General features: G+C 47.5%; 228 protein-coding genes, 6 tRNA genes, 1 other RNA gene, 2 pseudogenes, 4 riboswitches and 1 other annotated feature. Of the genes and pseudogenes, 54 read left to right on the top strand and 183 right to left on the bottom strand.

What is annotated here, in order from left to right; translation table 11 throughout:
• Nucleotides 1-169: 169 nt before the first annotated feature.
• From recG to C3B52_RS16780, 7 genes are all read right to left on the bottom strand, one after another.
• The gene (gene recG / locus C3B52_RS16750) at nucleotides 170-2224 is read right to left on the bottom strand and encodes an ATP-dependent DNA helicase RecG (RefSeq protein WP_103107556.1); all 2055 of its coding nucleotides are present in this window, start codon (nucleotides 2222-2224) and stop codon (nucleotides 170-172) included.
• On the bottom strand, nucleotides 2224-3108 hold the full coding sequence (sdaAA, locus tag C3B52_RS16755) for an L-serine ammonia-lyase, iron-sulfur-dependent, subunit alpha (protein WP_103107557.1): 885 nt from the start codon (nucleotides 3106-3108) through the stop codon (nucleotides 2224-2226). Before sdaAA ends, recG begins: the two co-directional genes overlap by 1 nt.
• 47 nt (nucleotides 3109-3155) lie before the next feature.
• Nucleotides 3156-3821: an L-serine ammonia-lyase, iron-sulfur-dependent subunit beta gene (gene sdaAB, locus C3B52_RS16760; RefSeq protein ID WP_103107558.1), complete on the bottom strand. Its 666-nt coding sequence runs from the start codon at nucleotides 3819-3821 to the stop codon at nucleotides 3156-3158.
• A gap of 275 nt (nucleotides 3822-4096) precedes the next feature.
• On the bottom strand, nucleotides 4097-4768 hold the full coding sequence (locus C3B52_RS16765) for a hypothetical protein (RefSeq protein ID WP_103107559.1): 672 nt from the start codon (nucleotides 4766-4768) through the stop codon (nucleotides 4097-4099).
• Nucleotides 4769-4871: 103 nt separating this feature from the next.
• Complete coding sequence (locus C3B52_RS16770; protein WP_103107560.1) at nucleotides 4872-5729, bottom strand: DegV family protein; 858 nt, start codon at nucleotides 5727-5729, stop codon at nucleotides 4872-4874.
• Nucleotides 5730-5749: 20 nt separating this feature from the next.
• Complete coding sequence (locus C3B52_RS16775; RefSeq protein WP_103107561.1) at nucleotides 5750-7456, bottom strand: DAK2 domain-containing protein; 1707 nt, start codon at nucleotides 7454-7456, stop codon at nucleotides 5750-5752.
• Between the two features lie 13 nt (nucleotides 7457-7469).
• On the bottom strand, nucleotides 7470-7835 hold the full coding sequence (locus C3B52_RS16780) for an Asp23/Gls24 family envelope stress response protein (protein ID WP_103107562.1): 366 nt from the start codon (nucleotides 7833-7835) through the stop codon (nucleotides 7470-7472).
• A gap of 307 nt (nucleotides 7836-8142) precedes the next feature.
• Here C3B52_RS16780 and rpmB point away from each other — a divergent pair, with 307 nt between their 5' ends.
• Nucleotides 8143-8331: a 50S ribosomal protein L28 gene (gene rpmB / locus C3B52_RS16785; RefSeq protein WP_005831020.1), complete on the top strand. Its 189-nt coding sequence runs from the start codon at nucleotides 8143-8145 to the stop codon at nucleotides 8329-8331.
• A gap of 95 nt (nucleotides 8332-8426) precedes the next feature.
• On the opposite strand, the gene spoVM is transcribed toward rpmB, so the two are convergent.
• The 6 genes from spoVM to C3B52_RS16810 form a co-directional block, all read right to left on the bottom strand.
• Nucleotides 8427-8510: a stage V sporulation protein SpoVM gene (spoVM, locus tag C3B52_RS16790; protein WP_005831022.1), complete on the bottom strand. Its 84-nt coding sequence runs from the start codon at nucleotides 8508-8510 to the stop codon at nucleotides 8427-8429.
• A gap of 107 nt (nucleotides 8511-8617) precedes the next feature.
• The gene (locus C3B52_RS36495; protein WP_164684820.1) at nucleotides 8618-8788 is read right to left on the bottom strand and encodes a hypothetical protein; all 171 of its coding nucleotides are present in this window, start codon (nucleotides 8786-8788) and stop codon (nucleotides 8618-8620) included.
• Nucleotides 8789-8967: 179 nt separating this feature from the next.
• Nucleotides 8968-9528: an energy-coupled thiamine transporter ThiT gene (gene thiT, locus C3B52_RS16795; RefSeq protein ID WP_103107563.1), complete on the bottom strand. Its 561-nt coding sequence runs from the start codon at nucleotides 9526-9528 to the stop codon at nucleotides 8968-8970.
• Between the two features lie 136 nt (nucleotides 9529-9664).
• A complete protein-coding gene (locus C3B52_RS16800) occupies nucleotides 9665-10387 on the bottom strand; it encodes an amino acid ABC transporter ATP-binding protein (protein ID WP_103107564.1) in 723 nt (240 codons plus the stop codon).
• Nucleotides 10380-11039: an amino acid ABC transporter permease gene (locus C3B52_RS16805; protein ID WP_103107565.1), complete on the bottom strand. Its 660-nt coding sequence runs from the start codon at nucleotides 11037-11039 to the stop codon at nucleotides 10380-10382. The genes C3B52_RS16800 and C3B52_RS16805 overlap by 8 nt, the downstream gene beginning before the upstream one ends.
• A gap of 56 nt (nucleotides 11040-11095) precedes the next feature.
• Nucleotides 11096-11929 carry a transporter substrate-binding domain-containing protein gene (locus tag C3B52_RS16810; RefSeq protein WP_103107566.1) on the bottom strand — a complete coding sequence of 278 codons (834 nt, stop codon included), beginning with the start codon at nucleotides 11927-11929 and terminating at the stop codon, nucleotides 11096-11098.
• 662 nt (nucleotides 11930-12591) lie between these two features.
• On the opposite strand from C3B52_RS16810, the gene C3B52_RS16815 reads away from it, so the two are divergent.
• Nucleotides 12592-13023, top strand: a complete 432-nt coding sequence (locus tag C3B52_RS16815; protein ID WP_103107567.1) for an RDD family protein — start codon at nucleotides 12592-12594, stop codon at nucleotides 13021-13023.
• A 138-nt stretch (nucleotides 13024-13161) separates the two neighbouring features.
• On the opposite strand, the gene rpe is transcribed toward C3B52_RS16815, so the two are convergent.
• From rpe to C3B52_RS16885, 14 genes are all read right to left on the bottom strand, one after another.
• Nucleotides 13162-13809, bottom strand: a complete 648-nt coding sequence (gene rpe / locus C3B52_RS16820; protein ID WP_103107568.1) for a ribulose-phosphate 3-epimerase — start codon at nucleotides 13807-13809, stop codon at nucleotides 13162-13164.
• Nucleotides 13803-14693, bottom strand: coding sequence for a ribosome small subunit-dependent GTPase A (gene rsgA, locus C3B52_RS16825; RefSeq protein WP_103107569.1), 891 nt, complete (start codon nucleotides 14691-14693; stop codon nucleotides 13803-13805). Before rsgA ends, rpe begins: the two co-directional genes overlap by 7 nt.
• Nucleotides 14694-14712: 19 nt before the next feature.
• Entirely contained in the window at nucleotides 14713-16695 is a 1983-nt protein-coding gene (gene pknB, locus C3B52_RS16830) for a Stk1 family PASTA domain-containing Ser/Thr kinase (RefSeq protein ID WP_103107570.1), read from the bottom strand.
• 5 nt (nucleotides 16696-16700) lie between these two features.
• Nucleotides 16701-17456, bottom strand: coding sequence for a Stp1/IreP family PP2C-type Ser/Thr phosphatase (locus tag C3B52_RS16835; RefSeq protein WP_103107571.1), 756 nt, complete (start codon nucleotides 17454-17456; stop codon nucleotides 16701-16703).
• 4 nt (nucleotides 17457-17460) lie between these two features.
• Nucleotides 17461-18531 (bottom strand): 23S rRNA (adenine(2503)-C(2))-methyltransferase RlmN, encoded by a 1071-nt coding sequence (gene rlmN / locus C3B52_RS16840; protein WP_103107572.1) that lies wholly within the window; start codon nucleotides 18529-18531, stop codon nucleotides 17461-17463.
• Nucleotides 18532-18728: 197 nt separating this feature from the next.
• Nucleotides 18729-20075: a 16S rRNA (cytosine(967)-C(5))-methyltransferase RsmB gene (rsmB, locus tag C3B52_RS16845; RefSeq protein WP_103107573.1), complete on the bottom strand. Its 1347-nt coding sequence runs from the start codon at nucleotides 20073-20075 to the stop codon at nucleotides 18729-18731.
• A gap of 3 nt (nucleotides 20076-20078) precedes the next feature.
• On the bottom strand, nucleotides 20079-21029 hold the full coding sequence (gene fmt, locus C3B52_RS16850) for a methionyl-tRNA formyltransferase (protein WP_103107574.1): 951 nt from the start codon (nucleotides 21027-21029) through the stop codon (nucleotides 20079-20081).
• Nucleotides 21030-21034: 5 nt separating this feature from the next.
• Nucleotides 21035-21511 (bottom strand): peptide deformylase, encoded by a 477-nt coding sequence (gene def, locus C3B52_RS16855; protein ID WP_103107575.1) that lies wholly within the window; start codon nucleotides 21509-21511, stop codon nucleotides 21035-21037.
• 16 nt (nucleotides 21512-21527) lie between these two features.
• Entirely contained in the window at nucleotides 21528-23963 is a 2436-nt protein-coding gene (gene priA / locus C3B52_RS16860; protein WP_103107576.1) for a primosomal protein N', read from the bottom strand.
• Nucleotides 23960-25201, bottom strand: coding sequence for a bifunctional phosphopantothenoylcysteine decarboxylase/phosphopantothenate--cysteine ligase CoaBC (gene coaBC, locus C3B52_RS16865; RefSeq protein WP_103107577.1), 1242 nt, complete (start codon nucleotides 25199-25201; stop codon nucleotides 23960-23962). The genes priA and coaBC overlap by 4 nt, the downstream gene beginning before the upstream one ends.
• A gap of 69 nt (nucleotides 25202-25270) precedes the next feature.
• Nucleotides 25271-25477 carry a DNA-directed RNA polymerase subunit omega gene (rpoZ, locus tag C3B52_RS16870; protein WP_103107578.1) on the bottom strand — a complete coding sequence of 69 codons (207 nt, stop codon included), beginning with the start codon at nucleotides 25475-25477 and terminating at the stop codon, nucleotides 25271-25273.
• Nucleotides 25478-25480: 3 nt separating this feature from the next.
• Nucleotides 25481-26101, bottom strand: a complete 621-nt coding sequence (gene gmk / locus C3B52_RS16875) for a guanylate kinase (protein ID WP_103107579.1) — start codon at nucleotides 26099-26101, stop codon at nucleotides 25481-25483.
• 16 nt (nucleotides 26102-26117) lie between these two features.
• Complete coding sequence (remA, locus tag C3B52_RS16880) at nucleotides 26118-26378, bottom strand: extracellular matrix/biofilm regulator RemA (protein WP_015891999.1); 261 nt, start codon at nucleotides 26376-26378, stop codon at nucleotides 26118-26120.
• Between the two features lie 24 nt (nucleotides 26379-26402).
• On the bottom strand, nucleotides 26403-27287 hold the full coding sequence (locus C3B52_RS16885) for a YicC/YloC family endoribonuclease (RefSeq protein ID WP_103107580.1): 885 nt from the start codon (nucleotides 27285-27287) through the stop codon (nucleotides 26403-26405).
• Nucleotides 27288-27477: 190 nt separating this feature from the next.
• Between C3B52_RS16885 and C3B52_RS16890 the strand changes: the two genes are divergently transcribed.
• The 3 genes from C3B52_RS16890 to C3B52_RS16900 are packed head-to-tail and all read left to right on the top strand — an operon-like array spanning nucleotide 27478 to nucleotide 30101.
• Nucleotides 27478-29217 carry an Rqc2 family fibronectin-binding protein gene (locus C3B52_RS16890; RefSeq protein ID WP_103107581.1) on the top strand — a complete coding sequence of 580 codons (1740 nt, stop codon included), beginning with the start codon at nucleotides 27478-27480 and terminating at the stop codon, nucleotides 29215-29217.
• 36 nt (nucleotides 29218-29253) lie between these two features.
• Nucleotides 29254-29598 carry a DUF2512 family protein gene (locus tag C3B52_RS16895; protein WP_103107582.1) on the top strand — a complete coding sequence of 115 codons (345 nt, stop codon included), beginning with the start codon at nucleotides 29254-29256 and terminating at the stop codon, nucleotides 29596-29598.
• Nucleotides 29599-29630: 32 nt separating this feature from the next.
• Nucleotides 29631-30101, top strand: a complete 471-nt coding sequence (locus C3B52_RS16900; protein ID WP_103107583.1) for a hypothetical protein — start codon at nucleotides 29631-29633, stop codon at nucleotides 30099-30101.
• 89 nt (nucleotides 30102-30190) lie between these two features.
• Here the strand turns inward: C3B52_RS16900 and ssrS are convergent.
• The 3 genes from ssrS to C3B52_RS37355 all read right to left on the bottom strand — a co-directional run bounded on the left by ssrS (nucleotide 30191) and on the right by C3B52_RS37355 (nucleotide 32181).
• Nucleotides 30191-30381: non-coding RNA, 6S RNA (gene ssrS, locus C3B52_RS16905), on the bottom strand.
• A 24-nt stretch (nucleotides 30382-30405) separates the two neighbouring features.
• Nucleotides 30406-31611, bottom strand: a complete 1206-nt coding sequence (locus C3B52_RS16910) for a CaiB/BaiF CoA transferase family protein (protein ID WP_103107584.1) — start codon at nucleotides 31609-31611, stop codon at nucleotides 30406-30408.
• Nucleotides 31612-31635: 24 nt separating this feature from the next.
• A complete protein-coding gene (locus C3B52_RS37355) occupies nucleotides 31636-32181 on the bottom strand; it encodes a DUF4870 domain-containing protein (RefSeq protein WP_235615752.1) in 546 nt (181 codons plus the stop codon).
• Between the two features lie 321 nt (nucleotides 32182-32502).
• Here C3B52_RS37355 and C3B52_RS16920 point away from each other — a divergent pair, with 321 nt between their 5' ends.
• A complete protein-coding gene (locus tag C3B52_RS16920) occupies nucleotides 32503-32673 on the top strand; it encodes a YjzC family protein (protein WP_103107585.1) in 171 nt (56 codons plus the stop codon).
• A 54-nt stretch (nucleotides 32674-32727) separates the two neighbouring features.
• On the opposite strand, the gene C3B52_RS16925 is transcribed toward C3B52_RS16920, so the two are convergent.
• Nucleotides 32728-32982 carry a hypothetical protein gene (locus tag C3B52_RS16925; protein ID WP_103107586.1) on the bottom strand — a complete coding sequence of 85 codons (255 nt, stop codon included), beginning with the start codon at nucleotides 32980-32982 and terminating at the stop codon, nucleotides 32728-32730.
• 87 nt (nucleotides 32983-33069) lie between these two features.
• Between C3B52_RS16925 and C3B52_RS16930 the strand changes: the two genes are divergently transcribed.
• Nucleotides 33070-33606 carry a DUF309 domain-containing protein gene (locus tag C3B52_RS16930; protein ID WP_103107587.1) on the top strand — a complete coding sequence of 179 codons (537 nt, stop codon included), beginning with the start codon at nucleotides 33070-33072 and terminating at the stop codon, nucleotides 33604-33606.
• Here the strand turns inward: C3B52_RS16930 and C3B52_RS16935 are convergent.
• Nucleotides 33603-34175 carry an RNA 2'-phosphotransferase gene (locus tag C3B52_RS16935; protein ID WP_103107588.1) on the bottom strand — a complete coding sequence of 191 codons (573 nt, stop codon included), beginning with the start codon at nucleotides 34173-34175 and terminating at the stop codon, nucleotides 33603-33605. The genes C3B52_RS16930 and C3B52_RS16935 overlap by 4 nt on opposite strands.
• Before the next feature lie 19 nt (nucleotides 34176-34194).
• The gene (locus C3B52_RS16940) at nucleotides 34195-34875 is read right to left on the bottom strand and encodes a CPBP family intramembrane glutamic endopeptidase (RefSeq protein ID WP_103107787.1); all 681 of its coding nucleotides are present in this window, start codon (nucleotides 34873-34875) and stop codon (nucleotides 34195-34197) included.
• A gap of 169 nt (nucleotides 34876-35044) precedes the next feature.
• Between C3B52_RS16940 and C3B52_RS16945 the strand changes: the two genes are divergently transcribed.
• Both C3B52_RS16945 and C3B52_RS16950 read left to right on the top strand, forming a co-directional pair.
• Complete coding sequence (locus tag C3B52_RS16945; protein WP_103107589.1) at nucleotides 35045-36244, top strand: MFS transporter; 1200 nt, start codon at nucleotides 35045-35047, stop codon at nucleotides 36242-36244.
• A 78-nt stretch (nucleotides 36245-36322) separates the two neighbouring features.
• Entirely contained in the window at nucleotides 36323-36802 is a 480-nt protein-coding gene (locus C3B52_RS16950) for a CcdC family protein (RefSeq protein ID WP_103107590.1), read from the top strand.
• 47 nt (nucleotides 36803-36849) lie between these two features.
• Here the strand turns inward: C3B52_RS16950 and C3B52_RS16955 are convergent, their stop codons facing one another.
• On the bottom strand, nucleotides 36850-37659 hold the full coding sequence (locus C3B52_RS16955) for a VOC family protein (protein WP_103107591.1): 810 nt from the start codon (nucleotides 37657-37659) through the stop codon (nucleotides 36850-36852).
• Between the two features lie 120 nt (nucleotides 37660-37779).
• On the opposite strand from C3B52_RS16955, the gene C3B52_RS16960 reads away from it, so the two are divergent.
• Together C3B52_RS16960 and C3B52_RS36500 are read left to right on the top strand one after the other, a co-directional pair.
• Nucleotides 37780-38940, top strand: a complete 1161-nt coding sequence (locus C3B52_RS16960) for a CapA family protein (RefSeq protein ID WP_103107592.1) — start codon at nucleotides 37780-37782, stop codon at nucleotides 38938-38940.
• 90 nt (nucleotides 38941-39030) lie between these two features.
• Nucleotides 39031-39171: a hypothetical protein gene (locus C3B52_RS36500; RefSeq protein ID WP_164684821.1), complete on the top strand. Its 141-nt coding sequence runs from the start codon at nucleotides 39031-39033 to the stop codon at nucleotides 39169-39171.
• Nucleotides 39172-39195: 24 nt separating this feature from the next.
• On the opposite strand, the gene glpK is transcribed toward C3B52_RS36500, so the two are convergent.
• From glpK to C3B52_RS16980, 4 genes and pseudogenes are all read right to left on the bottom strand, one after another.
• On the bottom strand, nucleotides 39196-40701 hold the full coding sequence (glpK, locus tag C3B52_RS16965; protein ID WP_103107593.1) for a glycerol kinase GlpK: 1506 nt from the start codon (nucleotides 40699-40701) through the stop codon (nucleotides 39196-39198).
• Nucleotides 40702-40832: 131 nt separating this feature from the next.
• Complete coding sequence (locus C3B52_RS16970) at nucleotides 40833-42098, bottom strand: homoserine dehydrogenase (protein ID WP_103107594.1); 1266 nt, start codon at nucleotides 42096-42098, stop codon at nucleotides 40833-40835.
• An 85-nt stretch (nucleotides 42099-42183) separates the two neighbouring features.
• Nucleotides 42184-42292: riboswitch (SAM riboswitch) on the bottom strand.
• 215 nt (nucleotides 42293-42507) lie between these two features.
• Nucleotides 42508-42617, bottom strand: a riboswitch (SAM riboswitch).
• Between the two features lie 123 nt (nucleotides 42618-42740).
• The gene (locus tag C3B52_RS16975) at nucleotides 42741-42980 is read right to left on the bottom strand and encodes an indolepyruvate ferredoxin oxidoreductase subunit alpha (RefSeq protein WP_103107595.1); all 240 of its coding nucleotides are present in this window, start codon (nucleotides 42978-42980) and stop codon (nucleotides 42741-42743) included.
• A 29-nt stretch (nucleotides 42981-43009) separates the two neighbouring features.
• Nucleotides 43010-43627, bottom strand: a pseudogene (locus tag C3B52_RS16980) (superoxide dismutase).
• 194 nt (nucleotides 43628-43821) lie between these two features.
• On the opposite strand from C3B52_RS16980, the gene C3B52_RS16985 reads away from it, so the two are divergent.
• Nucleotides 43822-44358 carry an NADPH-dependent FMN reductase gene (locus C3B52_RS16985; RefSeq protein ID WP_103107596.1) on the top strand — a complete coding sequence of 179 codons (537 nt, stop codon included), beginning with the start codon at nucleotides 43822-43824 and terminating at the stop codon, nucleotides 44356-44358.
• 79 nt (nucleotides 44359-44437) lie between these two features.
• Here the strand turns inward: C3B52_RS16985 and C3B52_RS16990 are convergent, their stop codons facing one another.
• Nucleotides 44438-45079 carry a helix-turn-helix transcriptional regulator gene (locus C3B52_RS16990; RefSeq protein ID WP_373419732.1) on the bottom strand — a complete coding sequence of 214 codons (642 nt, stop codon included), beginning with the start codon at nucleotides 45077-45079 and terminating at the stop codon, nucleotides 44438-44440.
• 165 nt (nucleotides 45080-45244) lie between these two features.
• Here C3B52_RS16990 and C3B52_RS16995 point away from each other — a divergent pair, with 165 nt between their 5' ends.
• Entirely contained in the window at nucleotides 45245-45628 is a 384-nt protein-coding gene (locus C3B52_RS16995) for a globin domain-containing protein (RefSeq protein ID WP_103107598.1), read from the top strand.
• A gap of 52 nt (nucleotides 45629-45680) precedes the next feature.
• Nucleotides 45681-45908, top strand: coding sequence for a DUF1450 domain-containing protein (locus C3B52_RS17000; RefSeq protein ID WP_235615753.1), 228 nt, complete (start codon nucleotides 45681-45683; stop codon nucleotides 45906-45908).
• A 93-nt stretch (nucleotides 45909-46001) separates the two neighbouring features.
• Here the strand turns inward: C3B52_RS17000 and C3B52_RS17005 are convergent, their stop codons facing one another.
• From C3B52_RS17005 to C3B52_RS17040, 9 genes are all read right to left on the bottom strand, one after another.
• Entirely contained in the window at nucleotides 46002-46787 is a 786-nt protein-coding gene (locus tag C3B52_RS17005) for an Mrp/NBP35 family ATP-binding protein (protein ID WP_103107599.1), read from the bottom strand.
• A gap of 63 nt (nucleotides 46788-46850) precedes the next feature.
• Nucleotides 46851-48215 (bottom strand): FAD-binding oxidoreductase, encoded by a 1365-nt coding sequence (locus tag C3B52_RS17010; protein WP_103107600.1) that lies wholly within the window; start codon nucleotides 48213-48215, stop codon nucleotides 46851-46853.
• Nucleotides 48216-48520: 305 nt separating this feature from the next.
• Nucleotides 48521-49405, bottom strand: coding sequence for a GNAT family N-acetyltransferase (locus C3B52_RS17015; protein WP_103107601.1), 885 nt, complete (start codon nucleotides 49403-49405; stop codon nucleotides 48521-48523).
• A gap of 408 nt (nucleotides 49406-49813) precedes the next feature.
• The gene (locus tag C3B52_RS17020; RefSeq protein ID WP_103107602.1) at nucleotides 49814-50305 is read right to left on the bottom strand and encodes a hypothetical protein; all 492 of its coding nucleotides are present in this window, start codon (nucleotides 50303-50305) and stop codon (nucleotides 49814-49816) included.
• Nucleotides 50306-50415: 110 nt separating this feature from the next.
• Entirely contained in the window at nucleotides 50416-50547 is a 132-nt protein-coding gene (locus C3B52_RS37810) for a hypothetical protein (RefSeq protein ID WP_268811891.1), read from the bottom strand.
• Between the two features lie 194 nt (nucleotides 50548-50741).
• Complete coding sequence (locus C3B52_RS17025; protein ID WP_103107603.1) at nucleotides 50742-51269, bottom strand: methylated-DNA--[protein]-cysteine S-methyltransferase; 528 nt, start codon at nucleotides 51267-51269, stop codon at nucleotides 50742-50744.
• Nucleotides 51253-52179: a DNA-3-methyladenine glycosylase family protein gene (locus C3B52_RS17030; protein WP_201264903.1), complete on the bottom strand. Its 927-nt coding sequence runs from the start codon at nucleotides 52177-52179 to the stop codon at nucleotides 51253-51255. Before C3B52_RS17030 ends, C3B52_RS17025 begins: the two co-directional genes overlap by 17 nt.
• A gap of 15 nt (nucleotides 52180-52194) precedes the next feature.
• Nucleotides 52195-52752, bottom strand: coding sequence for a bifunctional transcriptional activator/DNA repair enzyme AdaA (locus C3B52_RS17035; RefSeq protein WP_103107605.1), 558 nt, complete (start codon nucleotides 52750-52752; stop codon nucleotides 52195-52197).
• A gap of 143 nt (nucleotides 52753-52895) precedes the next feature.
• On the bottom strand, nucleotides 52896-53420 hold the full coding sequence (locus C3B52_RS17040; protein ID WP_103107606.1) for a DinB family protein: 525 nt from the start codon (nucleotides 53418-53420) through the stop codon (nucleotides 52896-52898).
• Nucleotides 53421-53566: 146 nt separating this feature from the next.
• Between C3B52_RS17040 and C3B52_RS17045 the strand changes: the two genes are divergently transcribed.
• Nucleotides 53567-54469, top strand: coding sequence for an NAD-dependent epimerase/dehydratase family protein (locus C3B52_RS17045; RefSeq protein ID WP_103107607.1), 903 nt, complete (start codon nucleotides 53567-53569; stop codon nucleotides 54467-54469).
• A gap of 69 nt (nucleotides 54470-54538) precedes the next feature.
• On the opposite strand, the gene C3B52_RS17050 is transcribed toward C3B52_RS17045, so the two are convergent.
• Together C3B52_RS17050 and C3B52_RS17055 are read right to left on the bottom strand one after the other, a co-directional pair.
• Entirely contained in the window at nucleotides 54539-56275 is a 1737-nt protein-coding gene (locus C3B52_RS17050; RefSeq protein ID WP_103107608.1) for a GMC family oxidoreductase, read from the bottom strand.
• A gap of 277 nt (nucleotides 56276-56552) precedes the next feature.
• Nucleotides 56553-57482 carry a DMT family transporter gene (locus C3B52_RS17055; protein WP_103107609.1) on the bottom strand — a complete coding sequence of 310 codons (930 nt, stop codon included), beginning with the start codon at nucleotides 57480-57482 and terminating at the stop codon, nucleotides 56553-56555.
• A gap of 112 nt (nucleotides 57483-57594) precedes the next feature.
• Here C3B52_RS17055 and C3B52_RS17060 point away from each other — a divergent pair, with 112 nt between their 5' ends.
• On the top strand, nucleotides 57595-59022 hold the full coding sequence (locus C3B52_RS17060) for an aminotransferase-like domain-containing protein (protein ID WP_103107610.1): 1428 nt from the start codon (nucleotides 57595-57597) through the stop codon (nucleotides 59020-59022).
• Between the two features lie 72 nt (nucleotides 59023-59094).
• Here C3B52_RS17060 and C3B52_RS17065 read toward each other — a convergent pair whose 3' ends face one another.
• The 4 genes from C3B52_RS17065 to zwf are packed head-to-tail and all read right to left on the bottom strand — an operon-like array spanning nucleotide 59095 to nucleotide 63144.
• Complete coding sequence (locus C3B52_RS17065; protein WP_103107611.1) at nucleotides 59095-59715, bottom strand: cyclase family protein; 621 nt, start codon at nucleotides 59713-59715, stop codon at nucleotides 59095-59097.
• A complete protein-coding gene (locus C3B52_RS17070) occupies nucleotides 59712-60710 on the bottom strand; it encodes a Gfo/Idh/MocA family protein (protein ID WP_103107612.1) in 999 nt (332 codons plus the stop codon). The genes C3B52_RS17065 and C3B52_RS17070 overlap by 4 nt, the downstream gene beginning before the upstream one ends.
• Before the next feature lie 15 nt (nucleotides 60711-60725).
• Nucleotides 60726-61628, bottom strand: coding sequence for a phosphogluconate dehydrogenase (NAD(+)-dependent, decarboxylating) (gene gnd / locus C3B52_RS17075; protein ID WP_103107613.1), 903 nt, complete (start codon nucleotides 61626-61628; stop codon nucleotides 60726-60728).
• A gap of 25 nt (nucleotides 61629-61653) precedes the next feature.
• Nucleotides 61654-63144: a glucose-6-phosphate dehydrogenase gene (zwf, locus tag C3B52_RS17080; RefSeq protein WP_103107614.1), complete on the bottom strand. Its 1491-nt coding sequence runs from the start codon at nucleotides 63142-63144 to the stop codon at nucleotides 61654-61656.
• 199 nt (nucleotides 63145-63343) lie between these two features.
• Here zwf and C3B52_RS37815 point away from each other — a divergent pair, with 199 nt between their 5' ends.
• Both C3B52_RS37815 and C3B52_RS17085 read left to right on the top strand, forming a co-directional pair.
• Nucleotides 63344-63478, top strand: coding sequence for a hypothetical protein (locus tag C3B52_RS37815; protein WP_268811892.1), 135 nt, complete (start codon nucleotides 63344-63346; stop codon nucleotides 63476-63478).
• A gap of 29 nt (nucleotides 63479-63507) precedes the next feature.
• Nucleotides 63508-64710 (top strand): saccharopine dehydrogenase family protein, encoded by a 1203-nt coding sequence (locus tag C3B52_RS17085; protein WP_103107615.1) that lies wholly within the window; start codon nucleotides 63508-63510, stop codon nucleotides 64708-64710.
• Nucleotides 64711-64803: 93 nt separating this feature from the next.
• Here C3B52_RS17085 and kynB read toward each other — a convergent pair whose 3' ends face one another.
• A complete protein-coding gene (kynB, locus tag C3B52_RS17090; protein ID WP_103107616.1) occupies nucleotides 64804-65421 on the bottom strand; it encodes an arylformamidase in 618 nt (205 codons plus the stop codon).
• 171 nt (nucleotides 65422-65592) lie between these two features.
• Here kynB and C3B52_RS17095 point away from each other — a divergent pair, with 171 nt between their 5' ends.
• Nucleotides 65593-66801, top strand: a complete 1209-nt coding sequence (locus C3B52_RS17095) for an MBL fold metallo-hydrolase (protein WP_103107617.1) — start codon at nucleotides 65593-65595, stop codon at nucleotides 66799-66801.
• A 175-nt stretch (nucleotides 66802-66976) separates the two neighbouring features.
• Here the strand turns inward: C3B52_RS17095 and C3B52_RS17100 are convergent, their stop codons facing one another.
• Nucleotides 66977-67441 carry a MarR family winged helix-turn-helix transcriptional regulator gene (locus tag C3B52_RS17100; protein ID WP_103107618.1) on the bottom strand — a complete coding sequence of 155 codons (465 nt, stop codon included), beginning with the start codon at nucleotides 67439-67441 and terminating at the stop codon, nucleotides 66977-66979.
• 119 nt (nucleotides 67442-67560) lie between these two features.
• On the opposite strand from C3B52_RS17100, the gene C3B52_RS17105 reads away from it, so the two are divergent.
• The gene (locus C3B52_RS17105) at nucleotides 67561-68091 is read left to right on the top strand and encodes a hypothetical protein (protein WP_103107619.1); all 531 of its coding nucleotides are present in this window, start codon (nucleotides 67561-67563) and stop codon (nucleotides 68089-68091) included.
• Nucleotides 68092-68298: 207 nt separating this feature from the next.
• Here C3B52_RS17105 and C3B52_RS17110 read toward each other — a convergent pair whose 3' ends face one another.
• From C3B52_RS17110 to C3B52_RS17230, 25 genes are all read right to left on the bottom strand, one after another.
• A complete protein-coding gene (locus tag C3B52_RS17110; RefSeq protein ID WP_103107620.1) occupies nucleotides 68299-69585 on the bottom strand; it encodes an MFS transporter in 1287 nt (428 codons plus the stop codon).
• 111 nt (nucleotides 69586-69696) lie between these two features.
• A complete protein-coding gene (gene pyrE, locus C3B52_RS17115; RefSeq protein ID WP_103107621.1) occupies nucleotides 69697-70332 on the bottom strand; it encodes an orotate phosphoribosyltransferase in 636 nt (211 codons plus the stop codon).
• A gap of 26 nt (nucleotides 70333-70358) precedes the next feature.
• Entirely contained in the window at nucleotides 70359-71075 is a 717-nt protein-coding gene (gene pyrF / locus C3B52_RS17120; protein ID WP_201264906.1) for an orotidine-5'-phosphate decarboxylase, read from the bottom strand.
• Nucleotides 71076-71135: 60 nt separating this feature from the next.
• Nucleotides 71136-74348: a carbamoyl-phosphate synthase large subunit gene (gene carB, locus C3B52_RS17125; RefSeq protein WP_103107623.1), complete on the bottom strand. Its 3213-nt coding sequence runs from the start codon at nucleotides 74346-74348 to the stop codon at nucleotides 71136-71138.
• Nucleotides 74332-75429 carry a carbamoyl phosphate synthase small subunit gene (locus tag C3B52_RS17130; RefSeq protein WP_103107624.1) on the bottom strand — a complete coding sequence of 366 codons (1098 nt, stop codon included), beginning with the start codon at nucleotides 75427-75429 and terminating at the stop codon, nucleotides 74332-74334. Before C3B52_RS17130 ends, carB begins: the two co-directional genes overlap by 17 nt.
• A gap of 85 nt (nucleotides 75430-75514) precedes the next feature.
• A complete protein-coding gene (locus C3B52_RS17135; RefSeq protein ID WP_103107625.1) occupies nucleotides 75515-76795 on the bottom strand; it encodes a dihydroorotase in 1281 nt (426 codons plus the stop codon).
• A complete protein-coding gene (locus tag C3B52_RS17140; protein ID WP_103107626.1) occupies nucleotides 76762-77703 on the bottom strand; it encodes an aspartate carbamoyltransferase catalytic subunit in 942 nt (313 codons plus the stop codon). The genes C3B52_RS17135 and C3B52_RS17140 overlap by 34 nt, the downstream gene beginning before the upstream one ends.
• A gap of 290 nt (nucleotides 77704-77993) precedes the next feature.
• The gene (locus tag C3B52_RS17145) at nucleotides 77994-79352 is read right to left on the bottom strand and encodes a solute carrier family 23 protein (protein WP_103107627.1); all 1359 of its coding nucleotides are present in this window, start codon (nucleotides 79350-79352) and stop codon (nucleotides 77994-77996) included.
• A gap of 153 nt (nucleotides 79353-79505) precedes the next feature.
• Complete coding sequence (gene pyrR / locus C3B52_RS17150; RefSeq protein WP_049738567.1) at nucleotides 79506-80045, bottom strand: bifunctional pyr operon transcriptional regulator/uracil phosphoribosyltransferase PyrR; 540 nt, start codon at nucleotides 80043-80045, stop codon at nucleotides 79506-79508.
• Between the two features lie 227 nt (nucleotides 80046-80272).
• On the bottom strand, nucleotides 80273-81619 hold the full coding sequence (locus tag C3B52_RS17155; RefSeq protein WP_235615754.1) for a TolB family protein: 1347 nt from the start codon (nucleotides 81617-81619) through the stop codon (nucleotides 80273-80275).
• Between the two features lie 98 nt (nucleotides 81620-81717).
• On the bottom strand, nucleotides 81718-82119 hold the full coding sequence (locus C3B52_RS17160; protein WP_103107628.1) for a VOC family protein: 402 nt from the start codon (nucleotides 82117-82119) through the stop codon (nucleotides 81718-81720).
• Between the two features lie 17 nt (nucleotides 82120-82136).
• Nucleotides 82137-83066 (bottom strand): RluA family pseudouridine synthase, encoded by a 930-nt coding sequence (locus C3B52_RS17165; protein ID WP_103107629.1) that lies wholly within the window; start codon nucleotides 83064-83066, stop codon nucleotides 82137-82139.
• Nucleotides 83067-83135: 69 nt separating this feature from the next.
• Complete coding sequence (lspA, locus tag C3B52_RS17170) at nucleotides 83136-83588, bottom strand: signal peptidase II (protein ID WP_103107630.1); 453 nt, start codon at nucleotides 83586-83588, stop codon at nucleotides 83136-83138.
• A 258-nt stretch (nucleotides 83589-83846) separates the two neighbouring features.
• Complete coding sequence (locus tag C3B52_RS17175; RefSeq protein WP_103107631.1) at nucleotides 83847-84488, bottom strand: serine/threonine-protein kinase; 642 nt, start codon at nucleotides 84486-84488, stop codon at nucleotides 83847-83849.
• A gap of 160 nt (nucleotides 84489-84648) precedes the next feature.
• Nucleotides 84649-86073 carry a phosphoglucomutase/phosphomannomutase family protein gene (locus tag C3B52_RS17180; RefSeq protein ID WP_103107632.1) on the bottom strand — a complete coding sequence of 475 codons (1425 nt, stop codon included), beginning with the start codon at nucleotides 86071-86073 and terminating at the stop codon, nucleotides 84649-84651.
• A gap of 19 nt (nucleotides 86074-86092) precedes the next feature.
• Entirely contained in the window at nucleotides 86093-88054 is a 1962-nt protein-coding gene (locus C3B52_RS17185; RefSeq protein WP_103107633.1) for a glycoside hydrolase family 15 protein, read from the bottom strand.
• Between the two features lie 39 nt (nucleotides 88055-88093).
• Nucleotides 88094-90490 (bottom strand): sugar phosphate nucleotidyltransferase, encoded by a 2397-nt coding sequence (locus C3B52_RS17190; protein ID WP_235615755.1) that lies wholly within the window; start codon nucleotides 90488-90490, stop codon nucleotides 88094-88096.
• Between the two features lie 12 nt (nucleotides 90491-90502).
• Entirely contained in the window at nucleotides 90503-93361 is a 2859-nt protein-coding gene (locus C3B52_RS17195; RefSeq protein WP_103107635.1) for a 1,4-alpha-glucan branching protein domain-containing protein, read from the bottom strand.
• 14 nt (nucleotides 93362-93375) lie between these two features.
• Entirely contained in the window at nucleotides 93376-94023 is a 648-nt protein-coding gene (locus tag C3B52_RS17200) for a DUF4912 domain-containing protein (RefSeq protein ID WP_103107636.1), read from the bottom strand.
• 454 nt (nucleotides 94024-94477) lie between these two features.
• Nucleotides 94478-95278, bottom strand: a complete 801-nt coding sequence (locus C3B52_RS17205; RefSeq protein ID WP_103107637.1) for a DUF4247 domain-containing protein — start codon at nucleotides 95276-95278, stop codon at nucleotides 94478-94480.
• A gap of 11 nt (nucleotides 95279-95289) precedes the next feature.
• Entirely contained in the window at nucleotides 95290-95796 is a 507-nt protein-coding gene (locus C3B52_RS17210; RefSeq protein WP_103107638.1) for a DUF4178 domain-containing protein, read from the bottom strand.
• Between the two features lie 24 nt (nucleotides 95797-95820).
• On the bottom strand, nucleotides 95821-96225 hold the full coding sequence (locus tag C3B52_RS17215) for a DUF350 domain-containing protein (protein ID WP_103107639.1): 405 nt from the start codon (nucleotides 96223-96225) through the stop codon (nucleotides 95821-95823).
• A gap of 80 nt (nucleotides 96226-96305) precedes the next feature.
• Nucleotides 96306-96971 carry a PspA/IM30 family protein gene (locus C3B52_RS17220; protein ID WP_103107640.1) on the bottom strand — a complete coding sequence of 222 codons (666 nt, stop codon included), beginning with the start codon at nucleotides 96969-96971 and terminating at the stop codon, nucleotides 96306-96308.
• Between the two features lie 115 nt (nucleotides 96972-97086).
• The gene (locus C3B52_RS17225; RefSeq protein WP_103107641.1) at nucleotides 97087-99243 is read right to left on the bottom strand and encodes a DNA topoisomerase III; all 2157 of its coding nucleotides are present in this window, start codon (nucleotides 99241-99243) and stop codon (nucleotides 97087-97089) included.
• 112 nt (nucleotides 99244-99355) lie between these two features.
• Nucleotides 99356-100531, bottom strand: a complete 1176-nt coding sequence (locus C3B52_RS17230; protein WP_235615756.1) for a DUF2515 family protein — start codon at nucleotides 100529-100531, stop codon at nucleotides 99356-99358.
• A 16-nt stretch (nucleotides 100532-100547) separates the two neighbouring features.
• Between C3B52_RS17230 and shc the strand changes: the two genes are divergently transcribed.
• On the top strand, nucleotides 100548-102482 hold the full coding sequence (shc, locus tag C3B52_RS17235; RefSeq protein WP_235615757.1) for a squalene--hopene cyclase: 1935 nt from the start codon (nucleotides 100548-100550) through the stop codon (nucleotides 102480-102482).
• Here the strand turns inward: shc and C3B52_RS17240 are convergent.
• Nucleotides 102479-102682 (bottom strand): hypothetical protein, encoded by a 204-nt coding sequence (locus C3B52_RS17240; RefSeq protein ID WP_235615758.1) that lies wholly within the window; start codon nucleotides 102680-102682, stop codon nucleotides 102479-102481. The two genes, shc and C3B52_RS17240, sit on opposite strands and share 4 nt — an antisense overlap.
• A 176-nt stretch (nucleotides 102683-102858) precedes the next feature.
• Here C3B52_RS17240 and C3B52_RS17245 point away from each other — a divergent pair, with 176 nt between their 5' ends.
• The 5 genes from C3B52_RS17245 to C3B52_RS17270 all read left to right on the top strand — a co-directional run bounded on the left by C3B52_RS17245 (nucleotide 102859) and on the right by C3B52_RS17270 (nucleotide 104804).
• Nucleotides 102859-103110 carry a spore germination protein gene (locus tag C3B52_RS17245; protein ID WP_103107644.1) on the top strand — a complete coding sequence of 84 codons (252 nt, stop codon included), beginning with the start codon at nucleotides 102859-102861 and terminating at the stop codon, nucleotides 103108-103110.
• A complete protein-coding gene (locus C3B52_RS17250; RefSeq protein ID WP_103107645.1) occupies nucleotides 103107-103331 on the top strand; it encodes a spore germination protein GerPB in 225 nt (74 codons plus the stop codon). The genes C3B52_RS17245 and C3B52_RS17250 overlap by 4 nt, the downstream gene beginning before the upstream one ends.
• Nucleotides 103315-103989, top strand: coding sequence for a spore germination protein GerPC (locus C3B52_RS17255; protein WP_235615759.1), 675 nt, complete (start codon nucleotides 103315-103317; stop codon nucleotides 103987-103989). The genes C3B52_RS17250 and C3B52_RS17255 overlap by 17 nt, the downstream gene beginning before the upstream one ends.
• 196 nt (nucleotides 103990-104185) lie before the next feature.
• Nucleotides 104186-104560, top strand: coding sequence for a spore germination protein GerPE (locus tag C3B52_RS17265; protein ID WP_103107648.1), 375 nt, complete (start codon nucleotides 104186-104188; stop codon nucleotides 104558-104560).
• Between the two features lie 28 nt (nucleotides 104561-104588).
• Nucleotides 104589-104804: a spore germination protein gene (locus C3B52_RS17270; protein WP_103107649.1), complete on the top strand. Its 216-nt coding sequence runs from the start codon at nucleotides 104589-104591 to the stop codon at nucleotides 104802-104804.
• A gap of 99 nt (nucleotides 104805-104903) precedes the next feature.
• Here C3B52_RS17270 and C3B52_RS17275 read toward each other — a convergent pair whose 3' ends face one another.
• Both C3B52_RS17275 and C3B52_RS17280 read right to left on the bottom strand, forming a co-directional pair.
• Nucleotides 104904-105533: an Hsp20/alpha crystallin family protein gene (locus tag C3B52_RS17275; protein WP_103107650.1), complete on the bottom strand. Its 630-nt coding sequence runs from the start codon at nucleotides 105531-105533 to the stop codon at nucleotides 104904-104906.
• Between the two features lie 99 nt (nucleotides 105534-105632).
• A complete protein-coding gene (locus tag C3B52_RS17280; RefSeq protein ID WP_235615760.1) occupies nucleotides 105633-106937 on the bottom strand; it encodes an LCP family protein in 1305 nt (434 codons plus the stop codon).
• A gap of 265 nt (nucleotides 106938-107202) precedes the next feature.
• Here C3B52_RS17280 and C3B52_RS17285 point away from each other — a divergent pair, with 265 nt between their 5' ends.
• Nucleotides 107203-107676, top strand: coding sequence for an NUDIX domain-containing protein (locus C3B52_RS17285; protein WP_103107652.1), 474 nt, complete (start codon nucleotides 107203-107205; stop codon nucleotides 107674-107676).
• 88 nt (nucleotides 107677-107764) lie between these two features.
• On the opposite strand, the gene C3B52_RS17290 is transcribed toward C3B52_RS17285, so the two are convergent.
• The 38 genes from C3B52_RS17290 to C3B52_RS17475 form a co-directional block, all read right to left on the bottom strand.
• Nucleotides 107765-109159: an MFS transporter gene (locus C3B52_RS17290; RefSeq protein ID WP_103107653.1), complete on the bottom strand. Its 1395-nt coding sequence runs from the start codon at nucleotides 109157-109159 to the stop codon at nucleotides 107765-107767.
• Between the two features lie 15 nt (nucleotides 109160-109174).
• Nucleotides 109175-110293, bottom strand: coding sequence for a mandelate racemase/muconate lactonizing enzyme family protein (locus C3B52_RS17295; protein WP_103107654.1), 1119 nt, complete (start codon nucleotides 110291-110293; stop codon nucleotides 109175-109177).
• Between the two features lie 20 nt (nucleotides 110294-110313).
• On the bottom strand, nucleotides 110314-111075 hold the full coding sequence (locus C3B52_RS17300) for a TraR/DksA C4-type zinc finger protein (protein ID WP_103107655.1): 762 nt from the start codon (nucleotides 111073-111075) through the stop codon (nucleotides 110314-110316).
• 175 nt (nucleotides 111076-111250) lie between these two features.
• Entirely contained in the window at nucleotides 111251-114034 is a 2784-nt protein-coding gene (ileS, locus tag C3B52_RS17305; protein ID WP_103107656.1) for an isoleucine--tRNA ligase, read from the bottom strand.
• A 57-nt stretch (nucleotides 114035-114091) separates the two neighbouring features.
• Nucleotides 114092-114362 (bottom strand) — a binding site (T-box leader).
• Between the two features lie 103 nt (nucleotides 114363-114465).
• On the bottom strand, nucleotides 114466-114951 hold the full coding sequence (locus tag C3B52_RS17310; RefSeq protein ID WP_103107657.1) for a DivIVA domain-containing protein: 486 nt from the start codon (nucleotides 114949-114951) through the stop codon (nucleotides 114466-114468).
• Nucleotides 114952-115051: 100 nt separating this feature from the next.
• The gene (locus C3B52_RS17315; protein WP_103107658.1) at nucleotides 115052-115825 is read right to left on the bottom strand and encodes a YlmH family RNA-binding protein; all 774 of its coding nucleotides are present in this window, start codon (nucleotides 115823-115825) and stop codon (nucleotides 115052-115054) included.
• 12 nt (nucleotides 115826-115837) lie between these two features.
• Nucleotides 115838-116101 (bottom strand): YggT family protein, encoded by a 264-nt coding sequence (locus C3B52_RS17320; protein WP_103107659.1) that lies wholly within the window; start codon nucleotides 116099-116101, stop codon nucleotides 115838-115840.
• 30 nt (nucleotides 116102-116131) lie between these two features.
• The gene (locus C3B52_RS17325) at nucleotides 116132-116557 is read right to left on the bottom strand and encodes a cell division protein SepF (RefSeq protein WP_103107660.1); all 426 of its coding nucleotides are present in this window, start codon (nucleotides 116555-116557) and stop codon (nucleotides 116132-116134) included.
• 45 nt (nucleotides 116558-116602) lie between these two features.
• Nucleotides 116603-117301 carry a YggS family pyridoxal phosphate-dependent enzyme gene (locus C3B52_RS17330; RefSeq protein WP_103107661.1) on the bottom strand — a complete coding sequence of 233 codons (699 nt, stop codon included), beginning with the start codon at nucleotides 117299-117301 and terminating at the stop codon, nucleotides 116603-116605.
• 19 nt (nucleotides 117302-117320) lie between these two features.
• Nucleotides 117321-118151, bottom strand: a complete 831-nt coding sequence (pgeF, locus tag C3B52_RS17335; protein WP_103107662.1) for a peptidoglycan editing factor PgeF — start codon at nucleotides 118149-118151, stop codon at nucleotides 117321-117323.
• A gap of 136 nt (nucleotides 118152-118287) precedes the next feature.
• Complete coding sequence (locus tag C3B52_RS17340; RefSeq protein WP_103107663.1) at nucleotides 118288-118572, bottom strand: YlmC/YmxH family sporulation protein; 285 nt, start codon at nucleotides 118570-118572, stop codon at nucleotides 118288-118290.
• Between the two features lie 145 nt (nucleotides 118573-118717).
• Nucleotides 118718-119497, bottom strand: coding sequence for an RNA polymerase sporulation sigma factor SigG (sigG, locus tag C3B52_RS17345; protein WP_049738529.1), 780 nt, complete (start codon nucleotides 119495-119497; stop codon nucleotides 118718-118720).
• Between the two features lie 148 nt (nucleotides 119498-119645).
• On the bottom strand, nucleotides 119646-120368 hold the full coding sequence (gene sigE, locus C3B52_RS17350) for an RNA polymerase sporulation sigma factor SigE (protein ID WP_103107664.1): 723 nt from the start codon (nucleotides 120366-120368) through the stop codon (nucleotides 119646-119648).
• A gap of 2 nt (nucleotides 120369-120370) precedes the next feature.
• Nucleotides 120371-121333: a sigma-E processing peptidase SpoIIGA gene (gene spoIIGA, locus C3B52_RS17355; protein WP_103107665.1), complete on the bottom strand. Its 963-nt coding sequence runs from the start codon at nucleotides 121331-121333 to the stop codon at nucleotides 120371-120373.
• Nucleotides 121334-121636: 303 nt separating this feature from the next.
• On the bottom strand, nucleotides 121637-122716 hold the full coding sequence (locus C3B52_RS17360) for a GerAB/ArcD/ProY family transporter (protein ID WP_103107666.1): 1080 nt from the start codon (nucleotides 122714-122716) through the stop codon (nucleotides 121637-121639).
• Nucleotides 122717-122743: 27 nt separating this feature from the next.
• Nucleotides 122744-122959, bottom strand: a complete 216-nt coding sequence (locus tag C3B52_RS17365; RefSeq protein ID WP_103107667.1) for a hypothetical protein — start codon at nucleotides 122957-122959, stop codon at nucleotides 122744-122746.
• A gap of 9 nt (nucleotides 122960-122968) precedes the next feature.
• Nucleotides 122969-124135 (bottom strand): Ger(x)C family spore germination protein, encoded by a 1167-nt coding sequence (locus tag C3B52_RS17370; protein WP_103107668.1) that lies wholly within the window; start codon nucleotides 124133-124135, stop codon nucleotides 122969-122971.
• A complete protein-coding gene (locus tag C3B52_RS17375; RefSeq protein WP_103107789.1) occupies nucleotides 124128-125645 on the bottom strand; it encodes a spore germination protein in 1518 nt (505 codons plus the stop codon). Before C3B52_RS17375 ends, C3B52_RS17370 begins: the two co-directional genes overlap by 8 nt.
• Before the next feature lie 183 nt (nucleotides 125646-125828).
• Entirely contained in the window at nucleotides 125829-126977 is a 1149-nt protein-coding gene (gene ftsZ / locus C3B52_RS17380; RefSeq protein ID WP_103107669.1) for a cell division protein FtsZ, read from the bottom strand.
• A gap of 211 nt (nucleotides 126978-127188) precedes the next feature.
• Nucleotides 127189-128457: a cell division protein FtsA gene (ftsA, locus tag C3B52_RS17385; RefSeq protein WP_103107670.1), complete on the bottom strand. Its 1269-nt coding sequence runs from the start codon at nucleotides 128455-128457 to the stop codon at nucleotides 127189-127191.
• Between the two features lie 140 nt (nucleotides 128458-128597).
• Nucleotides 128598-128945 carry a small basic family protein gene (locus tag C3B52_RS17390; RefSeq protein ID WP_049738524.1) on the bottom strand — a complete coding sequence of 116 codons (348 nt, stop codon included), beginning with the start codon at nucleotides 128943-128945 and terminating at the stop codon, nucleotides 128598-128600.
• 2 nt (nucleotides 128946-128947) lie between these two features.
• Complete coding sequence (locus C3B52_RS17395; RefSeq protein ID WP_103107671.1) at nucleotides 128948-129694, bottom strand: DUF881 domain-containing protein; 747 nt, start codon at nucleotides 129692-129694, stop codon at nucleotides 128948-128950.
• Between the two features lie 19 nt (nucleotides 129695-129713).
• Nucleotides 129714-130424, bottom strand: coding sequence for a DUF881 domain-containing protein (locus C3B52_RS17400; RefSeq protein WP_103107672.1), 711 nt, complete (start codon nucleotides 130422-130424; stop codon nucleotides 129714-129716).
• A gap of 70 nt (nucleotides 130425-130494) precedes the next feature.
• Nucleotides 130495-131289, bottom strand: a complete 795-nt coding sequence (locus tag C3B52_RS17405) for a cell division protein FtsQ/DivIB (RefSeq protein ID WP_103107673.1) — start codon at nucleotides 131287-131289, stop codon at nucleotides 130495-130497.
• Between the two features lie 154 nt (nucleotides 131290-131443).
• Nucleotides 131444-132700: a UDP-N-acetylglucosamine 1-carboxyvinyltransferase gene (gene murA, locus C3B52_RS17410; protein WP_103107674.1), complete on the bottom strand. Its 1257-nt coding sequence runs from the start codon at nucleotides 132698-132700 to the stop codon at nucleotides 131444-131446.
• 15 nt (nucleotides 132701-132715) lie between these two features.
• On the bottom strand, nucleotides 132716-133621 hold the full coding sequence (gene murB, locus C3B52_RS17415) for a UDP-N-acetylmuramate dehydrogenase (protein WP_103107675.1): 906 nt from the start codon (nucleotides 133619-133621) through the stop codon (nucleotides 132716-132718).
• A 103-nt stretch (nucleotides 133622-133724) separates the two neighbouring features.
• Nucleotides 133725-134828: an undecaprenyldiphospho-muramoylpentapeptide beta-N-acetylglucosaminyltransferase gene (murG, locus tag C3B52_RS17420; protein WP_103107676.1), complete on the bottom strand. Its 1104-nt coding sequence runs from the start codon at nucleotides 134826-134828 to the stop codon at nucleotides 133725-133727.
• Between the two features lie 63 nt (nucleotides 134829-134891).
• Nucleotides 134892-135986, bottom strand: a complete 1095-nt coding sequence (gene spoVE, locus C3B52_RS17425) for a stage V sporulation protein E (RefSeq protein WP_103107677.1) — start codon at nucleotides 135984-135986, stop codon at nucleotides 134892-134894.
• Between the two features lie 66 nt (nucleotides 135987-136052).
• Nucleotides 136053-137417 carry a UDP-N-acetylmuramoyl-L-alanine--D-glutamate ligase gene (gene murD, locus C3B52_RS17430; protein ID WP_103107678.1) on the bottom strand — a complete coding sequence of 455 codons (1365 nt, stop codon included), beginning with the start codon at nucleotides 137415-137417 and terminating at the stop codon, nucleotides 136053-136055.
• The gene (gene mraY, locus C3B52_RS17435) at nucleotides 137414-138385 is read right to left on the bottom strand and encodes a phospho-N-acetylmuramoyl-pentapeptide-transferase (RefSeq protein WP_103107679.1); all 972 of its coding nucleotides are present in this window, start codon (nucleotides 138383-138385) and stop codon (nucleotides 137414-137416) included. Before mraY ends, murD begins: the two co-directional genes overlap by 4 nt.
• A gap of 44 nt (nucleotides 138386-138429) precedes the next feature.
• A complete protein-coding gene (locus C3B52_RS17440) occupies nucleotides 138430-139908 on the bottom strand; it encodes a UDP-N-acetylmuramoyl-L-alanyl-D-glutamate--2,6-diaminopimelate ligase (protein ID WP_103107680.1) in 1479 nt (492 codons plus the stop codon).
• A 120-nt stretch (nucleotides 139909-140028) separates the two neighbouring features.
• Nucleotides 140029-141957 carry a stage V sporulation protein D gene (locus tag C3B52_RS17445; protein WP_103107681.1) on the bottom strand — a complete coding sequence of 643 codons (1929 nt, stop codon included), beginning with the start codon at nucleotides 141955-141957 and terminating at the stop codon, nucleotides 140029-140031.
• Nucleotides 141958-142020: 63 nt separating this feature from the next.
• Nucleotides 142021-144522 carry a penicillin-binding protein gene (locus tag C3B52_RS17450; protein WP_103107682.1) on the bottom strand — a complete coding sequence of 834 codons (2502 nt, stop codon included), beginning with the start codon at nucleotides 144520-144522 and terminating at the stop codon, nucleotides 142021-142023.
• 106 nt (nucleotides 144523-144628) lie between these two features.
• Nucleotides 144629-145051 (bottom strand): cell division protein FtsL, encoded by a 423-nt coding sequence (ftsL2, locus tag C3B52_RS17455; protein ID WP_103107683.1) that lies wholly within the window; start codon nucleotides 145049-145051, stop codon nucleotides 144629-144631.
• Between the two features lie 36 nt (nucleotides 145052-145087).
• Nucleotides 145088-146032 carry a 16S rRNA (cytosine(1402)-N(4))-methyltransferase RsmH gene (rsmH, locus tag C3B52_RS17460; RefSeq protein WP_103107684.1) on the bottom strand — a complete coding sequence of 315 codons (945 nt, stop codon included), beginning with the start codon at nucleotides 146030-146032 and terminating at the stop codon, nucleotides 145088-145090.
• Between the two features lie 17 nt (nucleotides 146033-146049).
• The gene (mraZ, locus tag C3B52_RS17465) at nucleotides 146050-146481 is read right to left on the bottom strand and encodes a division/cell wall cluster transcriptional repressor MraZ (protein ID WP_103107685.1); all 432 of its coding nucleotides are present in this window, start codon (nucleotides 146479-146481) and stop codon (nucleotides 146050-146052) included.
• A gap of 151 nt (nucleotides 146482-146632) precedes the next feature.
• A complete protein-coding gene (locus C3B52_RS17470; RefSeq protein ID WP_103107790.1) occupies nucleotides 146633-147892 on the bottom strand; it encodes an adenosylhomocysteinase in 1260 nt (419 codons plus the stop codon).
• A 94-nt stretch (nucleotides 147893-147986) separates the two neighbouring features.
• Complete coding sequence (locus C3B52_RS17475; RefSeq protein ID WP_103107686.1) at nucleotides 147987-148928, bottom strand: LysR family transcriptional regulator; 942 nt, start codon at nucleotides 148926-148928, stop codon at nucleotides 147987-147989.
• A gap of 124 nt (nucleotides 148929-149052) precedes the next feature.
• Here C3B52_RS17475 and C3B52_RS17480 point away from each other — a divergent pair, with 124 nt between their 5' ends.
• The 3 genes from C3B52_RS17480 to C3B52_RS17490 all read left to right on the top strand — a co-directional run bounded on the left by C3B52_RS17480 (nucleotide 149053) and on the right by C3B52_RS17490 (nucleotide 152456).
• Nucleotides 149053-150333, top strand: coding sequence for an APC family permease (locus C3B52_RS17480; protein WP_103107687.1), 1281 nt, complete (start codon nucleotides 149053-149055; stop codon nucleotides 150331-150333).
• 210 nt (nucleotides 150334-150543) lie between these two features.
• Entirely contained in the window at nucleotides 150544-151245 is a 702-nt protein-coding gene (locus C3B52_RS17485) for a FadR/GntR family transcriptional regulator (protein WP_103107688.1), read from the top strand.
• Nucleotides 151242-152456, top strand: a complete 1215-nt coding sequence (locus C3B52_RS17490; protein WP_235615761.1) for a CynX/NimT family MFS transporter — start codon at nucleotides 151242-151244, stop codon at nucleotides 152454-152456. The genes C3B52_RS17485 and C3B52_RS17490 overlap by 4 nt, the downstream gene beginning before the upstream one ends.
• 43 nt (nucleotides 152457-152499) lie before the next feature.
• On the opposite strand, the gene C3B52_RS17495 is transcribed toward C3B52_RS17490, so the two are convergent.
• The 10 genes from C3B52_RS17495 to C3B52_RS17540 all read right to left on the bottom strand — a co-directional run bounded on the left by C3B52_RS17495 (nucleotide 152500) and on the right by C3B52_RS17540 (nucleotide 162658).
• Complete coding sequence (locus C3B52_RS17495; RefSeq protein WP_103107689.1) at nucleotides 152500-153555, bottom strand: S-layer homology domain-containing protein; 1056 nt, start codon at nucleotides 153553-153555, stop codon at nucleotides 152500-152502.
• A gap of 170 nt (nucleotides 153556-153725) precedes the next feature.
• Complete coding sequence (gene bshC / locus C3B52_RS17500; protein WP_103107690.1) at nucleotides 153726-155348, bottom strand: bacillithiol biosynthesis cysteine-adding enzyme BshC; 1623 nt, start codon at nucleotides 155346-155348, stop codon at nucleotides 153726-153728.
• Nucleotides 155349-155627: 279 nt separating this feature from the next.
• A complete protein-coding gene (locus C3B52_RS17505; protein WP_103107691.1) occupies nucleotides 155628-156185 on the bottom strand; it encodes a helix-turn-helix domain-containing protein in 558 nt (185 codons plus the stop codon).
• A gap of 53 nt (nucleotides 156186-156238) precedes the next feature.
• Nucleotides 156239-156637 (bottom strand): DUF3397 domain-containing protein, encoded by a 399-nt coding sequence (locus C3B52_RS17510; protein ID WP_103107692.1) that lies wholly within the window; start codon nucleotides 156635-156637, stop codon nucleotides 156239-156241.
• The gene (locus C3B52_RS17515; RefSeq protein ID WP_235615762.1) at nucleotides 156634-157620 is read right to left on the bottom strand and encodes a ketopantoate reductase family protein; all 987 of its coding nucleotides are present in this window, start codon (nucleotides 157618-157620) and stop codon (nucleotides 156634-156636) included. The genes C3B52_RS17510 and C3B52_RS17515 overlap by 4 nt, the downstream gene beginning before the upstream one ends.
• 144 nt (nucleotides 157621-157764) lie before the next feature.
• Nucleotides 157765-159303 carry an acyl-CoA carboxylase subunit beta gene (locus C3B52_RS17520; protein WP_103107694.1) on the bottom strand — a complete coding sequence of 513 codons (1539 nt, stop codon included), beginning with the start codon at nucleotides 159301-159303 and terminating at the stop codon, nucleotides 157765-157767.
• A gap of 14 nt (nucleotides 159304-159317) precedes the next feature.
• Nucleotides 159318-160091, bottom strand: a complete 774-nt coding sequence (locus C3B52_RS17525; protein WP_103107695.1) for an enoyl-CoA hydratase-related protein — start codon at nucleotides 160089-160091, stop codon at nucleotides 159318-159320.
• Between the two features lie 28 nt (nucleotides 160092-160119).
• Entirely contained in the window at nucleotides 160120-161019 is a 900-nt protein-coding gene (locus C3B52_RS17530) for a hydroxymethylglutaryl-CoA lyase (RefSeq protein WP_103107696.1), read from the bottom strand.
• 50 nt (nucleotides 161020-161069) lie between these two features.
• The gene (locus tag C3B52_RS17535; RefSeq protein ID WP_103107697.1) at nucleotides 161070-161282 is read right to left on the bottom strand and encodes an acetyl-CoA carboxylase biotin carboxyl carrier protein subunit; all 213 of its coding nucleotides are present in this window, start codon (nucleotides 161280-161282) and stop codon (nucleotides 161070-161072) included.
• A gap of 38 nt (nucleotides 161283-161320) precedes the next feature.
• Nucleotides 161321-162658 (bottom strand): acetyl-CoA carboxylase biotin carboxylase subunit, encoded by a 1338-nt coding sequence (locus C3B52_RS17540; protein ID WP_103107698.1) that lies wholly within the window; start codon nucleotides 162656-162658, stop codon nucleotides 161321-161323.
• Between the two features lie 300 nt (nucleotides 162659-162958).
• On the opposite strand from C3B52_RS17540, the gene C3B52_RS17545 reads away from it, so the two are divergent.
• The gene (locus C3B52_RS17545; protein ID WP_103107699.1) at nucleotides 162959-163426 is read left to right on the top strand and encodes an N-acetyltransferase; all 468 of its coding nucleotides are present in this window, start codon (nucleotides 162959-162961) and stop codon (nucleotides 163424-163426) included.
• Nucleotides 163427-163499: 73 nt separating this feature from the next.
• Here the strand turns inward: C3B52_RS17545 and C3B52_RS17550 are convergent, their stop codons facing one another.
• The 3 genes from C3B52_RS17550 to C3B52_RS17560 form a co-directional block, all read right to left on the bottom strand.
• Nucleotides 163500-164138 (bottom strand): RsfA family transcriptional regulator, encoded by a 639-nt coding sequence (locus C3B52_RS17550; RefSeq protein WP_103107700.1) that lies wholly within the window; start codon nucleotides 164136-164138, stop codon nucleotides 163500-163502.
• Between the two features lie 142 nt (nucleotides 164139-164280).
• The gene (locus C3B52_RS17555) at nucleotides 164281-165039 is read right to left on the bottom strand and encodes an enoyl-CoA hydratase/isomerase family protein (protein ID WP_103107701.1); all 759 of its coding nucleotides are present in this window, start codon (nucleotides 165037-165039) and stop codon (nucleotides 164281-164283) included.
• 211 nt (nucleotides 165040-165250) lie between these two features.
• Nucleotides 165251-165628, bottom strand: a complete 378-nt coding sequence (locus tag C3B52_RS17560; RefSeq protein WP_103107702.1) for a Spx/MgsR family RNA polymerase-binding regulatory protein — start codon at nucleotides 165626-165628, stop codon at nucleotides 165251-165253.
• 283 nt (nucleotides 165629-165911) lie between these two features.
• Here C3B52_RS17560 and C3B52_RS17565 point away from each other — a divergent pair, with 283 nt between their 5' ends.
• Both C3B52_RS17565 and C3B52_RS17570 read left to right on the top strand, forming a co-directional pair.
• Nucleotides 165912-166610 (top strand): helix-turn-helix transcriptional regulator, encoded by a 699-nt coding sequence (locus C3B52_RS17565; protein ID WP_103107703.1) that lies wholly within the window; start codon nucleotides 165912-165914, stop codon nucleotides 166608-166610.
• A 114-nt stretch (nucleotides 166611-166724) separates the two neighbouring features.
• Nucleotides 166725-166991 (top strand): DUF2626 domain-containing protein, encoded by a 267-nt coding sequence (locus C3B52_RS17570; protein ID WP_103107704.1) that lies wholly within the window; start codon nucleotides 166725-166727, stop codon nucleotides 166989-166991.
• 50 nt (nucleotides 166992-167041) lie between these two features.
• Here C3B52_RS17570 and C3B52_RS17575 read toward each other — a convergent pair whose 3' ends face one another.
• Nucleotides 167042-168160, bottom strand: a complete 1119-nt coding sequence (locus tag C3B52_RS17575; protein WP_103107705.1) for a class I SAM-dependent methyltransferase — start codon at nucleotides 168158-168160, stop codon at nucleotides 167042-167044.
• A gap of 131 nt (nucleotides 168161-168291) precedes the next feature.
• Here C3B52_RS17575 and C3B52_RS17580 point away from each other — a divergent pair, with 131 nt between their 5' ends.
• Nucleotides 168292-169365 (top strand): coiled-coil domain-containing protein, encoded by a 1074-nt coding sequence (locus C3B52_RS17580; protein ID WP_103107792.1) that lies wholly within the window; start codon nucleotides 168292-168294, stop codon nucleotides 169363-169365.
• A gap of 14 nt (nucleotides 169366-169379) precedes the next feature.
• On the opposite strand, the gene C3B52_RS17585 is transcribed toward C3B52_RS17580, so the two are convergent.
• Both C3B52_RS17585 and C3B52_RS17590 read right to left on the bottom strand, forming a co-directional pair.
• Nucleotides 169380-170639, bottom strand: coding sequence for a CapA family protein (locus tag C3B52_RS17585; protein WP_103107706.1), 1260 nt, complete (start codon nucleotides 170637-170639; stop codon nucleotides 169380-169382).
• A gap of 92 nt (nucleotides 170640-170731) precedes the next feature.
• Nucleotides 170732-171379, bottom strand: coding sequence for an MBL fold metallo-hydrolase (locus C3B52_RS17590; RefSeq protein ID WP_103107707.1), 648 nt, complete (start codon nucleotides 171377-171379; stop codon nucleotides 170732-170734).
• A gap of 62 nt (nucleotides 171380-171441) precedes the next feature.
• Between C3B52_RS17590 and C3B52_RS17595 the strand changes: the two genes are divergently transcribed.
• Complete coding sequence (locus tag C3B52_RS17595) at nucleotides 171442-171945, top strand: hypothetical protein (protein WP_103107708.1); 504 nt, start codon at nucleotides 171442-171444, stop codon at nucleotides 171943-171945.
• A gap of 77 nt (nucleotides 171946-172022) precedes the next feature.
• Here C3B52_RS17595 and C3B52_RS17600 read toward each other — a convergent pair whose 3' ends face one another.
• The 7 genes and pseudogenes from C3B52_RS17600 to C3B52_RS17630 form a co-directional block, all read right to left on the bottom strand.
• Complete coding sequence (locus C3B52_RS17600) at nucleotides 172023-173840, bottom strand: ABC transporter substrate-binding protein (RefSeq protein WP_103107709.1); 1818 nt, start codon at nucleotides 173838-173840, stop codon at nucleotides 172023-172025.
• A 59-nt stretch (nucleotides 173841-173899) separates the two neighbouring features.
• The gene (locus C3B52_RS17605) at nucleotides 173900-174883 is read right to left on the bottom strand and encodes an ABC transporter ATP-binding protein (protein WP_103107710.1); all 984 of its coding nucleotides are present in this window, start codon (nucleotides 174881-174883) and stop codon (nucleotides 173900-173902) included.
• Complete coding sequence (locus C3B52_RS17610) at nucleotides 174880-175863, bottom strand: ABC transporter ATP-binding protein (RefSeq protein ID WP_201264904.1); 984 nt, start codon at nucleotides 175861-175863, stop codon at nucleotides 174880-174882. The genes C3B52_RS17605 and C3B52_RS17610 overlap by 4 nt, the downstream gene beginning before the upstream one ends.
• Nucleotides 175864-175866: 3 nt before the next feature.
• Nucleotides 175867-177372: pseudogene (locus tag C3B52_RS17615) on the bottom strand (ABC transporter permease).
• 13 nt (nucleotides 177373-177385) lie between these two features.
• On the bottom strand, nucleotides 177386-178858 hold the full coding sequence (locus C3B52_RS17620; protein ID WP_103107711.1) for an ABC transporter permease: 1473 nt from the start codon (nucleotides 178856-178858) through the stop codon (nucleotides 177386-177388).
• 306 nt (nucleotides 178859-179164) lie between these two features.
• Entirely contained in the window at nucleotides 179165-179701 is a 537-nt protein-coding gene (locus C3B52_RS17625) for a hypothetical protein (RefSeq protein ID WP_103107712.1), read from the bottom strand.
• 74 nt (nucleotides 179702-179775) lie between these two features.
• Nucleotides 179776-180222, bottom strand: a complete 447-nt coding sequence (locus C3B52_RS17630; RefSeq protein WP_103107713.1) for a hypothetical protein — start codon at nucleotides 180220-180222, stop codon at nucleotides 179776-179778.
• 208 nt (nucleotides 180223-180430) lie between these two features.
• On the opposite strand from C3B52_RS17630, the gene C3B52_RS17635 reads away from it, so the two are divergent.
• On the top strand, nucleotides 180431-180910 hold the full coding sequence (locus C3B52_RS17635; RefSeq protein ID WP_103107714.1) for a DinB family protein: 480 nt from the start codon (nucleotides 180431-180433) through the stop codon (nucleotides 180908-180910).
• A 336-nt stretch (nucleotides 180911-181246) separates the two neighbouring features.
• Here C3B52_RS17635 and C3B52_RS17640 read toward each other — a convergent pair whose 3' ends face one another.
• Nucleotides 181247-182581 carry a PhoH family protein gene (locus tag C3B52_RS17640; RefSeq protein WP_103107715.1) on the bottom strand — a complete coding sequence of 445 codons (1335 nt, stop codon included), beginning with the start codon at nucleotides 182579-182581 and terminating at the stop codon, nucleotides 181247-181249.
• A 204-nt stretch (nucleotides 182582-182785) separates the two neighbouring features.
• Between C3B52_RS17640 and C3B52_RS17645 the strand changes: the two genes are divergently transcribed.
• Nucleotides 182786-183406 carry a YhcN/YlaJ family sporulation lipoprotein gene (locus C3B52_RS17645; protein ID WP_103107716.1) on the top strand — a complete coding sequence of 207 codons (621 nt, stop codon included), beginning with the start codon at nucleotides 182786-182788 and terminating at the stop codon, nucleotides 183404-183406.
• Nucleotides 183407-183449: 43 nt separating this feature from the next.
• Here the strand turns inward: C3B52_RS17645 and C3B52_RS17650 are convergent, their stop codons facing one another.
• The 3 genes from C3B52_RS17650 to C3B52_RS17660 all read right to left on the bottom strand — a co-directional run bounded on the left by C3B52_RS17650 (nucleotide 183450) and on the right by C3B52_RS17660 (nucleotide 186557).
• Complete coding sequence (locus C3B52_RS17650; RefSeq protein WP_103107717.1) at nucleotides 183450-184637, bottom strand: trans-sulfuration enzyme family protein; 1188 nt, start codon at nucleotides 184635-184637, stop codon at nucleotides 183450-183452.
• Complete coding sequence (locus tag C3B52_RS17655; protein WP_103107718.1) at nucleotides 184634-185797, bottom strand: aminotransferase class I/II-fold pyridoxal phosphate-dependent enzyme; 1164 nt, start codon at nucleotides 185795-185797, stop codon at nucleotides 184634-184636. The genes C3B52_RS17650 and C3B52_RS17655 overlap by 4 nt, the downstream gene beginning before the upstream one ends.
• A 94-nt stretch (nucleotides 185798-185891) precedes the next feature.
• Nucleotides 185892-186015: riboswitch (SAM riboswitch) on the bottom strand.
• Between the two features lie 83 nt (nucleotides 186016-186098).
• On the bottom strand, nucleotides 186099-186557 hold the full coding sequence (locus C3B52_RS17660) for a pyridoxamine 5'-phosphate oxidase family protein (protein WP_103107719.1): 459 nt from the start codon (nucleotides 186555-186557) through the stop codon (nucleotides 186099-186101).
• Nucleotides 186558-186706: 149 nt separating this feature from the next.
• On the opposite strand from C3B52_RS17660, the gene C3B52_RS17665 reads away from it, so the two are divergent.
• Nucleotides 186707-187036, top strand: a complete 330-nt coding sequence (locus C3B52_RS17665) for a DUF5665 domain-containing protein (protein ID WP_103107720.1) — start codon at nucleotides 186707-186709, stop codon at nucleotides 187034-187036.
• 33 nt (nucleotides 187037-187069) lie between these two features.
• On the opposite strand, the gene C3B52_RS17670 is transcribed toward C3B52_RS17665, so the two are convergent.
• From C3B52_RS17670 to C3B52_RS17680, 3 genes are all read right to left on the bottom strand, one after another.
• Nucleotides 187070-188461 carry a hypothetical protein gene (locus C3B52_RS17670; RefSeq protein WP_103107721.1) on the bottom strand — a complete coding sequence of 464 codons (1392 nt, stop codon included), beginning with the start codon at nucleotides 188459-188461 and terminating at the stop codon, nucleotides 187070-187072.
• 182 nt (nucleotides 188462-188643) lie between these two features.
• A complete protein-coding gene (locus C3B52_RS17675) occupies nucleotides 188644-188916 on the bottom strand; it encodes a hypothetical protein (protein ID WP_103107722.1) in 273 nt (90 codons plus the stop codon).
• A gap of 9 nt (nucleotides 188917-188925) precedes the next feature.
• Entirely contained in the window at nucleotides 188926-189252 is a 327-nt protein-coding gene (locus C3B52_RS17680) for a YlaH-like family protein (protein ID WP_103107723.1), read from the bottom strand.
• Between the two features lie 414 nt (nucleotides 189253-189666).
• Here C3B52_RS17680 and C3B52_RS17685 point away from each other — a divergent pair, with 414 nt between their 5' ends.
• The gene (locus C3B52_RS17685) at nucleotides 189667-190140 is read left to right on the top strand and encodes a glutathione peroxidase (RefSeq protein WP_103107724.1); all 474 of its coding nucleotides are present in this window, start codon (nucleotides 189667-189669) and stop codon (nucleotides 190138-190140) included.
• A gap of 84 nt (nucleotides 190141-190224) precedes the next feature.
• On the opposite strand, the gene typA is transcribed toward C3B52_RS17685, so the two are convergent.
• On the bottom strand, nucleotides 190225-192066 hold the full coding sequence (typA, locus tag C3B52_RS17690; RefSeq protein WP_103107725.1) for a translational GTPase TypA: 1842 nt from the start codon (nucleotides 192064-192066) through the stop codon (nucleotides 190225-190227).
• Nucleotides 192067-192201: 135 nt separating this feature from the next.
• On the opposite strand from typA, the gene C3B52_RS17695 reads away from it, so the two are divergent.
• Nucleotides 192202-192819 (top strand): YhcN/YlaJ family sporulation lipoprotein, encoded by a 618-nt coding sequence (locus C3B52_RS17695; RefSeq protein WP_103107726.1) that lies wholly within the window; start codon nucleotides 192202-192204, stop codon nucleotides 192817-192819.
• 89 nt (nucleotides 192820-192908) lie between these two features.
• Here the strand turns inward: C3B52_RS17695 and speD are convergent, their stop codons facing one another.
• From speD to C3B52_RS17715, 4 genes are all read right to left on the bottom strand, one after another.
• Complete coding sequence (gene speD, locus C3B52_RS17700; RefSeq protein ID WP_103107727.1) at nucleotides 192909-193316, bottom strand: adenosylmethionine decarboxylase; 408 nt, start codon at nucleotides 193314-193316, stop codon at nucleotides 192909-192911.
• 235 nt (nucleotides 193317-193551) lie between these two features.
• Nucleotides 193552-194148, bottom strand: a complete 597-nt coding sequence (locus C3B52_RS17705) for a hypothetical protein (protein WP_103107728.1) — start codon at nucleotides 194146-194148, stop codon at nucleotides 193552-193554.
• 347 nt (nucleotides 194149-194495) lie between these two features.
• Nucleotides 194496-195002, bottom strand: coding sequence for a DUF4446 family protein (locus C3B52_RS17710; RefSeq protein WP_103107794.1), 507 nt, complete (start codon nucleotides 195000-195002; stop codon nucleotides 194496-194498).
• Nucleotides 195003-195200: 198 nt separating this feature from the next.
• The gene (locus tag C3B52_RS17715; RefSeq protein WP_103107729.1) at nucleotides 195201-195800 is read right to left on the bottom strand and encodes a hypothetical protein; all 600 of its coding nucleotides are present in this window, start codon (nucleotides 195798-195800) and stop codon (nucleotides 195201-195203) included.
• 224 nt (nucleotides 195801-196024) lie between these two features.
• Between C3B52_RS17715 and C3B52_RS17720 the strand changes: the two genes are divergently transcribed.
• Nucleotides 196025-196675 (top strand): YktB family protein, encoded by a 651-nt coding sequence (locus C3B52_RS17720; RefSeq protein WP_103107730.1) that lies wholly within the window; start codon nucleotides 196025-196027, stop codon nucleotides 196673-196675.
• A gap of 163 nt (nucleotides 196676-196838) precedes the next feature.
• On the opposite strand, the gene C3B52_RS17725 is transcribed toward C3B52_RS17720, so the two are convergent.
• Nucleotides 196839-197804 carry an NAD(P)H-dependent flavin oxidoreductase gene (locus tag C3B52_RS17725; protein WP_103107731.1) on the bottom strand — a complete coding sequence of 322 codons (966 nt, stop codon included), beginning with the start codon at nucleotides 197802-197804 and terminating at the stop codon, nucleotides 196839-196841.
• Nucleotides 197805-197971: 167 nt separating this feature from the next.
• On the opposite strand from C3B52_RS17725, the gene C3B52_RS17730 reads away from it, so the two are divergent.
• Nucleotides 197972-199444 (top strand): aminotransferase class I/II-fold pyridoxal phosphate-dependent enzyme, encoded by a 1473-nt coding sequence (locus tag C3B52_RS17730; protein ID WP_103107732.1) that lies wholly within the window; start codon nucleotides 197972-197974, stop codon nucleotides 199442-199444.
• Between the two features lie 154 nt (nucleotides 199445-199598).
• Complete coding sequence (locus C3B52_RS17735) at nucleotides 199599-201566, top strand: dihydroorotate dehydrogenase (RefSeq protein WP_103107733.1); 1968 nt, start codon at nucleotides 199599-199601, stop codon at nucleotides 201564-201566.
• A 72-nt stretch (nucleotides 201567-201638) separates the two neighbouring features.
• Here C3B52_RS17735 and C3B52_RS17740 read toward each other — a convergent pair whose 3' ends face one another.
• The 5 genes from C3B52_RS17740 to C3B52_RS17760 form a co-directional block, all read right to left on the bottom strand.
• Nucleotides 201639-203765, bottom strand: coding sequence for an outer membrane protein assembly factor BamB family protein (locus tag C3B52_RS17740; RefSeq protein ID WP_103107734.1), 2127 nt, complete (start codon nucleotides 203763-203765; stop codon nucleotides 201639-201641).
• 112 nt (nucleotides 203766-203877) lie between these two features.
• Nucleotides 203878-204003 (bottom strand): GapA-binding peptide SR1P, encoded by a 126-nt coding sequence (locus C3B52_RS17745; protein WP_103107735.1) that lies wholly within the window; start codon nucleotides 204001-204003, stop codon nucleotides 203878-203880.
• 139 nt (nucleotides 204004-204142) lie between these two features.
• Nucleotides 204143-204940, bottom strand: coding sequence for an alpha/beta hydrolase (locus tag C3B52_RS17750; RefSeq protein ID WP_103107736.1), 798 nt, complete (start codon nucleotides 204938-204940; stop codon nucleotides 204143-204145).
• A 76-nt stretch (nucleotides 204941-205016) separates the two neighbouring features.
• The gene (locus tag C3B52_RS17755; RefSeq protein ID WP_049738460.1) at nucleotides 205017-205316 is read right to left on the bottom strand and encodes a DUF3055 domain-containing protein; all 300 of its coding nucleotides are present in this window, start codon (nucleotides 205314-205316) and stop codon (nucleotides 205017-205019) included.
• A gap of 107 nt (nucleotides 205317-205423) precedes the next feature.
• On the bottom strand, nucleotides 205424-205948 hold the full coding sequence (locus C3B52_RS17760; protein ID WP_049738459.1) for a MarR family winged helix-turn-helix transcriptional regulator: 525 nt from the start codon (nucleotides 205946-205948) through the stop codon (nucleotides 205424-205426).
• Between the two features lie 179 nt (nucleotides 205949-206127).
• Here C3B52_RS17760 and C3B52_RS17765 point away from each other — a divergent pair, with 179 nt between their 5' ends.
• Entirely contained in the window at nucleotides 206128-206556 is a 429-nt protein-coding gene (locus C3B52_RS17765; RefSeq protein ID WP_103107737.1) for a DUF1885 family protein, read from the top strand.
• A gap of 114 nt (nucleotides 206557-206670) precedes the next feature.
• Nucleotides 206671-207309: a glycoside hydrolase family 73 protein gene (locus tag C3B52_RS17770; protein ID WP_103107738.1), complete on the top strand. Its 639-nt coding sequence runs from the start codon at nucleotides 206671-206673 to the stop codon at nucleotides 207307-207309.
• Between the two features lie 192 nt (nucleotides 207310-207501).
• Here C3B52_RS17770 and C3B52_RS17775 read toward each other — a convergent pair whose 3' ends face one another.
• From C3B52_RS17775 to dapD, 5 genes are all read right to left on the bottom strand, one after another.
• Nucleotides 207502-207864, bottom strand: a complete 363-nt coding sequence (locus C3B52_RS17775) for a DUF4912 domain-containing protein (protein WP_103107739.1) — start codon at nucleotides 207862-207864, stop codon at nucleotides 207502-207504.
• A gap of 112 nt (nucleotides 207865-207976) precedes the next feature.
• Nucleotides 207977-208573 (bottom strand): hypothetical protein, encoded by a 597-nt coding sequence (locus C3B52_RS17780; RefSeq protein WP_103107740.1) that lies wholly within the window; start codon nucleotides 208571-208573, stop codon nucleotides 207977-207979.
• A 281-nt stretch (nucleotides 208574-208854) separates the two neighbouring features.
• On the bottom strand, nucleotides 208855-209988 hold the full coding sequence (locus tag C3B52_RS17785) for an N-acetyldiaminopimelate deacetylase (protein WP_103107741.1): 1134 nt from the start codon (nucleotides 209986-209988) through the stop codon (nucleotides 208855-208857).
• Nucleotides 209989-209991: 3 nt separating this feature from the next.
• A complete protein-coding gene (locus C3B52_RS17790) occupies nucleotides 209992-211206 on the bottom strand; it encodes an aspartate aminotransferase family protein (RefSeq protein WP_103107742.1) in 1215 nt (404 codons plus the stop codon).
• Nucleotides 211207-211220: 14 nt separating this feature from the next.
• The gene (gene dapD, locus C3B52_RS17795) at nucleotides 211221-211931 is read right to left on the bottom strand and encodes a 2,3,4,5-tetrahydropyridine-2,6-dicarboxylate N-acetyltransferase (protein WP_103107743.1); all 711 of its coding nucleotides are present in this window, start codon (nucleotides 211929-211931) and stop codon (nucleotides 211221-211223) included.
• A 158-nt stretch (nucleotides 211932-212089) separates the two neighbouring features.
• A riboswitch (Lysine riboswitch) is annotated at nucleotides 212090-212278 on the bottom strand.
• A gap of 150 nt (nucleotides 212279-212428) precedes the next feature.
• Between dapD and C3B52_RS17800 the strand changes: the two genes are divergently transcribed.
• Together C3B52_RS17800 and C3B52_RS17805 are read left to right on the top strand one after the other, a co-directional pair.
• Nucleotides 212429-212872, top strand: coding sequence for a flavodoxin (locus C3B52_RS17800; protein ID WP_103107744.1), 444 nt, complete (start codon nucleotides 212429-212431; stop codon nucleotides 212870-212872).
• Nucleotides 212873-212968: 96 nt separating this feature from the next.
• Nucleotides 212969-213517 carry a GNAT family N-acetyltransferase gene (locus C3B52_RS17805; protein WP_103107745.1) on the top strand — a complete coding sequence of 183 codons (549 nt, stop codon included), beginning with the start codon at nucleotides 212969-212971 and terminating at the stop codon, nucleotides 213515-213517.
• A gap of 5 nt (nucleotides 213518-213522) precedes the next feature.
• Here the strand turns inward: C3B52_RS17805 and C3B52_RS17810 are convergent, their stop codons facing one another.
• From C3B52_RS17810 to C3B52_RS17820, 3 genes are read right to left on the bottom strand one after another with little or no spacing between them, the layout of a single operon-like run.
• Nucleotides 213523-214332 carry an EcsC family protein gene (locus tag C3B52_RS17810; protein ID WP_103107746.1) on the bottom strand — a complete coding sequence of 270 codons (810 nt, stop codon included), beginning with the start codon at nucleotides 214330-214332 and terminating at the stop codon, nucleotides 213523-213525.
• Nucleotides 214333-214359: 27 nt separating this feature from the next.
• Nucleotides 214360-214548, bottom strand: coding sequence for a hypothetical protein (locus tag C3B52_RS17815; RefSeq protein ID WP_103107747.1), 189 nt, complete (start codon nucleotides 214546-214548; stop codon nucleotides 214360-214362).
• Between the two features lie 56 nt (nucleotides 214549-214604).
• Complete coding sequence (locus tag C3B52_RS17820; RefSeq protein ID WP_103107748.1) at nucleotides 214605-216641, bottom strand: hypothetical protein; 2037 nt, start codon at nucleotides 216639-216641, stop codon at nucleotides 214605-214607.
• A 197-nt stretch (nucleotides 216642-216838) separates the two neighbouring features.
• Here C3B52_RS17820 and C3B52_RS17825 point away from each other — a divergent pair, with 197 nt between their 5' ends.
• Together C3B52_RS17825 and C3B52_RS17830 are read left to right on the top strand one after the other, a co-directional pair.
• Nucleotides 216839-217609: a class I SAM-dependent methyltransferase gene (locus C3B52_RS17825; protein WP_103107749.1), complete on the top strand. Its 771-nt coding sequence runs from the start codon at nucleotides 216839-216841 to the stop codon at nucleotides 217607-217609.
• A 14-nt stretch (nucleotides 217610-217623) separates the two neighbouring features.
• Complete coding sequence (locus C3B52_RS17830) at nucleotides 217624-218298, top strand: hypothetical protein (protein ID WP_103107750.1); 675 nt, start codon at nucleotides 217624-217626, stop codon at nucleotides 218296-218298.
• A gap of 82 nt (nucleotides 218299-218380) precedes the next feature.
• Here C3B52_RS17830 and C3B52_RS17835 read toward each other — a convergent pair whose 3' ends face one another.
• Genes C3B52_RS17835 through C3B52_RS17845 form a run of 3 tightly spaced genes read right to left on the bottom strand, consistent with a single transcriptional unit; the run spans nucleotide 218381 to nucleotide 222122 of the window.
• Entirely contained in the window at nucleotides 218381-219913 is a 1533-nt protein-coding gene (locus C3B52_RS17835) for an efflux RND transporter periplasmic adaptor subunit (protein WP_103107751.1), read from the bottom strand.
• Nucleotides 219914-219935: 22 nt separating this feature from the next.
• Nucleotides 219936-221396 (bottom strand): ABC transporter permease, encoded by a 1461-nt coding sequence (locus C3B52_RS17840; RefSeq protein WP_103107752.1) that lies wholly within the window; start codon nucleotides 221394-221396, stop codon nucleotides 219936-219938.
• A 24-nt stretch (nucleotides 221397-221420) separates the two neighbouring features.
• Nucleotides 221421-222122: an ABC transporter ATP-binding protein gene (locus C3B52_RS17845; protein WP_103107753.1), complete on the bottom strand. Its 702-nt coding sequence runs from the start codon at nucleotides 222120-222122 to the stop codon at nucleotides 221421-221423.
• Nucleotides 222123-222339: 217 nt separating this feature from the next.
• Between C3B52_RS17845 and C3B52_RS36505 the strand changes: the two genes are divergently transcribed.
• Nucleotides 222340-222510 (top strand): hypothetical protein, encoded by a 171-nt coding sequence (locus C3B52_RS36505; RefSeq protein WP_162839527.1) that lies wholly within the window; start codon nucleotides 222340-222342, stop codon nucleotides 222508-222510.
• 238 nt (nucleotides 222511-222748) lie between these two features.
• Nucleotides 222749-223567: a pyridoxine/pyridoxal/pyridoxamine kinase gene (gene pdxK / locus C3B52_RS17850; protein ID WP_103107754.1), complete on the top strand. Its 819-nt coding sequence runs from the start codon at nucleotides 222749-222751 to the stop codon at nucleotides 223565-223567.
• Between the two features lie 80 nt (nucleotides 223568-223647).
• Here pdxK and rarD read toward each other — a convergent pair whose 3' ends face one another.
• On the bottom strand, nucleotides 223648-224556 hold the full coding sequence (rarD, locus tag C3B52_RS17855) for an EamA family transporter RarD (RefSeq protein WP_103107755.1): 909 nt from the start codon (nucleotides 224554-224556) through the stop codon (nucleotides 223648-223650).
• A 259-nt stretch (nucleotides 224557-224815) separates the two neighbouring features.
• On the opposite strand from rarD, the gene C3B52_RS17860 reads away from it, so the two are divergent.
• Entirely contained in the window at nucleotides 224816-225724 is a 909-nt protein-coding gene (locus tag C3B52_RS17860; RefSeq protein WP_103107756.1) for an EamA family transporter, read from the top strand.
• Between the two features lie 151 nt (nucleotides 225725-225875).
• On the top strand, nucleotides 225876-226358 hold the full coding sequence (locus C3B52_RS17865) for a DinB family protein (protein ID WP_103107757.1): 483 nt from the start codon (nucleotides 225876-225878) through the stop codon (nucleotides 226356-226358).
• Nucleotides 226359-226442: 84 nt separating this feature from the next.
• Here the strand turns inward: C3B52_RS17865 and C3B52_RS17870 are convergent.
• The 8 genes from C3B52_RS17870 to C3B52_RS17915 all read right to left on the bottom strand — a co-directional run bounded on the left by C3B52_RS17870 (nucleotide 226443) and on the right by C3B52_RS17915 (nucleotide 229180).
• Nucleotides 226443-226527, bottom strand: a tRNA-Leu gene (locus C3B52_RS17870).
• 28 nt (nucleotides 226528-226555) lie between these two features.
• Nucleotides 226556-226631: transfer RNA gene (locus C3B52_RS17875), tRNA-His, on the bottom strand.
• 20 nt (nucleotides 226632-226651) lie between these two features.
• Nucleotides 226652-226728, bottom strand: a tRNA-Met gene (locus C3B52_RS17880).
• A 9-nt stretch (nucleotides 226729-226737) separates the two neighbouring features.
• Nucleotides 226738-226811 (bottom strand) — tRNA-Gly (locus C3B52_RS17885).
• A gap of 34 nt (nucleotides 226812-226845) precedes the next feature.
• Nucleotides 226846-226919 (bottom strand) — tRNA-Glu (locus tag C3B52_RS17890).
• A 4-nt stretch (nucleotides 226920-226923) separates the two neighbouring features.
• Nucleotides 226924-227016: transfer RNA gene (locus C3B52_RS17895), tRNA-Ser, on the bottom strand.
• A gap of 845 nt (nucleotides 227017-227861) precedes the next feature.
• Nucleotides 227862-228671 (bottom strand): hydroxyethylthiazole kinase, encoded by an 810-nt coding sequence (thiM, locus tag C3B52_RS17910; RefSeq protein WP_103107760.1) that lies wholly within the window; start codon nucleotides 228669-228671, stop codon nucleotides 227862-227864.
• Nucleotides 228672-228697: 26 nt separating this feature from the next.
• The gene (locus C3B52_RS17915) at nucleotides 228698-229180 is read right to left on the bottom strand and encodes a hypothetical protein (RefSeq protein ID WP_235615764.1); all 483 of its coding nucleotides are present in this window, start codon (nucleotides 229178-229180) and stop codon (nucleotides 228698-228700) included.
• A gap of 336 nt (nucleotides 229181-229516) precedes the next feature.
• On the opposite strand from C3B52_RS17915, the gene C3B52_RS17920 reads away from it, so the two are divergent.
• A complete protein-coding gene (locus tag C3B52_RS17920; protein WP_235615765.1) occupies nucleotides 229517-230632 on the top strand; it encodes an N-acetylmuramoyl-L-alanine amidase in 1116 nt (371 codons plus the stop codon).
• Nucleotides 230633-230686: the final 54 nt, after the last annotated feature.

The following is a 230686-nucleotide window of genomic DNA, read 5'->3' on the forward strand; positions in this document are numbered from 1 at the left end:
GTGTATGGCCCCAATGGAATATAGAGAACATCTCAAGACATCAGCAGCATAAACAAGACACCAACCATTTTTTGATTGGTGTCCAAGTTTTTGTTTTTTTACTGTCTACTTGACAGGGGGCACTTCATACTAGAAAGGTCTCTTCACTCTAATTGTATTTAGCCATGCGTTAGTCGAAAACAATCCCGTCGAGAACACCCTCACGCTTTAAGTAATCCCTCAGCCAATGGTAGTCTGGATTTCGCCAAAAGGAATTGTCAGCCACCAATCGTGCTGTCTCCTGTCTAGCTACCTCCAGAGCTTTGTAGTCGCTCAAAAGATCCGCGACCTTGAATTCAGGCAGACCACTTTGCTTGGTACCGAAGAAATCACCAGGCCCACGCAGCTCCAAATCGCGCTGGGAGAGCTCAAAACCGTCTGTAGTCTCACACATGACGCGCATCCGCTCTTTCCCAATCTCGGATTTTGGATCAGCGATCAGCACACAATACGATTGCTCGGAGCCCCGCCCTACACGACCACGCAGCTGGTGAAGCTGAGCCAGACCAAAGCGTTCTGCGTCATAAATCACCATATACGTCGCATTCGGCACGTTTACCCCGACCTCTACTACCGTCGTGGATACGAGAACCGCATGCTCCGCAGAGAGAAATGCTTGCATCACGGCATCTTTTTCCTTGGCAGGCAAGCGTCCATGCATGAGTCCCACACCAAACTCGGGAAAGACATGGGATAGCTGTGCATGTACATCAATTGCATTTTGTACGTCCAGCTTTTCCGATTCTTCGATTAATGGACAGATGACATATGCTTGTCGCCCTTTGCGCAGCTCGTCTCGCATTTGCTCCAGAACAGCTGGGAATTGATCATGCTTTTTCCACGTCGTCTCAATTGGCTTACGACCTGCGGGCATCTGGTCAATCGTCGATACATCCATATCGCCAAAAGCTGTGATCGCAAGCGTACGAGGGATCGGCGTCGCTGTCATGAACAAAACATCAGGTGCTAAGCCTTTGCTGCGCAGGATGCGCCGCTGCTCGACACCAAAGCGGTGCTGCTCATCCGTAATTACCAGGCCGAGACGTGAGAAAAACACGTCCTCTTGGATCAGCGCATGTGTCCCTACCACCACGTCAATCAAGCCCATTTGCAAGGAAGCAATGACCTCCCGCCTCCGCTTGGCTGTCAAAGAGCCGGACAACAGAGCTACTTGTATCCCGTAGTCAGATAGCAGAGCGGTCAGGGACTGCACATGCTGCTCCGCCAAAATTTCGGTCGGCACCATGAGCGCTCCCTGAAAACCAGCCTTTACAGCCGCAATCAGTGCGATCGCCGCTACTACGGTTTTACCCGAACCTACATCACCTTGCAGCAGCCGGTTCATGGCATGAGGAGAACGCATATCATCCAAAATTTCTTTGACGACTCGCTTCTGCGCATCCGTAAGGGGAAATGGCAGAGAGCTTACAAACTGACGCACCTCGTCCATCGGAATAGCAAGCGCCATTCCTTCCGTTTGCTGCCGATTGATGCGACGCAGTGTTTGCATTTTTAACTGGAATAAAAAAAGCTCCTCAAACATGATACGCCGCCGTGCTTGCCGCCCATCCTCCGCATTTACTGGAAAATGGATCGAATGAAAGGCATCCACTCGAGGCATCAGGCGGTAGCGCTCGACAATGTCCGCAGGCAAGATTTCAGGTACGTCCTTTCCATATTGCCGCAAAGCCTGTTGAATCGACTTGCGCAGCAAGGTATGGGTCACGTCTCCCCCCAACGGATAAATCGGGGCAAGCTCACCACGCTTGGTCGCACGCTCTGAATCTGCTTCTGTCATCTCACTGACAGTGATCTGCAGCTTATGCTTGTCCCATTTTCCGGTGATAAGAACTTCCTTACCCGGTGACAGTCTGCTTTTGATAAACGTCTGGTTAAACCAGACAGCGGTTACTACTACCCGGTCCATGACTACCTTGACAGAGATGCGTGATTTTCCTTTTCCGTAAAAACGAACAGAGGGTTCGCCGTACACCGTTCCCGCCAGCGTGACCCTCTCTCCATCTTTTACTTCTGTCAAATCACGCACGCGGTAGTCTTCATAGCGCGATGGGAAATACTCCAGTAAATCACCAATGCTATGAATTCCGAGTCCAGCAAAAGCTTTCGCCCGCTCCTCCCCTACCCCGTGCAAAAGGGAGACGGGCGCCAAATACGCCTCTGTCATTACTTCTCCATCCGTACGCCGAACACTTTGGCTTCGATCATACGGCCTGTCTGGGTTGCTGCCAATCCACCCTGTGCTGTTTCCTTCAGCGTATTCGGCATCGCACAGCCGATCCGATACATCGCTTCGATGACTTCATCTGTCGGAATGACGCTCTTGATTCCTGCCATCGCCATATCTGCTGCTACGGTTGCAATCGCCGCTCCCATCGCATTGCGTTTGACACATGGCACTTCCACCAGTCCAGCTACGGGGTCACAAACCAGACCGAGCATGTTTTTCATGGCAATCGCTACTGCCTGCGCAGATTCTTCCGGCGTACCGCCAGCTATTTCTACAATGGCTGCTGCTGCCATCGCTGTCGCAGAGCCTACCTCTGCCTGACAACCACCTGCTGCCCCTGATATAAAGGCATTATTGGCGATACAATAACCAATCGCACCAGCCGTGAACAAGTAATTGACCATCTCCTCACGACTTGGCTGGAGCTTGTCAGACACGGCAAACAACGTACCTGGTACGATCCCACAAGCACCTGCAGTAGGCGTAGCCACGATCGTTCCCATCGCTGCGTTTACTTCATTGACCGCAACAGACATGGAAACGGCATTGAGTAGAGTTGGCCCTGATAAAAAAGGCTTTGTCTTCATATATTCCTGCAGTTTTTTTGCATCGCCACCAGTAAGACCACTATGAGAACGAATATCTTCTGTCAAGCCGCGACGCACTGCTTTTTCCATTACATCCAGATTGGCATACATATCCTGCATGATGGCATCCCGCGTACGCTGGGAAACCTCCATCTCCGCTTCAATCATCACTTGGGAGATTTTTTTACCCTGTGATTCTGCCAATTCGACCAGTTCAGCCACATTGCGAAACATCTAGTTAGAGTCACTCCTCTTCATCACTGCCTAAGTGGGCACGAGAGCTAATTCAACGAAAGCAGGGATACATCAAATATATGAGGGATCTGCCGAATTTCCTCCAGCACCTCAGGCGAGATTGTCGAATCCGTCTCAATCGCCATCAACGCTCGTGAACCACGGTCATGTCTTGACACTTCCATGAGCCCTACGTTTATCCGATAGTGTGTCAGTACCTTTGCCACTGCTGCAATCATCCCGAAACGATCCTCATGCAAAACAAGCAAGGTAGGCGTATCAAAGCCTAGCTGCAAGTCGAAACCATTTACTTCCAATACCTCAATTTTTCCTCCACCGATGGAGACACCGACGATCTCAATCTGATGCTGGTCATCGGACAGCTTGATCCGTGCAGTATTAGGGTGCTCGGTTAGCACATCTGACGTCGTCAAAATAACTTCCAGTCCCGCTTTCTCAGCGAGCAGCAGCGAGTTTTTCAAACGCAGGTCAAACGTGTCAAAGTCAAGAATCCCGGCAACAGTGGCCACATCCGAGCCATGCCCTTGGTATGTCTTGGCAAACGAGCCATAGAATGTGATCTCGGCGCGCTTCGGCTGCCTTCCAAAGAGCTTCCGTGCTACCCGGCCAATCCGGGCTGCACCTGCGGTATGGGAACTGGATGGACCAACCATGATTGGGCCGATAATATCAAAAACACTTTTATATTTCAACCGGTTCTCCTCCTGAATCACAAGGGTTCAACAAGATTCACTCTCATTGTATCCTACAGGCAGATAATACGCTACATAGGAAAGTATGCTAGCTGTTTTTCCCCCGGCTTTTTGAAACAAAAACACTGCCTAGCCCTTTTCCCTACTGAATGTACCCTCAGCTCGGTTGCGTTTTTGCTGTATGAGAAGACAGGGCCTTAGATAAAGTATTTCCCGAGGTTGTCCTTATACGGGATGAAAAAAGCTCCCTTTCATGAAAAAGGGAGCAAAAATATTTACAGCTGTTCTACACCGATCGTAATTCCAGTGTCACCAGGATCTTTCATCTGCACGCGCGTAATAAACCATCCCTCATTACGATCCGTCTTCATTTTTTGGACAGTGACAACCGCCTTCCCCATACCATGCCAGTTGGAAGCAACTAGGTTGTAATCAAAGGTATATTGGGTCGTCGTGTCGTTTATTTGCTTGACCTCCAGCTTTTCCAATCCAGCCATATGCGGACTGGAGCCGCCCGTAACCCAGTAGTTATCCGAAAACTCCACCTGCGTTTTTTTCCGCAGCTCCGGAGAGAACACCGCATATTGCAGAGCGCCATTGCGCGTCTGGATTCCTTTTACCCAAGTATCGAGGGCCTCTTTTGGGGTGGTCGCCAGCAAAGCATCCTCCAAGCGCGTGACCTGATGGGATTGCATCGTTGATTCTGGCAATGTCACCCTCACCTCATGCTTGGCAAGATCGACGGTCGCCTTGCCATGAAATGCTTCCGCTAGCTTGTCTACTGGCACAAGCACATTGCCGTTATCCTGCTTGATGCCCAAATAGCTGTCAGCAAATGGCTGTTCATTGATAAATAAGTTCCATTTGCTTTCGGCAAGAGCAGAGCCTGCCAGCAGCATTGCCCCGAGCGCTGCTCCTGCAATCCATTTTGTACGTGTCTTCATCATCCACCATTCCTCTCTTCAAAAGTAAGACATGGTTAGGTGGAAAAAGGTTACAGACAAAGAAAAAACTTCCCCATTGCCAGGGAAGCTTTTGTCATTTCGTTCCTTACAAATCTTTTACCATCACAATTCCTAATAGACCAGGTCCAGTATGCGTACCAATGACCGGACCGATCTCTTCCAAATGGGCGTCTGTTACTTGAAACTCCTGCTTCAAGCGTTCCTGAATTTCTGCGGCCTGATCAGGAACACAGCTATGCAGGACGGCAATTTTGACAGGCTGGCCTTGAGCGTATTCCTGCAAGGTCTCAAAAACCTTGTTCAACGCCTTTTTCGTTCCGCGCACCTTGTCAAAAGCGCTGACATAACCAGCCGGATCGAGCGTCAAAATCGGTTTGATGTTAAGTAACGAACCGATGACTGCAGATGCACGTCCAATTCGGCCACCCTTTTGCAGAAACTCCAGCGTATCTACGATGAAGTAGACCTGTACCTCATCGAGATAGCGATCGATCATGTCTAAAATTTGTTCTTTATTTTTACCAGCCTGCGCCGCTTTTGCCGCATCTACACAAATCATTCCGTGCACATAAGACGCTTTACGGGAATCGATTACCGTGATATCGATGTTTTCTTCGAGCATTGACTTCGCAATCATCGCAGACTGGTACGTGCCGGAGAGTGAGCCCGACAGCAGAATGGCGATAATTTGTACGCCATCTCCATATTGCTCATGTATGGCTTTGTAGCTTTCTGCAAATTCAAGCGGAGACGGCTGCGAGGTAGTCGGCAGCATCGACGACTGCTTCAGCTTTTCAAAAAAGGCGGTTGAAGAGATGGTCACCCCGTCCTGATAGGTTTCCGATCCGAACATAACCTTCAGTGGAACGGCGACAATTCCTAATGATTGCCTCTCAGTTGCATCAATATCAGACGCACTGTCGGTAAGAATTACAATTGGCATTCACAAGGCTCCTCTCACAATTACTCGACAGAAAAAATAAATGGGTACAGCGGTTGACCGCCTTCCTGGATTTCCACTTCGACATCCGGATAGGCATCTTGAACAGTCGTTTGCAGCGCTTCTGCCTGTTCTTCTGTCGCTCCTTCTCCGAGGAAGATAGTCACGATCTCTGTTTCATCGTCGAGGAGCTGCTTGAGAAGTGTTGCAGCGGACTCCATCAGATCAGGACCAGCTGTTACAATTTCTTTTTCAGCGATGCCGATATAATCGCCTTCAGCAATCTCCACATCACCCATGCGTGTATCGCGAACCGCGTGGGTAACCATTCCCGTTTTCACCTGAGAAATTGCTTTTTCCATCGACTTCGCATTCGCCTCAAGCTCGGCATCTGCGTGGAAGGTGATCAGTGCAGCGAGCCCCTGTGGGATGCTCTTGCTTGGAATTACGGCAACAGGAATCGATGTCAAATCAGCAGCCTGCTGTGCAGCCATGATGATATTGCTATTGTTAGGCAGGATGATGATTTTCTCAGCATGCACGCTCTCAATTGCTTTTACGAAGTCCTCGGTGCTAGGGTTCATCGTTTGTCCGCCCTCGACTACCACATGCACACCCATACTCCGCAAAATCTTGGAGATACCCTCACCAGCTGCTACGGCGATCAATCCATACGGAAGCGCATCGCCTTTTGACTGCACGGCTACTTCAACAGACGGATTTGTTTTGCTCTCTTCAGCTTTCAGGATATTCGCATGCTGCTCCCGCATATTTTCGATCTTGAGTCGATGCAGGCTTCCAAACTGCTGAGCGTATTGAAGGACGCTACCTGGATGCTCGGCATGAATATGTACCTTGACGATCTCATCATCAGAGACAACAAGCAAGGAATCGCCCATCGTATCCAAATGCCCACGGAATAAGGCTTCAGAAAACGGCTTTTTGTTTGGCTCTGTGCTGTGAGCAATGTGAACCATGAACTCTGTACAATAGCCATATGTAATATCTTCGGTTTTCATGTGAATTTGCGCATGGTGCTGCTCAGAAATCAGCTTGTCCAGCTCTTCCTCAGCCATTGCCGGCTTCGACTCTTTTTTCAGCTCGCCCGGCACTTCTCCACGCAAGGCACGCAAGAATCCTTCATAAATAAACAGCAGACCTTGTCCACCTGAATCTACAACGCCTACCTCTTTTAAAACAGGCAGCATTTCTGGTGTACGCAAGAGAGTCGCCTGCGCCTGCTCATATGTTTTTTCCATGACAACGGCGATGTCATCTGACGTGCGCGCGGCACGAATCGCCATCTCAGCCGCCTCACGAGCCACAGTCAAAATTGTGCCTTCTACCGGCTTCATTACTGCCTGATAAGCCGAGTCGACGCCGGCCTTTAATGCGTCAGCAAACTGACGAGTCGTAATGACGTCTTTTCCATTAACAGATTTGCTGAAGCCACGGAACAACTGAGACAAGATTACACCGGAGTTACCACGCGCTCCCATCAGCAAGCCTTTTGCCAAAGTAGCAGATGCCTCTGTAATGCGTGGAGATTCCTTGCGAGTCAGCTCCTCCACACCTGATGACAGAGTCAGATTCATGTTTGTTCCCGTATCTCCGTCAGGCACAGGAAATACATTTAATCCATCTACCACCTTGACGTTTTCGGACAAAAGGCTTGCCCCTAGGTAAACCATTCGGCTAAACAGCTCGCCATCTAGACGCGTATGTACCAACTGATGTTCCTCCTTATGTATCTATGTCTGTGCGAACTCCCTGCACGAAAATATTAACGGCAGTTACATCGACCCCTACGGTTTGCTCCAGTGTGTAGCGCACACGTCGCTGTACATTACCTGCAACCTCGGAAATTTTCACGCCATAGCTGACGATGATATGCATGTCCAAAACTACTTCACCGTTTGTATTGTGTACAACGACACCTTTACTCAGGTTATCACGTCCGAGTAGCTCAGCGATTCCATCCTTCAACGCTTTGCGGGAAGCCATACCTACCAGCCCAAAGACTTCCATGGCCGCTCCCCCAGCAATCCGAGCGATTACGTCTTCTGTTACATCAATTTTTCCGAGAGGCGTACTCATTTCAACTGTCATGCAAGGTCTCCTCCTTTGTTTCCACACATACATATACGGCTGCACTTTCGACATAGTTACGACAAATTTGCCGCTAGTCTATGAAACAGCTTGACCGCTCTGGAAAGCGTAACCATGCTTCCTTCAATTCTACACTAACAAATATGAGAAATGAAGCGTTTTGTCGAAGCAGATCAGTATAGAAGAAAACAAGGCTTATCCGCTTGTCAAGTATTGCAATTGACAGCAATGGTGTGCTACTATAGTCGAGTATTTGTATTTCCCACAAGGAAATCCCGTTTAGATGTAACAAGGGAGGTGGATCGTAATGGCACGTCGTTGCTTTGTAACAGGTAAATCTGCTAAAGCTGGAAACGCTCGCTCCCACTCCATGCGCGCAACTCGCCGCACCTGGGGTGTTAACGTACAAAAAGTGCGCATTCTTGTAAATGGAAAACCGAAGCGCGTTTATGTAAGTACCCGAGCACTGAAATCCGGTCTCGTAACTCGCGTGTAGTTCTTGCTACGATGCGAAAAAAAGCACCCTCGAGGTGCTTTTTTGCATTTCCTGCTTTTGTTCACCCACTCCTTCAGGAGGCCGAGGTCGCGCCATCATTTTTTCTTATTGAAGGCCTCGATGATGCCGCGAATCATGCCACCCAGGAACTTCGGCAACTTGATGGTGTAAAACCGCATGCTACCCCTCCTCACCGAAATTACTTCCCGCGATACAAAACGGTCATGATCGTTTTGTTGACCGCAAGCAGTCACATCCACTTTAATGAAAAACGCCAAGACGTTTTTCACTTTAAAAACAACAAGCCCGCTCCTATGAGTGCCAATGCTAACAGGCTATACCAAACCCACGGAGGTGCCATGAAGAGCAAAATGGTGATTCCCCCGACAGCCAACAGAGCCCCGAGAACACGTCGCAAGGCGCCCCCCTGTCGCAGGCGATAGGAGCGCAATCCCATTTTATACCGCACCTCCTTCAGGTGTTCTCCCAATCGTGCATATTACATCATATTCTGCTGTCGGATAAACATGTATCCTGCCTGGCGAAAATGTAGACGCTGTTAGAAATAAAAAATCAGGCAACTCACTCGCTGCCTGAATAAAATATGTGAAACTATTGAAGATTATGCAAGTCCAATTACGCTAATCGATCGCGCGCCGGAAACAGCAAGGAAGAGGCACTTCCCAAAACAATGGTTAGGACTACACCCGAAATGATCATCTCTGGCAGCAGGTACGTAATATTGTAAACGAATGAGTACCAGGCTACAGGGGTTCCTTCTGGAGTATAATGACCAAACCAGACAATCCCGGAAATAAAATGGCACATGAATCTGCCGATAACTCCAATAAGCAAGCTGCTCCATAAAACCATGATTCGCTGTTTCTTTCCTTCGTAGCCAGAAAGACGTATGAGGCCAGACAGTCCCAGTGCTGCAAAAGCAAGCGGATAATCCAAAAGCAGCTGGATCGGATCTACGATCGTGCTGCCTAGCATCAGCTGCAAGAGGCCTACGATCGTCCCTGTGACGATCCCTGCTACTACCCCGCGACGCACGGCAATCAAAGCGATCGGGACCATTACAAGCGAAACAGAGCCGCCCTGCGGCATGTCAAAAACCTTGATCTGGCTAAATACAACAGCAAGAGCGGCCATCATCGCCATCTCCAGCAAAGTCAGTAATCGTTGTCGATCCAAAAAACTCACTCCTTATAAAACATCATGAATAATGAAAATAGAGCAATCATCTATCAAAGGTGATTCTAGCCCAAGTATATGGTGAAGTCAAAGAGAAAAGCCGCGGAAATAACACTCCGCGACTCTTTTTGCACACTTAGCGAACCTTTTCCAGAAACTGCTTGGCTCGCTCGCTTTTCGGATTTTGAAAAAACTCTTTGGGTGGTGTATCTTCCTGCAAACGTCCATCATCTAAAAACAAGATTCGATCCGATACCTCTTCAGCAAACCTCATTTCATGCGTCACAATCGCCATCGTCATCCCCGTATGCGCCAAGCCCTTCATAACCTCCAGCACTTCCTTTACCATCTCTGGATCGAGCGCAGAGGTCGGCTCATCGAATAGCATGATTTCCGGCTCCATGACCAATGATCGAGCGATTGCTACACGCTGCTTCTGACCACCGGACAAACGCGAAGGATAGACGCCTGCCTTGTCGGACAGCCCTACTCGTGCCAATAGCTCCTTCGCTTTTTTTTCAGCTTCGGACTTGGACATGCCTTTTACCTTGATCGGCGCGTAGGTCAAATTATTCAAGACAGTCATATGTGGAAACAAATGAAAATGCTGAAATACCATCCCGATTTGCTGGCGAATTCTCATGACATCTGCTTTGGGATCGGTAATCTCTGCTCCGTTGATCGCAATGCTCCCCGTCGTCGGAACCTCCAACAGATTCATACAGCGCAAAAGCGTCGATTTACCAGAGCCGGATGGTCCGATAATCGCAACCACTTCACCTTTTCCAATCTCGGTTGTAATTCCTTTTAATACGTCCAGTTGGCCAAACGATTTCGTAATGTTGTCTATCTTAATCACTGCGTCTCATCCTCCGTTCCACGACACGCGCTATCCAGGTCAGGAACATGACCATGACATAATACAGGACACCCGCGATGAGGTATGGCTCAAAGTAACGATAAATCGCCCCTTTGACGACGTTCGCATTTTGCAAAATATCCGCCAAGCCGATGGTGGAAACGAGAGCTGATTCTTTCAAGAGAGCAATTGTTTCATTCACAAGCGCAGGCAAAATATTTTTGATCCCTTGTGGCAGGATGATATCCAGCATCATTCGTCTGTAGGGAATCCCCAAGGCTTTTGCTGCTTCCCACTGCCCTTTATCGACGGCCAAAATCCCCCCGCGAATCGTCTCGGAGATGTACGCTGCTGAGTTCAACGTAAACGTCAAAACGGCTGCTTCCAGCTGTGAAATGTTGTAGCCTGTCAGTTGAGGGGTCGCAAAGTAAACAAAGGTGAGCTGCAAAATGAGCGGTGTGCCGCGAAATACAGAAGTATAGGCGACAGCTAGCCAGTTCAGCGGCCCGAACTTAGATATTTTAATAAGTGCAAGAATGGAACCCCAGATAAAACCAAGTACAACAGAAAGCAATGTGACCTGTAACGTGACCTTTATCCCTTCGAAAATGAAAGGGATATAGGGCACAATTTGTGCAAAATCCAAATTCATGCCCTTCCCCACTCCTTGCAAAAGTTGTTAATTCCTCATGCTGTGCGGAGGAGAAATTATTGTCCGAACCATTTTTGAATCAGCTTGTCCATTTCTCCGTTTTCCTGCATCTTTTTAATTACCTTGTTAAACTCCTCTACATGCTCCGAGCCTTTCGGGAAAGCGATCGCCGTACCAGTAGATTCTGCGGTTTCAATCGTAGCCAGCTGCAAGCCCTCGTTGTTTTCCACAAAGCCTTTTGCTACATGGTCTTCAATGATTGCCGCATCTACACGACCAGTCTTTACTTCCTCTACAATTTCACCGATTTTGTTCAGTGAAACAACCTGTAGCCCTTGTACGGTTTTAGCTGCATCTTTAGCAGTTGTTTCTTGTGTGGAGCCAAGCTGAACCGCTACCTTTTTGCCTGCCAGCTGATCAAGCTTGGTGACCCCGGAATCTTTTTTGGAAACAATCGTATTTCTCGCCTCATGATAAACGACGGAGAAATCAACATTCTTTTCGCGATCAGGTGTTGGGTTCATACCCGCCATCACGAAATCTGCACGTTTCGTTTGCAGGGCAGGAACGAGTCCGTCAAAATTCATGTCATTGATTTGCACTTCGTAGCCAAGCTCTTTTCCAATATATTTGGCGATGTCTACATCAAAGCCGACGATTTCATCTTTACCGCTCGTCAAATCGTGAAATTCATACGGCTTGAAATCGGCAGAGGTTGCCATCGTCAACGTTTTCGCTCCCCCAGTAGCTGGAGTCGTTTGCCCCTGTCCTGCTTGAGGCTGGCTTGGCTGTTGCCCAGCTCCGGACTGGTTGCCTGTTCCGCAGCCTGTCATGACTGCCATTGCCAAAAGAGAAGAAAGCGCCATCGAAAAGAAAGTATGTTTTTTCATGTTGAACCCCCATTGAAATTGAATTGCTGCAAAAGCTGTCATGCTTGCTTGAGATATTTTACACGACAACTTATATTTATGCATAGCAATGATTATTTTAAACAATAACTAGACAATTTCAACTGTTTTTTACCCTTATTTTAAATATCCAATATACAGAATTTTATACACAAATTGATTTTCATAAATGATTGATGGCTGTAGTATGTCCTGTTTTTTAATTCCTATCGTTTTTAAAACAAAGACCGGATTCACGGACACAAAAACTCATTCATGGCAAGAATAAAACATAGGTCATTAGAACTATTTTCGTTCGCATGAAATTTGTTTATCAGACTAGTTTTCATGACTAAAATTGTTGAAAAGAAATGATTTTTGCAATTTTTTCACTATTGACTTTATGGATTACACCATTAAACGATTTAGTTTACTGGTAAAATAGACCTATTGTTTTAGTGGGTTTATTTTCCTAAATAGTATTAATTGTATATAAAGCCTTGTGCTCCATGTTATTTCCCAGCTTGAAATCCGATTATTTCCATGCTTATAATGGATATGGCAAAACTTGGTTCCGTTATCTTTATAATGGAATCTTGTCTTGCTCTACTTTCGATTGGGCAGACATATATATATTCCTATCGAAAAAAGAAGGAGATGAGATGATGGAAAGTTTGGAAGTAACAAAACCGTTGCTTAGCAATCCTGTTGGCTTCTGGCGTCGCTTTGGAGCAGCTATCTTGGATGGCCTCATTATTGGTATACCATTATCAATTATTGCGTACTTGATCACAGGTGAAAATCAAGGACACTGGTCGACCAATACAATCTCGACCCTGTATACTCTGTTGCTACCGATCTTCTGGTATGGATATACCGTAGGGAAGAAAATCCTTGGCATTCGTATCGTAAAGGTGGACGGAGAGCCTGTAGGAATTGGAGCTATGCTGCTCCGCGTGCTTGTAGGGGGACTCATTTACGCTATTACTTTTGGACTTGCGGCAATTGCTAGTGCGATTATGGTTGGTGTTCGTCAAGACAAGCGAGCGATCCACGATTTGATTGCAGGTACTTACGTTACATCTGATCGACCGTAAGGCAGTTACTTTTACCAAAATGATGGTAGACCGGGAACGCTTTTGTTCTCGGTTTCTTTTTTGTTCCTGCGCACGGATCGGTAAACAAAAAAGCCATCGGTGCTCGGAAGCACCAAATGGCTTTGCTTGATTGAATCATTATCCTCGAACAGCTGCGATTGCTTGCGCTCGATCTGCTTGATTGAATACAGCATTTCCCGCTACAAGAACAGTCGCTCCCGCTTCCGTACACAGACGCGCTGTTTCGGCATTAACTCCGCCGTCAATTTCAATCTCAACGTGTCCCAAGCCACGCTCGTCCAGCATACGGCGCAGTTCTTTAATCTTCGGCACGACATTGTGAATAAACTTTTGTCCACCGAAGCCTGGATTGACAGTCATCAATAAGACCATATCCAGATCAGTCAGTACATGTTCAATCGTTGCCAGTGGAGTAGCAGGATTGAGAACAACGCCTGCCTTTACCCCTTGCTCCTTGATCAAGTACAGGGAACGGTGCAAATGGCGACATGCTTCCTGATGAACCGTAATCCAATCCGCTCCACTCTTAGCGAACTGCGGAATATACTGATCCGGGTCCTCAATCATGAGATGCACGTCAAGTGGCAGATTGGTTACCGGACGGATCGCATCTACAATCAACGGCCCGATTGTGATGTTCGGAACAAAATGCCCATCCATGACGTCGACGTGAATCCAATCCGCGCCTCCTTTTTCTACATCTCGAATCTCATCGCCCAAACGGGCAAAATCTGCTGACAGGATAGAAGGTGCGATTTTTACCATGGCTTGTTCCTCCGTTGATATTCTTTTAGCTCTTCACGAAATTGTTTATAGTTTTCATAGCGCTCCATGCAGAGCTCCCCTGCAGCCAGTGCTTCCTGTACTGCACAGGACGGTTCACTAACATGCAAGCAACCACGAAACTTGCATTCGGGGCTCAGGGCGGCGAAATCACGGAAGCAGTCAGCCAAATCCAGTTCAGTAAAATCCATAAACTCCAGTGAACTGAATCCAGGTGTATCTGCTACATATCCACCGCCATCCACCGGTATTAATTCAACATGACGTGTCGTGTGCTTTCCTCGCCCAAGCTTTTGACTGACATCGCCCGTTTGCAGGCTGACACCCGGGAAAAGCATGTTGATGAGCGATGATTTCCCCACACCGGACTGTCCGGCGAATACAGAGATTTTGTCATGCAAAATGTCACGTACTTCTTGCAGCCCCCGCTCCTGGACCGTCGATGTAGGTATGACGGTATAGCCGATCGCTTCATACTTTTTGACAATCTCAGCGACCTCATCCTCTGAGACATGGTCCGCTTTGGATAAAACGATCACAGAGTCGATCCCTGCACGTTCTGTGTGCACGAGAAACTTGTCCAAGAGCAGTGGACTAAACATCGGCTTGTACATTGAAAAAACGAGTACCGCTTGATCCACATTGGAAATGGGCGGACGGACCAGCTCACTGGTCCTCTCGCCCACCTCCATCACATAGCCTTCTTCCTCATTAATCGGATCATAGACGACCCAATCACCGACAAGCGGATTTACTTTGGCGTCTTTTTTCTTGAAAAGCCCTCGTGCACGGCAACTGTAGATGCGCCCTTCGTCGGCTACATAGTAGAAGCCACTCAGCGCTTTCACAATCCGTCCTTCTGGCATTCATGTCCCTCCACTATCCTTATGGCAAGCTACTATATGCTACTGGAATGGTTTGATACTCATTAAACTGGGTGTCGTTTGGTCGTTTAACCGTCGCAACGACCTTTCCGTCCTGTTGCGGAGAGAGAACCAATGGAACCCCGTATTCCTTGCTCTCTGCAATTTTTTCCTGGTATACGACCATATTTTTTCCGCGTGCATCTGTAACTTCGATCTTGATTTCAATTTCTTCACCCGGAACAACCTCGACGAAAACAGGTATATTCGGGAACTTGGCGTCAGCAGGATATTGTCCGTTACTTACTGTTAATGGTACAGAAACACCTCTTTGCACCGACATACCTGGATCGTAAGGATGAGTCGATAGCACAATGCCCTCTTTGTCAGTTATATAAGTAGGCTCTTTTTTAATTTCGCCTATTAAGAGTCCTTCCTTATACAGCTCAACTTGTGCAGCCTCTGTAGATTTGTTCCTAACATCAGGCATTTTGACGAAGCCTTTGCCTTTGCTGACAGTGATGGTTACCTTATCCTTTGTCGGATATACTTTGGCATTTGCTTCAGGTGACTGCTTGATAACCTGTCCTACCTCGGCCTGATCATCCGTCTCTTCCACAAAGGTGACATTTTCCAGCTTGAAGCCTGCTTGTTTCAAGGTGTCTTCTGCTGTCGAACGCGGCAAGGAAACGAGATTTGGCATGTCAATTTGTTCCTGCCCTTTGCTCACATAGATCGTCACGACAGCCTTTTCCTTCAGCTTCATCGTGGGCCCCGGATCCTGTCTGATGACTATTCCCTTTTCGATGGAGTCATTAGCCTCCTCGATGACCTGCGGGACGAGCTTGGCCTCCTCGATCTTTTTCGTGGCAAGAGATACAGGGGAGCCTTCCACTGGAGGAACCGATACTTCAGGTACAGATGGCACAAAATTCAACAGCAGATTGAAGCCGAAGAACGCGAGCACGAAGAACAGTCCAATCCCTGCTAACCAGAGAATCGTTTTTAGCCACCACTTCTTGGCTGGCTTCTCTTCTTCGCTGTCATTTTGCGGCTCTTGGCGCTTGCGCTGTCCTACACCTGTCCGACCGTTGGTGTTGCCCTCCATCATTTCCGGAGTAATGATGGGAACGACTCTTGTCATTTCATCATCCTCAGGAAAGATCAGCTTGTCTTCATGCAAGCGTTCTGGAAATAGGCAGGTCTCCAAATCTTCAAGCATTTCTCTTGCTGAAGAGTAGCGGAGAAACGGATCTTTGACGAGCGCCTTGAAAATGACGTTTTCCACACTTTGCGGGATTGCCGGGTTTACGGTACGCGGCTCGGGCAGCGGCTCCTGCAAATGCTTGAGTGCTACAGAGATTGGCGAATCTCCGGAAAAAGGAAGTTCACCTGTAACCATTTCATAAAGCACAATCCCCAGTGAGTACAGATCCGACTTTTCTCCTGTAATGCCGCCTCTGGCCTGCTCTGGAGAAAAATAATGAACCGACCCCAGCATTGCATTTGTATGTGTAATCGTGGCGGAGGTAACTGCTCGGGCAATCCCGAAGTCCGTTACTTTTACCCGCCCATTTTTTCCAATCATGATATTGTGCGGCTTGATGTCTCTGTGAATAATTTGGTTCTGATGCGCATGGTCGAGAGCATCGCAGATCTGTTCGGCAATTCTAACCGCTTCTTCAACAGGCAAAGCTCCCCGCTGAATGATGACTTCTTTTAACGTGTAGCCTTCTATGTACTCCATCACCATGTAATGGGTATCGCCTTCTTGGCCTACATCATAAACCCCCACCACATTGGGGTGAGACAAGCTTGCTACTGCCTGTGCTTCGCGCCGAAACCGATTCACAAAGTCTTCATCCGTGCAAAACTGCGAGCGCAGTACCTTGACGGCTACCGGACGATTCAAAATCAAATCTCTGGCCTTATACACAATAGCCATACCGCCCCCACCGACGCGGGATTCCAATTGGTACCGTCCTCCCAGTCGTTGACCTTCCATCTCTCTCACCCCTCTTTCTGACTGGTATCAGGCGTATTTCGGACGGCTACCAGTGTGATGTTATCTTCTCCACCGGCTGTCAATGCCTCGTCTACGAGGCCGTCCACCTTTGCTTGCAACGATACCATTCTATTCAACCACTCTTCCAAGGAACTGCTGCTAACCTTATTGCTCAGTCCATCTGAGCAAATAAGAACAACATCGCCATCTGACCATGAAAACTGTCCCAGATCAATCAATACATCCGGTTCCGTTCCAAGCGATCGCATGATCACATTGCGATGAGGATGAACAGATGCTTCTTCTGGCGTAATCTGTCCATTTTTTAGCAGCTCGTTCACAAGGGAGTGATCTTCTGTTTTCATGACAAGACCATCCTGGCTAAAGTGATACAGACGGCTGTCGCCAATATGTGCAGTTATGACTGAGCTAGGACCAAGCAAGGCAGCAACAACTGTCGTACCCATGCCATTACATTCCGGATGCTCCTCTGCATACTCATAAACCTCTTTATTGGCGAGCAGGACGGCGTTCATCAGTTGCTCACGCGCGTCCTCTCCGTCTATATCCTTATCCAAATGGCGCAGTTCTTTTACTATTCTCTCAACAGCGAGCCTGCTGGCGATATCGCCAGCCTGATGACCGCCCATTCCATCTGCTACTACTGCCAGTACACGTCCGTTCAGGTCCTCTACACAGGCAAAATAATCTTCGTTTACCTGTCGGATGCGACCGACATGGGATTTCATCGCGATATCCATGGCATCACCCCACGGTTTCTTTAGCGTGTTGTGCCCTCAATTGTCCACATGCAGCTGCAATATCGCTGCCTTGCTCGCGTCTGATGGTCACATTGATTCCCTTATCCTCCAAAATACGTTTGAACTGAAAAATCTCGTCACGCGGTGTACGTACATAATCACGCTCCGGCACATAGTTTACCGGGATCAGATTGACGTGGCACAGCATGTCGCCGATCAGGCTAGCCAGCTCTTCGGCATGCTCTGGCTGATCGTTTTTTCCTCCAAACAGGCCATATTCAAAGCTGATTCGACGACCTGTTTTGTTAATGTAATGATGGCAGGCTTCCATCAGCTTGGCAAGCGGAAAGCCACGGTTGATTGGCATCAGGCTACTACGCAGCTCTGTGTTTGGAGCGTGCAGAGAAATAGCCAGATTCACTTGTCCGCCTCTTTCAGCAAACTCATAAATTTTTGGCACAATACCACTGGTGGAGACCGTGATATGGCGTGCACCTATGTTCAATCCACGGTTGTCGTTGATGACAGACAGGAAGGCCATCAAGCTCTCGAAGTTCTCAAACGGCTCTCCAATACCCATAACGACGACGTGGCTTACACGCTCGCCATCTGCGTCCAGTCTGCGCTGAGCCATCAATACTTGAGATACGATTTCACCTGCATCCAGGTTACGTTTTAGCCCGCCGAGTGTTGATGCGCAAAACGTACAGCCAATCCGGCAGCCAACCTGTGTAGTCACACAGATGCTGTTTCCATAGTTATGACGCATAATTACCGTTTCAATGGCATGTCCGTCGACCAGCTGGAACAAAAACTTGATCGTTCCGTCTTGAGATTCCTGATGAGTAATTTCTTTTAACGGGTCCATCCGGAATGTATCGGACAGCTTTTGACGCAAATCCTTGGATAGATTGCTCATTTCATCAAAAGAAGTCACGCGCTTTACATAGAGCCAGTCAAAAATTTGCTGGGCGCGAAATGCTTTGTCTCCAATTTCAGTGAGCCATGCTTTCATTTCATCTTGCGTCAAACTGTAAATGAGCGGCTTTGCGCTCGTAAATGTTGTAAGCGGCATTGCTGTTTTTCACATCCTCAAAAAATCATTGCTTAAATTGTCATTCTATCATTGTACCTCTACTGGCGTCTCGCTTCAAACGGTTTCGACATCCAATTAACAAATGCGTCGCTTTTCCTAGTGTAAACAAATCTACAGGACCGCAAACAAAGGAAAGGAGTGGCACTCATCCAACCAATGCGCCACCCCTTCTTTGCTTATTTTTTCCGTTTCAATCGCGCAATAAAGAAGCCGTCACTGTCAAAGTCATGGGGCAAAATTTGTATATACGCTCCCGTTTCATCCACCTTGTCACGAACGGCTTGCGGTAGATCATCCCGAAGCGTATCATCCAGCATAAATTCCGGATGCTCAGCAATAAACCGACGAATGATGTCCTGATTTTCTTTTGGCTCAATCGTACACGTGCTGTAAACCATTACGCCGCCTGGAGCCAGCATTGTGGAAAGACTCTTCAATAGCTCATATTGCAGCTGCGCGATTGCCCGAACATCCTCAGGTGTCTTGTTCCATTTCAGGTCCGGTTTGCGCCGGATGACCCCAAAGCCAGAGCATGGTGCATCCAGCAAAATTCGGTCAAATGTACCCAGTCCTTTTTCAGGCAAATCAAGCGCATCACTGACGATGGGCTCAATGATGGTAATTCCGAGTCTTTTCGCTGCACTCGCAATCAAATCACGTTTGTGAGGGTGAACATCACTGGCGATGATTTGCCCCTGATTCCCCATCAACTCCGCTACATGAGTCGTTTTCCCACCTGGAGCCGCACAAGCATCCAGAACCCTCATGCCTGGCTTTGGCGCGAGCGCTGGCGCTACCAGCATGGAGCTTTCATCCTGGATGGTAAAAAACCCGTCTTTAAACCAGCGCGTACCGGCTGCATGACCGCCTTCGATCAGCAAACCATCTGGGCTCAAAGCCGACTCGTTTACCGCTCCGCCTTCCTCTGCTAGCTGCGCCAAAAGCTCGTCCTTTTTGACTTTCAGTGCATTTACCCGAATCGAGCTGTGTGGCGTGCGATTGTTCGCTTCGCAGATAGCTTTTGTCGTCTCTTCCCCGTATTCCTTGATCCACTGGCGAACCAGCCATTCTGGATGGGAAAATGCCACGGAGATACGTAGAGCAGCATTACCTTCAGGGATTCGATCCCATACGTCAGGTTGACGCAAAACGTTGCGCAACACACCATTTACCATCGACGCAATCCCTTGATGCCCACGTTTTTTCGCAATCTCTACAGCCTCGTGTACCGCCGCACGCTCAGGAATCCGATCCAAAAAGCGAATCTGATACAGACTCAGACGCAAAAGGTTGCGCACCCAAGCCTGTATCTTTTTCCCTCCGACAAAATGGGACAGCACGTGATCCAGCGTTAATTTGCGTTGGATCGTGCCGTACACCAGCTCTGTTACAAGCCCAACATCAGAAGCATTCAGCTCTGTGCGATCCAGAACACTCCGCAGCTCAAGATTGCTGTAAGATTTATGCTCTTCTACCCTGTTCAGTACATCCAGGGCGATATCTCTTGCTCCCTTTTTTGCCACGGACTATTCTCCTACCTTTGTGCCGATTTCAATGTTTGCGCCCGCTCCACGCAAAAAATCGAGAGCACTCATACGTTTTTTTCCTTCTGGTTGCAATTCCGTAATTTTTACCGCACCGTCGCCGCAGGCTACGATCAAGCCATCCTCTTCTCTTGCAACGATGGTGCCTGGCTCGTTTTCTGCTGCCTGTCCTACTAGCTTTTCCACCCACCATAGTTTCCAGACCTTGCCTTGGTACGATGTAAAAGCAACCGGCCAAGGATTCAAGCCGCGGACCTGGTTGTAAATTTGCTCGGCTGTGCGCGTCCAGTCAATGCGCTCGTCTGTGCGCTTGATATTGGGAGCAAATGTAGCTTCATCATGGTTTTGAGGCTGTGCCTCGATCGAACCTGCCAATAGCTGTGGAATCGTCTCCAACAAGAGTGCAGAGCCTGCAGCAGCCAGCTTGTCATGCAAAAGACCAACTGTATCCCGTTCCTCTATTGGAACGACGACCTTGGACAGCATGTCCCCCGCATCAAGAGCTTCCACCATGTACATGATGGTTACACCGGATTCCTTTTCGCCTTCTACGATCGATTTATGGATAGGAGCGCCTCCACGGTATTTCGGAAGCAAGGAAGCATGGACGTTGATGCAGCCGTGCTTAGGTGCATCCAGCAAGCGCTTGGGCAGGATTTGTCCATAGGCTGCTGTCACGATTAAATCAGGAGAGAGTGCCAACACTTCTTCCAGCGCCTCTTCCACTTTAATTTTTTCTGGCTGCAATACAGGCAGTCCATGACGCAAAGCCGCCTCCTTGACGGGGGGCGGCGTCAACACTTGCTTGCGTCCTACGGGACGATCTGGTTGGGTTACGACTCCGATCACATTGTAGCCAGCTTCCAGCAGGGCTTCCAGACTTGCTACCGCAAAATCAGGGGTTCCCATAAACAATATACGAGCATCTTTCAAATGATTTATTCCCCTTCCTCGTCCGGGCTGATTTGATACACTTTGTCAGCGACATCGATGAACAATACGCCGTTCAAGTGATCAATCTCGTGCTGGGAGCAACGGGACAGCAAATCATCTGCTTCCAATTCAATTTCATTCCCAAAGCGATCCTGTCCGCGCAGTTTAATCCACTTGTGGCGGCGTACATCCCCACGAAGTCCAGGGATGCTAAGGCAGCCTTCTGGATAATCGAATTGCTCGCCTTTGTGCTCCACGATCTCAGGATTTACGATTTCGATAAGTCCCTCGCCACAATCCATCACGATTACGCGCTTGGAAATACCTACCTGTGGTGCAGCGAGGCCCACTCCATCTGCATCGTACATCGTATCTGCCATATCATCGAGCAGCTTGTGCAGGTTAGAGTTGAACTTCGTTACAACCATCGCTTTTTCTCGCAGGATGGCGTCAGGATGTTTAACAATTGTGCGAATAGCCATGTGATTCATATCCTCCCTAAAGCAGTACATACGGATCAACATCTATGGTCATCAGTACCTTCTGCTGTTTGTTCCATTCTTCAAATGCAGCTGTTGCCTGAGAAAGCAATTCAGCCAAATGCGGTTCATCCCGATATTTTAGCATGATCTGAAAGCGAAATCTATCCTTCACACGAGCAATCGGCGATGCCACAGGTCCGAGCAGGATCGTCGTTTGCGCCAAACGCTGTCGCAAATAATCAGCCATCGTATGCGCACCACGAATGACAACCGGAACATCCTCATGGCTAAAGGTGATTAACACCAAACGGAAATAAGGCGGATACCCAGTGCGCCGGCGCTGCAGCATTTCATCGTGATAGAAGGCAGGATAGTCATGCTTGGTAGCATGCATGATGCTGTAGTGCTCCGGAGTATAGGTCTGGATGACCACATCTCCTGCCAGTTCATGACGTCCCGCACGTCCGCCTACTTGCGTCAGCAGCTGAAATGTTTTTTCTGCAGCCCGAAAATCCGGCAGATGCAAGGATGTATCAGCAGCAATAATACCAGCCAGCGTCACGCGTGGGAAATCAAGTCCTTTTGCAATCATTTGCGTACCGAGCAGCACGTCACCCAGGCCCGAACGAAACTTATTCAGCAGCTCTTCATGCGAGCCCTTCCGAGAGGTTGTGTCGACATCCATCCGAATGACGCGAATTCCTGGAAAAAGCTTCGCCAACTCCATCTCCACTTTTTGCGTTCCTGTACCAAAAAAGCGAATATGCTCGCTTTGACACTCAGGACAATGAGCAGGCTGGGCAATCGTATACCCGCAATAATGACAACGCGCCGTATGATTCGTTTTATGATAGGTGAGCGAGATATCGCAATGTATGCAACGCATCGTGTACCCGCAGGAGCGGCACATCACAAACGTAGAAAAGCCGCGCCGATTGAGAAAAATCACCATCTGCTGTTCTTTTCGCAAGCGATCTTCAATCATTTCGTGAAGCTTGCGGCTGAACATCGAGCGATTCTGGGCTTGCAGCTCCTCTCGCATATCCACGACATGCACCTCTGGCATTGGTCGGTTCCCTACGCGGTCAGGCATCTGCAGTAGCGTGTATCTTCCTCGCGTCGCCAGGGCGTATGTCTCCAACGCAGGGGTTGCACTTCCCATCACTAGGACTGCGTCATTTTCCTTTGCTCGCCATATTGCCACTTCTCGTGCGTGATAACGCGGCGTTTCTTCTTGTTTATACGAGCTTTCGTGCTCTTCATCGATGACGATCAGACCGACATTTTGAAACGGGGCAAAAATAGCTGAACGTGCACCGACTACGACCTTTACTTGCTTGCGAATGATTTTACGCCATTCATCAAAGCGCTCACCAGAAGACAAGGCACTATGCAAAACAGCTACATCTGCACCAAAACGGCCTTTGAACCGCTCCACCATCTGAGGCGTCAGCGAGATTTCCGGTACGAGAAAGATCGCCTCGCGTCCTTTTGCCAAGGTTTGCTCAATCGCCTCTAGATAGACCTCCGTCTTGCCGCTGCCAGTCACCCCATGGAGCAAATAAGAGGCGTAGGTATGGGATTGAATAGATTGCAAAATCGGTGCCAATACTTCTTGCTGCAACGGAGTGAACTCTGGCTTCGCTTTCTCAGAGAATCTCCTGTTGGCATACGGATCACGATACACCTCGACCTGCTCGATGGCGATCCAGCCTTTGGCTTCAAGACTTTTCAACGGGGAACGGCTGATCCCATGCTCATCTCGCATCATCTGCACAGAAAAGGCCTGCCCCTCATGCTCGGCAAAAAGCTGAAGGACCCGGCGCATTTGTTCAGCACGAGCAGGCAAAGAAGCAATCGCTTCCTCAAGCTGCGTCTTCTCCAGCAAGCATTTCACGAAGGACTGCTGCTTGCGAGTAATCCGGTCTGTCACCTGGTATTCCGTTGCCAAAAGACCGCTGTGAATCCAGCCGGGCACGAGCATATATTCATCCGGAAACTGCTTTTCTACCTCTGCAAGCGGCAGATGCCGTTTACGATGGAGCTCCCACAGCAGTCCTGACTTTCCGCAGGTCTCTTCGTCTAGTGCATCGGTTGCCGTGAGCCACTTCTCCGATTTGCCTTTTAGTACGGCTGGAATCATGGCTTGAACCGCTGTGACCCATGGACATAAATATTGCTTAGACATCCATTCACTCATTTTCAGCAGTTCAGCAGTGAGTGGTGGCGTATCATCGAGCACCTGCTCCACATCTTTTAGGCGCGTGTTTTCTACCTGATCAACCGTTTGCTCCGAGATGCTGATTACATATCCCTGAAGCTTGCGTGGACCGAATGGAACAATAACTCGGCTCCCTACATGTATGATCGGGGTCAACCAGTCCGGAACGCGATAGTCAAAGGGCCGATTCGTCCGATTAACTGGCACGTCCACAATGATTTGGGCGATCATGACAGCTCCGAGAGCGCACGCTGCGAAAGCTTCACTAAAACGGCATCCAAAATTTTCTCAGCCACAGCTCGCTTGCTTAGTTTATCCAGTGCCAATTGCTCCCCTGCGCGCGTCATAATCGTAACCACATTCGTATCGCTGCCCATGCCTGCACCCTCAGTCAGCACGTTGTTGGCTACGATCATATCGAGGTTCTTTCGCTCGATTTTAGACTGCGCGTGCTTTAAAACATCCTGCGTCTCGGCAGCAAACCCGACCACAAATTGTTTGGTTTTGTGCTCCCCGACCGTCTTTAAAATATCTGGCGCTTTATCCAGCTCTAAAACGAGTGGTCCGTCGCCTTTTTTCATTTTATGCTCTTGGACTGTTTTCGGACGATAATCCGATACTGCCGCAGATTTAATCACGATATCACTCTCAGGCAAATGCTGCATGACAGCATCAAACATATCCTGTACAGATTCAACGGCAACGAACTCGACACCAGAAGGGCGTTCCAACGAGGTTGGACCACTGACGAGTGTTACTTTCGCTCCTCTATCCCGTGCAGCCTCTGCAATGGCATAGCCCATTTTGCCGGAAGCATGGTTTGTAATGTAGCGGATCGGATCGATTTTTTCACGTGTCGGACCGGCCGTTACCAAGACATGCTTGCCTGCCAAATCCTGCGTTTGCTCAGGCACTTGCTTTTTCTCGAAAAAGGCCGCAACCGCTTCGACAATTTCCTCTGGCTCCGCCAAGCGCCCTTTGCCAATCCACCCACATGCCAGCAGTCCTACACCAGGCTCGACGAACTGATAGCCATAGTCTGTAAGCTTGTCCATGTTGGCAGCTACAGCTGGGTGCCCATACATGTTTACATTCATGGCAGGAGCAACCATGACCGATGCTTTTGTCGCCAGGATTGTCGTCGTCAGCATGTCATCTGCAATTCCGTTCGCCATTTTCCCAATGATATTTGCTGTTGCCGGAGCGACCAACACGAGATCAGCTTTGTCTGCAAGCTCGATATGGCTGATCACATGCGGGTCCGGCTCGGTAAATGTATCTGTATACACAGGCAGATGCGATAAAGCCTGGAACGTCAGTGGCTGTATAAATTGCATGGCGCTTTGCGTCAAAATTACATGCACAAGAGCACCAGCCTGAGTCAGTTTGCTAGTGAGCGCTGCTGCCTTGTACGCAGCAATCCCCCCTGAAACCCCCAGTACGATTCGTTTTCCAGCTAGCGAGTGCATCCTAAAACTCCCCTCTCTCCATATCGGAAAAAAACAACCTGCTTGGAGGTTGTTTTTTGGTGGTAATCCTTATTTGCGTCCGTCTAGAAATTCGTGCACGAGTTCATCGGAGATAAACTCTTCAAGGGCAAGCCCTACAAACTTTTTGGATTTTGGTCTCACTACCTGGATTTCACTATTCTCTCGCAGCTGTCTTGCTCTCTTGGATGCGAGTGTCACCAGGATGTATTTGCTTTCCGCTTTTTCTGTCAACTCATCAATAGATGGGTACAACATAATTTATTCAACCTCCTTCAGCCATTTACGATACTTGTGAACCTGACGTTCTTTTTTCAAATGCTCCGCGGTGATAATCGCCTGAATGCGGTCACATGCTGATTCGATCACATCATTGACTACGACGTAATCGTAATGATCCATCAGCTCAATCTCTGCACGCGCCACTTCCATGCGCTTGGCGATAACCTCTTCCGTCTCCGTTCCGCGGCCAATAATTCTGTTTTCCAGCTCGTGGAGGTCAGGCGGGGCAAGAAACAGGAATGTGCCTTGCGGAAAACTTTCCTTTACCTGCAATGCACCCTGAACTTCGATCTCTAGTATAACATCTTTACCCTCATCCAGCATTTCATCCACAAATTGGCGAGGAGTTCCGTAAAAATTGCCTACATATTCAGCCCACTCTAACAGAGCGTCCTCCTCGATCATTTGTTGGAACTGTTCTTTTGATTTAAAAAAGTAGTTGACTCCCTCTACTTCTCCTGGACGTGGCGAACGCGTGGTTGCTGAAACAGAATACACAAGATCAGGCATTTTTTCTCGAAGCGCCTTGCATACCGTTCCTTTGCCCACTCCTGCAGGTCCGGAAAGAACTAAAAGAAGACCACGATCAACCATGCTCATTATGTACACTCCTACTTTATTCGTCCGATTCGTCATCCTTCGTAGTCAGACGCTGTGCTACCGTCTCCGGTTGTACTGCCGACAAAATGACGTGATCGCTATCTGTAATAATAACGGCCCGTGTCCGTCTCCCGTAGGTTGCGTCAACTAGCATGTTACGGTCACGCGCTTCCTGAATAATCCGTTTGATAGGAGCTGACTCCGGACTTACAATAGAAATAATGCGGTTGGCATTTACAATATTGCCAAATCCGATATTGATTAGCTTGATTGCCATGACGGCCCAGCCCATCCTTTCATCCTACTCAACGTTCTGTACTTGCTCTTTCATCTTCTCCAGCTCACTTTTGATCTCAACTGCCAAATGCTGGATGCGCAAATGATTCGCCTTAGATGCGATTGTATTTGCCTCCCGATTCATTTCCTGCAACAAAAAATCCAGTTTTCTCCCGACCGCCTCGTCTTTTTCAAGCTGTTCCATGAACTGATGACAATGGCTTTCTAAGCGGGTAATTTCTTCGCTGATATCACTTTTGTCTGCGAAAAAGGCTACCTCTTGCGCTATGCGCCCTATGTCCAATTCAAAAGGAGCCTGGCCAGCCCAGTCATTCAAGCGTTGATGCAGGCGGCTGTGGTACTCCTCTACACCGAGTGGAGCCAGTGCTTGAATTTCCCGGTTCCACACACGCACTTGTTCAAGACGTTTTGTCAGGTCGGCATAAAGCTGTTTTCCCTCTGCCATTTTCATGGAGAGCAAATCTTGTGCTGCTGCCTGGACTTGGGAAAGCAACCAATCGATTATTTCATCGCCATTTGCTTCTTCTAATTCCTTGGTATGTAACACTCCTGGGAAGAGTAACACGTCCCTGGCTGTCAGGACTGTTTCCAGCGAAAATCGCTGGTCGATTTCACGCGTCAGCGAAACAAACTGCTCTGCCACATCCCAATTTATGGCAGCGGCTGAAGTGGCTTGAATCGCTTCCAAAGAAACGGTTACTTCGAGACGACCCCGCCTGACAAACTGGGCGACCAGCTTGCGTATAGGGTCCTCCAGCATACTCCAGGCTTTTGGGAGGCGAACAAGGATCTCGGTAAACCGATGATTAACAGCCCGAATCTCGACTGTCAATCGTGTGGAGCCTTTTACTTCATCTATTCTTCCATAACCTGTCATGCTTCGAATCACAATTTTTCACTTCCACAGGCGTAAAATCGTTAATTAATTATAGGAGACAAGTCTTGGCAGTGTCAACCGAAGCCGTATCCTGACAACAAGATTCCTCCTTGCTTATGCTTTGTGCTACACTGTGACTGGCAACGCTTCTGATATTATTTCGCTTTTCGATGTATTCTTCTTTAGATTGAGGTGACCTATTGTGGCTTTTGATGGCGTAGTAACCCGTGCTGTAGCCCGGGAGTTACATAAGCTGGTGGGTGGACGAATTTCCAAAATCCATCAACCCCACCACAGTGATATTGTCATGCAAGTACGAACACAAGGAGAAACAGTGAAATTGCTGCTCTCCGCAAATCCTACCTACCCTCGTCTCCACATCACAACAGAGGAGTTCTCCAATCCGTTGGAAGCACCGATGTTTTGCATGCTGCTGCGAAAGCATTGTGAAGGTGGAATGATTGAATCGATTTCACAAGTGGATATGGAGAGAATTATCCATATCGATGTGCGTACGCGGGATGAGCTCGGTGATACAGCAGTCAGACGTATTATTATGGAAATCATGGGAAAGCACAGCAACATTATATTAATTGACCCTGCGACTGGAATCATTTTGGATAGTGCCATGCATGTCACGCTTGCCATTAGCCAGTATCGACAAGTAACACCAGGGCGTCCCTATATATCTCCTCCCAGCCAGGACAAAAATGATCCACTTGCTGCGAGTCAGCAGGATTTCATTTCCTCGATTGATTGGAACAGTGGCCGATTGGACAAGCAGATCGTCGATGCCTATACGGGGATCAGCCCTCTCCTCGCCAAAGAAATTCTTCATCGTGCCGGTCTGGCCAATCGTGAGACGCTGTGGGCGGCCTTTTCAGAGATCATGGATGCATTCAAACAGCATGTTTATGTACCGAACATCGTTGAAACGAAGGACAAGTCTTACTTTCATGTCGTGGAGCTGACCCATCTTCAAGCAGAGTCCACCACGCCTTTCCCAACCACGCAAGCACTACTCCAGGCCTACTATGGAGGAAAAGCGCTGCGCGATACAGTCAAGCAGCGAGCGCATGACCTGATCCGTTTTGTCACTGGAGAACGGAACAAAAATGAGAAAAAGATTGAAAAACTGGAACAAACGCTACAATACGCGCATGACGCCGAATTATTTCGCCTGTATGGTGAGCTGATTACAGCAAATATGCATCAGATGAAGCGAGGCGACAAAGAGCTTGTGACGGTCAACTGGTATGACGAGGCAGGCGGAACCTTAACTATTCCGCTAGATCCATTAAAGACACCGTCGGAAAATCTTCAGTCATACTACAAGCGTTACAACAAAGCTAAAAACAGTCTACAAGTCGTTGGTGAACAAATTGAGCAGGCGAAAATGGAGATTTTGTATTTGGATGGCTTACTGGTTCAGCTCGCTCACGCCAGCCTAAAAGAAGCCGAAGAAATTCGCGAAGAGCTGGTCGAGCAAGGATATGTACGAGACCGTAAAAAACGCGGTCCGCGCAAGAAAAAAGAGACCCGACCAGAGCTGGAGGTTTATTTTTCAACCGATGGTACCGAAATCCTCGTCGGAAAAAATAACAAGCAGAATGAGTATCTAACCAACAAGCTTGCTTCCGCTCACGATACATGGCTCCATACAAAGGATATTCCCGGGTCACATGTCGTCATTCGTGCCCGAGAGTTTACCGATGAAACTTTGCTCGAAGCAGCTACGCTCGCTGCTTACTTCAGTCGTGCCAAACAAGGAAGTCAGATTCCTGTCGACTACACGCTGATCAAGCATGTAAAAAAACCAAGTGGTGCAAAGCCCGGTTATGTTATATATGAGCAGCAGCGCACACTGTTTGTCACTCCTGAGGAAGGTCTGATTCGCCAGTTGAAAATGAATACACCATCCACGCATAGTGAAACTACCTAAGTTCATACTAAGAGCATGAAAGGGGGTGTCCGTTCCTTGCACATCTTACTCAAGCTCTTAGTGAATGGAATCATAGCGGTTCCGGGGCTTTTGTGGTCTGGAACGTCTTTTGCGTTTGCCTTGCTGACCAGTATCATTGGCAGCTTGCTTGCTTACGCTCTGGTTGATGCCTTTATCCTGCCGCGAACGAACAACACATTTGCTAGCACAGCTGATTTCTTGTTCGTATTTGCATTCTTTTGGGCAAGCTGCTCTGCGTTTGCCCAGTCCTATGTATTATCTGGCTTGTTGTTGACGGCGTTCGTCATTACAGTGGTTGAATACTTTTACCACAGCTACCTGCAGCATCGTGGGGTGCATCACTCCAAACATCCGGGTTAATGATCAATTTTTATTTCGGAAGGGGGATCAGGATGAACGTCATCGGCATCATCCAGACCGATTTAAATGAATTCAGCGTGTTGTTCGACCAAGATCAGGGCGGCCAGGGAGGGCAAGGAAACAGTGGTGGGCAAAGTCAGAGTCAAGGCCAGAGCCAGCAAGGCGGACAAGATTCTGGGGACAGCGACTCCATGTTTCTCAGCTTTTTAGATGAGCAGCCTACCTCCAACGAGGGCTCTAACCAAAGCTCCCAAGGTGGACAGGGCGGGCAGGGTGGCCAGCAAAACGGCCCACAAGAAATGACGGTCCGCATCAAAGGAATTCCAGAAGGACAAAAAGCGAATTTCTTGCAAATGTATCAAATCATTCAGGACGCCAAGGATTCTCAAACATTGGAACAATCATTGACGATTGTAGGCCAGGGTGATCAACAGGACAGCCACGGCGGACGGGATGTCAAACAAAATCAGGGCCAGGGTCACGGATCTGGAAATCAAAACTAGCCCCTCCTCCCCCACAAAAAAACCACCTGGAATGACTCCAGGTGGTTTTGTCCCATGCTAAAAAAGGCATGAATCTTATTGAATACAGCCAAGTCCCCGCTCTGCCGTTGACCTCATGTTTCTATAACCTGCGCTCACACAGGTGGGTGACCCTTTCGTGCTTCAGCCTTCCCATGCATCCATATGGAGGTGGGCCTGACATCTACAGCGAATTTCCGTCTCCCGAAAAACACGTATAAGGTTAGAAACATTTACGGCCTATCGTACATCGCAGGATCTTGATACACATACTCTATCACAAAATTCATTCCTGCTCAACGGATAATCTTCCCGTTTTCGCAGATGCACCAGGAATTACGCCCAGCTTCACCAGACGTTGTAATCCGTCTTCTGACAGGTTTAGCTTCCGTTTTAACAGCTCATGTGTATGATCAGTAAACCATGGAGGTGATTTGCGATCTCCCTCCGTATGAGTTTGCTTTTGCCCTGCCAGACGCAATTCCTTTTTCTCCACGAGAGGCAGAGTATACGCAATTTCACGACTCGTTACATACGAGCTGTCCGCCCATCTATCCAGCTCTTCCACTGCTGTCAGGCAGCAGTCTACCTCGATTCCAAGCTCACTCCACTCCGCTTGGGTACGTGATAAGAACAACGCTTTCATTTCCTCATAAATCTCAGGCTGTTGAATGATTGTCGCCAAATGGTGCAGCTCCCAGTCTTCTCGACCGACTGCCCGGCAGAAATTGAGCCAAAATTTCTCTTCCAGAGCAGCAAGAGCTACATAGTGACCGTCCGAGGTTTCGAATACGTGATAGGCTAACCTCCCCTGCCGATTAGCTTGATCCCAAACCATTTCTTTATATTTAGAAAAGATCGCGAACAGGCCCATCCAGGATGAAAAAAGATCAGCGGATGCAACGTCGAGGTAGGCCCCCCGCCCAGTCCGTAAACGCTGTACAAGTGCCGCACATATTTGTTCACTCGCATATAGCCCGAGAGCGAAATCGGTTATCGGCGCATCTGTGATGACAGGAATGCCAGCTACGTCCCTAACGGTGGAAAGAAAGCCGCTAACTGCTTGAACGTTCAGGTCTTGTCCTCCTAGCTGAGAAAGCTCACCACTCTGTCCATAACCGGTAACTGAGCAATAAATAACCGCAGGATGGACAGCCCATAAGCTGTCATAATCAAGCCCCAGATGTCGTAAGACTCCAGGGCGAAAGCTCTCTACGACGACATCAGCTTGTTTGGCCAAAGCAAATGCGAGAGCTTTCCCTTCGTCCGTCCGTAAATTCAAGGATATGCTTTTATGATTCCGATGCGAGCGCAGGTAAAATCCTTCCTGTCCATTAGCCTCTCGATTCGTGGTACCGGCAGATCTTCCATGGTCATAGTCAGGAAAAGTCTCTACCTCAATGACCTCCGCCCCTAAATCAGCGAGCCTCATCGTGCAAATAGGCCCAGGAAGTTGGCGTGAAAAATCGACGACCGTAACACCCGTGAGCATGCCAGGACACCCCATTTCACCGATTTACCCTACTCCTTCGTATTTCGAGATCAAGGAGGTTGCTTTCCCCTCATTCGTCTTCACTGCTGCCATGACGACCAATATAATCCAAAATAAGAACAAAGCGATCAACAGTAATGCGCCGATAAAAATAACGAGCAAAAGACTTGAAATCGCCGCGTAAATCGTAACGGAGATGTTAAAGTTCAGAGCTTCTTTTCCATGCGCGTCAAAAAAGGCCCCTTCCTCACGCTTTACTAGCCAGACAATCAGCGGACCGAGCACATTACCAAGCGGAATGATAAATCCGATGAGGGCTGACAAATGTACGATTACAGCCCACATACGCTCCTCTTTTCCCGACAGATAACTCATTATGATTCCTCCTACAATCTGATTATTTTTAGTGTACGACGAAATTGCAGCAAAGTTGCGAAAAAACGAAAAAAGCGCCCCAAAAGGCGCTTTTTCGCTATTAATATTTGCCACCCATAGAGGACCCACCGTAACCACCCATAGAGGACCCGCCATAGCCGTAACCGTGGTCACATCCTCCATGACCATGTCCATGACCGTGACCGCAGCTTCCGTGACCGCTCTTGCACTCCATTTTGTAGTATGGCTTATAGTAGCAATGTTTTTTGTAATATTTCTTCTTGCAGCACTTCTTGTAGTAGCATTTGCAATGTGACTTTCTGCATCCGCAACCCATTGAACCTCACCCCCTCTTGATCGGTACATCTACAAGGTATGTAGGTGATGGTTCATTGGCACGGGGCACTTGTCTATTCTGGTGGGAAAATCAGCGTCTGTCACGGTTTTTCCAGCATGAAGCTTATCCACTAACGAAATACTAAGTTCGATATAACAAAGCTTGAAGGAGGAATCCTTATGGGAGAACACAGCCGTTTTCGCGAAGGTCAAAAATCTCCAAAAAACGCTGTATACATGGAAATCGGTGAGTCAGGAGCAGGGGTACAGGACCCAATGATCATCGAGCTTTCCAAGGGAGAAAAGTTCCCTGCGACCCGCAATAAAAACCGGGTTTGGACACAAAAGTAGTTGAATAGCAAAGAACCAACCCTTTCGAATCTGCACGAGGGTTGGTTCATTTTATTAATGATCGTTTTCATCCTCTTCGTCATCTTCATCCTCGAAGTCTTCCTCATCTCCGCTAACATAGATGATCGTAACCCCGAGGCTTTCCAACAGCTGGATGACTTCCCGATTTAATTCCTGATCCATCAAAAGCCCCAGGCTTTCTACAAGCTCCAGCTCCTCCAATTCACCGTTCTCGGCGTCCTCGATCAGCTCTATAATTTCTGTCATTCGCTTTTTTTCCAATACTGCCATCAGTTCTTCTCTCGTCATAAATGGTTTCGCACCTCATTTTCTCATCTCTTTGCTTTATAATAGTATATAACCTGACAGTTGAAAACCAAGCAATGAGGTGACCACATGTATCCACAACCATACCTGGACTATTTGGTTCAGTTTCATGTTGAACGCGATTATTTTGAATGTCACGAAATTCTTGAAGAATATTGGAAAAGCGCTCCTCCAAACGAACGTAAGCCTGTTTGGGTGGGGTTGATTCAAATTGCTGTAGGGCTTTATCACCAAAGACGCGGGAATCATAATGGAGCTATCAAAATGCTCACGAGTGCGCTCGCTCTTGTCAATGAGCATCAAAGCGATATTCGTCAGCTTGGCTTGGATAGCGCTGTCCTAAATGAGCGGCTCGTTCAACGGCTAGAGGAGCTGAAGCAAGGCAAGGCTTATCACAGCCTGTCTTTGCCTATTGCAGACAGCCGCTTGCAGCAAGCATATGAAGAAGCCTGCCTGCTCCGCAACTCGCCAAAAGACACCGCGAGCAACATGGAGGATTTCTATTTACTAAACAAGCATACATTGCGTGATCGCAGCGATGTCTTTGCTGAAAGAAGCCGTCAGCTGCAAATTCGAGAGGAACGCCGAAAAAGCCAAGCCGACTAGTCGGTGTATGGCAATAAGTATGCTGGTGGAAGTGACTTGCACATAAAGTAGTGGTCGTTAACCTGATAAAAAGGAACGCCGGCTTTATGTGCCTCCTGCGCTTTCACGCTCAAAAGGGACAACGCGTCCACTGGCATACCGATATCTTTGGGGCTTCTCGCTAACTGAACAAACTCACTTGCGATGGGTAACAAGCCAGCAGAAAGCACTTGCCGTATTAATTTGCGGTGAGTTCCGTAATAAAGCAGCTCAGGAGGAGCCATCTCTGTCAGTCTGCCACGGCTTATCGCTGGCAGAAATCCATAAGTTGCTCGTATTAAAGCACCACCGTCCCACTCGATCTGTTTTCCGGGGTCATTTTCGACGACCTGCCATAAATCGGAGCGACTCACCAGCGCACAGCCCTTGAGTGTTCGTAGGTAGGCAAGCATCGGCTCCACAGGTGTATATCCGTATGTATCAAAATAAAGCTGGACGTGCTCATTATTTTGCCGAAGAATACTGAGTAATCGTTTACGCAAGCGCAGCTCTTCCTCGTGCACAGCCGTAGACCCCTTTCCTTTTTCCATACAGCACCAACAGCACCTCTCAATAAATCCACAAGAGCACAGCCATCACAAGCCCTAAATCCGCCAAGATATGACTAAACCACGTTGAGTAAATCGCAGGAAACAAGCCTTTCATCCAGCCCCAAATCATTCCTGCACCAAAGACTAGGAAGGTGATCATTAGCCCTATCTTCAGTCCGAACATGACCGTTGCCACAATCAAGTGATAAAGCGAATAAAAAAAGCTGGATAAAATAATGGCCATCGTTTGTGACAATGACCGCCGCATCCGTTGCAAAACGAAGCCACGCCAAAACAATTCCTCCAGCAGTGAGTTCACAAAGACTAAATAAAAGCTAAACAGCCATATCCATCGATCATTGAGATCCCAATCCACTAGGATTCGCCGGATGTTCTCAGATCTGCCCTCCGGTTGCAATAGAAGCCAAGCGCCTGCAAGCAGTCCTATAATTAAAAACAAGCCTAAAGCAAGTCCGTAAAATGCCCCTCGCTTGTCAAACTGGCCCCACGCATGACTCCAGCTCTCCCGCAGCGTCCCCTCCCACCAGCCATGCAGAAAAGGGATGCATAAACAAACTAGCAAATGAAACGACACAAACGTGACAAACAAACTGTGCCGCTCAATTAGTCCATAAAAGATCGATAAAGTAGCTGCGAACCCATAGCCAATCAGTAAAAGTAACGACCGTTTTCGCTTCATACGGATTAGCTCCCTCTTTTGCGTAATGGCCGCTTCGTATCGGTATAGGTTGTCCTTTATGAAAGCTGTGAATACCCACAAAGACAATAAATATACAATTTGGGAGGGAGATGCTATACTGAGTGATACCTTTTGCTTAGCAAAAAAAATTTGATATGGAGTGGCTCTCATGTTGTGGCGAAACCGAACATTTCTCCTCTTAATGACTGGGGAGATCGTCGCAGGAGCAGGCATGTGGATTTCAATCATCGCCAATCTACAGTTCATGCAGAGCTTGATCCCATCCGAAACGGTAAAAGCACTGATTTTGATGAGCGGACTGGTGGTCAGCATCTTGCTTTCTCCCAAAGCTGGCGTCGTAATTGACATGTACGACAAAGGCAAAGTGATGATGCTTGCAAGCTTGGTACGATGCTTGAGTCCTGTTTTCATGTTCCCTGCTATTGCGTATGATTCTATCCTCTGGATGATCGTCTCCCTCATTTTCATGCAATGCTCCGCAGCCTTTTACTTTCCGACCGTGCAAGCGTCCCTGCCTGCCATACTGGACAAAGACGAATTGCTTAAAGCAAACAGCGTCTATCTGAATATTTCTACGTTATCCCGTATCGGTGGAACTGCATTAGGCGGTGTGCTCGTCGTCTCGATGAATTTGCAAATGCTATATGTATGCTCGATCGTTGCTTATGCTGTTTTAGCTTTAGTGACCCTCTTTCTACGCATTCCTCAGGTAACATCCCGCAGAATGAAGGAAAAAGTCGAGTTCCGCGAAGTATTGACCATTACGAGAAAAGACCCTGCACTCATGGTTGGATTAATTAACAACGGCTTGATTACCCTCTTTTTAGGCGGTCTCAATTTAATGATTTTAAACTTTAGTGAAATTCATCAAGAGCCGCAATTAATGGGTTGGATTTACGCTTTTGAAGGCGTCAGCATTCTCATCGGAAGCCTGCTTGCGAAGCGCTGGATTGGGCAAAATAATCTGGTCGCTGCGTCCACATTGATGCTTGTGTTCTTTGCGTTTTCCCAGTACGGGATGTCAGTAGCTGATAACAAGATGATGGTTCTGGGTTCCTTTGCCGTCTTTGGTTTTGTTGTGGCGTTCTTTTTTCCAGTGATATCAACGATTTTCCAAAAACGATTACCTGCCCATCAGCAAGGACGATTTTTCTCTTTTAAAAGTATGCTAGATCGCAGCTTCTTCCTGGTTGCTCTGGGTATTACTGGCGCAGGACTGGACTTACTAGGCGTCAGCGGTTACTTACTGTTTATCGGTTCCCTTACCATGCTATTTGCAATCGTAACCTTCTTTTACAGCAAAAAGCATAAGCTCGATGTCCGTGCCAACGACGAGGCAGCGGCATAATACTTTCCCCTATCCTTGGTTTGGTGTAAACTAAAAGAGGTTGTTCAAAGAGTTCAAAACTAATGGAGGGGTTCTTCCATGCAAATACTATCGTCAACCGCTTTGGGGATACTAGTCCCTCTGGTGATGGCGACCGCAGTTATCTTTTTGAGAATGAAGCGTCAGAAAAAGCCGGTTTCTGCAAAAAGCATTATTCTCCCGCCGTTTTTTATGGCGACAGGCTTCGCCATGTTTTTCTTGCCGGAAGCAGCGACGCCTCCGATGTATGATGTTGGCGCTTTTCTCGTCGGACTGGTCTTCTCCATTCCTTTGATTTTGACCTCTCGCTTTGAGATTATCGGTCAAGATGTTTATCTAAAGCGTTCACGAGCGTTCTTTTTTATTTTGGCGGGATTATTGGTGATTCGCCTGATTATCAAGCTGATCATCAACGACTCTTTTACCCCCGTTCAAACAGGCGGTCTTTTCTTCCTGCTGGCATTCGGAATGCTTGTACCGTGGAGAATCGCTATGCTGTACATGTATCGCCAACTGACGAAGAAAACGTTTGGGACCTAAAAACCAGAAAACGAGCAGCCCTCCTTTTTCGAGGAACTGCTCGTTTTTTATTGCTTCGAACGAATATAGGTGGCTCCGAATATAGCTTCACTTCCCTCTGACCCTCCAGTAAAGGACGCGAAAAAAGGGTTCTGTCCACGTGCTGACAGTGCCTTTGATGCGAGCCCTTCTGTGACCGGTTGACAAAGCACAATGCGTTGTCCACTTAGCTCCAACGCCTGGCATCGCGCTCCAAGCTTCTCATCCATCCACACACTGCTCACCTGACAATCAAGCCATCGCTTCCACGTATTCACCGCATCCTCCAGATCATGAACGGCATAGCCTACACTTTGCAAGTCATTTGCCTGATTCGGATGGGCGGCAATGATCCCTCTTTTTCTCAGATCCACTTCACGCTCTTCATCACTTTGCTGCCATTCGATTAAAAAAGGTGGGCGCAGCTGGCTCTTTGGATCTTCAAAAAACAGCATTCTCCAGCTCAAAAGCGAGCCGTCCTCTCGTTTGCGATTGCCAGCGACGGGTCCGTGTACGATCAAATTCTTTTCCGCAAGTATCCTCGCCCATTCATCCATCTGTTTTGTACGCAGCGCAATTTGACCAAGACCCTCACCTATTTCACGATCCTGGACGAGCTGACGAATCAACAAATTATCCGATTGCTCGGCAAGCTCATCCACCTCAATCGCCAGAAACTCCACATATGAAAGTCCGAAGTAACTAAGGCTATTCCATGTCCCCCAAGCCTCGTGGCGGCCACCGGCTACGGAATGAAAGCCTGCTTGACGGAACTTTTCCGTCGCTTCCGCAGGTGCACGATCCAGAAAATGTACCAAATGATCAAATACAAGTTGCATAATGTTTTCCCCTTTTCGTATACAGCCTAGTGAATTGCAGCAAGAAGAAAAGCTTATCAACAAATGGTATAATATAAAAATGTTCCAAAATCATGTTGTCTTCGTTACATAGGGGGAGAAATGAATCAGACTAGATCAAACCGGGTAAGATCTCGTCGTAAAAGGAGAAGAAGCAAGTGGATCCGGATGGGGCAGAACACGCTTGTTTTCAGTTTACTAGCCGTTATTGCAGCCGGCTTGTATTTCGCTGTTGATTCGTTTACAAAAAACGGTAGCCACACAGATGATCATGCTTCCCATCCTGCGACAGATCATGTAGATCCACCGGAAGAGCCTACAGTAGTCTTAACATTTGTAGGGGATGTCATGATGTCTGGCAACGTAGAAAAACGATTGCTGGAAAAAGGTTTTGATTTCCCCTTTGCACATGTTCGATCACTATTTTTGCAAGATGATTATACGATCGCCAATCTGGAGACACCGATAACGTTACGGGGCACGCCATCGGAAAACAAGGAATTTGTCTACAAATCATCTCCAGAAGCGATTCCCGCCATGAAAGAGGCTGGCATCGATGCGGTTAACTTGGCGAATAACCACTCTATGGACCAAGGAGTCGAAGGGTTACTGGATACGTTCTCAGCATTGGATGCTCATCAGATTGCCTATGTTGGTGCAGGCAAAGACGCCAAAAGAGCCTACGCTCCCGTCTATGTCGAGAAAAAAGGCATCCGTATCGCCTTGCTTGGGTTTAGCCGCGTGATTCCACAGGTAAGCTGGTACGCTGGTAAAGATCAGCCCGGCCTTGCCGCTACCTATGATCCGGCACTTGCAGTACAAGCGATTCAGGAAGCTAAGAAAGAGGCTGACCTGGTCATCGTGATCGCTCATTGGGGAAAGGAAAAAGTGGATTTTCCCGTCGATTATCAACAGGCATTGGCCCGCGCCTATATTGATGCTGGAGCTGATCTGATCGTCGGGGGACACCCGCACGTCCTGCAAGGCTTTGAACAGTATCGCGGCAAATGGGTTGCCTACAGTATGGGTAATTTTATTTTCACTCGCGCTGTCGAACCAAAAACATGGGACAGCATGGTGCTGCAAGCGAGTTGTACAAAAACAGGTGATTGTCATCTGAAGATGCTGCCCTATTATGCTGAGCTGGGGCAAGCCGTACCAATGAATGATCACGACGGGGCCGCTTTATTAAAGCGCATCGAGTCGATTTCGGAAAATGTGCAGATCGAAGGTGACGGTACGGTCCATGCCAAAAAAGAATAACATCGCTGATTTTTCTTTTATTTGCGAAACTCCCCTCTTGCTGAATCGTATAACATAATAAGAAACAAGCAACTACAAGGAGTGAGAGCGATGACAGGATTGATCATTACAGTAGCGGCGATCGGAATCTTTGTCCTCTCGGGTTATTTCCTGACCAAATGGGAAAAAGCAGTTTTTCCAGGCAACCAGCAAAATGGCAAGGATCAACAAGATCCAACTCATCAGAAATAAACAGGTGCAGGCAGTGAGCAGCTTTCATGACGAAAAAGCGCGTGCTGCCTGCACTGCCTTTTTCCACCCTGCATACAATTCCTCGCGTTCCGTTTGCGTCATCTGCGCGTCAAACGTCCGTTCTACTCTCCAGTTATCAGCAATTTCCTGCCGACTATTCCAAAAGCCAACCGCTAGCCCAGCGAGATAGGCGGCTCCTAAAGCTGTGGTCTCACTAACCTCTGAGCGCTCAACAGGCACACTGAGCAGATCACTTTGGAACTGCATGAGAAAATTATTTGTGACTGCTCCACCATCTACCCGTAATTTTTTTAACGGAAGACCTGCATCAGCTTCCATCGCAGTCAGTACATCCCGCGTCTGGTAAGCAAGAGATTCCAGTGTCGCACGAATAAAATGCTCTTTGCTCGTTCCACGTGTAAGACCAAATACCGCACCGCGTACTTCGCTGTCCCAATACGGCGTTCCCAGTCCGACGAAAGCAGGCACGACATACACGCCTTGGGCCGAAGTGACTCGTGTCGCGTATTGCTCACTGTCTGCTGCCGATTTCAGCATCCGCATCCCATCACGCAGCCACTGAATAGCTGATCCCGCCACAAATATGCTACCTTCGAGTGCGTACTCCACACGTCCGTCCAGCCCCCACGCAATTGTGGTCAATAAGCCATGCTGTGAGGAAACTGCTTTGGACCCTGTATTCATGAGCATAAAGCAGCCTGTTCCGTATGTATTTTTCGCCATGCCTTCCTCAAAGCATGCTTGCCCAAACAATGCCGCTTGCTGGTCACCTGCCGCCCCGGCAATCGGCACCTCTGCACCAAAAAATAAATTCCGATCCGTGTAGGCATAGACTTCTGAGCTAGAGCAAACCTTTGGCAGCATCGCTTTGGGCACATCGAGTAGAGCAAGCAGCTCCTCGTCCCAGGTCAGATCGTGAATGTTAAAGAGGAGTGTACGGGATGCATTGGTATAATCCGTCACATGCGCCACGCCACCAGACAGCTTCCAAATCAGCCAGGTGTCAATCGTGCCAAACAACAGCTCGCCCCGCTCCGCGCGCTCTCGTGCCCCTGGTACGTGATCCAGAATCCACTTGACCTTGGTTCCCGAAAAATAAGCATCGATTAATAGTCCTGTCTTGGCACGAACCCAGTCATTTTTCCCCTGCTGCTTCAGCTCTTCACAGATTTTGCTTGTTTGACGTGATTGCCAGACGATGGCATTGTATATCGGAACCCCGGTCTGTTTATCCCACACCAACGTAGTCTCGCGCTGGTTCGTGATCCCGATCGCCGCTACCTCGCTTGCAGAAATATTGTGGCTCGTCAGCACCTGCCCAATTACAGCAACCACAGATGACCAAATCTCAAGCCCATCATGCTCTACCCAGCCTGGCTTCGGGAAATGCTGGGTAAACTCTTTTTGGGCCACTCCCGCTATTTTCCCTTCGCGAGTAAAAAGCATGGCACGCGTGCTGGTCGTACCCTGATCGATAGCCAGCACGTAACGCTTTTCTGCAGCTGTCATCTGCTTCGCCTCTCTTTCCTTGTCTATTCTGCCTAGAGCAGCAAGTTTTTTTCTTACTACCTATATTTGAGAAAAAGAAGTTGATCCCTCTTTTTCAAACAGAAAGATGAGAAAAGAAAAAGCTTGTTCTTTTACTCCACCGCCTCTAATACCGGGAAACACCGTACCGTCAGCCCAAAGTCGCTCCCTAGCACTGCTGCATGGTCTTCTGATAATCCGCTTGTGATCAGACCAGCTCGCAAAACGCCTCCGAGGTCAAATTGAACCTTTAGTTTACTGATTGTAACCCCAGCTGTACGTAAAAAGTGAAGGACGCGATCCGGTGTTGCAGATGAGCATGAACCTTCGAGATAACACAGCGTACGCTGGATTTCTTCACTTACCTCCGCGGTCGCAGCGGCAATTTCTTTCCATGCCGGGTGAGGTGTAAATGGCTGTGTCAACAAATACGCCAAATCCTCGACAACTGCACTAGCCGTTGGAAGCTCTCCTGCCCCTCTTCCTGTAAACAGCAAATCACCTACAATATTTCCGGAGAGCTGAACTGCGTTAAAAGCATCCTGAATCTGTGCCAATGGATGAGTGATTGGCAGCATAGTCGGTTCAACGGAAAGTCGAATACCTTGCTCCGTTTGATAAGCCTGGGCAATCAGCTTGATCCGATAGCCAAGCTCACTGGCAATGCGAATATGCCCAGCGGAGAGATCTGAGATCCCTTTTCGCACCACATCTGAAAGCGGGAGCGATTCTCCATACACCAGCTGCGCGAGGATATACAGTTTGTACATCGCATCGAAGCCTTCGACGTCAGAACGCGGGTCTGCCTCAGCATAGCCGAGCTCCTGCGCCTCCTTTAAAACCTCCTGGTAGGAGAGCTGCTCCGCTTCCATTTTAGTCAGAATGAAGTTGGTCGTGCCATTGAGGATTCCACGTACACCGCTTATGTCATTGGTTCTTAAAAATTGGCGCAGCACACTCAAAATCGGGATTCCACCCGCAACACTCGCTTCATATGCCAAATGCACCTGATGCTGATTCGCCAGCTCGACCAGCTCTGTTCCCCGTTTGGCCAGCAGCTCTTTGTTCGCTGTTACGACATGGCAGCCTTTTTCAATCAACGCTCGAACGTAATCATAAGTAGGCTCGACACCGCCCATCACTTCTACAACAATATCCACATCACTATGCAATATATCCTCAAAGCTTGTCGTCAATAAAGATGCATCAATGTGAACCGCACGCTCCTTTTCGGAATCGCGAACCAGTGCTTTCACGATTTCAATCCGTTTTCCCAATCGCGAAGACAGCTTTTCTTGCTGAGAGCGTATCGTTTTGATGACGCCTCCACCCACAGTACCAAGTCCCAACAAACCTACACGAATTACGCCAGCGCTCATATTAACCACTCCATCCTCATAATTGAAAAAAAGAAAAAGCCTTCTTCGCTAAGAAGAAGGCTCTTGGGCATCGCTGCTCCCCTTCTCCTTATCTCCCAGGAACCTATGTCCTGCAGGAATTGGCACCTTGTCACATACTGCATGACGGTTGCCGGGCTTCATCGGGCCAGTCCCTCCACCTCTCTGGATAAAGAAAAATATGAATTTTGGTACTTTCAAGAATTTAAAAAAATCGTCATCGAAGCTTCTTCAAGGAGGAGCGACCGCGTTTTAGCGGAAGATTTTTATGCGCTCCAGAAAGTTTAAGCTAGATCGCTTTCACATGATGCATTGCTTAAACTTTCTTTTACGTCAAAAAAACCTTCTTCACTAAGAAGAAGGTTCGTAATTACTCTTACGCAACACCCGCTTCTTATCTGCCGAGACGTAAGTCGTCTCGCAGGAATTGGCACCTTGTCACCTAATCGTGACGGTTGCCGGGCTTCATAGGGCCAGACCCTCCACCTCTCTGGATAAGAACAGTGTATTCTGTTGAGCTTTATTCTAAGAAATTCCATACCATCCGTCAACAAAATTCTTTCTTTTCAATAAAAAGGAATTTGGTTCGTAACAGCCAAGCAGTGGCACTAGGTTTTCTTTTCATTAGCGTCCCTTGAAATGCTTGATGGCATATTCCAGATAAATTTTTTCATCGTCTCTCAGTTCACCATCCCAAAAAATGGCGGCAACAGGACATACGGATTCACATGCCCCGCAATCAATACAGGTGTCGGGATCTATGTAGAATTGATCTGGACCTTCTTCAATACAATCTACAGGACAAACATCTACGCATTCACCGGCTTTTTCCTCGATGCAGTTCGCAGTAATGACAAATGCCATCTTTACTCCACCTTTCCTTTATGAATGTGCTAGCGCATAGCAGAATCGTAGCGCTTTTCGACTTCGTTCCAATTGACAATATTCCAAAAGGCCGAAATATATCGAGTCGCTTGTTTTGATACTTGAGATAGTAGGCATGCTCCCATACGTCCAAGCCCAATAAAGGAATAAGTCCCCCCATCAATGGACTGTCCTGATTTGGCAAACTGGAGATTTTGAGATTCCCCCGCTTGTCGAGGCTGAGCCAAGCCCATCCGCTTCCAAAACGATTCATAGCGGCTTTCGCAAAATCCTCTTTGAATTTTTCAAAACCGCCCAATTCTCTAGCAATGGCTGTTGCCAGTGCGCCGCTCGGCTGCCCTCCGCCCTTTGGACCGATCACTTCCCAGAACAACGTATGATTGGCATGACCGCCTCCGTTGTTTCGGACAGTGGTCCGAATTTCGTCGGGTACAAGCTCCAGCTCTTGCAAGAGAGCATCAATACTCTTGTTTTGAAGCTCGGGGTATTTACTCAGTGCCGTGTTCAAATTGACCACGTAAGTATTATGGTGACGAGCATAATGGATCATCATCGTTTGTTCATCGATGAATGGCTCCAATGCGTTAGCAGGATAAATAAGGTAGCGGCGGTAGTTGATGTGCCATATCTTTCCTCCTTTGTTGTTTCAGCTCAAGTATAGTAAAAACCTTCAACATAGTCAACATATTAGTATAATATGTATAAGATTATTTGTTTAAAAATGAATGATCGGCTGTCTATCGTTGACAATGAGTTGATTACTTATGATATTATTTATAGGTAAATAATTAAAAAGTATAATAAGATTGGATGGGTACATATGAGAATACTTGGAATATCCGGTACCATTGTTGGCTCGAAGACAGGAATTGCTGTAAAGCAGGCATTGGCGTCTATTCAACAGCATTATCCTGATATTGATACGGCTTTTTTGGATCTCAAGCAATATGACCTCCAGTTTTGTGATGGCCGTGATCCAGCCACTTATACTGGCGATACGAGAAAAGTAATCGATATCGTATCATCTGCCGATTTTTATCTGATCGGAACTCCGATTTTCCAATCTTCCATTCCAGGGGTGCTAAAAAACCTATTTGATCTTGTTCCCGTTGACGCGCTTTACAATAAAGTAATGGGCTTTATCGCAACTGGCGGGACTTACCAGCATTATTTAGTTGTTGAAAATCAACTGAAGCCGATCGCGGGCTATTTTCGTGCTTTTGTGGCGCCTAGCTATGTATATCTTCATGACGACCATTTCAATTCCGAGAAAGCGATTGTGGATCAGGAAGTCCTGCAGCGGCTTGATAAGCTAGCAAATGAGGTTGTTTTTATGCAGCAAAGACTCAAATCATAGAGGGCTTAATGAAAAAGAAGTAAAAAAACAGGACAGATCGAATGATACATTCGTCTGCCCTGCCTGTTATTTGGAAAGATTATGACTGGAGGTTACGTTTGCGGATTTTATAGACGCATTTTTTACTGCCTTTTGCCAAACATTCTGGCCTGGATATATCTGCATTCAATAACGATTCAAATAAACGCAGTTCGCATTGGCAAGCATGGTTGTACTGATGAGCAATTTTAGCGATCGGACAATTATGTTCAATAAAAACATATTCATCTTCGCTTGTCTTTTTCAGCTCCACCATATAGCCATTGTCACTCTGAATATCTGCCAAAACCGAGAGCTTCTCTTCAAAATCTTTGTCTTCCATCAATCTCGTATATTTTTTGTATAACGTTTCTTTTCTACGCTCAAACAATCTCTCTACCATGGTCTCTCCTGATTCCTGTACCAGCTCATCAAGAAGATCAAGAGCGAGAGAGTGATATTTAGTAGGAAAAAGAACGTTGGCACGCTCGGTCAAGGAGTATGTGGCAGTCGGCCGTCCCATAGGGCGACGGACGATTCTTGATTCAATAAATCCATCCCGCTCCAGAGAGTCAATATGGCGACGGACAGCCATTGACGTAATGTTTAGCTGATCCGTGAGATCTTTGGCGCTCAGCTCGTCATTTGTTTTTAACAGATGTAAAATCGTCTCGCGGGTTGACAATTCGTCTTTAGGTTGCAATGTCATTTACCACCTTGTGATTTCTTTCAATATAGAGAAACGATTACCTAAGGAAAAGTATTAAAAGTATTGTAGCACAATCTAACAGGTTGACAAGTACGGTTGAATGAGCCACATCTTATGCGTGCGCATAGTTAGCCTGATCCAAGAAGGAGTCTTCGTGCAATGGATATAAAACAGTTGACTTTGTTTGATCGAATAGGCGGAACACCTGTCATCGATCGTCTCGTCGATTTATTTTACATGAATGTGCTGGCAAATCCCAAACTAGCACCGTTGTTCCCGCAGGATATGAGTCTCGTCATCAGTAAGCAGAAGCAGTTTCTCACCCAGTATTTTGGAGGGCCCCCTTTGTATACAAACGAGCATGGACATCCCAAGATGAGAGCTCGTCACTTACCTTTTCCAGTTACCAAAGAACGGGCAGACGCATGGCTCGCCTGCATGCAAAAAGCGTTGGAGGAAACTACCCCTGAAGCTGCATTGCGAGAAGAGCTGATGAGTCGTTTAACTACAACTGCGTATTTTTTTATTAATAAGGAGGAATAGGGTTTGGAACAAGAGGACTTGTTATGGCACTAGGGCTTGTTGTCGTTGAAGTATGCGAACGAAACATTCTGGCTGCCCAGTCCATAGGGAGCTTGAGCAAGAGTATCCTGAGGTTGCTGTGCTGAGGACACAATGCTTGCTCATGTGCCATATATGCCGAGCTGTACCTTATGCCATGGTGAATCAGAAAAGGGTTTATGCCAAAGGGATAGATCCATGCATAGGCTTACTGAGGAAGGCAATCGAAGAAGAGATTACAGCTTTTTTCGGAGAATTATAAAAGCAGGGACGATATACGAGGCAGAAAATATGGAAAAGGCAAGTGCGGCGACACTTGCCTTTTTGTCATGGAAAAATGTTCAGCTTATCTCATTCATTTCTGCCCACTGATGTACGCCGCAAGCTCCGTAAACAAAATCCCATTGTTTGTCTCAGATGGATAAATGGATGTAAGAGCAAGGGGCTCAGCAGGCTCTTGAGCAAAGGGAGTAATCTGGATTTTTGCCAGCAACTTAGTCCCAAGTTGTTCTGCTAGCCTAGCACCGCCACCTTGTCCGAAGATAAAATGCTTCTCTCCTGAAGGGGCCTCAAAATAAGACATGTTTTCAACTACGCCCAAAATGCGATGGTTCGTTTGCAGTGCCATTTTCCCCGCACGAGCTGCGACGTGGCTTGCGGTATCACTAGGTGTTGTCACGATGAGCTGTGCACACTGCGGAATTTTGTGATGCACACTCAAAGCGACATCGCCAGTTCCTGGTGGCAGATCGATAATCATGTAATCAAGCGGAGCCCATTTGACATCGTTAAAAAAGGTCGAAAGCATTTTTCCTAGCATGGGTCCTCGCCACATGACTGGATTGTTATCTGGGACAAAAAACCCTGTTGACATGACCTGTAACCCGCAATGCTCAATCGGATGCATTTGATTCTGTTCTTTTCGCAGCTCTTCTTTGATCCCCAGCATGCTTGGAATGCTGAAACCATAAATATCGGCATCCATAATTCCGACCCGTTTGCCTAACCTCTGCAGCGCTGCGGCTACATTTACCGTAACAGTAGATTTGCCTACGCCTCCCTTGCCGCTTGCGATCGCGATAAATGTGACGCTGGATTCTGGAGAGGTGAGGGAAAAATCGTTCATTTGCTTCACCGCCATTTGTCAAAATGAAAAACCACTCCACTCGATCCCGAAGTGAAGTGGATAAGAGAATCAATAGCTTTACTTGTTTGGATCAATATTGTGATTATGACGGAACAGATTAGTCGGATCATATTTTTGTTTAATAGCGGTCAGTCTCTTAACGTTTTCACCATATGTATCTATGGTCAATTGCTCGTTCGCTGGTGCGGTATTCAAATATGATGTCTTGCGCAGCGAGTAAGGCAGCAGCGCCTGATAAATGGATTCGACCCACCCTTTGCTTTCCTTCTCATCCTCTGACGTGAAGTCGATATCGAAGCAGAGCAGGAACCCGGCATCTCGAACAGCAAAAGCTGTTGCGTCAGAAGGCACGCGATTCATCTGACCATGGCACTCCCAGAATTGGAATAATGCAGACGCACGTGGTGCTTTCTTGAATTTGTCCACCAGAATATCGATCTCCGTATCGCCAAGCTCTTTCACATAAAGTGACGTTCCATAAACAGGCACATCCTTTGGAGCCGCTAAGTCGAATCTGCTTTGCAGCTCTGTGTATTTGACGACACCTGAATTGTCTGAGATCGGGCGAGCCAATTCACGCAACGGTTGGATGGCTTTTTCACCGTCTTCTTTGTTCCCTGCATACAAACCAGCTATGATGATTACTTTTTTATTGTGCAAAGATTCCGGCACACCTGGAGCAGCAGGCATTTGAAGGGTAAGCATGTTAAACGTTACTTCGTCCGGAGCTACGCGCACAAACGCTTGGGCATTTTTGAAAACTTGTTTGGCATCCTCAAAATCATACATGACGTCGACCGACAATACTTCAGGTCCGATCGGATACAGCTTGAATTCGAAGGAAGTAACGACCCCAAAATTGCCTCCCCCGCCGCGAATCGCCCAGTAAAGATCGGGGTTTTCCTGGTCGCTGACCTTGATCAATTCTCCGTCAGCTGTAACCATGTTCACGGAAACGATGTTGTCGCTCGTAACGCCGTATTTCCCTCTGAGGTAGCCGATTCCACCACATAAGGCGAGTCCAGCAACGCCTGTCTCTGTAACGGTTCCTGTTGGTGTAGCCAACCCGAATTTTTGCGTCTCGGCATCAAGATCGCCCAAGGTCACTCCGGGCTCTACCACCGCCACCATTCGCTCTGTATCAACGGAGACTTTGCGCATATCGGAAAAATCGATCATGAGCGCCTGATCGCTAACCGCCGTCCCCGCCACATGATGTCCACCGCCTCTGATCGAAACAGCGATGTTATGCTCTTTTGCAAATCGAACGGCAGCAACCGCATCAGTAGCATCCTTGCATACCAGGATCGCAGCCGGGTATTTATCGATAGAAGTGTTCCAGACCTTCCGTCTTTCGTTGTACCCTTCATCCTCAGGCAAAATAAGGCGGCCTACTATAGAAGCTTTTAGCTGTTCAAACATATGCATATCCTCCTTGGGTATTTTCGTCAATTAAAATGGTAAAACGGTGAAACTGAAATCATTGTAAAATACTTCCGATACTTTTTCAACATATTCTTATAGTATGTATCGTATTAAGATCATCAAAAAATCAGTTCACTTGCCTATACACCAACAAAAATCATTCTATTCAGAACTGTAAAGCCGTGAAACAACAGCATATAAACATAATTTAATATCAATAAATGTATAAAAAATAGTGCAATAACTTAATTGCATAAAAAAAGCCTCACTTTGATCAAAGTGAGGTTTTGATGACACACCAATTAACTATGTGAGGTTAACGGGAACATAAAGTTGCCCTTTAGTAATGGCTTTTTGCTTAAAACGAATAAAGCATCATCATCCGTTGGCGTGATGGTTGCTGTCATGCCCTCGATTTTAGAATCTGGTGTAAAGGAAAATACCACTTTTTTCGTTGTTTGCTTCACAATACTTGCTATTACAGCTTCAACATTTGGTGCTTGCAACGAAATGATATCGAAAATACGCACAATATCTTCTTCTTTCTCCATAAGCACTATCGTTTCTAAATCTTCCACATAGAAAATGGCTTCCTGAAATACTAATGTGAAATAAAACAGCAACAAGCTTTCATTTTGCTCGACATCTAAAACCTTTGAGTTTACATGACGATTTTTCGCAAATTTTTCAAGTAACGCAAGATCTTTTTCAATCGTAAGCTGCTTTACTTTTGCTTCTGTATTCATTTGAATCGAGCTGTTTACCAGGTCTACGCTAAACTCACTTTCATCTAGTCGTGTAAAGCCAAACCTCGGGTAAAAATCCAAAACCGTTTCATTCGCAAAAAGATACATGAAATCACAATTTTTTTCATGTTCCCTCAGAATGTGCTGCATTAATTTCTTCGCCAAGCCTTGATTGCGATAATTTTCATCTGTCATGACTGTACCAACCTGAATCGCTTTATGTGTTTCACCATTGATAACTACCGACATTTTAGTGACCGAGGCATTTGCGATCACCTTGCCTTTATCAACAAAGGAATACGGAATATAACTGTCATTCCAATACCCTTTGTCATACCAGCCTCGAAAATCCAATTTGAAGGTTTTCATTGCTAAGGAATTAAAGCTCTCCTTCAAGCTTTCGTTATTGCGATAATCACTTACTAATTCATATTTTTGCATCTAGATTCCCTCCATTTATGTTTTAAACACTCTCGTACATGGCATGTATATTTATCAGATGATCACCTCCTAAAAACAGAAAAAGACTTCATGAGAATAAACTCATAAAGTCTTTGTATAAGCAAAAATAATGTGAACCAGCAAAAAGCAAGCGCCTGCCTTTGTCCTGATTACAACCATTTATTTTCTGCTTATATAGATTAGACATTATATCGCTTCTCTTCATTATCGCAAAAGGGCATATCAAACAAACCGATCCATGAATGATAGAATAGCCCTCCTATTAAATTCATTCGAATTTAATTTGCGATAATAAGCTTAAGCATAAAATCTAATCTCCCATCTGTTTTTAAGATTGAAGGTATCGTATCACCTTTTTTTGACTTTTGTCTACAATTACTTTCATGACTATGAAAAACGCCTGATAGTGATTGCTTTTCTCTGAACAAATCTTGCAAACAAGTATCGAACAATCGGTCCTACTATGAGAAGCTGCAGAGGAAAAGCAAAAACAAAGTTTTTACAAACCATAGAAAAGTAACTCGCGAGTAAGGATTCACCATCTATGCTGTGAAAATAGTAGGCAGTTCCCAAGCCGTAAAGAGACATGAAAAGAACCATTCCACACACCATAAAAAATGCCATGGACAAAATCACAAGTCCTTTCTTTGACTTGTCATATGGCAGTGCAAAAGCTATTTTCTTTGCGATTGGACCGACGATGAATGATTCCAGTAAAAAAGCGATCATAAATACCTGAATAAACTGGATGAGTAATTCTTTTAGCGAAATCATACCGAGCAATCCATTCGTCCATAAATGATAGGAGGTCATAAATAAAACCATCCCAAAGCACATCATCAGCCCAAAATAAACACTTTCTTTCTTCGTTGTTGGCAATTTCCATCATCCCTTCTTTATTACGCTCTTAATCATAAGGATTGGGGGATGGTCTTCATAAGTGAACAGTTTGTGAATATTTGGGCCCAATGAAACGATAGTAGCGTCTTTTACTCCGCAAATAAACGATCTACCTCCTCCTTGCAACAACACGAGCATTGGAGCAAGCCAGGGGCACTCTCATCCGAAATGACGATTTCTTCTACATAGCCACACCATTGACAAATGAACAGCTCGTTCATGATTCCCCCCCCCAATCTGTTTGTGCTTGTCCTCTCATTATTTCCTTGCCTAATCGTTTTAGCCCAACGCAAAAAGGCACTTCTCACGATCGAATCGAACGTGAGAAATGCCAGAGAAAAGCAGAAAAGAAAACATCCGCAAAATCCTTGGATTTTTGTATCTCCCAAGGAACCTGTTCCCAATTATGTAGTTTTCACCCTTGTCCAGTAGATTTATTTTGCTCACTTTCGATATTTTTGGGAGCGGCATGTGTTTTTTCGTGCTGCAAAAGCCATTCCTTTCTCCACAATCCACCCGCATAGCCAGTTAAGCTGCCATTTGCTCCGACGATTCGATGACAAGGAATGACGATGCTCAAGCGATTTTTGCCATTCGCATTGCCAACTGCCCGCACTGCTTTTTCATTACCGATAGTCTGGGCAATCGCCGAATATGAGGTCGTCGCTCCATACGGTATCGTCTCTAAAATATTCCAAACGCTTTTTTGAAAGCTTGTCCCCGCCATTGAGATCGGAAATGAAAATTCGCTTCGTAACCCCTGGAAATATTCGTCGAGCTGCCTGTAGCAGTCCCATAATACTTGCGGTATCTCCTCCTTGTTCTCCGCAGGTAGGGGCACTTCTCTTTCTGCAAACATGATCGAGTGAATGGCCTCTTCTGTCCCGATGATCTCCAGCACCCCGATTGGCGATGGGTAGTCCAGTTTATGTAATGTCTTCATACAGTGACCTCCATAAATAAAACGTAGCATATGCTTCCCAGCCCTTCCATTTCAGGGCCATCTGCCTGATTTGTGCAAGCGACGGTTTTTCCTGCCAGCCAAGCTGGATTTTCAGCGCGTTATGCAAGCCTACATCGGCAATCGGAAAAGCAGAAGCCTGCTGCAAGCATTTCATCATGACGTAGTCGGCCGTCCATGCCCCCACACCTCTAATGGATGTGAGGGCTGCATGCATCTGCCCTGGCTCTTGCATGGCAAGCAGTTTTTCTTTTGTCAGTTCGGTTGACGCCATTTTTTGAGCAATTCCAATCACGTACTCCGCTTTTCTGGTGGTAAATTGAAGTGCTCGCAGGTCATCTACCTGTAGGGAAGCTACAGTCTGAAACGTTGGGTAGAGCCAATACGCTTCTCCTGCGTACATTACCTTCTCGCCAAACTGCTCGACAAAGCGTTTTTTCATTGTATAGGCAAAGCTGAGCGTAATTTGCTGACCAATGATCGCCCACGTCAGTGCTTCAAACAAATCCGGGATGCCAACAATCCGCAAGCCGTAGTAGCGTTCTACAAGCGGCCGCATAATCTCATCCTGCTTTACCTGTTCATAAAAAGGCGTCAAATCACGCTTCCAATCAAATAATTGCTCCAGGTAGATCATCACTTCCTGGCGTATCTTATCGGAAGGTGTCCCAACGAGAAATTCAATTCGCAGCATTTGGCTCTTTCGAGGACTTTGGGCCGTAGCTGCGCTTATCTTGAGCAGCAAAGCCTCCCCCTGCACCATCCATGCTTTATACAAGCAGCCATTCTCGATGCGATGCAATACCTCATGGTCGGATCTCCCCAAAAAGCTCAAGCATTCATAGAAAGAAAAACAATCGGGTACTGCGATTTCCATCGTTTCCACAGGCATCAGCTTGCCTCCTTCCTACTTTGCCTTTTTGCGATATTCTCCCGGGGAGCACAGCTTTCCTTTGCGAAATGCCTGATAAAAATGCGATGGACTCTGAAATCCTACCTCATAGCATATTTCCAAGTTCGATAAGTCGGTTGTATGAATCAGATGAGCCGCTTTATCTACGCGAATTTTCTCCAAATAAGAGCGAGGCGTCACCGATGTATGCTGCTTAAATAATCGATCCAGGTAAAAGGTACTCATGCCTACATGCCTCGCAATATCATCAAGTACGACTTTTTGCTTGTAGGAGTCAATCAAAAATGTCTTCACACTTTGGACAACGCTCAACTGCGGTGTCTGATTTAAATCAGGCTGACATCTTTTGCACGCGCGATAGCCTGCCGCTTCTACTTCCTTTTTATCTACGTAGAATAGGACGTTTTCTTTCTTTGGCTTGCGGGATCGACATGAAGGCCGACAGTAGATTTTGGTTGTTTTGACCGCCGTGAGGAATACGTCATCGTATGCACGGTCACATGCAAGAATGATCTCCCATTTTTCATCAAAGGTCAGCTGGAGCTGCTCCATTCTCTTCCCCTCCCGTCCTGTTTTGTCTCCCACTTTACCAAGAATCGATCACAGATTCATCTTCATTCTTGCTATTATGGTCTGCCAATCTGAAAAAGCCACCTTGTAAAAAGGCAGCTAGCGAGTGAGTCCGGTTTGTTTAATTATGCTTGTGCCGATAAATATCTTTCTTGCAGCACTTGGACATGATGCTTTTCGTGACCTGCGAGGACATAAGCCAACGCTCTGGCAGACAGCACGCCATTATTCACATTTCCTGTTCGCGTCCAGGCCTCCTCCGGCACACCACGTAACAAGGTAAGCGTGGCTTGACGCACGGATGTAAACTCTTCCAGCAAATCAGTCATGCTGCGTGCATGAAAACAGCCTGTTCGCACGAAGGCTTCTTCATCAAAACCGGCCAAAGGCGTTTGGTCGCCGCGAGCGACACGCAGTAAACGATAGCACATGATCCGCTCCGTTTCGCTGATATGCCCCAAAACTTCTTTGACTGACCATTTGCCTGGTGCATAGCGGTAATCCGTCTGCGCATCGTCAAGGGAGGATAACAGAGCGACTGTATTTTTCAATTGCTCTACCAGGATCGCAAACAAATCGCCTTCTGTTACCTTGTCAATATAAAGCGAATAATAGCTTCCGTGTTCATCGGGAGTAGGTCTACTGAGCATGATGTCATCCTCCTTGGTTTTGTACTACAAGATTATACCATTTCAGGTGGTAGAGTCATCTATATAAGTTGAAAAGTCTAAATAATTCAATTATGATAAAGGAAGTCTTTTAATAAAAATATTTTGATCGGAAGGGTGCGCTCGTCATGAAAAAAGCACTGGTGCTTGGCGGTACACAATTTTTCGGAAAACGACTGGTACAAAATTTATTGGATGCGGATTATGAAGTGACGATTGCGACGCGTGGAAAAACGCCTGACTCCTTTGGTGAGCAGGTTCATCGACTTCAGCTTGACCGCGAAGACAAACAAACCTTGCAAGCGGCCTTTTCTTCGACAGATACATACTGGGACTTCGTGTTTGACCAAACGTGCTATTCGCCAATTGAGGTTGCGGATGTAATCGAGGTGCTCAGTGACAGAGTCGGACACTATGTATTCACCTCTACGATGGCGGTATACGACTACGGAGTAAATAAGCTGGAAACGAATTATGATCCATATACTTATCCGATCCTGCTGCGCTCACGCAAAGATTACACAGGTATGTCAGGGTATCGCGAAGCAAAACGCCAGGCAGAGGCCGTCTTGTTCCAAACAGCATCGTTTTCCGCTACAACAGTGCGCTTTCCCCTCGTAATCGGGCCAGATGACTATACAGGCCGCTTTCAGTTCCATGTACGCCGGGTCATGAATGGAGAACCAATCGGACACTCCAATCCCAAGGATCGCCTCAGCTTTATTACTTCTGAGGATGCTGGCCGTTTCTTGCATTTTGCTGCAAAAGAAAAACTAGTTGGCCCATACAATGCGGGATCATCAGGCGATTTGTCCGTACAGGAGCTGCTCAATCGCATGGGTGAGGCTGCACATGCTATTAAAAGCACTACCATCGTAGAGCCGAACGATCCCCAATCTCGCTCTCCCTATGACGTTGGCGGTTCTCTCTCCATGCTGATGACAAAAGCGACTGCCGCTGGCTTCTCCTTTAAGGACATGAACATAGCGCTTGATGAATGCATTGATTATTATTTAGATCAAAACCAGTAGAACGAGGTCAAGCAAAAAACGCGGCGAGGAGTATCATACTCCTTACCGCGTCTTCAATCTGATTAAACACTAATCTTCATCATAATCTTCTAGCTCATCATCATCTACCACGTAAGGGTTAGGATTATTTTGAATAAATCTTACAGCGTTTAATCCGATCATCTGAGCAGGCATAGAAGTGTTACCATCTGGTAAAATGGGCGAAATGGAGATATCCGCAACCTTCAAATTCTTCGTGCCAAAGACATTGAGGAATCCGTCTACGACCCCTTCTTGAATCGTCTGCGCCATTTTGCAGTGCCCTCCAAAATGAAAGAAGTTCGAATACGATGCTCTGACAAAAGCCTCAAGCTGCAGTCGTTTTTCTGCCTCATCTGGTATAGTGAAGATATTTTCTGGAGGATATACCACCTCATGTATTCCGCTGTTAGGCGTATTTCGGGCTTCCACGATAATGTTGTACATGTTTATATATTGATCGATCAAAAATCTGAGATCATCAGGATTTTGCAACGGATTGAAAACGAGCGATGGGAGAGCCTCTGGATCGCTATGTGCCGCCAAAATCGTACCCGTGCTTCTTGGGTTAAGGTCTAAAATCCCGAAACTCATGACATTGGTACCGCTGGCTATATTAAAATCCCAACCATTGCTGAGTACTACCTGATTTGGGAGAAACAATGGCACAGGGGCTCCGAACAATTGAAGGCGACGCCCTTCCAGACTATCCGGGTTCTCTGCTTTCATGGCACCAAGTATAATGGGCTGGTCAGGATCAGCTGCCAATATCGGAATAAGTTGGGATGTATCTACCCTTACTCCCAGTCCAACATAAGCATGCGTTTGCAGGTTGTAGCCAACATTGGGGCTCTCAATCAATGTTTGTATACCTGCTTTAGCCAAATCACAGGGATTTCCAATTCCTGACCGTTGCAGAATGACTGAGGAGAAAAAGCCCGCAGAGAGGATAATCCCTTTTCGTGCATACATTCTCTGCGAAACACCGTTCCTGACAAAGTCTACCCCAATCGCAATGTGTACGCCTCGTTTTTTCTTAAATAAAATTTTGTTTACGGTCGTTTTGGCAAGAATGAGCAACTTTCTTCGCCCAACCCCAAATTCATCTGGATTGAACTGATCCCCTTGACTTACAATACTGTCATCTAAATATCCGGTAGCCGTCGATGAACGGACAAATTTGCCATTTTTCAGCTGTTGGGTATATTGAGATTTGTAAAATGTACAATCTCTGATGCCAGTATTATAATCCTCGACAATATCGATGTCCAAAACCTTTGCGGTTGCGTTAGTCAAGGTTTGGATCAGCCCACCAGGAGGAATAATCTGTTGCCTAACAAAAATAGGACCTTGAGTTCCTCGCTCTTCCGAGTTTTGTGTCGCACCTGTGTAGGTTTCATTTTCTATAAACAAGGAACGAATCTGATTGTAGCTCCACTGGTCACCTTTTACGAGCTCTGCCCATTCGTTGTAAAGCTCTCTACTGCCGCGAACTGCATACATGTCATTAACTTCTGAGCTGCCCCCAATCACCCGGCCATTTTGTGAAAGAAGTGGACGTCCAAGGATTTGCTCGATTTTTGATACAATGTTAAATGCAAATTTATTATCGCTGGCTAAATTAATTGCCACTTCAATGGAGCCACTGCCTAGCTCAGTCGACATATTGGTTCCTGCTTCAAGCACTAGTACCGATGTTCGTTTATCATCTGATAATTTTTTGGCGATGACCCCTCCAGCAGTACCAGCACCAATGACGATGTAATCATAAATATTCTTCTTTGACATGCTCTCATTCCCTTTTCCCGAAATAAAAAAACATCTGACGCTTGCTCTGGGTTTGTCCCTATACTGGGCGTACTCGGCAGTTATTTATTTTCGAAGCTATCTGTCCTTTCTACCTGCAACTTTCTATTAGTTATATGATGAGAAATCTTTTGTGGTACAGGCGTAAGGATTGAGGAATTCAACCAATTTTCAGTTCCATTTAGAAATCCACATGTAAAAAAGGAAAGGGACCATTCCTCCCCTTCCCTTTCCTTCTTAGACTTCCCTTTTCATTTTTTCACCGGTGATGGCTTGCTTTCCCCAACATGCTTGGCTTCTTATCCAACAACTGCTTCAAGCTATTTACGTTGATCAAAATTATTCCGCCGATAATAGTGATTCCTCCTGCCAATGACAGTATTGATAATGGCTCATGATACAAAATGACCCCCAGAGTAAGAGCAATTAATGGCGAGATGTAGAGCCACGTTGCAGGGAAAACAGGATTCGTTTTTGCTACGAGCCAGTAGAAGATCGTATGTCCCATCATCGATCCGACGACGATTAAATAAAACAGGGAGACGATTGCAGCTGGCGTTACCATCGATTGGACGTTCACATTCTCTGTGAACAGCGACAAAATAAGCAGCAGCGCTCCACCGTACATCATCTGGGCTGCGTTCAAAGCAATAGGCGAACTATCTTGAAAACGCTGAATGACACGACGTGAATATACAGTACCAGCAGAATAAAAAACTTGGCCAAAAAGAACAACGAGACATCCAAGCAGCCAGACTGTACTGAATGTAACGGTAAGCCCTGGCAACAGCATCAAAAGCACACCCGCAAACCCTATCAAGCAGCCGATCCAGGCTACAGCGGGAAGGCTTTGTCTAGTAATCGTGGTTTGAAGCAGCAAAATCATGAGTGGTGCTGTTGCTGATAGCACCGCTGCAATTCCTGAGCTCAAATACTGCTCCGCCCAATACAAAGTCGCAAAAACCCCGAATGTCAAAGCAAAGCCAGTTAGAAACATCTCTTTTTTAAATAGCAGTGATATGCTAGCTTTTCTTTTCCACACCATGATGGAAAATAGAATCACACCTGCAAGGAAAAACCGAACTCCCGCTGAGAAAAAAGGCGGTGCCCCAGCATCAATCCCGATCTTGATTGCCAAAAAAGTGGTCCCGAAGATTAGACACATCACGATGTAATTGAACAGTATCATTCCTACTCCTCCTTTTGACCATCATAAGCGGAGAGGAATAGAACAGATAAAATATAACAGAACAGATTGTAGATGGAGTCAGCTATACTAGTGGAAAGGAGGGTGGGCGTATATGAAAAGGGAGGTTTCATCTGGCGCTTTGTCAGATAAGCTGTTCGAGCAGGTTTATGATTACGTACTCGAACGAATTCGGCGCGGAGAATGGACAGCAAACGAAAAGCTTCCCTCCGTACGAGCGTTGGCTAACGAATTGAACGTACATCGGCTCACGGTTTTTAAGGCTTATCAATTGCTCAAGCAAAATCAGCATGTGTCTGTAAAAGATAAATCTGGCTATTACGTTTTGCCAAACTGTATGCTTCAGGCGGCTTCGCCAAATGATCCTATCGTTTCGGCTTACGTGCACAAGAGCCATCTCTCCGAAATTCATCAAGTACAGGCAACCTATCAATTTTCCAAAGCCTTGCTTGACCCGAACCTACTGCCTAATCTTTATTTTTCAGAGTATATCAAAAAAGTATTTGATTTGTATCCAAAAGTGCTCGGTACTTATTCTACGACACAGGGAGACTTGGAACTGCGCGAGGCTCTTTGCCGCTATTTTACCACACGTAATCACTTCTTTCTCTCCCCCAACGAGCTACTGATTACATCCGGCTCTCAGGAAGCGATCGATTTGGTTGCAAGAGTCCTGGTTAAAAATAGAGATGTCGTCCTACTTGAACGACCTACTTACAGTCCAGCCATTGATGTATTCAGGCGCCAAGGCGCTACTACCATTCCTGTCGAGATTCAGCCATACGGCTATGACTTGGAGCAGGTTGAGAATATCATGCAGCAATATAAGCCGCGACTTTTTTACCTCAATCCTACCTTTCACAATCCTACGGGTTATGTTGTACCGGCTGAGCAACGGAAGAGATTGGTGGAGCTGGCTGAAAAATATCACTGTCTTTTGATCGAGGATGACCCTGGACGCGATATTTATTTTGAAGAGGAGCCTCCCCCTCCGTTTTTTTCCTATGACACGGCAGGATATGTTATTTATATCCGTAGCTTCAGCAAGTACGTAGCTCCCGGTCTGAGTATTGCTGCTGTTGCTTGTCGCCCTGCTTACATGGATTATCTCATCAAGGCGAAATCACTGTCAGACAGTGGTGCGCCGCTGCTTAATCAAAAGATTTTCTTGCACTACTTCTTTTCCGCACGGATGCAGCAGCATTTGGCGAAGCTACGGACTGCTCTCGCCATGCGCAAAGATATTATGGAAGAAGAATTGTCTGTTACTGGCTGGGAATGGTCCAGCCCGCCTGGTGGCTTTAATTTATGGATAAAGCTGCCCGAATCGACTCCCATGAATCTTCTCCTCAAAAAGTCCATCGAGCAATCCATTACATTTGTTCCTGGCTCCATCTGTGATCCGCTCCGAGAATTCACTTCTTGGATACGCTTGAGCTACTCGTATTTAAATGACCAACAAATGAGAGAAGGCATCAGAGGACTCATCCAGATATCAAAAGAAATAGACAGCCACCAGTAGGTCCGAGACAACAGCAGAAACCAGTCCGAAACACTACAATTGGACTGGTTTCTTTGTTTCATTTTTTCTTGATTAAACAGTTATTCCTTCAAACAGTAGCACTCTTGCTGGAGCAGCGTCTGTACCGATGAGCTTGAGAGGAGCTGCTACCATGAAATACTCCCCTTGGGGTACCTCCTGCAATCGCAATCCTTCCATAACGATTACATTTCCGGCAAACAGTTTTTTGTGCGTGGGATGACCTTCCTGACTTCGTTCAATCCCCAGTGCATCAGTCCCGATCCCGCGTACGCCCAATTGCACCAAGTAATCCGCTCCGTCTTCTGCCAAGTACACGAACGTAAAGGAAAAAGCCTCCTCAAACGAATTTTTCGTTTTAAACAAAACGAAGTCATTTTTCTGAAGCTCAAGCTGCTCCAGATCTGCCCGTGTGATTTGTTCCTCCAGATGAGTGAGGTCCAGTACCTTGCACATTCCGACCAGTTTGTCTAGCGGAATACTCTCCATTGTTTCTCCATTCGTCACCATGTGAAGAGGGGCATCTACATGTGTACCCGTATGAACATCCAACTCGATTCTCGATTCTGTTACGTAGCCATTCGTGACCGTTTTAAAGCTCGGTTGCTTTTCCGGCTTGTTTTTGTAAACCGTCATTCCTTCAAAAATCGCCCCGGTTACATCGTACATTTTCATCCCTGATTCCCTCCCCGCTGGTCTGCTGGAAAAACAAGTCCAATCTGTCTTCTTGCTTCGTCCATGATCTGCATCGTAGCTCGTGAGGCAGCGTGAGAATTTGTCGCTGATTCCTTCTTACCTGCTTGGAACAGGCGAATGAATTCTCTGATTTCATAATGCATGGTTTTCGGTGTTTGCGCTCTCGTTACGTCTTCGATTCGTCCATCCCGATAACGAATTTCCACCTTTTGCGGATGATTGATTTTATCGATTACCATGGTGGCTTCTTCGCCCTGTATTTCTGCAGGAAGGTAGGAGGTCGTAATCTTGGAGTAGCTGATCACGGCATCATGCTCCGCATACTTCAGCAGGATGCTTCCTTCTCCATCTACTCCTGATTCGAGCAAAATCCCCTCGGCTTTGATTCCGGTCGGTTCGCCAAACAATACGACCAATGGATATAGACAGTAAATACCGATGTCCATCAGCGCCCCGTTAGAAAAAAGCGGGTCAAAAGCACGAAGAACCGTCCCCTCCTTGTAAGCGTCATAGCGTGATGAATACTGACAGTTGCTCGCAGCATAGCGGCGGATTTTCCCCAGCTTGTGCAGATTTTCCTGTATGGCGAAAAAATTTGGCGCAAGCGTTGATTTCACTGCCTCCATGAGTAGCACATCGTTCTTTTTGGCTGCCTGAATCATCGCTTCTACCTCGGCTATATTGGAGGCAAACGGTTTCTCGCACAGCACATGCATCCCATGATTCATGCATTGGCTGGCCTGTTCAGCGTGAAAGGAATTGGGGCTAGCAATATAGACGGCGTCAATGGCATTACTTGCTACCATTTCGTCGATGTCTGTAAAAGCATGCGGAGCGTCAAATAGCTCTGCGAATTCCTTGGCGCGGTCGATCGTGCGAGAATAAACAGCTCCCAGCGAAAAGCCTTCTACCTCCTGGCCTGCACGTATAAACTCTTCGGTGATCCAGTTTGTTCCGATGACGCCAAATCGCATCCTGACCACTCCCCTTTACGCTTTTTCATTTTTCTCGACGGCATGTCCCCCGAACTCATTGCGCAAGGCAGCAACTACTTTGCCAGTGAACGTATCTGTCTCTAGGGAGCGGTAACGCATCAACAGCGACATCGCTATCACAGGTGTTGCTACCTGCAGGTCCAATGCGGTTTCAACCGTCCATTTACCTTCTCCTGATGAATGCATGACTCCTTTGATGCCATCGAGCGTAGCATCCTTGGAAAAAGCGCGTCCAGTCAGCTCCATCAGCCAAGAACGAATGACTGAGCCGTGATTCCATACTTGTGCTACTTTTTCATAATCGTATTCAAACTCACTTTTTTCCAACACCTCGAAGCCTTCTCCGATCGCTGCCATCATTCCGTATTCAATTCCGTTATGAACCATTTTCAGAAAGTGCCCGCTGCCAGCTTTCCCCGCATACAGATATCCATTTTCGACAGCCGTATCCCGAAAAAGCGGCTCTACCAGCTCCCATGCTTCCCTGTCTCCCCCGACCATATAGCATGCGCCGTGACGTGCCCCTTCTACGCCTCCCGAGGTTCCAGCATCCATGTAGCGAATTCCGAACGTTTTTAACCGCTCGTACCTGCGGATAGACTCCTTGTAGTGGGAATTCCCTGCTTCAACGACAATATCGCCCTCAGATAGCAAGGGCGTGATTTCTTCGAGCACGGTATCCACCACTTCATGTGGAACCATCACCCAGACTATCCTCGGAGCTTCCAATGCTTCAATAAGACTGGGTAGACTCGCTGCTCCAATAGCTCCATCCCGCTCCAGCTGTTCAACATTGTACGTATTGACATCGAATGCAACGACCTGGTGATGATGCTCCAGCAGGTTTTGTCCGAGATTCAAGCCCATTTTGCCCAACCCGATTAAGCCGACCTTCATTTTTCATCGCCACCTTTTTTTCTGATCATGAGAGTACGCCCAGCACTTCAGACTTACATTCCTCGTCCTGCCACCACGAAAACCCATGCTCTTGCAATAACGCTGCGGACTCCTGTGGACCATATGAACCCGCTGGATAAGAATGCAAGGGAAGCAGATTTTGTGCAAATGCCTCCAAAATCGGCGTTACCCACTTCCACGCCAGCTTGACCTCCAGCCAATGTGCAAAATAGGTCGCGTCACCTCGCAATGCATCATGAAGCAACAGCTCATAAGCTTCTGGGGCTCTGTCCGTATCTGCTAAAAAATCGACGGTGACTGGCTCTAGCTTGCCGTTGTGAGCTGTATTTTTCTGATTCACCTGCAAAGAGATGCCTTCCTCTGGATCTATGCTGATAATGAGCAGATTCGGTGCCATTGCTTGCTGCCCTGGGTAGTCCAGCGAATTTTTAAACTCAATCACGATTTTCGTTACTTTTTCTTTCATCCGCTTGCCTGTACGTATATAGAAGGGAACGCCTGACCAGAGTGGGTCGTCAATCCAAACCCGCAGAGCGACAAACGTATCCGTCATCGAAAGCGTCCCTACCCCAGGCTCGTCCCTGTACCCAACGACATTCTGCCCATGAATCTCCCCTGCGCGATACTGCCCGCGAACGACGCTCCTCAATACTTCCTCTTTTGTCATCGGGCGTAACGCTTCCATCACTTTTCGCTTTTCCTTGCGAATTTCCTTTGCATTCATGCGATTTGGCAAATGCATGGCGATCATCATAAGCAGCTGCAGCATGTGGTTTTGCACCATGTCTCGGAGTGCGCCGGCGTGGTCGTAATACCCGGCTCTTTCTTCTACACCGACCGTTTCGCTTGCAATGATTTGAACGTTAGCGATATATTGGTTGCTCCAGATTGCTTGAAAAATGGGGTTTGCAAATTCGAGTGCTTCCAGATTGCGGACCATAGGCTTTCCCAAATAGTGATCGATTCGATAGATTTCTTCTTCTGTAAAGGACGCACTAAGCTTGTTATTCAAAGCCTCCGCTGATTGCAGATCATGCCCAAACGGTTTCTCGATGATCAGTCTTTTCCAGCCTGCCGTATCTCCAAGCCCGCTCGCCTTTATATTCATGGCAATTATGTCGAATAGCTCTGGAGCTACAGACAAATAAAATAAGCGATTTTGCGGAAGACTCGCTTCCAGTTCGCGCGACACGACGAGATCATGTAATGCCTGATACGCTTCTTTTTTCGTCACGTCAACTGCTACGTAGCGGATGGCAGACAAAAATGCCTGGCTTGTACTGGGTGGAATCTCCCTACTCTGTACCACCTCGCGGATAGATTGCTCTATGCTTTGCAAAAAATCAGCATCCGCATAGCTTCTTCTGCCTACCCCCACGATCGAATAAGAGGCCGGCAGCTTATGATCGACATACAGGTTGAACAGGGCCGGGAATATTTTTCGTTTTGCCAAGTCACCTGTTGCACCAAACAGCACAATCGTCATTGCTTCCATCGATGTTCTCCCTTTTCCTTCTTGGCATAGCTTTCTTCGCAGCTCGATCTATACATCGTTATTATTAGAGAAAATAAGCCTATTATCAAGCAGGTCATTTACATGTTTTTCATACGCTCTTTGCGCATGGGACGTCTGGGGCGAATCATATACATAGATACTAATCCCATTCTTTTTTACCAAGGAGGTATCCATGAAATTGAATTTGAGATTACGCCCTCCAGAACACAGCCGCTATGGTGTCAGCACGGCGACAACTATTTCTGAAGTGATGGATTGTCTTGCTCACAAGGAATTGTTTCTGGAAAAATGGTTGTTCCGAATGCGAAGATAGTCGATTTGCCCATCAGGGAGGAGGACTCTATGAGAGTCGCAATCGTAGGCGTTGGTGGAGTCGGACAAGTAAGCGCATGTGAACTGATCAAATCTCGTTATGTAACGAAGCTGGTATTAGCTGATATTTCGATCGGTCCTGCGGAGGAGCTAGCTGCAGAGCTGCGCAGGGAAACAGATGTGGAGATTCAGGTAAAACGGGTGGATGCCCGCGATGTATCTAGCGTGCAGGCCATACTCGGCGACATTGATTTGCTGCTTCATATCGGGCTGCCAGAAAACAATTTTGATGTGATGAAGGCTTGCTTGAATACAAAAACACATTATATTGACACCGCCTCATCCGGTCCACAATGGCTGCGAAAACAGCTTTCCTGGAATGATCAGTTCCGCGCTGCCGGAATTCTCGGGATCATGGGGCTTGGATGCGATCCAGGTTTTTCCAACATTGCCGCCCGCTACGCTGTTGACCAGCTGGACGAGGTGGATGCCATTCTGATTCGGGACGGCGACAATTCGGTTGTGGATTACGACGGCTTTTGCTCCTATTTCAGTCCGCAGACGGCAATCCAGGAGTGTCTGGCCAAACCGAACTATTGGACAGCTGACCAAGGAGAGCAATATTTTCCATCCCCTTTCGCCAATAAGGAAGAGTTTGAGTTCCCAGAGCCGATTGGCTGGCTGGACTGCTATAACGTAGAGCACGAAGAGGCTACGACATTAGGGGAAACGATTGGCCGTGCCAAAGGCTGCAAATATGTCGATTTCAAATACGCGCTGCATCCCGACTTTGTAAACACATTAAAAGTGCTGCGCTATTTGGGGTTGGACAGTGACGAGGAGATTGAGGTCAAAGGCGTGCGTGTATCCCCTCGTGATGTTGTCGTGACGTCGATGCCAAAGCCGGTTGATCTCGCCGGAAAAATTCACGGATACTCCAGCGTCGGCGCACTCGTCAAGGGCAGAAAGGATAACAAGCGAAAAGAAGTTTACGTCTACACGATCGCGAATCATGACGAGGTTTTTTATAAAACCGAATTCCAGGCGACGATCTGGCAAACAGGAATCCCACCTGTTGTTGCTGTGGACATGATTGCGGAGGGGCTTTTGACCACTACGGGCTGCATCCCTCCTGAGCTGATTGATCCCATCCCCTTTTTGGATAGACTCAAAGCTCGGGGTATGGCGTGGGATGTCATTGAAAAAACCTCGCCGCTATTGCAAATCAAGTAGATCGTAAGTTGAGTATAGAAAGAAGAACCGTTCACGCCGTACATGGCATGGACGGTTTTTCGCTTTTTCTTTCTGAAATGCAGGACAACTGGTTCAGCCACGAAGAACTGCTCGTACCGGACTGCCGTCTGCTTCTTCAATTTGCAGCGGGAGAGCGATCAGCTCATAAATGCCTGGCTCTACATCCCCCAGCCACAAGCCTTCTAAAATATGAATATCGTTCTGGTGTAATCCATGGTGGGCAGGCAATTCTTTGCTATCGAGCGGATCTACCGAAGGAACATCTACGCCAATCAACCGAATCCCTTTTTCAGCGAGAAAGGGAGCAAGATCCGGTCGTAGATAGCAAATCGATTCTGGAAACTGGTCGGGGTCACTCCAGGAGGACGTGCGCAACAACAGACGTGTAATGCCTGTCAGATCAATATTGGCCAAATCATCTGCACCGATGCTCGTCCTGCCTGCTACGTCAACGAGTTTCGCTTGCCCTACGTATAAGTTCAGGTCGAGATCCGTTATTTTTCTGCCTTCGTCGTCGAAATGAAACGGGGCATCTACGTGAGTTCCCGTGTGGATGCTCATCGTCAGCTTGCCTACATTCACAGAGCCACTATCAGATTTCGGCCAGCTTACTTCATATTGAAATGGTGTATCGCCTGGCCAGGTTGGCATTCCTCGTTTCAGTGGGCGTGAAATATCGTAAAGTTTCATACGTCCTCCTCTTTATTTCGTCCAGAATCTTTCATTTAAATATTTCCAGATTATAGAATACTGAGAGGCCTGTCAATATTCCCTAAATGAAAATGATAGGAGAAGGATTTTTCTACAAGCATCTCTAATGATCTAAGTAAGACATTGAACCTCAGATAGGAGCGAGCCTAATTGCGCGTCATCACTTTATGTGGATCAACCCGATTCAAGAAACAATTTCGTGAAATGGAAGCGACTCTCACCTTGCAAGGAAACATCGTGATTAGCGTAGGGTTCTTCGAGCAAAGCGAGGGCATCGCTGTTACCTCCGAGCAGGAAGCACTGTTTGAAAAAATTCATGCGAAAAAAATTGAAATGGCCGATGAGATTGTGGTCATTGACGTTGGTGAGTATATCGGGAGCAGTACCTCGAAAGAAATCGCGTACGCGAAGCAGCTGGGGAAACCCATTCGTTATTACTCTATGTTAACCTCCACAGTCCCTTCCAGTCAGGGTGTGCAGTCCAGTGAAAAACAAGAAATCACTCGGCTGCATGAGCATATTCTCTATCTGCCTGCCAATCATGATACAGATCGCCCGATTCTAGCCGCCATATCTGGCACGGACCGCACGCTTATTATGGACGCTGGAAACTCCCCTGCTCATGCCTCCCTTTTTCTTAAAGGGTTGTCAGCCTATGAGCTTCCACGTACAAGTATGGTGGTGCTGACACATTGGCACTGGGATCATATTTTCGGATTGAGCTATATGAATCTGCCTTCCATCGCACATGTACAAACAAAATACGAGATGGAAAAGCTCGCTGAATTCGCTTGGACCGACGAGGCCCTTGATCAGCGCGTAGAGGAAGGGATAGAGATTTCCTTTTGCGCGGAAATGATCAAAAAGGAGCTGCCCGGACTTCTCCGCAGTGAGATATCCATTGTGTCTCCTACCGTTGTTTTTGAGGAGCGACTGGAAATCGATTTGGGGCAGGTCACCTGCATTTTGCAGCACGTAGGTGGAGACCACGCGCAAGACTCGATTGTTTTGTATGTCAAAGAGGCAAAAACGCTTTTCCTCGGTGATTGCTTGGCACCCGATATTTACGCTTGTGAATGGAGCTATACCCCTACCTCATTTTTAGAGCTGATGGACAAAATTGAAGCATTTGATGCCGATACCTATGTAGAATCCCACGGAGCTCCCATGCCGAAAAGCCAGTTCCAACAGGAAATGACCGAGATGAAACAAATGGCTCATGCCGTCATGCTGCATTGTGGTGACAAAGGTGCGATTCAAGCTGAATTAGCTGACACCTACACTCGAGCTTGGACACAGTCTGATGATCAGCTTCTGGGTTATTTCGTGAACGGATACAGGAAGCAAGGGCAAAAGTAGCTTTCTTAATGGCGCAAGAAAATCTTGTAATATGAGATATCGAAGCATTCTATTATTCCGAGGGTGTGCAATTACACGTCTAAACGATCCTCGGCAAAATGCTCAGACTGGCTGGTGTGCAGCAAATATTATAATCAGGCCATCCGCTAAAGGATGGCCTGATATGTGTCATTTTTTATTTTTTTAGCTTCAAGGTCTCGTTCAGGAGAATATCCCGGCTCCTTTCAAAAAAGTCAAAGAGGAACTTGATTTGTTCGTTATCATACTGCTCAAGCATCTCTTTCATCGAATGTCCGAACGATTGCAAATGCGACATGATTTCGCTCTCTGCCTTTTTCGTGTGGACGCGGACCATCACTTTTCTGCGATCTTCCTGATCCTTTTCACGGAACACATAACCCGCTTTTTCTAGGCGGTCAATAACTCCCGTAACCGTTCCTGTCGTCAGCCCCGTCAAATCCGAAAGTTTCCCCGCTGTTATCGGCTGATTCCGCAATATAATGTCCAAGCATTTATGGTCCGTCGAGTTTAATCCGAGCTTTTCGGCCACAGCTTGGTGAAACAAAATAGTATCCGTACTAAAATGCCGCAACTGTTCATTGAAGATATGGAGCAGATTTTCCCTTTCGTTTGTTGACACAAGAGAATCCCCCTGTTTATAATTATCTTATCTCGCGAGATAAATTTCTTATTTCAGGAGATAAGTTACATGGACCCATTATATCATTTTTCGGCTGACCGAAAAAAGGAGTGTAAGGAATGTCCAGAAAATTAACGCAAAATCAAAAAAGCTGGTGGCTCATTTCCCATTTGCTGTTTACTGCGATGTGGATCGGAGGAGGCTTTACTCAGATTGTAATGATTGTTCTGATTCACCTGACGTCGAACGGAGAGTTCCTGTACGCGGCTCATTCTTTCATGCATATTTTTGACTTGGCTCTCATTATTCCAGGCGCATTGGGAGTTGTTATTACGGGGATTGTCCTGTCAGTGCGGACACATTGGGGGTTAACGAAATATTATTGGATTATTTCTAAAGAAGTGATCGCGTTGATACTTATCGCCTCAGGAGGTGTACTGAACATTTGGGTTCAGGATGCAATTACTATTACGTTAACTGAACGTCTGAATGCTCTTAACAACACTGCTTATTTGCATGACCGGCTTATGCTTTTACTTTTCGGTGCAGGCCAATTAATTTTATTGGTAACCGTAGTGTTGATATCGGTCAAAAAACCTTGGGGCAAGCGAAAAAGCAATCGCTTACCGAGGCTGGGAGCCAATGAATGATCAAGTCTTTTAGTGGTCTTGGGTATGTCAGTAGTGCTGTAGAAGACCGGAACTCCTATTAACATTAGGTGCTCCGGTCTAATTCTTTATTTTCGTTGAACAGTTGGTTATTCCCACGAAAACAAAAAAGACGACCCCCTCCAATCATGAATCACTGGAGAGATCGCTTCCTTCTTTGTGTGGCGATTAACCAGCCACCAGGCTTTATTAGTCCAATTCTACATCTTTTGTCTCTGGCACCATTGTCAGCATAACCAAGAGACCAATTGGGTAGACGAGGAATACCAACGACATCGCTCCCATGATGTTTCCACCAACACTCAGCATCCCGATGATGGCTGGTCCAAAGCCTGCCAGACCGCGGCCTGTACCAAAAATAAAGTTTTCTGCTGTGGAACGTGCCTCTGCCGGGTAGTTTTCCGCAAGCACTGCTCCAAAGCCGCCCATCATTCCGTTTACAAAGAACCCTAAGAGGGCGCTCCCCCACAGCAGTACCGATTCATCGGTAAAAACAAAGAAGTACAGCACACATGCGATTGTTCCCCCGATGTAGTAAATCGAAAACGTCTTTTTGCGACCAATTTTATCAGCGAGAATACCGAACACCATAATTCCGATCAGCATACCGATCGTGGAAATCAGCATCCAGCCACTTGCTTTAGCCAAGGTGTATCCGTATTTTTGCGCGAGCACGGTAGGCATCCATGAAAAGATACCATAGTAACCGAAGTTTTGAATAAAGGACATGATGATGAGTCCGATTGTAGCAATGGTTAGCTTTTTGGTTGCAAACAGTTTACGTAGAGGGAACGTAGTCATTTGCTTCAGAGCTTTTTCCTCATCAGCCGTAAGCGTTCCTTCTGCCGCCTTTTTCTGTAAATGCTTTTTGTATTCGTTTTTGCTTTTCCAGATTTCTGGCTCCTTTAGACCAAAGCGTGCATAAGCGGCAAGCAGTGCAGGCAATAGTCCAAACAGAAAGACTGCGCGCCATCCAAAAGTCGGAACAATGATAGCTGGCAATACCGAGGCAGCGAGTACACCAAGCTGCCATCCGAGTGCTACACCCGAAGTCGCTTTGGCCCGTTGCTTTTTAGACCATGTCTCTGTTACTACCGCCATCCCGATTCCAAATTCTCCACCGACGCCGAGACCGACCAAAAAGCGAAGAATCATCAGATGCGAATAGTCGGTTGCGAAGTAAGTTAATGCTGTAGCAATGGAAAAAAGTAAAATCGTTAACGTAAAAATGCGAATGCGTCCGTAAATATCCGCGAGAAAGCCAAATAAATAAGAACCAATCAAAATACCTATCGTCGTTACAAGAGTAAGATTTCCTGCTTGGACAGGAGATAAACCGAATTCATCGATAATAAAAACGAGTACAAAAGCCAATAAAAGCATGTCCAAGCCTTCTGCTGCATACCCCAGTATGGACCCGACAAGTGTTTTGATCTGTGTTGATTTTGTTTCTTCTACATGATTCGCTTTTTGCACAAAAGTACTCCTCTCGCTGTCTGAAAATCAGTTGAGATTCTATCTTCCCAAAAAAGAGTGGAGACGATTTTTGTATCGTATCCACCTCATTGGAGCCTGCCTATTTCGTTTTTATTCAAAAAAGGTACGTGGGGATTTACGCCATTCTCCCAAAATTTTCTCCTGCTCGGAAGTGATGACACCTTGCTCGGATGCCGCCTCCAGCAGCGCTGTATAGTTGGAGATGGTTGTGCAAGGTACACCCGCTTCGGCAAACAAAGCTTCTGCGTCTGGGAATTGATAGCTGAAGATCGCTACGACTCCAAGAACTTCCCCGCCCTCTGCTTGAACAGCTTGAGCTGCTTTAAGCGAGCTGCCTCCAGTAGAAATCAGATCTTCGATGACCACTACTTTTTGACCAGCAGTCAAAGCACCCTCAATCTGATTTTGACGACCGTGACCTTTTGCCTTGTCACGCACATAAATCATCGGTAGATCAAGCAGCTCGGCTACCCATGCAGCATGTGGGATACCAGCTGTCGCAGTACCCGCTACTACCTCTGCTTGTGGATAGCGCTCACGAATCAGCTCTGCAAATGCACGAGCGATTTCGCGACGAACCTGTGGGTGAGACATGGTGATTCGATTATCGCAATAAATAGGAGATTTAATTCCAGATGTCCATGTAAAAGGCTGATCTGGTCGCAGGTGAACAGCACCGATCGAAAGCAAGCTGCCCGCGATGCTTTTCGCAATCGTATTCGTCATTTTGATTCTTCCCTCCAGGTAATTCATTATTTCCGATCCGCTTCTACAGCTTGCACGATACTTTGCCAGGTAGCCACTGGATCTTTTGCATTCGTAATCGCACGACCAATCACGAGATAATCGCTTCCCAAACGGAAAGCCTCTTCTGGTGTTGTAATTCGCGTTTGATCTCCCTGGTCAGCTCCGATTGGGCGAATTCCAGGTGTCACGGTTACGAATGCGTCACCTGCTGCCTTTTTAATCATAGGAACCTCAAGTGGGGAAGCGACAACCCCGTCCAAACCAGCCTGCTTTGTCATCATGGCGTAGTGTACGACCACGTCTTCAACTGAGCCTGGAATCATCAACTCCTGGTTCATCGTCCGTAGTCCAGTAGAAGTAAGCATGGTGACCCCGATCAGGATGGGACGAGCAGCACCAGCTGCTGTCCCTTGCTCCAGTCCTTCTCTCGCCGCTGCCATCATCGCTACCCCGCCAGCAGCATGGACGTTCACCATGTCTGCTCCCAGACGCGCGAGGCTCCTCATCGCACCTTTGGCCGTATTCGGGATATCGTGTACCTTGAGGTCAAGAAATACCTTCAGTCCCTTTTCCTTCAGATAGGATACGATGGCTGGTCCTTCTGCATAAGCGAGCTCCATGCCTACTTTTACATAGCGGATATGCCCTTGCAATGGCTCCAGGCACTGCTTGATCTCTTCCAGCGTGGAAAAGTCGAGCGCAACGATCATGCGCTCACGAATATCAATGGTTTGTGGTTGCACACTACTCTCCTCTTTTCTGCTCGGTTTGTTCCTTATTCCTTAAACGGTCACCGTTACTTTTGCTCCTGCCATCTGGGCTGGCATCGCTTCTGTCGAGAACGTAATGGTCTCAAGTACGTGCAGCAGGGCAGCTGCCGTATCGAGCGAGGTCAGGCATACAGCTCCATTTTCCACTGCTTCACGGCGAATGCGGAAGCCGTCACGCTGTGGCGTTTTGCCTTTGGTCAGTGTATTGAGCACGATGTTTGCTTCTCCTGTATGGATCACATCCAGCAGGTTTGGCGTGCCTTCAGACAGCTTGTTTACGCGCGTCACTGGCAGTCCAGCCAGTTCCAGATAATCTGCCGTACCAGCAGTCGCCATCAGCTTGAAGCCCAGCTGGCGGAATCGTTTTACGATATCCAGTGCTTCTTCCTTGTCTTTATCGGCTACCGTCACGAGCAGTGTTCCTTGTGTCGGGATATTCATGCCAGCTGCTACCAAGCCCTTGTAGAGCGCTTTAGCCAGCGTGCTCTCACGTCCCATAACTTCACCTGTAGACTTCATCTCAGGACCGAGGGTAATATCTACACGACGCAGCTTGGCAAAGGAGAACACCGGTACTTTCACCGAAACCACTTTCTCCTCTGGATGGTAGCCAGGTGTAAAGCCTTGGTCTACGATCGAGTGTCCGAGAATCGCCTTCGTTGCGATATTGGCCATCGGAATTCCTGTCACTTTGGAGAGGAATGGCACTGTACGGGAGGAGCGAGGGTTTACCTCGATGACATATGGACGATCTTTGTAGATAACGAACTGGATATTGAGCAAGCCTTTGATTTGCAGCGCGCGAGCCAGCTTGGTTGTCATTTCGACCAGCTCATCCTTGATCGCCTGCGACAGGGATTGTGGTGGATATACCGCAATCGAGTCACCGGAGTGAACCCCTGCACGCTCAATGTGCTCCATAATGCCCGGAATCAGGACATTTTCGCCGTCGCAAATCGCATCTACTTCGGCTTCCACCCCTACCATGTATCGGTCTACGAGTACCGGATGATCAGGATTGACCTTTACCGCTTTTTCCATGTACTCCAAGAGCTCAGGCTGATTGTAGACAATCTCCATTGCGCGTCCACCGAGGACATAAGACGGTCGAACCAATACCGGGAAGCCCAAGCCTTCTGCGGCGACCACTGCTTGGTCTACGGAAGTTACTGTTTTTCCTGGTGGCTGAGCGATTTCCAGCTCGCGCAAGAGTGCTTCGAACTTTTCACGGTTTTCTGCCGCATCGATGTTTTCCAGGCTCGTTCCCAAAATTTTGATTCCGCGAGCAGCCAGCTTGTCAGCCAGGTTGATTGCCGTTTGACCGCCAAACTGTACGATGACACCCTCTGGTTTTTCTGCATCTAGAATGTTCATCACATCCTCGATGTACAGCGGTTCAAAGTAGAGACGATCGGAGGTATTGAAGTCGGTTGAAACAGTTTCTGGGTTGTTGTTGACGATGACTGCTTCATAGCCAGCTTCTCTCAACGCCCAGACAGCGTGTACAGTCGCATAGTCAAACTCAATCCCTTGACCGATCCGGATTGGACCGGAGCCGAGCACGACTACGCGTTTTTTGCCTGTTTCGATACGCTCGTCCTCAGTCTCGTAGCTGGAGTAGTAGTATGGTGTCTGCGCTTCAAACTCAGCTGCGCAAGTATCAACCATTTTATAAACCGGAACAAATCCGTTTTCTATGCGTAGTTCACGAACTGCATCCTCTGCTTGCCCGGAGAGCTCTGCAATTTTTCTATCCGTAAAGCCCATGCGTTTGGCTTCATACAGCTTTTCAGTCGTCAGTCCTTGAGCCAATTCCGCTTCAAAAGCAACCATCTTGTGGAACTTGTGCAGGAAGAACAGGTCGATCTTGGTCAGTGCATGCAGCTCATCGATTGTCCATCCGCGACGCAGTGCTTCTGCCAGTAGGAACAGGCGCTCATCGTCTGCTTGTACGAGGCGTGCTTTCAGTTCTTCAGCAGGAATATCTGCTGCGCCTTTAATTTCGATATGGTAGCTGCCAATCTCCAGGGAGCGGATTGCTTTCATAATCGATTCTTCAAACGTGCGTCCGATCGCCATAACTTCACCGGTTGCTTTCATCTGTGTGCCGAGCTTGCGGTTGGCAGATTGAAACTTGTCGAACGGCCAGCGTGGAATTTTGCTAACAATGTAGTCCAGTGTTGGCTCAAAGCATGCGTAGGTTTGGCCGGTTACCGGGTTTTTCAGCTCGTCCAGGGTGTAGCCAATCGCGATTTTTGCAGCCATTTTGGCAATCGGATAACCAGTTGCTTTGGAAGCAAGCGCAGAGGAACGGCTCACGCGTGGGTTAACCTCGATCACATAGTATTGGAAGCTGTGCGGGTCGAGTGCGTACTGTACGTTGCAGCCGCCCTCGATCCCCAGTGCACGAATAATGTTCAGGGCGGAGGAGCGCAGCATTTGGTACTCACGATCTGCGAGTGTCTGGCTCGGTGCTACTACAATCGAATCACCTGTGTGAACGCCGACCGGATCGATATTTTCCATGTTGCAGACCACGATGCAGTTGTCGCTTGCATCACGCATCACTTCGTACTCGATTTCCTTCATGCCCGCAATGCTCTTCTCGATCAGGCATTGGGTGATCGGCGAGTATTTCAAGCCGCTCGCGACAATTTCACGTAGAGTTTCTTCATCGTCACAAATACCTCCGCCAGTTCCACCCAAGGTGTAGGCTGGACGTACAATGATTGGATAGCCGATCTCATTTGCGAAGTCTACTGCTTCCTCAACTGTACTTACAATTACGGATTCTGGAACAGGCTCGCCCAGCTCATTCATCAGGGCGCGGAACAATTCGCGGTCCTCTGCTTGCTTGATCGACTCCAGCTTGGTGCCGAGAAGCTTCACATTTTCTTGCTCCAGTACGCCTGCTTCAGCAAGTGCTACTGCCATGTTCAATCCTGTTTGCCCGCCTAGTGTAGGCAAAAGTCCGTCTGGCTTTTCTTTACGAATGACACGCGCCACAAATTCTGGCGTGATGGGCTCGATGTACACTTTGTCAGCCATGTTGGTGTCGGTCATGATCGTTGCTGGGTTGGAGTTGATCAGAACAACTTCCATACCCTCTTCTTTTAAAGCTTCGCAGGCTTGCGTACCTGCGTAGTCAAACTCAGCTGCTTGCCCGATAACGATAGGACCAGAACCGATCACGAGGATCTTTTTTAAATTAGCGTGTTTTGGCATGAGTTTTCTCCCCCTTAGCGGTATCCATCATTGCAAGAAACTGATCAAACAAGTAACCGGAGTCATATGGACCTGGTGCTGCTTCCGGGTGATATTGAACGGAGAAAGCGTTCTTCGACACGTTGCGAAGTCCCTCAATCGTACCGTCATTTAGTGCAACATGTGTAATTTCCAGCTCTGTTCCAGCCAGGGACTCTTCCTGGACAGCATAGCTATGGTTTTGCGAAGTAATGTAGGTTCTGCCTGTAGGCAATTCCTTCACCGGATGGTTTCCACCACGATGACCGAATTTCAATTTCATGGAATCAGCGCCAGATGCAAGTGCAAACAATTGGTGTCCCAGACAAATTCCGAACAGTGGGTACTCTCCCAAAATCCCGCGAATCATCTCTACTGCCTCTGGCACATCTTTTGGATCTCCAGGTCCGTTTGAGAGCAGGATGCCATCCGGCTGGATACGGCGAATTTCCTCGGCTGTTACGTTGTAAGGAACAACCACCACGTCGCAGTTACGCTTCGTCAGCTCACGCAAGATTCCGTGCTTGGAACCGAAGTCCACTAGTGCAACACGATGTCCGGTGCCAGGGCAGCTAAAGACGCTTTTGGTAGAAACACGTGATACCTGATCCGTCATTAGCTGTGTGCCTGTCAGTGCTGCAACCAACTCAGTAAGCGGAGCTTCACTGGTCGTAATCATTCCTTTCATCGTTCCATGGTAGCGGATTTTTCTGGTCAGCATCCGCGTATCAATTCCGGCAATCCCCGGGATGTCATATGTTTTCAAAAGCTCATCGAGTGTGTTGGTATTGCGCCAGTTGCTTGGCATGTCACAGTGTTCGCGTACCACAAAGCCGTGAATGTATGGGCGCACAGCTTCAAAATCGTCCCGGTTGATTCCGTAATTTCCGATCAACGGATAGGTCATCGTTACGATTTGTCCGCAATAAGATGGGTCTGACAAAACCTCTTGATAACCTGTCAAGCCCGTATTGAACACGACTTCCCCGTAGGATTCCTTTGTCGCCCCAAAAGCTGTACCGATAAACTCTGTTCCGTCTTCCAAGATCAATCTAGCACGCATCTAACGCTCCTCCTTCTGTGTCGGGTAAGACGCTATCGCCTTACCCGTTTTGCCAGCCTGTATTTGCTTGGCTGCTCTCTATTTTCTAGCCCTCTTGATGTACGATTTGGCCATCTACCAGTGTCAGGATTGGCCAGCCCTTGCATGCCCAACCTGTAAACGGTGTATTGGTTCCTTTGCTCGCAAAGGTTGTCGGATCGATCGTTTTTTCTGTTTCCAGATCGATAACAGTCAAGTCTGCAGGTGCTCCTACTTCAAGACGACCGTATGGCAGTCCGAAAGCGTTGGCAGGCTTTATCGTCAGTAGCTCCACCAGCGTTTTGAGCGTCAGCTCGCCCGTTTGAACCAGATGCGTATAGAGCAGTGGGAAAGCTGTCTCCAGTCCAACAATTCCAAACGGTGCGCGGTTTATGCCGTTTGCTTTTTCTTCTGCTGTATGAGGCGCATGATCAGTGGCAATCATATCGATCGTGCCGTCCTTCAGTCCTGCGATGAGAGCAGCGCGATCCTCACGAGAGCGAAGCGGCGGATTCATTTTCCAGTTTGTATCGAGATTGTCTGGAATATCCTCGTCACACAAGAGCAGATGGTGTGGCGTCACTTCGCAAGTGACATTCACTCCCGCTCGTTTGCCATCCCGTACGAGACGGACGGATTCTTTTGCACTGATGTGGCATACATGGTAGTGGACACCTGTTTGTTCCGCCAGCAAGATGTCGCGTCCTACGTGGATGGATTCGGATTCAGATGGGATACCCGGCAGTCCATGACGGGCAGCTACAACTCCATCGTGCAGAGCAGCTCCCGGGATCAACAAGTCTTCATCCTCACAGTGAGCCACGATGGAGATTCCGAGCTCAGCCGCTGCTTTCATCGCTGTTTTCATCATGCCGGTAGATTGAACGCCTACTCCATCATCTGTCAGGGCAAAAATTCCTGCTTCCTTCAATCCTGCGAAGTCGGTCAGTTCTTTACCCAATTGGCGGATCGTAATCGCACCGTATGGAATCACACGTGCCATACCAGCCTCGCGTGCTTTGTCCAAAATGTACTTCACTGTTTCCACGCTATCGATGGAAGGGCGCGTATTAGGCATGCAGGAGATGGTTGTAAAGCCGCCTTTTACCGCTGCTTTTGCTCCTGTTTCGATTGTTTCTTTATGTTCAAATCCAGGCTCGCGCAAATGAACGTGCACGTCGATGAGACCTGCGCTGATCATGCCGCCTTTGCAATCGATCCATTCGTGTCCTTCTCTCGCTATTGCCTGGCCAATTGCTTTGATTTGTCCGCCTTCAACCAATATTTCTACCGGGATAAGCTCTCCCGCTTGATTTAGTATGTTGCCGTTGCCAAGGATGGTTCCCATGTCATTTCGCTCCCTTTCAGTAACGTTTCTAGTACTGCCATGCGTGCTGCTACTCCGTTGGTTACCTGTCTTTGAATCAGTGATGTCTCGCACTCTACCAGGTCTGTATGGATCTCTACCCCACGATTCACTGGTGCCGGATGCATAATCACCGCGCCAGCTTTCATCATTTTTGCACGCTCCAGTGTCAATCCATGTGCCTGATGATACTCTTCCTTGGAAATGTAGAGTGATTCAGAGTGACGCTCCAGTTGTACGCGGAGCATCATGACTACGTCCGCTGTCTGAACTGCTTCTTCCATGCTGACGATTTTCACACCATCAGGGACTTGCGCTGGCATCATGCTGGTCGGTCCAGAGAGAAGCAGGTTGACACCGAGCTTCGGCATCGCGTGCAGGTGTGATCCGAGTACCCGGCTGTGGCGCAGGTCGCCGATAATCGCGACGGTGAGTCCTGACAGCTTGCCGAATTGACGTTTCATGGTCAACAGGTCCAAGAGGCTCTGCGTTGGGTGCTCATTTGTTCCGTCCCCTGCGTTGATCAGCTTCATGTCGACTGTTTCTGCCAGCTCTTGCAGCAGTCCCTCTTTTTTCGTGCGGATGACAGCTGCCTCCACTCCCATCGCTTCCAGGGTACGGATGGTGTCATACACCGTCTCACCTTTTACAGCAGAGGAGGTTTCAGGTATGAAGTTTAACACGTGGGCACCCAGTCTCTTTTGAGCTACTTCAAATGAGAAGCGGGTTCTGGTGCTTGCTTCAAAGAACAGATTCGCCACAAAGCGTCCGTGCAAAATAGTTGCCTGCTCGGCAGGGCGATTCGCCCAGTACTCTGCGCGCTCCAGCAATTGAATCATCTGTTCCTTGGTTAAATCTTTCAAGCCAATCAGGTGCGCCATGTTGTTCATCTTGAATTCCTCCGTTTTCTCTGATTTAGAAGAAAACCTCTACCGAGGCTTGTTCATGTTGGAGCGACCGCGTTTAAGCGGAAAGTTTCACCGCCGTAATGCCTGGAGCAGACGCTGAGGTACCTTGTCATGCTTATACGGTCGAAAGAAAAAGCTTCTTGAATCTCGTTGCCGTTTTGAGAGGGCAAGTGAGACAAGAAGCTGTGTAGTCCGCCGATTTTGGGCGTCGTTAAACAGCGTTCTATGCCTTGCCAGCCTCTCGGGACTGGATTTAAAGGAATTCGAACGTATCAAGCTGTTTCTGTATTCTGTTCCTGCTCTCGGTTTGCCTCTCCCATCGCTGATTCCTTGCCTGGCAGAATTACATGCAGGATGATGCCGAGGAAGGTAGAGAAGGCGATATTGTCGATGGTTAAATCATTCAAGACACCTAAGCCCGCGAAGCTGATTTTATATCCGCCGATTCCTGTAACCAGAATCGCTGCGGCGACGATCATATTGCGTTTATTGGCAAAGTCTACTTTGTTTTCAACATACATCCGCAGACCCTGTGCTGCGATAATTCCGAACAGGATGATAGATACTCCGCCCAGGACCGGAGTCGGAATGCTCATCAAAAGCGTGCTGATTTTGCCGATGAAGGCGAACAAGATGGCCATTACTGCTGCCAGTGCGATCACAACTCGGCTGTAAACCCGAGTGATGGCGAGTACACCGATGTTTTCTCCATACGTCGTAGCTGGTGGTCCACCGATAAAGGCTGCCAGTGATGTCGCAATACCATCTCCGAGCAAGCTGCGATGCAGCCCCGGATTTTTCATCAAATCGCGGTCCATGACCTTGCTCGTTACGAGCAGGTGACCCAAGTGCTCGGCGAGTGTTACGAACGCTACAGGAGCGATAACCAGTGCAGCGATCCAAGCGGATGGCTGTGTGATGACTTCTGCTACTGCACCAAACTTGAAGTGGGTAGTGAACATGTCTTTAAAGCTTACGAACACAGGCGCTTCAGCTACCTTTTGAAAGTCGATCAAGCCAGGGTGGCGCAAGAGCGTGTACACATACCCTACGATAATTCCGATCAGAATTGGAATCAGTCCGAAGAACCCGCGCAGCATAACTGCTGCAAGAATAGTCACGATCATAGTAACCAGTGAGATTTCAATGGATGTAAGCGACATTTGTGATTGACCATCTACGGTAACTTTCGTTGCCATATCTACTGCTACGCCTGCAAGGCTAAGTCCGATTACAACGATAACCGAAGCAATGACGACTGGCGGGAGTACTTTGTCAAGCCACTTGACTCCAGCTTTCTTCACAATTGCCGCGACGATGATGTACACAATCCCCGAGAGAAAGCATCCTAGTAGCGCGGTTCCTACACCGTGTGAAGCACTTACTGCAATGATCGGTCCGATAAAGGCGAACGAGGAACCGAGGTAATTCGGTATTCTTCCTTTTGTAATCCACAGGAACAACAGCGTTCCAATACCGCTCGTGAACAGGGCAGTGGCTACATCCAGTCCAGTCAGGATTGGTACGAGTACAGTCGAACCAAACATGGCAAACAAATGCTGGATGCTAAGTGGCAGCAATCGAGATATATGTGGCGTTTCGTCTACGTCTACGAAGTTTTTTTGGCTCATGACCCTATGTTCCCCCTGTGTTACTGTTTTCTTTCAAACAAAAAGCCTCTTTGTGCGGACACAAAGAGGCGAGCTTCTCCATCATCTAGTGGGAAGACTTCCTGCCTCTTGCCGACCTCACGGGATCGTTTTTAAAGAGGAATCATTTAATTTTTAAAGAAGCTGCCTGATGGATACGATATCCATCACGTCAACCTCATCCAGCTGCACATCCACGATTTCCGTGCGGGCTGTCGGAACATTTTTCCCTACGAAATCCGGGCGGATCGGAAGCTCGCGGTGACCGCGATCGACCAGCACAGCCAGTTGGATCATCCGTGGACGTCCGTTGTCAATCAGCGCGTCAAGCGCAGCTCGTACAGTACGTCCAGTGTAGAGTACATCATCTACGAGAATAACCGTTTTACCCGTAATTTGGGATGGGAGGGACGAACCCTGCAAGACGGCATCTTCTGACTTGTGCTGCAAGTCGTCACGGTAGAAAGTGATGTCCAGCTCACCGACTGGTACTTTTACATTCTCAATCATTTCGATTCTTTCTACCAGACGTTGTGCCAAGTAAATCCCTCTGGTTTTGATCCCGACGATGATGCAATCCTCGACACCCTTGTTGCGTTCAATGATTTCGTGTGCAATTCGTGTTAGCGCCCGGCGAATTGCTGCTTCATCCATGATGACACTTTTGTTGATCATCTGCTTTTCCCTCCTCGACGGGAACAGTGGACTTAAAGAAAAACGGCTCCTTGTCAGGAGACAAGAAGCCGTTTGGACACGTTAGCTACTAGAGGGAGCTCCCTCTTTTTCGCTACCGCGTCTCTTCCGTGCCCTTGCCAGCCTCACTGGACTGGATTTAAAGGTTCCATTCGTCAAGTAGAATTATGTCATGGAACAAGGCAGGTGTCAATGGAATCAAAAGAAATCTAACTATTCCAATGAATACTAATCCACGGTGGCAAATAATTGGCGTAATAGCCGATGTCACCTGTAATGCCTTTGATCAGCTCGACTTCCTTATCTCCTTGCTTCAAAAATAACGATCCTCTCTCTGCTTCGTTCATTCTCATGAACAACAGCTGTGTGCCATCATGAGAAGGCGTCGGATAGTAATCCGCAGTCTGTTCTGTACCCTGTGTCACCTGCTTTTGCTCGCCAGTTTCTGCTTGCTTCCAAATGCGTTGACCAGGCACCATCATTTTTTTCGGATCATAGTGATACTCCGTGCCTTTACCGCGTGAGAAGTAAAGCGCTGCTTGTTCTTTGCTAGTCCAGACTGGCAGTGTGTCTACCCATTCTTTTTGACTGGCAGGTACGACCTTTCCTTCACGATCTGCCAGATTCAGATGTTTGTTCATCGTGGCGATCCGATCGGCACCCTCTATAAATGCGAGATATTTGCTGTCGGGTGACCATGCGAGCCAATCGGGATACGCCAGACCTGTTCCAAGAACTGTCGGGAGCTGATTTGGCTGTGTCAAGTTAAATAACTGGATAGGCACGCCATCTGCTGACAGAGAACCGGAGTTATAGCGAACAAAAAAAGCAACACGTGTTGCATCAGGAGAGACCTTCATGCCTTCTGGCGCCCAAGGATAAATCCCTTCCTCCACTTTTGGCGGCTTGGCTAAAGGATAGGTTGCTAGCGTTTTTCCCACCAGACTTCGAAGTTCAAGCGTCATTGCCCGATTCTTTTCTGCTGGCGTGGAAACCAACAGCTTTTCACCATCAGGCATCCATGTAAAATCAACGATATCTGCTGTGGTTTTACTTTGCAGTGTGAGCTCACCACGATCCGAGATCGTTTTGAGGACAATCTGTGTATTCGGCACTTCATTGCTTCCGATGTTGATCGTATAGGCGAATGTGTTTGCTTTTGGAGACCATTTCGGCTTTTGCATGACGGGTCTTTCATCTACTTGGATGACTCCGCTCCCATCGCTCCTTACCGCCCACAAATAGCCAGGCGTCGAGTAGTTGTCATTTCCTTTGAATTGGAGATACAACAGCCATTTCCCATCTGCCGACCAATCCACGATCTCTGTGAACCCATTCTTTGTAATCTGTTTCGGAGCCTCATTCTGATTCCTTCCGTCCAGTAAATAAAGATTCTGGTGACTGGTGAAAGCAATGTTCGCCGGAACACTAACGTTTTTGTTTACCCGCTCTGGCGGCAGATTCCCAATCTCAGCAGCCATAACCTGCCCACTCCCAGCAATTAGCATGGCAAACGTGCTGGCTATGCAAATCAGCCTGCTCCATCCTTTAAGCATCTGTCATTTCCTCCCTACTTTCTGATTTAAAAAAACGCCAGAAGAAAGCTTTCTGCCCTCTACTAGCGTTTTCCGTTCCCATACTCATTATGTAAGTTTCACATCGTTGTCGGTTGCAGCAGCAAAAATCGATTTCCGTACAGGTCCTCAAAAATGACTTCCTTCCCGTACATCACCTCATGAGGTTCACTAATAAACCTCACCCCACGCTGCCGAAAGGTCTCATATGTCCCTTCGAAATCCTCTGTTTGCCATACCCACATCGGATTTTTGCCTACCTGCTGAAGCATCGCTTGTGCTACCTCTTCATGATGCCAGTGCGTAGGGTCATGTAACACGATTTCTAGTTCCTGATCAGGCAGCCCAATAGTAAGCCACCGGGAGCCGTCATCCATTTTGGAATCCATCCGTTTTTCAAAACCGAGCTTCTCTGTATAAAACTGGAGGGCTTCCTCACAATCACGTACATACAACGTCACATGAGCCAACCGCTTGAGCATTGACGATTCCTCCAGCTTTATAATTGTCGTATAAATTGCATCGTATCGATTAATTCTTTTGGCAATGGAGCTTCGAACTCCAGCCGCTCGCCTGTTCGAGGGTGGGTAAAGCCGAGTGTTTTCGCGTGCAGGGCCTGTCCGTCGAGGTCCAACGTATCTTTTGGTCCATACTTAGGATCACCTGCGAGTGGATAGCCAATGTATTTCATGTGCACACGAATTTGGTGGGTGCGTCCCGTCTCCAGCTTGAGCTCTACCAATGTGTGCTCCTTGAATCGCTCCAGCACGACAAAATGAGTAACGGCTGGCTTGCTGTTTTCAAAGACGACAGCCATCTGCTGTCTGTTCTTCGGATCGCGGCCAATCGGAGCGTCGATCGTCCCCATTTCATGTGGGATCACACCATGAACAATCGCCACGTATTTGCGATCCACAGTATGCTCTTTCAGTTGTTCGGCGAGTCCCACATGTGCCTTGTCATTTTTTGCGACCATCAACAAACCAGATGTATCCTTGTCAATACGATGTACGATGCCTGGGCGAAGCACACCATTAATCCCTGACAAATCCTTACAGTGTGCGAGCAATCCATTCACAAGTGTCCCACTATAGTGCCCAGGTGCCGGATGGACAACCAATCCTCGTGGCTTGTTTACAACGACAACGTCACTGTCCTCATAGACGATTTCCAGAGGCATAGCTTCTGGTTCGATCGTCATTTCCTTAGGCGGAGGAACACGCAGCGTTACCTCGTCCTCGGCCTGTAGCTTGTAATTGTTTTTGATTGGCTCGCCGTTAACCGTTACGCGCCCTTCCTTGACCCAGGCTTGGACCTGCGAACGGGACCAGTCTTCATTTTGCAGGGTGATATATTTGTCGATCCGCTCACTTACATCGGAGGGCTCTACATTCCAATCATAACGTTCAAATAATTGCGTGTCGTTCATGCTTGTCTCCTCATCAGGTTACTATATTCGCGTCTGTTTCATTAGTATCAGCGAAAACAGACTCTTCCATTACCGATCTTTTTTCTTGCCATCCAAAAGAACATCGAGCAGCAATAGGCCTACCCCGATCGTGATCGCCATATCCGCCACGTTGAAAATCGGAAAATTGATCAAGGTAAAATCGAGGAAATCAACAACTTGACCCGTCGTTGCACGATCAATAAAGTTTCCAATCGCTCCACCCAATACGAGAGAAAGTGCCAGGGAAGTGCGCGGTTGTTTTTTTCCAATGCGAATCAGGGAGAACACGATTCCGACGACTACAGCAATCGTAATGACGATAAACAGCCAGCGTTGGTTTTGCAAAATACCAAAAGCTGCTCCCATATTTCGATGTGAGGTGAGATGAAATACATCGGCGATCAAAGGAATTGATTCTCCTCGCTCCATGTAATTCAATACGAGATGCTTGGTCCACTGATCAAGCGCAATAATGACTGCAGCAATGAGATAATACAACAATGGAATATCCTCCTTCATCTGACCCGATCAGCCTAACAGTGCGTGTTCAAAAAGTTGGCTTTTCAGCGCCGAGAAAATGGCGAGAACCGTACGAAGGAGGAGCGGAGTGTAGGCATGCTACATGAGCACCGGACTTCGAAGGTGAACGTCATTTTCGATGTCGAATTAGCTTTCACGACTCCTTCGTGATCAAAAGACGACTTTTTGAACAACCTCTATCAATCACTTTTGTCAAATGTTCATTTTACCAGAGTAAGGTTATTGGAACAAGCGCCATGCTTTTTTATACGAACGGTATCCTTTTCGTACCCCATCCAGTACCCACAGAGGAATTTTCCATCCTCGATCCTTTAAGAAGGGCAGGTATACCTTGTAATACGCCTTCCGTAAATCACGCCACTTACTATCTGGAATGTTTTTGTAGTAGTCTGACACGTCGATCAAATAGCCTCGTCCTTGATTCATCAAGACGTTTTTCCCATGAACGTCGTGTGGAAACAAACCTTTTTTGCGCGCCTCCTCAAGCGCTTCTTCTACATCTTCTATCACTCTTGGGGGGATTGGAATGCCAAAACGCACACAATCAAATAGTGAGATGCCATTCATGCGCTTAATCACCAAATAGCCTTCTCCCGAATCGTAGCATATGGGGAATGAGCGAGTCTCCCCTAGCTTGCGATACACTTCGATTTCATTTTCCCAGCCAGGACGACCTGGAGCATACAGCTTAATAACTACAGGCGGGTAGTCAGGATGAGCGAAGACAGCAGCGTAATTTCCAGTTCCCACCAATTCCCACGGATAGGGTGTATGGAGAACAACGACCGGGTCATCTGGCGACTGGCTTTCTACCTTTACTTCTTGTAAAAAAGACTGTAATACTTGTTTGTCTATACGCATAGTTCCTCATCTCTCATCTAGATACCGACTTCACACATATATTGATTCTAGCAAAATGTTTTTTTATAAAAAACCCCCAAATCAAACACTTTACAAACACCAGTGGCAATCGGCTCGCAGCAAAAGAGAACCTCACCATAAAGGCAGGTTCTCCCATCTGTTATACTTTGATTTCCTGAAACCATTCACGGATGGCTTCCTTGATTTTTTCCAGCGCTGTTGCATGGGTCGCTTCGCAATAAATACGCACAAGCGGTTCCGTTCCCGAAGGGCGAATCAGTACCCAATGTCCCTCCTCAAGCAGCAGCTTGATGCCGTCCATACGATTGACGCCTTGCACGCGGTAAGGTCCCACATGCTCAGGGGGCGAGGAAACCATTTGTTCAATCCACTGCTGCTTTTCCTGCAGGCGCATATCAAGTCGCGTATGGAACAATTCGCCGAACTCATCATAGACATCCCGCAAAATTTGGTCGATCTCTTTCCCTTCAGAAGCGCACATTTCAGCCAGCAGAAGATTGATCAGCACGCCGTCCTTTTCGGGGATATGGCCGAGTATGCTTGCTCCTCCGCTTTCCTCTCCCCCGATCAAAACGTCGCCTTTTCTCATCTGCTCTCCAATATATTTGAATCCAACCGGGGTCTCTACCAGCTCCAGCCCGTATCTTTCTGCCATTCGGTCCAACAAATGCGTCGTTGCAACCGTTCGGACAATCCTGCCGGAGAGCTTTCGATTTTTCTTCAAGTGATAGGTTAAGAGGACCAACACATCGTTAGGGGGGATATACCTGCCAAAGCGGTCTACAGCTCCAAAACGGTCGGCATCGCCATCATTGGCAAGCCCCAGCGTAGCTTGGCGATTCACAACCTCTTTTTTCAGCAAGGTTAAATGCTTATCGTTTGGCTCGGGCAAATCGCCTCCGAAGGCTGCGTCTGGTGTTTCTCTGATGCCGACTGTATGGACACCTGCCTCTGCCAAAAGACCACTGACATAGCCCAATCCAGAGCCATGCATAGCGTCCACGACTACGTGCAGGGAGGACGACTTGAGCACATCCATATTGATCATACGCCGTAAATGCGCCTCATAATGGGGACGCAGGACAATTACCTGCATTAGCTTTCGGTTGACGGCTTCTGCCAATGATGTCGTTTGGACTTCACCAGTCGTCCCAATTTCTTGAATCCACTCTTCCAGACGTTTTGTTATCGCTGGTGTAGCTGGTCCTGCATATTCGGGAATGTACTTGATTCCATTATATTCGGGTGGATTGTGACTGGCTGTAACCATCACGGCTCCACTCGCAGCGAAGTGCTTGACACCAAACGCAACCGCTGGAGTAGGGGCTGCTTCGTTAACCAAATAGGTCCGAATCCCGTTGCCAGTCAGTACAGAAACAATCTCCTCCGCAAATCGACGACCTAAAAACCTCGTATCATGCCCGACCAAAATGGGCTCATCCTGCTGTCCTGTTTCCTTTGTATAACTGGCTATAGCCTGTGCGACGATACGTACATTTTCCATCGTAAACCCGTCTGCCACGATGTCGCGCCAGCCGTCCGTACCAAACCGGATTGCTCTCATCTCCTCAGCTCTCCTCTCGTTACCGTAACTCGTTCACCTTCTCCAAATAGCGTAAAATGGTAGCAACATACGTAGCATGTGACCATGTCAAAGGGGCAACCGACACGGGAGCTCCTGTATATGGATCCAGCTGTTCCGAAAGGGCGCCGCTCTGTAGTGCGTGGCGAACTACCCACGACAGCCTGCGTTTTGGCTCCTCTAGCTCTTCTCTGGATTTCGCGATGGCGATCTCCCAATCCGCTACCCACAGCGTGCAAATGATCCATGGATTTCCGGGCACCTTGGCTGTATCGTGTGATTTTTTAAAATAGTAATCACCTTGGTAACGAGCGAAGCCACCCACTTCCGTATCCACACGAAGGCTCCGTTTTACTGCCTCCATCGTGCTGATGACACGTGGATCATCTGCCGGGAGTACATCCAGAGCAAACAAGGCAAACAAGCTGCTCTCCACCGTAAAATCCTTCTCGATTTTCCCATTTGGTCGGACATAGATCCCGCGCAGGAATCGACCTATTTCCGGATCGTACAAATGCTTGATCATGGCGGTACGGATTCGCTCTGCCCCTTCATCGTAGCGTTTGTGACGGCGATCATCCCCGAACAGCTGTGCAAAACGGGCAGCCGCTTTGAGTCCGGCAAAAACAGTCGCGCAGGTGAAGGTAAATATACCCCTCCGCTCTTCCCACAGATCGTAGCTGGGCTTCGGCAGCTGCAATTCTGGGTGCACATACTCGAGCAGGAAGCGGGCGGCAGGTCGTACCAGCGTAGGGTACAAGGCCTGACAATCCTCAATCTGCTTGCCACTCTTGTACTGCTCCCACAAAGCATGCAGCACCAGAGCCGTCTCATCCTCTTGTATGGGCAGCTGAACCTCACCATCGACGATGTACGGATGCCAGCTCGAGCCAACCGAGCCATCCGGATTATACTTGTGCAGCAAATACCCTTCCTCGTTTAGGGCATTTGCGCAAAAGCGGAAGAACGGTGCGACGACTCCGGTGTATCCTGCCTTGGCCATGCTGCTTGCGATTAAAGCCCCGTCACGCGGCCACATATAGCTGTAATGATCGCGGTTGTATTGCAGAATATCGGAATCATTGGCTGCGAGAATGGCGCCGTTTTGATCAATTTGCGTACGGACTAGGAGCAGACTGCTTTTATACAAATCCACAACCTCGGCTGGCAGGTCTGCAAAATCTCGCTGCTCCTTGTTTACCCAGCGCTGCCAATATACTGCGACTCTGCTTAGCAAACGCTCCGGATCACTATCGAGCACATACTGATTCAAGGCTTTCACAGCTTCATAGGAATCTCCGACACACATCCAGTAAGATAGCGTTTTTTCTTCCAGTGGCTGCAGCATCAAGCGAAACGAAACCGTACTATCCACGGAGCCTTGGGCGATCGGATTTCCAGACAATAATCCGTCCTCTGCATCACGCCATGTTCCCTCTGCATAGTTAAAACGCTTGATTCCCGTACTGAATTGATCGATTCCACCTTCTGGCGTCTTCCCGTTGATCATAATGTATACGTTGCGTTTGTAGTGATACACGGTTTGGAGTATCGGATCATAAACGGCGGTATCCCCTACCTCTGTTTCATTCAAACTGAAATCATGGTTGAAAAATAACCGCACTTCACGCGCTTCACTCGAATGATTGCGGACACGAACCTTTTTCAAATAGATCGGGTCGCGCTGGTGTACCCCATCTGCTATATGAAGAGACAGTCCCAGATGCTCATGATGAGCATGAACATCGGTAACCAGCGACTCCCGCCCGTATCCGAGCTTGCGATTCCAGCCGTCCTCATCGACCCAGGAAAAACGCCCCTGCACCCATACGCCCAGCTTGCTAAAGTGTCCGCCTACATGGTTCAACTGTCCGACATACGGATAGTACAAATCGCGCATATGAAGCCTGTCATCAAAATTGATCAGCAGTCTTCCGTTCCCTACGACGAGTGGTCTCGGCATACCCTCACGTCCTTTTCACAGGCTCACGCCAAATCGCCATTATTGATATTCTGCAATGCGTCTTGCATAGGAAGAAGCAAGTGTAGCTGCCGTTTCTGCTGTTGCTCCCTGGGAAATGACCTTGACATGTGAATCTTCCGAATCCGGCAAGATCAGAACCCACCCATTGACATCGTACACCTTGATCCCGTCAACCAGCTCCAATAGCTTCCCTTTATTTTCCTCCAGCACCTTGCGCATCACTTTTCCTTTGGACGACCATGGGCAAAATACCGTTTTTTTCTCCATATGGCATGCTGGCAAAAGCTCTAGCAGCACACTCATCGGTTTTTCTTCCCGCGACAAATAAGAGAGAATTCTCATCAGGCTGTACACCGCATCAAACATGGGATGGAAGCGTTCCTCTACAGAAACCTCCATCATCGAGCGTGGCGCAACCTTTGTCCGAACGACCTCAAGCTGCAAAAGCTGAGCCAAATGCTCCAGCTCCATCGGGGCGCTCACTGGTAAACCAATACGCTTGTGATGTCCGCTGCACGCCAAAAGCTGCAAAGCTAAAAGCTGTTCGGCTGACAGTTTTTGTCCCTGCTCTGTGAACAAAGAGAACAGCTCTGCGTTTTTATCAAGTCGAATCCCCAGATCTGCCCCATTCTTGCTTACACCTTCTTGAATCGGTCCATAGACGACGGTTATCCCTAGCGCCTGAAAGAACGGTGTTAAAAAGGCCGGCATAAAGCGAGTCTCGCAATCTATCAAAAGATGGAATCGTTGGCGCTGGATACGCGCGACATCTATTTGCTCTGCCATCGCTCGTAAATAGGCATCCTGCACTTGGTGCTCGACATGCAATTCTCCCAAATGATGCAGGCTCCGTACGTATGTTTCTTGCCAGTAGGCATTTTCAATCTTTCGCTCCATGTCTCGCGAAATCGGCAGGCCTGCATGATCGATAAACTGGATCACGATCTCTTTTTCTTCCAGTGGCTCAGCCATGTACAGGTGAATGCCACCTATGCATTGCAAGCCTCGTACACCATACCTCATCAACGGAGCATTCCCCATACCAAAATCAACGGTGTCGATTCCAGAAGAGCATAGACTTGTCATCATGCTATGCTTGAGCAGCTGTGCAAAAGGATGCGAGCATGCAGAAAGCGCAATTCTGCTGCCTGGTCTGAGCAAATAAGCGTAGGCTGCGGCCAGTCGAGTGACAAACTCGGTGGTGATTTCCACATTTCCGATCCCTTTGATGCCATTTGTACCGAACAGATTTTTGGATTGCCGGGTTCCGTAAATGAGGGATGTATGAACAGTTGCGCTCTCCTCTACTTCTTTATCCGGCCAAATTTTTACACCGGCTTTTACTACCGATTTGGAACCGATACGGCAATTGTCCCCGATAACTGCACCTTCGCCGAGCATGACGCTTTCACCGACGCGGATATTGCGGCAAAGAGTCGCTCCGTTGATCTCTGCTTTTTTTCCTATAACGGTATTTTCCCAGACGATTGCCTGTGATAATTTAGTCCCAGTCGCCACCGTTGTATTCGCACCTAGTACTGAATACGCTCCGATTCCGACCCCGTTTTGCAAATGAACATTTTCGCTAATGTATAAAGGCCCTTCCAATCTGACAGAGGAATCCACGCGGACATGGTTTTCCAGAAAAATTCGCGGCGCGATCTCCTGTGCTTTGATCTCCAGATTTACGCGACCATCCAACAGATCAAATTGCGCCTGACGATATACTTCTAATGAGCCGATATCCGACCAGTAGCCTTCAGCCGAGTAGCCGTAGAGTGGTTTTCCTTCCTGTAAAAAGAGGGGAAACACTTCCTTGCTGAAATCGACTTCTCGATCTTCAGCTATATAGGAAAGGACTTCTGGCTCGCATACGTACATGCCCGTATTGACGGTATCACTAAACACTTCCGCCCAGCTTGGTTTCTCTACAAACCGGGTAATTCGCCCACCCTCATCGGTCATCACCACACCAAATTCCAGTGGCGTCTCTACCTTCGTCAAGATCAACGTAGCAAGTGCGTTATTTTGATCGTGAAAGCGAATCGCGTCTGACAAATGAATATCGGTCAATGTATCTCCACTAATAACGATAAAGCGCTCATCGAGAAAATCTGCGCAGTTTTTTACACTTCCGGCTGTTCCAAGCGGAGTCGTCTCTTCAAAATATACGAGCGATACGCCGTAGCGAGAACCGTCGCCAAACGTGTTGCGGATGACATCAGGCAGATATTGGAGTGTCACTGCAATCTCTGTAATGCCGTGTTTTTTCAGAAGATCAATCGTGTACTCCATGCAAGGACGGTTTAACAATGGCACCATTGGTTTTGGAGTATGGGATGTTAACGGACGTAGACGGGTACCTTTACCGCCAGCCATGATCACTGCCTTCATCTCTCGTAGTTCCTCCTTCATCTCGTACATTTCCTAGGTTGATCCGACTCCTACCTTTTGCGCAGACATCGTCAGCAAGCGATATTGCTCGATCGTCTGTTGTGCAAGCTTCGTCCAATCATACTGCAGCAGTACATCATTTCTTGCTGCTGCTGCCATTTGAAGACGTTTTTCGGGGTTGCCCAGTATCCAGTGCAATTGGTTGACCAAGGATTGCACATCACCAGCATAAACGGTTGCCCCATTCTCTCCATGCCGCACAATTTCGCGTAAGCCTCCAGTGTCTGAGACTACGAGCGGTGTGCCAAAAGACATCGCTTCAAGTGCCACAATGCCAAACGGCTCATACAAGCTTGGGAAAACAGCGACATCTGCTAGGCGAAACAATTGGTTGCGACGTTCGTCATCGACAAAGCCTAAAAATCGTACATGATGGGCGACTCCCTTTTGAGCTGCTGTCTGCTTTAAATCCTCCAGAAGCGGCCCTCTTCCTGCTATGACGAGCTGCAGGTCAGGGTAAGCATGAACCAGTCGCGCCACCGCTTCTACTAATAAATGCGCTCCTTTTTCCCGAACCAAGCGTCCGACGAAAAAAAGAATAGGCCCATCACCAAGTGACAATTGCTGCCTGATGTCTTGATTTTCGACTTGGTGTGCCATTCTTGCTTCGACGCCGTTATGGATGACCGTGAGTTTTTCAGATGCTACATGAAAGAGCCTTCTAACCTCGTTCCCCATATAGTGACTGCAAACGATGACACGATCTGAAGCCTCCGTCAGTACCCGCTCGCACTCGTGAATACGATGCTGCAGCGGAGTATGGATGCCTTGATGTCTACCGTGCTCCAAGGCATGAATCGTGGTGATTAACGGTATGGAAAGCCGTTGCTTCAACTCTATAGCAGCCCAACCGACCAGCCAGTCGTGTGCGTGGATGACATCCGCTCTGAGTCCATTTCTTCTGAGCTCCTCTACTGCATCCACCATAGCGAGATTTAGCTGGAACACCCATTGCATGAAGTCTTCCTGTTCAGCCGGGACAAAGGTCGGGAGTCTGTGCACGTGCACACCGTCTATGTGCTCCTGCTTTGCCACTGAATTATCTGCGCCTGTCAGAACATGCACCTCGATTCCCTGACTGACCAGATGACGCGACAGATCATAAACGGCCCGGCCAAGCCCTCCCACAACGTGAGGCGGAAACTCCCAGCTCAGCACCAGTACGCTGCTCTCCGCTTGCTGGGATTGACTTGCTGCTACCATTTGACGCGATACGTTCACTCTATGCGCACGATTCGGCAAATAGTACGTATCATCAAGATCAGGAAACAATGGATAGGCTGCTTCCATTTCGACTAGGCGCTCCTCATCTGGCTGCTCTTGATAAAACAGCGCAAGCAATTCTCGTAGCCTGACCAAATGATTGTGGATACGGCGAACTGCGTATTCGACAACCGTTTGCCCGTCTAAAATGAATGGCCAATCACTGCTCTGCGCCAGCATCAGCTCCCGCGCAGCCTGCTTGAGACAACGCCTCTTGACTAAATCGCTATTTACATCCAGTCTGCACGTTTCTTGCTGGCTGGAGACAGCTTCAATCAGATCTCTTTCTGCCTGGTGCAGATGACGATAGATCCAGCCATTCCGCTCGTTTAACCACACTTCTCCATAGCCATTGCGCCCCCATGTAGACATGGGTAGATGGGCCCGATCCTGATTGGGATAGCGTGCCAAATATTCGGAAGGCGTTATTAATGTCACTTGCTTGGAATCACACACCGTTTTTCGCAAAAGGTAATCCAGAAATTGTGGACCTTCATACCACCAGTGCCCAAACAGCTCGGCATCGTACGTGGCGACGACCAATGGCTTTTGGTCCATCCAAACAGCGGCATCCTCTATTTGACGTTCTCGATGATACAAAAAGTGACCCGCATGAGAAGCTGCTTTTTCACGCGCCCATTCAGGCTCATACCATTCCTTTTGTTCGCTTGGTCCTGTGATCCGATAGTATTTCAATCCAGTATGTACACGAATTCCGGCTGGATGAATATACGGCTCGATGTAGTCCATTTCCCGATCAAATCCGATATCACGATAATATTCCCGATAATCGTAATCGCCCGGATAGCCGTCAAATGAGCTCCAAACCTGACGGGATGCTACCTCGTCGCGAGCAAAGGCAGCTACATCATGTGGAGTAAACAGCGGTGCATACAAGCCTCTGCGCGGAGTCGGGGTCGCATGATTGATCGTGTGGCTGTCTACAAAAAAGAAGTGAAGTCCTGCTTCCTTTAACAGTCGATCCACTCCTGGGGTATATCCACACTCAGGAAGCCAAATGCCATTCGGACGTTGACCAAGGATGCGCTTGTGCGTATCGATGCCTACCTGAAGCTGGGCCCTGATGGCTTCCTCCGTTTCAACAAACGGTAGAAAGGCATGAGTGGCTGCACACGTAATCAGCTCTACGCAGCCGCTTTTCTGCACGTGCCGAAGACCGGTTATCAGCTTGTAGTCCAGCTTTCGGCAATAGGTGGCAATCGTGCGGAATCGCTCCAAGTACATTTTGGCAACACGATGTTCTTCGGGATAATTGGCAGTTCGTTTGACTTCTTTTCCAGCCAGCTCGACGGTTTTGGCTAAGTGCGCCCGAAAACGTTCTTGAATTAATTCATCGTCTAGCATGGACAATAACGTAGGAGAAACGGCAAGGGTCATGCGAAAATCGATTCCATCTGCGAGGAGCCTGTCAAAAACCAGCAACAAGGGAATGTACGACTCCAGCATCGATTCGTACACCCATCGCTCTTCCAGGTAATCGTCCCGGTCCCCGTGCCTCACATACGGCAGATGGGCATGCAACACGAGGGAGAGATAACCGTTATTCACGGATGACACCTCACTTATTTGGTTGATTTGGAATAGAGGGAATACGAGGAAAAGTTTTCGTACCAGGATGGAGCTGTAGAATCTTTCAGAGGCTCTACCAACGGTTCTCCCCAGGCAGCTTTCGAATTGCGAGGTGTAACGATTGGCTCTGAGCGTAAAATCGGGCAAAAACGTCCCTGCTCATACAAGCCAAAATCAACAATATAGGTTCGTCCTGGCGCAACATCGTTGACGTACCAGGAATGCGCCTCTTCGGATACCAAAACATCTTTTATGTCATGTGCATTTTTCCCATCAAACAAACGGTCTGTTACATCGTAAATCCGCAATCCTTTTTGGATGTAACGAAAATCAACCTGCATATAGGAGGCAACCATTCTCATTCGCGGCCAGGTAATCTCCCAGTATACAAACAGCACAGATGGACCTTGTGCCATTACTTTCACGAGATCCCGCCCATAAAACGCGGGTAACTGCCACTCAGGCTCTGCACGCGAAAGGAGGCGCTGCGGTGCAGTTGAATCCGCATTTGTTACCGAATCTTGTTTGGCTTTGTCTTTTTGCAAACGGTATTTTACCTGTCCAACGGTTAAGCCACATTCTTTGGCAATTTGTGCGATGGACTTGGATTGTGAACGAAGCTCGAGAATTTTATCCAACATCGTAGAGCGCTCCTTTCCGCTTTCTTTCCCTGTTTACCACATTGTCATCATAGCCAATACTGCTAACAAAGACTGTCGAACGTTGTAGGCACTTCCCTTCTTCTTTTGTCGATAATCAATCTTGTTTTCGTCATTCGTAAACAAAACTCGATAATGAATAAATGGAAACCGCTTCCACCGGTGAAAAACTTGCCTTCCCCCTGAACAAAGGCTTACGCATGATGACTGCGGTACATCCGCCTCTCATCCATACATCTTACAAACCCATTTCTCAATACATTCATTGCTTTATGAAAAATAAGTTACAGAAATAATTTTGATCAGAAGAAAAACTCGATCGAGGAATCCACCTGGCGAAACGAACGCGTTTTTGCGAAAAGCTTAACAAAATCCTTATCTACGCAACAAAAAACCCGCCTTGAGAGCGGGTTTACCTATTTCGAGCCTTTATAAACTATCTTCTTTTCGTGATACGTCCAGAGCCACCGACTTTGGTGCGCGGGGGTGAATTGCTTTTTGGAGAGGAAAAGATCGAGGAGCGTTTAGGAGTTACCGAGCTGCTTGATTTGGATGAGCTACTGTCGGAATTGCGGATAATTTTGCCCGTGCTGCCTGTCGACGGTTCAACCTGTTTCTTGAAAATGTCGCCGCCAGCCCCGGCAGAGCCATCCGTATTCTTTTTCGTAGCACTGCGCTTCGTAATACTCCCTGTACCTTCCTTGGTAATCGGGGGTGCTGCTTTTTTCTCTTTTTCAGTCGGGGTATGGTAGGAGCCCGTCGAAGGCTGGTAAATATCCTTGCTCGAGTAGCCGCGATAGCTACCCTTTGAGTTGTTTTTCATACCGTCGAATATGTCATTGATGATCGTCGCTACGAGGTATCCCTGCAAAAAGGATGAATCGTAGTTTTGCCGCACATATTCCTTGGAATCTACTTCAATGAGCGTATCTGATGGTTTGTCGGCATCCTTTTGAAGATGGTAAATCTCGTCCTTATAGACAAGGAACATGTGCTCTGTATCTTCTTTGGAGATTTCTTCAGGTTGCTTCTGATCCGCCAGCTCTTGTGCCACCTCAGGCACCGTCTTATCTTCCGCCCGGTATATACGAGAGGTCTGTCCCTTATCCTTGGTTGATACGGATTCTAATGGATACGAATTGCTCATATCCGCGGAGCAACCTGTAGTCGCCATCACAAGAACGAAAATAGCCGGAACGAGCAGGAGCTTGATCAATTTCATCCAACTTTGTGGCATCTTCTCACCCCCTACGTTCCGCGTAAGACCTGCACATCAGCTGGAAGGACAGTCTCCCCCTCATATAGCATGAATCGGCCATCCTGCCATTCAATTCGCAGCAGTTGACGCTGATCGGATTGGAATTGCCAGATGTACTGCTCTCCAGATGTATGGAAGGGAGCTTTGCCCACGACATTCACTCTTCCGGTATACTGCTCTTCCAGATGATACGTAACATCATCCATTTCAATCGTAGTCGGCACTTCCTCGACTGAATCCAGTCTGCCGTCAATCACGTTGTACATATGATATACCGTTTTCTCACGTTCCTCGATGAAGAGGTAACGAATCGTATTGCCATCCTGCAGTGTCAGCATAGTTGCATTTCGACTAGCATTGTTTGCCTTGCCCGTCACTTGATACGTCTCCAGGGATACCTCCACGACATCACCGGGTGCGACTGTCAAAATGCTCTTTTCTTCTACCGGAGGCTCATGCTTTGCAAATATATTTTGAATCCGTTTAAACAAGCTCATTTCCGTACTCCTCTCCGGCACGCTTTACAGACATGCAGCCAAAATCAGGGCACCTACAATATGGAAGGAACCGGCAAGCATCGCGTGTGCGACTTTTCCTTGCTTTGTCCCCTGCTCCAGATCAAGCCCAGCAGCTTTGCTCAAAATGAGCTCCACAATTTTTTCCACCAAGAACAAGATGATAAATGAGACCACTGAAACAAGTAATGCTACAAATAAATCTCTCGAATTGAGCATCGATTGCGATAAAATGTATCCCTGCGCAAACAGCTTCATGACAAACCGCGTTGTTACAGCTACATTGCCATTTTTTATTTCCTGCATGTCGTTGTATTTCGTAAAGAGTGCGTCAAGCCACATCAATACGGTTAACAAAACGGCGCCTGCAGCCGTCCAGACGAGCATCGCCATAATCTGAATCCAATCCAAAACGTATCCCCCCGAATCAAGTTGTTATCCAACAACTCTTGTATCACGCGTAGAAAAAAAGGGGAACCGCTAAAAGCGGTTTACCCCTCGTATTTTTTCATCAGCGCAGCCAATTCATCTTCCACTTGCTGATCCTTGCTCAGCTTGGCGATTTCATCATCCAGGGAGCTTTCTTTTTTGTAAACCTCTCCACTGGCTTCTGCTTCCGCTTCCATTTGCAGCGCTTTTTCTTCCATACGCTTAAGGCCTGCCATAGCAGAGTTGCCGTCGAAGCCAGCCATTGCTTGATTGATTGTTTTTTGCGCTTTAGCTGCATTGACACGAGCGACCAATGTTTCGCGTTTGTTTTTCAGCTCGGTAATTTGTTTTTTCATCTCGGTCAGCTTGTCGCGTAGACCATCTGCTGCCAGCTTGTTTTTCTCGTAGCCTTCTTTGTACTCGACCATTTTCTGCTCAGCAGCTTTCTTCTCTTCCAAAGCGCGGCGGGCGAGGTCGATGTTTTTAGCTTGAGCTGCAACATGCGCCTGCTCCTCACGCTTTTTCACCAAAGCTTCCTGCTCTTCATAAAGCACTTTGAATTTCTTCTCCAAAGCGATTTGGGCAGCGACAGCTTTTTCTGCTTCTCCCAAGTCTTCTTGCATATCGCGCAAATATTGATCGGTCATTTTAATTGGATCTTCAGCTTTTTCAATCAGTGAATACAGATTGGACATAGTCAAATCGCGAAGTCTTTTAAAAATGGACATAGATTCTTCCTCCTTGATTACGTTCTAGGACCAGCGACTGCCAGGAGTGCCGTTCCCTCTATACATGTATCTACGTTCCTTACGCAAGTAAGTTTCATGATCTTCAGATTTATTTTTACTCGCGGCTCACTTTTGCTTTTTTTTCCTGCTCGTCCCACATCAAATAAGCATCGAAGCGTTCCTTCCCTTTGACAAAGCCCTTGATCAAATTGGTTTTCCCGGAATCCATTAGCTTTTTCAGCATGGCTGCGGATATTTTTTTGCCCATGATCGTTTTGGAGAGCGTCACGGTGCATTGGGCTGTCTTGTAATTCGAGCAGCCGTAAAAATCTCCCTTGTCTACGAGGTCACCTTTGCACACACGACACGTCGCTACTTTGGAGCCGAGGCTAAACTTTGATGCTTGCTTGGACTTTGGCATCGACGAAATATCGTATTCTTCCAGCTTCCAGCCTTTTGACTGCTCCATCGCATCCTCCACAATTTTGTGGGAGAGCTTTTTTACTTGCTCCATGAAAGCTCCGGCAGAAGCCTCGCCCAGGCCGATTTGTCCTAAGCGCTGTTCCCAGCGTGCCGTCATTTCCGGAGAGGCCAAAATTTTGTCGCCGATCACATCGATTAACAAGGTTCCTTTCTGTGTTGCAAAGACCTGATTTTTGCGTACCTCGATATACTTGCGTTCTTTGAGCATATTGATGATGCCTGCTCGTGTCGCTTCTGTACCTAGTCCCTCGGTTTTCATCAGGACCTTCTCCAGCTCTTGATTGTCCAGATGCTTTCCTGCTGTTTTCATCAAGGTGATAAGCTGTCCTTCGGTATACCGTTTGGGCGGCTGTGTCTTGCTTTCCTTTGCCTCTACCTTGCGTACCTTTCCTGTTTCGCCTTTGACCAGTGGCGGCAGAATCGATTCCTTGTCATCTTTTTCTTCATCAAATAACACTTCACGCCAACCAGCACGAATCTGCACTTTGCCTTTACTCACAAACGTGGCTCTGGCATCGACCAAGGTCGAGACGGTCGTGTAATCAAACAAGGCGCTTTCGCAGTGGGCGGCAATCAGCCTGCGAGCGACGAGATCGTAAATTTTTCGTTCTTCGTCACTAAGCTGGGAGACTTTCGGTACCTGCTCAGTCGGGATGATCGCATAGTGATCGGTTACTTTCTTTTGATTTACATATCGCTTATCCTGTGCAATCGAAGCTTTCGGTGTTGGAAAGTAAGCCTGATACTCGGACTGCTTGGACAGCTTTGCTAAAATATCCGGAAAGGTTTTGGCTTCCTCTGCTGTGACAAACGCCGAATCCGAGCGAGGGTAAGAAAGAATCCCTTTCACATACAGCTTTTGTGCAATTTCGAGTGTCTTTTGCGGCGAGTATTTAAACATCTTATTGGCCGTCGCCTGCAGCGCAGACAGATTGAACAAATACGGTGGTAAAAATTCCTTCCGCTCCGTTTCAACCTCACTTACCTGTACAGACTTGTCTTTACAAAAGGCAGCGATTTTAGCAGCCATGTCCGGATCATTCAGACGCGTCTCTCCGTCTTTGTGCCACACACCCTCGTAGCGCTTTTTGTCCACGTCAAAGGTAGCTTTGACCTCCCAAAAAGGCTCAGGCTTAAAGGCAGCTATTTCTTTTTCGCGCTTAACCACAAGAGCGAGCGTCGGAGTTTGCACGCGACCTGCCGAAAACACATCACTGATCCCTTTTTGCTTTAGCAAGATCGTATATACCCGTGAAGCGTTCATTCCCACGAGCCAATCTGCACAGGAGCGGCTGTATGCCTCTTCGTACAAATTGCGCGTCTCGTTCTCATCCAACAGTGCCTCAAATCCCGCTGTGACAGCACGCTCGGTTAATGAAGAGATCCACAGACGCTTCATCGGCTTTTTCACACCACACATCTCGATGATGGTGCGCACGATGAGCTCGCCTTCACGTCCAGCGTCGCCTGCATGAATGATGCCCTTTACCTCACTTCGTTTCAACAGCTGCTTGATGATCGCGAATTGCTTTGATTTTGATTTCATCACCTGATGGCGAAAAGAATCCGGGATGAGCGGAAGCGATGGGAGCGACCATCTTTTCCAGGCTGGATTATATGCCTCTGGAGGAACCAGCTCACAAATATGCCCGACTGCCCAGGTAAAAAAAGCTCCGTTAGGAAAAACTCGATTCGGATGTACCTCAACATAGCCTTGCTGCTTTCTATGAGAAAACGGACTGGCCAGCTTCATCGCCTGGTCCGGTTTTTCTGCAATGACGACTTTCATGCCTGCTCTACTCCCTATCTACTACCTAAGTTGCCTGGGACCATGTATACAAAACATTCGTTCCCTCCTCTATTTTACTACATCGGACAAGTAAAGAAGAGGGAATGATTTCCTAAAACGGCCTTTCCCCAAAAATTTTTCCACGAGCAAGCACCGCAAGCTCCATTTTTTCGAGTGTCTGGCAGTACACCTCGCCCATCTCAGCTGTTTTCGCTGCCCCCTCTATCAACGTGAGCGACTTTATCACCTCAGCTTGGCCGTGATACCAGTCCACGTCAGCCGGATGGGGGTGCACGATCGTTTTCCAAGCGTTGCGAAGACCAGGGGAGTAGAGCCGATTTGCACCGGGCTTGATTCGACAGCTGGCTATTTTTCGCTGATAGCTCCTGCCTGGGACATTTTCGTTCAAATCGTGAAACAGATGAGGCCAAAAGTCTTTTCTCGAGCCTGAATGTGGAGTCTTCGCTGCCCATCGACTCACACCCTCCAAATAATCAGCCGTGCGAAACAGCAGGGCATATAAGCTCTTCCCCAAGGTGATTCGCTCGGATAAAGAGGCAAAATGCGAGACGTTTTGCCCTATCAAGCGCAGGGGAAGCTCATTTCTTGCCACGAATGCTTCCTGATAAGGATTGTACGGAAACAAAATTTGATTTAGCTGCAGCAGCTCCTGAAGTGCAAATGGCAACGATTGCAGCACAGTGCTCCTGTACTGCGCGTTTTTCATTACTTGCTCCTCCAAAAAATGTTGCTCATTGATAACCAAAGCGACCGCAAGCAGCTCACGATCCCCTTTTACCCAAAAAACATTCCATACCGCTTGCATAAAGGCAGAAACCTGTAGCTGGGGAAGCAGGTGAAAAAGGTTGGTCTGACGCTCTACGCTCTCCTCATACAGTAATAATTGAGGGTAGGCATCATGAAAGATCAGCCAATTCCCCCGTTCCAAAAATGAAAAGAAGTCCAGCTGCTCTTTTGCAGACAATAACCGTGGCAGCAATTCACCGCGCAGATCAGTCATACTCCACCCAGCATTGCGGGAAACAAGATGTGCCAAAAGCGCCCAGTGAATTTCGGGATGCTTTTCGTAAAAGTCGAGATAGGCACTGGTTCTGTCTATATTGTCAGCATTGAGCTGCTGTGTCTTATGCCGAATCCTCACCACGATTTCTTGCTCAGTTGCAGACAGCTTCTCCGGGGACTGCCCTCGTTTTTCTAGCGCTTGCCCCTTCTTTAACTCCTTGATCAGAGGCTGGAGCGGGTGATGAACGAACCATGGTACTTTCACTCTCCATCCTCCTTTGATGAAGCGTATTTTTACGGAGGTGAACGAGATGCAGGACGTGCAGCATGCCATACAGCGCATCCAATCGTTTTTGCAACAGAGACAGGAGGAAGACGGCTCTTGGAGATTTTGTCTGGAGAGCTCCCCCATGACCGACGCTCACATGATCATCCTATTGCGTACGCTTGGGATTGATGATGAGGATTTGATTGAGCAGCTCACGAAACATATCGCATCGAAGCAGCAGGAAAACGGCGCGTGGAAATTGTATCCGGATGAAGACGAGGGGCATTTGTCGACGACGATTGACTGCTATTTTGCCCTCTTGTACACTGGACGCTATACGAAAACTGATCCGAGAATGGCACAAGCCCGCGCCTTTATCCGTGAAAAAGGAGGGCTCACTCAGGCAAACATGCTGACCAAGCTTACAACATCACTTACGGGTCAGTATCAATGGCCACCACATTTTATCGTGCCAGTCGAGCTGACCTTGCTGCACCCCAGCTTTCCTGTCAGCTTTTATGATTTTGTCGGTTATGCCCGCGTTCACCTCGCCCCTATCATGATTTGTGCGGATCGTAAATACGTCCGCAAGCTTCCCACCACACCCGACTTGTCCGATTTGTATACGACTCCTCCTATCGCTCCTGGCATTTATCGTCATTCCATTCTCGATGGCTTTATTCGTGAAGGACAATCCTTTCTCTCCTCAATTCACTCGTACGTTCAACGCCTTCCATTTCTGCCAGCACAGCTGCACGAGCTTTCCCTTCACCGACTGGAGCAATTTATGCTTGCTCGGATCGAGCCGGATGGCACCCTTTACAACTACTCGACCTCGACCTATTTTATGATCTTTGCGTTGCTTGCTCGCGGCTACTCCCCCGACGATCCTGTCATTCGCAAGGCTATGAAGGGACTCGTCGATTCCGTATGTAAGGCGGATGCTGGCGTCCATCTGCAACTCGCTACCTCCGCAGTCTGGGATACGGCTCTTTTGACCTATACACTGCAGCGAAGTGGCGTAGAACCATCGCATCCAGCTATTCAGCGTGCGAGCCGTTACCTGCTAACGAAGCAGCAAGCAACGTACGGAGACTGGAAAATTCGAAATCCAGGTGCGAGTCCCGGAGGCTGGGGCTTTTCTGACTACAATACGATGAACCCAGACATCGACGATTCGACTGCTGCTCTGCGCGCTCTCCATTCCTTGGCCCAGCAGGATGTGACTGCACAAGCTGCTTGGAAGCGTGGACTCGATTGGGTATTATCGATGCAAAATGACGACGGAGGATGGCCAGCTTTTGAGAAAAATACGAATTCACCCTTGATTCGCCAACTGCCAATTGAAGGATCGGATACCGTCAGTACCGATCCATCCTCAGCAGACTTGACTGGCAGAACGCTGGAGTTCCTTGGTTCTTTGGCGGGTCTGCAGTTGACCGATTCGCGTATGCAAAAAGCATTGCGCTGGCTTCTCAGAAATCAAGAAGCGGACGGCTCTTGGTACGGAAGATGGGGCATCTCCTACATTTACGGGACGTGGGCGGCAATTACCGGCATGATGGCGGTTGGCGTATCACCCACGCATCCTGCGGTTCAAAAAGCGGTACAGTGGCTAATCCGGCAGCAAAATGACGACGGGGGTTGGGGGGAGTCTTGCATGAGCGATGAAAAGAAGCACTACGTCCCGCTTCGAGCAAGCACCCCCTCGCAAACCGCGTGGGCAGTTGATACCCTGATTGCCGTCTTCCCGCAATCGACCCCTGCACTTGCAAAAGGTGTCCGTTTTTTAATAAGCAGTATCGACACGAACGACTGGACTACTTCCTACCCAACAGGTGGGGGGCGTCCTGGCGGAACGTATTTTGCCTACCATAGCTACCGCTGGATCTGGCCGCTTCTCTCTTTGAGTCATTACCAAAATAAATACATGAAAGACCAAGCTTAATCTTGCGGTTCGGTCAGGATGGGTCTTCGTGCGAGAGGCCTGATTGGCACCTCTTTGTTCATGAGAACAGAATCTGCTGGCGTATCAAATACCGAAGAGCACGTAATGACATCCGCATCTCCAATTAAGATAAGAGAGGATTGTGTCGCCCCTTCCACTTCCATTTCTTCAACAGCAATTTTTTTATTGTTGACGCACATGTTTAAGCTCATCTTCTTATAAAGCTCCCTTTTTCTTTTGTGTAGTCATCGACAATTCGTGATGCTCCTGCATGATATGCCTAGCATTTCTGATCTGTCTCAAAAAACAGGTATGAACACCCACTGACCAATCACATAGAATACAAAAAGGGATTTCTCCAAAAGGATGTGAGAAGATGCCTGCCATCGTCGGAGTAATCAATGTCAACAGCATTAGTGGTGTCTTCAACGTCGGGGATGTCCGAAAAATTGCACCCGTCAGTTATACGAAAACCTTTGCAGGTGGCGGATCATTTAATTCAGGAACCAATCTGTCCTTGAAGATTCCGAAGAGCGTCATTTATGTAAATGAATCAAGAGGAGAAAATTGGCCCGTATTTGTGGAGGAAATGACTGAATCCACGACCGAGGGGCGAGATCAAACATGAACTTTTTTGTTCATCAAAATATTGTTATTCACAACTTAAAGATCGATGGCATTTCCAATTCATCGGTTTGCCAAATCGGAAGCGCAGGAATCATTAAGCCATTATCCCAGCTATACAATACGGGTTGCTTTACAGAGCCAGCCCCTTCTGTCGGGCCAGTGCCCCGCATGGAGCGGGAGGAGTTCATTCCCCTCGTTCCTCTGGTTGAGCCGACACGCTAGCGAGAAGGCAGCTTTATGCTTGATGAAGAGAAGGATGATCGTCATGTACATGAGTCCCGAGATGATGCAATATTTTCAGCAGCTACATGACTATTTGCATGTACAGAACCAAAAAATGGAGTCCATGAAGCAAATGCTTGTGCAAATGCAACAGGACCTTGATGAGCTGAAGGAAAAGCAGGTTCCCTCTGTGATTAAGAATGAATATAAATTTGACCTTTTAAAAGTGGAGAGATTAGAAGGTACGATGAACATCGGTTTGAATCCAAAAGGCTCTGACCCGAACATTGGAGATTTTGCCATCAACCAATCGATGGATGTACCTTCACCTCCTAAATCCGCATCCGATTCTTTTGATCGCGTCCAAAAAGAAATTCATCATTATCTCGACAATGAAGCCTATCGTGTGCTGGAGAGAATCGAAGAAGAATGTGGATACCCGCTCGACGATGCCTATCGCGGCTTTATCATGGATGACATTCGCAAACAGATTGATCATCGTATCCGGCATTACCTGAACCAGTTTGACACTACCCAATGGGAGCCTGAGCAGATTGATGCCTGGGAACAAAAAACGATTCAAAAAGTAAAACGCGATATTGAGCGAACATGCGAGACCTTCGTCCAAAATTTACCGCGTGAGAGGAACGATTCCTAACATGTTTTATCAGGTTACAAATGGGGACGTTTGTGTAGGAAACTTGAAGGTAGGGACTCTCGTTACGGCAAGCTCCCTGTTTATAGGGGATACGAAAACAGTGACTCTTACTTCCATTTATGAGACGCCTCCTGAAACTTTGATCGTAGGTGTCACAACTCCACGTCCTTCTGCAACGCAAAGGAGCTAAAAGCTGATGACCAAAAGAACCAGTCATGTACAGTCCTTGACCAACATTTCCGTTGATACCTCATCTGTTATACAAATTGGGGATTCCAAAGAGCTTGAGGCTGTTTCCAACGTGCTTGCCGTCCAACGCGAAAAAGCGATTTTTTACGAAAATGAATTTTTGTTTCGTGACTATTTCGCTTTTTGCGAACCCATAGATGTTCCCGTTATCGCAGAGCCACTTGAGATAACCACCTGTCACGAAACCTCGGCCATTTGCGTAAACAAGGTTAGGGTGAACTTTTTAGCAGCCTCGTCCGTCCTCCATATCGGCTCGAACGAATCAATCTGTTTGGGATCACGAGTTAAAAATATTCGACATATCATGAAGGACGCGGATTAAAACCAAATGTAGTGGGAGGCGAGATCCTTTGCCCTCAGTGATTGGTGCAGTCAATATAAACAGCAATTCAGGAACCGTGAATTTTGGCGACACCCTGAACATTTCTCCGAAAAGTGCTACCAAAACTTTTTCCGGCTCTGGCGGAGGCAATACGGGTAACCTCGTCAACACGATTAATGGTGTCAGTTCTACGAATACGCTCGATCCTAGTGTCGTCGATCAGCCACTCGTCGGGAACGTATAAGATGCAGTGTTAATGCTTTTCATTAACACTGTTTTTGCCGTGAGTCGGACAAGTCATTCGCTCATTTCCAAGACGAAAAAAAGAGAGGGCTGCAGCCCCCTACAAATTTGCTTTAAAGGTAGTTTTTCTTTCCCGAAAGGTATTATCTCTGGCCAGGATCAATTCCAGCAATCCATCCTCGTACTTTGCCTTCATTCCATTTGCACTGACTGGCACGGGAAGCTCAACTTCCCGGTAGAAAGGTCCATAGTAACGTTCCAGCAGTACACGTGAGCGCATATAGGCAGGCTCCTTGATTTCCCCTTTTAGCTCAAGCAGTCGCTGATCTGTTAGTGTCACTTCCAAACTGTCACGCGCAAAGCCGGGAAGCTCACAGCATAGAATAACAAGCTTATCTGTTTGAAAAATATCCAGCGTCGGAAAAGATTCCGTTTCATTGATTCGCACGATGGGTGTTGGATGCCTTTCTTTTTCTGGCTCTGTTTTTCTTTCTTTGCCCCTGCCTTTGTTTTTCGCTTTTTTTATGGTAGGAACAACTTTGTTTGCCTGTGCCTGTGGATTCTGAATCGAATGATTGTTTAGTTTGACCAAATTATCCCAAAAGCCGGTGTCCAAGATTTGATTCATTTGGCTTAATGCTTTCCAAGGATGCTCTTGGTCCATGCTCAACCTGGAGAGACTCTCCGATGTTTTTTGCAGCTGCTTCATGGTCTCCCGCAAATTTTTCAACCACCATCACCCTCCGTTCCTGCTAGCTGGCAAGGAACACCAATCCCATATACCTCACAATCAGTATATGTACATATGCCCGGGTGGGTGTGCTATTTGCTATTCACCGTTTTGGGCGCTGTCCGTATAGTTGGTTACGGGTGCAGGCGGAGCAAGAATATCAGGAGGCGGCATGTCACTTGGTATCTGCTGATCGACAGGTTCTTCGGCGATATCAGATGGTGGCGACTGAGTCGCAGGCTTTGTTGCCGGCTTCTGCGTTGCGGGCTTATCCGTTTTGGGCTGCTCTTTTACCGTGGTCGCAGGCTTTGGCTGCGTAGACGGTTTCGGATTTGCCTTCATCTCTGCTTTCGCTACTTCAGCCACGGCAGCATTGCTGAGCTGAGCAGACGCTACCGCTCCATTCTCGCCTAGCTCTGCGCGCAGGGTGTTACGAATCGCTTGCATGTTTTCAAGTGGCCAGAGCGAGTATGGCGAGCTCCAGAACGCTCCATTGTCTAGCGAAACCATATTCTCTGAGTTCAGCTTGCCAAAATCAAGTGCCAGACCTTTAATCTGATCTTTTGACAGGTCTGTTTTGATATGCTTGCCAACCGCTTCCATTACGGATGTCAAGCTCGAGATACCATCTACAGAAACGACTTTGTCCGCTACCGCACGAATCACCTGCTGCTGGCGTCGATTTCGGTCAAAGTCACTGGAATTGTAAGCATCGCCACGCCTGTCTATGCGGTGACGTACAAAACCAAGGGCTTGTTCGCCATTCAGTACTTGTGTTCCTTTTTTCAGATTACGGTAGACGCCCTCTTTTGGCAGCTCGTAGACGAGATCCCGATCTACATCGACCTTTACCCCGCCCAGCTTGTCAATCACAGCTGTAAAGCCCTCAAAATCGAGCTGAACATAGTGACCAACAGAAATACCGAGCATGTGATCCAAGGTTTTCTTGAGCAACGTCATGCCATTCTCTGTCTCGGGTTTTCCTTTGCTTTCCGCTTCTTTTTTTATATTTTCCCCAAGGGCAAATACTTCGTTGACCTTGTGATATCCGGGATAGCCTGGAATCTGGACCCGAGTGTCACGGGGCAATGAGACCATCGTAAGCTTTTGTGTGACTGGATTTGCGACGGCTACGACCAGTACGTCTGTGTTTAGCATTCCGATATTTTTGCGTGTATCGACACCGACGATGACGAATGAAAGAGATTTCTTTTCCTCATATGGCTGTTCCACGACAGGCTGATTAGGCAGCTTGTACGGATCTTCTGTTACGATTTCAAGTGTTTTGTCGACTTCCCTGAGGGCATAGCCCACTCCGATCGCCAGCAAACAGAGCATGAGACAACTTGCCAAAAGCACGTATATCCGCGTGCTTCGTTGTCCGCGTTTTTTCTTCTTTCGCATTGGCTTAGACGGAATAGGGGGTTTCTCATTTTTGGAGGGCACGTCTATTTGTTCACTCCTTTTCTCGTTACGGCGTCAAATTTTGCTTTTTTGATTTGTTTTATTTTTCTGGAAAACATTTGTCCCATTTTACCACATTCTGCCGATTATTTGTAGAATCATGGCGAGATAGTCGCACAGAGATTGACGGAAGGTTCTTGCGCTGGCCAAATGAAACAGGTAGTCTATCAGTAACGAATACCGCGATATTGAAGGAGAACAGGTCATGTATGCTTTTTTAGATGACTTTGGCTTGCCAGTCACGCTTACTTTTGACTCGGATGAATTTAGGCGGCACGAGGCACGCCATGTCCTGATTTTTGCCTTTTGGCGCGGCAAGCTGCTGTTTACCCGCCACCGTACCAGAGGCATCGAATTGCCTGGGGGAAAGATCGAGCCAGGGGAGAGCAGTCTGGCCGCTGCTGTCCGTGAAGTGTATGAAGAAACAGGCGCCATTTTGGACGGACTCGAACGAATTGGACAATATACGATCAACGGCGACATGAGAAAAGATATTTATGTGGCGAGGGCTCTTTCGTATACCCCACAGCCTACAGGCAATGATGTGGCAGGTGCCCTTTATTTTGATGAGCTTCCTCGTGCTTTAAAAGGAAGTCCCGATTTTAGCCGTATTCTCCATGACGATGTCTACCCTCTGTCACTGGAACGAGCGTTACGCCATCCTTTTGCTACTACATAATTTTTGCTCGCCCTGAAAAAAACAGGCATACCCTGCCCTTTGCACGCTGAAGCTATAAGCTCAAGTGCCCGGGTCGCTGGGATGCCTGTTAGTTTTTTTCCTTTTCCTTATCCTTGTTTCCTGTTAATACCCGTTTTATCAGCTCATTTGGGTCAAAGCCGTACTTTTCCACAGCTCGCTCCCTGTTTTTTGTTTCCACAGTCTCAGGTTCGATGCCAAGCACCTCAGAAATATGGCGCCAGGCTTGTGTCTCCTGCTCTTTTTGCGTTTGCTCTGCGGTCCCTTGGGATTGGTTCTCGGCCTGCTTTGGTTTTAAAAAGAAGATCGCAATAATCCCAAAGACCAGTGATAAACCTGCAATCGTGCTAAACATGACGGTGCGAGAAATCCCGAGCAACCATGTGAAAATTGGCGGTCCTACAGCCACCCCGATAAACCTGACACCACTGTATAAAGAGGTAATCATTCCACGCTCGGACTTTTGAACCGCTCCTACAATCATGCTGTTCAAGCAAGGCAGGATCAGCCCTGTTCCCAGGCTGCCGATGACGAGAATCCCGATCAGTGCGTACGCCCCTTTGACAAAGCTTGCAAGGACGTACGAAGCTGCTAGCATAAACATGCCCACGATAACAAACAGCCGCATCAGACTTAGCTTTTTCTTTATGATAAGCCCAGTCACATATGCCGCTATGCTCATTACCAGCAACGGTATGGCTAAAAACGCCCCTTTTAAGACGCCATCAATTTTGTACTTTTCCTCCAGCAGATCTGACAGATAAAACAGCACGCCAAACAACGTAAACAGGCAGATGCTCCCGATAAAAAAGGCTGGCACAAGCCACTTGCCGTGCTGCTTGAAAACTTCTCCAATCGAGTGAATGTACTGCTTGATTGGTAACGGCTGTTTTTCCTGCTTTTTTTCTTTGGTCAAAAACAGGAAGAGGAGGAGTATCACTCCACAAATGATCGGGAATGCCAGGAAAACCATATACCAGGCAATAAGCGCGAGCAACGAACCAAATATCGGGCTCAGTACTTTCCCAAGTCCATTTGAGGTTTCCATAAGTCCCAGTGCCCTGCTCTCAGAGGCCCCGTTAAATAAATCCCCGACCAAAGCCATCGCAATCGGAGCCGTACCAGCTGCTCCAATCCCTTGTAAGACGCGCCCTCCCATGATCATCATGTATGGATTGTCTACCCATAGCGCGGCAAGACCTGCGAGCAAACCACCCACCCCGTATAGGGAGAGTGCGACGATAATCACCATTTTTCTGCTGAAGCGATCTGACAAATAGCCTGCGAGTGGAATGACAATTCCTGCTGCAATGGAAAAGGCCGTGATCAATAGGCTCGTTTGCAAAGATGTAAGATGCAGCTTGGATTTCATTGTAGGCAAAACAGGTATTAGCATCGAGTTGCCAAGTACCATCACCAGTGGAATTCCAGTCAGTCCTATCAGGTTTTTCGCATTTTGTGCCATACGAAACTCCTCATCCTACGCATAGGCGCTGCCATCCCAGCGCGTCGCGTTAATTATCTCCCAATTTGGCTCTACACCAATCCCGACTCCATCTGGAATGGTCACACTTCCATTGACGAGATGGACAGGAAACAAATACGTAAATGGATTCTCCATGACATCCCACTCAATAGGCTCAATTTGGTCAGCATCCATCTTTGACCAGGGCAACAGACACGCCTGGGCAAACAAGGTATATAGTCTGGCTAAGCTCCCGTCAAAAGAATGCGGCGAGACACGATAGCCAAACTCGCGAGCCATATTTAGATGGAGTCGAAATGCATCGATTCCTTCTGTATGCAATAAATCCGGCTGGGCGATATCGATTGCACCCTCTTTATAAAGCGGAAGAAATTGGGCGCAGCGAACCAGATTTTCTCCCCCCGCAAGCGGGATGGATAATGAGGAACGTAGTTTTACGTATTCCCCCGATCTATCCATAGGCATCGGCTCTTCTAGCCACATCCAGTTCCCATAGCGTGCAAAAAGAGGTTTCCATTTTGCTGCTGTCGCCAAATCGTAGCTTTGGTTGGCGTCTACCGCTACCTGCACGTTTTCCGGCAATGTTTTCATCAACGCCTCGATGTGAGCCTGATCTTCCTGAAACGCTTTTCCGCCGATTTTTACTTTCACTTGTTGGAAGCCAGCTTGTACTTGCTCTAGCACTCTTTGTATAGACAGCTGTATCCAGTCTGTGCCTTCCGTATAAGACTGGAACGAAGCATAAACAGGAATATGGGGGTGAATTCTGCCACCCCATAGCTGACAGACAGACATGCCTGCCGATTTGGCAGCGATTTCGGTCAAGGCCATACTGACTCCTGCTGCTGATCGCTGATGCCATTTGCTAATCACATCAACAAGCGCTATTCGCTCAGATGCTTGCTTTCCCAATAGGTATGGAATAATCCGCTCACGAAAGCCTTTATCCAAGGTAGGGAGCCAATCAATCACTTCTCCCCACCCATCTATTCCGGAGCGTGTGATTACACGTATGAGATACGATGTCCGATAACGCTTGTATCCATTCGCATCGCCGTATGCTTGGGATAGGTGATGGAGGAGCGGGTACGTCTCAACTCGTTCGATCTGCATATTAGGCGTTGCTCCTCCTGTCACAGCAAATCGTTCCGCCCTTCCCGCTCGTATCGTTCTTCTTCATAGTCATCGTAATCGAGATAATTTCCTTTCCCCTCGCCTTTGCGCATATATTCCTCATATGTGCCGCTACGCATGAAATGAACGCTATCAGGACCGTGATAGCCTTCGATATCGGTATAACCGATTTCTTCCACAGCCTCCACAAATCCATCCGGCTCATCGCTCTCGATGTACATTTCCTTGTAATCGGTCTTGTCGTTATCTACATAGGAAAATGGTGTACTCGAGGTACCCCACGCCTCAACGATTTGCCACGCATCCTCGCCATCAAAGCCATTCTGCCCTTCCTTTTCATCCAAAGACGTACGGCCAAACGGAGGCTGTAAAAACTCTTCCTCAATCGGACGTGACTCGTTGACCATCGGAGCCGGTGCATGCTCCTTGCACGTCTGCGCTTGTGGCAAAGCCTCCAGTCTTTCTTCTGGAATTGCTTTTCCACAAACCGTACAGATTCCGTATTGGCCTTCGTCCATACGGGTCAAGGCTTGGTCAATTTCCTTGAGCGTCTCCCTGTCCAGACTGTCCAAAGCCAAATCCTTTTCCCGCTCAAACATTTCACTACCGATATCAGCGGGATGGTTATCGTACATAGAAAACTCCTGCAAAGAAGTTGTCATCGGTTCTCTCATGCCATAATGGTCCTGCACACGATCCTCGAGTTCTTTTTTTTGGTCAAGCAGCTTTTGCTTGAAGCTAGCGATCTTATTCTGGTCCACGCTCGGCCACCACCTTCATTTGGTTTCCTCAACAGGTAGTATGTCTCGCACCCACGTAAATAACCCACCAAAACCAGAGGCTCATGGAAAATGGGAGCTGTCGCTTGGAGACTGTGCAAAAGAAAAAACCTGCCATCCATTGAAGGACAGCAGGTCGTTTTGCAAAGAATGAAGCTTATTCGGTTACATGAGCGTAGTGTTCCTCTACGATATCAGCACAACGTCCGCAAATAGACGCATGTGACTCACGGGAGCCTACATCTTGTTTAACTACACGGCAACGCTCGCATTTGACGCCTTCCGCTGCCGAAACAACTGCAGAAATACCTTCCAGCTGTGCTGCTTCTGCCGGAGCTGCCACTCCATGAGCATGAAGCTCCACATCAGCTACGATGAACAGGTCAGCCAAATCATCCATAGCTGCCAACGTCTTTGCTACTTCCTCTGTTTGTGGGTAGAGTGCAAGCTTGGCATCTACTGAGTTACCAAACACTTTGTTGCGGCGCGCTTCTTCCATTGCTTTGAGGACTTCATCCCGAACTTCGAGGAAAGCGTCCCATTTTCTTTCTTCATCTGCAGAGAAGCTGAGATGCTGTTGATCTGCTTCCGGCATATCTGTCAGCTGTACGCTCTTCTCAGTAACACCTGGTACGAATGCCCATACTTCATCTGCAGTATGTGGCAGAAGTGGGGCAACCAGCTTCACCAGATTCACGAGGCAATCGTACATCACGGTTTGAGCTGCGCGGCGTTTCAAGCTGTCAGGAGCTTCCACATACAGACGGTCTTTACAAATATCAAGATAGAAAGCGGAAAGATCGATAACGCAGAAGTTACGAACAGCATGGAAAACGGTATGGAACTGGTAGTCGTCGTACGCTTTGCGCACGCGGCTTACCATTTTCGCTGCTTTCGCCAGCACATAACGATCCAGCTCGCCTAACTGTTCATACGCTACGCGATCTTTTGCAGGATCGAATCCATCGAGGTTTCCGAGCAAGAAACGGAACGTATTGCGGATTTTCCGATACACTTCTGCAATTTGACTCAGGATCGCATCAGAAATGCGTTGATCCGCCTGGTAGTCAACAGACGCTACCCACAGACGCAAAATGTCTGCACCCATGCTGCTGATGACTTGTTGTGGAACGATTGTATTTCCAAGCGACTTGGACATTTTGCGTCCTTCGCCATCTAGAGTGAATCCGTGGCTCAGTACACCTTTGTAAGGCGCTGTTCCATAGACGGCAACGCTCGTCGACAAGGAAGAGTTGAACCATCCACGATATTGGTCAGAGCCTTCCAAGTATAGATCAGCTGGCCAGCTTAGTCCGCGTTCTCTCAGTACAGCCTGGTGACTGGAGCCAGAGTCGAACCAAACGTCCATAATATCGGTTTCTTTGCGGAAGTCTTTGCAATCGCACTTGCTGCATGTCAGACCCTCTGGGATCAGCTCATTGGCTTCACGAGCGAACCAGACAGAAGAGCCCTCTTTGCGGAACAGGTCTGCAACATGATTGATCGTAGCATCATTAATGATTGGCTCATTGCAGGACTTGCAGTAGAAAATCGGAATTGGTACTCCCCATACGCGTTGGCGGGAGATACACCAGTCGCCACGATCGGCAATCATGTTAGCCAGACGTGTTTCGCCCCAATGCGGAATCCATTTTACATTTTTGATCGCTTCCAGCATTTGCTCACGGAAACCGTCAATTGATGCAAACCACTGCTCAGTCGCACGATAAATTACTGGTTTTTTGGTGCGCCAGTCATGTGGATAGGAGTGGGTAAAGAAGCTCAGCTTCAGGAGAGCACCGGTTTCTTTCAGTTTTTCTGTAATTACTTTATTTGCGTCCTCATAGAACAGACCTTCGAAGCCAGGAGCTTCACTGGTCATTTTTCCTTCGTGATCGACTGGGCAAAGCACACCCAAACCGTATTTTTGTCCAACGTTGAAGTCGTCTTCCCCGTGTCCTGGTGCGGTATGTACGCAGCCAGTACCTGCGTCCAGAGTTACGTGTTCACCCAGGATGAGCTGGGAAGTACGGTCATAGAACGGGTGCTGTGTTAACACACCTTCGAGCTCTTGACCCTTATGGGTAGCCAGCACTTCTGGATTTTCCCAGCCAATTTCTTTGCTAGCGGCTTCAAGCAATCCGCTTGCGACAAGGAATTTGCGACCGTCGACTTTTACTACGCTGTATTCCAGCTCAGGATGCAGGGAGATAGCCAGGTTTGCAGGCAACGTCCAAGGAGTAGTCGTCCAGATTACTACACCTGTTTCTGTATCCAATTTGCCTTTGCCATCTACTACTTGGAAGCTGACATAGATGGAAGGTGAACGCTTGTCCTTGTATTCGATCTCAGCATCAGCTAATGCGGTTTCAGAGGACGGAGACCAGTATACGCAACGCAGACCTTTGTAGATGTAGCCTTTTTTCGCCATTTCGCCAAAGACGCGAATTTGGTTGGCTTCATACTCAGGGAGCAGTGTCACGTAAGGGTTTTCCCAATCGCCGCGAATGCCGAGACGCTTGAATTGATCACGCTGCTTGTCGATGTAGGACCACGCATACTCTTCACAGCGTTTGCGGAAATCGTTTACTTCGATACTGCGACGATCCAGGCCTTGTGCATTGACAATCGCCTGTTCAATCGGAAGTCCATGTGTATCCCAGCCCGGGATGTATGGGGAACAGAAGCCTGCCATCGATTTGTAGCGCACGATGAAGTCCTTGAGAATTTTGTTCAGGGCATGGCCAATATGGATGTCTCCATTTGCATAAGGAGGACCATCATGCAAAATGAAGGCAGGACGTCCAGCTGTCCGCTCCTGAACCTGCTTATAAATATCCATTTCTTCCCAAGCAGCCTGCATTTGCGGCTCGCGATTCGGCAAATTGCCGCGCATCGGGAAATCCGTTTTTGGTAGCGATAAGGTTTTGCTGTAATCCATAGCCTGATTCACTCCTAAATAATGAATAAAAAAATAAAAGCCTCCACTCATCCCTGTAAAAGGGACGAGAGAAGACTCCCGTGGTACCACCCTGATTGAGCGAATCCATTGGCAAAAGCCAACAGAAAAACGCTCCACTTGTCTCATCCGTAACGGGAATGACGCGCTCACTTACTCGCCTGCTTCCATCTGGAATTGATGGGTCACAGATTTTCGGGTATTGGACTCCTGGGTGATTTTCGTGCGATTGCAACTGGCCGGGTTTTCACCTGTTCCCGACTCTCTAAGCAGTGCTCCATCGCCTACTCTTCCCATTCATCGTCTACTTGAAGCAGCTGATTGTGCTGGTATTCAGCTGCCACATATGTTTATTTGTAATCCAAAAAGTTTGTCTTTCATTATAGTATCATCATAAACCGAACGTCAATGATTTATTCAACAGCTACGGCTGAATCTGCCTGCTCGATATCATCCCAAGCGCCATTTTCGAGCATTTCGAGCTGTGCCTCAAGCAATGTTCGGAAACGCATGCGGTAAACGGATGCCCGTTTTTTCAGCTCCTCGATCTCGATCGCGATTTTGCGGGATTTGGCGAGAGCCTCGTTGACGATTCGATCCGCATTTTTCTCCGCTTCTTTTAAAATCAATTGCGCTTCCTTGCGTGCATTGGATTTTACATCCTCTGCGGTCTCTTGGGCAACGAGTATGGATTTGCTCAAATTCTCTTCCAAACTCTTATAGTAATCGACGCGCTCATTCAACATCGCGACGCGTTCTTCCGCTTCTTTTTTTTCTTTGATCAGAAGCTCAAAATCCTTGATCACCTGATCGAGAAATTCGTTTACTTCATCGATGTTATAACCGCGAAAGCCAGTGCTGAATTCTTTGTTATGTATATCCAATGGCGTTAATGGCACATGAACCCCCCACTTTTCCCGATAATTCGTTCTTTCTATTTTCGACAGGATTTACCTTGTTTCCTGCCCGATTTTACAAATTTTTGCGTCCTGTTTCATCTTATGTAACCAGTCCAACGATCATGCGAATTCTTCCACTGCGAGTTGGCCCCGCTGTCTCAAGCAGTTTAAATCGCCCAAATCCAGCCATCGACACCATATCTCCAGTCCGTAGCTGATGAGACGGGTCTTCGACGATTTTCCAGTTGACTTTCACTTTTCCTGCACGAATCGGGACAAGCGTTTTTGCTCTGGAGAGATTATGTACCTCCCCGAGAATCGCGTCGATACGCGGAGAGGCAACCGTGATGGTTTTTTCCGTATATCGCGGCTCTGGAGGACGAAATTTCTCCCACGAAACTCGCTCAAACTGGACGGATGTACGATGAATTTGCGTCACCTGCGTGCAAACATAATCCGCCACTTCCTCTTGCACAATGGAGTAGCAATGGTCAGCATCTGTGAGCATATCGCCAAATTTTTCTCGCTTTAACCCTGCATTCAAAAGGGCTCCCATCACATCGCGATGCTCCAACGCATGGAATCGCTGATCTGCTTTGATTGCCAAAAGTACGATTCGATAATCTTCGGGGTCTGGAATCAGATAGTCCGGGTGCAGAATCACTCTGACGCGCTCTGCCCCTTCATAGCCTCCGTTCGAAGAAACACTCACATCCTGCACTTGCGAGGCGAGGCTCTGAAAAATACTAAGCTGTCTGGGGTCCACAAAATCAGTAAGGCGCATGGCCTGCTTGCGCTCTACCAGCGTCAGCATTTCCAGCGCCCGTTCTACAAAAGGACGTTCTTCTTTTGCAAAATGATCAAATACACTCATGTTTTCACTCGCCTACATCAGTTTTACCAAAATAGTATACAATCCATCGTACGCAAGGCGCAGAGTAATCAAGGCGACGATCGGGGAAATATCGATAAAACCGAGTGTAGGAATAAACCGGCGAAACGGTGCCAAATACGGCTCAACCAATCGTTCCAATAGCTGCCCAATTCCTGTACTCCGCATTTGCGGAACCCAGGACATCAGTATGTATGCAATAATCATGAATTGATAAACGGTAAAAGCAAAATTTACGACTGTCAACAAGTAATACATTGGCTCACCCTTTTTTTCGTCGTTGAATCACTACTCCTCCATTACGCTGGAGATGGTTCCTTGAATGTCCACGTGATCGGGAGTGCATACAAAAATAGTATCTCCCACCTTTTGGATATCACCGTTCAGCGCATAGACCGTCCCGCTCAAAAAGTCGATGATTCTCTTCGCTTGATCCTTTTCCACGCGATGCAGATTGACTACTACGGGTCTACGATGACGAAGATTGTCAGCGATATCTTGTGCATCACTATAGTGACGGGGTTCACAGAGGATCAAACGAATCCCCTCCTTTTCCCGCGCTTGAAACGGCACCACGTTATTTGCCCGGCTTTGGCTAGCAGGCTGTCTCTTATTGGAGGAATCAGTGTCGTCGTGTTCCTCTTGTACCGTTTCCTCGATGTATTCTTCGTTCTCCAAACCTAAAAACCCCATCAGCTTGTTCATGACACCCATCTTTCTTCCTCCTCTCTAGCTTGCTAGTCTTGTGCGACTCGCATGTTATTCCGGCTTGACTAATACAGAGCCAAGACGAATATATGTAGCTCCTTCTTCGATTGCAACCTCAAAGTCACTAGACATGCCCATCGATAGCTCCTCGATATGCGCATGTGGGAACGCCCATTCGTTAATGCGTTCTTTCCATTCATATAAACCACGGAATACTTGACGCGCCTCTTCCTGATTATCGACAACAGGCGCCATCGTCATTAATCCAATGATCTTTATATGTTTCATATTACTGGTTTCACGCAAAAAAGCCAATACATCATTGGGACTAAGCCCAAATTTTGTCTCTTCGCCAGAAATATTCACTTGCAAAAAGCAATTCACTACGGTATCTAAGGCTTCTCCGCGTTTGTTCAGTTCCTGGGCGAGCGATACACGATCAAGCGAATGGATGTACGGAAAGCGTCCCACAACTTCTTTTGCTTTGTTTGTTTGCAAATGTCCAATAAAATGCCACGTACCTCTATCTCCGTGCAGCTCATGCTTGGGAAGAGCATCCTGTACGCGATTTTCTCCAATGTCCATGACCCCTACATCCAGCAGGTCACCAATCGCTTGGGCATCGATGTATTTGGTTACAGCAATGATTTTCACTTCTTCCCGCTTGCGACCCGCCCGGTCACATGCCGCCTGGATTCTTTCCTCGATGGCTTGCAGCCGATCTTTTATTGCTTGCTGCTCATTCGTCATGATTTGTTCTCCTCTCCTATTACCGTTGATCCTTCCAGCCGATAAACGATGCCATCCGTCCAGTAGTGCCAGCGGTGCCCGCTTCCTTTCGATGCGAGAAAAACATGTCTGTGCGGCAGCTTGTACACCAATCTGTTGTCATGATTTGCTCAGAAGCTATACCTGACTCGAGCAGGATGGACGTATTCAATTGCCGCAAATCAAGCATGTATCGATCATTTTGGGATGCTGTAACTGCCTTTTCCCACTCTTTTGCACTCGCTTGTACTTGTGTAATGATCCGGTCGTCCACCTCATAGCAGCATCCGCCAATCGAAGGACCAATTGCAACTAGCAGCTCTTCTGGCTTCGCATGAAAGTGATGCTGCAAGGATTTGACCATTTCCTCAGCAATTCTTGCAACCGTGCCCTTCCAGCCTGCATGAGCGAGTCCAACCGCGCCAGAAGCAGGATCAAGGAAGTATAAAGGCACACAATCTGCATAGAAGGACGTCAGCAGAACACCCTTTTGCCCAGTAAACAGGCCATCCGTTGCCTTGATCGCGTCATCCAGGCTATCTTTGCCCGCTCCGGCTGCCATCACCTGGCACACCTGATTGCCATGCACCTGATCAGCGCACGTCCACGCGGAAAAAGGCATGTCTACTTCCTTGGCAAGCTTTTGTCTGTTGGATACAACATGTCCTGGATCATCTCCCACGTGCAGTCCCATATTAAAAGACCCGTACGGTTGTTCACTTTCCCCGCCCGTACGAATCGTAAACCCGGCCAAAAGTCCTGGAAAGCGGCTCTCCCACTCCAGCAAGCGTAAGAATGGCTTCTCCTCTACCATAACAAACGGTTCTCTCATGTTGATCTCACCTTCCTCATATGGCTTATCATACCATAGCCGCGAAGATTAGAGAAACGTGGCTTATCGCCCACTCCCGCTCGGGCAACTCCTTTTGCCAAACGTGAAAAAAAGGCGCTTTTCCGCCTTTCTTTCCTTAGTCCCTGTATTCATCTCCGCCAGAGGTTCTCGCTTCAACCTTCAATGTCTCTTCCATTCGTACCAGCACCACATCTTTCCCGATTTTGACAATATTTCGCCAAGGGATGACGTAGTCGTTCCCGGAAGAAAAGAAGCCGAGAAACTTGCCTGGTCCCGGTATGACGATGGCCTCCACACGTCCATGGCGCAGGTCAATCTCAAGATCAGAGATTTGGCCCAGCCGTTTCCCATCCAAAATATTCACCACTTCTTTGGTCTGGAAGTCAGAGATTTTCACCATTCTCCCTCACCTACTTTTCTCCGTTACTTTCAGTATATGAGCCTGAATGAGAATATGTCCGTTTCGTTCGGGGTGGGGATTAGAAAAACTTTGAACAAAAAAACCCGACGAGGAGTAATCCGCCGGGTGAAGTATGTAGTTCAGCTTACGATTGCACGTGCTTTTGCATATGAGCAATTGCCGCTTTTTCCAGGCGCGATACCTGGGCTTGTGAAATGCCGATTTCCTCTGCAACCTCCATCTGGGTTTTCCCCTCATAAAAGCGCATCGACAAAATCATTTTTTCCCTGTCCCCCAGACGCTGCATCCCTTCACGCAGGGCAATTTCCTCTACCCAAGTGACGTCCTTGTTTTTTTCGTCGCTGATTTGATCCATCACATAAATAGGGTCCCCGCCGTCTTGATAAATCGGTTCAAACAACGACACCGGATCCTGGATCGCATCAAGTGCAAACACGACGTCTTCCTTGGCCACGTTTAATTCCTGGGAAATCTCTGTAATGGTGGGCTCTCGCGAATGCTTGTTGGTCAGGTTGTCACGCACCTGCAATGCTTTGTAGGCAATGTCTCGCAGGGATCTGGATACGCGAATCGGATTGTTGTCCCGTAGATAGCGTCGTATTTCCCCAATTATCATCGGAACAGCATACGTAGAAAACTTTACGTTTTGTCCGAGATCGAAGTTGTCGATCGCTTTCATCAATCCAATGCAACCCACTTGAAACAGATCATCTACAAATTCTCCGCGATTGTTGAAACGCTGGATCACGCTGAGTACCAAGCGCAAGTTTCCGTTGACCAGTTTTTCACGTGCAGGCAGCTCGCCGCTCTGCAAACGCTCGAACAAATCCCGCATTTCTTTGTTAGTCAATACCGGAAGCTTGGAGGTATCTACCCCGCAGATCTCGACTTTATTTCGCGTCACGTCTTTCCCTCCTCGAAGCAAGAAAAAAGTCCCTAACCCGGTTGTCTTGAAAGGCCGCGTACTGACGCGTAGCCGACAAGTAATGGCAAAAGGGCCACTATCTGTCACGGTTTAGGAACAGTATCCCCTCAGGATGGGAAAATATGCGTTAGACCATCTTGTTGAATTCTTTTCGCAACCGTTTTATAATTCGCTTTTCCAGACGCGAAATATACGACTGCGAAATGCCTAGTAGATCTGCTACATCCTTCTGTGTCTTCTCCTCTTCCCCCGCCAATCCAAAACGAAGCTCCATAATGATTCGTTCCCGTTCCGAAAGTTTATCCAGGGCTTTTTTCAGCAGCTTGCGATCCACTTGATCCTCGATGTTTTTGTAGATCGTGTCATTCTCCGTACCCAATACGTCAGAGAGAAGCAGCTCATTTCCGTCCCAATCAATGTTCAGCGGCTCGTCAAAAGAGACTTCGGAGCGGATCTTGTTATTTCTACGCAAATACATCAAGATTTCGTTTTCGATGCAGCGGGAAGCGTATGTCGCGAGCTTAATGTTCTTATCTGGATCAAACGTATTTACGGCCTTAATCAAGCCTATTGTCCCGATACTGACCAAGTCCTCGATGTTGATCCCTGTATTCTCAAACTTGCGAGCGATGTACACCACCAGACGAAGATTTCGCTCAATCAGCATACCTCTGACCGCGGGATCTCCAGATGGTAACCGTCCGAGCAGCACTTCCTCTTCTTCTCTGGTTAGAGGTGGAGGCAATGCTTCACTCCCGCCGATATAGTAGACTTCTTCAGCGCGTGCACCAATCCATAGCAGGAAACGGTACCAGGTCAATTGTAAATGTAGGCGAAGTTTTACATACATGATTAGCCCTCCTGTTTGAGAATAAAGGTTGGTTCTTGCATATCTGTTTCCATCATGGCCGGATGGACGATGGCCTGGTACTTCCCGTCAGCTGCGAGTGGAATCGGATTGAGTCCGATCAGCACCTTTTCCGTTTCATAGCGAGCGCCGTTCTGCATGACAAAAACATGGTCCGGTTTGATTGCGAGCAAAAAATCCATTCCTCTTGATACACTTCGGTATGGAATCAATCGTACGCGAGATTGCCACTGGGGAGGAAGCTCCTCCCAAGATCCGTCCAGCTTCTCCCACACTCCACCGTTTTCATCGGTTTGTCGGAGAAGCGACGGCGGAAGCAGATGTGCTAACATTTTCGTTTCCATGATCATGACGGGAATGCGCGTAATCGGTTCATGGAGCTGGTTACCAGTATCAACCAGACCGCGGCAAATCACTTTTTCACCAAACAAGGTCACAACTACATCGACGAGAAAGGCTTCGATTCTGCGCGGCTCCTGGATCGCACGGTAGCTCCTTTTTCCGAGTACAAACACCAGTGCAAAACCAATGACGAGAATCGCGAGCGTCGGTTTGAATCCAATCCCAAAACCATCGTTATGAGTCACCACCAGTCCATTCACGATTTCACTTCGAGGAGCCAAAAAGTATTGAAGCCCAAACACTCCTCCGCCAAAAACAAACGCAACGAAGTAAAAAATAATCAGGTTGTTGGCAAACGCCAGCAGTCTTCTGTTCCCAAAGGCAATCCACAGCATCACGATAGAAAATAGCAGCTTCACAGACCATTGATACATGGAAGAAAACGCCGGAAAAAAGAAAAAGGCGAGATAGGTGCATCCAAAAAGGGACGCAAGCGCAATCCTCCACCATACCACGCGCTCTTTGCGAAAATACGCAGTAAACCAGAGCAACAAGGTATCAATGCCCATGTTCAGGAGTAGAATGATATCAAGGTACACAACCACTGCTGGCTCACCTCCTGTCCTTCCCCTCACCTGGCTTGCAAGCATACGTGAAGAATGAATATATGCGAGAAATGCCACGCTTGGTTGTGCCGGAACAGGTATGTTCGTGGACTACCTCCTATCAGTAAATGCAGTATATATCAATGTGTATGTAAAGTCTGTCAATTCTTGACGGTGTTTTTTTGGTTTTTTTGTAGAACGTTTTTTGTCATAAAACCTCCTTCCCACTCGTACAAAATTACCCGCTTGTCCCCCCTTTTTTGGTACCCATCTGCAGATGCTCGAGACTTTTCTTACCCTTTGTCATACTCTGGAACGTATCTTGTGAACGATGATGTATATCACTGGCATGAGCTGCACAACAAGCAAAAATACGGCAAAGGAAGCGGAACCTGAGAATGCAGCAAACTCTGCGGGACGCCTGGTAGATTCGTTTACGAATACATATACGAGGCTTGCTAACAAAAACGTAAATGGGCGGTGTGTACTTACCTTCAACGCCTGTGCCAGCAAATGAGCAGCAACGTACAGTAAAAGGATGCATTTGATAAACAACGAAGAAGACCACAGCGAGATCATGACTGGGTCCAGATTATCGATGATATTCTCCAATCTAGTAAAACGAGTCAGCTCCATTAGCGGAAAGCGTAGTTGGCCGCTTAAATGTGGACCAAAGTTCATCAGCGTAACGATCCAGTACATCAGGATCAGTAGACAGGCACTTACTTTGGTGATGATCACATACTTCATTGTCTTATGATGCATCTGAAAATGCGGGAGCATGATCAGGACGAGCATCATTTCTGCAAACCAGGGCGTTACATATATGACAGATTTCCAGATTGTTGAGGAGTCCCAATGTGTGAGAAGCGCCACACTCATTTCCAGTTTCATCGTTCCTGGAGAAAGCAGTAAAAGGAGCAGCAAAGCACCAAAAATCAAGATAAACAGTCCATCAGCCATGAAGATCATAGTCTGTAGCCCGCTGCGTGCCACAAGCGAAATGCAAAGCAAAAAACCACCTGTCACAACCCAGTTGGGAGTGCCAGGCAAATAAGTAGAACCGAAAAAGTCTGTATAGGCAGTTAGTGTCATCGTCAGAAGTAGCGTACAGTAAAAAACAAATAAGATTAGGATAGCTTTATGAAGCCATTTTCCGACGATCCGCTCTCCAAACATCCCCCACTGCTCCTCTCTGTCATAGGAGGCGAGCTTTACGGCGAAGAAGCTGATGATGGTTCCAATGGCACATGATAAGATGATCACGAGCCAGCCCTCATATTCGGCAAAGAAAAACAGCTGATCAAGCAGAAAAACCAATGGCGTAGAGATTAAATAGATCATCCAAATTCGAACCATTTGGAAAGGAGTAAATCTGTACAAGCTATCACCTCCTATCTTTTTCGCTGTCTATGAAAAATCGATCAGCGAATCAATCCAGCCAAATAAGATGCGAACGACAGTATAAGGCAATGGGGGCCAGTTAAACATGATCGCAGCAGCTTCAAAGAGTAAGAACAGCAGCCAGACCCACCGAAAGACACGCTTTGTATAAGCTCCTTCGTTGCTCACACCTCGCCATTCGATGCTTACGATTGCTGCAAAGAGTAAAAGCAAATGGAACATATGCCCCCCTTACTTCAAATTCCATATTGGCTTTAATTCGCCATTGTAGTGCACTACCTTGATCTGTGTTTGAATTTCAAAGTGTACGTTCTCCTTGTAATAATCCGGCCAGTTTGCACGTACACTCTTCCAAAACTCTGGGTACCACCACTCCAAGTAAGATCCTAATTGAAGAACGTCGGCTTTCACCGTTTGTGATTTTTCTAGGGCGCTTCGCAAGCTGGTTGTTATTTTTTGATTCAAGCCAGCTTCTGCACGTTGTAGTTTTTTCGGGTCTGCAATATCAACTGGAGTATCTGCTGCTTCAAGTCCGGCCTCGGCTGTCATGGTTATTCGAAACACGACCTTTTCCTTTTGCAGGATTGGTCTGATCTTATTTTTGGGCTGATAAAGAATAAAGGTGTACGAGCCATCTCGCAGCTTTATCGTGTATTGAGGGTCCTTTAACGAGCCGTAAATCCAGCTGATTCCTCTGGCATCAGACTCGGGCAGTGTCCCTACCATTTTCCCAGCCTGCAGCATCACAGCCCCATCAGGCTTTGCCCAGTAGGCGCGCTGCCCGACTTCTCCGTGCATCGTCTTGTAACCGATCGTAATCTGCGTGACAGCCATCCCTTGTCGTGCATGTAAGCTTTGCAAGACATCCTTCAGACTTTTATCCAGTAGTGTTTGATTGTTGGCAAACTGACGCAGCACTTCACTGGGCGACTGCTCATACACAGGCGCGAGATTTGTCAAATCTTTTGCATTCCCTTTTGCCACAAAAACAAATGCCTTGAGATGGAACGATTGCTCCCTGACCAACCACTCCAGTAAATCATCCATCCCTTTCTCTGCATACTTTCTGCCCAGCACGATCACCTTTGTTTGGCCCCACGTCAGTTTCCGCGTAAGAGTGGCTTGTATTTTTCGAAAAGCTTCCGGCAGTGAGACTGCTTTTTCTGAAAGTACTCCAAATGAGGTGGGATCACTACGATTCCCTGATTGCCCGGTGTTGTCAAATCGATTGGGCAGCGGAGTCACAATCGTCAACTCTACTTCACCTGGCTTATCCGTCAAATCTACAAACAGTCCGGTAATAAAAGACCGTTCATTTATTTCAACCTTTGACCAGCAGCCAGATAACGTACTGCAAAGGACAAGGCCAGCAAGCAGCAAGCGCCATTTCTTACTCATAATCCCTTCCCTGCCTCTGACTATTGTCTGTACCGTATGAGCGGGGACGATTATTCATTTTTGGCCATTGGACACGCAAGAATACATCCTTCCAATCCGCAAACACGAGTGGCGCGACCGGATACAAATACGGAACCCCAAAGGAGCGAATCGATACCAGATGCCAATACAAGATAAGCATGCCGATAATGATTCCGTACAAGCCAAACATTCCTCCCAGAATGAGCATCGGAAACCGTAATAACCGAAAAGACAGCCCTAGCTCAAAGTGCGGGATGATAAACGAAGCAATCCCCGTAATCGATACGACGATAACGGTAGGTGCTGAAACCACTCCTGCCTGAACGGCTGCTTGTCCGATCACGATAGCGCCGATAACGGATACGGTCTGACCCAATGGGCGGGGAATACGTATTCCAGCCTCCCGCAGCCCTTCAAATGTAAATTCCATAATCAGTACCTCTGCCAAAGCCGGAAACGGTATTTTTTCCCTCGCTGCTGCTATTGTAATCAGCAAGTCAGATGGAATCATTTCTGGATGAAAGGTCGTGATGGCAATATACAAGGACGGCACAAGAAACGATGCCAACACAAAGAAAAACCTGATCCACCGAATCCACGTAGCAGCTATGTAACGCTGGAAATAATCCTCAGGAGACTGCATAAGCGAGAAAAATGTAACAGGCACAATCAGTGTCTGTGGCGAACCATCCACCATAATACCGATTCTGCCTTCGAGCAGAGAGGAAACTAATGTATCCGGTCGTTCTGTATACTGGATGGTCGGAAAAGGTGACAGGGGCTGGTCATCCAAATGCTCAGCTACGTAATTGGAGCTGAGAACGCTGTCGATATTCATCTTGTCCAGCTTGCTTTGTATTTCGTGCAAAGTATTTTCGTTGCATAAGCCCTCCACGTACACGATGTAAGCAGTTGTCTTTGTATACTCCCCCAATTCGTACTGGACCAGCTTGAAGTCGGGATGCTTGATCTTGTGCCGCACTAACGAGACGTTGTTATGTATATTTTCCACAAAGGCTTCCTGTGGGCCGGTCAAAACGACTTCATTTTGGGCTTCACTGATCGAGCGTTGACTGTACTTAGTTAGAGGGAACACGCAAATCATCTTTTGCTGATCGATCAGCAGTGCCAAATCTCCAGCTAATATATCTGTAATGACTTGTTTGACAGACGATGTTCCTCTGGAAATGACAGGGGACAATGAGCCTGAGAGCGCCTCCGCTAATAGCTCCCTGCCCGTAACTGCCTGACCTCGTGATACTAGTGGGGGGATGATTTGTTCATACAAGAGTGTCTTGTCGATAATCGTTTCGATGTAAATGAGTGTACAAGCCGCATCTGGCCCGAGCTGAATTCGCTGATAGGTGACATCCGCAACATGCTGTAAATAAGCCTGGATTTCATCAAGAGGATTTTCGGATGTATGTATCGGCTTCGCAGACTGGTTGGATTGTAATTGCTCGTGAGCATGAATTTTCTTTCGATGCATCCATCTGAACAACGACAATCCCCTCCTCATTCCACAACTTCTGTTCTTCTTTTTCCCCACATGTCTGTATGTTATCCAAAAAATTCCTTGAGAGATGCCTGTACAGCCCTCTCTCATTGCTTAGCCGATACAAAATAAAAAAGGCCCTGTCCCTTTTACGGAACAAGGCCTTGCCTGTCATCTTTACTTTTTGTTGCGTCGACGGTTGCGCAGGAATGCTGGAATATCCAAATTGTCCAGGTTGCTCATGGAGAAGAAGGATTTGTCGTCTTCCTCTTCTTTAGGGCGACTGTTGCTTGTGTTTGAGATTGGGGTTGGACGATTTCCAGACGTACTAATTGGTTGTTGCTGACGGCGTGGCGGCTCAGCTGCACGCTGTGCCTGCTCGAAGCCTGTTGCAATCACAGTCACAACCAGTTCGTTTTTCAGATCTTCGTTGATAATCGCACCGAAGATCATGTTTACATCCGGATCAGCCGCAGAAGAAACAATATCTGCTGCTTCGTTTACTTCATACAAGCTGAGGTTAGTACCACCAGCGATGTTCATGAGAACACCACGTGCACCATCAATGGAGTTTTCCAGAAGTGGGCTGGAAATCGCACGGCGAGCTGCTTCTGCTGCACGGTTTTCTCCACTGCCTACGCCGATCCCCATCAAAGCGGAGCCACGCTCTGTCATAATGGTTTTAACGTCAGCAAAGTCCAGGTTGATCAGTCCAGGTACCGCAATCAGGTCGGAAATCCCTTGGACACCCTGGCGCAAAATATTGTCTGCCTCGCGGAATGCTTCCAGCATAGGCGTATTTTTATCTACAATTTCCAACAAACGGTCATTCGGGATGACAATCAAGGTATCCACTTTTTCTTTCAAAGCTGCGATACCTACTTCGCCATGCTGGGAACGCTTGCGTCCCTCAAAGGAGAACGGACGAGTAACTACCCCTACTGTGAGAGCACCCAGTTCTTTTGCGATTTCCGCTACAACTGGTGCGGCACCAGTACCAGTTCCTCCACCCATACCAGCCGTTACGAACACCATGTCCGCACCGCGCAGGGCGTTTTCAATCAAATCGCGGCTTTCTTCAGCAGCTTTTTTTCCGATTTCCGGATTGGCACCTGCACCGAGACCACGAGTTAATTTTTCCCCAATTTGCAGCTTGATGTCTGCACTAGACAGTTGGAGTGCCTGTGCATCTGTGTTCAGGGTGATAAATTCTACCCCTTTCACACCGCTAGCGATCATACGGTTTACCGCGTTGCTACCGCCTCCACCGCAACCGATTACTTTAATTCGTGCAAAGGATTCCAAATCCATATCAAATTCCAGCATATTGCTAGTCCTCCCCAATTCAACATAAGAAAGCTCCGTGGATACGAAAACTTTATAACAAGCGTAGAAACATTCCGTTGATCCTCTCCACTTTTATTGGGAAACGAAATATCTCGATTCTCGCCAATTAGGTGTTAAAAAGCGGCAACGGTAAAGACTTTCTCTTGAAGCATCATCATAGGTGTGTTACCGCATTTTTGCGGAAAACAGTTTAAATGAACTCACTAAACCAATTTTTCATTTTTTCCATCAAACCGCCACCTTCTTTTGGCCTTGACACGGTTTGCTTCTCGCTGCTCTTGGTTACTTTGTTGCCTTTGAATGAGGGGGTGACGCTAACGCTGCGGCGCTCCATCAACTGCAAGGCATACTGAATCAAACCTACCCCAGTGGTGTAGGCAGGATCGCGGACTCCAATGTAATCCGGAATCGCGATTCGGACAGGAGCATCCAATTCTTCCTTTGCCAGTTCCAACATGCCTGGCATTGCCACTGTACCACCAGTCAGTACATAACCGCCTGCGATCTCGTCGCGATATCCCAGCTTGTAGACAGCCTGCTCCACTAGTTGGAATATTTCCGCAGCACGCGGCTCAATAATGCTGGCCAAATCCACTTGCGTAAACTGCTTTTCTACTTCGCTGCCAATCCGATTCACCTTGAATTTAACATCCTCTGATGCTTCGTCAATCAAGGCGCAGCCGTTTTTAACCTTAACGCGGTCTGCTACATCCGTGTGTGTGCGCAATCCCAGTGAAATGTCACTAGTAATGTGGTCGCCACCGATGCCGATCACGGTGGTTGCTGCCAGTTTTCCCTGTTCGAATACACCGATCGTGGTAGAACCCGCACCGATGTCGACTAAAACGACACCCATATTTTTGTCATCCTTGGAAAGAGCGACAGTGCTAGCTGCAAGTGGTTGCAAGAAAATACCTGCTACTCGCAAATTAGTTCTTTGGGTACAGCGAACAATGTTATGTACGACCGTTTTCAAACCGGTCACGATGGTTCCTTCCATTTCCAGTCGGACACCGATCATACCACGAGGGTCTTTTATACCACCTTGACCATCAACGATGTACTCCTTTGGTACTACCTCGATGATTTCACGGTCTGGTGGAATGGCAACAACCTTTGCTGCCTGAATTACGCGTTGGATGTCTTCTTCTCGTATCTCACGGTCTTCGCTGGATACAGCGACAACCCCTTGTGTTTCATGCAGCTCAATATGGTTTCCAGTAATCCCCACATATACATCTTCGATCGAAACATCAACCATGCGTTCAGCATGATCCACTGCTTCACGGATGGCATGCACGGTTTGGTCGATGTCGACGATCACACCCTTCTTAATCCCTTCTGAGTGCGATTGGCCGACGCCGATGATGTTGATGGAACCGTTGGTGATTTCGCCGATCATGACGCGGACTTTGGATGTTCCAATGTCTAGGCTGACGATGAGTTCATTGCTTACCAAACCTGTGACACCTCCCTTGCTACGTCTTTTGTCTTTCTAAGATGAGAACACCTGCATAATTTATTCCACACAGGACTACCATTCCCTTTTTTTCATCTTGAATTTTTGTAAAAAAATGACCATCTTCCCATTTCTTCGTTCTATTCTTGTTGATTTATCCAACGAGATAGAACAATCCTCCTAATGACCGCCAAATTGTTGAACAAACGCACACCAAAAGCTACGATTGCTGCCAAGTAGAGGTCGATACCCAAGAAAGCCCCGATAAAAGCAAGGCCCGCTGCAAAGAGCGTGTTGAAAAAGAATCCGGACATAAAAATCCGAACGTTAAAAGTGCGCTCAAGGAATGAACGAATCCCTCCAAAAATAGTATCTAATCCAGCCAAAAGCGCGATGGACAGATAGCTGCTATATTCCTGAGGCACACGCCAATCCAGCAAAAAGCCGACAGCGAGACCGACAATCAGTCCGATAAGCGGGAGCCACATGGTTACGAATCTCCTTTTTCTTTCACAGGTTTCATAAATTGAATGGAACGTGTTTCATTATTGGCGGAAATCATCAGCTTGTCCCGTTTTTCTGCCAGCACTTTTTTGTTTGCCAGCTGGAAGTTTTCCTCCACGCCTTCCAGCTTCATTGCTGACAGCAGAACGTCAGGTTCCCCCAATGCTTTTATTTCATACGGAGGCTTGATTGTCCTAGTATCAATCTGAATCACGTCCCCTACGTTGCGAATAGCGGAAGTGGATATTAAGCGATGACCGTTGATTGAGACAGCTTGTGCTCCATTGGCAAACAAAATATTGACCAACCAGCGCAAATCCTCATCATCAATTGTGTAATCACCTACAACCGGTACAGGCATGTGCTCGTCTAGGATGTGCTCATCCGGGATATGGGCATCGACTACTTCCAGTACAACACCTTCACCCTCTACGCCAACCATTCCAGCCATCCGTCGATTACGTGCCAGCTCCTCTTTCATTACGGAGATGCTTTCATCTTCGCTGAGCGAGGTTTCATACTGGTAATACAACTGATTGTACTTCGAAATGTCCGCCAGCAAGTTTTTATGCTTTTCCAGTTCCTTTTGCAGCGTCGTTCGAAGCTCTGCAATGCTCCTAGATTCTTTATGCACAGGATGTAAACTGCTTCGCAACTGAACAGTCAACATCACACCTATGATAGCACTAATAATGGCAAGAATAAATGTGATTTTACGGCTTTTTTGTAACATAGGTAAACGCATCCTTTAATTAGGAGTGTTTGGTTTTGGCGTCACCGACAAAAGCAGGTAATTGGACCCGGTCCTTTTTGGCTACGTCGATTTGCACAAAGTCCTGCAAGGAATGCAGCACCCCCCCTGGAAGATTCAATGCGCTCTCCATGGTACCAGGGTCCCCGATGGCAGTAACGACAAATGGCGCAGCTGATTTGATCCCATTGACAATAATGGTAGGTCCTACACAGCGAATAGATGAATTGCTAACCAATCTCTGACCGTTGATGCTGATTGCTTCAGCCCCTGCTGCTCGCAGCTCATTGACAACGAGGCGCACATCCTGCTCATGAACAATGTAATTAGCGATGTCAGCACTGTTCGCGGCATTTTGACTATCCTGCATCGTGATAATTATTCCGGGTCCCTCGACGGCAACCACTCCGGAAAGCATACGAGCTGCTTCCAGCTGGCTGAGTGTGTCCGCTGCCTCTGATTTACGCTCAGCCATTGCCTCCTCCACTTTGCTAACCTGACGCTGCAAGTCAATCAATTGATTTTCCAGATGCCTGTTTTGTTCTTTCTCTGACAGAATACGGTCATTCAATTGTGTTTCTTGCTGGAACAGCTGGTCATTGATTCGCTCCTTGCGCGTCAGCTTCGTGGTTTCAATCGAGGTGGCCACCAGAAAGCCGGTACAAAACGTCACAACGGTTAAATAAAGATGAAACTTACGGCGACGACTCATGTCTGCTTTCCCCTTTTTAAATATAGGCAAGTCCAAGTGCTTCCTCGCGTGCATACCTTGACAGAGCTATTTACTGTGGTTTTTGCGTTTGCTCTTCTCCGTTTTTCAGCGGAATGGCTTCACCCGTTGCCCCGTATGGAACAAACCAGGGCTGCTCAAACAAAGAGAGCACTCCTTTTGTATTTGCAGGCAGCTCCTTCGCAATCGCCGGATACCAGTTCAACATTTTGTCCAGCTTATACAAAACACTGCGTACCTCATTCCCATCTCGCATATACAAGGTAACGCGCTGTTTATCGTGGATCGTTGGCGTCAGCGTAATATCGGAAATCTCACCGAGCACTGCCGGAGTGAGGTTTGACAGCGATTTGGCGAGGTTTGGAAGCAGCTCAGGAGAGGGCCAGGAGCTGATCAAGGGCCTGTCCACTACACGGTCAGCAAAATTGACTTCCTTGAGGACGAATCCTGTCTCCAATAGAGGGTAACGCGCCCCATCCTGACCATTCCAAAAAGCGACTCGCTTAATTTCTGTCACATGTAGCATAATCACTCCCGGAAAGGATCGGCTAATCGTTACTTCTTTGATTCCCGCCAAAGGTTTCAGGCTGCTCTGTACACTACTCTCCCACACATTGAGAAATTGCATATCCTTGGTTAAGCCCGATTGCCTAACAATTTGTTCTGTGGAATAAATATCATTCCCGAACACCTGAATTTCCTGTACTTTGCTGTACGGCGATCGAATAAAAACAATAATAAGAACGGTAAGAAAAAATAAGAGAAGCAAAAAGACCAGTTTGCGGTTTCCCCTTCTTCGGGGGCGTTGCTGTTTGACTTGCGGAATACGTTCCTCAATTACCGCCATGGCCGTACCTTCCTCGTTCATACTAGGCTTTGCGCCTGCAAGATTATCACGGACTATCTTTGATGCTTGTGCAAAAACCTGACAGAATGGAAAAAAATGTAATTATACAAAACAGGGAAAGCGGCATAGCAGTATGCCGCTTATCTACCCTCGGTTATATCGACACCCGTGAAATATCGGCACCTAGTTGACTCAATTGCTGTTCCAAGCGTTCATATCCCCGGTCGATATGGTGGATCTGATTCACCGTAGTAGTCCCTTCTGCTGCAAGTCCCGCAAGAACTAAAGCTGCTCCTGCTCGAAGATCCGTCGCTTCCACATTCGTAGCCGTCAATTTGCCAACGCCACGAATAATAGCGGAGCCCAGATCAACGTATATGGAGGCGCCCATTCGCGCCAATTCATTCACATGTTTGAATCTTCCTTCAAAAATCGTTTCTTTAATGACACTCGTTCCCCTCGCCTGTGACAAAAACACCATCAGCTGCGCCTGTAAATCAGTGGGAAACCCAGGAAATGGCGAGGTGATGATCCGGTCGTAGGCACGTGGACGCGAGGTGCATTTGATTTCCATTATATCATGGCGGGTCTTGATTTCAACACCACAGCTACGGGCAACCTCAATCAATGCTGTTAGATGTTCAGGAAGTGTGTTCGTTAGCTCGACATGCCCTTGCGAGACGCCGACTGCCAGTAAGTAGGTTCCTGTAACAATACGATCCGGAATAATCCGATAGCTCACTGATCGAAGCCTGGGTACGCCACTTATTTCTATCGTGTCTGTACCCGCACCGCGGATACGGGCGCCCATCGCATTCAAAAAGTTTTGCAGATCGATAATCTCCGGCTCTCTAGCAGCATTGCAAATGCGAGTTGTGCCTTTTGCCAGCACTGCCGCCATCATAATGTTTTCCGTTGCGCCCACACTGGGGAAGGAAAGAAAGATATTGGTCCCGCGTAATTGCTTCGCCCGAAATGTAATGTAGCCTTCCGATTCTTCAATCTTGGCTCCGAGCGCAGTTAAGCCCGATAGATGAAGATCGATTCTGCGCTCTCCAATGTCGCACCCACCTGGTCTGGAAATGGTTACCTCACCCAATCTAGCCAAGAGAGGTCCAGCCAAAAAAATAGAAGATCGCATTTGGCTCATCAGGTTATCTGGTATTAGCGGGACGGAGACAGACGACGTATCAAGATCAACACAACTGTCCTCATGCTTCGTTTTCGCCCCCAGCGACGTGAGGATCTCCAGCATAACCTTAATATCTTTTAGATGGGGAACGTCATAGATATAGAATTGCCCTTCCGCCAGCACAGCGGCTGCAAGTATAGGAAGAGCAGCGTTCTTAGCTCCTTGGATCCGAAGCGAACCGGACAGAGGTCTTCCGCCTTCGATCGCAAAAGTCTCCAAACTTTCACCTCCGTGTTACCCCTCGCCCACCACCAGGACTTCCGGGTGCAGGTCAACCCCGTTTTTCTCGAGGATCGTGCTCCGTACATGGTTGATCAAGGTGAGGACGTCGGTAGCCGTGGCTCCCCCACAATTCACGATGAAGTTAGAATGTTTTTCCGAAACCTGAGCTCCTCCAATGCGGTATCCTTTGAGTCCTGCTGCTTCAATCAAGCGTCCAGCATGGTCCCCAGGCGGATTGCGAAACACGCTGCCGGCACACGGCATTTGCAGTGGCTGTGTTAGGCGCCGTCTGTCTTTGTTTGCAGCGAGAGTTGCGGCAATCTCCTTACGATCACCAGCGCGCAATTGAAACCTAGCTTCCAGCACGATCCCTTTTTGCTTTTGCAGCAAGGACGTCCGATAGCTAAAGCTCAGTTCTTCGTTCGTCAACACCTTACATTCGCCGTTTTCGAAGAGGATCTCGGCTTCAATAAGAATACGTGAAAGATCAGATCCGTGTGCCCCAGCATTCATGTAGACGGCACCGCCTACTGTACCAGGAATCCCTCCTGCAAACTCCATACCTGTTAATCCCATCTTGCCTGTCTCCACCGCCAGGCGGATCATGGAATATCCGGCACCCACACACACCTCTTCGCCCTTGAACTCACAGTGGCTAAGTCCCTCTGCCACCTTGAGCACGGCTCCTCGAATCCCTCCGTCCCTCACCAGAAGGTTGGAACCGCGCCCGATTACATTCCAAGGAACTTCATGGCGATGCAGAATCTGCAAGGCTGTTTTCAAGGATGCTTTATCCTTGGGCTGGATTAACAAGTCAGCAGGACCCCCAATCCGCCAAGTCGTATGATTGGCGAGAGGTTCATCAGTCCACACTTTTTCGATTCCCGCTTTCTTCAACTCATCTGCGATTTGTTTCATCTTGTGAACCTCCTGATACAATTGCTAGGTCGGACCTAGGTCTTCTCACGTGTTTGCTCTATACTATGCATACGCCCAGATAGCGTGACAGTCGCCCATCCGATCATTTCTTGCGAGCAATCGCTGCCAGCTGTCCTACAATTTCTGTCGCTGCGTTAGGCATTCCTAGAGATAGAGAGGACTTCTTCATTTGCTCCCATCGCTTCGCATCACCAAGCAGTGCAGACAATGCTTGCAGCAGACTCTCTCCGGTCAAATCCCGCTCTACAATGACTTGCGCCGCTCCCGCTTTTTCCAGGCCACGAGCATTTTTTTCCTGATGGTTATTCGTTACATAAGGAGACGGAATCAAAATCGCCGGAACCCCAAGAGCCGTCACTTCTGCCAGGGTTGATGCCCCAGCGCGTCCTACCAGTATATGGGTTGCCGCTAAAACATCCGGCATATTGTGGACGAAAGGAAGCACCGTAATGTTCGTGGAAATATCGTCCATTTGCTCTAGCTCAGCAGAAATCTTCTCGTAGTGCACGTCCCCTGTTACATACACAAAATGAGTATCGGTAAAATTGCGCAGCTGCAACGCCATGGCGACCACCGCTTCGTTGATTGCCCGAGCACCGCGGCTGCCCCCGAAAATCAATACGATTTTTTTACCTGCATCCACGCCCAAAAAGCTACGACCCGCATCTGCATTCCCGTGCATGACCTCTGTCGCACGCGGATTCCCGGTCAGCACCGTTTTGGACGAGGGGAAAAAGGCTAGAGACTCGGAAAACGAAACAGCTACCTTGGTAACCGATCGAGACAAAAATTTGTTGGTCAGGCCCGGCACCACATTTTGCTCGTGAATCATGGTAGGGATTCCAAGCTTCGCTGCTGCGTAAACAACTGGACCGCATACGTAGCCACCTGTACCAATAACGACATCTGGTCGAAACTCGCGGAGCATTTTTTTTGAATCGGCTACTGCCCGAAAAAATTTCCAAAGCGTCTTCACATTATCCAGAGTCAGCTTTCTTTTTAAACCGCTGATCTCGACGGACTGAAACGGAATTTCTGTACGTGGAACCAGCTGTGCTTCCAGCCCATGCTTACTGCCGATATACAAAAAGGCAGCCTGCGGATGTTGGCGAGAAACTTCTCTCGCCACCGCAAGCGCCGGATAAATATGCCCACCTGTGCCACCGCCTGTTAGGACGACGCGCATACGATCACACCTTCCATAAACGTTGCTCTATGTTACTTCGTCTTACTCCATCATAAGCGTTTTTTATCGCGAAAACCGCGAAATATTTAACAAGACTCCGACACCTGTCAGCATTAGCGTCAATGATGATCCACCATAGCTTAAAAAAGGCAGCGTGATGCCCGTTACAGGAAACATCCCGGTAACGACCCCGATATTAATGACGACCTGAATCGCGATCATCCCGATAATTCCGAGCGCGAGAAGACTGCCGAATAAATCTGGCGCCGTTATCGCCGTTCTCATTCCTCGCCACAACAGCAGCAGGAACAAAAGGAGAATCAACGTCCCACCTATGAAGCCCAGCTCCTCAGCCACAATGGAAAAAATAAAATCATTGTATGGCTCTGGAAGATACAAATGCTTTTGTCTGCTCTGACCAAGGCCTAAACCCAAAAGCCCTCCTGGACCAATAGCGTACAATGACTGGATAATTTGATACCCCGTGTCAAGCGGGTCTGACCACGGATCGAGAAAGGAGGTGATCCGCTTGATCCGATAGGGTGCTGATAAGACCAATCCGATAAAACCAGCTACGCCAAGCATGCCAAGACCAGCAAAATGGCTTACCCTTGCTCCGGAGGCAAAAATCATGATAACTGCCGTACCCATCAATACCGTTCCTGTTCCGAGGTCAGGCTGCAGCATGATCAGCCCGAAGCACACAGTCGGAATACCTAGAGCAGGAACCAACCCCTTGCGAAACAGGACGATTTGCTTTTGGTTGTCTGACAGCCACTTCGCCAGGAAGGCAACGACACCCAGCTTGGCAAATTCACCCGGCTGAATCCCGAATGCGCCAAACCCGAGCCAGCTTTTTGAACCGTTCACTTCAATCCCGATAATCAAAACTAGTACGAGAAGACCCAAGCTCGCGATAAACCCTACTTTGGCCCACTGCTTCCAAACCCAGTAGTCGATGTTCATCGTAATGTACATAGATGTAATACCGAGCAGCGCGAAGATCAATTGGCGCTTGGCAAAAAAGTAAGGATCGGAAAAAGGCGGCTTTTGAGCCACAATCGCACTGGCGCTGTACACCATCACGATGCCAATTCCCAATAAAAAAAGTGTTGCAAAAATAATTACAAAGTCGGGGGCAGAGCGTACCTTGCTCATTGTGCCAGGTCATCCTTTCTCACGCCGTCCCGATCAATAAGTTCTACCATGAAGCAGTCTGGGACGTTATGCTAGGCTTGTTTTAAGTCTATGCACGCCGTCCTTAAACATGCTCCCCCTGACCTCAAACGAAGGAAACATGTCCCAGCTCGCACACGCCGGGCTCAGTAAAACCACATCCCCTGGTTGTGCTAATTGCGAAGCAGCAAGAACGGCTTTGTCCACAGTATCGACACGGATTCGCTCATTAATCCCTGCTTCTTCTGCCCGTTCTAGCAAAATAGGTGCCGTTTCACCGATCGCAACTACTGCTTTGACCCTGCCAGAGATCACAGGGAGCAATTCTCGAAAGTCTACTCCCCGATCAAGTCCTCCGCATATCCAAACAACCGGCTCCTTGCACGCCTGTAAAGCCCTGGAAGCCGCTTCCGGATTGGTTGCCTTTGAATCATTAAAATAGTTGACACCATTAATCGATGCTACAAACTCCATCCGATGCTCTACTCCCGCAAAGGTAGAAAGAACGGTAACAATCGATTGCTTGTCCGCTCCTGCCAAGAGCGTCACCAGGATCGCTGCCAATGCGTTGTCCACATGGGGTACAGTAATGTCCTTGACCGCCATGATCTCTTCAACACGGCCCTCTCCATCCGCGTACACAATCATTCCGTCTTTTACATAAGCACCCCTGGACACTTCCTGCGTTTTGCTAAAGAAATATGTACGAGCAGCCAAATGTCCACACTGATTCACTATCTCAGACTGGTCGTAGGGAAGAATGGCGACATCCTCCTCTGTCTGATTCGCAAACAGCTTCAGCTTTGCATCCAAATACTCTTCCATCGAATGATGGTAGTCCAGATGCGCCGGATACAGGTTTAACAGGACCCCGATATGTGGACGGAACTCTTTTGTTCCCATCAATTGAAAGCTGCTCAGCTCCGCTACCAGCCATTCATCCGGCTGAGCTGTTTCCGCAAGCCCGCACAATACTGTTCCAATGTTTCCGCCGACCATAGACGAAATATTGGCCTGCTTCAAGATGAGACCAACTAGCGTCGTTGTCGTAGTCTTTCCGTTGGAGCCGGTGATCCCGATAATCGGCGCTTTCGCGATTTTGTACGCAAGCTCTACCTCTGTAACTACCGGAATCCCCAGTTCAAGCGCACGAGCTACCGGTGCAGCTTCATAGGGTATCCCCGGGTTTTTGACCAGAAGAGACACTCCCGAATGTACGAGATCATCCGGATGATAGCCGCAAATTACGGTGATGCCAAGCGCCTCCAGCTCTTCTGCTCCTGGCGATTCTTCGCGCGGCTTACGGTCATTGACGACGACATGCGCACCAAAGCGGTGTAACAGCTTTGCCACTGCCACACCGCTTTTAGCCATTCCTAAGACGACAACTTGTTTATCTTGATAGTCCATCATCTGATTGTCACCACCTCAAGGTATACACCCAGTCCAGCAAAAAAGATTCCCACCAGCCAAAAAGTCACAACGACTCGCCACTCAGACCAGCCCGTGAGTTCGAAATGGTGATGAAGAGGACTCATGCGGAAAATCCGCTTTCCTCTCGTTTTAAAAGAAATGACCTGAATGATTACAGAAAGCGTCTCAACAACAAACACGCCACCAATGATCGCTAAAAGCAGCTCGGTTTTCGTCATTATCGCGATTGCTGCAAGAGCACCCCCCAGCCCCAATGAGCCTGTATCACCCATGAATACTCGCGCTGGATGAGCGTTGAAGACGAGGAACCCTAATACCGCACCGACCACGGCTGCACTGAAAATAGCCGTATCGTAATCCTGTCCAAACCAGGCAATAATCGCATACGCGCCAAAGGCAATTGCGCCTGTCCCCGCCAGCAATCCGTCCAAGCCGTCGGTAATGTTGACAGCATTAGTCGTCCCCACTAGAAGGAATAAGAGGAACGGGAAGTAAAAATAACCAAGCTCAAGCTTCCATTCCGTGCCTGGAAAATGCAGCGATGTATCATGTCCCATCATGTACAACAGAATATAGGCACCAATACCGAGCAAAATTTGACCTGCGAATTTTTGCTTTGCCGTCAAACCCAGATTGCGTTTCTTTCTGATTTTAATATAGTCATCCAAAAATCCGATCAAACCGTAACCGAGTGTCACCAAGAGCAAAAAATACACTTTCATTCCCACATTGGCAAACTTCAGTACCGTAAAAATGAGTGCCAAAAGAATGATGGTTCCCCCCATCGTAGGGGTTCCTGCCTTCTTATAATGGGACTGTGGTCCTTCTTCCCGGATTGCCTGCCCAAACTTCAGACGGCGAAGGAACGGGATAAATAGTGGTCCGATAAGTACAGCGATGAGAAACGCGGCGACGATCGTGACGATGAGTACGTTGTCAGCGAACATGCCCGAACCTCCTTTCTTTCGATGCTATTTGAATGCATCTGTCTTTATTCTTGGTTGTACCGGGCGATCGCTTCACGTGCTACCTCACGATCGTCGAAGGGCAATACTTCCGATTTAATAATCTGGTACGTTTCATGACCTTTTCCTGCGATCAGGATGACATCCTCAGCTTTTGCAAGTGAAACCGCATGACTAATAGCTTCACGTCTGTCGACAACGGACGTATAGCTGTCTTTTGGTACTGCAGTAAGGCCTGCCAGCATATCGTCGATAATCGCCTGCGGCTCCTCAGAGCGAGGATTATCTGATGTTAAGACGGTCATATCCGCATACTTTGTTGCAATCTGTGCCATTATTGGGCGCTTGGTACGATCGCGATCTCCGCCGCAGCCAACGACACAGAAAATCCGCCCTTTGGCAAATTCCTTTACAGTCATCAGAGCGTTTTCCAAGCTGTCCGGTGTATGTGAATAATCGACCAGTACGGCAAACGGCTGACCTGCTTCAACAGCCTCAAATCGCCCATTTACACCAGCTACGGCTTCCAGACTGGCTTTGATATCTTCCAGTTTGATTCCTTCAGCCAATGTAACCGCGATTGCTGCAAGTGCGTTATATACATTGAACTTACCCATCATCCGCAGGTTAAAGCGAATTCTGCCAGCAAACGTATGGGCTGTAAAAGAAGTACCCTTGCTCGTAATTTCAATATCAGTGGCCCGCACATCAGCCGCTCGATCAATTCCATAAGTGACGACTCTGGCAGGAGTAACAGTCGCATACAGCTCTGAGGCATCGTCATCTGCGTTTAATACAGCCGTCTTGATACTATCAGGATCGTACGTATTCCCGAGCTGAGAAAAGAGCAGAGATTTTGCATAGCGATAGTTATCCATCGTTTTGTGGTAATCCAGGTGATCCTGCGTCAGGTTCGTAAACACGGCAGTATGGATATTGCAGCCGCGTACTCGCCCCAGCTCAAGGGCATGTGAGGACACCTCGATTATCGCGTAGTCTGTGTTCACATCGCACATGCGACGGAAGCTTCGCTGTAGGTCTACTGCGTCAGGAGTCGTATTTTTTACTTCTTCTGTGACATCGCCAATCCTCATGTGAATCGTACCGATCAACCCAGTTTGTTTGCGCTGATCACGCAAAATCTTGTCGATCAGATGAGTAGTGGTCGTCTTTCCATTAGTCCCAGTCACACCAATCACTTTCAATTCACGTGTGGGAGAACCGAAAATACGATCAGCCAGCATCGCCATTGCCCGCCGAGTATCCGGCACTTTGACAATGGTTGCTGGCACGTCCAGATCTTTTTCGGATAGCACAGCAACGGCTCCGTTGTTAACCGCTTGAGCCGCAAACGTATGTCCATCCACGGTATACCCAGTCAGACAAACAAACAAGAAGCCGGGTTTAACCTGGCGCGAGTCTGCTGTCAAACCAGTAATCTCCATGCTGTCATCCCCTGTAACCTGATATGGCAACAGCGGCATGAGCAGATCCCGTAGAAACATGAAACAGGCACCCCATTCTCCAACTAGTATAGACAAAAATTTACCAATTTGTACAAGCACAAAGACAGAGCGTCCGTAGACAAGCCTACTTCCCTCCGCCTTCGAAATCTCATTTTATAGCTAATTGTTCAATTTGTCACCAAGATGGATACGAATTTTTCCGCCCTCTTCGATTTTTACACCAGCAGCGGGCGATTGAGCGATGACGTACTTTCCTTTTCCCGATACAACCAGAGGGAGAGTCTCGTACGTTGTGACGACATCCTTCATTGTTTGACCTACCATATTGGGCACCTCTATCGGTTCTTTTTCACCAAGTGCCTTGTTGATCTCCTTGGAAATGCCGTCCTTGCGTTTTGGAACATCCAAATGCTGCAAAGAGGACTCAATGATGCTTTTCACGCTTGGGGCTGCGATCAAGCCACCAAATGCGAGAGCCTTCGGATTATCGACGGCAAAATAGACGAGGATTTGCGGATCATCTGCTGGGGCAAAGCCAATAAACGAAACAATATACTCTCCGTCCATGTAGCGCCCGTTCTTTACTTTTTGCGCCGTACCTGTCTTTCCGCCTACGCGGTAGCCTTCAATATAGGCCTTGTTACCTGTTCCCCGAGCGACAACACTTTCCAGTGCGTAACGGACCTTGGCTGAGGTTTCTTCCGTAATGACTTGGCGTACTTCTGTCGGGACCGTCATGCCTATGACGTCATGAGTAATGCCATCACGCCACTCTTTGGCGACATAAGGCTTCATCAGCTTGCCACCGTTGATTGCTGCAGCCACAGCAGCCATCTGCTGGATCGGGGTAACCGAAACCCCCTGCCCAAATGAAGTCGTGCCTAATTCCACGGGACCCACACGATTCAGATTGAATAACAAGCCATTCTCTTCGCCTATGAGGTCAATGCCTGTCTTTTGTCCAAAGCCAAATTTCTTGATGTATTCAAACAAGCGCTCTTTTTGCAGTCGTTGTCCCATCGTCACAAAGCCTGGGTTACACGAGTTCTCCACAACCTCAAGCATCGTCTCCTGACCGTGTCCCTGCCGTTTCCAGCAGCGCAATCGCTTGCCTGCGACGTTGATAAACCCGGGATCGTAGAAGCCTTCATTCAGGGTAATGACGCTCTCATTGAGCGCTGCAGCCAAGGTTACAATCTTAAAGGTAGAACCAGGCTCATACGTTTTCCAGATGGGCAAATTTCGGTTGTATACTTCAACCGGATAGTTCCTGTATTGATCAGGCTGAAACGTAGGACGACTGCCCATTCCTAAAATCTCACCCGTCTTTGGGTTCATGGCGATCGCCAGCACATCATCTGGCTGATAGGCAACTACCGCTTGATCCAGCTCACGTTCAATAAAGGACTGTATGGTAGAATCGAGCGTTAAATACATATCCATGCCGCTGACTGGGGCTACATAGTCTTCGGAACCACCTGGCATGACACGTCCTTTGGCATCAGATGGATACGAAATATGTCCTTTCGTTCCGTTTAGGAAAGGGTCATAAATTTTTTCCAGACCAGTCAAGCCTTGATTGTCAATCCCGGTGAAGCCCAAAATGTGTGCAGCCATTGTCCCGTTCGGATAAAATCTCTTCGTGTCGCCGGCTAAGTAAATTCCAGGCATATTCAGCTCTTGGATCTTTTTAGCCTTTTCGACCGAAATCTTTTTTCCCCCGGGTATCTGGTTATTGCTCATCGCTTTTTTCGTAATGGCTTTGTAGACGTCTTCTTCTTTTTGTTCCAGGATCACAGAGAGCTGTTTGGCTGTCTCTTTCGGGTCTTTTATTTGCGCGGGTACTGCTACAATCGTCGGCACACTCATATTGGAAACGAGTTCATTGCCATTTCGATCGAGAATACGCCCTCGATTCGGCTTGAAGTCAATCTCGCGGTTCAAAAGATCATCTGCCATCTGAGCAAGCCCTGGTCCTTCCACTAATTGCACGTACCCAAGACGGGTAATGAGCGCAGAATACAGCACAATCCCAATGATTAAAACCACAAAAATCCGGCGGCGTACAGTTGCATTGGATACCCGCAAAGCGAGTCCCCCCTCGAATAGGTTGTCTCCTTTTACCATATTCGTCGGGGGGACGGGTTAGAACTATGGGCTTGTGCTCGTTTGTCCTTGCTGGTTATTCTCTGTCGGAGGCACGTTTGATGGCACTGTTTGCCCCGCCTCTGTTCCTGCTCCAGATGGTGTCACCGGAGGAGTCGTACCTGCGGGCTGATTCTCGCCTTGAGGCTGTGTTGTACCTTGTGGCGGCGTGGTGCCCGAAGCAGGCGCTCCGGTCTGCGGAGTACCTCCAGGAGGCACGACGCCCCCCTGACCTCCTTCTGTCCCTAGTGGATTTGTCTGCACAGGCACTGGTGGCTCAGACTCTGATTGGAGAGTCACCTGCAGCTTTTCTGTTCCCGCCAAAACGGTACCAGGCGGGATGCTTTGCGAAACGACAAAGCCTGTTCCTGTCGACTGCACAGGGATGTTTAGCAAGGAACTGAACTCCATAACATCCCGTATTGATTTGCCCTTGAAGTCAGGCATTTTCGCTCCCTTCACCCTATCTGTAACCAAAAGGATTTGCTTGCCTGTCACTACTTTCTCCAAAGGCGCTGGGTACTGCTCAACAATTTTGGTCCCTGTACCAATGACCGTAACAGTCAAATTGTCCTGCTTGGCTCGCAGCTGAGCAGCGGTGGTGGACATGCCCTCGAATTTGGGAAGCGTCACCTCAACCTGTGGCGTCGAGGCTTGCACCGATTGGGCCTTTGGGCCAGTGCTGCTGCTCGTAGCTTTAGCGGCATTTACCTGTTGCAAATCTGGTTGCTGCTGCAAATATTGTAAGCTGCGACCCATAATGCTCTTGAAAGTCGGAGCAATCATCGTACTTCCCCATAGACCATACCATTCATCCGTGGCCGGATCGTCAATAACTACATAAACCAATAGTTTTGGATTGTCCTTTGGCGCAAAGCCAATAAACGAACCGATATAGCGCCCTTCCATGATTTTGCCTGTATTCGGATCATATTTTTGTGCAGTACCTGTTTTACCAGCAACATGATAGCCTTCGATCTTATACTGCTTACCAGTTCCTTTTTCAGCTGTGACTACTGTTTCCAGAATATCTCGAGTTTGTTTTGCGGTCGCTTCACTAACCACACGTCTGACTACATCGCGACCGCTTCTCTGCACAACAGCACCTGTATGCGGATCCCGCAGCTCTTTAACGATATGCGGCTTCAATAGTTCACCACCATTGGCGATGGCTCCTACTGCAGCGACCTGCTGAATTGCCGTTACCGTTACGCCCTGTCCGAACGTTGTTGCTGCCCAGTCACGTGGAGACTGCGGCTTCTCGAGATTGATCAGGTTCCCTTTTTTCTCATAAGGCAATTCAATCCCTGTCAGTGAACCCATCCCGAACTTTTTAAAGTAATCCCTGAGCTTTTCCAGCTTTAAGCGCTCATAGCCCAATTTAACAAACATTACGTTACTGGAGCGCTGCACCCCTTCTAAAAAGCTGATACGGCCCCAACCATTCCCGTTGTTATGGTCACGAATCGGAATCTGACCCTTGATGGTGTATTTCCCTGAATCGTATTCTTCGTTCGGATTGAACTGTCCCTCTTCAATCGCGGCTGCCAGCGTAATAATTTTAAAGGTGGAGCCCGGTTCAAACATCGAAGTAACAGCCTGGTTCGTATAATTCGTAATCCCCTGGTAATACGTATTCGGGTTAAATTGCGAACGGTTACCCATCGCCAAAATTTCACCCGTCTGCGGATCGGATACGACTACCGTCATCCCCTTTGGATTGTACTGCTGAACAACCTTGTCCATCGCTTGCTCAACATAATCCTGAATCTGACGGTCAATGGTCAGGTAGACGTCGTACCCGTCCTTAGCAGGGATGTACTGCCCCTCTCCATCAGGCAGCTGGTAGCCCGCCCCGTCCTTCTGGAACTGCATCTGCCCTTTTTCCCCACTAAGCTCCTTGTTCTTTTGCAGCTCGATCCCCATCTTCGGCTCATCATAAAGATCCATATACCCAATGACGTGGGAGGCAAAGCTGTTGTTGGGATAAAAACGACGCGAGGTTTCGTCCAAAAAGATGCCCGGCAGTTGATTTTTCTCTACCTGCTCACCACTTGGCAGCTTTGGATACTGCAAGGCTAATATCCGATTCTTCTGATCCTCGGTAATCTTTTGTCCATAACGGCCAAGCTCCACCACTTTCGATTGCTTGGTCAAAAACTTCAATAATTCAGGTACAGGAGCATTCAAGATCGGCGCAAGACTCGTTGCAGTGAAGTAAGGATCTCGCACAACGTCTGTATCCTTGTCATCTCGCCCGATAAGCCTTGCGTTTACAGTGTACCCTTTTCCTTCGTAAGCGAGGATTTCACCGTTACGGTCCTTGATAGATCCGCGTTTCGGCTTCAGTGTCCGCTCCCGATCCCACTGTCCTTGGGCATGCTCCATGATTTTGGCGGCATCGACTGTCTGAATCCAATAGATTCGAAAGCTTAACCCTGTAAAGATCAAAATGGTACATAGAGCGACCATCAGAATCCGCAAGTTCATTCTTCGTTTCGTTTCCATTATCCATTCACTCCATTAAGTCTATGTTCACCGCTTTTCGACTTTTTCCCCTGTTCGAAATTGATCTAAGAAAAAATGTTACCGCACGTATCGGCAGTAACATTCGTTAACGTTGTGTTGTTTGATTCTGTTGTGTCTGTGGAATCGAGCTTGCCTGTACCTTTGCCTGGCCAATCGTATGTACTGCATTTGCATTGTATGTCATGCCTTGCCGCTCAGCTTCCTGCAGAATGCGATTCCCGTTGCTCAGCTGCTCAATTTGCAGCTGCAATGCCGTATTTTTCTCCGTTACGATACGATTCTCTTTTTTGGTGCTCTGTATATCGTAGTTGTATTGGGAAATTTGCGAGTAGCGGACGCCTACCAATCCCAGACCGATCACAGTCAGGGAAATAAACAAAAGGTAGAGCAGCTTCTCTCCTGTCGGTATGGTCGGCTTGATTCGGATCGTACGCTTTGTTGTTTTCGTTACGGAGCGCGGCTGTTTTTCCAACTCCACAGCCAGGTTTCCGCGGTAGTAGTAGCTCATCGCTTCCTCTCCTTCTCTTCGTTGTTCTATAAGATCCTACAGCTTCTCCGCTACCCTCAGCTTCGCAGAACGCGCGCGCGGGTTAGCTTCCAATTCTTCGTCTGATGGCAGAATTGGCTTGCGGGTAATGACCTTCACAATCGGCTCATTTCCACATGTGCAAATCGGAAAGGCAGGCGGGCATGTGCAGCCTTTTGATAAATCCTGATACACCTGCTTGCAAATCCGGTCTTCCAATGAATGAAAAGTAATGACGCTCACTCTGCCTGCTGGATTCAGCACCTCAACCGCATCGACAATAGCCTCTTTAAAAGCGTCCAGCTCATCATTTACTGCAATGCGGATCGCTTGAAACGTGCGCTTCGCCGGGTGGGGGCCCGTACGCCGTGCTGCTGCCGGAATTCCTTCCTTGATTAATTCCACCAGCTCACCCGTCGTCTCGATTGGCTTCTTTTGACGCTGCTGGACAATTTGCCGGGCAATTCGCCGGGAAAATTTCTCCTCGCCATACAGCCAGATGACGTTCGCAATCTCTTCCTCATCCCACTCATTAATGATGTCGTAGGCAGACAGCGCTGCCTGCTGATCCATCCTCATGTCCAAAGGAGCATCGGCGTTATAACTAAAGCCACGCTCACCCTCGTCCAACTGGGGAGAAGAAACACCGAGGTCAAACAAGATTCCGTCCACACCTGCAAGTCCCAAATCGCTAATCACGTCTTTGAGATGGCGAAAATTGCTTTTTACCAGCGTTACTCTATCCATATAGGAAGACAATCTCTCACGGGCATTGTCCAGCGCCCAGTCATCCTGATCGATGGCGATCAACCGACCACCCTCTGTCAGGTGCGAAGCGATCAAGCTGCTGTGTCCGGCTCCACCTAATGTACAATCCACATAGATGCCACCAGGACGGATGTTCAGTCCAGCTACAGCCTCTTCCCGCAATACAGTTACATGATGAAACGACAAGATCGTCACTCCCGTTCTTCTTGCTGCTACAAATTAAAGTCCACAAGTTTTTCAGCGATCTCCCCGAACGAGCCTTCGGACTGGGTAAAATAATCCTCCCAGCGCTCTTTGCTCCATACCTCTACTCGGTTTGATACGCCAATGATCACGCATTCCTTTTGCATGCCAGCATGGTCACGCAGATTTTGCGGTATATTTACCCTTCCCTGCTTGTCCCACTCGCATTCGGTTGCACCCGAAAAGAAAAAGCGTGTGAAAGCACGTGCATCAGCTTTGGTAAAGGGGAGAGTTTTCAGCTTCTCCTCTAATTGTTTCCACTCTTCCATCGGATAAGCAAACAAGCATTGGTCCAATCCACGGGTAATAATAAAGGAAGCTCCCAATCCTTCACGGAATTTGGCAGGGATGGTCAGGCGGCCTTTTTCGTCGATGCTATGCTGAAATTCCCCCATGAACACGCCCAGTTCCCCCACTTTCCTACCTGAGGGCTCCACTTTCCCCCACTTTTCCCCACTTGAATGCCTAAAGCTATTATAAAAAAAAATCCTGCATTTGTAAGCAGGATTTTTTCGCATATTTTTTTGCCGGGAAAGGACGGGTTTCGCGGGACTATTCGACCCAGCTATCCAGGTAGGATTTTTGCTCGTCAGTCAATTTGTCGATTCCCATTTGCAAAGCTTCCAATTTGTACTGAGCAACCATTGCATCAAGCTCATAAGGTACGTTCAGGACGCTTTTTCCGATGTTTTTGTATTGCTCGTTCACATAAGCCAAGGAAACAGCTTGCAGAGCAAATGTCATATCCATGATTTCTGCTGGGTGTCCGTCACCTGCAGCCAGGTTAACCAGACGGCCTTCTGCCAAGAGGTACACTTTTCGACCATCAGCCATGACAAATTCTTCAATATCTTTACGCACAATACGCGTAGAAGTCGACAATGCATTCAATTCTACTTTGTTTACTTCGACATCAAAGTGACCAGCGTTGGACAAGATTGCGCCATCTTTCATCACTTCGAAGTGCTCTTTGCGAATAACGTCGCGGTTACCCGTTACGGTAACGAAGTAATCACCGTGTTTTGCTGCTTCAAGCATCGGCATTACTTCAAAGCCATCCATGTATGCTTCTACTGCTTTGATCGCGTCGATCTCTGTTACGATAACTTTCGCACCCAGACCTTTTGCACGCATAGCAACACCTTTACCGCACCAGCCATAGCCAGCTACGACAACAGTCTTACCTGCAACAACCAGGTTTGTAGTACGGTTGATGCCATCCCATACGGATTGGCCAGTACCATAACGGTTATCGAACAAGTATTTGCAGAATGCATCGTTTACGGCAACCATCGGGAATTCCAGCTTGCCTTCTTTTTCCAATGCTTTCAGGCGCAGAATACCTGTAGTTGTTTCTTCAGCACCACCGCGTACTTGTGACAGCAGATCGCGACGCTCGCTGTGCAGGATGGTTACCAGGTCGCCTCCATCATCGATGATCAGGTCAGGGCGAGTTTCCAAAGTTTTGATCATGTGCTCTTTATATTCTGCCGGATCTGGATTGTATTTCGCGAATACACGAATGCCATCTTCCACAAGTGCTGCGCAAATGTCGTCTTGTGTGGAGAGTGGGTTAGACCCTGTGATTGTTACTTCAGCTCCACCCGCTTGTACCACCTTTGCCAGATAAGCTGTCTTTGCTTCCAAGTGCAGGGAGATCGCCACTTTCAAACCAGCAAACGGCTGCTCTTTTTCAAAGCGCTCGCGAATGCGGTTCAGCACTGGCATATGCTCTTTTACCCAGTCAATTTTCAAATGGCCGTTGTGCGCCAACGACATGTCTTTTACAATGCTCTCAGAAATCATGTTCATGTATGGATGGGCCTCCTTCATCTCAAAAACAATCGAATCTATCATATCATACGCAGTTACTGCCATCATCTGTTTTTCCTAATAACGGCATATTCTACCTGCCCGAATTTATTTGGTCTGATGTACCTCCTTCTTCAAGTAGTCTTTTTCCCCCTGATGCTTCCGCGGACAATATTTCTAAAAATCGCAGCAGCGCCTGGGGCATCCACTTCTTCTTATGATACACTATTTGGCGATAAACCCGTACATCCGGATGGGAAAAAGGTAAAATAACCAACGCACCGCTTTTTACTTCCTCGGCAACCGCTATATAAGGAACAAGAGCGATCCCCAAGTCGTACGCTACACACTGCTTGATTGCCTCCAAGCTGCCAAATTCAAACGAAGTCACAATCGTCGCACCCGCATCACGCAGTACAGCCTCCATAATGGACCGATAGCTACAGCCCGCTTCTGTAAAAATCCAGTTGGCTCCTGAAAAATCATGTGCCTCAATCGTTTCCTTCTGTGCCAGTGGATTTGTAGGCGCTGCCACAACAACTAATTTTTCCTCTCCTAAATTGATATTCGTTAAATCAGGGTGATCCTGCAGCCAATCCAGGACAAAAGCAAAGTCAAACCTGCCTTCCTTTACTCCTAACCGTAGATCCTGACAAATGCCAGGATGCAATGATATACGCATGCGCGGCTGTTCCTGACGAAATTTTTGCAAAAAAGGAGGTAGATAAAAAGCCGCGAGAGATTCCACAGTTCCAACCGTTAATGTTCCAGCTAGCTCAGCTTGTTCCGAAAGAATTGCTCTGGTCTCGTCCAAAATCGCCAGCAGCTGCTCACTATACCCTAAAAGCACTTCGCCTGCATGTGTCAGCCGGATTTTCCGCCCCCATCGCTCAAACAATGTCACACCAAATTCTGTCTCCAGATTTTGAATCTGCGTCGTTACGCTGGATTGAGCATAACCCAACACTTCCGCAGCACGTGTAAAGCTATTCCATTTCGCAACTTCACGAAAGGTTTGTAAATAACGGGTATCCATCGCTCATCTCCTTTGCATCGAAAAATCCGATTTCACTTATCTGATATTATAGATAACTTCGATAGTAAAGTCTATGCTACACTACGGTTACAAAGTCATTGAACAGGAAAAGAGAGGGATTTATGTGAGTAAAGCTTCTGCACAAGCACCCGGTCTGGTCAAATCACTTGGGTTGCCACAAATCGTCGCTCTATACATTGGAGCCGTTGTTGGTTCAGGAATTTTGCTCATTCCGGGATTAGCCGCTGAAAAAGCCGGACCAGCCTCCATTCTCGCTTGGTTGCTCATGTCTGTACTTGTATTACCAATGGCGATTACAATGGGCCTTTTATCTGCTCGCTATCCAAGCTCTGGCGGGGTCTCTACTTTTGTACGGAAAGCTTATGGTGATAGCTCCGGGAACATCGTTGGATGGTTTTTCCTTTTGTCCGTTCCGATTGGTGCTCCGATCCTCAGCGTGACCGGAGCAAATTATTTGGCTGTCCTGCTGAATTGGGGAGACCTGCAAATCTATGTTGCTGCGGCTCTCATCTTAGTTACGGTCGTGCTGATGAATGTATTCGGATTGCACGTGGCTGCTCGGGTACAAACCATCGTCGTTGCCCTCATTATTACGATCCTGATTCTGGCCGTAGTTGCCTCACTGCCTCATGCGTCCATGACCCATTTCACTCCTTTTGTGCCTAATGGCTGGATGAGTGTCGTTTCAGCTGCTGGCCTGTTGTTCTGGTGCTTTATCGGCTGGGAAGCGGTCACACACCTGTCAGAAGAGTTTGTCGATCCTCGGAAAAATGCGATTCGCGGCGTATTATGGAGTGCAGGCATCGTCGCTCTGTTATATTTGGCGGTTGCTTTCATGACTGTCGCTACTCACAGTTATGGAGCGGGAATCTCCGCAGCTTCACTTAGTATTATGGTGCAGCTGTCCCTAGGACCTGTAGGGGGCTGGATTGTTGCCATTACAGCCTTGTTTATTTGTATCGCAACTGCAAATGCATATGTCGGTGCTGCCTCACGCATCGCCTACTCTCTCGCAACAGAGAAGATTGCTCCACGATGGTTCGGCATCCTGCATGAAAAATATCGCACACCGATAGGCGGCCTGCTCTTCCTATCCCTCTGCTTTATCGTCGTCCTCAGCGCCTTGTATTTTGGATTGATTGGTCTTTCCGAGCTGATTGTTCTGCCCAATGCTACGTTTTTTGCTACGTATATCTGCGGTTGTTTGGCGGGGGTTCGGCTCTTGCACGATAGCCGCGCTGGACGACTGGCAGCATGGATCTCTCTTGTCTTCACTGTAGGTCTGTATCCGTTCCTTGGCTGGTCGGCTCTGTATCCGATCGTGATTGCAGCAATTCTCTTTTTGTGGCAAAAGCGAAAAAGAATACAAACCCAAGCTGACTAAATAGAATCATTCAATGACCGATAAAGCCAGCTCAAACAAAACTGCACCCCACCAGTTAGCCTCCTAACTCGTGGCTGTGCAGTTTTTTTCTTCTCTCCACCCGAAATCGTCCTACGCAAAACACTTTCTTAACTAATTAGTATTGGCAATCGCCAAATTCTCTGGTAAGATTGGCACATTCCCAATCATCGGATGTTTGGAGGTTTAATGATGGCACTACAAAAAACTACCCGTTCCTCTTTGGTAAAACAAGTCGTGGACCAGTTGGTACAGCGTATTGAAACAGGTTCATGGACAGTCGGAGAACGAATTCCCCCTGAGCCTGAGCTGGTAGAGCAGCTGGGGGTAAGTCGCAATACTCTGCGCGAAGCCGTACAGGCCTTGATTCATAACGGCATGCTTGAAGCCAGACAAGGGGATGGGACCTACGTACTCTCTTCCAGCGAATTTGGTGCAGCGATGCAGCGCCGCCTGCAACGCTCCACTGTCATTGAAATTCTCGAGGTCCGGCATGGCCTGGAAAGGGAGATAGCCAGACTCGCCGCCGCTCGCAGAACAGATGAGGATTTGGCGTTGATTCGTGAAAAGCTGGCACAGTCTCAGGCCATTCAACATGATGCCGAAGCATACACACTCGCTGACCTCGATTTTCACATGGCGATTGCTTCCGCTACTTACAACGACGTCATGATTGACCTTTATAAAAACATGTCGGAAGCCCTACATTACTCCATTAGCGGCACGCAGGAGCTGGTAGATATTTTGGACCCCCTTTCCAATCACCACGTCGCTCTTGTCGAGGCAATCTCGATGCAAGACGAGAGTGCCGCCGAGGAAGCCGCTAGCAGCCTGATCCAGGTGAGCAAGACAGCTCTCACGCAGCTGATCAAGGAAGGAAGTATACAGATATGAACTCACAAGCCATGGCTGCAGCGTCCAAACCGCAGGCGCAACCAGTCACACCAAATCCCATGCTCATCATAGCCGGAATTATTTTGATTACTTTTACGATGCGTTCGCCGATTACTTCTGTCGGACCGTTAGTTGGCTCCATTCGTGCAGATCTTGGCTTATCCAATGGAATGTCCGGATTACTCACTACAGTTCCCCTACTGGCTTTTGCCTTGCTCTCGCCTTTGGCACCTAGTATCGGACATCGACTGGGAACCGAGCGCACTTTATTTGCCGGTCTGATCACTGTACTTATGGGTATCCTATTGCGGTCAACAGGATTTGTTTTTACCTTGTTCGTCGGAACTGCTTTTATCGGCGCGGGAATTGCTATTTGTAACGTGCTTATCCCAGGACTCGTCAAGCAGCGTTTCCCGCAAAAGGCAGGACTATTGACAAGTGTCTACACGACTACGATGTCCATGTGCGCTGCTATTGCATCGGGAGTCAGCATCCCACTTGCACAGGGAGCCAATCTCGGTTGGCAAGGCTCACTCGGCTTTTGGGCGATTGTCGTTATTATCGCCATTTCTGTTTGGCTTCCTCAGCTTCGCGCAGCAGGCAAGACGTCTGCTGCTACAAAAGTGAACACTCCCAAAAAAGGGCTCTGGCGGTCAGCTCTCGCCTGGCAGGTCACTTTGTTTATGGGACTGCAATCGTTCCTGTTTTATTGCACGATCGCCTGGCTCCCTGCTATTTTGCAGCAGAACGGAATCAGCTCGACAAACGCCGGTTGGTTGTTATCGCTTGTGCAGGTTATCAGTTTGCCAGCCAGCTTTTTAGCCCCTGTTTTGGCGTCTCGTTTTCGTGATCAACGCCTGATGAGCGTAGTAATTGCCCTTTTGTCATTGCTTGGTTGCACCGGATTGCTCATAAATGGAAACATGATTGTACTTGTGCTTTGCCTGATTTTCCTCGGCTTGGCACAAGGTGCGAGTATTAGCTTGGCCCTTACTTTTATCGTGATCCGTTCCGAAAATGTGCGCGAAGCGGCAGAATTGTCTGGCATGGCACAATCGGTTGGCTACTTACTTGCAGCACTCGGCCCGCTTTTCATCGGCTTTGTTTTTGATCTGACACATTCGTGGACACTACCGATCATCACGCTTATGATCGTAAGCATACTGCTCATCTTTGCCGGAATCGGAGCTGGACGAAATCAAACCGTCTAAACAGAAAAAAGGCGCGCATCATGTGCACGCCTTTTTCTTTTAGCTATTCGTCTTTTCCGATCATTTGAAACGTTTTGCCATCACGAGAGGACAGGTAGAAGGTTTTGTCGATGCTTCCTCCCAGCTCTCCCGCGTAATATTGCACGGTCATTCTGTATTTGCCATTTCCGATCTTCGCAAAATACATCAGCTCATTAAATCGCGGGAAGCGGATGTAATCATATACCTCGTATTGCATGAATGAAAAATGTTCACGCAAAAAAGATTCGCTGGCGGGAAGCTTCTTATTTTTCACATAGGTTTGCAGGTCATCAAATCGACGGATTCTCTGCTGGTCCATTACTTCTCGCACGAACGAAGAAACTGCCTGCGTCATCCCTTTTTTCTCATCATCGGTTACGTTTCCTGGAAAAAGCTCTTCTATTTTATGATCCAAGCGCGTCAGCAATACGACAGCCTGGGCTCTGCTGATACTTTCCTGCGGGCGAAAGGTTCCATCTGGGTACCCAGCCATAATCCCCATTTTGTAGGCAGGATAGACCGTCATCACTTGATCTGCATTTGCTATGGACAGATCAGAAAAGAAGACAGACTTGGTTCCGCGATATTTTTCCCCTTCGGATTGGTGTCCCAAAGCCGCCAGGAGCACACGTGCTGCTTCCAAGCGATTCATCCCTTCCGCTGGTTTTCCGGTCGGCATAATTCCTGCTGCAACCAAGTGACGATATGTTTTCTCAGACCAGCGCCCTTTTGCCTCTGCTAAATACGTTTCCTGTATAAAGGCGTCAGGCTCATGTCCCGGAAATTTTGGAATAATTCGTTCCACCAGAGTCAGAAACTGTTCTTGCGTGATTGTTTGCTCTGGTCGGAAGGTCCCATCTGGATAGCCTTGAATCATGCCACTTTTCGCCGCATTCGTGATGTCTTTGGCCGCCCAATGTCCTTTAACGTCGGTAAAGGAAACAGTAGGTGAAACGCCCCACTCTTCACGCGCATCAGCCTTTGGTAAGCCGCCTGTAGCAATTCCTGTCATAAAAAACGACAGGGAAAGTGCCAGAGCGGTGGTTTTTTTCCCGATTAGTCGCCATTTCTTCTGCATCCCGAGTACCACCTTTCACTACAGCAATTCTATTACTAGGACGCAGATATTGTCGGAAAAGTTTCAGCATATTTTGCTAAAAATGTTACCAAAAAAAGAACACCCGACCATCCGCACAAGCGATCGGCCGGGTGTTTTCGCCTATTCCATACCTAGTACACTGTACCTGCTCATACAAAGAAGAGCTGGTGTGTCCCATCGTGAGCGAATGGCGCTTCCACTAGTCGATCAACGAGGGATAAACCGTATTTATTGGCATATGGGAAGAAGGACAGCTTGCGTTCCTGCAATCCGCCATCGGGCAGCAAGGAAGCCTCAATCCGTTTAATCCGCACATGCTCCACATCCTCTTGCTCTAGCAAGGATCGAACCAAGCGATCTTCTAAAAAGGAGACTTGTTCCTGCAGCATTCTCATATTCTTTTCAGCCAGCCCTCGCAGTCCCCCATCCAATCGGACAACTTCATCAACAAGTGGCTGATATATTGCTAGCAGCTGTTCGCGCGTAGCTGCAAACTGCTCCTGTAAGGGATGCGGTTCTTGCCTTGCTTCCCAGTCCCTTTTCCAATCCGCAAAACCGTTCAGTACCTGCTCCAGGGGCAGATCGAGCCCCTCCAGCAGTCTTTGCTGCGCTCCCTCTACCAAGGTCACAGACATCCGTGGCAGAACGATCGGCATTTGCATGTTGAACAACTCAAATACTTCCCGATAATATGCCCAGTACGATATCTCTCCTGGACCGCCAATAAAGGCCAGAGTAGGAAAAAGATGCTCCTGCATGAGTCCGCGTGATACTACATTCGTACTGAAGCGCTCTGGATAGTCTGCAGCAAGCTTCAACAGTTCTTCTTTGCTGTAGGAAGCCCGCCGGTTAACAAAACGGTCTCCATGACGTTCCAGAAGCAGCCGATCCTGCCCTTCATAAAGAAACAGATTAGCTTGATGTTCTTCTACCTGCAGCTGTAATGGATAACCTACGGTGGCAATTCGGTCAGCTGCTTTTAACAACAGGTCGGCAACCTGCTCATTTTTCTCAATAACACGCTCAAATACAGGCCGCTCCAATTCCCTGACAAATGGTAGTGAGGACTCCACAAAAATCAGACCGTGCTTTCCAAACAAGCTGGCCATCAGCCTCGCAAACCACTCAGCTACGTTTTGCGAGGAGGCAGCTGTTTGCATGACCAGTTCCCGAATCTCACGAGTCTCACCCGTCTCCGTCTGCCCATGGAAAAAGCTGTCTAGAAACTGCCTACATGCTTCCTCATCCAAAGGAAGACTGCTCGCAGATACTCGGCCTTTTTTATTTAGCTTCATGCGCTCTTTGTGCAGTCTTGTTTCTCTGTCGGTCAACCAGTATACATGATCAATTTCATCGATATCATGATCTTCTCCAGCGATCCAAAACACAGGGACAACCTCTGCCTGCAGTTCATTCGAGAGCTTTTTAGCTGTCTGAATCAAATGAACCGCTTTGTGAATCGTGTAGAGCGGCCCGGTCAATACTCCAGCTTGCTGTCCCCCGATAACAACATACGTATCAGGGCGTTTCAGCGCTTCGATTCGCTGTAGTGCCTCCTGATGATTACCGATTTTTTGATTAAACGTATATAAGCCCTCCGCCAGCTGTTCCCGATGGGAGTAAGACCTGCCTCGAAGATACTCCAACCTGTCCTGGTACGACTGAATATGATAGGGATTATGTGCGAAAAACTGTAGCGCAGAGGCATTTTGCTGCTGGTAATCCTGTGCCAGCTGATTTGCCAATGGAAGCGCAAGACATTCAACTCTCATGCAAGCTCACCTTTCTTAACATCTAGGAAAGTTTAACCACTCCACCGTGCGAAAGCATCCATGCTAAACTTTCCGGAAGGCATAACAAGGTGCCTCAGCGTCTGCTTCCGGCATCACTTCGGTAAAATCTTCCGCTAAAACGCGGTCGCTCCTCGGTGAACAGGCCTCGATCGAAACTTATTGCGGGCCATGGTCACTGCAAATTATACCATGCTCTACAGCCACAAAAAACAAGACAACCCGCTTTAATGGGTTGTCAAAGTGTAGGACAAGCTTTCTTTAAAACTGCGGAGGGGTTACAGACCAGATCAAAATGACCTCTTCTTCCCCTGAATTTTCAATCGAATGTGTTTTACTGCTATCAAACGATATGCTGTCGCCTGTCTCCAGGACGTGCTCCTCATCATTAAATCGAGCAGTCACCGTTCCTTTGATAACAGTAAAGCACTCTTCACCGTCGGTCTGAACGAACTTATCTACTACCATTTCCCCTGGGGCCAGACGTACTTCAAGCATACCCAGCTTGGCACTGCCTCCCATTGAGAGCAACGAATACGTACCTGTCGATTCTGGAAAAACTAGCTGTCTACGCTTTTGCAAGCGAGTCACATGAACCTGTTTCTGGTCAATATCTTCAAAAAAATGAATGATGGGTGACTCGAGAGCTTTGGTGATTTTCCACAGGGAATCTAGTGAAGGCTGAGAAATTCCTCTCTCCACTTGACTGAGCAACCCTTTGCTTAAACCGGTTTTGCCAGCCATAATCTCCAGTGTAAAGCCACGCTCTTTCCGAATCATACGAATCTTGTGTCCGATGGTCTCGATGGGAAGTCGCATAAGTTCCAACCTTCTTTCTTATCGGAATAAATACGATATGTATTTCCAGTGCGTTACACGACACCCATCGTTTTAATAATTCCGGTCGTAAACAGCACTATATATACAAGTCCAAACATGAGAAACGACAAACGCCATGCGGAAAATCCAACCTTTCGCAGGGAGAGCTTCCCTTTCCACTTCACCTGAATCCACCCTAACAACACGATGGTCACTAGGAAGAAACTGGTCACCCACCACCAGGCGGACAAAGCCTCTGGCCAGATGAGTCCATACGCGGAAACGGCTGAACGAATCACCAAAAAATTCGTGATATTTATCGCCCAACGGCCAGCCAGTCGCTTGTCCCTCTTCCACCCATATAGAATCAGATAGATGAGAGGAAATCCAAGAAACGGCACAACCGTTAACGTACCCCATAAATAGGCCCAGATATTAGCCAGCACGGTCATTTACTGTCGCCTCCCTCCTTCCCCATTCCCATAGCTGACTTCAGGGTGATCACCCGAAGCAGAGTTTCATGTAATGGAGTTGGAATCCCGGCAACCTTACCTTGTCTCACGATGTAGCCGTTGATTGACTCCACTTCTGTTTGCCTGTGTCGCTTCACATCCTGCAGCATGGAGGAAAGATTTCGGGAAGTATTTCGGCATATGGTGACAATTTCCTGCCAGTCCGCCTCCTCTATTTTTTGTCCGGCATATTCTGCCACAGTACGAGCTTCTTGAAAAAGCTCTTTCATCAGCTTTTCCGTATGCGGATTCTCTAGAAGTGCGCCGTTTGGAATTTCAAAAAGCGCGGTTAACGGATTGATCAGGGCATTGGCCATTAGCTTACGCCATGCATATGGCTTGATCGATTTTTCGAGTACAGCATATATGCCAATAGACATCGCCCATTCCACAAAAGAACGAATGACAGGATCACTGTCCCTCGCGCTCTCCCATGTTCCGACACGTAGAATGCCACTCCCTGTATGCACCACTTCCGTTCCTGACAAGCGTCTTGCCCCTTCTGTATTGATGGCAAAGAAGCTGCGTTCGTCGGATAGTATTCCATGTAAAAGCTCATGATGGCCCATACCGTTTTGCAGCGCGATGACTCGTGCCGTGCTGTTTATTAGACGAAGCGCTGGCAATAATGCCGGTAAATCTGTCTGCTTGACGGTTAACAAATACAAGTCCCCTTCAGGCAGTCCCTGTTCAATGGAACAAGCTCGGACGGGAACGACCGTTTTTCCCCCATCTAGGTGCGTGTAGCTAATCCCGCTTTGCGTCAGCTGATTTGCCTGGAGTGAACTACGTGTGACCACTGTAACGGTTTGACCAGCGAGTGCCAGCCTTGCCGCATACAGCAACCCTACTGAGCCACCGCCAACCACAACAGTATGAAGTACCTTAGCCTGTGACTGCATTTGTTCACCTACATTAATCATTACTTATTTTTAGAATAACAGAGTTTAGGAGATTCTTCAATTGATTGGAACAAAAAAGATCAAAATTATCGAAAAATTACTCGTTTTTTGCTCTTATGAAGAGAAAAGAGACTGCCACCGATTCGTGACAGTCTGTGCTGTAATTTAAACAGGATAAACGGGATGCTTTCGATCCGAGAAAACCTGGCGTTTGCCCTTGTAAACCTCGTAGCGGCCAATCAGCTCCTGGCGCAGATCACTCGGAGGCACAATCCCATCTACAATCAGGTTGGAGGCGAGCAAATACAGATCGATGTCTTCCTGGTACTCCTTGCGCTTCTCAGCGATGAAGGCCTGGCGCTCCTGCGGGTCTTCGATCGCTTGGATCTTATTGCTGTAGACGGCATTGATCGCAGCCTCAGGTCCCATTACCGCGATTTGCGCATTCGGAAGAGCGAGGCATGCATCCGGTTCAAATGCCGAGCTTGCCATTGCATACAGACCTGCACCGTATGCCTTTCGCACGATGACTGAAATTTTTGGCACTGTCGCTTCTGCCATAGCTGATATCATCTTGGCACCGTGACGAATGATTCCCGCACGCTCTACTGCTGTACCGATCATGAAGCCAGGCACGTCAGCGAGGAACAGCAGCGGTATTTGAAACGCATCGCACAGGGTAATGAAGCGAGCTGCCTTGTCTGCAGAATCGACGAACAGTACTCCACCTTTGACCCGCGGCTGATTGGCGATAATCCCCACCGGTTTGCCGTCCAGCCGTGCCAGCCCAGTAACCAGCTCTTGAGCGAACAGCTTTTTGATTTCAAAAAAGGAGTCGGCGTCGACCAAAGCCGTAATCAAATCGTGCATGTTAAAAGCAGCGTTCTGATTATCCGGTACAATACTTGTAATTTCCTTGGCTGTCTCACTTGGTGCCTTTGCAGGGGCCAAAGGCGGCTCGCTTGTATAGTTCGCTGGGAAGTAGCTAAGGTAGGTACGTGCTGACTGAATTGCTTCTTCTTCGTTTGCAGCAAGCACGTCACCGCATCCACTGACAGAGCAATGCATCCGTGCACCGCCCAGCTCCTCCAGGGTCACTTTTTCACCGATGACCATTTCCGCCATACGAGGTGATCCCAAGTACATGCTGGCGTTTTTCTCTACCATGATCACGATGTCACAAAAAGCAGGAATGTACGCTCCGCCTGCAGCAGATGGGCCAAACAAGATGCACACCTGTGGAATTTTCCCTGAGAGCTTCACCTGATTGTAAAAGATGCGTCCTGCCCCTCTGCGTCCTGGGAACATTTCTAACTGATCCGTAATACGCGCTCCTGCGGAGTCAACCAGATAAATGAGCGGGACGCGCATTTTTTCAGCAGTTTCCTGAATCCGAATGATCTTTTCAACGGTTCGTGATCCCCAAGAGCCTGCTTTTACAGTCGAGTCATTCGCCATTACGCAAACGGTTTGGCCGTTGACTTTACCGATCGCTGTCACGACACCATCGGCAGGTAGATCGCCCGCCATGACATTTGCAAATAGACCATCTTCTACCATGAACTCGTCATCAAACAGCATTTTCAGTCGATCACGCACAAAAAGCTTGTTTTGCTCTTTCAGCTTTTCGTGATATTTGGCTTCGCCCCCCTGTTCGACCTTGGCGATTTTCTCTCGTAGTGTCTCTTCCAGCTGCTTATTCATCGGCGACCTCCCCTTTACTCTCCGCGATATACCGGCTTTCTTTTTTCTTGAAATGCTTGCAAGCCTTCCAGGCGATCCTTCGTTGGTACGAGCAACTGATAGGCGTTGCTCTCCACCTGCAGTCCAGATGCCAAATCAACTTCCATTCCACAATCAATCGCAAACTTCGCCTGTGCGAGAGCCAGCGGTGCATTAGCAGAAATATCATGTGCCATCTGAAGCGCTGTTTCCATCAGCACATCTGGGGAAACGACCCGATTGACCAACCCAATGGCCAAAGCTTCATCAGGCTTCACACGCCTGGCTGTAAAGATCAGCTCCTTGGCGATCCCTTTTCCAACAAGACGTGGGAGCCTCTGTGTCCCTCCTGCACCGGGGATGATCCCCAAGGCAGTTTCCGTCAGCCCCATTTGAGCAGAATCGCTCATCACACGTATGTCGCAAGCCAGTGCCAGCTCGGTACCGCCGCCCAAAGCCAAGCCATTGATCGCTGCTATGATGGGCTTCGGCAATTTTTCCAGCTCGGTAAACGTATCGCGAATGGTTTTAATGTATTGCTGAACCTGCTCCTGCGGCATCGTCCGGCGTTCCTTCAGATCTGCCCCTGAACAAAACGCTTTGTCACCTGCTCCTGTCACAATGACCACCCGGATTTCATTGTCCAGAGCGATCTCACTGATCAAGCTCCGCAAAGTGATCAGGGTCTCCAAGTTGAGGCAGTTGAACACATCAGGCCGATCAAGAGTAAGTACGCCAATCAAGCCTTCTTTATGCAAAGAAACTGTCATGCCGCTTCCCTCCAGGATAAATTCGCTACTACACAGACTTGCATGAAAGAGATGCCTTCAAAACTTTGGAGGTTAGCTCACGCCCTAATTCCTGCTGGATAAACGCGCCAGCTTCTGTCAAGCGCTCAAGGTCCACACCCGTTTCATAGTCCATCCCGTGCAGCATATAAACTAAATCCTCACTGGCAATATTTCCGGCTGCTCCTGGCGCATACGGACATCCTCCAAGACCGCCAATCGAGCTATCAAACGTACGAAGCCCCTCGCCAAGAGCAGCTACGACATTCGCCAACCCAGTGCCCCTTGTATCGTGAAAATGACCGGCCAAGCGCTCGGTCGTAACATCCTTCACAAGCGCTCCAATAATTTCGTGGACCTGCTTGGGCGTAGCCACACCGATCGTATCCCCTAGCGAGACTTCAAACACACCCATCTCAAGGAGCTCATTTGTCACGCGCCGACTGTTGTCCAGCGGAACGCTCCCTTCATAAGGACATCCAAACACAGTAGAAACATAGCCGCGAACGCGAAGACCGAGAGCCTGAGCTTCCCGGGCCACCTCCTGCAATACTGGAAATGTTTCTTCTATGCTTTTGTTGATGTTTTTTTTGTTGTGTGATTCGGAGGCGGACATGAACAAAGCTACTTCCGTTATTCCGCAAGCTGCCGCTCGCTCCAATCCGCGAAGATTGGGGACGAGAGCACTAAACGTCACATCCTTTGGGCGAGCGATCCCCCGCAGGACCTCCTCGGCATCTGCTAACTGCGGAATCCATTTCGGATTCACAAAAGAGCTCGCCTCCACGCGTTTCAAACCTGCTGCGACAAGTTTATCAATCAGCTTAATTTTGGATGCTACAGGTACGATCTCATTTTCATTTTGCAGGCCGTCCCGAGGCCCTACTTCTACGATTTGCACCTTGTTCATATGCTTCTCCTCCTTTCCTAGCGGGCGCTCAGTTTGTAATCATTCTAATACTATTCCAGTTCTACGATGATATCCCCATCATTGACAAAGTCGCCAATGTTCACTTTTACCTCAACAACCTTGCCTGCTGCTTGTGCTTGCACTGGTACTTCCATCTTCATGGATTCCAAAACGATCACATCTTGCCCGTCGTTTACTTGATCTCCTGCCTGTACAAGCACTTGAATTACCGTTCCTGCCATTGTCGCTGCTACTTGTTTCATAGAATGTCCACTCCTCTTTTTTTGTTTTTCTTCTGCGTTTATTTTGAAACACGCTCTTGCACAAACCAGGTGGTGTATTCGCCAGCACGGAAACGTTCGTCCGCCAAAACCTCTTGCAAAAACGGAATGTTCGTTTTAATTCCAGTAATCAGAAATTTTTCAATCGCTTCTTTTGCTCGCTGCACAGCCTCTTCTCTGGTCGCACCGGTAACGATCACTTTGGCAATCATCGGGTCGTAAAAAGGTGTCACTTGTGTACCTGCTTCTACCCCGTCATCAATTCGAACGAACTCTTGTACCGGAGGTTGGTAGAGGGCAATCGTACCTGGAGAAGGTAAAAAGGTTGACGGATCCTCCGCATAGACGCGCAGCTCAATTGCGTGTCGCAATGCTTTTACATCTTCCTGAGCAATTCCAAGCGGGTTTCCTTTTGCAATCTCAAGCTGCATCGCTACCAGATCAAGCCCTGTCATTTCTTCTGTCACTGGATGCTCTACTTGAAGACGCGTATTCATTTCCAAAAAGTAAAAGTTTTTGTTTTCATCAACGATGAACTCGACAGTACCTACACCCGTATAGCCAACTGCCTTGGCTGCCAGCACAGCTGCCTGGCAAAGCTCTTCGCGTGTAGCCTGATCAAGAAACGGCGATGGGCTTTCTTCCAGCACTTTCTGATGACGGCGCTGTATCGAGCACTCGCGCTCCAACAGATGGATGACTTCTCCGTGTTCGTCCGCAGCGATCTGCACTTCAATGTGATGGGGACGCTCCACATATTTTTCCACATACATAGCGTCATTACCAAAGTATGCTTTTGCACGACCTTTGGCTGATTGATAGGCCTGACGCACTTCCTGCTCGTCCCGACAAATTTGCATGCCGATTCCGCCGCCCCCAGCACTTGCCTTTAGCATGACCGGATATCCAATCGTCGCTGCAATTTCTGCTGCTTCGTCCGGTGTTTCGACCGACGCTTCGCACCCTGGAACTACAGGTACGCCTGCTGCCTGCATAATATGACGAGCTGTCAGCTTGTCGCCCATCTGACCGATTACTTTTGGTGCAGGTCCTATGAATACGATGCCCTCTTCGCCCACGCGCCGGGCAAAAGCTTCATTCTCGGATAAAAGACCGTACCCAGGATGAATTGCATCAGCGTTTGTACTCTTCGCTGCTGCAATAATTGCCTCCACATTCAAATAGCTGTGTGGGACTGGAGGTGGACCGATATGCACAGCTTCATCCGCTTCTCTCACGTACGGCAAGTCCTTGTCAGCATCAGAGTAAACTGCTACTGTAGCGACTCCCTTCAACTTGCATGTGCGAATAATTCGTCTGGCAATCTCACCGCGGTTTGCAATTAGTACCTTACGCATGGCAACGCTCCCCTCTTTCACAAACCTGGAACACAATCGAAAGCGTTTTCAAATTGGTGACCAGTTTGCGGCATGTATTTTTTGCTACTTCCTATTGTGCCATGAGATTGAAAAGAGTTCTAGGCTGAAATTTTAAAATTTTCCCATGAAAGCAAAAACATTTCCTGATAACCGCGTCCCTATTGCATTTGAACTTCCGATTTAATAAAAACTCTACGGATTGTATCTTTTATGGTGTATAATAGGTATGAGTGGCCAAAAGGTGGCCAGCTAAAGAGCTGTGAGAGGAGTGGCTAACCTATGTTTGAGGTAAGACGTTTGCAAATCAACTACAAGACGCTGGAGGAATTCCAGAAGTTTCGCGAATTTGGCCTGGAGGAGCTTTCGATGAAGGAAGACCTGGAGGCGAACATCGTGGAAAACGATTCGGAATCTCCTTTTTATGGTATTTATGACAACGATCTTTTGGTAGCACGTATGAGCCTCTACAAAATCGACGGGAAATACGACCGCTATTTCCAGCCTACACAGGACTATTATGAGCTGTGGAAGCTTGAAGTCCTGCCTGACTACCGTAATAAAGATTACGGAACAGCTCTGGTTAACCACGCGAAAAGCTTTGGTGCACCGATCAAAACAAACTCGCGCTGCCGCGCTGACCAATTTTGGTTGAATATGGGCTTCACGCCTGTAAAGTACAACCCTATGCGCGATCGTGGAGAAAATCCATACGTCTGGTTGCCTGAAAACGTTGGGCTGCAAGACTAGCGCTCCACTTATATGAAAAGACAAAAAAGAAGCGGCAAATACCGCTTCTTTTTTATGTAGGCAAATGCTCCCTCTACTTTTCCACTCGCTCCAGATTCCCGTTTTCGTCCATTTTAAAAATCGCTTTGGACGAATCTTCTTCTTGTAAAAAGGCTAGCTTGCGAGCTCGTTCCATAATCTGTACCAGCGCACGATAGTCATCATTGACCCCTCGTACCTGCTCCAGCTCTCGTCTCGCTTTTGCATGGGCTTCTGTCAATTCTTTTATTTCTAATTCTTTTCCTTCCAACTCTTGTTCCAGCTGTCTCAAGCGACGAGACAACTCTTTTTGGTTGACCAACATCCGAATAACCGATTCGATTTGCTGCTCTTCATCCTCTGCTTGTTTAGACACTTCCTGCGTAACAGGTACTTGCCGCTTAGGAGGCAACGCAACAACCTCTACTTCGGCAGTGCCTTGCGCCGGAGCCACCCGACCCATCTTTTTCAATTGCTGCCTTTGGCTTTTGGCAATGGATATCGCCGCATCATAACGCTTGCGGACGCAGCTGTTCCATCTGAAGCCGCAAGCAGCCGCTGTCCTCCCTAGCCTTTGACCCACTTCTTCAAATGCGGCAAGCTGCGTGCCGCCCTCGCGTATGTGGCGCAAGGTGACTTCCGCCAACACTAGATCGTCATCTTCGGTCCATGCGTCTTGTCTGGAAGCTACCATATGAGTCCCTCCCGTTACCTTTAAAAAGGATGATGTAGTTCATCCTATGCTTTTCCCTACTCTTGTAGAATCGCTTTCTACTAGAAAAAGTATGTCCAAGCAAATAAATGTTTAAACGGGAGAAACCTTACACAGCCAGTACCTACCTTTTTGTAAGAAACTTTTCCACTACTGCTACATGTGCATCGCTGCCCCATATTCCCGCGCATTGCTCAATTTCTTTTGCGATCCGCACCGACTGTGGCAAGCCTGCTCGTTTCCACTGCAGTATTCGCATATACGCCTCTATTCCGACGAGCGGCTGTGCGGCAATCTTACGGGCAAAACGAAGGACATGCTCCGCTAGAACATTTGCAGAATATACTTCGTCCACGAATCCATATGTTTTGGCTTCTTCTGCCGACAGGCGCTCACCCGTTAATAGCAAGGCCATTGCTTTGGACTCGGGTACTGCATCCAATAGACGGCTTCCCCCGCCCCATCCTGTCGTAATATGCATGCCGATTTGAACAAAACCAAACAATGCCTGATCACTGGCAAAACGAAAATGACAGGCTCCTGCGAATTCACAGCCTCCGCCAACAGCCGCCCCATTGATCATTGCGATAACTGGCTTCGTGAATTGATCGATTGTACTTAGCAATGCCCCTACCTTGCTCAAAAGTGGATGTGCCTGCTCATATCCTCTGGCTGCAATAAACTGGTTCAAGTCTCCCCCCGATACAAAGCTTTTCCCTGTGCCGGTAATAATGAGGACTTTGATGCTTTCATCGTCAGCGCAATCCTGTAAGGCCGCAAGCAGCTCATCGACTAACTCCATGCTAATTGCATTATGTACCTCTGGCCGATTTAGCGTAATTGTAGCGATGCCCTCGTGCTTGGTTATGAGTAACGTTTCCATTATGGCCCCCCAACCTTTCACCCATCTGTTTTGCCTTTATTTTACCGCCAAATGGGACAAAATCATAAGAAAACCTCTATCGAGGCTTCTTCAAGGAGGAGCGACCGCGTTTAGTGGAAGGTTATTCTTGCTAAATCAGGGTGCAGATACGAAACGTTTATACTTTCTGATTTAGTAAGAAAAAAAGAGGAGGCCCAAAGCCCCCTCTTCTTTATGACAGCAAATTTTTCATTGCAGATGAATTGAAGCCAACGATCAAGTTTTCGCCGTCCGTGAGAATCGGGCGTTTGAGAAGCTGTGGCTCTTCACTCAGCATTTCCAACAGCTCTTTTACGGACATGTCGTTAATGTCCACATCCAGGTTTTTAAAACGTTGGCTTCTCGTGGACAAAATCTCATCCAGTCCATTCGAGGTCATTTTGATAATATCAAGCAGCTCTTCTGCTGTTGGTGGATTTTTAAACAAGTGACGCTCTTCGTAATTCACTCCGTTCTCTGCCAGCCATGCTTTGGCTTTCCGACAGGAAGTGCAGCTCGGATACGTGAAAAACGTTAATTTTTGAGTATGTGTACGCTCAGCAACTGCCATCGGTTACCCCTCCATCTCATCTATACAATCTCGTTTGAACGATTACAGGTGTTGCTAAAAACGATTCCTTATGTTGGAAGCAAACACTTGCAAAAAGTTAGCTAATAAAAAAACCTTCCTTAATTCGGATTATAAATCTGTTATTAACACTATGTCAATAGTAGTTAATCTAAAAACTAGGCGAAAATTACTTATATATAGACCTCTTGCACACTCTAACCTTAACAATCTTAGGAAAATCGGATACACTTATTATGATTTGTCTAAAGAAGGGGGTACTAGCATGGATTATGATGCGCATAAGTTGACCAGTGCTTTAGCTGACCCCACCCGTTTTTCCATTTACCAATTCGTCGCATACAGCAAAGACCCAATCACTGTCCAGGAAGTAGCTGACCACTTTTCGATCCATCCTAACGTGGCAAGGCTGCATTTAACCAAACTGGAGGATGTCCATTTGCTTACAGCCGTTACGGACAAAAGTGGCAAAGGTGGACGACCCAGTCGATTGTACTCACTGTCTGACCAAGTCGTGAGCCTACAGTTTCCACCCCGTGACTATCAGCTGCTGGCCGACATCGCGATTGAAAGTCTGCTCTCGCTAGGCGAAGCGGGTAAAGCCGCTTTGATTAATATGGGACATCGTATCGGTACAGAGATGGCAAAACGGGCGGTTGCCCAAAGCGGAATTCAGTTAAAAACGGCCACTATGGATGATAAGCTGAATTTGATTCACCGCCTTGTCGTTGCACAAGGATTGAAGCCTGACATCGAGGTATTATCAGATGGCGTACTACGTTTCCGTGTAAATAACTGCACGTTTTCTGATTCAGCCAAAAAATATACAAGTTCTGTATGCCATATGCACAACGCCCTTTTGATGGGAATATTCGAAACGTACTTGGGGAAAATTGAATTACGTGAGGACGAGTCCATGCTTGGTGGATGTAGGTCATGCAACTATACGGTGATTCAATACTGATCAGGAAGACAAAAATACGTCATACCTTAACCGTTTACACACATTCGCCCGTCCTATATAATGGGGTAGGAATCTTGTAAATCTTACCGTTCTATGCAAAAAGGGGGGACAAAAATGGATCGTATGTATCGCGTTCTTGGTTTCTGGACCATCGTAATCGCGCTGATGGCGTTCTGGGGCGGTTTGTACCCAATGTCGCTCATCTTCTTCGGTCTGACTGCTTTCTTCGTAGCACTCAGCTACATGAGCTTGACTGAAAGAACGTACTTAAACATCTTCTTCGGCTTCATGTTCGTATCTTTCGTAGGTTTCACGTATTATACGTTCTTCATGATGCCAGTTGGACCACAAGAACACGCTTTCTTGCAAATGATCTTGTAAAGAAAAAAGATGCTCTCTCACGGAGCATCTTTTTTGTATGGCTCTTTCCTTTATCGGAATCGCAGAACAACGCTCTCGTCAACTTCCTTGGCTTGGACCATGACGCGAAATCTCCCCCCTAAGCCAGCAGGGTCAATCAATTGCTGGATAGCACGGTTTCGTTTCATTGCCGGGCTTCTGAATGGATCGGTATCCATGTGAGACACAGCCTTTTCCAGCAGTCCATTGCGCATCAAAAAACGATCCTGTCGCATGTAGGCCCACTCCCGCAGTCCAGCCTTCTCGCCATGCTTGCTCCAGTCTGAAAAGTTGACGTGTGCCGTAATGTCTTGTTTTCCTATGTGAATATATGGATTATCATGTGCCTGATGACGATAATAACACATCAGTGTTCCTTGCTTGCGGCTTTGATGATACAAATCCTCCTGCAAGTCACCGTAATCGATAGTAACCACAAACCCTTTTTTCAGCAGGCGCGAAACATGCCCCGCAGCCTTTTCCAATTCCAGATTGACCTCGATTCGCATTCCTGCGGCTAGCCTCATCTCCAATGCTTCCAAATACCTTCCCAGCTCAGGAGTGACCTCTCTACATTCCTCAATAAATTGGTCCTCCTGCTCTGTCACCCACACTTCCTCCCAGCCCGTCTTTTTCTTCTCGGCGATATGAACCGGAAAAGCATCCAGCCATTCATTGGACAAAATAACACCTTCTATTTGTTCCCTTCCTGCTGCTTCTTCCAAAGATGAATACCATTTTTTCGTAACCGGATGATTTTCAAGCGCTTCTTTTTGGACCTCACGATGATAGGGACTCATCTCAATCATCATGACCGTCAGCGTCTCGTACAGCTCTGGCACGATGTCACGGATACGATCCAGCATGTGTCTGCATTGCGATCCTGTCCCCCCACCGATTTCTACAAGAGTCGGCGCAGTTATGTTACTTGCTTGCCACATATGTATGACGGCGTCTGCCAAGGTTTCAGCAAATACAGGGTGTACCGACGCACTTGTATAAAAATCCCCTTCTTTTCCGACTTTAGGCTTGTCCGACATGTAGTAGCCATAGGAAGGGTGGTAGAGAGCCAGTTCCATATATCGTGAAAAGGGAATGGCTTGCCCGGGTTGCTTCTTTATTTCCTCTCGAATCAGCGTATTCAAGTCCATTGGTCTCTTCTCCTGCTATCCAAATTCAAGCTATTAAGGCTATAATACGAAAAGAAGTCATACAATGTGAAAGAGATAAAGAGATAAGGGGTTCTCGAACGGTTCCCATCATGAAGGCAAAAGGTGAAAATATGCGCAAATTCCTGCTCATCCTGTTGCTTCTTGTATGTCCATTGACCGTTTTCGCTCAGGAAGAGACATCCATTCCATTGGAGCAGCTGATCTTGCAGCAGCATTTCACTCAAAAAGAGCTGGAACGAACACTGACGCTGATCAAGGCAGAAGAAACGCGGACATACGGGGAGATCGCACGGATTGATCTTGATCTGCAGCGCCAAAAGCTTGTCATTGAAGCCATGCAGCGCCACGCAGGTGAAGTGGCCAGAGCCTATTACACAGGTGAACGTGCCAATCTTCTGACCCTATTGTTAAATGCAGAAAATTTCAATGAGTTTCTGCTCATGTTTGATTTTATCCAGATCTTATACGAGCATGATATGAATCGGCTGGAGGCATACCAAGCAGAACGTACAAAATTGACTGCGCTCCAGGTTGACAAGCAGGGCCGCTTAACCCTCTTACGGGATACTCGGAAAAAATATGAAACACAATTAGCGGAAATGCTTGCGATTCAGGCTGAAAAAGAAAAAAATGTGCAAAAGCTGGACGACCCGACTACGGTAGAGGCTCTCATGGACCATCTCATTGCCGATTGGGAAAAACGTGGCTTGCCCGCCTTCCAAACCTTTTTCGGTATGCTGGCAAAGGTCATGGTTCAGGTTCCAGAGCTCGCTACACCAGACCGCATCCAGTCTGACGGTCTATTTTCACACACCTTGACCATCAAGCAGGATGATTTTAACCAGTTTTTGGTTGCCAAAGACGAGCTCTTTAAGCAATCGCGCTTCTCTTTTGAAGAAAACAAATTGATCGTCGAAGGTACATACGACCATATGGAGCTGCGCCTCGTCGGACAATATGAGCTCGTCTCCCCTACTCAGTTGAAATTTCACATTACGGAGCTAGCCTTCGACGGATTCGCCCTGCCGCCATCCACCATCGAAGAAATGGAAAAGGCGTATGATCTTGGCTTCTATCCCGAGCTCATCTCCCCGAACATTCAGGTAGAGGGCATCACGATGCTCAACGAAGAATTAAAGCTGCAGCTAAAACTGAATCTTCCATTTGGATTTGGAAAGAAATAAGGCCAGCTCATTTGTCAGCTGGCTTTTTTCTTGGAAACAATCGTGTTTACGTGCAGAGGCATTTCTTTTTGCAACTGCTTCATGTAGTTGATGGCTTCCTTTGTCAAGGTAGGAAACTTCTCATTGTTCTGAAGCCTTTCGAGTGTTTGCGGTACGGGATAAATGACATAATTGCGTTTGCCGTTCTTGCGATAAAAATGAACGTAGGTCGGGATCATTTCAGCCTCTTCAATGCTCGCTTCGCCAGCCTCGCTTTTGTGCAAGGTAAGCCTCAGAATTGCGCCAACGTCTTTGTAATCCCATCTTTGTGCCGAAATGAAATTACCCAGTGAGTAAGTAATCAAGCCTTTATGCTGGCGTCCATCCTCCAGCGTGACCGTTTTCCACTCATACGGCTGAACGACATGAGGATGCGCACCTAAAATCAGATCGGCACCATAGGTGAGACATAGCTCCGCTGTCTTCTTTTGAGCATCATTTGGAAAGCGTTGATACTCTTCGCCGAAATGAAGGGCAACAGCAACGAGATCGGCACCTCTTTCCCGTGCCCTTGCTATGTCTCTCTTGATCAGCTCCGGTGAAATCAAGTTAATAAGATAGTCCTTGCCTTGTGGAATCGGAATCCCGTTTGTCCCATACGTATAGGAGACGAGCCCCAGCGTAAAACCATCTTTATGGATAAGCAATGGTTTGTCACGCTCCTCGGGACTTGCAAAGGTCCCTGTGTGCAAGATACCGGCTTGATCCAGATACTTGATTGTCTGGAGGACTCCCTGCTCTTTCCGATCGAGCGAGTGGTTATTCGCAGTGGATACAGCCGTAAACCCTACCTCTTTCAAAGTCGGGGCAAGTGATTCTGGCGAATTAAACATTGGGTATCCAGTATATCCTGCTCCACTTCCACTCATGGTTGTTTCCAAATTCCCAATAACCCAGTCCGCTTCTTTAAACAACGGCTCCACATGGGTAAAAAAAGGTCTGAAATCATACGCTTTCGTAGCGGGATTCCAGGCTGCGTCCATTTGCTCCTGGTGTACCATGATATCGCCAACGGCCATGACCGTGATTCGCTGTTCAGGAAAACGGGAAGGAGGATCGACCTGTGCTGTCTGGTGATTGGATTGCACAGATGGGGCGGGCTCGGAAGACGGTACTACGTTTTGAGCAGGAGCCTTTGAGAGCTGTTCCTGTTTGGCAACTGGCGGAACACACCCAGCTGCACTGGTGCACCCAAGCGCAACAACTAGCGCCCATAAACACCATCTTGTCCTCATAACTCGTAGCTCCTTTTTTGTTGTGACCCCTTCCTTTTCGCCACCTATCTGCGATATCCTCTTCCTATCTCAAAAGAATCCCCTCATAAGAACTAACGTAACAGCCCTGTCACAAATGGATTGAACGTCTTTTCGTGATCGATCGTCGTTTTAGGTCCATGCCCCGGATATACAATCGTCTCGTCGTCCAGCTCAAACAGTTTGTCTTGGATGCTCATCATCAAGGTTTCATAGTCTCCACCAGGTAAATCAGTACGTCCGATGCTTTGGGCAAACAGCACGTCACCACCAAAGCAATGCTGCCCGATTACAAAAGAGCAGCTTCCTGGTGAATGTCCTGGCGTGTGCAGAACACGAATCGTAAAGCCTGCCAGCTCAAGGATTTGCTCATCGCGCAGCTCATACTCGGCACGCTCACAGACAATAGGCTGCGGCAAATTCCAGCGACTAGAACCGTTCAAATCCGGATTGGTCAGCCACTCCTGCTCCAGCGGATGAATGTAGACAGGTGCTTTTGTCAGCTCTCTTACTTGATTGAGGCCACCGATATGGTCGAGATGGGCATGTGTCAGCAAAATAGCTACTACTTGCTTTCCTGCAAGTGCTTGTAACAAGCTCGCTGGTTCCATGCCGGGATCGATGACAATCGTCTCATTTGTATTCGGATTCGTTATGACATACGCATTCGTTTGAAATCCTCCGAGCGCAAAGGCTTGAATGGTAAGTTGTTGGTTGCTCATAGGAACCTCCCTGATTTTTTGATACGATAGAGTAAATTTCGATTGTACGAGGTGAAACGTGTATGCGCCATATGTACGGTGTGGAGCTGCAAGTACCGGCTGGCAAACTGCCGGGCTTCTATGCTCAAGTCATACATAAAATCGGTGATCATGTCAATGTCTTCGACCGGGATAAACTGCTTTTTATCGTCGAAAATGAGGAAGAGTGCGAAAAGCTGGAAGCCATTTTAACGAAATCCTCGATGCTTGGCGACATTCTTCCTCTCCTGCAGCTTCCATCATCCACGCAGCTGAAACAGCTGGACGATTTTGGCTTTGTCAGTCAAAATGAGCATCTGTATGTCTACGCTGAGCGCGTCGCTTTATTCACTATTACTACAGGCGCAGGCTCTGAGCAAGATCGATGGGCAGCCTCTGAGCAGTTGCAGGAGCATCTGCTCGGAACCATCCCCCAAACGGCTGATGAGGCCCCTGTATGCTTGATTGACAGCAGCTTGACAGAGCTGGCAGATGGCATCGCACGTGCGTATCAGACAAGCCTTACCTGGTTGTATCGTGAATCTTGAGCTTTCCCATTTTGACTGAGAAAAAACGCCTGCTCCCTTATCAATAGGGGTAGGCGTTTTTGAGTAGCTGTTATTTCTTACTTGCTCTCAGCATACTTTTTCAAGTATTCCTTCACTTTGTTTGAATCTGCTTGCAGCTCCAGTCCTGTTTTGACTAATGGCGTCAAGGTAGAGGATGCTTTGAATTTATTGTCATTATACGTTTTAATCAATTCCTCCTGATTAATCGCATACAGGACAGCTTTTCTCAAATCTTCGCTCTTGGATACCTCTCTGTTCTCCAGGTTGAACAAAAGATAGGCTACTCCGTTGCTTTCGAGTGTTTGCAGCTTGAGCTTGCTATCATTTTGCACTAAATCAAACTTCGTTTCGGGTATGCCGTAGTACACATGAATTTCGCCACTGCGGAGAGCTGCGAGTGCACTGTCCGCGTCTTTTATGAAGCGCACAACCACCTTGGAAATTTTCGGCTCGAATTCAGTCCCCTTTCGATACCCAGGGTTTTTATAAAAGACAGCTTCGTAGTCATTTTTATAGGAAAGGATGTACGGTCCGCTTGCAGCAAGTGCATTGTTATAGGTAGCCCCTTCTGTTACTGTCGACTGGTCCCCGTAGGAAATATCCTTGTTCACATCATATTTTGCCACGTCAAATGTATTGATGCTCTCTACCTGCTTCTTGGAAACAATCCCTGCCGATTGATGCGCCAAATAGTTCAACACCTGCGGGAATGGTTTTGTCGTCGTAAGCTTGACCACCTGGTATTTCCCTGATTGATTGTTCACATCCGCTTTATTACTTGTAAGTTCATGAATTGGCGCCTTTAATCCTTTTTCAAGCGCTTCTTTGATCGTACCTCCAGCACCGGATTGTTTTACTGTGGACAGGACGGTTGGATCTGTAACGAGCTCGACATTTTGAATATGCTCGTGCAGGCTGTATGTGCGATGGTCGGGAACTGCATCCTTGTTTTTCGCGCGGTTCAGCGAGAAAATAACATCCTCGGCTCCCACTCGCTCCCCGGAATCAACGGCTAGCTTATCCTTGATCTTGGCGAAGCTGATATCATCGCGCAGCAGGAAGTAATAGTCCGAATTCCCCTCAGCAATCGCATAATTGTGAGATAGGGCACCCTCAGATGTGATTTTGTCATCATCGGTGAGATTCACCAGACGGACATACATATTTGTATTCAGCATATTGATGGAACCATCATTGCCTTTGATCGGGTCCAGCGAGGTCAAGCTCGATATCGCTTGCTGCAAAATTAATGGGTCCTTATCCCGCTTCGATTCATCGACAAAATCAATCGCTTCCCACACCATCGATCGGGATTTGGACAAACGGACACTGCTCTCTTTCAGCACGGTATGATTTAAGCCCTGGCTCTTTAACGAAACATAGAGCGGTGCAATATACGCTTTATCAAAAACGAGGCGCTGTTCCAATTTTTCATACGTCTCTTTATACTCCTCAGCTGTTTGCGAGGCCGCTTTATCAATCAGCTCGTCAATCTCAGGATCGCTGATCGGTCCCTTGTTATAGTCGCCTCCTGTTTTAAACAACGATCTGACCGCATAGTCGGGATTGCCCGTTACCGTCGTCCAGCTGGATATTGCCACGTCATAGTTCCCTGCCTTTTCCTGAGCCGTGTAGCTGCCGAAATCGGGTTGCAGATTCAGCTTTACGTTAAATCCTGATTTGGATAGCTGGTCGCGAATGACGTTGGCATCTGTTTCGTCTCTGCTCTGCGTTAGCAGCACAATCTCAACTGGCTTTTGCACACTCGGCTCTTTGCTATCCTCCTTGACTACATCCTTCTTCGTAGCAACCTCGCAGCCCCCAATCACTAGCAAGGTACTGAGCAGTAGTGCGGATAATCCTTTCTTTTTCATCTGAAATCCTCCCTGACCGTATGATGTCGCGATAAAATGAACCACTTAAAAAATGAGAATTAATGATAGTGAATCAGTCCTTGTGCCAGCTCTTCCACACGATGGCAGGCGACAAAATGCTCTGTCTCGACTTCCTTCCATTCTGGATCTTTTTCTAGACAGATGCCCTGTGCAAAAGGACATCTCGGAGCGAATCGGCAGCCTTGCTGTGGATTGATTGGCGATGAAATCTCCCCTTTCAAAATGATTTTGTCTTTCTTGTCCAGCACGTTGACAGAAGGGATCGCCGACAAGAGTGCCATACTGTATGGATGAAGCGGCCGCTTGAAAAAAGTCGATTTCGTTGCCTTCTCAATGAGCTGTCCCAAATACATGACACCCACATGATCTGAGATGTGCTTGACGACCGACAGATCATGCGAAATAAACATATAAGTCAGTCCCAGCTTTTTTTGCAGTTTCACCATCAAATTGAGGATTTGCGCTTGAACGGATACGTCCAGCGCGCTGACAGGCTCATCACACACAATGAAGCTGGGGTTGATCGCAAGTGCTCTGGCAATGACGATCCGCTGCCTGCGTCCCCCGTCAAATTCATGTGGATAAGAATTGCTGGCACTCTGCGGCAGCCCAATCAACTCCATCAGCTCAGCTACTTTTGCCTTTCGCTCCTTGTCTGACTTGTAGATGCGAAAAAAGGTCAACGGCTCCTCAATAATTTGGGAAACGGTCATTCTCGGATTCAGCGAAGCATATGGGTCCTGGAAAATAATCTGCATATGCTGCCTCATTTGCCGCATTTCCTCTTTCGAAAAGGTTGTGATGTCCATTCCTTTAAACAAGATTTTGCCTGCTGTCGGCTCATGCAGTCGTAGTATGACGCGTCCGAGTGTACTCTTTCCGCAGCCGGATTCCCCGACAATCCCGAGCGTCTCCCCCTGTTTCACGCTAAATGACACGTCATCTACGGCATGCAGCATGCCTTTTGGAACCGCAAAGAGCTTTTTTACATGCTTAATCTCCAGTAAATTTTGTAAGCTCATGCCCTCACCTCATCTCGTACCTGGAGATGACATTTACTCAGATGCAGCTCTCCCTGCATCTTTGGTGAACTCGTTTCGCAAATGTCCATCTTATATTTGCAACGGGGATGAAAGAAGCAGCCTGTGGGTAATGCAGCGGGATTGGCCGTACTTCCTTCGATCTGATAAAGCATCTCCTGATCTTCCTCCAGCTTGGGGATCGATTCGAACAGTCCGATCGTATACGGGTGCTTCGGATTGGTATACACCTCTTTAACAGTGCCAATTTCAACGATTTCCCCCGCGTACATGATCGCTACCCGATTGCAAGTCTGGGCGACTACTCCCAAATCATGGCTGATCAATATCATGGACATGCTGTATTGCTCTCGCAGCTGCTTCATCAGCTCGAGCACCTGCGCCTGGATCGTTACATCCAGAGCAGTCGTAGGCTCGTCTGCGATCAACAGCTCGGGGTTGGATAGAAGAGCCATCGTGATCAGTACTCTCTGCTTCATCCCCCCGGAAAATTGGTGCGGGTAATCACTGTAACGATCCGCTTTTACCCCGACGGTTTCAAGTAGCTCGATGACCTGCTTTTTCGCTTCCGCCCTGCTCACTTTTTTATGGGTCATGACTGCTTCCGTCAGCTGGTCACCGACACGCATGATCGGGTTGAGTGCCGTCATAGAATCCTGAAAAATCATAGAGATGCCATTTCCGCGCAGCTGTTTGTTTTCTTTTTCTGTGTTGTGGATCAAGTTTTTCCCTTTGTACAAAATCTCGCCGTCCACAATGATCCCCGGCGGGTCAGGAATGAGCTGGATCACGGAAAGCGCAGTTGTCGTTTTGCCCGCTCCCGTTTCGCCGACAATTCCTAGGCTGTCTCCTTTTTTAAGCTTCAGGTTCACGCCATTCACTGCTTTTACTACACAGTCTTCTGTCACGTAATGGACATGGAGGTTTTTGATTTCGAGTATGTTTTCCACTGTCTCACCCATCTTCTATTTCAGCTTTGGATCCAAGGCATCTCTTAGTCCATCTCCAAAAAAGTTAAACGATAGCACCATTAAAATAATTGCGATGCCTGGATAAACGGCCAGGTATGACTTCGATTCGAGATACGCACTTCCTATTTTCAAGATGTTTCCCCACTCCGGAATATGAGGTTCCACACCCAGTCCCAAGTAGCTCAGGCTGCTCGTGGAAATGACAGCTATTCCAATCGTTAAGGTCGCTTTGACGATGACCGGTGCCAACGAATTCGGGATGATATGCTTGAAGATGATCGCGTGGTCCTTTGCCCCACAAGCTCTCGCTGCCTCGATAAACTCGAAGTTGGACACGCTAAGTACCGTAGCCCGCATCGTCCTCGCATATGTAGGGATGTATCCGATGCTGAGAGCGATAATCAAATTGGTCGTATTCGCTCCAAAGGCAGCGACGATCGCAATGGCGAGCAGCATGCCAGGAACTGCATATAAAATGTCCAGCGCTCTCATGATGAAGTTATCAACGTACTTGCCATAAAAGCCGGATACGGTACCTAACAATCCACCTATGATTACTGGGATTAATGTCGTCAAAATACCGACTAGCAGAGAAATTCGCCCCCCGAAGACGATTCGAGAAAATACGCATCTGCCAAAATCATCGGTTCCAAACGGATACTCCAGACTTGGCGAAAGCAACAAGGTTTAATAGTTGTTCTCGACGGCAAGCGAATATTCAAAAGTGAAATAGCTGCAAATCGATAGCGAAAGCAGAATGGTAATAAAGAGAAGACCAAGTGCCGCCATCGCGTTTCGAAACAGTCTTCGGACAATATCCACCCAGGTGACAAGAACTTCCTTGTTGCCATGCCTGATTTTGTGCAACAACATGAGTCCTAGCAGCAGCGAGAACACATTGCCTGTGGCCGCAGTCAGAATCAACAAGTACGCAAGTGGCAGCAAAATCCTTGACACATCGCCATTTTTTACAAAAAGACCGATTAGTATCATCGCTACGATGTGCAGTACACTGACCGACAGAAGAATCCCCATCCCCAAGAGGAACAGATCCGCAACATATGGCTTGAACAGATTCAATGCCGAGATCAGGATAATACAAATGTTCGTCAGCGCCATGTAGATGGATAGCATGTACTCAATTGATTTTTCTTTTTTGATGATGTCAAGTGCTGCAATGGCAACAAAAATATTTCCTGTCAGCAAGGCGATTATAAGCGAAAAGCCAAAGATCCTGGTTGTTGCTTGAATCGTATTTCGCTGTATGATATCGCTTCGGATTTTCGCTGAAACGAGTAGCTGTAGTATTCCGAACAAGAGATAAATTCCTGCCAATATAAGAAAAGGTATCGATACCGTCCGCTCAAAAAGATCATAGCCACTAAGTCCAAACAAAATGGCCAAAACGATTGATGCCGATGCGGCAAAATTCGAAAGCTTGTATTCCTGAAAAGCTTTTAGCTTGCGTTTGGTCGCTCGTTTTTCGTAGTGTGTTCTCATCCATGCACCTGCTTTAGTAATCACTTATTTTGGAACGAATTCGGGGATCAAGAAAGGTGTACAGCAAATCGACAATCAGGTTCACGATCGAAATGGTCACGGCCACATAGATCACACCCGCCAAAATTCCCGGAATATCCGGAATAAATTGTTTATCGACGATGTAGCTGCCTATCCCGTTGATATTAAATACTTTTTCCGTTACGGCAGCCCCGCCAAGCATACCGCCGAACTGCAAGCCAATTACGGTAACGATTGGTATAAGCGCATTACCCAACGCGTGCTTCAGGATCACTTTTCTTTCACTCAATCCTTTTGCTTTGGCTGTCACGATGTAATCCTGATGAATCACCTCAAGGGTAGATGATCTCGTCATTCGAGCAACCGAGGCTGCCAGTCCCGTTCCTAAAACGATCGCTGGATTGATGACCGACAACCAGTTGTCCGGATTAAAGGTAGCCGGGAGCCACTGTACCTTGATCGAGAAATATAAGATGGCGACCAGCCCCTGCCAAAAATCAGGGATCGATAGTCCGAGCAGCACAAGTACCATAAAGCCGTAATCTAAGAAAGAATACTGTCTTGTCGCTGAAATAAGTCCCGACGGTATCGCCATCAAAATAGCGATGATCAATGAAATCACTGTCAGTTGAAGCGTAATCGGCAGCTTGCGAATAATCTCTGTCGATACCATTTCATTTCCAGCAAACGATTTGCCCAGATCAAACGTGACGAGCCCTTTGAAGGAATTCCATAGCTGGATGAGATAAGGCTGATCCAGTCCATAAACCTGATTAAAGTGTCGCAGCTGCTCTGATGTTGCGGTCTGCCCCAAAATGTTCGCTGCAGGGTCCAAGGGGGATAAATACAAAATCGTAAACACCAGAAAGGTAACTCCAAAAATAACAAAGACCATCATGACTAGGCGATCAAACACATATTTCAAATACGGCTTGCTATAGATGTAAATGAACAAATACATCAAGACTCCGGGGATCATAGACGCTGCAAAAAACAACGGATGATTAATCAGCTTGGAAAACGTACTGCCGTATGTAACTTTGCTGATCCCGGCAGCTTTCATCGCGTCATCGACTTTTTTTGTCACCTCATCTTGAAACAACCTCGCTGCCAGCTTTTTCGTTTCTGCTTGCAGCTTGCTTTCGTTTACCTCTTTATTGAAAAAGATGTATTTGGTTGTGAGCTCAAAGCGAATATCCGCAGTTAGCTGTTTTTCTACTCCTTCTTCGCATAAACGAAGCTTGGTTTCCTCTCTCCATTTGAGAAAGGGGTCGGATCGCTTTTGAATGAAAAAGACAGCTGCCACAACCAGGTTGATTGGTAATCCGGAAACGAAAAGGAGTATTTTGTAGAGCTGATTCTTCAACATTTTTTCATAGGTACGGCCAATCCGGTATCGAACACCTATAGCATCTCTTGCTTTCAGCTTTTCCTGTGCAATACGCCCCGTGTTGATATATGCCATACGACAACCTCCAAATGCGCGTTTTAGCGGAAAGTTTCCATGCGCTCCAGAATTTATCAGCTTCATGCTTAAAAATTTTTATACGTAAAAAAAGACAACAAGAAACAAACCTCGATCAGTTTGCTTCCCGTTGTCGGGTCAGCCCCATATATTCAAGTAGAGTGCATACACAAAATTCATATAATACCTAGTTGTTTAGTATGAATTATTTGCACTTGACTCATTTTATAAAAAACATCGTCAACAGTCAATACCTAGCAAAAAAAACCGTCTTCCTCCATTCATGGAAAAGAAGACGATCTGTAATTACAGATGATCAAATCGGAACCAGACAACCTTATTATCGGCAATACCAAAGTTGGCCATGTACTTGCTGCCTTTGTACACGACTTCCTTTTCTCCGGTTGCATCGCCATACAGCTTTTTCATTTCGTCGCTGCTGGCGTACATCGCCAAGCCTCTATTGGTCTTGAGCACTTCCGCGTCTTCCTTTGCAACGCCACCTAGCATAATCGATTGAAGCACGCCTTTTTTCACTTTGACGATCACTTGGGTGCGATTCACAAGCAGCATGCCCATCACTGCTTCACCCGCTCCCGATGCCATCTCCTCCACCGTGTAGCTCTCTCTGGATACCATGTCCATAAAATCAGCCTTGTTTGGCTTTAGCTGCTCCATCGCTTCTTTGATGTTTTGACCTACATAAATACCGTTGATGCCATACTCCTTTTGATTCTCAGGATCAAAAGAGTCTGCCATCCCATTCTGCGAGGAACAAGCAACCAGCATCATAACGGCTAATGCGAAAATTGCCATTATGTGAAGCATGTTTCTACGATTCATAGCGCTCACCTACTCTAGCCCGGTATGTACACCGCTTATCTTACCTTACCCATAAGCTAGGAGCAAGGAGAGTCTTACTCTCGTGGGCCGCTAACCTTTTGGCGGGGGCGATTGGGGGGCTGATTGTTGCTCACGTTTTGTTTGAAGCCTTCTAAAATCTTCAACAAAGAGGCAAAAAACGGAGAGCCAAAAACCGCTACAATTCCCCAGAGCCACGTACCGACTTGCCAGGAGTTTTCCACATAGGCAGAAGCGGCACCAGTCAGGATTAGAGCCGGATCCAAGCCGAGCATCCCAAATATTCCGCTCGCTGCTACAACAGAAATAAGCAGATTAAAAAATCGTTTGTGATGCATGAGTCTCGCCGCGTGATTGTGATCTTCCCAGCAGTCGTTTCTCGCTTCATAATCTGTAGATAAAAAAGGGATGACAGACTTGCAGGCTTCTGTTACTCCTGCGGCAGCACTCGATACAGCTGTAATATAAATTAAAAATGCGATAGAAGAATCCAGAGTGACCATCTTTTCCCCTCCCCTATCATCATATATATGGAGAGACGAGGACAACTTGCTTAGAAAACATGGCTGCACCCTATGACCTTGGCGCAGCGTGGTTGCATTCATTTCTGGTGCGAATTTTCTAAAAAGTAACTACATCCTGTTCCCGACTAGCCTGTTTTGCTGTAACATGAGAATGGTATTCTACATAAAGGAAAGGTGGTCATTTTCCATGCAAGATCAAGCATTCATTTGGAATCAGTACGATTTGATTCGTGGTATGACGGTAGCTATGCTCGCAAGCATCGACGAAGAAACTGCAGATATCATTCCGGACAATTTTAACAATAACATCCGCTGGAACCTGGGACATATCCTTCTATGTCAAGATTTCCTGTTGTTTGGCCCTGCGGGAGTACAACTGCCACCAGCTTATGGTGCCTTGTTCGCTCCTTCCACCAAACCCGCCAATTGGCAAGGGGATATTCCTTCCTTGGAGACATTAGGTGCTCACTTGAAGGAACAGCCAGCTCGCATCAAGGAAGCATTGCAGGATCGATTGAATGAGCCATTGCCGCAACCATTTCAATTGGGTGATAAAGGCACCATTTACACCTATGGCGAAATGCTGACCTTTACACTATTCCATGAAGGCATGCATATGGGATGTATTTCCGGATTACGCAAAGGAATCGCTGCCGGTTCCAAATAGATTAGCCCAGGACGTGGGAAACATTTCCCGCGTTCTTTTTTTGTCCATACCAAAGCCTTGCAAAATGGAAAACCGCTCCCAAGAAGGGAGCGGTCCTTTGTCGAGCCCAATTGCTTTTATGGGGTTCTACCGGTTATTCTCTTTAGCACTTCAACCTCCATAGTAGAGAAAAGTTATCTAAAGGAATCGGTTTTCGCCATCGCGACTTTCGTCGACTGCTTGATCATCGTTATCCACGGATCTTCGCCTCCTGCAAGGCTATGCGCCGGTTTAACATGAATCATCGGGCTCGACAAAAACTAGTATGAACCGTTTTTTAAAATATATACACGCCGCTTACAATAAATCCGCAGCGAGCTGTGCGAGTACGCTGCGCTCCCCTTTTTCCAGCCGGATATGACCTGCTAGCTTTTGGTCCTTGAACACTTCGACGACGTATGTCAACCCGTTGTTGCTCTCGTCCAAATACGGATGGTCAATCTGCTCCGGGTCGCCCATCAAGACGATTTTTGATCCGTCGCCTACGCGAGTCAAAATCGTTTTGACCTCATGCTTGGTCAGATTTTGCGCTTCATCGATGATGATGAATTGACCTGGAATGGAGCGTCCACGTATATAGGTCAAAGCCTCTACCTGCAAGCTCCCCATTCCCGCAAGTATTTTATCCAGATCGCCAGGACGCTTTGTGTTGAATAAATATTCCAAATTATCATAAATCGGTTGCATCCACGGCCGCAGCTTCTCTTCTTTTTCGCCGGGCAAATAACCGATGTCTTTTCCTAATGGAACGATGGGACGTGCCACCAGCAGTTTTTTGTATTTTTGCTGATCCTCAATTTGCAGTAAACCTGCGGCCAATGCCAGCAGGGTTTTTCCTGTTCCGGCCTTGCCCGTCATGGTGACGAGCGGAATGTCATCCCGAAGTAATAATTCTGTAGCCATACGCTGTTGCACGTTGCGGGCTCGAATTCCCCAAATCGGATCATCATCTGACACCAGCATCTCCAATGTCTTCCCATCATTGTCTACCTTGCCGATTGCCGATATGGACGGGTTTAACTCATCCTTTAGCACCAGAAATTGATGGGGGTAAAAACGGTAACGAGGGAAACAGGAGGCTAACTGCAGCTTTCTTGTTGTGTAGTACGTCTTGATGATCTCAGAAGCCACCATCATTTTTTGATACCCTGTGTAAATACTGGAATGCTCACCGACGACTCGATCGGAAAGAAAATCCTCTGCGGAAATATTCAAGGCATCGGCTTTGACCCGCATCAAGGCGTCCTTGCTGACGAGAATGACAGGACGAGGCTGCGGAGCCAAATTCTCTTCTTCCTGCAAATTCAGGGCAACCGCCAAAATACGGTTGTCATTCGTCATCTCTGTAAATTGCTTCTGCAGCTTGTGCAGGGAGGAGTGGTTCAGCTCTACCCGGAATAATCCGCCCGTCTCCAGCGTGATTCCGGTATGCAAGTGCCCCAGTTCCCGAAAGCTGTCCAAAAGCCGCGATACGTACCGAGCGTTGCGGCCAATTTCATCCATGTACCTCTTCTTGGAATCGACTTCTTCCAACACCACAGCGGGTATGACAATCTCGTTGTCAGCGAAGGAAAACATCGCCCGTGGATCTTGCAGGAGTACGTTGGTGTCCAGTACGTAGATTTTCTTCAAAATCTCGCCTCCTAATACCCATCTTATATACCCTATGCAATTTTTGGAGGGATGCTCAAGTGTGGCGACGTGATGTACTAAAGTCTATGTTCGGTGTCCCACAGATAGACGGACCATTGGCAGAATGAAATGAGACAGGCAGGAACACAATACTTGTAACCCTGCCCTCCGAAGTTCAAGGAAGGCAATTTTGGGAAAGGGAGAATGCCTGTGAAACGGATTGTAATCGGCTGCCTCGGTGCTTGCTTGCTGCTAACTGCATGCATGTCGAGCAATAAACCACCGGCGAATCAGGCTGCGCCACAGCCCAACCAGCAAGCGCCACATACTCAGCGTGTACAACAGACTGCCCCCGAGCCACAATACAATCAATCTTCTCAAGCGACAGCTGATCGTCTCGTACAGCTGGCCACTCGCGTCAAAAAAGTGCATGGCGCTACCGCTGTCGTGATTGGTAAAATGGCTGTCGTCGGGATTGATGTAGATGCTCATCTCGATCGTCCAGAAGTCGGAGTGATCAAATACTCCGTTGCTGAAGCCCTCAAGGAAGATCCTCAAGGCGCAAATGCAATCGTCACTGCTGATATTGACATTGTGCAGCGACTGAAGGAAATGTCAGCTGATATTCGTCAGGGACATCCTATCTCCGGATTTGCTGAAGAACTGGCGGATATTGTGGGTCGCATCATTCCTCAGCTGCCGCGCAATGTCCAAAAGAAGGAAGAGCCTACTACGAAGACAAATGAACAGCGAATGAACAAGGACGGAAAAGCAACCCCGCATGGAAATGACAAGATTAACGTTAATCGTGGGACCACACCTTGATGTCTTGGTTGTTCCTGAAAAAGAAAGAGGCATTCCCCTCAGGCTAAGCCCGGGAGAATGCCTCTTTTTCTTCCTCTATTTTTTGGAGTGGCGGCAGATTTTCCAATGCCTGCTTCAAATCTTCAATCAAATCATTGACGTCCTCGAGGCCGGCAGATAGACGGATTAATCCATCGGTAATTCCACGTGCTGCCCGCTCTTCTGCTGGCATCGCCGCATGTGACATGGTCACAGGATAGGAGAGAATGGTTTCGACAGCTCCAAGGCTAACAGCCACAATGGGGAGCTTCACCCGATCAAACAATGCCTTCGCCCGCTCACGACTCCCTACATCAAAGGAAAGCACGGCGCCATGCCCGCTAGACTGACTCGCTTGTACCTGGTGTCCAGGATGCTCCGTAAGGCCTGTATAGTAGACGCTCGTAATTTCAGGATGTGCCGAGAGCCAATTCGCCAGCTGCTCTGCTGTGTTTGTACTGACATCCAGTCGGGCCTTGAGCGTTTTCAGTCCTCTCATTACGAGCCAGCAATCCTGCACGCCAAGAATGGCTCCCATGCCGTTCTGAATAAAGTACAGCTGTTCTCCCAGCGCAGCATCACGAGTGACAGCCAATCCGGCGACTACGTCGCTATGTCCGCCGATGAACTTGGTCGCGCTGTGAATGACAACGTCAGCACCTAGCTCCAAAGGGCGCTGGTAGTATGGAGTCATGAATGTATTGTCTACAATGACCAGCAAGTCATGTTGTTTAGCAATCCGGCATACCGCTGCTATATCTGTCACCTTCAAGGTTGGATTCGACGGGGTTTCCAGATAGATTCCTTTTGTAGTTGGGGTAATCGCCGTACGAACTGCTTCTGTTTGGCTCGCGTCTACAAAAGTCACGGAGATGCCCATTCTCGATAATACCCGGGTTAAAAACCGGAAAGTCCCGCCGTAAACATCCTCCGCCACTACCACATGGTCACCTGCTGAGAAAAGCATGAATACACTGGATATTGCAGCCATCCCCGAGGCGAAAGCAAAGCCTCGTTCTCCCCCTTCTAAGCCTGCAATCGCTTCTTCCAGAGCAGCTCTGGTTGGATTGCCCGAGCGCGCATAATCAAAGGTTCCTGGTTGGTCCAGGTCTGCTTGATGAAACGTAGACGCCTGATAAATTGGGACGGACGATGCACCCGTGATCGGATCGAAGCATGAAGTACCATGTAATACCTTGGTAGCAAAGTTCATCGTAGCGCCCCCCCTACAACAAGGCTTGCATCCAATGCTTGCGTCAGATCAGCAATCAGATCATCCGGATGCTCAATCCCTACCGACAGTCGCAATAGCCTGTCGCATACCCCCACATATTCCCGTACCTCTTGCGGAATGTCCGCGTGTGTCTGTGTCGTAGGATATGTACACAACGACTCTACACCGCCCAAGCTCTCTGCAAAAGAGACAATTCGCAAATTTTGTAAAAACAGTCCCACCTGTTCAACCGACCTTACCCGAAACGATACCATGCCACTAAATCCGCTTGCTTGACTTTTTTGCACGTCGTGACCAGGGTGTTCAGCAAGCCCCGGATAAAAGACCTCAGCAACTGCCGGGTGCTCTTTGAGCTTGGCGGCTACAGCAAACGCATTTGCTTCATGCCGCTCCATGCGCAGAGCTAGTGTCTTCATTCCACGAACCAAGAGCCAGCTATCTTGTGGTCCGAGCACAGCTCCAATGGAATTATGCAAAAACCTCATCTTTTCAGATAACTCCGCTCCTTTTGTTACAATCAAGCCTGCTAGAACATCATTATGTCCTCCCAAATATTTCGTTGCACTGTGAAGCACGATGTCCGCTCCCAATTCGAGTGGGCGTTGACAGTAAGGAGTCATGAATGTATTGTCTACAATCGCCAATAGCTCGTGATTCTTTGCCAGCTGTACTACTTCTCGAATATCTGTTATCTGCATCAACGGATTCGTAGGCGTCTCTACAAAAATGGCTTTTGTTTCCGGACGAATCGCATCCGCTACTTTTTGGATGTCTCGCAAATCTACATACGTAAATGTCAGCCCATATCGCGAGAGCAGCTGCTCAAACAAGCGATAGGTTCCGCCGTACAAATCGAGCGATACGATCAGGTGATCACCTTGGGAAAACAAGCCCATAACGGTATGAACAGCAGCCATTCCAGATGCACACGCGAAGCCGGCATCACCTGCTTCTGCTTCGGCAATTGTTACCTCCAAAACCGAGCGGGTTGGGTTGGCTGTACGGGTATAATCGTATCCGGTACTCTGTCCCAAGGATGGGTGGCGATAAGCGGTAGCATAATATACCGGAAAGTTCACCGCCCCTGTCTTTTCGTCTTTTCCTACGCCTGCCTGAACTAATTTTGTTTCCAAATGCATCTAATTTCTCTCCCTCCAATGGTGTTCGAGGGGCATGAAAAAAGCCCCCTTTCCTCTGAAAGAAGGCTTTGATTACGTTTCCGTAAGCAAGACCTTCTCATCTTTCAGAGTTTGAATAACTCTGCAGGAATTAGCACCATTATCTCCCTGTATCATGAATACAGGTGATTGGTTGCCGGGCATCATCGGGCCAGTCCCTCCGCCGCTCTGGATAAGAAGATTGCTATTCAATTTGATTGCTTAATACTAACGGATAGTCCTCTTTGTTGTCAACAAGATTTTCCACAATGCTTTTTCATGCTTACTTTGCGTTTTTAAGTGCCGTCATTACTTGGTTATCCAGCTTTGCCGCCGCATTTTTATCGTACGTTTTTTCATATTGCGGTTCAACGGAAATCCGGGAACCATAAAACATGATGTCTCGGATCGTTTCAATCGTAATCTCAACCATCGCAAGCTTGAGAGGAACCTCTTCTAAACGCTCTGTTTTGAGAACAGCTTTTCCGTTAATCGCAAACGAAGAGCCTGCCCCGATCAGATGAAGTACCACCTGTGGTTCCTTTGCAATGTTTGTCAAAATACGAGAACGATTGTCCACAGCAAAACGGATCGACTCAACATTCGGGGCATAGGTCCAAGACAAGGAGCTGAGCGACGGTGCACCCGATTCATGGTCAATTGTACCCAAAGTAATGAAACGCTCCTGTTGCAAGAGCGCAAATAATTCTTCAGATAATGATCGGGAAACAGTTTCAGCCATTCCGATCCCTCCTTGCAGTGTTTTGTATACCTATTGTACCTCCCTGCATGAGGATAGGCAAACGTTACCTCGGTCCCTTGATTCTAGCAACACATTTCCCTTAAACTGGTAGAAACCTAAGTCCCATTACGGATAAGGAGGTTCATCGTATGTCACCTACAGACCGCATGCTAGCGCAAATTGATCAGATGCTACGAGAGCTACACGAAGTTCGCGAATTGAATGAACGGATGCATAAGGTAGCCATGTTTTTAGAAGATATCCGATTGGCTGATGTCATTCAAAACTATACAGCCCCGCGCAAGCTGCTCTGGATTAATTTCCTCGCAGGTCTTGCCCGGGGTCTTGGTTTAACTATCGGAACAGCCATTGTTCTCACGCTTCTTGGCTCACTGCTGACACAATTTCTTTCTGTCCCGATCATCGGTGATTTTATTCGACAGCTGGTTGAATATGTTCAATCTTATCAAAAGCCGTAAGAAAACCTCTATGCATTAAGAAACGATTAAATCTTATTTGTCATGATCTTTATCGTCATCATCGTCATCGTCGTGATCGTTCCAGTCCTGGCCATGCTTCTTCCAATATCCATACGCATTTCCATTGGGATGATTATCTTTTTGCTTCCCTTTTTCCTTTTTATCTTTCTTGTCCTTTTTATCTTTGTCATCATCGTCGTTATCATCATGATCGTCCGGGTTGACGACGACTTTTGTACTATGGAAAATGTCTGCCTGCTTCACAAGCTTGTCATCCTGATATAATTCAAAATGAATGGTTTTTGCACTGTAGGAGCGATTTTTGAATGACAGCTCGATTTCGAATTCCCCTTTGTCATTCGGCTTGACTTCATGTTTCTTTCCGTCGGGGGCAATCACGATTAATTTTGTTTTCGCTTTTTTGGACCAGCCTTCTACGGCGCCTTTGACTTGTACCTTATCATATTTCGGGTTAATGACAGCTGTTCCTGTGATTGTATAGGCTTTTGCTTCTTCTTTCACAGGAGCATTCACGATCTCCACGTCTACAGACGCTGAGTCGATTTTTTTGCCGTCCTTGTAGAGCTCAACAAGTGCTTGGCTAGGCCCTGCCTTTACATCCTTCAATGTCACGGAGAAGCTGCCAACTCCATCCCACAGCTTCTTGACATTTGCTTCTTTTTTCTCACCGTTGTAAGTCACATAGGCTTTGTCTGCGCCTTGCTTCACTACACCCTTAACCTTCAGCTCCTCTTTTTTCGCATCGAGTACTGAAACGGTATGGATGATCATGTCAGCTTCTTCGACAGCCTGCGGGATAAGCTCTACCTTCTCGCTGTCAACAATTGCCTTGCCCGCATAAGCATTAATCGTCACGTACCCTTTCGTCACCGTGTCCAATGCTGCAAAGGTAACGGTAAAGGAGTGCTCGCTCGTTGGTACGACCTCGATAGTACCTCCGTCTGGCTTGGTCACCACTACCTTGGTTACATCTGGAGTCACAATTCCTCTAACGTATACCTTGTTATCTTTTGTCTGGGCGCTTACGCTGACAATTTCCTCTTTAGATTCAGCCAAGCGAACCTCGAGCCAAATCTCGCCGTAATATTGATTGTAAATGCGCTCCCATTCTTCCTTGTTTTCTTCCATATACGTTTGCAGCTTTGTATTCAGATGAATGCTGTCCACAATGATATACAGATGGTCTGCCTGGTTTTTCAGAAGCATGTTCAGAGTGGTAGGATCGTTCTTTGCCAATTCTTTCAAATTGTAACGAGTCACTTGCTTGCCTTCGTCATTCATAACGACCTTGGTGGCGCTTGGCGAAGCAATTGAGCTTGCATTTGCCAAAAATGGTGTAACCCCACCGATAATGGTCGCCGCAGCTACAACTGCTAAAACAGGCTTGGTCATATACTTTTTCACTGGTGAATCCCCCTTCTACAATGCCAATATCATTTTGCTGCTTTGGGCACAGTTACTGACGCCAGAGGTTTGGTAAAAGTTGCATTGGAAGATAAAACAAGACTTAGTACCTACAGCAAAAAGCTCCACTCAGCATAATTTGAGCAGCTTGGCTCAATACTGGAGGAGCTTTTTTTCTTAACTTATTGATTAAACCTAGGCTCGCTTTCGATAGCTATTAGCAAGGATTCTACCATTTCTGCGGGGTATCGACTCTCCCAGGGACCCGACTCTGATAGACCGAACAATACATACCAGCCGCCTTCTTTTTTATATCCGAGCTCACGGCACAAGTGATCCTCTTGGAGCAGTTGGTGAAAAAAAGCAGCCGTAGAAAGTGCAGACTGATCTGTCGGTCTGGCGTCTGCAACCACTTGAATTTGCAGCCAATTAATCAGGGCGTCTTCCCGTTTCATGTGAATGCCTCACTTTCTTTGGGTTTGCTCTGGCTTGATTCGCAGCTTGACAATGACCAGAATCGCGATTGCTACCAACATTGCACTCTTCACTGGCAGCTGTACGTCCAAAATAGCGAAAATAAGTGCTCCTGCAAACAAGAGGACATACAGTAAAATCGTCTTGAGGATCGGCATGCGAATACGAGTAGCAAAACCCAAATAGTAAACAAGAATTAATTGAACAAACAAGATCCACGCCCGATTGTGATCGGCCCAGAGTCGAAAGCTGTCAAAAGCAGACAACTGATCTGGATTTGCTGGTACATATGTAGAAGCAAGTTGTACCCAGTCCATAATATCCCCTTTCTGTTGAGCACACGACTTGTCTTTGCTTACTCAAGCCGCGTAATTATTCCACCAGGGCATCCAAGACGGGATAGTCAAAAGGGCCTGTCCACTTCCTTTCTTCCGTCCCGTTCCCTATATACATGACATAATGTATAGATCTTCCAGAATGAAGCGAATAGTCACTTTCTGAAGAGACAGTCACTCTCCATGCAACCGCCTATTGGACCTGGCGTCCAGTCCTTTTGCGACACTTCTGTTGGTGCCCGGTGCAGCATATCAATATCTACCATTTTACTTTATCAGGTGGCCGTTGCCCTGTCAAAATTGGAAAGTGTACGAACTGCGACAGTTGCAGGCTGGCACGTCGAAAGTTGGACATGTTATGATGATGTCACTTACATAGAAAAAGGTGGGAACGAAATGAGCCTGTACGATATTTCCGCGAAAACCATTTCCGGAGAAGAAAAAACATTGGCAGACTACAAAGGGAAAGTGCTTCTCATCGTAAATACGGCGAGCCAATGCGGATTGACCCCCCAATACAAAGGCTTGCAGGAATTGCATGAGCGCTTCCATGATAAGGGGCTTGTCGTTCTTGGCTTCCCTTGCAACCAATTTGCTGGCCAAGAACCTGGCACGGCGGAAGAAATCGTCGCTTTTTGTGATCGAAACTATGGTGTTACTTTCCCGCTCTTTGCGAAAATTGACGTAAACGGACCAAATACACATCCACTGTATCAATTCCTCAAATCAAATGCACCTGACGGAGAAAATCAAGACATCGAATGGAACTTCGCTAAATTCCTCGTCGATCAAAACGGGAAGGTTGCAAAGCGAATCGGCGCACGCGTCCAGCCTGAAGAAATTGCGGCTGATATCGAAGCCCTTCTCTAAGCTAGACGCCGTTTCGTTATAGGTAAGCAAAAAGCCGCACGGTCCCTCATCAGGACGTGCGGCTTTTTCATCTCCTAGCAAGCATTATGCTTGTGGCTGTGCTTCCCAGCGTCTTTGCTTTTCATAGCGCTCGCGGTCTGATTTGTTCAGATGCTTTTTGCGCAGGCGAACAGACTGAGGAGTTACTTCACACAGCTCGTCATCATTCAAGTACTCCAGTGCTTCTTCCAGCGTCAGGAGACGTGGGGTTTTCATCTTAACTGTTTCATCCTTGGTTGCAGAACGTACGTTGGTTGCATGCTTTTCCTTACATACGTTTACGGTCAGGTCATTATCGCGGTTGTGCTCCCCAACGATCATACCTTCATATACTTCAGTACCTGCCTGGATAAACATGATTCCACGGTCTTCCACGGACATCAGGCCGTATGTGGTTGCGGTACCGGATTCATGGGAAATCAGAACACCTGCATGACGACCTCCGACTGGCCCTTGAACCAATGGGCGGTAGCTGTCAAACGAGTGGTTCAAAATGCCGTATCCGCGAGTAATGGTCAAGAATTCAGTACGGTAGCCAATCAAGCCGCGGGATGGAATGATAAATTCCAAGCGAACTTGTCCAAAGCCGTTATTGATCATGTTGACCATTTCCGCTTTGCGTTGTCCCAATGTTTCCATGACAGGACCTGTATATTCTTCTGGAACGTCAATCACCAAAAACTCGGCCGGTTCCATTTTTTGTCCGTCGATGAGACGTACGATTACTTCTGGCTTGGATACTCCGAGCTCAAAACCTTCACGGCGCATATTTTCCACCAGGATGGACAGATGCAATTCGCCGCGTCCAGATACAACAAACGCATCTGGTGAATCGGTTTCTTCCACACGAAGAGATACATCCGTCTCAAGTTCAGCCATCAGGCGATCACGCAGCTTGCGGGAAGTAACATGCTTACCTTCGCGACCAGCAAACGGGCTATTGTTGACCAAGAAGGTCATTTGCAGGGTAGGCTCATCAATTTTGAGGAACGGCAATGGATCTGGATGATCCACATGACATACGGTTTCCCCTACGTTAATATCAGCCAATCCGGCAATCGCTACGATGTCTCCAGCTTTTGCTGTTTTTTGCTCAACACGCTGCAAGCCAGAAAAACCGAACAGCTTCTGAATACGCATTTTCTTTACTTCACCATCGCGAGTAGTAACGGAAACCATTTCGTTCAGGTTCATCGTTCCGCGATAGATACGACCAATACCGATACGACCCAAGAAGTCGTTGTAATCAAGCATGGTTACTTGCATTTGAAGGGGAGCATTTTCATCTGCGTCAGGTGCAGGCATGTGTTCAATGATGGTATCAAAAAGTGGGCGCAGATCGCCTTCCAGCTTGTCTGGCTCCATACCAGCGATCCCTTGCAGTCCAGAAGCATATACGATTGGGAATTCCAGTTGATCTTCCGTTGCGTCCAGATCAATGAACAAATCGTATACTTCGTTGATTACTTCTTGTGGGCGGGCATTGTCGCGGTCAACTTTGTTCACGACAACGATTGGGGTTACTTTTGCTTCCAAAGCTTTTTTCAAAACGAAACGAGTTTGTGGCATACAGCCTTCAAATGCATCGACGATCAGCAGAACGCCATCCACCATGCTCATGATCCGCTCAACTTCTCCACCGAAGTCAGCGTGACCAGGTGTATCCAAAATGTTAATTGTAAACTCTTTGTATTTTACCGACGTGGTTTTAGCCAAGATGGTAATTCCGCGTTCGCGTTCCAGGTCATTGGAGTCCATCATTCTCTCCTCTACCTGCTGGTTGCTGCGGAACGTGCCCGATTGAATCAAAAGTTTGTCAACCAATGTTGTTTTCCCGTGGTCAACGTGGGCAATAATGGCGATGTTGCGTATGTCAAGACGCTTCATGTGAACCTCCTAGTTTAAGCATACCATTCATATTAACAGGTCGTGAAACTTGGCACAATGGGTAGTTTTTACGGCAGCCACTTCCAGAGTAGTGTGACGCAATTTCATCATACTAAGTGAAGGAGGTGTCTACCCATGAAATTGAACGGGCTTATTTGCTTTGCTGGTCTCATTGCCGTTTCTACAGCCATGGCTGGATGTGCGAACGGGGGTACAGGACCTTCTAACACCACAGTGCCCCATACACAAAATGCAGCTTATCCGAATTCACCCGCCACTCCACAGCCCCACACACTAGGTTTACATCCAGACGCGAAAGGGAACAATGCCCATAACTATCGAAATGGGTATACGTCCAATGGATTTAATCAAAACTTGTCCGACCAGCTAACGAAAGCCGCAGATGACGTCCCAGGCGTGGATAGAGCAACGGTAGCCGTGATTGGGACAGATGCTGTTATCGGTATTCGTATTCGTTCGAATTTGGGTGAACCACAAGCACGCGTAATTGAGCAGCAGGTGCACGCAGCTGCTCGCTCTGTAGCACCTACCTACAATATCCGTGTAAGCTCGGATTTTAATATGTTCAACCGAATACGCGCGATCAATGCAGACATCTATCAAGAAGCCACAAACCGCCTGCATAACGTTTACATGGATTCAAACGCTACCAATAAAGTAACGAATACCTCCACAGAGTTTCGCGAGCTGCTTCACGACATGGGGACTATTGGCATTACCCCAACTCGTTAAAAAAATCAAAGGGAAGCTTGTACGCCTGTACGATGCCCCACGTAAAAGAGGTGCGGACTCTATCCGCACCTCTTGAATACTTACATTTGTTACTTACTTGCCAATTCAGCCACTTTGATTTCTGGCTCAACTACTTGCAGTTCACCTGTTCCGCGAACTAGTTTCTTCGCGTAGGTTTTTTCCGGTTTCAGCACGGATATCAAATAGTCAATGGCAACTTGCGGGTCAACCGTCTCACCACACGTGTAGCAATCCAGAGCTGCGAATCCGCGCTCAGGATACGTATGAATGGACAGGTGGCTTTCCGAGAGAAGAACCAGTACGGTAGCACCCTGAGGAGAAAACTGCTTTGCTTGTACGCTTAATACTGTAGCACCACATGCCTCAGCAGCTTCAATCATTTCCTTTTTCAAAAACTCTGCGTCGTTCAACAAGTCAAACTGAACTCCCCATGTGTCAACAGCAACGTGTCTTCCGAAAGTCGAATACTCTTCCATCTTTCGGTTCCCCCTTCCTAACGAGTGTAATGTTAAACATCGCTAGGACCTGCGTCATTCACTAACGGGGGCGGTTTCCCTCTTGTTATCCACCCTTTAAAGTGAATCCTGGTTCCTAATCCTGTTTCCAACGAAAACAACCATACCATGCATTGGCCTAGTTTGACAATACTTTTTTCCAAGAATATCGTAGAAATAAAAAAATGGGCTGCTTTCGCACCCATTTTCTCTGCTTTTACACTTCTAATTCAAATAGACGCTGTGATAGAGTAGCCAGTCTAGCATCGATTGCTGGCAGCTTTTCAGGGGCTGATTGCTTTGCCCAGTTCCGCAAATCCAGCCAACGATCTGTTTCCAGACGAAGAGACTCTATTTCCTGTTCGCTTCCCACTTGCTGGAATAGCGATTCCAATTCATTGGTTATACTAGGCGAGGAATTTTCAAAAATGGATGTTTCCTCGTTACCAGAGAGTTCTTGAATACTTACGACAGACCCTTGATCGTAATGATACACGACCGTAAATCCATCATAAATCCGATGGACAATCCCATAGCCCCGGAACGCTTTCATTGCTTTACGCATTGCATTTGCCAGCTGTCGATCCCGGATGAGATAAGAGCTGTCACACGAGAAGCGATTTCCGACACGCAAGAAACTCAATTGAATTTCTCCGTTCTTATCGGTCAGAATAACGTCACGGTCACCATTGTCACATACCTTTACATCGACTGAAATGTGTTCATTGGTGAAGAGCGAGACGAATTGGTTCAGCTCTTCTTCATTCACCGTAAAATAGGCCTTGGCGTAATTGGTTGCTAAACGCTGTGCCATAAATATCTCCTCAATTCTTTTGGTTTGCATTGGCCAAACTTGACCGAACAATAATCCAATTGAGAGGAGATACGCTAAGTGTCAACGAACGAACGCTGTAGAACCTGGCCTTGCCCCGGGAATCGATAATCGATTTGGGTAATGAAGGCGGATCACCTACTTTTTGTATTTAACGAAAAAACCTTCCTTGACACTTCTTATTATACATCAGACGCACCCAAAAGTCTTGAGTAAAAAGCAGATGAATTCTCGCAAAATGGCTCAATATTGGGTTTTAACCGCTTGGAGGCGGAAAGAACTCCCTCATTCATACATATGCTAGCGATTTCAAAGAAATTCATTGCTATTTAGGCACCAACCTGTTGATTCATCGCTTTGCGGATCGCCGCCTGTTCTTCTTCTGACAAGTGATAAGCAGAAGTACCTGCTTCTAGCGGCTTTGCGTATACGCGTGATTCTTCTCGTCCAAAAATGCTTGTAATGACGACACCGTTTTGAGCATCATCTACGATTGCCATTGAGAAGCTCAAATCACTTCCGACGTCACCAAAAGCATTGTAACGGATAACAGCGACCTTCCCACACTGCGCCGCGATTCGTTGTGAAAGACGATTCACAATAAATTGCTGGTCATTTTGAAACTTTTTTACTTCATCGACTTGATCAAGCAACCGATGCATCCCTTCCTCCAGATTTGCACCGCCCGCTCCTGTCATAAAACGGTTGATGGATTTGCGCAGCCGGCTAATCCGAAGCGACTGCATGATGCATACGAGGAGCAAGACCACATTTAAAGCGATGACAGCCAAAAGTAGAATCCCCACATTGGAGATTTCTGATAGGAATGGTTCCAAAACATTTTCTTCCTTTCTGGTACTTGGGTACATAGTCACTTCAATCCTTTTATATTGTACCTTGGTCGCGTCGCCCATTCAAACATAGTCTTTTCCCAAACCAAAAAAAGCGACACCCTCATGTGCGAGATGTCGCTTTTTTCATTCCGTATGCCTATGTGCTAAGCTCATCGTCCTTTGGTTATCCTCCAGTCTACCTTACGCTTCCAGGAGCAGCATTTCTCGGCGGAGCTGTTTTAAGCGTTCTTTGGATTGTTTCATCTGAGTATTATCTTCTGCTTGCATCGCATCGTACAAGGTCGCCAGCTCATAGTCCAATTCCAGACGCAAAACAGGAATACGCTCTTCCAAATCACGGCGTTTCAAAGCGGCAATTACTTGATCCATAGTCACATTGAAGGATTTTTCGTAGATCACTTTTTTCTCAGCTCCTTTTATTTCCACTATTCTGATGGCTTCTCCGTAACGGATATGCTTCAGCTTGACCCTGTCGTCAAAGATTGTTCTAATGATGGCATGCCCCTGGGCTTGCAGAACAAACTTCTCCAACACTTGGGCCACACGTTTGTCATAGACAGGAATACCTGCCAAATGCAGCTTGTAGGATCCATTCACTCGCTGCATTTTCCAAGCGGACTTACCATCTGTGGTGTTCACGAGGAGGTGAAACTGCTCGGGAGACTCCTTCCACTTGACGCTCACCCCTGCTTCCACCAGGGCCTGCAACATCGCGTGCAACGTCTTGCGGTCAAACCAAACGGCCAAATTGAAATACTCCAACTCAGTGCCGAGATTCATCAAGGCTCCTCCCTTTAACAGAATACTCAGTTATCATTTTCGCTGTAAGGGAGTGAGTGGTATATCATATTATTCAGGCGAAGGTTTTGCTATTCATATCCCGGCATGTATTTTTTTCCTACGTGGTATGATATCATATGGAGGATTCCAAGCTCCCTTGACAGGGACTTTCGCCCATTTCTTCCCTTTGGCGCGATGATGTCTTAAAAAGAGGTGTTCGTTTCATGTCAGCGTTCCGTGGTTTCACGCAAGAAGATTTCGATGTTTTTACCATCGAAGGATTAGATCAGCGTATGGATGCAATCAAATCCATCATTCGCCCTAAACTGGAGGCACTCGGCCAACATTTTGCTCCCCTACTCTCTGTATCTTGCGAAAACGAGATGTTTTACCACGTGGCCAAACATGCTCGTCGCACAGTCAATCCTCCTGTTGATACATGGGTTGCATGGGCTGCTGATAAGCGTGGATACAAAAAGCATCCTCACTTTCAGATCGGTTTGTGGGGCACTCACCTGTTCGTATGGTACGCAGTGATTTATGAAGCACCCGCAAAGGCCGACATCAGCCATGCTATGAAGAAGCAGCTGGATAACATTTTGGCTCTGGTTCCGAATCATTTTCACTGGTCTCCTGACCATACTCAGCCTGCCAGCACATCACAGCAAGAGCTAGGCAAAGAAGGCGTTTTGAAGCTGGTAAATCGACTGGGTGATGTGAAAAAAGCGGAGCTCTTGTGCGGAATAACGATTGACTCCAGTGACCCGATACTGACTAACGGGGATGCACTCTTGACCCAACTGGAAGAAACCTTTTCCGTCTTGACCAAGCTGTACAACCTCAGCAACTCCGGTACATATATCGCCTCCCGATAGGTTTTTTGCAAACCTCTATCGAGGCTAATTCACACAGAAGCTTTCTATACGTTAAGATATATGCAAAAGAACAGGTCCGCTTTCTAACGAAAAGCGTCAGCCTGTTCTTTTGTTTTTGATAACGATCGCAGTGCAGGGAACCCTATCCCTTAAACAAGAAACGCTATCGTTTTTGGTACTGCTCGATGCGGCCCCATGTCTCGCTTAAATCAGTGAACATGCGCGTGAACAGCTCTTGGACAGAAGGAACGTCTTGAATCAGGCCTATGACTTGACCAGCCCAGCCAAATCCTTTTTGTTCATCTCCGTCATAAATAAAAGTGCGATTATTTTCTCCACTAATGAACGGCTTTAATTGCTCATATCCAGCTCCTTCTTGCTCAAGCTGGAGAATATGATCAGATCCAGGAGTCCGAACGACTCGTGCTGGCGCCCCCAAGGTTCGCTTGATAACCGCTGTGTCCTGCTCCGTTCCTTTTAGAATGGCTTCTTTATAAGCTGCATGGGCGTGTACACATTCTTTGGTGGCAATAAAACGTGTTCCCATCTCCACACCTTCAGCTCCCAGAGCCAAAGCAGCGAGTATTCCTCGTCCATCCCCAATGCCGCCGCTTGCCAGTACCGGAATTTTTACCGAGTCGACTACGCGCGGGATCAGCACAAACGTCCCGATGTCATCCCGTCCCAGGTGGCCGCCGCCTTCTTGTCCCACCGCCATGACAGCATCCGCGCCAATCGCTTCTGCTTTTTGCGCTTGGCGAACGGAGGCGACCAGCACCAGCTTTTTCACATCGTGTCCATCCAACCTGCGGATCAGCGGCTCAGGATTGCCTCCGGTAACAGAAATGGCTCTCACGCCTTCTTCAATGGCGACATCAAGCAATTTTTCATACGGACGATTGTATTGACCGATAGCAAAATTCACTCCGAATGGCTTGTCGGTCATGAGTCGAACCTGGCGAATTTCTTTCCGTAGTGCCTCTGCGGACGGCAAGGACATCGCTGTAATTTGTCCGAGTCCCCCAGCATTTGACACCGCGGCAGCCAAATCTGCATATGCTAGATAGGCTAATCCCCCTTGAACGACTGGATAGTCAATCTGAAGCAGTTCAGTTACTCTTGTTTTCATCCTTAATCACCTCATTTTTGTAAAGCTTCTCGTCCGTGTTCCCAAACTCCTGCTGAATGCAGCGATATTGAATAAAAATTCGCTTGCTTTCCCCCCCTATTTTGCTATACTCAATTTGTTTGTTTTTTCCCTATTTATTCTGGATTAGTAAAGCGAGGCGATCGTAAGTGAGACAAATGAAAACTCCTTTGTTCAGCGGGTTGTTGGAGCACGCCAACCGGAACCCGATTCAATTTCACATTCCGGGCCATAAGAAGGGTATGGGCATGCATCCGGCATTTCGCGAGTTTATCGGGGAGAACGCTCTGTCGATAGACCTCATAAACATTGCCCCACTGGATGACCTGCATCACCCGAAGGCGATGATCAAGGAAGCCCAAGTTTTAGCCGCCGAGGCATTCGGCGCTGACCATACATTTTTTTCAGTGCAAGGGACGAGCGGTGCCATCATGGCAATGATTATGGCAACCTGCAGCCCTGGCGACAAAATTATCGTGCCTCGCAACGTGCATAAATCTATCATGTCCGCAATTATTTTTGCAGGTGCTGTTCCTATTTTTATCCATCCAGCAATGGACGAGCGCCTAGGCATCTCTCATGGGATTACAGTGAAAGCCGTGCAAAAAGCACTAGAAGCCCATCCTGATGCCGCTGCTCTCTTAGTGATCAATCCGACCTACTTCGGGATCGCAGGCGACCTGCGTGAGATTGTGCGTACAGCACATAACTATGAGATTCCCGTTTTGGTGGATGAAGCTCACGGTGTTCACATTCATTTTCATGAAGAGTTGCCTATCTCCGCGATGCAAGCAGGTGCAGACATGGCAGCAACCAGCGTACACAAGCTTGGCGGCTCCCTGACGCAAACCTCGATCTTGAATGTACGTGAAGGATTAGTAGATGTCGATCGTGTAAAGACTGTGATGAGCATGCTGACGACGACCTCGACCTCCTACATCTTCCTGGCATCATTGGATATGGCACGCCAGCATTTGGCGCTGAACGGACATCTGCTCGCGCAGCAAGCCATGCAGCTGGCGAACAAGGCACGGGACATGATCAATGAGATTCCGCGCATTCATTGCGTTGGCAAAGAAATTTTGGGAACACCCGCTACATTTGCGATGGACCCGACCAAGCTTTTGATTCACGTCCGCGATCTTGGCATTACCGGTTGGGAAGTCGAAAATTGGCTTCGCGATAAGTACAATATCGAAGTGGAAATGAGCGACCTTTATAATATCCTCTGCTTCATCACCGCGGGCGACACTGAAGAGTCCATCAGAACCTTGGTCAATGCGCTGCGTGAGCTGTCCGTTGAATTTGCCCACGCACAAGCAGAAGACAAACCAACCATTTCACTGCCAAACATCCCGATGCTCTCCACGACACCACGTAATGCTTTTTATTCGGAAACAGAAACGATTCCTCTCGTGGAAGCAGCAGGTCGAGTCATTACGGAATTTATCATGGTCTACCCTCCAGGAATCCCGATCTTTTTGCCTGGTGAAGTCATTACAGAAGAAAACATAGCCTACATTCTCGAAAATATTCGAGTCGGCCTGCCAGTCCAAGGTCCTGAGGATGAGACATTAAAAACGATTAAAGTAGTAAAAAGACAAACCGCTATTTCAGGTTAATTCAATAGGAAGCAAAAGAAAGCTGCTGCCTCTTTTCACGAGACAGCAGCTTTCTTGCTTTCTGCTAAAACGAGGTCGTACTTCCATGCATAGACCTCGATAGACGTTTCATATAAGATGGAATTTAGGAAATAATAGGAAGGGTGCTAACGTTATGCCAGATTGGTCGTACCAAACGTTATTTCGACCACTTCTCTTTCTCTTGCCTGCCAAACAGGCACGCAGCCTGACATTGTCAGCCATCGGCATGCTAGGCAAAATTCCTGGAGGTTCGCTCATCATCGAGATCATGGGTCATATGAAGCCTCCTGCTTCGTTGTCTCGTCCGCTTGCTACACTTTCGATATCTAGCCCTATAGGACTGGGGGCCGGCTTGGATACAGATTTGAAAGCAACAGAGGCACTCTCCCGCTTTGGCTTTGGATACATCGAAATAGGCCCTGTCACCCTCCAGCCCTGCTCAGATTCTGAAGTCGTATGGAGAGCTCCAGACAGGCAAGCGATTTATTATTCCGAAACAATGGCCAATCCCGGAATGGACAACTACGTGGAACGTTTACAGAATATGCGGCAGCTCGATGTTCCTATCGGAGCCAGACTTGGCTTTTCCCGAGGTGGAAATCTCCAGGATGCTACAGCCGAACGAACTGAATTGATTCAGCAATTGGAGCCTTACTGCTCTTTTTTTACACTCGATACGTTTTCACACGATAGTCCGCCTCACGAGGACCTGGACGACTGGCTCCAGCATCTTGTCATTATGAGAAAAGTGACCGTTCATCCGCTTCTGCTTGTTATTCCACCTGACTTGCCTGAACAAGAAGCGTTAGGACTACTTACCATAGCACGTACAGCTGGCTTGGACGGTCTCGTCATAGCTGGTGGCGTCAAACATCAGATCGAAAGCCTGCATCAAGATACTACTCGCCTGACAGGTGCACCTTCTTTTGAGCGCGCCCTACAAACGTGCAGTATAATACGGTCCAATTGGCCGGATGCCACGATTGTAGGGTCAGGAGGTATACAACAGCCTGCAGATGCCCTTGCCTTTTTAGACGCAGGAGCAGATGTTGTTCAATTACATAGCGGATTGGTTTATTCAGGTCCCGGCTTACCGAAACGAATTAACGAGGCGATTTGGCAATCAAGCTGCGCTCAGACAACTCCTGATTGTATGTCTAGTGCCCCTCCCACTCGCACAAAGCGCTTGCTTTTCCCTGCCTGGGTTTGGGGGATTTTACTTGGAATCGGCATGCTGATTGGTGGCGGGCTGGCCTGGTGGATTGCTGCAACCAGCGTGATGCTGCCTTATGACGAACGATTTTTAGGGGCACGCGCCACGGAATTAAAACTGGTAAACGCCCAGCTCCTTTCATTTATGTCTCACGATCGGATCAGCCTTGCTGGCACTATGCTTTCAATCGGCGTGATTTACTTCCAGCTGTCACGTCACGGCTTGAAACATGGTCTGCATTGGGCGCGTACTGTTTTACTCATTTCTGGAGCAGTCGGATTTGCCAGCTTCTTTTTGTTTGTTGGCTATGGCTATTTTGACTACTTGCATGCTATTTTGGCCCTTTTGCTGTTTCCACTGTTTCTGATGGCGATACGTGAGCCCGCAAACATTCAACTGCTCCCTCTGCCCATCGATCTGACCAATAATCGCGACTGGAAAAATGCCTTATGGGGTCAGCTCCTTTTTGTCATTATTGGATGCGGGTTAACTGGTGCAGGCATCATCATATCGATAATTGGCGTGACAGGCGTGTTTGTCCCGTCAGATCTGGTCTTCCTCTGTGCTTCTGCTGAAGCGTTGCAAGCCTATAATGATCGCTTAATTCCGTTCATCGCTCATGATCGGGCGGGATTTGGCGGTGCACTCGTTTCTGTTGGCATTGCTGTCCTCCTGATTAGCCTCTGGGGCTTTCGACGAGGAGCGAGCTGGGTATGGTGGACATTGCTGCTCGCCGGGATTCCTGGGTTTGTGTCCGGGATCGGTATTCATTTTGCTGTTGGATATGTAGATTTTCTGCATCTGTTTCCTGCTTATGTCGCAGCTCTGCTGTTTTGGATTGGCTTGATGCTGGCGCGGCCATATCTGGTCGAAAAGAGTAATGGCTAGGTAGGCGAGTTACATCATTTATAAAAAAACCAGGCAGTTAGGATGCAAAAGAGTCCTACTGCCTGGTTTTGCTTATTCGTAAATGCGAATCAAGATATCCTCGAGGTCATCGCTGGTGAGTAGATCAATGAATCGGTCTAGGTCATCGATTGCATCTTCGACGGAAAGCTTAACCTGATCTTTTGTATTTGCGAAGAACACGAATACAAATTTGTCAGGTGTAGTGCTTTTCATTTTCTCTTTGTATGTTCCATCTGCCATCAGGTCTACCAACACGTATTGTTTGTAATCACCTGGTTCTGGCTCAGGACCTGGTCCACCGTTATCATCGTCATCATCTTGTGGCGAACTAATCGCCATTGTATAGACAGCTGGTGCTTTATCTCTGGTATCGATCCAAACAATGCGGTTTCCACCGATGCGAGGTTCAGTTACCTCTGCTTTACTGCTCCAGGAAAGATCTACGAACGATCCATCTTCCGCATCGAATAATTCATAATAAAAATCTTTGGCATTTGGCGATAGACGATTATCTTTGAAGAACACCATGTTTCTGGAGGCCTGTGGATTCATTTGGTCACGGTCTGTATAGCGCAGCAGCTCAGTAGTTCTTTCACGACTGATATTGTAAGAGAACAAATCCCAGGAATTGTTTTTATATTCACTCCAGACAACAAAGTTGTCACCGAGTGCTGCATCTTCTACTTGCACGTTTTTGACAATATCTGTTCCTCTTCCTCTGTTGATGTCGTACAAAGTGACTGTTGCTTTTCTAGAGCTTTGCTCAATAACCCAGGCAGCATAGTCTCCGTAAATATCGATGCTCAGTGGCTCGCCTTTTACCGTAGCGACACTTTCATGTGTGCCAGTTTTAAGGTCTGTGATCACAAGCTCCGGACGACGTCCCTCATTCATCCACAACAACCGGCTGCCATCAATTTTATAAATTTCATCACTTGGCTCTTGTTTCTCATCTGTATCCGTAATCTGCGTTTCTTTGCCGCGTTGGATGTCATAGGAAATGAGCGCTTTTTTGCTGTAATCGTACCAAACTACATAGCGATTGCTCACTACAGGGTGGTTTGGACTAGCGTTTGTTTTACTAATGATCTGGCTTGTCTTGTTTTTTGTATCATACAAAACGACAGCGTCATCTCGTCTAGATTCGGATAAGTAGACAACATAGCGATCGCTTCCATCAGGCTGTGACGGCTCGCCCACTACCGAACCCAATGATACGGACTCTTTTTCTTTGATATCGTAGAGGTTTAGCTGCAATACTTTGTCGCTATTTCTCTTTGCATACAGGACGTAGTTGCCATATGTACGCGGTGGATTTCCTTTGAAAATAAAAGAATCAATCTGTCTTGCTGAAGATTTGCCAAGCTCTGCGCTTCTCAAATCGCCATCTTCTACATATACATACTTGTCTTTATAAATATGTACGTAACTTTTGTCAGCAGACCCATCCGTTATCTTCTTGTTTTTGCCTGTTGTAATGTCGTATTCATAAATCTGGGTGCTTTCGCCTGCCTCATTTTCATACAGAATCGTATCGGAATATACGCTTGGGCGCAACTGGTTTCCACGTAGGGTCACTGCTGCTGTTTCTTCTTGTGTATCGATGTCATAGTAGTAGATGTCGGCATTCCCATCCCGACTGTCTTCCCATGCAATGTAGTTTTCACTAACTGTAGGGCGAATGGCTTTCCCACTTGTCGTTACTTTTTCTTCTTCACCGGAATCAATATCGTACAGGTAAATGTCTGTACCCTTGCCCGATTTGTTCGACCAGACGACATGATTATCGTCAATCTCTACATCCAAAATGGTACCCGAAGTATTGCTGATGCTCGTCTCTTTTCCCTTGGAGATATCGTAAAGAGTTACTGCTGAATCTTCATCGATCCATACCACATAATCTCCATCAACTCTCGGGCTTGTCTTTGTAGAGTTTTTGTTTCCAATCTTGGTCTCCGTATTTTTTCCCAGGTCGTATAGGGTAACCGTATTTTCGCCATCATTGATCCATACTGCATAATCCTCTGCAATGTCGAAACCAGCTTGAGAGATTTCAGGTTGGCTTTGGTTAAGCTTTACTTCTTCACCAATACTCTCTGCAAATGCCGGAGTCCCGCCCCACAGAGAGGTGACCAAAACTGCCGAGGCCAACCAACCCTGGATCGGTTTTCGCTTCATGAAACAATTCCTCCTTTTGCAACAATTTTAAACATACAGCTCTATTATCTACGATGAAGAAAAGGTTGTCAAAAAAAACAGGCCCAAAAGCTGGGCCTGATATCTTTGCAACCTATTCTTTTTCCTGTTTTTCATGGGGGCGACACTCACAGCTGCAAACAGCATAAAGCGTTTTCACCTGATTACATTCAAAATGTTCGATAATCGTCCCACAAGATTGGCATACGATAGTTCCCATTTATGTTCCCTCCGCATCCACTCGCCTAAGCAGTGTGTGATGGTCATATTCTCTGCAATGTGATGTTATATACATATTAATATGACACACTATTGGGAGTCAATACGGTAATTTTACTCATTGTTTATCGATTAGTATGTCACATTAGGTCCTTTTCACCCATCCAAGCTCCTATCTGGTGCAAGACTTGATCGCGTTCCGGCTCATTCAAAATCTCATGGCGCAAGCCCGGAAAACGCTGGAACGTGACATGGCTCCCCATTTCAATCGCGAAGCGCTCCACAGCATCAGCGTCGATAATCGTATCGTCTCCCGCCTGCAAGATCAGAACCGGAATGTCCAGCCTCCCTCTCTCTTCCCAAGCATGTGCCATCGCTCGCTCTAGCTCCTGAAACCATCTGACACTCACCTTAGGATAATTGAGCGGGTCACTTTTATAGGCCGCTTGAACCGTGCGATCTCGCGAAACCATCTCTGGAGTAATACCATTCGGAATGGCTAAGGTCGGCCACACGCGATCTAACCACCGTGCCACCTGCGCTTTCCACTCTGGCACAACGAGCCTAAGCTGCATACATGGCGAAGTTAAAATCAGCCCCGCCAGCTCCGGTCGGCGTTCAAAAACCTGGACAAACCTCGCAGCGATCAGCCCTCCCAGACTGTGTCCCATTATAAACACCGGATGCACACCTTTTGCTTCTTCTAGCGCTTCTTCTGTCCAGATGCGGACGGTTTCTATGTACTGTGAAAAAGAATCAATATGACCTCTGGCTCCTGTGGCTCGCCCCCACCCAGGCAAATCTCCCGAATAAACCGTCCATCCCTGTTGAGTAAGATATTTTGCCACATGCTCATATCTCCCGTGATGTTCTCCAGTTCCATGGATAAGTACAACCGAGCCTCTATGATTTTGGGCAGGCCATTTATGTTTAAACATGCTAATCTCTCCTCTTACGCGTAAAACTCATATCCACGTACTGAAAAACGAGCAGAAGAAATCTTCTGCTCGCTGTTTAATACTGATTCTCTTCTAATGACAAGCTCGGTAAATGCTCTTGGAAGAAGCTAGCGAGGGCCTCCGCTTCACTTTCTGAGTTCAGTCGGAATATCTTTTTCAGATATCCAGGATTAATGGCGTCCTCTGAACTGAGAAGGGTTGATTGCCCTGTCTGCATACAGATCACCAACGGCTTTCCATAAAACTTGTGCGTAAATACAATTCCAAAGTCGTGGCGAGTGCCCTCCGATACAAATCCGAGAAAACGTACATTTGCGTTCTCCGAAACGTCATATAAGTGGTCGTAATGCTCCATCAGCAATCCCTCCTCGTCTTGAATTAGACTCCGAATACTATTTGAGTAAATATTCGGAGTATTAATAAGTATACGCGAAAACCCATGTTTTTGCTACCCTACACATTTTAACTTATCAAATGTCTGGGGTTTAGCACTCGGTCCTCGCCTTCTTGAATCCATCTCACTTTTTCTGCTCCGTGCAACGATTGAGCAACAAACGAGAGACATTCAAAGAACAATTCAACTACTGCTGTACTGTAGCGTTCCTCCATTTTCTCCAAGGCATACGTCAAACGAAAAATATCCGGAACACTCCGACGGCTTGCCTCAAGAACTTCCTTACCTTTTTGAGTTGGATACACATGTACAACACGTCCATCCAACTCCGATTTTTCGATTGTCACCATCCCTTTCTCCATCAATTTTTTAATATGAATGACGATAGATGAGGGGTGCCAAAAGGTCCAGTCCGCAATTTGAGTCACGCGTACACCTTCATAGCAATAGATGATCCAGAGAATATTTAGCTGAACAGAGGAATCCAACTCAGCTTCCTTCGCTGCTTTCTCCCAGTCTTCTTTGTTCACAACATCAATGGCGCGCATCGTGTTCAATGCTTCGAATACGTGTCTAATTGAGGCCTCCTGCATGGGTATACTCCTCCATGATCCTTGATCTTCATTCCTCGACTATATAAATAGTAGTTATATTTTACACTTTTCAGAAAAGACACGCAATTACTTTTAGTGGCAAATTACCGGCATTGCCAAAGAGTGGAAGCAATGCTACACTAAACGCAGATATTTTTCGGTACTGGGAGGGTGCAATTGTGAAACTGCAATCGGCCTACATCTATTTCGTAGAGGGCTCTACAGCCACTCATGCAAGCATTGACGACGTGAAAGCCAAGTTTACGCGATATGTGGAGATGACCTCCAAAACAGGTCAGCAGCTTGGCTGGACTTATGCAGATGCCGCTTTTCCTTATACAGTGGAGGACCGCCCTGAAGGAAAAGACTCCTGGTTTCTGTTAAAAGGAAAAGATCCAAATATGTACAAATCGATCATTGTAGGAGTCGGATCTACCGAAGAGGACGGGAAGGAAAAGCATTATGTGCAAATATCTTTACCTGAATCGGCGACTCACGGTGATAAAAACAAGGCAAATGAATATTGTCGTTACCTGGCTCGCGACTTCAAAGCCGAGCTCCATCTGTTTAATAATCGCATTCAGTACTTTCAACCACGCAAACCATAAATACGCTCGTCCAAAGCAGCCGACATGCATCGGCTGTTTTTTCGTGTATTACCCTCTTTGCCGCTGTTCTCATAGTAATACTAAAGAAGTAATTACAAGGAAAGTGGGGAGTTCATGGAACAACAGGCTTTTATTGATTTGGTCGCCGGCTCAGCCAGACAGTCGTACCTCACCTACCACTTGTTTCCTTCCGTTACGATCGCACAAGCCATTCTCGAATCTGGCTGGGGTAAAAAAGTACCCGTTGATGCTGTCACAGGACGATCTTCTTATAATTTGTTTGGAATTAAAGGGACAGGAACTGCTGGCTCTGTGAAGATCGTAAGTAATGAAGTCGAGAACGGTCAAATCGTGCCTCGCACGTCTGAATTCAAGGCGTATTACAACTACCAGCAATCCATCGATGATCACTCTCAGTTTTTACTAAAGCCTGCTTACAAAAAGGTTCTTACCGCCTCCACACCTTATGAAGCCGCACAAGCCCTTTCCAAAGCAGGCTACGCCACCGATCCTGATTATGCGGCCAAGCTGACCCGTATCATCGACACGTACAATCTGGCACAGTATGACCAGTTTACCCCTGAGGAGCCTTCTGCTTATCCGCAATGGAAGCTGGACCTGGGAAAAAGAGCACTGAAGGAGGGATTATTAACGTCTCCCGAATGGCTAAGCAAGCTGGATGAACCCATGCCAGTTTGGGCCGTACTTGCTGTAGCCTTACGATTATTGGATAAACAGCGTCAGGCGCCGTAAAAGCGACCGCGTATACGTACGTAAAAACAGAGAAAGACCCTCCATTGGAGAGTCTTTCTTTTTTCAAGTAAGGATACTTACGTGTAGACGAATCTTGCTAAACCTTCAGAACACCTAGACAGTTACATCTACGGTCAAAGAAGAGCAGCTTCTATAAAAACCAATAGAAGCCCGTTACCATGAGCACGTTGATCAAATCATTTGAGATCTCGATAGCGAGTAGAACCTTCCATCCACCATCCGAATGCCCAGATCTACGCAATATTCCAATCCTTGCGTCACTCCGTACAAAATCCACTCGGAAGAACGGTGGTTGATATCAAAATCAGTGTAAAGGTCAGTGCCGTCATCTCGGATCTCTCTGCGGTCAGTCACATCGAAAAGGCGTAAGACAAATGGCAGCTCGGCAAAAGGGATCGCAAATTTCTTTTCAACCTCCTGCTCGAACTCCTTCGTCATTTTCCACTCTGCTTGGATGGATTGCTCATCTTTCCAAGCAATGCATATACTCGGGCCTTCTACGTCTGTGGATGACCGCGGGGGATTTGTATCCATTCGCTCCCATCGTTCCTTTCTTTCATGTACTTGCTGTCACCAAATTATATTGGCTTTTCCGTCTATTATACCATGGGAACAGGTGGTGTGGAAACGCATCCAAGCTATAATTTTATCGCCCAACTGTAAATGAATTTTCTCCCACAACCACGTACGACTTGAATTTATCGGATTTCATTTGGACTTGAATTTTATAAGTGCCATAGCTATCTAGCTTCGTGGAAACAAAAGGCTCTGAGAAATAAAAGCTGTTTGCATTTTGAGTAGAGTATTTCCACTCTTTCCCTTTATCCACTTCTTTTCCATCTGGCGCGATCAATACAAGCTGCATTCTCAGATCTTTGGCAACCGGTGCATCATCCACCTCGACAAAAACGTTAAAGGTACGCGGGATGTTTTTATCGCTATATCCTTTTACCGGATTGCTGAATACAACATTTTTGTTTCGTGTCTGCTGAATGCCTTCGACGATCAACAGGTTAACGGTTGGCTTCACGATTTCCATTTTCCCTGTTTGCTGATCGTATAGGGCAAATCCACCCATTTTATTCACGATATCTTCTACCGATTCAGCGTTGGAAGCAGGCATATTGCTACCTACCTGTTCACCGCTGAGAAAAATGTGCATCGCACCTTCCCCTAAGGCAGTGGCAGTCCCCACACCTGCAACAGTCAACGCCAACAAGGCCGACAACCATGCTTTTTTCATGTCTTAATCCTCCTGTATGTTTGCGCAGCAGCGCTTGTTCTGTCCGAAATTTCTTCCCACTATTTTATACGTCTACACAAGCAAATAGTTGTGGTCAAATCACAAGTTTTTTCAACAATATCCACACTATCCACAGGTAAACTCAACCTAGGACAAACGACTTATTCACAGAGGTTGTTAATAACTACTTCCTACCCTTGACCCTATAAAAAGGAATGATCATGACAAAAAGCGTAAAAAAAAGAACGGCTTATATAAGCCGCTCTGATCCCATTTATGACCTATGACTGCTTGGAAAACCATGTGAAGTACCGGGAAACAGTATCGATTGCCACTTCGATCGCTTCCTCACTCGGTTCAATCTTTGCATGATGCAAGCCATAAGGTGTATTGACACCTAGCCAAAATAAAAACCCGGGGATTTCCGTCAAAAAGTAACCAAAATCTTCTCCTGTCATTGCTTCCTTGCAATGAACAAGGGTCACATCCTCGCATTCACTGCGTACCCAATCCATAAATTCTGTTGTCAGCTGCTCATCGTTATACACCTGACAATAGCCACAGCCATAATCGATCGCAGCTGAGCATTCGAAGCCCGCCTCCACACCTTTTACAAGCGATTCGATTCTGCTTTTGACAAGCGCCATGGACTCCATGGAAAAGGTCCGAATCGTGCCTTCCAGCCGTGCTTTTTCGGCGATAATATTTTGCTTCGTTCCACCCTCGATCTTGCCGACAGTAATGACAGCCGAGTCCAGCGGATCAATATTGCGTGCAATCACGGATTGTAGCTGTGTCACCAAATGACTTCCGGCAATCACCATATCGTTCGCCTTGTGCGGAAATGCTGCATGACCGCCTTTGCCGACCAAATCAATAAATAGTTCCGATGTGTTCGCAAATAAAATCCCAGGCTTCGTAGCAATGTGTCCTACTGGATATTCGGGAGCAATATGCAGAGCAAAAATGCAATCAGGACGCCAGCTTGCAAATTCCTCGCTCTCCATCATCGGCAAAGCTCCACCTGGACCTTCTTCAGCAGGCTGGAAGAGGAACAACAGGTCATCTGCTAGCGCGTTTTGCACAAAGTGCGTCAAAAGACCAAGGGCGATCGCCATGTGCATATCATGTCCACATGCATGCATATAGCCCTCATGCAGCGATCGAAATGGATACGATGTCTCCTCTACGATCGGCAGACCGTCCATGTCTGTACGCCAAGCGATCGTCCGTTTTGGAGCAGTACCTGCGATTTTGACGAGAATCCCTGTACGCCACAGCTTGATCTGGAGCCGCTCTTGGGGGAGCTTCTCCAGATAATCAAGCAAATACTTTTGTGTTTTTACTTCTTGAAAGCCTGGCTCAGGTATTTGATGCAAATCACGACGGATCTGCGCAAACGTGGAAGTTGCCATTATTTACGCTCCCTCCCTCATACTTGAGAGAGCTGTCAGCAAACGAGCAAAAACTTCCATAAACCGATCTACATCCTCTTTTGTCAAAGTCAGTGGCGGCAGCAGGCGAACAATAGTCTTCTGCGTCACATCGACGAGAATACCCTCCTCTAGCAATTGCTGCTGCAATTGACTCGCTTCTTCAGGAGAGACAGTGAGAGGAATACCGACCATCATGCCTTTCCCACGAAGTGCCTGAAGCTGATCACCTAGACGCTCGCGTAGTGCTTCCAGCTGATTCCAGAGGTATGCGATCACCTCATCCACACCTTTTGCAAAAGCGGGATCAAGAAGCTCGTCCATGACAGCATTCCCCAAAGCAGCCGATAGTGGCGAAGGAGCAAAGGTTGTACCATGGTCACCCGGCTTGAACTGGTTCATAAGCTTTGTACCGGCAATCACCCCACCAAGCGGCAAGCCTCCACCGACACCTTTGGCAAACAGTATCAGATCGGGAGTGACAGCAGCGTGCTGATAAGCAAAAAGCTTCCCTGTTCGCCCCATACCTGTCTGAATTTCGTCCATCGCAAACAGCATGCCCTCTTTCTGGCAGATCGCTGATACCTCTTGGAGGAATGTCTCCGACAGGGGAACTACTCCGCCAGAACCAAGGACAGGCTCCATCAGGACAGCAGCAGGTTTTACCTTTTGGCAAAGTTCGCGCAGACCAGCCGCATCCTCTGCATCCAGCTCATAAACAGAAAAAGCAGGCTGCGGGAAATCCTGATAGACGTGAGCTTGCCTGGTCAGTCGAACAGCGCCGAGGGTCCGTCCGTGGAAGCTATTCTTAAGGACCACAATCCCCTCACGTCCAGCACCCTCCGTCTTTGTCCACTTATGGATCAGTTTAATGGCAGCTTCTGTCGCCTCCGCACCGGAGTTGGTGAAAAATACTTTACCCGGGATCGTATGCTCCACCAGACGCTGCGCCAGACGAATCGCAGGCTGGTTGAGAAAGACATTGGATATATGCAAAAACTGCTCTCCTTGCTCATGAAGCGCGCGCAAAATACGTGGATGAGAGTGACCGAGCACATTCACTGCGAGTCCAGTGAACAAATCCAAATATTTTTTGCCGTTGGTATCGTACAAATAATTGCCTTCCCCTTTGGCGATTGCTATCGGAAGACGTTTGTACGTGGAGACGATGTATTGTTCATCAAGCGAACGCCAATCCATGACCACACACTCCCTTAGAGCTGACGTAGTTCCTGTTTGATTTCTGTTTTGGAGCGAGTCTTTTCATCGATTTGCTTGATGACACGAGCTGGAGTACCTGCTACTACTACGTATGGTGGTACGTCTTCAATGACCACCGCACCAGCTGCAACAACAGCGCCTTTCCCTACGCGCACACCCTCAAGCACCACTGCGTTGGCACCAATCACAACATCGTCTTCGATGACTACTGGCGTAGCAGAAGGCGGTTCAATTACACCCGCAATAACAGAGCCTGCACCGATGTGGCAGTTTTTCCCGATCGTTCCACGACCACCTACAACTACGTTCATATCAATCATCGTGCCCTCACCAATAACAGCACCGATGTTGATAGAAGCACCCATCATGATGACAGCGTTGTTGCCAATCGTTACTTGGTCACGAATGATCGCACCTGGTTCAATACGCGCTTGAATTCCTTTGGTATCGAGCAATGGGATTGCTGAATTGCGACGATCGCTTTCAACTACATAGTCCTCGATCTTGTCTTTGTTCTCAGTCAGTACAGGCTCGATTTCTTTCCATTCGCCAAATACGACACCTGTGCCCCCCGTGATGAATGCCTTTGCACTAGCTCCGAAGTCGATTCCCTCCAGATTGCCCTTCACATATACTTTCACAGGTGTTTTCTTTTCGCTTTTTTGAATAAACGCGATAATTTCGTTTGCATCCATCATGTTCACAGGTGAGTCCTCCTTTTAATTGAAAAGCTTGTAAGTTTTAGCGGAATGGTAATCTAGCTGAATCAGGAAGTATATACCTGAAGTTTACACCTTCTGATTCACTAAAAAAAGCAATGAGTGCATACGCTACCTCATTGCTTTGGATACTCCGCAAGCAAATCGTAAATAGCGCTCCACAAAAGGCTTACCACCTTTCATGACAGGATGATCATTCTTCACGATCCACCCCAACCATCGCTATTCAGGGGAATAGCAGCAGCTTCGGCGCTTTAGCCTTTCCTCCTTTTCCTGCCCCCTGGCAGATCACGAAAAGATGTACTCATCCTCGGCGCACCTCTATTTAGACTTCCATATAATAATTTCATTTAACTCTACCAAAATCAATGCGTTGTGGCAACAGCTTTATCAAAAATGAATTGTTTATTGACAACGATTCTCATTTTCATTATTTTGTTTATGAGAATGATTTTCATTACTAACTTGGAGGTTTTCTTTTTATGAGCTTTTTGATTGTTTACGCGAGCATGTCTGGAAACACACAGGAAATGGCTGAGGCCATCGCAGAAGGAATTCGTTCTACAGGTGCCACGCTGGTGATAAAGGAAGTGATGGATGCCAGTGCACGAGAGCTGGAGTCGTACGACGGAATTGCCCTTGGCGCGTATACATGGGGAGATGGAGAGCTGCCAGACGAATGCTTGGACTTTTATGAAGAAATGAACGACATTGAATTGAGTGGCAAAAAGGTCATCGCTTTTGGTTCATGCGACTCAAACTACGAGCATGTAGGTGCCGCTGTGGATATTCTATTAGAAAAAGCTCGTGAGCGTGGAGCAGAAACGCCATTGGAGGGACTGAAAATCGAGCTCACCCCCAATGCCAAGGAAGTTGAGAGATGCAAAGCTTATGGCGTTTCTTTTGTGGAATCACTCGGATTGTAACGAATATTTTCACTCTTTTATTCGAATTGCATTTCCTGCGGAGAGGAAACGTGGTACACTATCGATCCACCATTTTTTCTTTAGGAGGATCGCTCGATGCAATTACATACCGATGCCATCTATTTACGCCCTCTTCGTGAACAAGACGCAGCCGAGCTATTGGAGCTTCGGCTGCGTAACCAAGACTTTCTGGCACCATTCGAACCGATCCGTCCCCCTTCTCACCTGACATTGGAAGGTCAGCAGCAGCAAGTAGCCCAGGCCATACAGGACTTCGAAAATGAGACCGGATTTGCCTTTGGCGTTTTTCTTTCCGAAAAAGAGGAAATGATCGGCCGTGTCGTCTTGTCAAATGTCGTCCACGGTGCTTGGCAAAACGCAACATTGGGCTATTTTATGGATCAAAGCTGCAATGGACGCGGCTATACTACCTCCGCTGTTGGACTCGCTTTGCAATTCGCCTTTACCACTGCTAATTTGCACCGTGTTCAAGCTGCGGTCATGCCACGCAATCTCGGCTCTATTCGCGTACTCGAAAAAAACGGTTTTCGATATGAAGGATTATCCCTGCGCTATTTGCAAATCTATGGAAAGTGGGAAGACCACAACATGTATGCCATCACTGCTGAGGACTGGCATAAATAGTGCTCTTATTCTCCGGCTTGACGCAATCGCTCCAGGATTCGCCGTTTTTGGTACAGCATCATGCCAGCCTCGGCGACATCCTGTACAGTGGAACGATTGATATACGCCCCGAACAAAATGCCTGCGATCGGTACCATCTGAAACAGCTTTTTCCACCCAAAGTTTTCTGTATAGGTCACGACGACTTCTCTCCACCCCTGGAGCTGAGCAATGACATCTTTTTCAGTAGCTGGATCGTCGAAATGCGAAAGCTCATCGAGTATCGCCTTTTTACCAACGATATCAGAAGAAGCGAATTGAAGACATTTGACGACAAAAAGCCGCTCACGCTTCTCTTCGGGACGATAGCCATAGCACAAAGCCATTTCCTGAAGAATCTTGAGCGATGTGCCGAGCAAAAGCGGTATATCCAATGCCAATGTAAAAATACCACCAATCCCTGTCGTTGCCCCCTGCACGGTCGCAAAGGTCGCCCTGGACTCACTCATTTGCACAGCGACTGCGTTCATCTCTTTAAGTGGCAAAGAGGTAATCGTGTGTTTGTTCAACGTCACCCCTCCCGTATCGCTTTGGCGGGTACGAAACTTACTGTAAACGGCTTCATCAGAGACTAGGTAGGTGCCCCCTGTTTCCAAAAAGGCCGCCATCTCATCGACAGCTGTCCCGAGCTTTTCACGAATGAATTTTGGCGTCATTCTATCCAATAGAACAAAAGGTAGTCTCCCGAGCTTTTCCCAAAACCACAAATCCTTCTGTTTCTTTTCCCAGACCTCTACTTCTTTCAAGGCTTGTAGCAAAGATTCTTTAGACTCCATCCACGCGGCCCCTTTCCAAGCTTCTTTCTATTTTTTCCGTTTCAACTGACATTGGCTGCGAAGGATTTGCTTTACGTATTCCTGTAGCTCATCCTCTTTAGAAAAGGAGGTAAATTCCTCTATTTCTCTTACGATTCCGAGTTTCGAATGTTTCACTCTTCCCTCTTCGATAATAAAACCAAACTTCGCTAAAACGGCTTGCTGCTGTTCAGACATCCTGTCCCCTCCCGACAAAAAAACCCCCGCAAAAGAACGGGGGATACTGCTTCTCCCTATTGTACGTCAATCGTTAGGGAAAGAATCTCATCATTTTCCTTAAAAGCTGTCTGCTTGTTGTAGGATCTGTTCGATGACAGAACCTGGCAGCTTGAATAGCCGAGAGTGTTGGTTACTCGGATTGTGTATTCACCTGGTTTGGTATCATTGCTCGCTATGATTTTTTTGATGTTTAACTCATCTATTCCATTGTCATCATCATCGCGCGATCCCGGTTTTACCGAGTAAATAACCTTGCCATCGTAGAGCACCTCTGTCCGATTTTCAGAGATCATTTGATCCCCATTTGGAGCTTGACGGGAACCGAATCCAATTTCTCCATACGCCCACTCAACCTTTGGCATGTAGTAATTTCGGCCATCTTGTTTTATTTTTTTTGTTCCTGTGCGCTCAACATAGCTTGCCAAGAGAGTAACCTCTTGCCATTTATCCAAATCCTCGCTTGATTCAATGACTACCTTTTCTTCGTTTGAATATGTCTTACCGCTCTTTGTCTTTAAAGACATCGGCTTGCTCGGTGGCGCCACCCCTGATTCCATCTGATCACAAACCAATCCCGAGCGTGTTGGAGCGTTGTCCTCAACGACTTGCACGTATCCGCACCATGTTTGCTTCGGATCGCGCTTGCTGTAGTAATTTATTTTGTATCGCTCAGGTTTATATGTCGAAAGGTCCAGTGCCGTGTGATCCCAATTCAGCTTCGAGTTGTCTACGATTACGTTATTGACAGCCCATACACCTGGTCCCTCATCGCCCTGTACATCCGAGCCGTTCAAAAAATGGTCGGCAGCGGTTGACAACCAAACCACATGGATCGGCTTTTGATACACGTTCACGGTGTTATTGGACGAATAGAGATTTTCCTTTTCAATTCTAAGGGAGGAGCCTTTATTTTTTTGTGTGATCAAGTCAAGCGTTACCTGTGGTTCTGAAGGTCCGCAGGCACTAGGTGTACCGGGAATTTGAATTTGAACAGTAGCCACTTCACTCCTGCTTGTTCCTGGTGTTGACTTGCTGGAAATCGGCTCAAATGTAACTGTCAGTGCCATTCCCGCAAACGTATCCGGGACCACTACATCAAAATATTGAGAGTCCGTCAGTGTTTGACCTGTCCCATTCACCCACCAGCGTCCTGGGAATAACGAATACAGTTGAATTTGGCTTGGTGCCGCAGGAGCCGTAATCTTCTGATTCGGCGTGAGCTTCTGTCCGTTTGCATCTCTTCCCTGGTACAAATCAACCGACCCTACATGAATAGTCGTCGTCCAAGAAGGAAGATTCACATCGTCTGGCGTAAAGACCACTTCATATTGCCCCTCCATCATCGGACCCGCCTTATAGGTCTTTCCGGAAAAAGATTTCATCTCCTTTTTGGTGCCTTTTTCTAGGATAAACAGTTTCCACGTACCTGAGACTGTACTCGTAAATGTCTTGGTGCCATGCAGTCCAAATATCCCCATTACTCCATCCGAAGGGATCGCCTCTCCCTCTTCTTTTTCGCCTTCAAAGATGCTGAAATTGTTGCTACGTGATGCTACTTGAAAACGGACATGGACAGTGCTTTTCTGCCCTTTTCCGTCCGAGTTGACGAATGTTAATGTATGTACCCCAGCTGACAATTGGGACTCGGGTATTGAAAACCGAGGGACCTCCCACCTCAATACCGCATCCTCCGAGCGCTTCTCCCCAGATAATGCAGGCATTGCCACATTATCTAGCAAAATCTCATACTTATTCAGATTCGATCCGCTTCCATATGTCGTCTGTACCAGATCAATATCGAGTGGTGTCCCTGGAGGCAAAATAAACTCATCATTTTTCACCCAGTTCCATCCGTTTGCATCCACGCCGACTACTTGGTAATTGTTGAATCCAATCGTTTCGTGAATTGGCTGTTGTGCGGGTTTGAAGTGCTGGCTATTCGGTTTCGTCTCAGAAGCGGTCATGGCACCTAATGCGGGCGTTGCTACCCCTGACATCAGGGTGCCAGTTGCCAAGCACACGAGCAATGCTGATACAACCCATTTTTTCACGTATTGTCCTCTCACTTTCTTTCTAAAACTAGACAATTATATTCATTCGACAAAAAAAGCCAGTTCTCCTGTTAGTAGCAAGACAGGAAATGAATTCCCTGAAGGTGGTATAGGAAAAAACTATGTATTCATAAATTCAAATAGATTGAAATTATAGGCAATAAACTGGTAAAACAATAATAGGGGAGGGATACGATATGAATCCAGCAAACCAATGGAATGCTGATCTCTATGACGATAAAATGAACTTTGTTTCTCATTATGGCAGAGGATTAATTGATTGGCTACAGCCGCTTTCGACTGAACGCATTTTGGACCTAGGCTGTGGTACTGGAGATTTGACTGCTGAAATAGCAAAATCCGGTGCAACAGTAATGGGTGTCGATTTTTCTGCCGATATGATACGTAGTGCCCAGCAAAAATATCCTCATCTACCTTTTCAGGTTGCGGATGCGCATACGTATCGTACCGAAAAACAATTCCACGCCATCTTTTCCAATGCTGCTCTACACTGGATGAAAATGCCTGAAAAAGTTATTGAGTCCGTCTGGCATGCGCTAGCTCCAAAAGGAAGGTTTGTGGCAGAATTCGGCGGCAAAGGTAACTGCGGGCTTGTTGTGGATGCTTTGCGCGTCGCCCTTGCACAAAAAGGTATTTTGGCTGATGAGCGGATGCCTTGGTTTTTTCCGAGTATTGGCGAGTACGCTGCTCTGTTAGAAAAACAAGGATTTCGCGTCGTATTAGCCTCTCATTTTGATCGTCCCACTACGATGCCTGATGGCGATCACGGATTGCGTCATTGGTTGGACTCTTTTTGTAGTCCGTTTTTCACGAATATGTCCGCTGGTGAAATCAATGACGTCTGTTTGCAAGTAACGGAGCTGTTACGTCCCGTCCTGTTCCAGGATGGCAAATGGATTGTCGATTACAAGCGTATCCGCGTGATTGCCATTAGAACAAGCGAATAGGAGGAACACCGCTCATGAAACGAATTGCTTGTCTACATGGTCACTTCTCCAATATTTCCTTGCTCGCAGACGCTTTTGCTCCTGTTGAAATGGACATGGTGCATTATGTTGATCCTGGCTTGCTTCTCAATTCGGAAGGCAAGAATGCCCTCACGAAAGAACAATCGCAAGCAAAGCTGGTCGAGCAATTGAACTGGATGAAAACAAGTGATCCGGATGCGATGGTAATTACCTGCACACAATATGCAGCTTGCTTAACCGATGAAATGGAGGCTGCCAGCTCCTCACCGATCTTTACGATTGACAAGCCATTTTTTCATGAAATAACCCATTGTACAGAGCCACAAATCCTCCTCTTCTCCAACCCTGCGACCGTAGAACCTACGATGACGCGATTACGTGTATACGCCCAATCGAGAGGATTACATCCGCGTATTGAGGTTCACGTCATGGAAGGGGCTTTTGCCCTTTTAATGGAAAACAAGCAGGACACCTACCGTGAGGCTGTGAAAAATGAGCTGCAAAGGCTTTCCGCAGGTAGGCACCATACATCTCTTTCTGTCGCTCAGCTGTCGATGGCACCTGTCGCCCATCAATTTACTCAGGAAACCGGAATTGCTGTAGCTCATCCTTTACTTAGCTTGGTTTCACAAATGATCCAGAAGCTCCATTTAAAAAGTTTTGCTTAGACGAATAGCAGATAGCCCCGCGTGAACGTCCACAATACGTTGCACGCGGGGCTACTTTTTTTGCGATCAAGAGAAGAAAGAGTTACATCCCTTCGCCGTTCATCATTAACACTTCATCGCCTTCATTTAGACCATCAATAATTTCAACAAAATCTGTACCTTCTACACCTACTTTCACTTCTTTCGGCGTAGGCTCTTCGGTACTTGGATCTTTGACCATCACCGATCCTTTGCCTTCTTCCAAAAACTCTACCGCATTGATAGGCAATCGTTTTACATTCTCTTTTTGCTCTACGTATATATCACAATCACCTGTCATTCCGTGCTTCATATCTTTTGTATCGCTGAGCTCTATTTTTACAGCAAAGCGAACAGTCTTGTCTTCTTTTGTACCTTCTTTTGGTAGCTCGGTAACTTTTCCTTTGAAAGGCTTGTTTCCAAAAGCTGTTACAAAAACATCAACGCTCTGCCCCAGCTTGATGGCAGGAATATCAATTTCGTCGACTGCCGCCACAAAATAAACCGACGTTGTATCCATAATAACCACAGCTGGTTCGCCTGAGCTTGGTGATTCTCCTTCTTTAATATTAACCTTTGTAATCACACCACTGATTGGGGCTTCTACTTGCTTTTTCGCGATTTCTCGCTTCTTTTGCTCCATCGTCAATAGTGACTCTTTTAGCGACAGCTCTTTCTCCTGCAGCTCGAGGTCGGCTGATGTCATGTCCATTTTAAAGAGGAGTTGACCTGCTTTGATTTCATCGTCCTTCTCAAAATTTACTTTTGAAATTTTGCCGTGTGTACCAGCTAATACTTCCATCTCATCAGGAAGCTCAAAAGGCGCTCTTTTACTTGTGTACAAAAGACCTTTTGGATCGGTATAGTGAACTTCAGCAATATCCCCGACGTATAGTGCTCCCGGTTTTTTGACGAGTACGTCAACACTATGTAACGCGCCCGAACCCTGCTCCTTTTTACCAACTAAGTCAACTGCAGTAACTACACCGTCTATATAATAGAGTGACGCTGTAATAAAGACCTTTACTTTTTGCCCCACCCGGAACTGCTCTGCTTCATAAGCTGTAAACTTCCCAGAGATTTTCAGATAATCTGTATTCGTAAGCTTGGCTACCACAGTATCTGGCGTAACCGTATCTCCATCCTTGACGAGGATTTCCTTTACCTTCCCCGCTTTATCCGAGTGAATAGTGTCTTTTTTATTCTTCAGTTCAGCCAATTCTTTCTGGGCGCGTAGAATCGACAGCTCTTGCTTTTGCATTTCCAATTGGGCGTCTGCACTATCTACCGTAAACAATACGTCACCCTTTTTAATCGATTGCCCTTCCTTTACGAGCAGGCGCTGTACCTTGCCGCTAATTTCTGGTTTTACTTCCTCACGCGCCTTGGCCTCTACCGTACCAGAGGAGAAAATGACTTTTTTCACTTCTCCCATCTCGACGGCAGCAGTAGGAAAGGATGGTTTTTCCATTGGCATTTCTTCCGTAGCCGCATCTTTACCTGTGAAATAAGTGTAGCCGTAGTATCCCCCACCACCAAGGACGACCGCAATCGCCGCTATGATGATCCATTTTTTCTTTGACTTTTTCTTCTCCATATCTTTTCTTCCTCACATTTCTTTATTCAGATCGAATCGCTTGCAAAGCACTCAGACGAGATGCACGGATCGCTGGGAAAATACCTGCCAACAGACCGATGATAAAGGAAAATCCGATTGCAAACAGTGCCAGCCAGGCCGGAATAACTGCCAATTTGCTAGGTTCAGCCTCTTCGCCGCCTCCGCGGCCATATCCCATGTTCAGTCCATCCAGGAGTCCTCCAGAAGCGCCGAAGTAGTTTACGAGCTCTACCGCTCCCCAGGCCATTCCCAAGCCAGCCAAGCCACCGATTAGCCCGATAAAACCAGATTCCATTAGGAACAACCAGCGTATGTTGAGTACCGTGGCTCCGATTACTTTCATGATACCGATCTCTTTGGTCCGCTCCAAAATGGACATGATCATCGTATTTACGATACCAATTGTCGCTACCAACAGAGAAATAGCTGCAATTCCGCCGAGAACCATTTGAATCACAAAGAAAAACTTGTTGATGGTCTCAAGCTCTCGCGCTGGCGACCATACCTCATAGCCCTTTTCCTTCAATGCTTTGACGACACTCTCAACCATTTCACGGGATTCTACCTTGACCGTCATCTGGTCAAATTCAAATTTATCCTTTTTCGCCTCTTCTCGCGTGCGGCGAGTATTCCTGTCCGAACCCTCATCTCCCCGACTCCTGTTTACCCAGTCATTCAACTCTTTCACGACGCTAAGCGGTGCGTAGACAGCTGACGAGTATCGCCGGTTTTCCGACTGTCGCAGTTGGCCGACAACGCGTACACGCACTTCCTTTTTCTCGTACTTTGGCTCGTCATCGATGCGGTATTCCCGAGTGAGTACGATCGTGGCTGCCTTATCTACCAGATTAAAGGCGGCTGTTTGCTCTCCGCCCCCCATATCAGGTGGCATAAAGGCTCCCCCCCCACCTGAACGGTTGGAGTCCGCATTTCGTCGGCGTGCATCTCGTTTTTCTTTTTCTACATCGCGCATTTCACGCGGAACATCATAGGCTACTACGATTTCTTGCGGCGACCCTGACAAATAGGCCCCTTTTTCCACATCGTTCTTTCGGTACTCTGCTGATTCATTCACGTCCACCCCAATGAGCTCAACATAGCCCTCGCGCCGTCCTACCTTGAGCTTGGCCTGTTCATAAAGCCGCTTCATCGGCATGACTGCCGCAATTCCTGGTATTTGCTTTAGCTCCTGAACGGCTTCCATATTCAGCTTTTTCCGCTCATCCTCGGGAATCATCCGATCCTCTTCGTAGATGTAATACATCGGCTCTACATCCATCTCGGTTAAATTCCCAAAATTCTCCAAGCTCTTTACTGCACTTTCCTTCAACCCTAAGCTTAGTGCTATCATGGCGACGATGGCGGCTGTTCCGATCATGACACCAACCGAGGTTAGTGCCGTACGGAGCTTCATCCGCCACAGGTTTCGCCAGACGATGCGAAAAGAATCAATTATCTTCACAATGTGTTCACCTCATACCCTCGCCTACGCTGGTCTCGTCCTTTTTTGTACTACCCGACCGTCCTGTAAATAAATGACACGGTCAGACTGTTCTGCTACTTCCTGCTCATGGGTAACGATGATGAACGTAGTCCCATTTTCTTTGTTCATTTGTTTCATCAGGTTCATGATCTCTTGCTCTGTCTTACTGTCCAGATTCCCTGTTGGTTCATCCGCCAAAATAATTCCAGGCTGATTAACCAACGCCCGCGCGATACTTACCCGTTGCTGCTGTCCGCCACTCAGCTCATTCGGCCTGTGGTCGATACGTCCTTCCAGCCCGACTCGCTCCAAAATCTCAGTCGCTTTTGCTCGACGCTTTTTCACGCCCTCTCCTGCAAAAATCAAAGGAAGCTCTACGTTTTCCAGCGCTGTCAAATTGGGCAGCAAATTGTACGACTGGAAAATAAAGCCCATGCTCTTCCGGCGAAACAAGCACAATTCGTTCTCGCTATAGCTGGAAATCTCCGCTCCACTGACCATGACACTGCCTTCCTCTGGTTTGGTCAAGCCGGCGAGCAGGTTGAGAAGTGTTGACTTCCCTGATCCTGAAGATCCGCATAAAGCCACAAACTCGCCCTTGTTCACGTGCAGGTTTATGTCAAACAGTACAGGTACTTTGATCTTGCCCGTTCCGTAGCTGTGATTGACACCTGTGACAGTCAGTTCTCCTAACGCGTTAGCCATCTGTTTACACCTCATTCGTTCACAAAAATGGAAATGATTAAAACATCTCATACTAAAGACGCAGGATGTTCAAAAACGTAACGCAAATTAGGAAACATTTTAACGTTCACACAGATGCAACATGTTCTTCAAAATTATGTAACAATCCTGTAACCATTCCCTACCAAAAGCCTGCTATGATAGAGGTGTCAAGAACAAATGAGAGGGCAGATAAAAAATGACCATCTACCGCTTTTTATTCGAAACCGCAACACGCCGATGGGTTGAAATCATCAAAGCTCCAAGCATGTTCGAAGCTGCAAAACAAGCCAAGCAGCTGGCAACAAAACGCTCCAAGTCAATGTCCACGACCATTTCCTTCTCCTTTCATCACGCCACTTCGCGTTAAGAGAGTGAAATTTAAAGATATTTTTGAAACCGCTTTCTCTTTTGGGGAAGGCGGTTTTTTTACGTGCAGTCACTACACCTCCGTTTGGAAGTGCTGAATTTTGCTAGTACAGCTTTTTATTTCAGGGGATATTATTGACACCACCGATTTTTTCCTCTTAATATAGAAGGAGACAGTACAGCGCATGACAGTATAGTTCCGCAGCGTCATGACTGCGGCACAAAGGGAGATAATCGAAATGACCATTCGCAAAGCACTGACCATCGCAGGCTCTGACACAAGCGGCGGAGCTGGCCAACAGGCCGACCTTAAAACCTTTCAGGAGCTCGGCGTTTTCGGGATGACCGCGCTCACAGTCATCGTGGCACAGGATCCACACAATGAGTGGTTCCACGAGGTTTTTCCTATCGACGTGGCTATCCTCGAAAAACAAATCGAAACCGTTCTTTCGGGTATCGGTGTTGATGCAGTGAAAACTGGCATGCTCGGCACCACAGAGCTGGTCGAGCTGGCTACCCGCAAGATTGACCAATATCAATTGAAAAACGTTGTTGTTGACCCAGTCATGATCTGCAAAGGTGCTGACGAAGCCCTCCATCCGGAAATCGCGATCAGCTTGCGCGAGGTTTTGCTGCCGCGCGCTACAGTCGCAACACCAAATCTGTTCGAAGCAGGTATCTTGAGCCAAATGGGCGCTCTGAAAAGCGTAGATGATATGAAGGAAGCAGCAAAACGCATCCATGACTTTGGCACAGCCTATGTCGTTGTAAAAGGCGGAAGCAAGCTACAGGTTGGAAATCATGCTGTCGATGTTCTGTATGATGGACAATCTTTTGAGGTGTTGGAATCGGAGCGTTTTGAAACGACCTTCACTCACGGCGCAGGCTGCACGTTCTCTGCTGCAATCTGTGCAGAGCTGGCAAAAGGAAATTCCGTACGCGAAGCAGTTGGCGTAGCAAAAGATTTCATTACAGAAGCCATTCGTCATTCCTTTGCCCTGAATAAATACGTAGGACCAACCAACCACGGTGCGTACCGTTTGAGCAAGCAAGCATAAGCTTTTCACTTCTTCAAGCCATAAACACAACAAAAACTCCTGACAAACCAAGTCTTGTGATTGGTCGGTCAGGAGCTTTTTCATGCTTCTTTTTTGATTGGCGCCCCTGATTTCAAAGGAACCGAAGCAGGCTTTTTCCGAATGGAGCTGACTGTAAATATGATTAATGCTCCCCAGATGAGTGAGAAACTGATCATATGCGTCGTTGTAAATGGCTCATGAAACAGAAAAATGGCAGACAAGAGTGAAATCGTCGGGGATAAATACTGAATAAAGCCAATCATCGAAAGTGGCAGACGAGCAGCAGCCTGGGCGAACCAATAAAGTGGCAGCGCTGTCCCTACTCCAGCTAGTGTCAACAGCAGTACTTGCCACCAGGCGAGCGCTGAAACAGTCTCTGTACCGTTGATTTGTATCATGAGCAGATAGGCGAGTGCAATCGGCGCCACAAAAAGCGTCTCCCAGGCCAGACCAATAATCGCTTCCAGCTTCACTAGCTTTTTGGCCAGACCGTAAAATGCGAACGTGAGCGCAAGCGAAAGTGCAACCCAGGGAAACTCTCCGTACTGAATAGTGATGTACAAAACACCACAGCTTGCCAATGCGAGCGAAATCCACTGACCTACATGCATCTTTTCTTTTAAGAAAATGACACCCATTAAGACCGTAATCAACGGGTTCATGTAGTAGCCGAGGCTCGTTTGCATAACCTGATCATTATTCACTGCCCAGATGTACAGAAGCCAGTTGGCACTAATTAATAGCGAGCAAACGATCAATGCCCCAACCATTTTGGCGCCTGAAACGGATTCCCGTAGCTTACGAGTGCGCTTGGTAACAACGATAATAATAGCAACAAACACGACTGACCAAACAATCCGATGCGCGAGGATTTCCCAAGCCCCCATCGCTTGGAACACTTTCCAATACAGCGGGAGCAGGCCCCACATAAAGTACGCAGCAATCGCGTAAAAGACTCCCTGTTTCATATTTCTTTGCCTCCAAACGATTTCGCTTTACCTTTAGATAGTAGTGTAACGGAATAATCCTCAATCGGCTATGTATTTACAGCCAGAATACAGCTTTATTACACTTTCGTTCACTACCGAGGCAGCAGAGCAGCTAGCTATCTTATTACCATATTATCAGGATAAAGCCGCAGACAAAATTTCATTGTACCAATTTTATAGCTATAGTACAATAGTGATTATTCTTCCGAGTTTAGTCATAAGAAAGGATTTTTTACCTATGACATACTGGCGTTCTGTATTTTTAGTAATAATCGGTGCATGCAGTTACGGAGTTCTCTCGCTTTTTTTAAAACACGGATTTCAAATCGGGTACACACCATATGAGCTTAGTGGAAGCCAGTTAATATTTGGTGGTCTAATCATGATCGTGATGGCTTCCCTCTTTTCACGGGAACGGTTTCGCTTCAAGTATTTGCTCGTACTTGCTCCCGTCAGCCTCATGATGGCATCAACGAGCTTTTTTTATCATCAGTCAGTTAGCCGCGTCTCAGCATCACTTGCTATCGTATTACTTTTCCAGTTTACGTGGATTGGTGTACTGCTTGAGTCAATCGTCGACCGCAAGTGGCCTACGATTGAAAAATGGGTGTCGTTGATCATGCTGGGAGTCGGTACCGTACTTGCTAGCGGGCTCGGTGAAACCGGATTGCAAAACGTAAGTCTCTCTGGACTGATATATGGACTCTTGTCTGGTGCTACCTTTGCTTCTGTCATTTTCTTTAGCGGTCGCATCCTACCGCAGATGAATCCTTACTTGCGAAGTGCGATTACGATTAGCATGGCTGGCGTGATGCTTTCCATCGTTTACCCGCCATCCTTTCTCATAAATGGTCAGCTTACCTCCGGGCTTTTGCCTCTCGCTCTTTGCGTTGCTGTGTTCGGGTCGGTTATCCCGATTTTCTGCTTAGCAGTTGGCGTCCCGCGCATCGGAAACGGACTGGCTACTATTTTGAGCGCAATTGAATTGCCTACTGTCGTATTGCTTTCCAGCTTTGTCCTCCACGAGAATGTGACGCTCACGCAGTGGGGCGGCGTTTTGATGATTCTCGCAGCGATTGGCGTCCCGCAAATCAAGTGGCGTCACTTGTTTGCTCCTTCGCAACCATTGCAAAAACGAAGCATGTAACAGTAAAAGGCGTGTCGGCCGTAATTCGTTCCGACTCGTCTTTTTAATATTTCTGGCCAAATAAACTGTTGTGACAGGCAGGAACCTACGTTCTCTTCACGGAAATACTTGGGAGCTGATTTCAGAAAAAGATAAGAGGAGGTCGTACAGGATGGAAAAGCGCCATATCGTGCTGTTCCAGCAGCTTCAGGATTATCGAAGTGAAACCTTGCACGCTGTTGAGGGATTGACTGAGGAAGAAGTCAATATCGTACCAAAAAAATTCAACAATAACATCCTCTGGAATTTGGGCCATATCTACCTGGATCAATATTTGTGGATTTCGCACATAACAAAGGAAGAAATATCTCTTCCACCCGGGTTTCATGAATGGTTTGCTTATGGCACAAAGCCAGCTGACTGGCAAGCATCCCCACCCTCTCTGACCACAATTCATCAGCTGCTTGCAGCCCAGCCTGAACAGATCCGCGCCCTTTACAGCGAGCGTCTGGAAGAGGAATTCCCTGCCACAGAATCAGGCATGCACACAATTTCTCAGGTACTAGTCAGAACGATTTTTCATGAAGGGCTACATCTGGCAGCAATTACAGCGATTCGTCGCTTCCTGCGTGACAACCACAATGTCCAAAGCTGAATAACAAAGTATCAGGCTCTACCAAAAAAAGCTCAGCAGCATCACCTCAAAAGGCTTTGCTCTGAGCTTTATAGTTATGTAGGTTGGTGCGGTCGGCGAGACTCGAACTCGCACGGGTCGCCCCGCCACCCCCTCAAGATGGTGTGTCTGCCAATTCCACCACGACCGCAAATGTCTGATTCAATTCAAATAGAAAATGGGGCGATCGATGGGACTTGAACCCACGAGTGCCGGAGCCACAATCCGGTGCGTTAACCCCTTCGCCACGACCGCCATAGTATCCAATCTTTTCTTGGTAGCGGCGGAGGGAATCGAACCCCCGACCTTTCGGGTATGAACCGAACGCTCTAACCAGCTGAGCTACACCGCCAAAAACCTATGGAGCGGGTGATGGGAATCGAACCCACGCGACCAGCTTGGAAGGCTGGAGTTCTACCATTGAACTACACCCGCATACAACACGACAAACCTTGCAAGGTACTAAAGGTGACCCGTAGGGGATTCGAACCCCTGTATGACAGCGTGAAAGGCTGCTGTGTTAAACCGCTTCACCAACGGGCCAAGATGGCGGATGGAGTGGGATTTGAACCCACGAGACGGGTCGACCCCGCCTACACGATTTCCAATCGTGCTCCTTCGGCCGCTCGGACATCCATCCATTCTAGTAAGTGCCGCTAGTTGATCACTTCGGCAAGAATTAATCTATCATATATAAAAAACGTTTTCAAGGGAAATTTCACACAGTATTCCTGAAAAAACGGCCACTTGCCTAAAGCAACTATTTCCCAATCGCAATACTCTGAAGTAATACTCTTGGTATGGTGGTGGTGGCAAGTGGCCAATAGAAGAAAAAATCGCGCCGGACGTCTACCCTGTTTATACGGAAATTGGTGCGGACCAGGCTGTTCCGGACCCGGAGCACCGATTGACGATATTGATTCATGCTGTAAAAAACACGATATTTGCTACGAGAAGCGCGGTTATTTTTCATGCAGCTGTGACCGCGAGCTACTAAACTGCCTCTCCAAAAAGATTAATTACTCTACAGAAAAGGGCAGAATGGCTGCATTAATCTCAGCCTATTTCTCCCGCGCGCAATGCCTTCCTGACAAGGATTAACCCCTTCCAAGGTTTGCGATCACCGCTTATTCCCCACGTTCATTATTTCGAAGCAAATCGGTCATAAATCTGACAAAACTTCCCTGTAATTCCATTGTATTTTTTGGTACTCTATGGAGTGTCCAAGGAGGGTCACCATGGAATTGCACATACGAACCAAAGCCAGCCATGCACCGGCACTACAGAAAGAAATAACTTGTCATGGCATCTGTATTTCTGCTTTACGTCCGTTTGAAAATGATCAAGTCGAATTCATATTCCACTCTATTTCCGAGCACCAGAAGAAGCTGATATCATATACTTTACGCAATTACAGCTATACGCTAACATATCTATCTTAGCCACATAAGCAGGATCATTTTCTCCCCCCTTTTTAGGGGGGTTCTATTTTTGTTCTTCCACTTTTCCCATACGCCGAACATCATCAGCCGACATCGTAGACAGGGTGTTCAAAAACTCGATTTGAAAGCTGCCTGGCCCCTGGTTTTCTACTTTTTGGGCAGCTAGCTCAGCCGCAACGCCGTAGGAGACCAAAGCCTGGACACCCGCTTCCAGCTTATCCTGTTCAACCGCAGCGAATGCCCCCATCACAGAAGTAAGCAAGCAACCGGTTCCTGTCACTTTTGTTAAAATCGGATGTCCATTGTGGATTAGGTATGTTCTCACTCCGTCTGAGATCACATCTACCTTACCCGTAATCGCAACAATGGTTTTGAGCTGCTTGGCGGCCGCAATTGCCAGAGAGATGACATCTTTGTCGCCAACACCTGCGTCTACGCCCTTTATTTGCCACTCTTCCCCGATCGTATTCGCAATTTCAGCTGCATTCCCTCTAATAATGGAAATGTCTAGCTGTTTGACTATTTTCCTCGCTGTTTCGGTACGATACGGTGTGGCACCTGCTCCGACAGGATCGAATAAAACGGGAACCCCGTGCTCATTGGCAGCTTTTCCGGCGATCAGCATCGCCTCTACCTCTTCTTCATTCAAGGTTCCCATGTTTAGTACGAGAGCACCTGCTATTTTGGCCATGTCCGCAACTTCTTCCTTGGCATAGGCCATTACTGGCGATGCCCCCAGCGCCAGTAATCCATTGGCCGTAAAATTGGTCACGACCACATTTGTAATGTTATGTACGAGCGGATTATTCTGGCGTACGAGATCCAGTGATTGTCCAATTCGGTGAAGCTCCATGAATCCTGCCCCTTTCTATCACATCATCAGGTGCTGGGAAGCATTTTATGTACTGCCAAGACCTCCCCGAGCTCTGGATGCTCTTGCTTTACTCCTATGATGATATAGGAACGCTGCAAAAGAGGCAATTCTCGCATCGAAGCTAAGACATTCCAAGACTTATTGTTCTCACAGAAGACCTTGCTATGGAACAAATAATGGCCTGCACCTTCTTTTAAAACATGAATTTCTTCCAGAACTGCGGTAATCTTCACACGGTCATCAGGATGGGCAATCCGATTTTCTTCCACCCATTTTTCCTTCATTTCCTCTACCTTTAGCATTTTCCATTTGTCCAAAAACTGCCAGTCCCTGGAATGGGGAAAGATATGCTTTGTCTCTTCTAAAAAGTGATTGTATTCTCCATGAAGTTGATCAACATAATCTTCTACGTCCTCAGAAATGACGCGAATGGACTCTTCCCCACATGTCCGAATGTGATGTGCGAGATATTTGAAGGACTCAATCATGTCAAAGTCCCCCCATCCCCAAGCTTGTTCGCCGAAAACTCCCCCTCGGGTTCGGCATTTTGTGCAACTGAAGTAATAATATGTAGACATGTAAAATCCCCTATCTCCCTTTTTTGTGTCTATTTCTGGTATCGGAAAAGGAAGCCGTGCAATTTATGTTACATTCGAACCTATTTTCAAAAAATAATTATGTAAACTCGTCGATGTACCGGAAAAAATGCGCTCCCAAACGAAATTCCTACATAAAATCAGGAAAAAATACCCTATTAGAATCAAGCAATCTTCCTTATCATTGTCCACGTAGACAAAACAGTCATCTTACGTAGAGGTATTTTCATGAATAAAAAAATGACAAAAATATCCCTTATTATCAGTCTCTGTCTGCTCCTGGCTCTGCCACCCGATTATGCATGGACAGTGAACGCTGCTGAACAGACTAGCGCAAAGGTACTCGCTACTTCTTTAAACGTGCGCAGTGAACCAAGCTTTCAAGCAGCTGTCGTCGGGTCCTTGTCTTACGGTGCAACAGTCACGATCTCCAAGGAAGCATACGGCTGGGCACAGATCAGCTATAAGCAAACAACCGGCTGGGTAGCAGGCTACTATCTGCAAAAGACCACGAAGGGAGTCGTCCAAGCTGCAAAGCCTGCGGCTTCATCTGGAGCCAGTGTCAGTCGCGGCACCGTCACAGCAGATGCTTTGCGGATGCGCAAAGGACCAGGCTTGGATCAGGACATCGTGCAGGTCTTGCCACTAGGAACCACACTTGAGATTACGGGTCACAAGGCGGATTGGTTGCAGGTCAAAACCTCTGCTGGAAAAACAGGCTGGGTTTCAGCCAACTATGTCGGTCAATCTACTGGCAAAGGGACTTCAAAAGCTACAACAAAGGCGACGAACTCCTCTGGCCTTAAGGGAAAAGTGATCGTCATCGATCCGGGACACGGCGGAAGTGATGTTGGAGCTATCGGACTTAAATGGAAAACGGAAGAAAAGAAGCTCAATCGAGACACTTCGAACAAAGTAGCAAGCAAGCTGCGTCAACGGGGAGCACAAGTTATCATGACCAGAACGAGTGACAGCGAGAAGCCTTCACTTTCGCAACGAGTTGCCGTCAGTGAAGCTAAAGTTGCTGATGCATTTGTCAGCATCCATTACAATTCGTCGATCAAGCCTAACAGTGGAACGTTGACGTTTTTTTATTCGCAAACGAAAGATTATCCATTAGCCCGTGCCATCGAAGCACGTCTACGCAGCAATCAAAGCCTCCCAAGCAATGGCATATCGTATGGAGACTATCATGTACTGCGAGAAAATGCTCAGCCTTCTGTGCTGGTTGAGCTAGGCTTTTTGACCAATGCAAAAGATGAGGCCATCATTCGTACGGCAAGCTATCAGGAACGTGCAGCACAAGCTATTGTGGATGGGCTGGCCGACTATTTTTCCAACTGAAGCAAAAAAACCAACACAAAAAGGGCCCTGTCGACTTCCTAGCGACAAGGCCCT

It is taken from the genome of Brevibacillus reuszeri, from assembly GCF_002897295.1.
GTDB lineage: Bacteria > Bacillota > Bacilli > Brevibacillales > Brevibacillaceae > Brevibacillus > Brevibacillus reuszeri_A.

What these genes read in the sequence shown, in the direction of transcription:
- recG (WP_103107556.1), bottom strand. Translation starts at nt 2,224, where the DNA reads ATGACAGAGGCGTATTTGGCGCCCGTCTCCCTTTTGCACGGGGTAGGG.
- sdaAA (WP_103107557.1), bottom strand. Translation starts at nt 3,108, where the DNA reads ATGTTTCGCAATGTGGCTGAACTGGTCGAATTGGCAGAATCACAGGGT.
- C3B52_RS16765 (WP_103107559.1), bottom strand. Translation starts at nt 4,768, where the DNA reads ATGATGAAGACACGTACAAAATGGATTGCAGGAGCAGCGCTCGGGGCA.
- C3B52_RS16770 (WP_103107560.1), bottom strand. Translation starts at nt 5,729, where the DNA reads ATGCCAATTGTAATTCTTACCGACAGTGCGTCTGATATTGATGCAACT.
- C3B52_RS16780 (WP_103107562.1), bottom strand. Translation starts at nt 7,835, where the DNA reads ATGACAGTTGAAATGAGTACGCCTCTCGGAAAAATTGATGTAACAGAA.
- rpmB (WP_005831020.1), top strand. Translation starts at nt 8,143, where the DNA reads ATGGCACGTCGTTGCTTTGTAACAGGTAAATCTGCTAAAGCTGGAAAC.
- spoVM (WP_005831022.1), bottom strand. Translation starts at nt 8,510, where the DNA reads ATGCGGTTTTACACCATCAAGTTGCCGAAGTTCCTGGGTGGCATGATT.
- C3B52_RS36495 (WP_164684820.1), bottom strand. Translation starts at nt 8,788, where the DNA reads ATGGGATTGCGCTCCTATCGCCTGCGACAGGGGGGCGCCTTGCGACGT.
- C3B52_RS16805 (WP_103107565.1), bottom strand. Translation starts at nt 11,039, where the DNA reads ATGAATTTGGATTTTGCACAAATTGTGCCCTATATCCCTTTCATTTTC.
- C3B52_RS16810 (WP_103107566.1), bottom strand. Translation starts at nt 11,929, where the DNA reads ATGAAAAAACATACTTTCTTTTCGATGGCGCTTTCTTCTCTTTTGGCA.
- C3B52_RS16815 (WP_103107567.1), top strand. Translation starts at nt 12,592, where the DNA reads ATGGAAAGTTTGGAAGTAACAAAACCGTTGCTTAGCAATCCTGTTGGC.
- rpe (WP_103107568.1), bottom strand. Translation starts at nt 13,809, where the DNA reads ATGGTAAAAATCGCACCTTCTATCCTGTCAGCAGATTTTGCCCGTTTG.
- rsgA (WP_103107569.1), bottom strand. Translation starts at nt 14,693, where the DNA reads ATGCCAGAAGGACGGATTGTGAAAGCGCTGAGTGGCTTCTACTATGTA.
- pknB (WP_103107570.1), bottom strand. Translation starts at nt 16,695, where the DNA reads ATGGAAGGTCAACGACTGGGAGGACGGTACCAATTGGAATCCCGCGTC.
- C3B52_RS16835 (WP_103107571.1), bottom strand. Translation starts at nt 17,456, where the DNA reads ATGGATATCGCGATGAAATCCCATGTCGGTCGCATCCGACAGGTAAAC.
- rlmN (WP_103107572.1), bottom strand. Translation starts at nt 18,531, where the DNA reads ATGCCGCTTACAACATTTACGAGCGCAAAGCCGCTCATTTACAGTTTG.
- def (WP_103107575.1), bottom strand. Translation starts at nt 21,511, where the DNA reads ATGGCTATTCGCACAATTGTTAAACATCCTGACGCCATCCTGCGAGAA.
- priA (WP_103107576.1), bottom strand. Translation starts at nt 23,963, where the DNA reads ATGATCGCCCAAATCATTGTGGACGTGCCAGTTAATCGGACGAATCGG.
- coaBC (WP_103107577.1), bottom strand. Translation starts at nt 25,201, where the DNA reads ATGCACTCGCTAGCTGGAAAACGAATCGTACTGGGGGTTTCAGGGGGG.
- rpoZ (WP_103107578.1), bottom strand. Translation starts at nt 25,477, where the DNA reads ATGTTGTACCCATCTATTGATGAGTTGACAGAAAAAGCGGAAAGCAAA.
- gmk (WP_103107579.1), bottom strand. Translation starts at nt 26,101, where the DNA reads ATGAGCATGGTTGATCGTGGTCTTCTTTTAGTTCTTTCCGGACCTGCA.
- remA (WP_015891999.1), bottom strand. Translation starts at nt 26,378, where the DNA reads ATGGCAATCAAGCTAATCAATATCGGATTTGGCAATATTGTAAATGCC.
- C3B52_RS16900 (WP_103107583.1), top strand. Translation starts at nt 29,631, where the DNA reads ATGAACGTCATCGGCATCATCCAGACCGATTTAAATGAATTCAGCGTG.
- C3B52_RS16910 (WP_103107584.1), bottom strand. Translation starts at nt 31,611, where the DNA reads ATGCTCACGGGTGTTACGGTCGTCGATTTTTCACGCCAACTTCCTGGG.
- C3B52_RS37355 (WP_235615752.1), bottom strand. Translation starts at nt 32,181, where the DNA reads ATGGACATGGTCATGGAGGATGTGACCACGGTTACGGCTATGGCGGGT.
- C3B52_RS16920 (WP_103107585.1), top strand. Translation starts at nt 32,503, where the DNA reads ATGGGAGAACACAGCCGTTTTCGCGAAGGTCAAAAATCTCCAAAAAAC.
- C3B52_RS16925 (WP_103107586.1), bottom strand. Translation starts at nt 32,982, where the DNA reads ATGACGAGAGAAGAACTGATGGCAGTATTGGAAAAAAAGCGAATGACA.
- C3B52_RS16930 (WP_103107587.1), top strand. Translation starts at nt 33,070, where the DNA reads ATGTATCCACAACCATACCTGGACTATTTGGTTCAGTTTCATGTTGAA.
- C3B52_RS16935 (WP_103107588.1), bottom strand. Translation starts at nt 34,175, where the DNA reads ATGGAAAAAGGAAAGGGGTCTACGGCTGTGCACGAGGAAGAGCTGCGC.
- C3B52_RS16940 (WP_103107787.1), bottom strand. Translation starts at nt 34,875, where the DNA reads ATGAAGCGAAAACGGTCGTTACTTTTACTGATTGGCTATGGGTTCGCA.
- C3B52_RS16945 (WP_103107589.1), top strand. Translation starts at nt 35,045, where the DNA reads ATGTTGTGGCGAAACCGAACATTTCTCCTCTTAATGACTGGGGAGATC.
- C3B52_RS16950 (WP_103107590.1), top strand. Translation starts at nt 36,323, where the DNA reads ATGCAAATACTATCGTCAACCGCTTTGGGGATACTAGTCCCTCTGGTG.
- C3B52_RS16955 (WP_103107591.1), bottom strand. Translation starts at nt 37,659, where the DNA reads ATGCAACTTGTATTTGATCATTTGGTACATTTTCTGGATCGTGCACCT.
- C3B52_RS16960 (WP_103107592.1), top strand. Translation starts at nt 37,780, where the DNA reads ATGAATCAGACTAGATCAAACCGGGTAAGATCTCGTCGTAAAAGGAGA.
- C3B52_RS36500 (WP_164684821.1), top strand. Translation starts at nt 39,031, where the DNA reads ATGACAGGATTGATCATTACAGTAGCGGCGATCGGAATCTTTGTCCTC.
- glpK (WP_103107593.1), bottom strand. Translation starts at nt 40,701, where the DNA reads ATGACAGCTGCAGAAAAGCGTTACGTGCTGGCTATCGATCAGGGTACG.
- C3B52_RS16970 (WP_103107594.1), bottom strand. Translation starts at nt 42,098, where the DNA reads ATGAGCGCTGGCGTAATTCGTGTAGGTTTGTTGGGACTTGGTACTGTG.
- C3B52_RS16975 (WP_103107595.1), bottom strand. Translation starts at nt 42,980, where the DNA reads ATGGCATTTGTCATTACTGCGAACTGCATCGAGGAAAAAGCCGGTGAA.
- C3B52_RS16985 (WP_103107596.1), top strand. Translation starts at nt 43,822, where the DNA reads ATGAGAATACTTGGAATATCCGGTACCATTGTTGGCTCGAAGACAGGA.
- C3B52_RS16995 (WP_103107598.1), top strand. Translation starts at nt 45,245, where the DNA reads ATGGATATAAAACAGTTGACTTTGTTTGATCGAATAGGCGGAACACCT.
- C3B52_RS17000 (WP_235615753.1), top strand. Translation starts at nt 45,681, where the DNA reads ATGCGAACGAAACATTCTGGCTGCCCAGTCCATAGGGAGCTTGAGCAA.
- C3B52_RS17005 (WP_103107599.1), bottom strand. Translation starts at nt 46,787, where the DNA reads ATGGCGGTGAAGCAAATGAACGATTTTTCCCTCACCTCTCCAGAATCC.
- C3B52_RS17010 (WP_103107600.1), bottom strand. Translation starts at nt 48,215, where the DNA reads ATGTTTGAACAGCTAAAAGCTTCTATAGTAGGCCGCCTTATTTTGCCT.
- C3B52_RS17015 (WP_103107601.1), bottom strand. Translation starts at nt 49,405, where the DNA reads ATGCAAAAATATGAATTAGTAAGTGATTATCGCAATAACGAAAGCTTG.
- C3B52_RS37810 (WP_268811891.1), bottom strand. Translation starts at nt 50,547, where the DNA reads ATGAACGAGCTGTTCATTTGTCAATGGTGTGGCTATGTAGAAGAAATC.
- C3B52_RS17025 (WP_103107603.1), bottom strand. Translation starts at nt 51,269, where the DNA reads ATGAAGACATTACATAAACTGGACTACCCATCGCCAATCGGGGTGCTG.
- C3B52_RS17030 (WP_201264903.1), bottom strand. Translation starts at nt 52,179, where the DNA reads ATGCCTGTGGAAACGATGGAAATCGCAGTACCCGATTGTTTTTCTTTC.
- C3B52_RS17035 (WP_103107605.1), bottom strand. Translation starts at nt 52,752, where the DNA reads ATGGAGCAGCTCCAGCTGACCTTTGATGAAAAATGGGAGATCATTCTT.
- C3B52_RS17040 (WP_103107606.1), bottom strand. Translation starts at nt 53,420, where the DNA reads ATGCTCAGTAGACCTACTCCCGATGAACACGGAAGCTATTATTCGCTT.
- C3B52_RS17045 (WP_103107607.1), top strand. Translation starts at nt 53,567, where the DNA reads ATGAAAAAAGCACTGGTGCTTGGCGGTACACAATTTTTCGGAAAACGA.
- C3B52_RS17050 (WP_103107608.1), bottom strand. Translation starts at nt 56,275, where the DNA reads ATGTCAAAGAAGAATATTTATGATTACATCGTCATTGGTGCTGGTACT.
- C3B52_RS17055 (WP_103107609.1), bottom strand. Translation starts at nt 57,482, where the DNA reads ATGATACTGTTCAATTACATCGTGATGTGTCTAATCTTCGGGACCACT.
- C3B52_RS17060 (WP_103107610.1), top strand. Translation starts at nt 57,595, where the DNA reads ATGAAAAGGGAGGTTTCATCTGGCGCTTTGTCAGATAAGCTGTTCGAG.
- C3B52_RS17065 (WP_103107611.1), bottom strand. Translation starts at nt 59,715, where the DNA reads ATGAAAATGTACGATGTAACCGGGGCGATTTTTGAAGGAATGACGGTT.
- C3B52_RS17070 (WP_103107612.1), bottom strand. Translation starts at nt 60,710, where the DNA reads ATGCGATTTGGCGTCATCGGAACAAACTGGATCACCGAAGAGTTTATA.
- gnd (WP_103107613.1), bottom strand. Translation starts at nt 61,628, where the DNA reads ATGAAGGTCGGCTTAATCGGGTTGGGCAAAATGGGCTTGAATCTCGGA.
- zwf (WP_103107614.1), bottom strand. Translation starts at nt 63,144, where the DNA reads ATGGAAGCAATGACGATTGTGCTGTTTGGTGCAACAGGTGACTTGGCA.
- C3B52_RS17085 (WP_103107615.1), top strand. Translation starts at nt 63,508, where the DNA reads ATGAGAGTCGCAATCGTAGGCGTTGGTGGAGTCGGACAAGTAAGCGCA.
- kynB (WP_103107616.1), bottom strand. Translation starts at nt 65,421, where the DNA reads ATGAAACTTTACGATATTTCACGCCCACTGAAACGAGGAATGCCAACC.
- C3B52_RS17105 (WP_103107619.1), top strand. Translation starts at nt 67,561, where the DNA reads ATGTCCAGAAAATTAACGCAAAATCAAAAAAGCTGGTGGCTCATTTCC.
- pyrE (WP_103107621.1), bottom strand. Translation starts at nt 70,332, where the DNA reads ATGACGAATACGATTGCGAAAAGCATCGCGGGCAGCTTGCTTTCGATC.
- carB (WP_103107623.1), bottom strand. Translation starts at nt 74,348, where the DNA reads ATGCCAAAACACGCTAATTTAAAAAAGATCCTCGTGATCGGTTCTGGT.
- C3B52_RS17130 (WP_103107624.1), bottom strand. Translation starts at nt 75,429, where the DNA reads ATGCGTGCTAGATTGATCTTGGAAGACGGAACAGAGTTTATCGGTACA.
- C3B52_RS17135 (WP_103107625.1), bottom strand. Translation starts at nt 76,795, where the DNA reads ATGGGAACCATCCTTGGCAACGGCAACATACTAAATCAAGCGGGAGAG.
- C3B52_RS17140 (WP_103107626.1), bottom strand. Translation starts at nt 77,703, where the DNA reads ATGAACAACATGGCGCACCTGATTGGCTTGAAAGATTTAACCAAGGAA.
- C3B52_RS17145 (WP_103107627.1), bottom strand. Translation starts at nt 79,352, where the DNA reads ATGAGCCAAAAAAACTTCGTAGACGTAGACGAAACGCCACATATATCT.
- pyrR (WP_049738567.1), bottom strand. Translation starts at nt 80,045, where the DNA reads ATGATCAACAAAAGTGTCATCATGGATGAAGCAGCAATTCGCCGGGCG.
- C3B52_RS17155 (WP_235615754.1), bottom strand. Translation starts at nt 81,619, where the DNA reads ATGCTTAAAGGATGGAGCAGGCTGATTTGCATAGCCAGCACGTTTGCC.
- C3B52_RS17160 (WP_103107628.1), bottom strand. Translation starts at nt 82,119, where the DNA reads ATGCTCAAGCGGTTGGCTCATGTGACGTTGTATGTACGTGATTGTGAG.
- C3B52_RS17165 (WP_103107629.1), bottom strand. Translation starts at nt 83,066, where the DNA reads ATGAACGACACGCAATTATTTGAACGTTATGATTGGAATGTAGAGCCC.
- C3B52_RS17175 (WP_103107631.1), bottom strand. Translation starts at nt 84,488, where the DNA reads ATGCGTATAGACAAACAAGTATTACAGTCTTTTTTACAAGAAGTAAAG.
- C3B52_RS17180 (WP_103107632.1), bottom strand. Translation starts at nt 86,073, where the DNA reads ATGAGAGCAATCCGGTTTGGTACGGACGGCTGGCGCGACATCGTGGCA.
- C3B52_RS17185 (WP_103107633.1), bottom strand. Translation starts at nt 88,054, where the DNA reads ATGCCGAGACCACTCGTCGTAGGGAACGGAAGACTGCTGATCAATTTT.
- C3B52_RS17190 (WP_235615755.1), bottom strand. Translation starts at nt 90,490, where the DNA reads ATGAAGGAGGAACTACGAGAGATGAAGGCAGTGATCATGGCTGGCGGT.
- C3B52_RS17200 (WP_103107636.1), bottom strand. Translation starts at nt 94,023, where the DNA reads ATGTTGGATAAAATTCTCGAGCTTCGTTCACAATCCAAGTCCATCGCA.
- C3B52_RS17205 (WP_103107637.1), bottom strand. Translation starts at nt 95,278, where the DNA reads ATGCCACAAAGTTGGATGAAATTGATCAAGCTCCTGCTCGTTCCGGCT.
- C3B52_RS17210 (WP_103107638.1), bottom strand. Translation starts at nt 95,796, where the DNA reads ATGAGCTTGTTTAAACGGATTCAAAATATATTTGCAAAGCATGAGCCT.
- C3B52_RS17220 (WP_103107640.1), bottom strand. Translation starts at nt 96,971, where the DNA reads ATGTCCATTTTTAAAAGACTTCGCGATTTGACTATGTCCAATCTGTAT.
- C3B52_RS17225 (WP_103107641.1), bottom strand. Translation starts at nt 99,243, where the DNA reads ATGAAAGTCGTCATTGCAGAAAAACCGGACCAGGCGATGAAGCTGGCC.
- shc (WP_235615757.1), top strand. Translation starts at nt 100,548, where the DNA reads ATGAAGCGTATTTTTACGGAGGTGAACGAGATGCAGGACGTGCAGCAT.
- C3B52_RS17240 (WP_235615758.1), bottom strand. Translation starts at nt 102,682, where the DNA reads ATGTGCGTCAACAATAAAAAAATTGCTGTTGAAGAAATGGAAGTGGAA.
- C3B52_RS17245 (WP_103107644.1), top strand. Translation starts at nt 102,859, where the DNA reads ATGCCTGCCATCGTCGGAGTAATCAATGTCAACAGCATTAGTGGTGTC.
- C3B52_RS17250 (WP_103107645.1), top strand. Translation starts at nt 103,107, where the DNA reads ATGAACTTTTTTGTTCATCAAAATATTGTTATTCACAACTTAAAGATC.
- C3B52_RS17265 (WP_103107648.1), top strand. Translation starts at nt 104,186, where the DNA reads ATGACCAAAAGAACCAGTCATGTACAGTCCTTGACCAACATTTCCGTT.
- C3B52_RS17280 (WP_235615760.1), bottom strand. Translation starts at nt 106,937, where the DNA reads ATGCGAAAGAAGAAAAAACGCGGACAACGAAGCACGCGGATATACGTG.
- C3B52_RS17285 (WP_103107652.1), top strand. Translation starts at nt 107,203, where the DNA reads ATGTATGCTTTTTTAGATGACTTTGGCTTGCCAGTCACGCTTACTTTT.
- C3B52_RS17290 (WP_103107653.1), bottom strand. Translation starts at nt 109,159, where the DNA reads ATGGCACAAAATGCGAAAAACCTGATAGGACTGACTGGAATTCCACTG.
- C3B52_RS17295 (WP_103107654.1), bottom strand. Translation starts at nt 110,293, where the DNA reads ATGCAGATCGAACGAGTTGAGACGTACCCGCTCCTCCATCACCTATCC.
- ileS (WP_103107656.1), bottom strand. Translation starts at nt 114,034, where the DNA reads ATGGATTACAGCAAAACCTTATCGCTACCAAAAACGGATTTCCCGATG.
- C3B52_RS17315 (WP_103107658.1), bottom strand. Translation starts at nt 115,825, where the DNA reads ATGAGTGTATTTGATCATTTTGCAAAAGAAGAACGTCCTTTTGTAGAA.
- C3B52_RS17320 (WP_103107659.1), bottom strand. Translation starts at nt 116,101, where the DNA reads ATGTATTACTTGTTGACAGTCGTAAATTTTGCTTTTACCGTTTATCAA.
- C3B52_RS17325 (WP_103107660.1), bottom strand. Translation starts at nt 116,557, where the DNA reads ATGGGTGTCATGAACAAGCTGATGGGGTTTTTAGGTTTGGAGAACGAA.
- C3B52_RS17330 (WP_103107661.1), bottom strand. Translation starts at nt 117,301, where the DNA reads ATGACGAATGAGCAGCAAGCAATAAAAGATCGGCTGCAAGCCATCGAG.
- pgeF (WP_103107662.1), bottom strand. Translation starts at nt 118,151, where the DNA reads ATGAGAGAACCGTTTGTTATGGTAGAGGAGAAGCCATTCTTACGCTTG.
- C3B52_RS17340 (WP_103107663.1), bottom strand. Translation starts at nt 118,572, where the DNA reads ATGGTGAAAATCTCTGACTTCCAGACCAAAGAAGTGGTGAATATTTTG.
- sigE (WP_103107664.1), bottom strand. Translation starts at nt 120,368, where the DNA reads ATGTATGTAAAACTTCGCCTACATTTACAATTGACCTGGTACCGTTTC.
- C3B52_RS17365 (WP_103107667.1), bottom strand. Translation starts at nt 122,959, where the DNA reads ATGTTCCATTTGCTTTTACTCTTTGCAGCAATCGTAAGCATCGAATGG.
- C3B52_RS17370 (WP_103107668.1), bottom strand. Translation starts at nt 124,135, where the DNA reads ATGAGTAAGAAATGGCGCTTGCTGCTTGCTGGCCTTGTCCTTTGCAGT.
- C3B52_RS17375 (WP_103107789.1), bottom strand. Translation starts at nt 125,645, where the DNA reads ATGCATCGAAAGAAAATTCATGCTCACGAGCAATTACAATCCAACCAG.
- ftsZ (WP_103107669.1), bottom strand. Translation starts at nt 126,977, where the DNA reads ATGCTGGAATTTGATATGGATTTGGAATCCTTTGCACGAATTAAAGTA.
- C3B52_RS17390 (WP_049738524.1), bottom strand. Translation starts at nt 128,945, where the DNA reads ATGTGGCTCCCGCTTATCGGACTGATTGTCGGTCTCGCTGTCGGCTTT.
- C3B52_RS17395 (WP_103107671.1), bottom strand. Translation starts at nt 129,694, where the DNA reads ATGTTACAAAAAAGCCGTAAAATCACATTTATTCTTGCCATTATTAGT.
- C3B52_RS17400 (WP_103107672.1), bottom strand. Translation starts at nt 130,424, where the DNA reads ATGAGTCGTCGCCGTAAGTTTCATCTTTATTTAACCGTTGTGACGTTT.
- C3B52_RS17405 (WP_103107673.1), bottom strand. Translation starts at nt 131,289, where the DNA reads ATGGCGGTAATTGAGGAACGTATTCCGCAAGTCAAACAGCAACGCCCC.
- murB (WP_103107675.1), bottom strand. Translation starts at nt 133,621, where the DNA reads ATGAAACAAATCGCAGATGAGTTGAAGAAAGCGGGAATCGAAAAAGTG.
- murG (WP_103107676.1), bottom strand. Translation starts at nt 134,828, where the DNA reads ATGCGCGTCGTCCTAACAGGCGGTGGCACAGGTGGGCATATTTATCCG.
- spoVE (WP_103107677.1), bottom strand. Translation starts at nt 135,986, where the DNA reads ATGAGCAAGGTACGCTCTGCCCCCGACTTTGTAATTATTTTTGCAACA.
- murD (WP_103107678.1), bottom strand. Translation starts at nt 137,417, where the DNA reads ATGATGGACTATCAAGATAAACAAGTTGTCGTCTTAGGAATGGCTAAA.
- mraY (WP_103107679.1), bottom strand. Translation starts at nt 138,385, where the DNA reads ATGTTCGCTGACAACGTACTCATCGTCACGATCGTCGCCGCGTTTCTC.
- C3B52_RS17440 (WP_103107680.1), bottom strand. Translation starts at nt 139,908, where the DNA reads ATGTTTCTACGGGATCTGCTCATGCCGCTGTTGCCATATCAGGTTACA.
- C3B52_RS17450 (WP_103107682.1), bottom strand. Translation starts at nt 144,522, where the DNA reads ATGGAAACGAAACGAAGAATGAACTTGCGGATTCTGATGGTCGCTCTA.
- ftsL2 (WP_103107683.1), bottom strand. Translation starts at nt 145,051, where the DNA reads ATGAGCTACTACTACCGCGGAAACCTGGCTGTGGAGTTGGAAAAACAG.
- C3B52_RS17470 (WP_103107790.1), bottom strand. Translation starts at nt 147,892, where the DNA reads ATGAACATGATTTCTGAGAGCATTGTAAAAGACATGTCGTTGGCGCAC.
- C3B52_RS17475 (WP_103107686.1), bottom strand. Translation starts at nt 148,928, where the DNA reads ATGGATACCCGTTATTTACAAACCTTTCGTGAAGTTGCGAAATGGAAT.
- C3B52_RS17485 (WP_103107688.1), top strand. Translation starts at nt 150,544, where the DNA reads ATGGCACTACAAAAAACTACCCGTTCCTCTTTGGTAAAACAAGTCGTG.
- C3B52_RS17490 (WP_235615761.1), top strand. Translation starts at nt 151,242, where the DNA reads ATGAACTCACAAGCCATGGCTGCAGCGTCCAAACCGCAGGCGCAACCA.
- C3B52_RS17495 (WP_103107689.1), bottom strand. Translation starts at nt 153,555, where the DNA reads ATGCAGAAGAAATGGCGACTAATCGGGAAAAAAACCACCGCTCTGGCA.
- bshC (WP_103107690.1), bottom strand. Translation starts at nt 155,348, where the DNA reads ATGAGAGTTGAATGTCTTGCGCTTCCATTGGCAAATCAGCTGGCACAG.
- C3B52_RS17505 (WP_103107691.1), bottom strand. Translation starts at nt 156,185, where the DNA reads ATGCGACTTCCCATCGAGACCATCGGACACAAGATTCGTATGATTCGG.
- C3B52_RS17510 (WP_103107692.1), bottom strand. Translation starts at nt 156,637, where the DNA reads ATGACCGTGCTGGCTAATATCTGGGCCTATTTATGGGGTACGTTAACG.
- C3B52_RS17515 (WP_235615762.1), bottom strand. Translation starts at nt 157,620, where the DNA reads ATGATTAATGTAGGTGAACAAATGCAGTCACAGGCTAAGGTACTTCAT.
- C3B52_RS17520 (WP_103107694.1), bottom strand. Translation starts at nt 159,303, where the DNA reads ATGAATAAGCAGCTGGAAGAGACACTACGAGAGAAAATCGCCAAGGTC.
- C3B52_RS17525 (WP_103107695.1), bottom strand. Translation starts at nt 160,091, where the DNA reads ATGACAGTTTCTTTGCATAAAGAAGGCTTGATTGGCGTACTTACTCTT.
- C3B52_RS17530 (WP_103107696.1), bottom strand. Translation starts at nt 161,019, where the DNA reads ATGAACAAGGTGCAAATCGTAGAAGTAGGGCCTCGGGACGGCCTGCAA.
- C3B52_RS17535 (WP_103107697.1), bottom strand. Translation starts at nt 161,282, where the DNA reads ATGAAACAAGTAGCAGCGACAATGGCAGGAACGGTAATTCAAGTGCTT.
- C3B52_RS17540 (WP_103107698.1), bottom strand. Translation starts at nt 162,658, where the DNA reads ATGCGTAAGGTACTAATTGCAAACCGCGGTGAGATTGCCAGACGAATT.
- C3B52_RS17545 (WP_103107699.1), top strand. Translation starts at nt 162,959, where the DNA reads ATGTTTGAGGTAAGACGTTTGCAAATCAACTACAAGACGCTGGAGGAA.
- C3B52_RS17550 (WP_103107700.1), bottom strand. Translation starts at nt 164,138, where the DNA reads ATGGTAGCTTCCAGACAAGACGCATGGACCGAAGATGACGATCTAGTG.
- C3B52_RS17555 (WP_103107701.1), bottom strand. Translation starts at nt 165,039, where the DNA reads ATGGAAACGTTACTCATAACCAAGCACGAGGGCATCGCTACAATTACG.
- C3B52_RS17560 (WP_103107702.1), bottom strand. Translation starts at nt 165,628, where the DNA reads ATGGCAGTTGCTGAGCGTACACATACTCAAAAATTAACGTTTTTCACG.
- C3B52_RS17565 (WP_103107703.1), top strand. Translation starts at nt 165,912, where the DNA reads ATGGATTATGATGCGCATAAGTTGACCAGTGCTTTAGCTGACCCCACC.
- C3B52_RS17570 (WP_103107704.1), top strand. Translation starts at nt 166,725, where the DNA reads ATGGATCGTATGTATCGCGTTCTTGGTTTCTGGACCATCGTAATCGCG.
- C3B52_RS17575 (WP_103107705.1), bottom strand. Translation starts at nt 168,160, where the DNA reads ATGGACTTGAATACGCTGATTCGAGAGGAAATAAAGAAGCAACCCGGG.
- C3B52_RS17580 (WP_103107792.1), top strand. Translation starts at nt 168,292, where the DNA reads ATGCGCAAATTCCTGCTCATCCTGTTGCTTCTTGTATGTCCATTGACC.
- C3B52_RS17585 (WP_103107706.1), bottom strand. Translation starts at nt 170,639, where the DNA reads ATGAGGACAAGATGGTGTTTATGGGCGCTAGTTGTTGCGCTTGGGTGC.
- C3B52_RS17590 (WP_103107707.1), bottom strand. Translation starts at nt 171,379, where the DNA reads ATGAGCAACCAACAACTTACCATTCAAGCCTTTGCGCTCGGAGGATTT.
- C3B52_RS17595 (WP_103107708.1), top strand. Translation starts at nt 171,442, where the DNA reads ATGCGCCATATGTACGGTGTGGAGCTGCAAGTACCGGCTGGCAAACTG.
- C3B52_RS17600 (WP_103107709.1), bottom strand. Translation starts at nt 173,840, where the DNA reads ATGAAAAAGAAAGGATTATCCGCACTACTGCTCAGTACCTTGCTAGTG.
- C3B52_RS17605 (WP_103107710.1), bottom strand. Translation starts at nt 174,883, where the DNA reads ATGAGCTTACAAAATTTACTGGAGATTAAGCATGTAAAAAAGCTCTTT.
- C3B52_RS17610 (WP_201264904.1), bottom strand. Translation starts at nt 175,863, where the DNA reads ATGGGTGAGACAGTGGAAAACATACTCGAAATCAAAAACCTCCATGTC.
- C3B52_RS17620 (WP_103107711.1), bottom strand. Translation starts at nt 178,858, where the DNA reads ATGGCATATATCAACACGGGGCGTATTGCACAGGAAAAGCTGAAAGCA.
- C3B52_RS17625 (WP_103107712.1), bottom strand. Translation starts at nt 179,701, where the DNA reads ATGAATCGTAGAAACATGCTTCACATAATGGCAATTTTCGCATTAGCC.
- C3B52_RS17630 (WP_103107713.1), bottom strand. Translation starts at nt 180,222, where the DNA reads ATGGTCACTCTGGATTCTTCTATCGCATTTTTAATTTATATTACAGCT.
- C3B52_RS17635 (WP_103107714.1), top strand. Translation starts at nt 180,431, where the DNA reads ATGCAAGATCAAGCATTCATTTGGAATCAGTACGATTTGATTCGTGGT.
- C3B52_RS17645 (WP_103107716.1), top strand. Translation starts at nt 182,786, where the DNA reads ATGCCTGTGAAACGGATTGTAATCGGCTGCCTCGGTGCTTGCTTGCTG.
- C3B52_RS17650 (WP_103107717.1), bottom strand. Translation starts at nt 184,637, where the DNA reads ATGAACTTTGCTACCAAGGTATTACATGGTACTTCATGCTTCGATCCG.
- C3B52_RS17655 (WP_103107718.1), bottom strand. Translation starts at nt 185,797, where the DNA reads ATGCATTTGGAAACAAAATTAGTTCAGGCAGGCGTAGGAAAAGACGAA.
- C3B52_RS17660 (WP_103107719.1), bottom strand. Translation starts at nt 186,557, where the DNA reads ATGGCTGAAACTGTTTCCCGATCATTATCTGAAGAATTATTTGCGCTC.
- C3B52_RS17665 (WP_103107720.1), top strand. Translation starts at nt 186,707, where the DNA reads ATGTCACCTACAGACCGCATGCTAGCGCAAATTGATCAGATGCTACGA.
- C3B52_RS17675 (WP_103107722.1), bottom strand. Translation starts at nt 188,916, where the DNA reads ATGAAACGGGAAGACGCCCTGATTAATTGGCTGCAAATTCAAGTGGTT.
- C3B52_RS17680 (WP_103107723.1), bottom strand. Translation starts at nt 189,252, where the DNA reads ATGGACTGGGTACAACTTGCTTCTACATATGTACCAGCAAATCCAGAT.
- C3B52_RS17685 (WP_103107724.1), top strand. Translation starts at nt 189,667, where the DNA reads ATGAGCCTGTACGATATTTCCGCGAAAACCATTTCCGGAGAAGAAAAA.
- typA (WP_103107725.1), bottom strand. Translation starts at nt 192,066, where the DNA reads ATGAAGCGTCTTGACATACGCAACATCGCCATTATTGCCCACGTTGAC.
- C3B52_RS17695 (WP_103107726.1), top strand. Translation starts at nt 192,202, where the DNA reads ATGAAATTGAACGGGCTTATTTGCTTTGCTGGTCTCATTGCCGTTTCT.
- speD (WP_103107727.1), bottom strand. Translation starts at nt 193,316, where the DNA reads ATGGAAGAGTATTCGACTTTCGGAAGACACGTTGCTGTTGACACATGG.
- C3B52_RS17705 (WP_103107728.1), bottom strand. Translation starts at nt 194,148, where the DNA reads ATGGCACAGCGTTTAGCAACCAATTACGCCAAGGCCTATTTTACGGTG.
- C3B52_RS17715 (WP_103107729.1), bottom strand. Translation starts at nt 195,800, where the DNA reads ATGAATCTCGGCACTGAGTTGGAGTATTTCAATTTGGCCGTTTGGTTT.
- C3B52_RS17720 (WP_103107730.1), top strand. Translation starts at nt 196,025, where the DNA reads ATGTCAGCGTTCCGTGGTTTCACGCAAGAAGATTTCGATGTTTTTACC.
- C3B52_RS17725 (WP_103107731.1), bottom strand. Translation starts at nt 197,804, where the DNA reads ATGAAAACAAGAGTAACTGAACTGCTTCAGATTGACTATCCAGTCGTT.
- C3B52_RS17735 (WP_103107733.1), top strand. Translation starts at nt 199,599, where the DNA reads ATGCCAGATTGGTCGTACCAAACGTTATTTCGACCACTTCTCTTTCTC.
- C3B52_RS17740 (WP_103107734.1), bottom strand. Translation starts at nt 203,765, where the DNA reads ATGAAGCGAAAACCGATCCAGGGTTGGTTGGCCTCGGCAGTTTTGGTC.
- C3B52_RS17745 (WP_103107735.1), bottom strand. Translation starts at nt 204,003, where the DNA reads ATGGGAACTATCGTATGCCAATCTTGTGGGACGATTATCGAACATTTT.
- C3B52_RS17750 (WP_103107736.1), bottom strand. Translation starts at nt 204,940, where the DNA reads ATGTTTAAACATAAATGGCCTGCCCAAAATCATAGAGGCTCGGTTGTA.
- C3B52_RS17755 (WP_049738460.1), bottom strand. Translation starts at nt 205,316, where the DNA reads ATGGAGCATTACGACCACTTATATGACGTTTCGGAGAACGCAAATGTA.
- C3B52_RS17760 (WP_049738459.1), bottom strand. Translation starts at nt 205,948, where the DNA reads ATGCAGGAGGCCTCAATTAGACACGTATTCGAAGCATTGAACACGATG.
- C3B52_RS17770 (WP_103107738.1), top strand. Translation starts at nt 206,671, where the DNA reads ATGGAACAACAGGCTTTTATTGATTTGGTCGCCGGCTCAGCCAGACAG.
- C3B52_RS17775 (WP_103107739.1), bottom strand. Translation starts at nt 207,864, where the DNA reads ATGGATACAAATCCCCCGCGGTCATCCACAGACGTAGAAGGCCCGAGT.
- C3B52_RS17780 (WP_103107740.1), bottom strand. Translation starts at nt 208,573, where the DNA reads ATGAAAAAAGCATGGTTGTCGGCCTTGTTGGCGTTGACTGTTGCAGGT.
- C3B52_RS17785 (WP_103107741.1), bottom strand. Translation starts at nt 209,988, where the DNA reads ATGGCAACTTCCACGTTTGCGCAGATCCGTCGTGATTTGCATCAAATA.
- C3B52_RS17790 (WP_103107742.1), bottom strand. Translation starts at nt 211,206, where the DNA reads ATGGATTGGCGTTCGCTTGATGAACAATACATCGTCTCCACGTACAAA.
- C3B52_RS17800 (WP_103107744.1), top strand. Translation starts at nt 212,429, where the DNA reads ATGAGCTTTTTGATTGTTTACGCGAGCATGTCTGGAAACACACAGGAA.
- C3B52_RS17805 (WP_103107745.1), top strand. Translation starts at nt 212,969, where the DNA reads ATGCAATTACATACCGATGCCATCTATTTACGCCCTCTTCGTGAACAA.
- C3B52_RS17810 (WP_103107746.1), bottom strand. Translation starts at nt 214,332, where the DNA reads ATGGAGTCTAAAGAATCTTTGCTACAAGCCTTGAAAGAAGTAGAGGTC.
- C3B52_RS17815 (WP_103107747.1), bottom strand. Translation starts at nt 214,548, where the DNA reads ATGTCTGAACAGCAGCAAGCCGTTTTAGCGAAGTTTGGTTTTATTATC.
- C3B52_RS17825 (WP_103107749.1), top strand. Translation starts at nt 216,839, where the DNA reads ATGAATCCAGCAAACCAATGGAATGCTGATCTCTATGACGATAAAATG.
- C3B52_RS17830 (WP_103107750.1), top strand. Translation starts at nt 217,624, where the DNA reads ATGAAACGAATTGCTTGTCTACATGGTCACTTCTCCAATATTTCCTTG.
- C3B52_RS17835 (WP_103107751.1), bottom strand. Translation starts at nt 219,913, where the DNA reads ATGGAGAAGAAAAAGTCAAAGAAAAAATGGATCATCATAGCGGCGATT.
- C3B52_RS17845 (WP_103107753.1), bottom strand. Translation starts at nt 222,122, where the DNA reads ATGGCTAACGCGTTAGGAGAACTGACTGTCACAGGTGTCAATCACAGC.
- C3B52_RS36505 (WP_162839527.1), top strand. Translation starts at nt 222,340, where the DNA reads ATGACCATCTACCGCTTTTTATTCGAAACCGCAACACGCCGATGGGTT.
- pdxK (WP_103107754.1), top strand. Translation starts at nt 222,749, where the DNA reads ATGACCATTCGCAAAGCACTGACCATCGCAGGCTCTGACACAAGCGGC.
- rarD (WP_103107755.1), bottom strand. Translation starts at nt 224,556, where the DNA reads ATGAAACAGGGAGTCTTTTACGCGATTGCTGCGTACTTTATGTGGGGC.
- C3B52_RS17860 (WP_103107756.1), top strand. Translation starts at nt 224,816, where the DNA reads ATGACATACTGGCGTTCTGTATTTTTAGTAATAATCGGTGCATGCAGT.
- C3B52_RS17865 (WP_103107757.1), top strand. Translation starts at nt 225,876, where the DNA reads ATGGAAAAGCGCCATATCGTGCTGTTCCAGCAGCTTCAGGATTATCGA.
- thiM (WP_103107760.1), bottom strand. Translation starts at nt 228,671, where the DNA reads ATGGAGCTTCACCGAATTGGACAATCACTGGATCTCGTACGCCAGAAT.
- C3B52_RS17915 (WP_235615764.1), bottom strand. Translation starts at nt 229,180, where the DNA reads ATGATTGAGTCCTTCAAATATCTCGCACATCACATTCGGACATGTGGG.
- C3B52_RS17920 (WP_235615765.1), top strand. Translation starts at nt 229,517, where the DNA reads ATGAATAAAAAAATGACAAAAATATCCCTTATTATCAGTCTCTGTCTG.